Annotated in this window: 175 protein-coding genes, 1 tRNA gene, 1 pseudogene and 3 riboswitches (1 of these 180 running past the window's edge); of the genes and pseudogenes, 86 read left to right on the top strand and 91 right to left on the bottom strand. The window is 66.6% G+C overall.

The window, feature by feature from the left end:
• The first annotated feature begins 271 nt into the window (after window positions 1-271).
• The 4 genes from ACIQCM_RS08075 to ACIQCM_RS08060 all read left to right on the top strand — a co-directional run bounded on the left by ACIQCM_RS08075 (window position 272) and on the right by ACIQCM_RS08060 (window position 5,896).
• Entirely contained in the window at window positions 272-559 is a 288-nt protein-coding gene (locus ACIQCM_RS08075; RefSeq protein WP_009358243.1) for an HU family DNA-binding protein, read from the top strand.
• 111 nt (window positions 560-670) lie between these two features.
• Entirely contained in the window at window positions 671-2,842 is a 2,172-nt protein-coding gene (locus tag ACIQCM_RS08070) for a cytochrome c oxidase assembly protein (RefSeq protein WP_400605426.1), read from the top strand.
• The gene (locus tag ACIQCM_RS08065; RefSeq protein WP_400605424.1) at window positions 2,842-4,863 is read left to right on the top strand and encodes an NHL domain-containing thioredoxin family protein; all 2,022 of its coding nucleotides are present in this window, start codon (window positions 2,842-2,844) and stop codon (window positions 4,861-4,863) included. Before ACIQCM_RS08070 ends, ACIQCM_RS08065 begins: the two co-directional genes overlap by 1 nt.
• Before the next feature lie 277 nt (window positions 4,864-5,140).
• Window positions 5,141-5,896: an endonuclease domain-containing protein gene (locus tag ACIQCM_RS08060; protein ID WP_400605422.1), complete on the top strand. Its 756-nt coding sequence runs from the start codon at window positions 5,141-5,143 to the stop codon at window positions 5,894-5,896.
• Window positions 5,897-6,022: 126 nt separating this feature from the next.
• Here the strand turns inward: ACIQCM_RS08060 and ACIQCM_RS08055 are convergent, their stop codons facing one another.
• Window positions 6,023-7,015, bottom strand: a complete 993-nt coding sequence (locus tag ACIQCM_RS08055; RefSeq protein WP_400605420.1) for a hypothetical protein — start codon at window positions 7,013-7,015, stop codon at window positions 6,023-6,025.
• A gap of 144 nt (window positions 7,016-7,159) precedes the next feature.
• Window positions 7,160-8,836: a helicase HerA-like domain-containing protein gene (locus ACIQCM_RS08050; RefSeq protein ID WP_400605418.1), complete on the bottom strand. Its 1,677-nt coding sequence runs from the start codon at window positions 8,834-8,836 to the stop codon at window positions 7,160-7,162.
• A 285-nt stretch (window positions 8,837-9,121) separates the two neighbouring features.
• Between ACIQCM_RS08050 and ACIQCM_RS08045 the strand changes: the two genes are divergently transcribed.
• Window positions 9,122-10,672 (top strand): PxKF domain-containing protein, encoded by a 1,551-nt coding sequence (locus ACIQCM_RS08045; RefSeq protein WP_400605416.1) that lies wholly within the window; start codon window positions 9,122-9,124, stop codon window positions 10,670-10,672.
• Between the two features lie 106 nt (window positions 10,673-10,778).
• Here the strand turns inward: ACIQCM_RS08045 and ACIQCM_RS08040 are convergent, their stop codons facing one another.
• Window positions 10,779-11,651 carry an aldo/keto reductase gene (locus ACIQCM_RS08040; protein WP_400605415.1) on the bottom strand — a complete coding sequence of 291 codons (873 nt, stop codon included), beginning with the start codon at window positions 11,649-11,651 and terminating at the stop codon, window positions 10,779-10,781.
• A gap of 168 nt (window positions 11,652-11,819) precedes the next feature.
• Here ACIQCM_RS08040 and ACIQCM_RS08035 point away from each other — a divergent pair, with 168 nt between their 5' ends.
• Window positions 11,820-12,809, top strand: a complete 990-nt coding sequence (locus ACIQCM_RS08035; protein ID WP_400605413.1) for an LLM class flavin-dependent oxidoreductase — start codon at window positions 11,820-11,822, stop codon at window positions 12,807-12,809.
• Between the two features lie 18 nt (window positions 12,810-12,827).
• Here the strand turns inward: ACIQCM_RS08035 and ACIQCM_RS08030 are convergent, their stop codons facing one another.
• The 3 genes from ACIQCM_RS08030 to ACIQCM_RS08020 form a co-directional block, all read right to left on the bottom strand.
• Window positions 12,828-13,754, bottom strand: a complete 927-nt coding sequence (locus ACIQCM_RS08030) for an AEC family transporter (RefSeq protein WP_400605411.1) — start codon at window positions 13,752-13,754, stop codon at window positions 12,828-12,830.
• A gap of 51 nt (window positions 13,755-13,805) precedes the next feature.
• Window positions 13,806-14,231 (bottom strand): aspartate 1-decarboxylase, encoded by a 426-nt coding sequence (gene panD / locus ACIQCM_RS08025; protein ID WP_400605409.1) that lies wholly within the window; start codon window positions 14,229-14,231, stop codon window positions 13,806-13,808.
• A gap of 124 nt (window positions 14,232-14,355) precedes the next feature.
• A complete protein-coding gene (locus ACIQCM_RS08020) occupies window positions 14,356-15,267 on the bottom strand; it encodes a LysR substrate-binding domain-containing protein (protein WP_400605407.1) in 912 nt (303 codons plus the stop codon).
• 145 nt (window positions 15,268-15,412) lie between these two features.
• Here ACIQCM_RS08020 and ACIQCM_RS08015 point away from each other — a divergent pair, with 145 nt between their 5' ends.
• Together ACIQCM_RS08015 and ACIQCM_RS08010 are read left to right on the top strand one after the other, a co-directional pair.
• Window positions 15,413-16,876 carry an amino acid permease gene (locus tag ACIQCM_RS08015; RefSeq protein ID WP_400605405.1) on the top strand — a complete coding sequence of 488 codons (1,464 nt, stop codon included), beginning with the start codon at window positions 15,413-15,415 and terminating at the stop codon, window positions 16,874-16,876.
• A gap of 330 nt (window positions 16,877-17,206) precedes the next feature.
• On the top strand, window positions 17,207-20,737 hold the full coding sequence (locus ACIQCM_RS08010) for a bifunctional proline dehydrogenase/L-glutamate gamma-semialdehyde dehydrogenase (RefSeq protein ID WP_400605403.1): 3,531 nt from the start codon (window positions 17,207-17,209) through the stop codon (window positions 20,735-20,737).
• A 79-nt stretch (window positions 20,738-20,816) separates the two neighbouring features.
• On the opposite strand, the gene ACIQCM_RS08005 is transcribed toward ACIQCM_RS08010, so the two are convergent.
• From ACIQCM_RS08005 to ACIQCM_RS07990, 4 genes are all read right to left on the bottom strand, one after another.
• Window positions 20,817-21,131, bottom strand: coding sequence for a hypothetical protein (locus tag ACIQCM_RS08005; protein WP_400605401.1), 315 nt, complete (start codon window positions 21,129-21,131; stop codon window positions 20,817-20,819).
• A gap of 201 nt (window positions 21,132-21,332) precedes the next feature.
• The gene (locus ACIQCM_RS08000; RefSeq protein WP_400605399.1) at window positions 21,333-22,862 is read right to left on the bottom strand and encodes a tripartite tricarboxylate transporter permease; all 1,530 of its coding nucleotides are present in this window, start codon (window positions 22,860-22,862) and stop codon (window positions 21,333-21,335) included.
• A complete protein-coding gene (locus ACIQCM_RS07995) occupies window positions 22,859-23,410 on the bottom strand; it encodes a tripartite tricarboxylate transporter TctB family protein (RefSeq protein ID WP_400605397.1) in 552 nt (183 codons plus the stop codon). Before ACIQCM_RS07995 ends, ACIQCM_RS08000 begins: the two co-directional genes overlap by 4 nt.
• Before the next feature lie 61 nt (window positions 23,411-23,471).
• Window positions 23,472-24,443 (bottom strand): Bug family tripartite tricarboxylate transporter substrate binding protein, encoded by a 972-nt coding sequence (locus ACIQCM_RS07990; protein WP_400605395.1) that lies wholly within the window; start codon window positions 24,441-24,443, stop codon window positions 23,472-23,474.
• A 218-nt stretch (window positions 24,444-24,661) separates the two neighbouring features.
• Here ACIQCM_RS07990 and ACIQCM_RS07985 point away from each other — a divergent pair, with 218 nt between their 5' ends.
• Window positions 24,662-25,534 (top strand): shikimate dehydrogenase, encoded by an 873-nt coding sequence (locus ACIQCM_RS07985; protein WP_400605393.1) that lies wholly within the window; start codon window positions 24,662-24,664, stop codon window positions 25,532-25,534.
• Window positions 25,535-25,544: 10 nt separating this feature from the next.
• Window positions 25,545-26,339 carry an IclR family transcriptional regulator C-terminal domain-containing protein gene (locus tag ACIQCM_RS07980; protein ID WP_400605391.1) on the top strand — a complete coding sequence of 265 codons (795 nt, stop codon included), beginning with the start codon at window positions 25,545-25,547 and terminating at the stop codon, window positions 26,337-26,339.
• Here ACIQCM_RS07980 and ACIQCM_RS07975 read toward each other — a convergent pair.
• Entirely contained in the window at window positions 26,336-27,187 is an 852-nt protein-coding gene (locus ACIQCM_RS07975) for a LysR substrate-binding domain-containing protein (RefSeq protein WP_400605389.1), read from the bottom strand. The two genes, ACIQCM_RS07980 and ACIQCM_RS07975, sit on opposite strands and share 4 nt — an antisense overlap.
• 135 nt (window positions 27,188-27,322) lie before the next feature.
• Here ACIQCM_RS07975 and ACIQCM_RS07970 point away from each other — a divergent pair, with 135 nt between their 5' ends.
• Window positions 27,323-28,690: an MFS transporter gene (locus ACIQCM_RS07970; protein ID WP_400605387.1), complete on the top strand. Its 1,368-nt coding sequence runs from the start codon at window positions 27,323-27,325 to the stop codon at window positions 28,688-28,690.
• 8 nt (window positions 28,691-28,698) lie between these two features.
• Here ACIQCM_RS07970 and ACIQCM_RS07965 read toward each other — a convergent pair whose 3' ends face one another.
• From ACIQCM_RS07965 to ACIQCM_RS07955, 3 genes are all read right to left on the bottom strand, one after another.
• Window positions 28,699-29,853 carry a N(5)-(carboxyethyl)ornithine synthase gene (locus ACIQCM_RS07965; RefSeq protein WP_400605385.1) on the bottom strand — a complete coding sequence of 385 codons (1,155 nt, stop codon included), beginning with the start codon at window positions 29,851-29,853 and terminating at the stop codon, window positions 28,699-28,701.
• Window positions 29,850-29,990, bottom strand: a complete 141-nt coding sequence (locus ACIQCM_RS07960; RefSeq protein ID WP_400605384.1) for a hypothetical protein — start codon at window positions 29,988-29,990, stop codon at window positions 29,850-29,852. The genes ACIQCM_RS07965 and ACIQCM_RS07960 overlap by 4 nt, the downstream gene beginning before the upstream one ends.
• Before the next feature lie 108 nt (window positions 29,991-30,098).
• A tRNA-Gly gene (locus ACIQCM_RS07955) sits at window positions 30,099-30,172 on the bottom strand.
• 227 nt (window positions 30,173-30,399) lie between these two features.
• Between ACIQCM_RS07955 and ACIQCM_RS07950 the strand changes: the two genes are divergently transcribed.
• A complete protein-coding gene (locus ACIQCM_RS07950) occupies window positions 30,400-30,843 on the top strand; it encodes an SRPBCC family protein (protein WP_400605382.1) in 444 nt (147 codons plus the stop codon).
• 14 nt (window positions 30,844-30,857) lie between these two features.
• Here ACIQCM_RS07950 and ACIQCM_RS07945 read toward each other — a convergent pair whose 3' ends face one another.
• Window positions 30,858-32,213: a CAP domain-containing protein gene (locus tag ACIQCM_RS07945; protein WP_400605380.1), complete on the bottom strand. Its 1,356-nt coding sequence runs from the start codon at window positions 32,211-32,213 to the stop codon at window positions 30,858-30,860.
• Between the two features lie 631 nt (window positions 32,214-32,844).
• Here ACIQCM_RS07945 and dcd point away from each other — a divergent pair.
• Window positions 32,845-33,420: a dCTP deaminase gene (gene dcd, locus ACIQCM_RS07940; RefSeq protein WP_400605378.1), complete on the top strand. Its 576-nt coding sequence runs from the start codon at window positions 32,845-32,847 to the stop codon at window positions 33,418-33,420.
• Window positions 33,421-33,462: 42 nt separating this feature from the next.
• Here dcd and ACIQCM_RS07935 read toward each other — a convergent pair whose 3' ends face one another.
• Genes ACIQCM_RS07935 through ACIQCM_RS07925 form a run of 3 tightly spaced genes read right to left on the bottom strand, consistent with a single transcriptional unit; the run spans window position 33,463 to window position 36,564 of the window.
• Window positions 33,463-34,644 carry a cation:proton antiporter gene (locus ACIQCM_RS07935; protein ID WP_400605376.1) on the bottom strand — a complete coding sequence of 394 codons (1,182 nt, stop codon included), beginning with the start codon at window positions 34,642-34,644 and terminating at the stop codon, window positions 33,463-33,465.
• A gap of 5 nt (window positions 34,645-34,649) precedes the next feature.
• Window positions 34,650-35,132: a cation:proton antiporter regulatory subunit gene (locus ACIQCM_RS07930; protein ID WP_400605374.1), complete on the bottom strand. Its 483-nt coding sequence runs from the start codon at window positions 35,130-35,132 to the stop codon at window positions 34,650-34,652.
• A 28-nt stretch (window positions 35,133-35,160) separates the two neighbouring features.
• On the bottom strand, window positions 35,161-36,564 hold the full coding sequence (locus ACIQCM_RS07925) for an MFS transporter (protein ID WP_400605473.1): 1,404 nt from the start codon (window positions 36,562-36,564) through the stop codon (window positions 35,161-35,163).
• A gap of 139 nt (window positions 36,565-36,703) precedes the next feature.
• Between ACIQCM_RS07925 and ACIQCM_RS07920 the strand changes: the two genes are divergently transcribed.
• The 6 genes from ACIQCM_RS07920 to mnhG are packed head-to-tail and all read left to right on the top strand — an operon-like array spanning window position 36,704 to window position 43,108.
• Entirely contained in the window at window positions 36,704-39,718 is a 3,015-nt protein-coding gene (locus ACIQCM_RS07920) for a Na+/H+ antiporter subunit A (RefSeq protein ID WP_400605372.1), read from the top strand.
• Window positions 39,715-40,263 carry a Na(+)/H(+) antiporter subunit C gene (locus ACIQCM_RS07915; protein WP_400605371.1) on the top strand — a complete coding sequence of 183 codons (549 nt, stop codon included), beginning with the start codon at window positions 39,715-39,717 and terminating at the stop codon, window positions 40,261-40,263. Before ACIQCM_RS07920 ends, ACIQCM_RS07915 begins: the two co-directional genes overlap by 4 nt.
• Complete coding sequence (locus tag ACIQCM_RS07910) at window positions 40,260-41,882, top strand: Na+/H+ antiporter subunit D (RefSeq protein ID WP_400605370.1); 1,623 nt, start codon at window positions 40,260-40,262, stop codon at window positions 41,880-41,882. Before ACIQCM_RS07915 ends, ACIQCM_RS07910 begins: the two co-directional genes overlap by 4 nt.
• On the top strand, window positions 41,879-42,424 hold the full coding sequence (locus ACIQCM_RS07905; RefSeq protein ID WP_400605368.1) for a Na+/H+ antiporter subunit E: 546 nt from the start codon (window positions 41,879-41,881) through the stop codon (window positions 42,422-42,424). Before ACIQCM_RS07910 ends, ACIQCM_RS07905 begins: the two co-directional genes overlap by 4 nt.
• Window positions 42,421-42,699, top strand: coding sequence for a monovalent cation/H+ antiporter complex subunit F (locus tag ACIQCM_RS07900; RefSeq protein WP_400605366.1), 279 nt, complete (start codon window positions 42,421-42,423; stop codon window positions 42,697-42,699). Before ACIQCM_RS07905 ends, ACIQCM_RS07900 begins: the two co-directional genes overlap by 4 nt.
• The gene (gene mnhG, locus ACIQCM_RS07895; protein ID WP_400605365.1) at window positions 42,689-43,108 is read left to right on the top strand and encodes a monovalent cation/H(+) antiporter subunit G; all 420 of its coding nucleotides are present in this window, start codon (window positions 42,689-42,691) and stop codon (window positions 43,106-43,108) included. Before ACIQCM_RS07900 ends, mnhG begins: the two co-directional genes overlap by 11 nt.
• 35 nt (window positions 43,109-43,143) lie before the next feature.
• Here the strand turns inward: mnhG and ACIQCM_RS07890 are convergent, their stop codons facing one another.
• Window positions 43,144-43,407: a DUF4235 domain-containing protein gene (locus ACIQCM_RS07890; protein WP_400605363.1), complete on the bottom strand. Its 264-nt coding sequence runs from the start codon at window positions 43,405-43,407 to the stop codon at window positions 43,144-43,146.
• A 134-nt stretch (window positions 43,408-43,541) separates the two neighbouring features.
• Window positions 43,542-43,681: riboswitch (TPP riboswitch) on the top strand.
• A gap of 67 nt (window positions 43,682-43,748) precedes the next feature.
• Here ACIQCM_RS07890 and ACIQCM_RS07885 point away from each other — a divergent pair.
• From ACIQCM_RS07885 to ACIQCM_RS07860, 6 genes are all read left to right on the top strand, one after another.
• Window positions 43,749-44,372: an ECF transporter S component gene (locus ACIQCM_RS07885; RefSeq protein ID WP_400605362.1), complete on the top strand. Its 624-nt coding sequence runs from the start codon at window positions 43,749-43,751 to the stop codon at window positions 44,370-44,372.
• Window positions 44,372-45,919 carry an ABC transporter ATP-binding protein gene (locus tag ACIQCM_RS07880; protein WP_400605360.1) on the top strand — a complete coding sequence of 516 codons (1,548 nt, stop codon included), beginning with the start codon at window positions 44,372-44,374 and terminating at the stop codon, window positions 45,917-45,919. Before ACIQCM_RS07885 ends, ACIQCM_RS07880 begins: the two co-directional genes overlap by 1 nt.
• Window positions 45,916-46,728, top strand: a complete 813-nt coding sequence (locus ACIQCM_RS07875; protein WP_400605358.1) for an energy-coupling factor transporter transmembrane component T family protein — start codon at window positions 45,916-45,918, stop codon at window positions 46,726-46,728. Before ACIQCM_RS07880 ends, ACIQCM_RS07875 begins: the two co-directional genes overlap by 4 nt.
• 114 nt (window positions 46,729-46,842) lie before the next feature.
• Window positions 46,843-48,366 carry a UDP-N-acetylglucosamine 1-carboxyvinyltransferase gene (locus ACIQCM_RS07870; protein WP_400605356.1) on the top strand — a complete coding sequence of 508 codons (1,524 nt, stop codon included), beginning with the start codon at window positions 46,843-46,845 and terminating at the stop codon, window positions 48,364-48,366.
• 69 nt (window positions 48,367-48,435) lie between these two features.
• The gene (locus tag ACIQCM_RS07865) at window positions 48,436-49,710 is read left to right on the top strand and encodes a glutamate--cysteine ligase (RefSeq protein WP_400605354.1); all 1,275 of its coding nucleotides are present in this window, start codon (window positions 48,436-48,438) and stop codon (window positions 49,708-49,710) included.
• Between the two features lie 65 nt (window positions 49,711-49,775).
• On the top strand, window positions 49,776-52,361 hold the full coding sequence (locus ACIQCM_RS07860) for an EAL domain-containing protein (RefSeq protein WP_400605352.1): 2,586 nt from the start codon (window positions 49,776-49,778) through the stop codon (window positions 52,359-52,361).
• Here ACIQCM_RS07860 and ACIQCM_RS07855 read toward each other — a convergent pair.
• The 3 genes from ACIQCM_RS07855 to ACIQCM_RS07845 are packed head-to-tail and all read right to left on the bottom strand — an operon-like array spanning window position 52,327 to window position 54,214.
• Window positions 52,327-53,535 (bottom strand): O-succinylhomoserine sulfhydrylase, encoded by a 1,209-nt coding sequence (locus tag ACIQCM_RS07855; protein WP_400605350.1) that lies wholly within the window; start codon window positions 53,533-53,535, stop codon window positions 52,327-52,329. The genes ACIQCM_RS07860 and ACIQCM_RS07855 overlap by 35 nt on opposite strands.
• Window positions 53,532-53,945: a rhodanese-like domain-containing protein gene (locus ACIQCM_RS07850; protein WP_400605348.1), complete on the bottom strand. Its 414-nt coding sequence runs from the start codon at window positions 53,943-53,945 to the stop codon at window positions 53,532-53,534. The genes ACIQCM_RS07855 and ACIQCM_RS07850 overlap by 4 nt, the downstream gene beginning before the upstream one ends.
• Window positions 53,942-54,214 carry a DUF1737 domain-containing protein gene (locus tag ACIQCM_RS07845; RefSeq protein ID WP_400605346.1) on the bottom strand — a complete coding sequence of 91 codons (273 nt, stop codon included), beginning with the start codon at window positions 54,212-54,214 and terminating at the stop codon, window positions 53,942-53,944. Before ACIQCM_RS07845 ends, ACIQCM_RS07850 begins: the two co-directional genes overlap by 4 nt.
• A 13-nt stretch (window positions 54,215-54,227) precedes the next feature.
• Window positions 54,228-54,343: riboswitch (SAM riboswitch) on the bottom strand.
• 238 nt (window positions 54,344-54,581) lie between these two features.
• On the opposite strand from ACIQCM_RS07845, the gene ACIQCM_RS07840 reads away from it, so the two are divergent.
• The 4 genes from ACIQCM_RS07840 to ACIQCM_RS07825 are packed head-to-tail and all read left to right on the top strand — an operon-like array spanning window position 54,582 to window position 61,025.
• Window positions 54,582-55,610: an extracellular solute-binding protein gene (locus ACIQCM_RS07840; protein ID WP_400605344.1), complete on the top strand. Its 1,029-nt coding sequence runs from the start codon at window positions 54,582-54,584 to the stop codon at window positions 55,608-55,610.
• Window positions 55,607-57,292, top strand: a complete 1,686-nt coding sequence (locus ACIQCM_RS07835; protein WP_400605342.1) for an ABC transporter permease — start codon at window positions 55,607-55,609, stop codon at window positions 57,290-57,292. The genes ACIQCM_RS07840 and ACIQCM_RS07835 overlap by 4 nt, the downstream gene beginning before the upstream one ends.
• Complete coding sequence (locus tag ACIQCM_RS07830; protein ID WP_400605340.1) at window positions 57,289-58,434, top strand: ABC transporter ATP-binding protein; 1,146 nt, start codon at window positions 57,289-57,291, stop codon at window positions 58,432-58,434. The genes ACIQCM_RS07835 and ACIQCM_RS07830 overlap by 4 nt, the downstream gene beginning before the upstream one ends.
• 5 nt (window positions 58,435-58,439) lie before the next feature.
• Window positions 58,440-61,025, top strand: a complete 2,586-nt coding sequence (locus ACIQCM_RS07825; RefSeq protein WP_400605338.1) for an AMP-binding protein — start codon at window positions 58,440-58,442, stop codon at window positions 61,023-61,025.
• Window positions 61,026-61,051: 26 nt separating this feature from the next.
• On the opposite strand, the gene ACIQCM_RS07820 is transcribed toward ACIQCM_RS07825, so the two are convergent.
• Window positions 61,052-61,306, bottom strand: a complete 255-nt coding sequence (locus ACIQCM_RS07820; RefSeq protein WP_400605336.1) for a hypothetical protein — start codon at window positions 61,304-61,306, stop codon at window positions 61,052-61,054.
• 233 nt (window positions 61,307-61,539) lie between these two features.
• On the opposite strand from ACIQCM_RS07820, the gene ACIQCM_RS07815 reads away from it, so the two are divergent.
• Window positions 61,540-62,256, top strand: a complete 717-nt coding sequence (locus tag ACIQCM_RS07815) for a TetR/AcrR family transcriptional regulator C-terminal domain-containing protein (RefSeq protein WP_400605334.1) — start codon at window positions 61,540-61,542, stop codon at window positions 62,254-62,256.
• A gap of 15 nt (window positions 62,257-62,271) precedes the next feature.
• Here the strand turns inward: ACIQCM_RS07815 and ACIQCM_RS07810 are convergent, their stop codons facing one another.
• A complete protein-coding gene (locus ACIQCM_RS07810) occupies window positions 62,272-62,736 on the bottom strand; it encodes a pyridoxamine 5'-phosphate oxidase family protein (protein WP_400605332.1) in 465 nt (154 codons plus the stop codon).
• A 42-nt stretch (window positions 62,737-62,778) separates the two neighbouring features.
• Window positions 62,779-63,708 carry an aminodeoxychorismate lyase gene (locus ACIQCM_RS07805; RefSeq protein WP_400605331.1) on the bottom strand — a complete coding sequence of 310 codons (930 nt, stop codon included), beginning with the start codon at window positions 63,706-63,708 and terminating at the stop codon, window positions 62,779-62,781.
• Between the two features lie 132 nt (window positions 63,709-63,840).
• Here ACIQCM_RS07805 and cls point away from each other — a divergent pair, with 132 nt between their 5' ends.
• Window positions 63,841-65,280: a cardiolipin synthase gene (gene cls / locus ACIQCM_RS07800; RefSeq protein ID WP_400605471.1), complete on the top strand. Its 1,440-nt coding sequence runs from the start codon at window positions 63,841-63,843 to the stop codon at window positions 65,278-65,280.
• A gap of 14 nt (window positions 65,281-65,294) precedes the next feature.
• On the opposite strand, the gene ACIQCM_RS07795 is transcribed toward cls, so the two are convergent.
• The 7 genes from ACIQCM_RS07795 to ACIQCM_RS07765 all read right to left on the bottom strand — a co-directional run bounded on the left by ACIQCM_RS07795 (window position 65,295) and on the right by ACIQCM_RS07765 (window position 71,395).
• A complete protein-coding gene (locus ACIQCM_RS07795; protein WP_400605330.1) occupies window positions 65,295-67,400 on the bottom strand; it encodes a chorismate-binding protein in 2,106 nt (701 codons plus the stop codon).
• A 16-nt stretch (window positions 67,401-67,416) separates the two neighbouring features.
• The gene (gene ykgO / locus ACIQCM_RS07790; RefSeq protein ID WP_011693081.1) at window positions 67,417-67,539 is read right to left on the bottom strand and encodes a type B 50S ribosomal protein L36; all 123 of its coding nucleotides are present in this window, start codon (window positions 67,537-67,539) and stop codon (window positions 67,417-67,419) included.
• Window positions 67,540-67,586: 47 nt separating this feature from the next.
• Window positions 67,587-68,582: a GTP-binding protein gene (locus ACIQCM_RS07785; RefSeq protein ID WP_400605328.1), complete on the bottom strand. Its 996-nt coding sequence runs from the start codon at window positions 68,580-68,582 to the stop codon at window positions 67,587-67,589.
• A gap of 48 nt (window positions 68,583-68,630) precedes the next feature.
• On the bottom strand, window positions 68,631-69,206 hold the full coding sequence (locus tag ACIQCM_RS07780) for a low molecular weight protein-tyrosine-phosphatase (protein ID WP_400605326.1): 576 nt from the start codon (window positions 69,204-69,206) through the stop codon (window positions 68,631-68,633).
• Between the two features lie 148 nt (window positions 69,207-69,354).
• Window positions 69,355-69,978, bottom strand: a complete 624-nt coding sequence (locus ACIQCM_RS07775; protein ID WP_400605325.1) for a LysE family transporter — start codon at window positions 69,976-69,978, stop codon at window positions 69,355-69,357.
• A gap of 124 nt (window positions 69,979-70,102) precedes the next feature.
• Complete coding sequence (locus ACIQCM_RS07770; protein ID WP_400605323.1) at window positions 70,103-70,921, bottom strand: methyltransferase domain-containing protein; 819 nt, start codon at window positions 70,919-70,921, stop codon at window positions 70,103-70,105.
• Window positions 70,922-70,930: 9 nt separating this feature from the next.
• A complete protein-coding gene (locus ACIQCM_RS07765; protein ID WP_400605321.1) occupies window positions 70,931-71,395 on the bottom strand; it encodes a MarR family winged helix-turn-helix transcriptional regulator in 465 nt (154 codons plus the stop codon).
• A 160-nt stretch (window positions 71,396-71,555) separates the two neighbouring features.
• Between ACIQCM_RS07765 and ACIQCM_RS07760 the strand changes: the two genes are divergently transcribed.
• The 8 genes from ACIQCM_RS07760 (at window position 71,556) to ACIQCM_RS07725 (ending at window position 79,946) form a co-directional block, all read left to right on the top strand.
• Window positions 71,556-73,778 carry an MMPL family transporter gene (locus ACIQCM_RS07760; RefSeq protein WP_400605319.1) on the top strand — a complete coding sequence of 741 codons (2,223 nt, stop codon included), beginning with the start codon at window positions 71,556-71,558 and terminating at the stop codon, window positions 73,776-73,778.
• A gap of 158 nt (window positions 73,779-73,936) precedes the next feature.
• Entirely contained in the window at window positions 73,937-75,802 is a 1,866-nt protein-coding gene (gene dnaK / locus ACIQCM_RS07755; protein ID WP_400605318.1) for a molecular chaperone DnaK, read from the top strand.
• Between the two features lie 2 nt (window positions 75,803-75,804).
• Window positions 75,805-76,491 carry a nucleotide exchange factor GrpE gene (locus tag ACIQCM_RS07750; RefSeq protein ID WP_400605316.1) on the top strand — a complete coding sequence of 229 codons (687 nt, stop codon included), beginning with the start codon at window positions 75,805-75,807 and terminating at the stop codon, window positions 76,489-76,491.
• A 95-nt stretch (window positions 76,492-76,586) separates the two neighbouring features.
• Window positions 76,587-77,558, top strand: coding sequence for a DnaJ C-terminal domain-containing protein (locus ACIQCM_RS07745; protein ID WP_400605315.1), 972 nt, complete (start codon window positions 76,587-76,589; stop codon window positions 77,556-77,558).
• 15 nt (window positions 77,559-77,573) lie between these two features.
• Window positions 77,574-77,999, top strand: coding sequence for a heat shock protein transcriptional repressor HspR (locus ACIQCM_RS07740; RefSeq protein ID WP_400605313.1), 426 nt, complete (start codon window positions 77,574-77,576; stop codon window positions 77,997-77,999).
• Between the two features lie 179 nt (window positions 78,000-78,178).
• Window positions 78,179-78,577 carry a hypothetical protein gene (locus tag ACIQCM_RS07735; protein ID WP_400605469.1) on the top strand — a complete coding sequence of 133 codons (399 nt, stop codon included), beginning with the start codon at window positions 78,179-78,181 and terminating at the stop codon, window positions 78,575-78,577.
• 8 nt (window positions 78,578-78,585) lie between these two features.
• Window positions 78,586-79,149 (top strand): hypothetical protein, encoded by a 564-nt coding sequence (locus ACIQCM_RS07730; protein ID WP_400605311.1) that lies wholly within the window; start codon window positions 78,586-78,588, stop codon window positions 79,147-79,149.
• A gap of 8 nt (window positions 79,150-79,157) precedes the next feature.
• Window positions 79,158-79,946: a hypothetical protein gene (locus tag ACIQCM_RS07725; protein ID WP_400605309.1), complete on the top strand. Its 789-nt coding sequence runs from the start codon at window positions 79,158-79,160 to the stop codon at window positions 79,944-79,946.
• 21 nt (window positions 79,947-79,967) lie between these two features.
• On the opposite strand, the gene ACIQCM_RS07720 is transcribed toward ACIQCM_RS07725, so the two are convergent.
• The 6 genes from ACIQCM_RS07720 to ACIQCM_RS07695 are packed head-to-tail and all read right to left on the bottom strand — an operon-like array spanning window position 79,968 to window position 86,396.
• The gene (locus ACIQCM_RS07720; RefSeq protein WP_400605307.1) at window positions 79,968-80,771 is read right to left on the bottom strand and encodes an HpcH/HpaI aldolase/citrate lyase family protein; all 804 of its coding nucleotides are present in this window, start codon (window positions 80,769-80,771) and stop codon (window positions 79,968-79,970) included.
• Window positions 80,756-81,541, bottom strand: coding sequence for a 2-oxo-hept-4-ene-1,7-dioate hydratase (gene hpaH / locus ACIQCM_RS07715; RefSeq protein ID WP_400605305.1), 786 nt, complete (start codon window positions 81,539-81,541; stop codon window positions 80,756-80,758). The genes ACIQCM_RS07720 and hpaH overlap by 16 nt, the downstream gene beginning before the upstream one ends.
• Window positions 81,542-81,543: 2 nt before the next feature.
• The gene (gene hpaD, locus ACIQCM_RS07710; RefSeq protein WP_400605303.1) at window positions 81,544-82,626 is read right to left on the bottom strand and encodes a 3,4-dihydroxyphenylacetate 2,3-dioxygenase; all 1,083 of its coding nucleotides are present in this window, start codon (window positions 82,624-82,626) and stop codon (window positions 81,544-81,546) included.
• A gap of 54 nt (window positions 82,627-82,680) precedes the next feature.
• Complete coding sequence (gene hpaE, locus ACIQCM_RS07705; RefSeq protein WP_400605301.1) at window positions 82,681-84,210, bottom strand: 5-carboxymethyl-2-hydroxymuconate semialdehyde dehydrogenase; 1,530 nt, start codon at window positions 84,208-84,210, stop codon at window positions 82,681-82,683.
• A gap of 12 nt (window positions 84,211-84,222) precedes the next feature.
• Window positions 84,223-84,906 carry a GntR family transcriptional regulator gene (locus ACIQCM_RS07700; RefSeq protein WP_400605299.1) on the bottom strand — a complete coding sequence of 228 codons (684 nt, stop codon included), beginning with the start codon at window positions 84,904-84,906 and terminating at the stop codon, window positions 84,223-84,225.
• Window positions 84,906-86,396 (bottom strand): fumarylacetoacetate hydrolase family protein, encoded by a 1,491-nt coding sequence (locus ACIQCM_RS07695; protein WP_400605297.1) that lies wholly within the window; start codon window positions 86,394-86,396, stop codon window positions 84,906-84,908. The genes ACIQCM_RS07700 and ACIQCM_RS07695 overlap by 1 nt, the downstream gene beginning before the upstream one ends.
• Before the next feature lie 205 nt (window positions 86,397-86,601).
• Between ACIQCM_RS07695 and ACIQCM_RS07690 the strand changes: the two genes are divergently transcribed.
• The gene (locus tag ACIQCM_RS07690) at window positions 86,602-88,518 is read left to right on the top strand and encodes an FAD-binding monooxygenase (protein ID WP_400605295.1); all 1,917 of its coding nucleotides are present in this window, start codon (window positions 86,602-86,604) and stop codon (window positions 88,516-88,518) included.
• Here the strand turns inward: ACIQCM_RS07690 and ACIQCM_RS07685 are convergent.
• The 3 genes from ACIQCM_RS07685 to ACIQCM_RS07675 form a co-directional block, all read right to left on the bottom strand.
• Complete coding sequence (locus ACIQCM_RS07685; RefSeq protein ID WP_400605294.1) at window positions 88,494-89,345, bottom strand: prephenate dehydratase; 852 nt, start codon at window positions 89,343-89,345, stop codon at window positions 88,494-88,496. The genes ACIQCM_RS07690 and ACIQCM_RS07685 overlap by 25 nt on opposite strands.
• 41 nt (window positions 89,346-89,386) lie before the next feature.
• Complete coding sequence (locus ACIQCM_RS07680; RefSeq protein WP_400605467.1) at window positions 89,387-91,285, bottom strand: amylosucrase; 1,899 nt, start codon at window positions 91,283-91,285, stop codon at window positions 89,387-89,389.
• A 231-nt stretch (window positions 91,286-91,516) separates the two neighbouring features.
• Window positions 91,517-92,185, bottom strand: coding sequence for a GntR family transcriptional regulator (locus ACIQCM_RS07675; protein ID WP_400605292.1), 669 nt, complete (start codon window positions 92,183-92,185; stop codon window positions 91,517-91,519).
• Window positions 92,186-92,309: 124 nt separating this feature from the next.
• On the opposite strand from ACIQCM_RS07675, the gene glyA reads away from it, so the two are divergent.
• The 7 genes from glyA to purU (ACIQCM_RS07640) are packed head-to-tail and all read left to right on the top strand — an operon-like array spanning window position 92,310 to window position 101,149.
• Window positions 92,310-93,665, top strand: a complete 1,356-nt coding sequence (gene glyA, locus ACIQCM_RS07670) for a serine hydroxymethyltransferase (protein ID WP_400605290.1) — start codon at window positions 92,310-92,312, stop codon at window positions 93,663-93,665.
• Window positions 93,662-94,882 (top strand): sarcosine oxidase subunit beta family protein, encoded by a 1,221-nt coding sequence (locus ACIQCM_RS07665; protein WP_400605288.1) that lies wholly within the window; start codon window positions 93,662-93,664, stop codon window positions 94,880-94,882. The genes glyA and ACIQCM_RS07665 overlap by 4 nt, the downstream gene beginning before the upstream one ends.
• 25 nt (window positions 94,883-94,907) lie before the next feature.
• A complete protein-coding gene (locus tag ACIQCM_RS07660) occupies window positions 94,908-95,234 on the top strand; it encodes a sarcosine oxidase subunit delta (protein ID WP_400605286.1) in 327 nt (108 codons plus the stop codon).
• Complete coding sequence (locus ACIQCM_RS07655) at window positions 95,231-98,191, top strand: sarcosine oxidase subunit alpha family protein (protein WP_400605284.1); 2,961 nt, start codon at window positions 95,231-95,233, stop codon at window positions 98,189-98,191. The genes ACIQCM_RS07660 and ACIQCM_RS07655 overlap by 4 nt, the downstream gene beginning before the upstream one ends.
• The gene (locus tag ACIQCM_RS07650; RefSeq protein ID WP_400605282.1) at window positions 98,184-98,834 is read left to right on the top strand and encodes a sarcosine oxidase subunit gamma; all 651 of its coding nucleotides are present in this window, start codon (window positions 98,184-98,186) and stop codon (window positions 98,832-98,834) included. Before ACIQCM_RS07655 ends, ACIQCM_RS07650 begins: the two co-directional genes overlap by 8 nt.
• Complete coding sequence (locus tag ACIQCM_RS07645; RefSeq protein WP_400605280.1) at window positions 98,834-100,249, top strand: L-serine ammonia-lyase; 1,416 nt, start codon at window positions 98,834-98,836, stop codon at window positions 100,247-100,249. Before ACIQCM_RS07650 ends, ACIQCM_RS07645 begins: the two co-directional genes overlap by 1 nt.
• A 3-nt stretch (window positions 100,250-100,252) precedes the next feature.
• The gene (gene purU, locus ACIQCM_RS07640; protein ID WP_400605278.1) at window positions 100,253-101,149 is read left to right on the top strand and encodes a formyltetrahydrofolate deformylase; all 897 of its coding nucleotides are present in this window, start codon (window positions 100,253-100,255) and stop codon (window positions 101,147-101,149) included.
• Window positions 101,150-101,290: 141 nt separating this feature from the next.
• Here purU (ACIQCM_RS07640) and ACIQCM_RS07635 read toward each other — a convergent pair whose 3' ends face one another.
• The 3 genes from ACIQCM_RS07635 to ACIQCM_RS07625 form a co-directional block, all read right to left on the bottom strand.
• A complete protein-coding gene (locus tag ACIQCM_RS07635) occupies window positions 101,291-104,938 on the bottom strand; it encodes a PQQ-binding-like beta-propeller repeat protein (protein ID WP_400605276.1) in 3,648 nt (1,215 codons plus the stop codon).
• A complete protein-coding gene (locus ACIQCM_RS07630) occupies window positions 104,935-106,053 on the bottom strand; it encodes a HupE/UreJ family protein (RefSeq protein ID WP_400605274.1) in 1,119 nt (372 codons plus the stop codon). The genes ACIQCM_RS07635 and ACIQCM_RS07630 overlap by 4 nt, the downstream gene beginning before the upstream one ends.
• 369 nt (window positions 106,054-106,422) lie before the next feature.
• The gene (locus ACIQCM_RS07625) at window positions 106,423-109,887 is read right to left on the bottom strand and encodes an SNF2-related protein (protein ID WP_400605272.1); all 3,465 of its coding nucleotides are present in this window, start codon (window positions 109,885-109,887) and stop codon (window positions 106,423-106,425) included.
• A gap of 262 nt (window positions 109,888-110,149) precedes the next feature.
• On the opposite strand from ACIQCM_RS07625, the gene ACIQCM_RS07620 reads away from it, so the two are divergent.
• Window positions 110,150-111,013 (top strand): hypothetical protein, encoded by an 864-nt coding sequence (locus ACIQCM_RS07620; RefSeq protein WP_400605465.1) that lies wholly within the window; start codon window positions 110,150-110,152, stop codon window positions 111,011-111,013.
• A gap of 30 nt (window positions 111,014-111,043) precedes the next feature.
• Here ACIQCM_RS07620 and ACIQCM_RS07615 read toward each other — a convergent pair whose 3' ends face one another.
• Window positions 111,044-111,664 (bottom strand): DUF5655 domain-containing protein, encoded by a 621-nt coding sequence (locus ACIQCM_RS07615; RefSeq protein WP_400605270.1) that lies wholly within the window; start codon window positions 111,662-111,664, stop codon window positions 111,044-111,046.
• Window positions 111,665-111,870: 206 nt separating this feature from the next.
• Between ACIQCM_RS07615 and ACIQCM_RS07610 the strand changes: the two genes are divergently transcribed.
• The 3 genes from ACIQCM_RS07610 (at window position 111,871) to ACIQCM_RS07600 (ending at window position 113,956) form a co-directional block, all read left to right on the top strand.
• A complete protein-coding gene (locus ACIQCM_RS07610; protein ID WP_400605268.1) occupies window positions 111,871-112,512 on the top strand; it encodes a protein tyrosine phosphatase in 642 nt (213 codons plus the stop codon).
• Between the two features lie 93 nt (window positions 112,513-112,605).
• Window positions 112,606-113,184, top strand: coding sequence for an RNA polymerase sigma factor (locus tag ACIQCM_RS07605; RefSeq protein ID WP_400605266.1), 579 nt, complete (start codon window positions 112,606-112,608; stop codon window positions 113,182-113,184).
• Complete coding sequence (locus tag ACIQCM_RS07600; protein WP_400605264.1) at window positions 113,177-113,956, top strand: hypothetical protein; 780 nt, start codon at window positions 113,177-113,179, stop codon at window positions 113,954-113,956. Before ACIQCM_RS07605 ends, ACIQCM_RS07600 begins: the two co-directional genes overlap by 8 nt.
• A 22-nt stretch (window positions 113,957-113,978) precedes the next feature.
• Here ACIQCM_RS07600 and ACIQCM_RS07595 read toward each other — a convergent pair whose 3' ends face one another.
• The 3 genes from ACIQCM_RS07595 to ACIQCM_RS07585 all read right to left on the bottom strand — a co-directional run bounded on the left by ACIQCM_RS07595 (window position 113,979) and on the right by ACIQCM_RS07585 (window position 116,329).
• A complete protein-coding gene (locus ACIQCM_RS07595) occupies window positions 113,979-114,824 on the bottom strand; it encodes a DUF1206 domain-containing protein (protein WP_400605262.1) in 846 nt (281 codons plus the stop codon).
• An 85-nt stretch (window positions 114,825-114,909) separates the two neighbouring features.
• On the bottom strand, window positions 114,910-115,833 hold the full coding sequence (trmB, locus tag ACIQCM_RS07590) for a tRNA (guanosine(46)-N7)-methyltransferase TrmB (protein ID WP_400605260.1): 924 nt from the start codon (window positions 115,831-115,833) through the stop codon (window positions 114,910-114,912).
• Between the two features lie 67 nt (window positions 115,834-115,900).
• Complete coding sequence (locus tag ACIQCM_RS07585; protein ID WP_400605258.1) at window positions 115,901-116,329, bottom strand: hypothetical protein; 429 nt, start codon at window positions 116,327-116,329, stop codon at window positions 115,901-115,903.
• Window positions 116,330-116,467: 138 nt separating this feature from the next.
• Here ACIQCM_RS07585 and ACIQCM_RS07580 point away from each other — a divergent pair, with 138 nt between their 5' ends.
• Together ACIQCM_RS07580 and ACIQCM_RS07575 are read left to right on the top strand one after the other, a co-directional pair.
• The gene (locus ACIQCM_RS07580; RefSeq protein WP_400605256.1) at window positions 116,468-117,766 is read left to right on the top strand and encodes an MFS transporter; all 1,299 of its coding nucleotides are present in this window, start codon (window positions 116,468-116,470) and stop codon (window positions 117,764-117,766) included.
• 1 nt (window position 117,767) lies between these two features.
• On the top strand, window positions 117,768-119,165 hold the full coding sequence (locus ACIQCM_RS07575; protein WP_400605463.1) for an MFS transporter: 1,398 nt from the start codon (window positions 117,768-117,770) through the stop codon (window positions 119,163-119,165).
• Here ACIQCM_RS07575 and ACIQCM_RS07570 read toward each other — a convergent pair.
• Entirely contained in the window at window positions 119,162-119,911 is a 750-nt protein-coding gene (locus ACIQCM_RS07570; RefSeq protein WP_400605254.1) for an SAM-dependent methyltransferase, read from the bottom strand. The two genes, ACIQCM_RS07575 and ACIQCM_RS07570, sit on opposite strands and share 4 nt — an antisense overlap.
• Before the next feature lie 318 nt (window positions 119,912-120,229).
• Here ACIQCM_RS07570 and ACIQCM_RS07565 point away from each other — a divergent pair, with 318 nt between their 5' ends.
• Entirely contained in the window at window positions 120,230-122,131 is a 1,902-nt protein-coding gene (locus ACIQCM_RS07565; RefSeq protein ID WP_400605252.1) for a DEAD/DEAH box helicase, read from the top strand.
• Between the two features lie 86 nt (window positions 122,132-122,217).
• Here ACIQCM_RS07565 and ACIQCM_RS07560 read toward each other — a convergent pair whose 3' ends face one another.
• The 7 genes from ACIQCM_RS07560 to ACIQCM_RS07530 form a co-directional block, all read right to left on the bottom strand.
• Window positions 122,218-122,868: an MBL fold metallo-hydrolase gene (locus ACIQCM_RS07560; RefSeq protein WP_400605250.1), complete on the bottom strand. Its 651-nt coding sequence runs from the start codon at window positions 122,866-122,868 to the stop codon at window positions 122,218-122,220.
• 10 nt (window positions 122,869-122,878) lie between these two features.
• The gene (locus ACIQCM_RS07555) at window positions 122,879-123,871 is read right to left on the bottom strand and encodes an aldo/keto reductase (RefSeq protein WP_400605249.1); all 993 of its coding nucleotides are present in this window, start codon (window positions 123,869-123,871) and stop codon (window positions 122,879-122,881) included.
• Window positions 123,872-123,887: 16 nt separating this feature from the next.
• Window positions 123,888-124,511 (bottom strand): nucleoside/nucleotide kinase family protein, encoded by a 624-nt coding sequence (locus ACIQCM_RS07550; RefSeq protein ID WP_400605247.1) that lies wholly within the window; start codon window positions 124,509-124,511, stop codon window positions 123,888-123,890.
• 125 nt (window positions 124,512-124,636) lie between these two features.
• Window positions 124,637-124,978 carry a DMT family transporter gene (locus ACIQCM_RS07545; RefSeq protein WP_400605246.1) on the bottom strand — a complete coding sequence of 114 codons (342 nt, stop codon included), beginning with the start codon at window positions 124,976-124,978 and terminating at the stop codon, window positions 124,637-124,639.
• Window positions 124,978-125,301 (bottom strand): DMT family transporter, encoded by a 324-nt coding sequence (locus tag ACIQCM_RS07540; protein ID WP_400605244.1) that lies wholly within the window; start codon window positions 125,299-125,301, stop codon window positions 124,978-124,980. The genes ACIQCM_RS07545 and ACIQCM_RS07540 overlap by 1 nt, the downstream gene beginning before the upstream one ends.
• Before the next feature lie 9 nt (window positions 125,302-125,310).
• Window positions 125,311-125,375: riboswitch (guanidine-III (ykkC-III) riboswitch) on the bottom strand.
• 70 nt (window positions 125,376-125,445) lie between these two features.
• A complete protein-coding gene (locus ACIQCM_RS07535; protein WP_400605243.1) occupies window positions 125,446-125,976 on the bottom strand; it encodes a ferritin in 531 nt (176 codons plus the stop codon).
• Between the two features lie 86 nt (window positions 125,977-126,062).
• Complete coding sequence (locus ACIQCM_RS07530; RefSeq protein WP_400605241.1) at window positions 126,063-126,638, bottom strand: HutD family protein; 576 nt, start codon at window positions 126,636-126,638, stop codon at window positions 126,063-126,065.
• Window positions 126,639-126,728: 90 nt separating this feature from the next.
• Between ACIQCM_RS07530 and ACIQCM_RS07525 the strand changes: the two genes are divergently transcribed.
• Both ACIQCM_RS07525 and ACIQCM_RS07520 read left to right on the top strand, forming a co-directional pair.
• Window positions 126,729-127,340, top strand: a complete 612-nt coding sequence (locus tag ACIQCM_RS07525; protein ID WP_400605239.1) for a phosphoribosylanthranilate isomerase — start codon at window positions 126,729-126,731, stop codon at window positions 127,338-127,340.
• Window positions 127,341-127,434: 94 nt separating this feature from the next.
• Complete coding sequence (locus tag ACIQCM_RS07520; protein ID WP_400605238.1) at window positions 127,435-127,836, top strand: YccF domain-containing protein; 402 nt, start codon at window positions 127,435-127,437, stop codon at window positions 127,834-127,836.
• Window positions 127,837-127,884: 48 nt separating this feature from the next.
• On the opposite strand, the gene ACIQCM_RS07515 is transcribed toward ACIQCM_RS07520, so the two are convergent.
• Together ACIQCM_RS07515 and ACIQCM_RS07510 are read right to left on the bottom strand one after the other, a co-directional pair.
• Complete coding sequence (locus ACIQCM_RS07515; RefSeq protein ID WP_400605236.1) at window positions 127,885-128,694, bottom strand: 2-phosphosulfolactate phosphatase; 810 nt, start codon at window positions 128,692-128,694, stop codon at window positions 127,885-127,887.
• Entirely contained in the window at window positions 128,691-129,560 is an 870-nt protein-coding gene (locus ACIQCM_RS07510) for a DUF4031 domain-containing protein (RefSeq protein WP_400605234.1), read from the bottom strand. Before ACIQCM_RS07510 ends, ACIQCM_RS07515 begins: the two co-directional genes overlap by 4 nt.
• A gap of 352 nt (window positions 129,561-129,912) precedes the next feature.
• On the opposite strand from ACIQCM_RS07510, the gene ACIQCM_RS07505 reads away from it, so the two are divergent.
• The 7 genes from ACIQCM_RS07505 (at window position 129,913) to clpB (ending at window position 138,002) form a co-directional block, all read left to right on the top strand.
• Window positions 129,913-130,323, top strand: coding sequence for a molybdopterin-binding protein (locus ACIQCM_RS07505; protein WP_400605233.1), 411 nt, complete (start codon window positions 129,913-129,915; stop codon window positions 130,321-130,323).
• Between the two features lie 50 nt (window positions 130,324-130,373).
• The gene (gene modA / locus ACIQCM_RS07500; protein WP_400605461.1) at window positions 130,374-131,123 is read left to right on the top strand and encodes a molybdate ABC transporter substrate-binding protein; all 750 of its coding nucleotides are present in this window, start codon (window positions 130,374-130,376) and stop codon (window positions 131,121-131,123) included.
• Entirely contained in the window at window positions 131,120-131,965 is an 846-nt protein-coding gene (locus ACIQCM_RS07495) for an ABC transporter permease (RefSeq protein WP_400605231.1), read from the top strand. Before modA ends, ACIQCM_RS07495 begins: the two co-directional genes overlap by 4 nt.
• A complete protein-coding gene (locus ACIQCM_RS07490; RefSeq protein WP_400605230.1) occupies window positions 131,962-133,044 on the top strand; it encodes a sulfate/molybdate ABC transporter ATP-binding protein in 1,083 nt (360 codons plus the stop codon). The genes ACIQCM_RS07495 and ACIQCM_RS07490 overlap by 4 nt, the downstream gene beginning before the upstream one ends.
• 192 nt (window positions 133,045-133,236) lie before the next feature.
• Window positions 133,237-134,226, top strand: coding sequence for a hypothetical protein (locus ACIQCM_RS07485; protein ID WP_400605228.1), 990 nt, complete (start codon window positions 133,237-133,239; stop codon window positions 134,224-134,226).
• Between the two features lie 89 nt (window positions 134,227-134,315).
• Window positions 134,316-135,143 carry a hypothetical protein gene (locus tag ACIQCM_RS07480; protein ID WP_400605227.1) on the top strand — a complete coding sequence of 276 codons (828 nt, stop codon included), beginning with the start codon at window positions 134,316-134,318 and terminating at the stop codon, window positions 135,141-135,143.
• 204 nt (window positions 135,144-135,347) lie between these two features.
• Window positions 135,348-138,002, top strand: coding sequence for an ATP-dependent chaperone ClpB (clpB, locus tag ACIQCM_RS07475; protein ID WP_400605226.1), 2,655 nt, complete (start codon window positions 135,348-135,350; stop codon window positions 138,000-138,002).
• A gap of 68 nt (window positions 138,003-138,070) precedes the next feature.
• Here clpB and ACIQCM_RS07470 read toward each other — a convergent pair whose 3' ends face one another.
• Window positions 138,071-138,700 (bottom strand): septum formation family protein, encoded by a 630-nt coding sequence (locus ACIQCM_RS07470; protein WP_400605225.1) that lies wholly within the window; start codon window positions 138,698-138,700, stop codon window positions 138,071-138,073.
• A 231-nt stretch (window positions 138,701-138,931) separates the two neighbouring features.
• Here ACIQCM_RS07470 and ACIQCM_RS07465 point away from each other — a divergent pair, with 231 nt between their 5' ends.
• From ACIQCM_RS07465 to ACIQCM_RS07450, 4 genes are all read left to right on the top strand, one after another.
• Window positions 138,932-139,165, top strand: a complete 234-nt coding sequence (locus ACIQCM_RS07465; protein ID WP_377214178.1) for a DUF3073 domain-containing protein — start codon at window positions 138,932-138,934, stop codon at window positions 139,163-139,165.
• A 210-nt stretch (window positions 139,166-139,375) separates the two neighbouring features.
• The gene (locus ACIQCM_RS07460) at window positions 139,376-139,678 is read left to right on the top strand and encodes an ArsR/SmtB family transcription factor (RefSeq protein ID WP_400605224.1); all 303 of its coding nucleotides are present in this window, start codon (window positions 139,376-139,378) and stop codon (window positions 139,676-139,678) included.
• Between the two features lie 18 nt (window positions 139,679-139,696).
• A complete protein-coding gene (locus ACIQCM_RS07455; RefSeq protein ID WP_400605223.1) occupies window positions 139,697-140,677 on the top strand; it encodes a TIGR03086 family metal-binding protein in 981 nt (326 codons plus the stop codon).
• Between the two features lie 27 nt (window positions 140,678-140,704).
• On the top strand, window positions 140,705-141,475 hold the full coding sequence (locus tag ACIQCM_RS07450) for a VOC family protein (protein ID WP_400605221.1): 771 nt from the start codon (window positions 140,705-140,707) through the stop codon (window positions 141,473-141,475).
• Window positions 141,476-141,546: 71 nt separating this feature from the next.
• Here the strand turns inward: ACIQCM_RS07450 and ACIQCM_RS07445 are convergent, their stop codons facing one another.
• From ACIQCM_RS07445 to ACIQCM_RS07430, 4 genes are all read right to left on the bottom strand, one after another.
• Window positions 141,547-141,852: a hypothetical protein gene (locus tag ACIQCM_RS07445; protein WP_400605219.1), complete on the bottom strand. Its 306-nt coding sequence runs from the start codon at window positions 141,850-141,852 to the stop codon at window positions 141,547-141,549.
• A gap of 457 nt (window positions 141,853-142,309) precedes the next feature.
• Window positions 142,310-143,467 (bottom strand): phosphoribosylformylglycinamidine cyclo-ligase, encoded by a 1,158-nt coding sequence (gene purM, locus ACIQCM_RS07440; protein WP_400605218.1) that lies wholly within the window; start codon window positions 143,465-143,467, stop codon window positions 142,310-142,312.
• Window positions 143,464-145,161, bottom strand: coding sequence for an amidophosphoribosyltransferase (purF, locus tag ACIQCM_RS07435; protein WP_400605216.1), 1,698 nt, complete (start codon window positions 145,159-145,161; stop codon window positions 143,464-143,466). Before purF ends, purM begins: the two co-directional genes overlap by 4 nt.
• A 47-nt stretch (window positions 145,162-145,208) precedes the next feature.
• Complete coding sequence (locus ACIQCM_RS07430) at window positions 145,209-145,547, bottom strand: hypothetical protein (protein WP_400605214.1); 339 nt, start codon at window positions 145,545-145,547, stop codon at window positions 145,209-145,211.
• Between the two features lie 216 nt (window positions 145,548-145,763).
• Between ACIQCM_RS07430 and ACIQCM_RS07425 the strand changes: the two genes are divergently transcribed.
• The 5 genes from ACIQCM_RS07425 (at window position 145,764) to ACIQCM_RS07405 (ending at window position 153,016) form a co-directional block, all read left to right on the top strand.
• Window positions 145,764-146,870 carry an S-(hydroxymethyl)mycothiol dehydrogenase gene (locus ACIQCM_RS07425; protein ID WP_400605212.1) on the top strand — a complete coding sequence of 369 codons (1,107 nt, stop codon included), beginning with the start codon at window positions 145,764-145,766 and terminating at the stop codon, window positions 146,868-146,870.
• Complete coding sequence (locus ACIQCM_RS07420; protein ID WP_400605210.1) at window positions 146,867-147,487, top strand: MBL fold metallo-hydrolase; 621 nt, start codon at window positions 146,867-146,869, stop codon at window positions 147,485-147,487. Before ACIQCM_RS07425 ends, ACIQCM_RS07420 begins: the two co-directional genes overlap by 4 nt.
• Window positions 147,488-147,603: 116 nt before the next feature.
• Entirely contained in the window at window positions 147,604-149,958 is a 2,355-nt protein-coding gene (locus ACIQCM_RS07415) for an FdhF/YdeP family oxidoreductase (protein WP_400605208.1), read from the top strand.
• A gap of 350 nt (window positions 149,959-150,308) precedes the next feature.
• On the top strand, window positions 150,309-151,613 hold the full coding sequence (locus ACIQCM_RS07410) for an SRPBCC family protein (RefSeq protein ID WP_400605206.1): 1,305 nt from the start codon (window positions 150,309-150,311) through the stop codon (window positions 151,611-151,613).
• Window positions 151,610-153,016 (top strand): ferredoxin reductase, encoded by a 1,407-nt coding sequence (locus ACIQCM_RS07405; protein ID WP_400605204.1) that lies wholly within the window; start codon window positions 151,610-151,612, stop codon window positions 153,014-153,016. The genes ACIQCM_RS07410 and ACIQCM_RS07405 overlap by 4 nt, the downstream gene beginning before the upstream one ends.
• Window positions 153,017-153,288: 272 nt before the next feature.
• Here the strand turns inward: ACIQCM_RS07405 and ACIQCM_RS07400 are convergent, their stop codons facing one another.
• The 5 genes from ACIQCM_RS07400 to purU (ACIQCM_RS07380) all read right to left on the bottom strand — a co-directional run bounded on the left by ACIQCM_RS07400 (window position 153,289) and on the right by purU (ACIQCM_RS07380) (window position 161,106).
• On the bottom strand, window positions 153,289-155,796 hold the full coding sequence (locus tag ACIQCM_RS07400; protein WP_400605202.1) for an FAD-dependent oxidoreductase: 2,508 nt from the start codon (window positions 155,794-155,796) through the stop codon (window positions 153,289-153,291).
• Between the two features lie 324 nt (window positions 155,797-156,120).
• Window positions 156,121-157,026 (bottom strand): bifunctional 5,10-methylenetetrahydrofolate dehydrogenase/5,10-methenyltetrahydrofolate cyclohydrolase, encoded by a 906-nt coding sequence (locus ACIQCM_RS07395; protein WP_400605200.1) that lies wholly within the window; start codon window positions 157,024-157,026, stop codon window positions 156,121-156,123.
• Window positions 157,023-157,649 carry a cyclodeaminase/cyclohydrolase family protein gene (locus tag ACIQCM_RS07390; RefSeq protein WP_400605198.1) on the bottom strand — a complete coding sequence of 209 codons (627 nt, stop codon included), beginning with the start codon at window positions 157,647-157,649 and terminating at the stop codon, window positions 157,023-157,025. The genes ACIQCM_RS07395 and ACIQCM_RS07390 overlap by 4 nt, the downstream gene beginning before the upstream one ends.
• A 4-nt stretch (window positions 157,650-157,653) precedes the next feature.
• Window positions 157,654-160,146 carry an FAD-dependent oxidoreductase gene (locus ACIQCM_RS07385; protein WP_400605196.1) on the bottom strand — a complete coding sequence of 831 codons (2,493 nt, stop codon included), beginning with the start codon at window positions 160,144-160,146 and terminating at the stop codon, window positions 157,654-157,656.
• 54 nt (window positions 160,147-160,200) lie between these two features.
• Window positions 160,201-161,106, bottom strand: coding sequence for a formyltetrahydrofolate deformylase (gene purU, locus ACIQCM_RS07380; RefSeq protein WP_400605194.1), 906 nt, complete (start codon window positions 161,104-161,106; stop codon window positions 160,201-160,203).
• A gap of 122 nt (window positions 161,107-161,228) precedes the next feature.
• Here purU (ACIQCM_RS07380) and ACIQCM_RS07375 point away from each other — a divergent pair, with 122 nt between their 5' ends.
• The gene (locus ACIQCM_RS07375) at window positions 161,229-161,909 is read left to right on the top strand and encodes a GntR family transcriptional regulator (RefSeq protein ID WP_400605193.1); all 681 of its coding nucleotides are present in this window, start codon (window positions 161,229-161,231) and stop codon (window positions 161,907-161,909) included.
• A gap of 72 nt (window positions 161,910-161,981) precedes the next feature.
• Here ACIQCM_RS07375 and ACIQCM_RS07370 read toward each other — a convergent pair whose 3' ends face one another.
• Together ACIQCM_RS07370 and ACIQCM_RS07365 are read right to left on the bottom strand one after the other, a co-directional pair.
• Window positions 161,982-163,901 carry a BCCT family transporter gene (locus tag ACIQCM_RS07370; protein WP_400605191.1) on the bottom strand — a complete coding sequence of 640 codons (1,920 nt, stop codon included), beginning with the start codon at window positions 163,899-163,901 and terminating at the stop codon, window positions 161,982-161,984.
• 345 nt (window positions 163,902-164,246) lie between these two features.
• A complete protein-coding gene (locus tag ACIQCM_RS07365; RefSeq protein ID WP_400605189.1) occupies window positions 164,247-165,056 on the bottom strand; it encodes an IclR family transcriptional regulator in 810 nt (269 codons plus the stop codon).
• 213 nt (window positions 165,057-165,269) lie between these two features.
• Here ACIQCM_RS07365 and ACIQCM_RS07360 point away from each other — a divergent pair, with 213 nt between their 5' ends.
• Window positions 165,270-165,518 carry a hypothetical protein gene (locus ACIQCM_RS07360; RefSeq protein WP_400605187.1) on the top strand — a complete coding sequence of 83 codons (249 nt, stop codon included), beginning with the start codon at window positions 165,270-165,272 and terminating at the stop codon, window positions 165,516-165,518.
• 233 nt (window positions 165,519-165,751) lie between these two features.
• Here ACIQCM_RS07360 and bcp read toward each other — a convergent pair whose 3' ends face one another.
• The 5 genes from bcp to ACIQCM_RS07335 all read right to left on the bottom strand — a co-directional run bounded on the left by bcp (window position 165,752) and on the right by ACIQCM_RS07335 (window position 171,630).
• Entirely contained in the window at window positions 165,752-166,231 is a 480-nt protein-coding gene (bcp, locus tag ACIQCM_RS07355; RefSeq protein WP_400605186.1) for a thioredoxin-dependent thiol peroxidase, read from the bottom strand.
• A gap of 114 nt (window positions 166,232-166,345) precedes the next feature.
• Complete coding sequence (locus ACIQCM_RS07350; RefSeq protein WP_400605184.1) at window positions 166,346-167,140, bottom strand: hydroxypyruvate isomerase family protein; 795 nt, start codon at window positions 167,138-167,140, stop codon at window positions 166,346-166,348.
• 69 nt (window positions 167,141-167,209) lie between these two features.
• On the bottom strand, window positions 167,210-168,769 hold the full coding sequence (locus tag ACIQCM_RS07345) for an alanine/glycine:cation symporter family protein (protein WP_400633661.1): 1,560 nt from the start codon (window positions 168,767-168,769) through the stop codon (window positions 167,210-167,212).
• Between the two features lie 251 nt (window positions 168,770-169,020).
• Entirely contained in the window at window positions 169,021-170,310 is a 1,290-nt protein-coding gene (locus ACIQCM_RS07340) for an MFS transporter (protein ID WP_400605180.1), read from the bottom strand.
• 66 nt (window positions 170,311-170,376) lie between these two features.
• Window positions 170,377-171,630: a M20 family metallopeptidase gene (locus ACIQCM_RS07335; protein WP_400605178.1), complete on the bottom strand. Its 1,254-nt coding sequence runs from the start codon at window positions 171,628-171,630 to the stop codon at window positions 170,377-170,379.
• Window positions 171,631-171,767: 137 nt separating this feature from the next.
• On the opposite strand from ACIQCM_RS07335, the gene ACIQCM_RS07330 reads away from it, so the two are divergent.
• Complete coding sequence (locus tag ACIQCM_RS07330) at window positions 171,768-172,775, top strand: Lrp/AsnC family transcriptional regulator (RefSeq protein WP_400605176.1); 1,008 nt, start codon at window positions 171,768-171,770, stop codon at window positions 172,773-172,775.
• 14 nt (window positions 172,776-172,789) lie between these two features.
• Here ACIQCM_RS07330 and ACIQCM_RS07325 read toward each other — a convergent pair whose 3' ends face one another.
• Genes ACIQCM_RS07325 through ACIQCM_RS07310 form a run of 4 tightly spaced genes read right to left on the bottom strand, consistent with a single transcriptional unit; the run spans window position 172,790 to window position 176,890 of the window.
• Window positions 172,790-174,040 carry an N-acetylglucosamine-6-phosphate deacetylase gene (locus ACIQCM_RS07325; protein ID WP_400605174.1) on the bottom strand — a complete coding sequence of 417 codons (1,251 nt, stop codon included), beginning with the start codon at window positions 174,038-174,040 and terminating at the stop codon, window positions 172,790-172,792.
• Window positions 174,037-174,822, bottom strand: coding sequence for a copper homeostasis protein CutC (locus tag ACIQCM_RS07320; protein ID WP_400605172.1), 786 nt, complete (start codon window positions 174,820-174,822; stop codon window positions 174,037-174,039). The genes ACIQCM_RS07325 and ACIQCM_RS07320 overlap by 4 nt, the downstream gene beginning before the upstream one ends.
• Complete coding sequence (nagB, locus tag ACIQCM_RS07315; protein ID WP_400605170.1) at window positions 174,807-175,586, bottom strand: glucosamine-6-phosphate deaminase; 780 nt, start codon at window positions 175,584-175,586, stop codon at window positions 174,807-174,809. Before nagB ends, ACIQCM_RS07320 begins: the two co-directional genes overlap by 16 nt.
• A gap of 53 nt (window positions 175,587-175,639) precedes the next feature.
• Window positions 175,640-176,890, bottom strand: a complete 1,251-nt coding sequence (locus ACIQCM_RS07310; RefSeq protein WP_400605168.1) for a PTS transporter subunit EIIC — start codon at window positions 176,888-176,890, stop codon at window positions 175,640-175,642.
• Between the two features lie 33 nt (window positions 176,891-176,923).
• On the opposite strand from ACIQCM_RS07310, the gene ACIQCM_RS07305 reads away from it, so the two are divergent.
• Together ACIQCM_RS07305 and ACIQCM_RS07300 are read left to right on the top strand one after the other, a co-directional pair.
• Window positions 176,924-177,373, top strand: coding sequence for a glucose PTS transporter subunit EIIB (locus ACIQCM_RS07305; RefSeq protein ID WP_400605166.1), 450 nt, complete (start codon window positions 176,924-176,926; stop codon window positions 177,371-177,373).
• The gene (locus tag ACIQCM_RS07300) at window positions 177,373-177,834 is read left to right on the top strand and encodes a PTS glucose transporter subunit IIA (protein WP_400605164.1); all 462 of its coding nucleotides are present in this window, start codon (window positions 177,373-177,375) and stop codon (window positions 177,832-177,834) included. Before ACIQCM_RS07305 ends, ACIQCM_RS07300 begins: the two co-directional genes overlap by 1 nt.
• Here ACIQCM_RS07300 and ACIQCM_RS07295 read toward each other — a convergent pair.
• On the bottom strand, window positions 177,831-178,550 hold the full coding sequence (locus tag ACIQCM_RS07295; protein ID WP_400605162.1) for a GntR family transcriptional regulator: 720 nt from the start codon (window positions 178,548-178,550) through the stop codon (window positions 177,831-177,833). The genes ACIQCM_RS07300 and ACIQCM_RS07295 overlap by 4 nt on opposite strands.
• A 131-nt stretch (window positions 178,551-178,681) precedes the next feature.
• Here ACIQCM_RS07295 and ACIQCM_RS07290 point away from each other — a divergent pair, with 131 nt between their 5' ends.
• Window positions 178,682-179,527, top strand: a complete 846-nt coding sequence (locus tag ACIQCM_RS07290; RefSeq protein ID WP_400605160.1) for a hypothetical protein — start codon at window positions 178,682-178,684, stop codon at window positions 179,525-179,527.
• Window positions 179,528-179,600: 73 nt separating this feature from the next.
• Entirely contained in the window at window positions 179,601-179,780 is a 180-nt protein-coding gene (locus ACIQCM_RS07285; protein ID WP_400605158.1) for a hypothetical protein, read from the top strand.
• Between the two features lie 28 nt (window positions 179,781-179,808).
• Here ACIQCM_RS07285 and ACIQCM_RS07280 read toward each other — a convergent pair whose 3' ends face one another.
• Together ACIQCM_RS07280 and ACIQCM_RS07275 are read right to left on the bottom strand one after the other, a co-directional pair.
• A complete protein-coding gene (locus tag ACIQCM_RS07280) occupies window positions 179,809-180,147 on the bottom strand; it encodes a hypothetical protein (protein ID WP_400605156.1) in 339 nt (112 codons plus the stop codon).
• A 135-nt stretch (window positions 180,148-180,282) separates the two neighbouring features.
• Window positions 180,283-181,200, bottom strand: coding sequence for an SRPBCC family protein (locus ACIQCM_RS07275; RefSeq protein WP_400605154.1), 918 nt, complete (start codon window positions 181,198-181,200; stop codon window positions 180,283-180,285).
• Between the two features lie 219 nt (window positions 181,201-181,419).
• Here ACIQCM_RS07275 and ACIQCM_RS07270 point away from each other — a divergent pair, with 219 nt between their 5' ends.
• Window positions 181,420-182,031, top strand: coding sequence for an NADPH-dependent FMN reductase (locus tag ACIQCM_RS07270; protein ID WP_400605153.1), 612 nt, complete (start codon window positions 181,420-181,422; stop codon window positions 182,029-182,031).
• A gap of 107 nt (window positions 182,032-182,138) precedes the next feature.
• On the opposite strand, the gene ACIQCM_RS07265 is transcribed toward ACIQCM_RS07270, so the two are convergent.
• Window positions 182,139-182,615, bottom strand: a complete 477-nt coding sequence (locus ACIQCM_RS07265) for a sensor histidine kinase (RefSeq protein WP_400605151.1) — start codon at window positions 182,613-182,615, stop codon at window positions 182,139-182,141.
• Between the two features lie 169 nt (window positions 182,616-182,784).
• Here ACIQCM_RS07265 and ACIQCM_RS07260 point away from each other — a divergent pair, with 169 nt between their 5' ends.
• Window positions 182,785-182,973: a hypothetical protein gene (locus tag ACIQCM_RS07260; protein WP_400605149.1), complete on the top strand. Its 189-nt coding sequence runs from the start codon at window positions 182,785-182,787 to the stop codon at window positions 182,971-182,973.
• 91 nt (window positions 182,974-183,064) lie between these two features.
• On the opposite strand, the gene katG is transcribed toward ACIQCM_RS07260, so the two are convergent.
• The 4 genes from katG to ACIQCM_RS07240 all read right to left on the bottom strand — a co-directional run bounded on the left by katG (window position 183,065) and on the right by ACIQCM_RS07240 (window position 188,186).
• Window positions 183,065-185,335 carry a catalase/peroxidase HPI gene (gene katG, locus ACIQCM_RS07255; protein ID WP_400605147.1) on the bottom strand — a complete coding sequence of 757 codons (2,271 nt, stop codon included), beginning with the start codon at window positions 185,333-185,335 and terminating at the stop codon, window positions 183,065-183,067.
• A gap of 253 nt (window positions 185,336-185,588) precedes the next feature.
• The gene (ctlX, locus tag ACIQCM_RS07250; protein WP_400605145.1) at window positions 185,589-186,563 is read right to left on the bottom strand and encodes a citrulline utilization hydrolase CtlX; all 975 of its coding nucleotides are present in this window, start codon (window positions 186,561-186,563) and stop codon (window positions 185,589-185,591) included.
• A gap of 4 nt (window positions 186,564-186,567) precedes the next feature.
• On the bottom strand, window positions 186,568-187,599 hold the full coding sequence (locus ACIQCM_RS07245) for an ornithine cyclodeaminase (RefSeq protein ID WP_400605143.1): 1,032 nt from the start codon (window positions 187,597-187,599) through the stop codon (window positions 186,568-186,570).
• Between the two features lie 155 nt (window positions 187,600-187,754).
• Window positions 187,755-188,186: an Lrp/AsnC family transcriptional regulator gene (locus tag ACIQCM_RS07240; RefSeq protein WP_400605141.1), complete on the bottom strand. Its 432-nt coding sequence runs from the start codon at window positions 188,184-188,186 to the stop codon at window positions 187,755-187,757.
• 144 nt (window positions 188,187-188,330) lie between these two features.
• Between ACIQCM_RS07240 and ACIQCM_RS07235 the strand changes: the two genes are divergently transcribed.
• The 3 genes from ACIQCM_RS07235 to ACIQCM_RS07225 all read left to right on the top strand — a co-directional run bounded on the left by ACIQCM_RS07235 (window position 188,331) and on the right by ACIQCM_RS07225 (window position 194,007).
• A complete protein-coding gene (locus ACIQCM_RS07235; protein ID WP_400605139.1) occupies window positions 188,331-190,064 on the top strand; it encodes an ABC transporter ATP-binding protein in 1,734 nt (577 codons plus the stop codon).
• Entirely contained in the window at window positions 190,061-192,079 is a 2,019-nt protein-coding gene (locus ACIQCM_RS07230) for an ABC transporter ATP-binding protein (protein WP_400605136.1), read from the top strand. The genes ACIQCM_RS07235 and ACIQCM_RS07230 overlap by 4 nt, the downstream gene beginning before the upstream one ends.
• A 122-nt stretch (window positions 192,080-192,201) precedes the next feature.
• Complete coding sequence (locus ACIQCM_RS07225) at window positions 192,202-194,007, top strand: DUF4209 domain-containing protein (RefSeq protein WP_400605134.1); 1,806 nt, start codon at window positions 192,202-192,204, stop codon at window positions 194,005-194,007.
• A gap of 254 nt (window positions 194,008-194,261) precedes the next feature.
• On the opposite strand, the gene ACIQCM_RS07220 is transcribed toward ACIQCM_RS07225, so the two are convergent.
• The 4 genes from ACIQCM_RS07220 to ACIQCM_RS07205 form a co-directional block, all read right to left on the bottom strand.
• Window positions 194,262-197,363: a type I restriction endonuclease subunit R gene (locus ACIQCM_RS07220; RefSeq protein WP_400605132.1), complete on the bottom strand. Its 3,102-nt coding sequence runs from the start codon at window positions 197,361-197,363 to the stop codon at window positions 194,262-194,264.
• A 378-nt stretch (window positions 197,364-197,741) separates the two neighbouring features.
• Window positions 197,742-199,034 carry a restriction endonuclease subunit S gene (locus ACIQCM_RS07215; protein ID WP_400605130.1) on the bottom strand — a complete coding sequence of 431 codons (1,293 nt, stop codon included), beginning with the start codon at window positions 199,032-199,034 and terminating at the stop codon, window positions 197,742-197,744.
• On the bottom strand, window positions 199,031-201,001 hold the full coding sequence (locus ACIQCM_RS07210; RefSeq protein WP_400605128.1) for an N-6 DNA methylase: 1,971 nt from the start codon (window positions 200,999-201,001) through the stop codon (window positions 199,031-199,033). Before ACIQCM_RS07210 ends, ACIQCM_RS07215 begins: the two co-directional genes overlap by 4 nt.
• Window positions 201,002-201,186: 185 nt before the next feature.
• Window positions 201,187-201,426 (bottom strand): hypothetical protein, encoded by a 240-nt coding sequence (locus ACIQCM_RS07205; protein WP_400605126.1) that lies wholly within the window; start codon window positions 201,424-201,426, stop codon window positions 201,187-201,189.
• 147 nt (window positions 201,427-201,573) lie between these two features.
• Between ACIQCM_RS07205 and ACIQCM_RS07200 the strand changes: the two genes are divergently transcribed.
• Together ACIQCM_RS07200 and ACIQCM_RS07195 are read left to right on the top strand one after the other, a co-directional pair.
• Window positions 201,574-202,893, top strand: coding sequence for a hypothetical protein (locus ACIQCM_RS07200; protein ID WP_400605124.1), 1,320 nt, complete (start codon window positions 201,574-201,576; stop codon window positions 202,891-202,893).
• Between the two features lie 11 nt (window positions 202,894-202,904).
• Window positions 202,905-202,985, top strand: a pseudogene (locus ACIQCM_RS07195) (homocysteine S-methyltransferase family protein) (its annotated part continues 21 nt past the right edge of the window); the annotation flags it as partial.

Here is a 202,985-nt window from a genome sequence, read left to right as displayed (position 1 = left end):
GAGGGTGTGGGAGAGTAGGTCACCGCCGGACACACATTGGTCGAGGCCCCGAACCACCAGGTTCGGGGCCTCCCACATTTAAACACCCACACCCCACAACCCACACCCGGAGCGCTCCGCAACCCCGGAAATCCGGTGATTAACCTCAAAAAGTGCCGGAAACACGCGGAATTTGCGGACCGGGACGGCCCAAGCTGGTAAGTTTTCGAACAGTGGCTTGTACGCATGCCGCGTGCAGGCTCCAGAATCATGACAGTCCAGGAGGACATAAATGGCTAAGAACCGTAGTGAACTTGTTGCAGAGGTAGCAGGCAAGGCCGGCACCAGCCAGGCAGCCGTGAACTCCGTCCTCGACGCACTGTTCGAGGTTTTCGAGACTTCTGTCGCCGCCGGCGAGAAGATCACCATCCCGGGCTGGCTCGCCGTCGAGCGTACCGACCGTGCAGCACGCACCGGCCGCAACCCCCAGACGGGCGAGACCATCCAGATCGCCGCCGGCCACAGCGTCAAGCTGACCGCAGGCTCCAAGCTGAAGGCTGCAGTCTCCAACAAGAAGTAGTCCTTCCGGCCGGCCACGCGCCGGCTTCCGAAAGGAGCGGCAACCACCTGGTTGCCGCTCCTTTCTGCGTTAAGCCGATTCGCGGGCGGCCCCGCAGTAGCGGACAATGGAATGGTGTCTCCTGCCGCCAACCCCCGTTCCAACGCCCCGCAGCCTGCCTCCGCCGGCGCGGAGGGCAGGCCTGCTGCTGGCGGCCGGACCCCGGCGCGCGGCACCGCACTAGGCATCTCCGGCCCGTGGCAGCTGGCCGGGCTGGCTGTACTGTTTCTGGGCCTGGTCGCGGCCCTGTTGTTCTCCGGCGCCGCTGCAGCACCCGACGTGGCCGATCCGGGTGCTTTCGTCCGCTGGGGCCTGCCTGCCAGCAAGGCCATCCACAATGTATCCCTGGCGACCGTCATCGGCGGCCTGATTTTCGCCGTCGGCATCCTGCCGAGGTTCGCGGGTGCCGCTGCCCGGCAGCACGGCCGTGCTGAAGGCGGCCGACCGGAGCATCCGGCCTTCGCCCGCGCCCTGGCAATAGCGGCCGCGGCGGGCGCCGCGTGGACGCTGTCCGCCGTCGCTGTCCTGGTCCTTACGTACGCTGACGTGGCCGGCCAGCCGCTGGCCGCGGATGCCGAGTTCACCACCTCGCTGATTTATTTCATGACTGACATCGACACCGGCCGAGCCTGGCTGGCCGTCACGATCATTGCTGCGGTCACCACCACGGCCCTCTTCGGTGTCAGGTCCCTTGGCGCCTTGGCGTTGACTCTGATCCTGGCACTCTGCGGGCTGATCCCAATGGCCTTGATCGGCCACTCCTCGAGTTCGTCGGACCACGAAGGCGCCATCAACTCCCTTGGCCTGCACCTGGTGGGTGTCAGCGCCTGGGTGGGCGGCATCATCGTGCTCGCGCTGCTGTCCGGCCTCCTCACCGGGAAAAACACGGACATCACCGAGCCCACGCTCAGGAGGTTTTCCACCCTGGCCGGCTTCGCGTTCGTGCTGGTTTTTGCATCCGGCGTGATCAATGCGGCCATCCGGATCACCGCGTGGCAGGACCTCGTTGGCTCACCGTACGGCCAGCTGATTCTTGCCAAGTCCGCAGCCACCCTGGTGCTGGGCGGAATCGGCTTCATGCACCGCCAATGGGTCATCCCGCAGCTGGGCCGGCAGGGATCCGCCATGTCCTCGCGGCGCGTACTGTGGCAGCTGCTGCTGGCTGAGCTGGTCATCATGGGCGCCACCTCCGGCATCGCCGTGGCACTGGGCCGCTCAGCACCGCCGGAGCCCACCGCCTACGCCCCGGATGCGTCCCCGGCGTTCATCCTCACCGGCTATGAGCTTCCCCCGGAGCTCACCCCCGAGCGCTGGCTCACCGAGTGGCGTCCCGACTGGCTTTGGATCACGGCGGCCGTCTTCGGGCTGGTCGCCTACTTCCTGGGCGTCGTCAAGATTCGCCGCCGCGGAGACAAGTGGCCCTGGTTCCGGTCCGTGAACTGGGTGATCGGACTGCTGGTCCTGACGTACATCACGTCCGGTCCGCCGTCGGTCTATGGCCGGGTGCTGTTCTCCGCGCACATGGTGGACCACATGGCGCTCACCATGGTGGCGCCGATCTTCCTGGTCCTGGGTGCCCCCGTCACGCTCGCCCTGCGCGCCCTCCCGGCCCGCGCCGACGGTTCCCGGGGCATGCGGGAGTGGCTGCTGGTGTTCGTCCACTCGAAGTTCTCGCAGCTGGTTACCCACCCGCTGTTCGCCGCGGCCAACTTTGCCGGCTCCATCGTGCTGTTCTACTACTCGGACCTTTTCGGGTTCGCCATGCGGGAGCATGTGGGGCATGAGCTGATGATCCTGCACTTCCTGCTGACGGGCTACATCTTCGTCCTCAGCATGATCGGGACGGACCCCCTGCCGCGGCGCGCGCCCTTCCCGATGCGCCTGCTCCTGCTGCTGGCCACCATGGGCTTCCACGCGTTCTTCGGCGTGGCCATCATGGGCGGCACCAACCTCCTCGCCGCGGACTACTTCGGCAACCTGGGCCGCGAATGGGGTCCGTCGGCGCTGGTGGACCAGCAAATGGGCGGCGCGGTGGCTTGGGGCATCGGCGAGGTACCCACGCTCCTGGTGGCGATCGGCGTCGCGATTATGTGGTCCCGGTCCGACCAGCGCGAAACAAAACGCGTGGACCGGGCGGCGGACAGGAATAACGACGCCGATCTGGCCGCTTACAACGATATGTTTGCCAAATTGGCTGAACGCGACGCCAGGCTGGCTGAACGCAACAAGCTGGAAGGACGCTGATGAGCGAAACCGTACGAACCTCTGCCCGGGTCCGCGCCTCCGAACTGGTGGGCCGTAACTGGCTGAACACCGGCGGCAAGACGCTGGACCTCGAAGCGCTGCGCGGCAAGATCGTGCTCCTCGACTTCTGGACGTTCTGCTGCATCAACTGCCTGCACGTCCTGGACGAGCTGCGTCCGCTGGAGGAGGAGTACTCGGACGTCCTGGTGACCGTCGGCGTCCACTCACCCAAGTTCGAGCACGAGGCCGATCCGGTGGCCCTGGCCGCTGCCGTGGAACGCTACGAGATCCACCACCCGGTCCTCGACGATCCCGAGCTGGACACCTGGAAGGCCTACACCGCCCGCGCCTGGCCCACCTTGGTGGTCATCGACCCCGAGGGCTACATCGTGGCGCACCTGTCGGGCGAGGGCCACGCAGACGGCCTGGCCGTGCTGATCCCCGAGCTCATCGCCGAACACGAGGCCAAGGGCACCCTCCACCGAGGTTCCGGCCCCTATGTGGCGCCCGAACCGACGTCGGGCACCCTCCGCTTCCCCGGCAAGGCGCTGTTCCTGCCGGCGGGCCGCGGTTCCGTCGCCCTGGAGGAAACGTACGACGGCGGCGCCGCGGCGGGTGCCGCAGGCAACAGCGGGGAAAAGGGTTCCTGGCTGGTCACCGACACCGGCCATCACCGGCTGGTGGAGCTGGACACCGACTTTGAGACGGTCCTCGCCACCTATGGTTCGGGCACCAAGGGCTACGCCGACGGCCCCGCCGCCGGCGAGACCGGCACCGCTGAATTCAACGAGCCCCAAGGCCTGGTGCTGCTCCCTGAAGACGTGGCAGCAAAGGCGGGCTACGACGTCGTCATTGCCGACTCCGTGAACCACCGCCTCCGGGGACTGTCGCTGAAAGACGGCAAGGCGTCGACACTGGCCGGTAACGGCGTGCAGCGGCTCCTGGAAACCGGCCCGGCGCGCGTGGACGAGCACGCCGCCGGAGTCACCGGCAAACTGGGCGGGCACCCGCTGGAGGTCGCTCTGAGCTCGCCGTGGGACGTGGTGTGGTCCGGCAAACTCAACGCCGTGGTGGTGGCGATGGCCGGCGTACACCAGATTTTCAGTTTCGACCCCATCAGCGGGGCGGTGGCCATCGTGGCCGGCAACGGCCTGGAAGGCCTGCTGGACGGGCCCGCGGACGAGGCATGGTTCGCGCAGTCCTCCGGCCTGGCCGAGGACGCGGACGGCAACATCTGGGTGGCCGACTCCGAAACCTCCGCGCTGCGCAAGCTCGTCATCGCGGAAGACGGCACCGTGATGGTGGAGTCGGCCGTGGGCAAGGGCCTGTTCGACTTCGGCTTCCGGGACGGTCCTGCGCCGGAGGCCCGGCTGCAGCACCCCCTGGGCGTCACTGTACTGCCCGATGGCTCTGTGGCCATCGCGGACACCTACAACGGAGCTGTCCGCCGCTATGACCCCGCGGCCGGCACCGTGTCCACCCTGGCCCGCGGCCTGTCCGAGCCTTCGGACGTGATTGTGGACCACACCCGGTCCGCCGGTTCCGAGCCGCTCTTGGTGGTGGTGGAAGCAAACAAGCACCAGCTGGTGTACGTGCCCATCCCGAAGGAAGCACAGCAGGTGGATGAGGGCGCGTCACAGACCCAGCGGCCCAAGAGCCCCGTTGCGCCGGGGCCCTTGGAGCTGACCGTCCGCTTCAAGGCTCCCACCGGGCAGAAGCTGGATGACCGCTGGGGCGACCCCACGCAGCTGAAGATCTCCTCCACACCGCCGGAGCTGCTGGTCTCGGGTGGCGGCACCTCTGTGGGGCTGCTCCGCACGCTTGAACTGTCCGCCGACGTACCCGAAGGCGTCCTGCACATTACCGCCCGCGCGGCCGCCTGCGACGGACCAGAGACCGAGGACGGCGAGATCCCGGACCACGCTGCCTGCCACCTGTACCAGCAGGACTGGGGCATCCCGGTGGTCCTGCAGGGTGACGGGGACACGGAACTGGTGCTGGACCTGCGCGGCATGGACTGACCCGGCCTAGCATCCCTGACAGGCTGCCGCCTACGCGTCACGGACAGCAGTCTTTTGGGTACCCGGCCTGGCAATAACCGCGGACTCACGGGACTGCGCCTCGCGGCGGCAGCCAAAAGCATGCCCGGCGTGACGCGACTCCTGTGGGCAGCAGTTTTCCACATAGGCTCTCGTACCTCTGCCATGCGCGGAAGCGCGGAGCCACCATGTCCGCATGGACGCCTTCAAAGCCCTCGCACGATGTGGCGGAGCAGCGCGCCGACCGGTACTCGCCCGAATGGGAGTTGACGATGCCGCGCTGCGACGTGCCGTCCGGGGAGGAGTCCTGCGGCCGGCACGGGGACTGTATGCGCTTCCGTCGGCCTCTCCGGACCTGGTGGCCGCGCTGCGGAACCGTGAGCTGTTGACCTGCTCAAGTGCTGCGCCCATGTACAACCTCTGGTGCCTGCCGCCCAACGGGCTCCGCCACGTCCACCACCGGCGCCGGGAATCCGTCCGGGGCAACGCCGTCTACCACGCCGGACTGCTCCTGCCGCCAGCCTCCCTCCGGCCGGTAGCGGCGCTCGCCGACGTGCTGATCCACGCACTGCGGTGCTTGTCCTTCGCGGAGTCCCTGGTGATGGTCGAGTGCGCCGTGGGGCGAGGCGATATCACCGTCGACTTCCTGCGCCAACACCTGCCCGGGAAGAGGAACGGCAAGGCGAGGGCGGTGCTGGACTGGGTGGACCGGGGCTCGGATTCACTCCTTGAGACGCTGGCGCGGACCTATTTCCGGCAGGCGGGGATTTCAGTCCAGGCGCAGGTCTACCTGGAGCGCGTGGGTCACGTCGATTTGCTGCTGGACGGCTGGCTGGTGGTGGAACTGGATGGCCGGCACCACGCCGAATGGAAGCAGGTGCAGAAGGACCACCGGCGGAACAACGAGTCGGTGGTGCAGGGGTACACAGCCCTGCGGTACTACTATCCGGACGTGGTGCACTATCCCGAAGCCATGGTTGCTCAGGTCCTGCAGGTGCTGGCGCGGCGGCGATGATCGAGCGGACGTCACGCAGAGCATGCTTTTGATACCAGGAGAGGGCTGCAACCCCGGAATCACGGGGACTGGTAGTTGGGAGAGCCCCGAAAGCGTGCTGGGTGTGACGCTCGGGCAGCCCCGGCGCTAGAAGCTCAGCAGCGGGGTGACCTTGATGGTGTCGCCGCCGATGTCCAGCCGCGTGGTGAAGCTGAAGTCCACTTCTTCATCCAGCGGGAACCAGGCGCCGGTGAAGGAATCCTGCTGCTGGGCCTGGACGCGCGCCTTGCCGTCCAGCGGGGCCACCACCCAGCGGCCGTTGAAGGGTTCGATGGACACCCCGGGGTACTTGGTGATGCTCCATTTAATAGTGCCGTCCTGGACCCGGTTGTCGCTCGCGTAGTAGAACGGGCAGTCCGGCTGCAGCTTCTGCACTTTGGAAGCCTCTGCGGCGCAACTGTCCAGGTACTGCTTCACCTTGGCTGCGACCTCATTTTTCAGGCGGTCCGTGGCCTCGGTCAGCAGGTTCAGCGGCGCCACGGGTGCGCCACGGCCCGTGACGGTGGCCCGGGTGGCGGGGGCCGAGAAGTAGCGTCCGTTCAAGGACGCCTCGTACTCGCCCGGGTAGAACACGGCGAAGCTGTTCTGCCCGTCCGGCATATTCACCGGGATGCCGTTGAGCGTGGCTTCGCTGGAGTTAACGACCGTGACGTCCACGGTAGGCAGCCGGGAGGGGACAAACGCCCAGGTGTCGAAGAATATCCATTCGGTGCCGGTGCGCTCCAGGAGGAATTCGGTGCGTAGCCGGCTGCCGTCGATGGTGTAGTCCAGGGGCACCATGACACGGTTTCCGGGACGTGGCTCGGGGTCGCCCACGGTGGTGTTGGACAGCCTCGAGACGGCCGTCTGCAGGGCTGTCCCGTCAAGCATGGCCGCGTTGCCGCCGGGAACGGTGGCGCGGAGGAGGCCCAGGGCCCTGCCGCCGTCGCCGCCTTGGAGGGCTTCCAGGTATTCGCGCACAGGCTGCTGCGGACTGGACACGGTGTTGTTCACGACGTTCACCGCCACCACCCCCGCAGCCACGGCAAGCATGAGGCCAAGCAGCCAACCGGCCGCGATCCTCACCAACGCTTGACTCATCTGCACGCTTCCCACGTTACCGGTAAGCGTGCGCACGGCCTTCCCGGGCGGCGTCACATGTGCCGCGCACCACGGGGACAGGGAGTACGACGGCGGCGCCCGCCGCCGCTGGCCACGGCTACCGGGTGGCTGGAACCGGGAGTCTTAGCGGCGGCGCCGCGGGGAGGTACCGAACACCCCGCGCAGCAGTTCACGGCCGAGTTGGGTTCCGATGGAGCGGGCCATACTCTTCAGGCCGCCGCCCAGGGCGTCACCGAACACACCGCCGAGGCCGTCCGCGGAGCTGCGGTCCGCGCCGGAGGGGGAGCGGGGCGTGGAGTCCCGAGCCGGCACCGTCCGGCCGCCGGGGGCGGGCCGGCTGCTGGGCCGGCCGAGGATGTCCTCCTCGATGCGCCGGGCCTCGGCGTCGACGTCCATGTCTGCAGCGGAGTCCTCGGTCGCCGGATCCTGCGCAGCTCCCGCCCCGGCACCCTGCCCGGACAGCTTTTCATAGGCCGACTGGTTGTCCACCGCCTCGCCGTACCGCGCCAGCAGGGCTGAGCCGTTGACGATTCCCGAGACCACGCCCGCCCCGCTCGGGCCCATGACTGACTCGGGCGCGCGGAGCCGGGTGTGGGCCACCGGGGTGGGTGCCCCGTTTTCGTTCATGACGGTGACCACGGCTTCGCCGATGCCCGCCGATGTCAGGGTCTCTTCGAGGTCGTAGTCGCTCAGGGGAAATGTGGACACCGTTGCCCTGAGGGCCTTGGCGTCTTCGGGGGTGAAGGCACGCAGCGCGTGCTGGACCCGGTTGGCTAGCTGGCCCAGGACTTCAGCGGGGACGTCCTTCGGCGTCTGGGTCACGAAGAAAATGCCCACGCCCTTGGACCGGATCAGCCGGACGGTGGTGGTGATCGCGGCCAGGAAGGCCTTGGAGGCGTCCTTGAAGAGCAAGTGCGCTTCGTCCAGGAAGAAGACGAGCTTGGGCTTGTCCAGGTCACCGGCCTCGGGCAGCTCCTCGAAAAGGTCCGCCAGCAGCCACATCAGGAAGGTGGAGAAGAGCAACGGCTTGGATTGGAGCGTGGGCAGCTCCAGGCAGGTGATGATGCCCCGCCCGTCCGGCGACGTGCGCATCAGGTCCGCGGTGTCGAACTCCGGCTCGCCGAAGAACGTGTCCAGGCCCTGGGCCTCGAGGGTCACGAGCTCGCGGAGGATTACCCCCGCTGTTGCCTTCGACAGACCGCCGAGCTCCTCCAGCTGCTCCTTGCCCTCCGCAGACGTGAGGAACTGGATCACGGCCCGGAGGTCCTTGAGGTCGGTCAGTTCCAGGCCGTTCTTGTCCGCGAAGTGGAAGATCAGCTGCAGGCTGGATTCCTGCGTGTCGTTCAGCTCCATGATCCGGGAGAGGAGGATAGGTCCGAAGGAGGTGACCGTCGCCCGGACCGGGACGCCGGCGCCGTCCCCGCCAAGGGCCAGGAACTCTACCGGAAAGGCCCGTCCTTCCCACTCCTGGCCAATCCCCTCGGTACGTTCCGCAAGCTTGGAATTTCCGACGGCGGCAGTCGCCAGACCGGACAGGTCGCCTTTGATGTCCGCCAGGAACACAGGGACGCCCGCGGCGGAGAGCTGTTCGGACATCATGTGCAGGGTGACCGTCTTGCCCGTTCCGGTGGCTCCGGCCACGAGTCCGTGCCGGTTCATCATGGCCAGCGGCAGGCGGACCGGGGCTTCCTTGTGGACTTCGCCGTCCACCACCGCAGCCCCCAGTTCGATGGTGGCACCCTCCAGGGTGTACCCCTTTTGGAGGGTGGCAAGCTTCTCTGCGGTGGATTTCCCGGCCATGCCCACAGCTTAGCGGCGCCGGCAGCCGGGTCTACCGCACCGCGCGGTCCGCGCGTTCCAGCAGCCGCGAGGCGGCGTCGCCAGGACGACGTCCCCTGCCGGCACTGCCGTCCTGGTGAGCCGAGGCCGCCGGCAAAGCAAGTAGTCCCCTTCCTCCCCGCCGAAAAAACGAGTACTCCCGCCAAAAGACAGGTGGGGCGTTACGCGTGCGCTCCGGCGCACCCCGCACCTAGGGTGAAGCCATTCTGCGGCCAGGGTGGTCCGCAGGCCTTGAGGGAGAGACACATGGACAATTTGCTGGGCATTGGCAGTGGCGCTCGACGGCAGGGCCGTGGCGGCTTCAGGGCCGCGGCGGCGCTCGCCGCAGCCGGGCTGGTACTCGCCGGCAGCGGTATCGCTTTCGCTGACGACATCCACAACACGCTGGACAGTTCGGTTGACACAGACGCCGAAGTCCTTGCACTGAACCTGGGCGGCGCGCAGGGTTTTGCGTCGCTGGCACTGTGGACCACCGACGGCGACGGGAAGAGGGGGTGTAATTTGACCGGTTCTAACACCCTGACGCTGAAAATCGAATCCACCAACACGTCGGTGGCCACGGTATCGCCGGCTACCACCACGTTCACCTCCTGTGGCTTTACGCAGCCGCTGTCCGTAACTGCTGTGGGAGCGGGTTCAGCGAACGTCACTGTGAGCATCATTAGCAACACCACGCCGTATTCCTTCAGCACCGCCCCCGCGGCCTTCCGCGTGGACGTCGTTGCGCCCGCCCCCGCGAATACGGCGCCGGAGCTGTCCATCTCCGGGGTGGCGAACGGGGCATCCTACGCAAAGGGCGCGGTCCCTGCCGCGATGTGCGAGGTAGCCGACACCGAGGACGAATCCAGCTCCTTCCCCGCCACGTTGGGTGCCGTGTCAGGCCCGGACGGTGCGTACGGCGTCGGGACGCAGGAGGCCTCGTGCAGTTATACGGACGGCGGCGGCATCACCGTGGCTAGTTCGGTCACCTACGTCATCACCGACGCCACAGCTCCCGCGGTCAGCTACACCCTTAGCCCTGCGACGCCGGACGGCGCCAACGGTTGGTACAAGAACGCAGTGACGCTGGACTGGACGGTGACCGAAGACGATTCGCCCAGCACCCTTGTCCTCGCAGGCTGTGACGACCGGACGATCTCCGAAGACCAGGTGGCCACGGAATACAGTTGCGCAGCCAGCAGCAGCGCAGGCCCCGCGGACCCGGTGGCGGTGAGCCTTAAGAAGGATGGGGCTGAGCCGGAGCTCGGGTTCACCTCGGACCTGGGCGTGAGCTACTTCGGGTCCACGCCGGCAGAACCGGGGTGCACTGCACGGGACCACCTCTCCGGCCTGGCCGGGCCGTGCACCGTTTCCGGGTACTCCACTTCGACCGGAAAGCACACCCTCACCGCGACCGCCACGGACCTGGCCGGCAACACTGCCACCATCACCCAGGACTACGAGGTCAAGGCATGGACGCTCAAGGGCTTCTACCAGCCCGTGGACATGAGCGGCGTCCTGAATACGGTCAAGGGCGGCAGCACGGTGCCGGCCAAGTTCGAGGTCTTTGCCGGAGATCGGGAGATCACCGATCCTGGTACCCTGGCGTTCTCCGCAGCGAAAATCCAATGTGCCAACGGTGCAGTGGAAGACGCCATCGAGATGGTGGTCGCAGGCAATACCGCGTTGCGCTACGACACCACCGCCGGCCAGTTTGTGTACAACTGGAAGACGCCCACCCTTGCCGGTTCCTGCTACCAGCTCACGATGAAAGCAGCTGACGGCTCCTTGATCAGCGCCAGCTTCAAGCTGAAATAGGCGCCCGAAGCAGGGGAAAGGCAACAGACAGGCGGTCCGGGGATAGACCGGACCGCCTGCCGCATGTTCAGTTAACTGCCGGGTCGCCGCTCCGGCGGTGACCCGCTCAGTGGCCGGCGGCCGAAAGCTCTGCGTAAGTTTCGTCGTCGAGCGTTACACCCGCGGCGCCCATGTTCTCCTCCAGATGCACCATGGAGGCGGTCCCCGGGATCGGCATGATGACGGGCGAGTGCCGCAGCAGCCAGGCCAGGGCCACCTGTGAAGCGGTGGCGCCCAGGCGCGTGGCAGCGGCGTCCAGCAGCCCGCCGGGCTGCGCCAGCTCACCCGCGGAGATGGGCGCCCAGGGGATGAACCCGATGCCGTTGGCCTCCGCGTACTGCAGGACATCCTCGGAGCTGCGGTCCGTCAGGTTATACCGGTTCTGAACCGTGGACACAGTGAAATGCCGGCTGGCTGCCTCGATCTCCGCAACCGTGACCTCCGACAGGCCAAGGGCACGGACCTTGCCTTCGTCCTGCAGTTCGCGGAGGACTGCGAACTGTTCGTCGGCATTGACGGAGGGGTCGATCCGGTGCAACTGCAACAGATCCAGGGTTTCGACCCTGAGCTTGCGCAGGCTCAGTTCCGCCTGCTGGCGCAAATATTCCGGCCGGCCCAGCGGAATCCACTTGCTGGGACCGGTCCGGGTGAAGCCCACCTTCGTGGCGATCTTCAGGCCGTCACGGTACGGGTGCAGGGCCTCTGCGAGAATCTCCTCGCTGACGTTCGGGCCGTAGGAATCGGCGGTGTCGATAAAGTCCACACCAAGTTCGACGGCGCGGCGTACCAGGGCAACGGACGCGCTGCGGTCCGCCGGCTCACCCCAGACGCCGGGGCCGGTGATGCGCATGGCGCCGAAACCGAGCCGGTGGACGGTTCCCAGGTCCTTCAGGTCGATCGTTGCGGACAGTTCGAGTTCCTTGGATGCGTTTAGGCTCATGTGGGCGGCAACACAGTCCGGTCCGGCGATATTCCATGTGCCCCCCTGTGGTTCCGAAAGTCCCGGCGACGGGCAGAAATAAGCCGGGCACCGCCGTCGTTATGCCTTCCGTGCGTGCCGCGACGCGGCAGGCGACCATTGCAGACGCTTGAAAGGCCGGCACCTGACGTGACTCCTCCCCTCTCCATCCTTGACCTGGCGACAATCGGGAAGGGGCAGACGGCGGCGGACAGCCTGGCAGGCAGCGTGTCGATGGCGCAGAGGGCCGAGGAGTTGGGGTACCGGCGGGTCTGGTACGCCGAGCACCACAACATGTCGTCGATCGCTTCGTCGGCTACAAGCGTGTTGATTGCCCACGTGGCTGCCCACACCGAGAGCATCCGGCTGGGCGCCGGCGGCATCATGTTGCCCAACCACTCGCCGCTGACCATTGCCGAGCAGTTCGGCACGCTGGAAACCCTGCATCCGGGCCGGATCGATCTGGGCCTCGGCCGCGCGCCCGGCAGCGACCAGAACACCATGCGTGCACTGAGGCGCGACCCGATGGCAGCCGACAGCTTCCCGCAGGACGTCCTGGAACTGCAGGGCTACCTCACCGGACCCACCCGCATCCAAGGCGTGGAAGCCACCCCCGGCAAGGGAACGAACGTACCGCTGTACATCCTGGGCTCGTCACTCTTCGGCGCACGTCTGGCCGCGCAGTTGGGGCTGCCCTACGCGTTCGCCTCGCACTTTGCCCCCGCAGCACTGCAGGACGCGGTGGCGCTGTACCGGCGCGAGTTCAAGCCGTCTGCCCAGCTGGATGCTCCGCACGTGATCGCCGGCGTCAACGTCATCGCCGCCGACTCGGCGTCCGAAGCGCAGGACATGCTCCGCGCCACCAAGCGCGCCCGGGTTTCCTTGTTCTTTGGCGGCGGGCGCGAGTTCACCGACGACGAAGCCGACATGGTGCTCGATTCGCCGCAGGGCCAGCACGTCTCGCAGATGATGACTTATTCTGCCGTGGGTACCCCGGACGTGGTGCTGGAGTACCTGGACAGCTTCGGCCGGCACGCTGACGCGGACGAACTCATCGTGGCGCACCAAAGCCCCGGTACCGCCGAGCGGCTGCGGTCGGTGGAACTGCTGGCGCAGGTGGCCGGGCTGGTGCGGGCGTAGGCCTCCTGCAACTCCGCCTCACGTCAGCAGCAGCGCCACGCCGATCATCGCCGGGACCGCCACGATGGTGGTGATCAGCACCGTATCCTTTGCCACGGTCAGGCCGGTGTTGTACCGGCTCGCGGCCACGAAGACATTCTGCGCCGTGGGCAGGGCGGACGTGACCACCACGGCGAAGAGCGCATGGCCGTCCATGCCCAGGGCAAAGCGGGCAAACAGGTAGGCCAGCGCCGGCTGGATGCCCAGCTTGAACAGGCTGGCCAGGAGGGTGTCCGTCCGCCGGGCCGCGGAGGCCTGGAGCGGGCGGGTGCCATGCAGGCTCATGCCAAAGGCGATCAGCATGGCAGGAATCGCGGCGCCGCCGATCAGGTGGACCGGCTCCATCACCAGGGCCGGCACCTCCCAGCCGGTCCCCGCCACGATGAGTCCCAGCGCCGAGCCCACGATCATCGGATTGCGCAGGATCATCACCACGAAGCCCAGGGGAGTGGTGCGGTGGCTGCTGGTGCTCGAATCCAGCAGCATCAGGAACAGCGGGGTGAAGAACGCCAACTGGAAGATCAGCAGCGGCACCACGTAGCTCGCGTCCCCAAGGACATATACCGCGATGGGAATGCCAAGGTTGGCGGAGTTGGCCAGGGACGCCGCCATCGAGGACATCAGCGATTCAGGCAGCGTGCGTTTCAGCCAAAACTTCACTGCCCTGAAGTAGATGGCAGCACTGGCGATGGCAGCTACGGCCGTGACCAGCAGGGGTTCGGCGAAAACGTCCTCGAGCCGGGCCTTGCTGAGCGTTTCAAACAGGAGCGCAGGGCTGGCCACGAAGAACGTGAGTGCGCTGAGGACGGGCCGGGCATTCTCGCCCAGGACGCGGTTCCGGCCCACGAACCAGCCCACCAGGATAATGGACCAGACCACGAAGAAGCCGGCCAGCACGCCTAGCAAGGATCACCCCTGAAGGCGCGTCGGAGCGGGTTCCCGGGGCTCACTCTCCGGTCAGAGGGCTGCGTTGTTGAGGGCGAACGGCGGGCGGAGCATGCCGGGCGTCAGGCCCTCGGCGGGGTCGCTGCCCAACTGGACGATCTTGTTGTCCCGGTCCACGTGGACAACCCTGGGCTGGTACGCGTTGGCTTCTTCGGTGGTCATCTGGGCGTAGGTAATCAGGATGACGATGTCGTTCTCGTGCATCAGGTGCGCTGCCGCACCGTTGATGCCGATCACCCCGGAGCCGCGCTCGCCGGCAATCGTGTACGTCTCCAGGCGTGCACCGTTCGTCACGTCGACAATGGATACCAGTTCCCCGGGCAGGATGTCGGCAGCCTCAAGCAGGTCCAGGTCGACGGTGACCGAACCCACGTAGTGGAGGTCGGCGTGCGTGACGGTAGCCCGGTGGATTTTGGACTTGAACATTGTTCGATTCATAACTGCATCAGTTTAGCCCCGGCGGACCGCCCGGCGCAGTGACGCACGGAACAGTGACGCAGTAGCGATCCCGCCGCCGGGGCAGGGCCCGTGTGAACGCAGCGGAAGCGTACGACGGCGGCGCTCACCCGACGTCGTGCGCCGCCACTGCCTCGGCCGCCGCAGCCAGGGTCTCGCGGGCGGCCAGGATTGCCGGGCGCTTGGCGCTGGAGCGGCGCACCGAGGTGAAGATGGTGCGGTGCGGTTTGCCCGGCAGCTCCAGGAGCCGGGCCGTAGTGCCGCGCCCGGTCCAGACCAGGTCCGGCATCAGGGCCACGGCGTTTCCGGACTCGATCAGGCGGATCTGCGCCTGCAGGTCCGCCGTCTCAAACCGCACGTCCGGCTCGAATCCGGCGGTGCGGCACGCCTGTTCCGCCCAGTGGCGGGACGCGGCACCCCGCGGTTCCATGACCCAGGCGAGCTCCGCGGTGTCCTCAATCGTGCGGATGTCTGCGCCGCCGTCGGACGCGGGAACGGCGAGCCGGATGGCGTCCGTCGTGAGCTTGACGCGGTCCAGTTCGGGATAGCGCGGCGCGGCATGGCCGGGGTACTGCTCGGCGATCACCAGGTCGAAGTCGCGCGCCCATGTTTCGTGGAGGGCGGTCTCCGGCTCGCGTTGGATCATCTCGATCCGCACTTCCGGATATTCCCTGGTCATCCGCGTCAGGGTTTCCGGCATCAGCGCCAGCGCGGCAGACTGGAACACCGCGATTTTCACCGTGCCCGTGACCGTGGTGAGTGACGCGGCGAGGTCCGCCTCCGCCTGTTCCATGGTCTGCAGCAGCTGCGCGGTGTGGGCCACCAGCACCTCCGCCTGCGGCGTCAGCTGGACCCGCCGCCCTGTCTTACGGAGCAGTTCAACGCCCACCTCCTTCTCCAGGAGGGTGAGCTGCTGCGATACCGACGACGGGCTGTACTGGAGTGCCTCGGCCACCTCGGCTAGCGTTCCCCGGATGCTCAGTTCGCGGAGCAGCCGGAGCCGGCGGACGTCAAGCATCTGGAAATCCTTATCGAAGCTAACGAATATAGGTTAGGAGGAGTCACTTTATCTAATGCAATGACGCTTGCATACTGTTGGAACCGAGTTACCCCTGCCACAGCGATTCCGCGCCGCGGCAGGTACGCACGAGCAGGAGTTCCTGATGAGCAGCAGAGACATGTCCCAATCAGTCATGCGGCGCAAGCCGATCGACGACATCGAGGAAGAGAACAAACACAGCGGCCTCTTCAAATCCCTGGGGCTCTGGCAGCTGACGGCGATCGGCGTTGGCGGCATTATCGGCGTTGGAATCTTTTCGCTGGCGGGCCTGGTGGCGGCGGGCAGCGAGAGCAACCCAGGCGTAGGGCCGGCCGTGCTGTTCTCCTTCCTGATTGCAGGCCTCGCCTCCGCAGCCGCCGCGCTGTCCTACGCCGAGTTCGCGGGCATGATTCCGCGTGCCGGCTCGGCCTACACCTACGGGTACGTGGCGCTCGGCGAGATCATCGGCTGGTTCATCGGCTGGGACCTGCTGCTGGAGTACATCGCCATCGTGGCCGTGGTGGCCATCGGCATTTCGGGTTACTTCGACGCCTTCCTCTCGGGCATCGGCATCCATATGCCTGTCTGGATGACCTCGACGGCGGATGAGGGCAAGGGCGGCATCGTCAACATCCCCGCCATCCTCGTCTGCCTCCTGGTCACCTGGATCCTTTCCCGCGGCACCAAGGCCTTTGGCCGGTTTGAGTTGGTGGCTGTTGCCGTCAAGGTCCTGCTGATCCTTTTCATCATCGGGCTCGGCGTCTTCTACATCGACACCAACAACTACAACCCGTTCATGCCCAGCGGGTTCGGCCCGGTCCTGGCCGGCGCCGCGACCGTCTTCTTCGCCGTGTTCGGTTACGACGCCATGAGCACCGCGGCAGAAGAGGCCACCGACGGCAAGAAGCACATGCCCAAGGCAATCATCCTGTCCCTGATCGTGGCCATGCTGCTGTATGTCGCCGCGACTCTGGTGCTGACCGGAATGCAGAACTACAGCGAGATCGACCCCAAGGCGGGCTTCGCATCCGCGTTCACTTCCGTGGGACTCCCCGTCATTGCCACGATCATCTCCGTGTTCGCGGTGCTGTCCATCCTCACCGTAATGCTCACCTTCCTCCTGGGCGTCACCCGCGTCTGGTTCGCCATGAGCCGGGACGGCCTGCTGCCGGGCTGGTTCGCAAAAACCGACCACCACGGCACGCCCCAGCGCGTCACCTGGATCGCAGGCGTCGCCTCAGCCTTCCTGGCCGGTGTTTTCCCCATCAAGGAAGTGGCGGACCTGACGAACATCGGCATCCTGGCGGCGTTCGTCGTCGTCTGCCTCTCGGTGATCATCTTCCGCTACAAGCGCCCCGACGCCCCGCGCACCTTCCGCCTGCCGCTGATGCCGCTGGTTCCCGCCTTCGGCGTTCTGGCCTCCGCTTTCCTGATGTTCCAGCTGCACTGGGAGACCTGGGTGCGGTTCGGCGTCTGGCTGGTCATCGGCCTGGCCATTTACTTCTTCTACGGCCGCCGCAACTCGCTGATGAACCCCAACAGCCCGCGGCACGAGGAGATCGTGGAGATGCACCGCCCCCTCCCGTAAACCCGCCCCGGACGCTCTCTCACCTAACGTCGGTTACACCCGGACGCTCTCTCACCAAACGTCGGTTACACCCGGACGCTCTCTCACTTAACGTCAGTTAGACCCGGACGCTCTCTCACCCCAGACAGGCGGTGAGAGAGCGTTTCCGGTTTTTCGGCTTCAGGTGGGAGAGCGTCCCTGCTTTTGTTGCATTAGGTGAGAGAGGGTCGCCGCGGAAGCGTTGGTTTTTCTAATCAGTATTGCTTAGAAAAGATCGCTTTATCTTATGTGAATCCCGGCCCATACTGATGGAAAGACCTCCTAGAACCACAGGAAAGAACGGGAAGAACCATGACCCACGTTGCAATCGAACCTGCAGTCGCCGGCGGCACCGCGCCGCGGACTGTCGACGTCGATGTGCCCCAGGCCAAAGCCCTGGCCGCTGACGCTGTCGCCCTGGTCCGCCACTGGCTGACCGAGGCATCCAAAGTGCCCGTGGACGCCTCGGCGCAGCAGCTCGCCGGCGTCCTCAAGGACCCGAACGGCCTGGAATTCACCGTCGGCTTCGTCGACGGCGTCGTTCGTCCGGAAGACCTGAACGTCGCCGCCAGGAACCTCGCGAAGCTTGCGCCCAAGGTTCCGGCGTTCCTGCCCTGGTACATGCGCAGCGCCGTCGCGCTCGGCGGCACCATGGCCCCGGTGATGCCGCAGGTTGTCATCCCCATCGCCCGCAAGGTCCTCCGCGAGATGGTGGGCCACCTGATCGTCGATGCCACCGACGCAAAGCTAGGCCCGGCCATCGCCAAGATCAGGAAGGACGGCATCAAGCTCAACGTCAACCTCCTTGGCGAGGCGGTCCTCGGCGAACACGAGGCATCCCGCCGGCTCGAAGGCACGCACACGCTGCTGGCCCGTCCGGACGTGGACTACGTGTCCATCAAGGTCTCCTCCACTGTGGCCCCGCACTCCGCCTGGGCCTTCGACGAGGCCGTGGAGCACGTCGTCGAAAAGCTCACCCCGCTGTTCCAGCGCGCCAACGCCTTTGCGCGCGCCGGGAGCAGCACCGGCGGAACGGCCAAGTTCATCAACCTGGACATGGAGGAGTACAAGGACCTGGACATGACCATCGCGGTCTTCACCCGGATCCTGGACAAGCCCGAGTTCAAGAATCTCGAAGCCGGGATCGTGCTCCAGGCCTACCTTCCCGACGCCCTGTCCGCCATGATCCGGCTGCAGGACTGGGCAGCCGAACGCCGCGCCAACGGCGGGGCCGCCATCAAGGTCCGCGTGGTCAAGGGCGCCAACCTGCCCATGGAGCAGGTGGAAGCCTCCCTGCATGACTGGCCCCTGGCAACCTGGGGCACCAAGCAGGACTCCGACACCAGCTACAAGAGCGTCATCAACTACGCCCTCCACCCGGAACGGATCAAGAACATCCGGATCGGCGTGGCCGGCCACAACCTGTTCGACATTGCCTTCGCCTGGCTCCTGGCCAAGCAGCGCGGCATCGCGGATACCGCACAGCAGAGTATCGAATTCGAGATGCTGCTGGGCATGGCGCAGGGCCAGGCCGAAGCCGTCAAGAAGGACGTCGGCTCGCTGCTGCTCTACACCCCCGTGGTGCACCCGTCCGAGTTCGACGTGGCCATCGCCTACCTGATCCGCCGTCTGGAAGAGGGCGCGAGCCAGGAAAACTTCATGTCAGCGGTCTTCGAGCTCAGTGAAAACGAAGCCCTGTTCGAGCGCGAGAAACAGCGTTTCCTCTCCTCCCTGGAAGCACTGGATAACAGTGTCCCGCCGGCCAACCGCCGGCAGGACCGGAACCTCCCGCCGGTTCCGATGCCGCACACCGGCTTCCGGAACACCCCGGATACCGACCCCGCGCTCCCGGCCAACCGCGACTGGGGCCGGGCCATCCTGGAGCGCGTTCCCTCTTCCACGCTGGGCAACGCTTCAGTGCAGGCCGCCGTAATCAATGACGAGGCCACGCTCAACACGGCCATCAAGACCGCCGTCGAAAAGGGCAAGGCCTGGGGCGAACTCTCCGGCAACGAACGGGCAGAGATCCTGCACCGTGCCGGCGACATCCTGGAGGCCCGCCGCGCCGACCTCCTCGAAGTCATGGCCAGCGAAACCGGCAAGACCATCGACCAGGGCGATCCCGAGGTCAGCGAGGCCGTGGACTTCGCGCACTACTACGCCGAGTCCGCGCGGAAGCTGGACGAGGTCGACGGCGCCACGTTCGTCCCTGCCAAGCTCACCGTTGTCACTCCGCCATGGAATTTCCCGGTGGCCATCCCGGCAGGGTCCACCCTCGCGGCACTCGCCGCCGGCTCCGCCGTCGTCATCAAGCCGGCAAAGCAGGCCGCGCGAAGCGGAGCCGTGATGGTCGAAGCCCTCTGGGAAGCGGGCGTCCCGAAGGACGTGCTGACCATGGTTCAACTGGGGGAACGCGAGCTCGGCAAGCAGCTCATCTCCCACCCGGCCGTAGACCGAGTCATCCTCACCGGCGGCTACGAGACCGCAGAGCTGTTCCGCTCCTTCCGCAAGGACCTGCCGCTGCTGGCCGAAACCAGCGGCAAGAACGCCATCATCGTCACCCCCAGCGCAGACCTGGACCTGGCAGCCAAGGACGTGGCCTACTCCGCGTTCGGCCACGCCGGCCAGAAGTGCTCCGCCGCCTCGCTGGTGATCCTGGTGGGCTCCGTGGCCAAGTCCAACCGGTTCCACAACCAGCTCATCGACGCCGTCACTTCGCTCAAAGTGGGCTACCCGCAGGACCCCACCAGCCAGATGGGCCCCATCATCGAGCCGGCGAGCGGCAAGCTCCTGAACGCGCTCACCACCCTGGGCGAGGGCGAAACCTGGGCGGTTGAACCCAAGCAGCTGGACAGCACCGGAAAGCTGTGGAGCCCCGGGGTGCGCTACGGCGTCAAGCGCGGTTCCTACTTCCACCTGACCGAGTTCTTTGGGCCGGTCCTGGGCGTGATGACCGCAGAGACCCTGGAAGAGGCAATCGCCATCCAGAACCAGATCGAGTACGGCCTCACCGCCGGCCTGCACTCCCTGAACTCGGAGGAGCTGGGTATCTGGCTGGACTCCATCCAGGCCGGCAACCTCTATGCGAACCGCGGCATCACCGGTGCCATTGTGCAGCGCCAGCCGTTCGGCGGCTGGAAGAAGTCCGCTGTCGGTGCGGGCACCAAGGCCGGCGGTCCCAACTACCTGGCCGGCCTGGGCGACTGGGTTTCGGCGGAGAGCACAGCCACGGCCGCGGTAACCCACGCCGGCGTCAGGCGCCTTCTCAACGCCGCCGGTGCCGCACTGCAGCCGGCCGAACTTGACTCCGTGAACCGTGCGCTGGCGTCCGACGCCGCCGCCTGGGCAGACGAGTTCGGCACGGCCAAGGACGTGTCCGGCCTGAGCGCGGAACGCAACATCTTCCGCTACCGCAGCCTGCCGGTCACCATCCGCCTCTCCGAGGGTGAGCCGCTGGCGCACCTGGTCCGGACTGCAGCAGCCGGCGTCCTGGCGGGCTCCGCGCTGACGGTGTCCGCCGCCGTCGAACTTCCCGCCCAGGTCCACGCCGTACTCACTGGCCTGGACGTCAGCGTCACCGTGGAGTCCGACGCCGAATGGCTGGCATCCGCGGGCCGGCTCGCCCAGGCGGGCAAGCTCTCAGGAGCGCGCATCCGCCTCATTGGCGGCGACGCGGCGGCGCTCGCGGAGGCCACGGGCGGACGTCCCGACCTGGCCGTTTACACGCACCCGGTCACCGAGGCCGGGCGCGTGGAGCTGCTGCCGTTCCTGCACGAACAGGCCGTCAGCATCACCGCCCACCGGTTCGGCACCCCGAACCACCTGTCGGACGCGCTGATCTAGGTTCTTCGGCAATGGGCTGAACAAGCAGCAGGCCGGGCACCCACGGAATGTGGGTGCCCGGCCTGCTGTGCCAATGCGGTCAGCCCAGATACCAGCCGGGCGGCGTCCAGGTGAGCGGCACGCTGTGGGCCGAGAAATCCTCGCAGCCGGTGCACGTGTAGGCCACTTCGCCGAGTGCGGCAACGGCGCCGTCGCGGCGGTAAGTGGGCGGGATGTAGGACTCGAGGTAGATGAACTCGTCCGTTCGGCATTTGTCGCAGGTGGGCCGGCCGATGTATCCGGAGTCCACGGTTGCTCTGCCGGTGCCGAGCATGGACTGGCGTGTGGCTGGCCGTGCGGTGCGGTGCGGACGTGCGTGGGGCGTCGTCGAATGAATGTTGCTGGCTGTCGTCATTGGCTGCCTGTCCCGGGCGTCGAAACCTGGCCTGCTGGGCGCGCCCGTGTTGTTGTGCCGGCCGTTGCTTGACCTTGGGAAAATCAGCATAGATGACGCAAGCTTCCTGCATCAATGGAAATTTTGCAGCGCGGGGCCATATTCGGCCCAATCCCAGGGGTACTGGGCCGGATATGACCCCGCGCTGCGAGGGGTGTCAGGTCAGTGCGCCGTAAGCTGGCCGGCTCCCGCGGAGGCTGCCTTGCGGCGCTTGGCCTGGACACGCAGCGGCGGGACCACCAGGGCCGCCACGGAAATGGCCAGGAGCACCAGGGCGATTGGGCTGGTGAACACCGAGGCCCAGCCGTCCGTGATCAGTGCCCGGCGGAGGTTGGCCTCGGCCAGGGGGCCCAGGATCAGGCCCAATACTGCCGGTCCCGGCGGGAAGCCGAAGCGCAGCATGAACAGGCCCACGGCGGCGAAGATCATCATCATGAAGACGTCGAAGACGCTGTTGTTGATGGAGTAGGTACCCACCATGCAGAAAATCAGGATGATCACCCAGAGGTAGTGGCTGGGAAGTTCCAGCAGCTTGACCATGCCCCTCATCCGCAGCAGGCTCAGTCCCAGCGTCAGGATGGTGGCGATCAGCATGATGGCCACCAGCGAGGACACCAGGTCCGGCCTGCTGCTGAACAGGGTGGGGCCGGGCTGGATGCCCCAGATCATCATGGAACCGATCATCACGGCCATGACGGAATCGCCAGGCACGCCCAGTGCCATGGTGGTGGTGACGCTTCCACCAAGGGTGGCGGTGCTGGAGGTGTCACCGGCCGTCAGGCCTTCGAGCGAGCCCTTGCCGAATTCCTCGGGGTGCTTGGAGACCTTGCGGGCGTTGTCCCAGGCGATGATGCCGGCGATGTCGCCGCCCACGGCCGGTACCAGCCCGACTATGGAGCCGGTGACTGCGCCAATTCCCATGGGCTTGAACAGCCGCTGCATGAGTTTTCGCCCTGGCATCCACTGCCCCAGCTGGGAGATGGGCTTGACGTGGTGTTCGTGCCGCCGCCGGGTGAGGATCTGGTTGAGGACCTCCGCCACGCCAAAGAATCCGATGATCACGGGAATGAACGGAATGCCGCCGTTCAGTTCCAGGACGTTCAGGGTGAAGCGGGCGTCGCCTGTGATGGGGTCGCGGCCAACCGTGGCCAGCAGCAGTCCGAAGGCTCCTGCGGCCAGTCCCTTGAGGATACGTCCGGAGGACACGCCCACCATCATGGTCAGGCCGAACACCACCAGGGCAAACATCTCCGGCGGGCCGAACTGGCGGGCGAACTCGGAGAGCGGGACGGCGGCGACGGCGAGGATCAGGATGCCAAAAAGCATGCCGAATGCGGAGCCGAATGCCGATGTTGTCAGCGCGAGGCCGGCCTTGCCCTTGAGCGCCAACGGATAGCCGTCGAACGTGGTGGAGATGGACGCCGGTGTGCCTGGGGTATTGATCAGGATGGCCGGAACCCGGTCCCCGAACTGCGCGGCCACATAGATGGTCAGGAGGACGGCCAGGCCCTGGATGGGTTCAAGCGTCAGCGTGAATCCGCTGGCGAGGGCCACGGCCATCGTGGCGGTGACGCCGGGGAAGGCACCCACAAGCATGCCCACGAGGATGCCCAGGCCGATGTACAGGAGGGTGTCCACCTGGAGGACGGCAAGAATGCCGTCTGTGACTGGAGAAGCGGCAATCTGGATCATAGGTTCACCCGCAATGCGACAACGAAGAGGAAATGGAGAAGCGCGGCCACGATGGCGGGAAACACGATCAGCGGTTTCCAGCCGCGTCCGCCGTACAGGAACGTGAGTCCGGCTGTGGCTGCCAGGGTGATGAGCCAGAACTGGAGGACATTCCAGAGCAGCAGGTAGCCCACCAGGATGGCGGCCGTGGCCAGCATGCGCCCTACGCCCCAGCCAGTAAGAGGCTCGGGAAGGTTGGCCCGGCTTACGCCGCGCAATACGTTGACAACCACCTGCAGGAGCCCGACGGCGACCAGCGCCCAGGCGAGCATGGTGGGCCAAAACGGGGGGCCCAGTTCCACGCGGACACCTGAGCGGATGGCCTGCGCAAGGACCAGGATGAGCACGCCGAAACCAATGGTGACGGCGGCCGGAACCAGTTCGCGGATGCGGTGCGCCCGGTCCGTGACCAGCGACTCGGGGGCTGGATGGATGTGCGCTTCGGCGTGGTCCTGCTCAGGATTTGACGGATCCATCGCCGCCGGGGGGAGCGCTGCGGAATCGTTCATGGGAGTTTCCTAACTGGTACCGGGGCCGGCCGCCGGAGGGCGGCCGGCCCCGATTCAGGAGCTATTTTCCTTGCGCCAACTTGATCCACGGGCCGTAGCGGTCGGCCTCTTCGTCAAGGAATGCCTTCATTTCTTCGGAGTCCTTGAAGGTGGGGACCAGGTTGGAGCTTTCGATGACCTTCCGGTACTCCGGGTCCTCGACGGCCTTGCCCATGGCCTCGGACAGCTTCTTCACCACGTCCTCCGGCGTTCCGGCCGGGGCCATGATGCCTACCCAGGAGGCGTTCTGGAGGTCGATGCCCTCCTCCTTGGCGGTGGGGACATCCGGGTTCTTGGGATCCCGTTCATCCGTGAGCATGGCCAGGTAGCGCAGCTTGCCGGCGTCCACCTGGTTCTTCTGGGTGCCGATGGCGTCGATGGAGAAGTCGACGTCACCTGCGGCCGCGGCCGCGACTGCCGGTGCGGAGCCGTCGAACGGGACGGAGGTCAGTTCGATGCCGGCCAGTTCCTGGAGGCCCTGCGCCGGCGAGTCCCAGACCGAGCCGACGCCGGGGCTGGAGTAGGTCACCTTTCCGGGGTTGGCCTTGGCGTCCGCCACCAGGTCCTTGAGCGACTTGTAGGGGCTGTCCACCGGAACCGCGATGGCGCCGGGACCGGCCAGGCCCTGGCCGATGGGCTCGTAGTTGGACGGGTCGATGTCGTAGTCCTGGAACTGGAGCGTGGCCACTTCCACACCCATCATCGACAGGTTGTAGCCGTCCGGCTTCTGGTCCTTGAGCCAGTTGTAGGCCACGGAGCCGTTGGCGCCGGGCTTGTTCTCGACGATGACCTCAACGCCAAGCTCCTTTTCCAGGATCGGCGCGATGGTGCGGGCGGTGAGGTCGCCCGAACCGCCCGCGGCCCAGGGAACGGTCAGCCTGATGTCCTGGCTCGGAAATTCAGCGTCAGCATTGCTGTTGTTGCCGGATGCACAGCCGCTGAGGACCATGAGGCCCATGGTCCCCACGGCCAGTGATTTGATGAAGGCTTTCATTTACGGTGGCTCCTTTGATTTCCGTAACGGGGTGCAACGCGGCCCTTCTTTGGGCGGCGTACTGGCTTTAGTTGTCGATCTTGTGCGCTAGGCGAACATATGTGCATAAATCGAACACTACCTGTAATGTAGTTCACACCGGGGGCCCCGGGCAATGCCTGCGCCCCAATCGTGACCAACGGGCCGTTTATTGCGGTGGTTTACAGGAGGGCGTGCGCATGAGTGCAGTCTCGGAATCGTATTTGGTTGGGCTGATCGGGGAGGGGACATCCCACTCCCTGACCCCCGCCCTGCACGAGCGGGAAGCCGATTGCTTTGGCCTCAGGTACCTATATCGCCCCGTAGACCTGACGGTCCTGAACCGCCCGGCCGCCGATGTGGGGAAGCTGCTGCAGGCTGGCCGGGACCTTGGATTCAACGCGTTCAACATCACGGTGCCGGCCAAGCAGGTGGTGCTTCAGTACCTGGATGAATTATCGGACGACGCCGCGCGGCTGGGTGCCGTCAACACCGTCCTGATCAGGGGCGGCCGGTTTATCGGCCACAACACCGACTATTCAGGCTTCGGCACGGCCCTTCAGGAAGGTCTTCCAGACGCGGAATTGGACCAAGTGGTGCAGTTGGGTGCCGGGGGCGCCGGTGCTGCCGTCGCCTACGCGCTGCTTGCGGCAGGCGCCAAGTCCCTGATCCTGGCGGACATTGACCCGGTGCGGGCCGCGGAGCGGGCCGCCGCGATGTCCAGGCTCTTTCCGGGCCGCGACATCCGCCAGGTACCGCTCGACAACGCCGCGGAGGCGCTGGCGGATGCGGACGGACTGGTCAACGCCAGTCCCGTCGGGATGCAGGGCCACGCCGGCATGCCGCTGGATCCGTCCGTCATCAAGCCGCGCCAATGGGTGGCGGACATCATCTACCGTCCTATCCAGACCGAATTGCTCAAGGCCGCCGCAGACAAAGGCTGCCGGGTGCTGGACGGCGGGCACATGGCGGTAGGCCAGGCCGTTGACGCCTTCCGCCTCATCACAGGCCTTGAACCACAGGCCCCCCGCATGCGGGAGCACTTCCTCAGCCTGCTCCGGCAGGGCAGGTAATGTAGCAGCCGTGAGCGCCGTCGAGGAAGAGCCCGCGCCTCCCCACTTTGTGAAGTCCGTGGAGAAGACGTTCGCGGTGCTGCTCGCCTTCACCTCCAAGGAACCACGGCTGACGGTTACCCAAGTGGCCGGACGGGCAGACCTCAGCCGCGCCGCCGCCCGGCGCTTCCTGCTCACCCTCACCGACCTTGGCTACCTGCGTGCTGAGGGAAATTTCTTTGAACTGACGCCCCGCACCCTCGACATCGGTGCTTCCTTCATGGCCAACCTGACACTGCCGCGGATCGCCGAACCGCATCTGAAGACGCTGGCGGCGGAGCTTGACGAGACCACGTCGCTGTGCATCCTGGACCGGGATGACGTCGTCTACGTTGCGCGGGTGGCGGCGCCCCGGCTCCTGAGTGTTTCCATCAATGTCGGAACGCGCTTCCCGGCGTGGGCCACCTCAATGGGCCGGGTCCTGCTGGCGGGGCTCGCCGGCCATGAGCTGGACGCCTATCTGGAGACCGTCCAGCTGCGGCCCTTCACGGACCACACTGTGAGCACTATCGACGAGCTCCGGACGGCGGTGGATGCCGCCCGCCAGGCCGGGTGGGCCATTGTTTCGGGTGAGCTTGAGGAGGGCCTTCGCGGAGTTGCCGTGCCGGTGTGGCGGGGGAGCCAGGTGGTGGCAGCCCTGAATGTGTCGCTGCAACGACACCGGATCGGGCCGGGGGAGATCGAAAAGAGCATCGTGCCGCTGCTGCTGGACGCGGCCCGCCATATTGGCGACGACTATGGCGGACGCAGCCCGCACAGGAGTTAAGGCTGCTTCAGGGCGCGGCCCAGGATGGCCTGGGTCAGCGCATCCACCACCTCCGTGTTGGCCAGCGGGTTGCGGAGCAGGGTGAAATCGACGTCGCCTACCGGGGGCAGGTCAAAGCGTCGGGTGATGATCTTCAGGTCCTCCGGAACCAGCGACGATGGCATCACCGCCACCCCGATGCCGGCCCGGACCGCGGCCAGGACGCCGCTGATCTGCCGGGTGGTGCAAGTGATGCGCCACGTCCGGCCATGGGCCTCCAGCGCGTCGATAGCCAGCTTCCGGCTCAGGCTCGGCGCCGGGTAGGAGATCAGCGGCACCGGATGCCCCGGTTCAAGGTTGGTCTGTTCCAGCCCCACCCACGCGAACGAGTCGTGCTGTACCGGCGTGCCCTCCTTGGCGCCCGCGACCCACTTGACGAAGACCAGATCGAGCTGGCCTGCGTTGAGCCGGCGGTATAGCTGGTCGCTTTGGCCCACCGTGAGCTCCAGGTTGATCTGCGGATAGACCTGGCGGAACTCGCGCAGGATGCGCGGGAGGCCGGTGATGGCAAGGTCGTCGGCCGTCCCAAAGCGCAGCCGGCCACGCATGGCAGAGCCGGAGAAGTAGCGCGCTGCAGCATCGTGCGCCGAGAGGATGGTGCGCGCGAATCCTGCCATCGCGTCTCCGTTGTCCGTCAGCCTAACTTCACGCGTGTCCCTGGCGATCAGCCCGCGCCTGGCGGCGGCTTCGAGCTTGCGGACGTGCTGGCTGATGGTGGGCTGGGCAAGTCCCAGGCGTTCGGCCGCCTTGGTGAAGCTTTGGGTTTCCGCCACGGCCAGGAACGAACGGAGCTGGGCTGGGTCGAACACTGCGGGACCTCCGGTGCGGGAAACTTACTCATTACGTTCTGCAATGGGAGTTATAGGGGCGATGCCCCTCCATAATCGCGTGCACCCACCCTAGCGTTAAGCACATCCCGACCGCCCGTTTGTGAGGACCTTCCTGTGGCATCCCCTGCGCCATCACCGGCCACCGTCAGCCAGCCCGTCACCGACCCCGCGCTCCACCAAACCCAGCCCGTCGCCGTCGTACCCCAGCACCTTCCCTGGCGCCATACCTTCATCTCGCTGAAGGTCCCCAACTTCCGCATCTTTGCCATCGGCCATTTCGTGGCCGTCATTGCCCTGTGGATGCAGCGCATTGCACAGGACTGGCTGGTGCTGCAGCTGTCCGGTTCCGTGACCGCGGTGGGCATCACTGTTGCACTGCAGTTCCTGCCGTCCCTGCTGCTGGGGCCGTGGGGCGGGATGGTGGCTGACCGGTTCGCGAAGCTGAAGGTGCTGATTCTTTGCCAAGGGATGGCTGCCGTCCTGGCAGCGGCCCTCGCGGTGCTGGCCCTCAGCGGTGCCATCGAGGTGTGGCACGTCTACGGGATAGCTCTGGTTCTTGGCCTGGTCACGGTGCTGGACCAGCCTGCCCGCCAGGTGTTCGTCCATGAACTGGTGGGGCCGGCGTATCTGCGCAACGCCATCAGCGTCAACTCGACCACCTTCCAGCTGGGCGGGCTCATCGGCCCGGCCCTGGCCGGGCTGCTCCTGACTGCCGTAGGGGCCGGCTGGGCCTTCGTGGCCAACGCCGCGGCCTGCTGTTCCACGGTGGTGGCGCTGCTGGTCCTGCGCCGCGACCAGTTGTTCGTCAGTCCACCCGTGCCCGGAAGCAAGGGCATGCTCCGTGCCGGACTGCGCTATGCGCTGGGCAAGCCGACCATCTTCTGGCCCTGGCTGATGGCAGGTTTCGTCGCCGTCTTCGCATTGGGCCTGCCGGTGCTGCTTGCCGCCTTCGCGGACCATGTTTTCAACATCGGAGCCGGCGGATACGGCCTCCTCAACGCGCTGGTGGCCCTTGGTGCGCTGACCGGCGCCGTCGCGTCGACCCGGCGCCGCCAGCTGCGGCTGCGGTCGGTTGTGTTCTGCGCCGGAATGTACGGCACCATGCTGTGCCTGGCTGCGCTTGCACCGTCCCTGGCTTGGTTCGGTGCAGCGATGGTCCTCTCCGGGTTCTGGTGCCTCTTGTTCCTGACAGCAGCCAACCAGCTGGTCCAGGTCAGCTCGAACATGGGAATCCGCGGCCGCGTCATGAGCCTATACATCATGGTGCTGATGGGCGGACAGGCTATCGGCGGGCCCATGATCGGCTGGATCGCTGAACATGCAGGCCCGCAGCTTGCCCTGACCGTCTCCGGCGGTGTACCCGCGCTCGCGGCGGTGACAGTCGCCGCCGTGCTTGCGAGGAAGGGTTCGCTGCGCCTGAAGGTGGACGTGAAGGACCGCCGCCACCCGGTGCGGATCATCAGCCGCGCGATGCCCGCCTGACGCTGCCTTTAGGCTGGAAGGTGCGGGTACTCCGCGGCGCGCCCCTGGAACTCGAGCACGTCCTTGTTGCGGATGACGCCGTCGTGGATTTCGATGGCCCGGGAGATGGTGTCGTTGCCTTCCCAGGCCGCAGGGCCGCCGATGACCGTCTCCAGGAACGGCAGCAGCGCCAGGCTGATCTCCCACGTGGACGAATTCCAGAGGTAGGACGGGCTGTGGTCCACGGCGTAGTAGCCAATGTGGTTCCCCACCGTGAACATGGGCTCGGCGAAGGTGGTGCAGCGGGCCCAGCTAAAGCCCATGCCCTCCTCGCAGGAAACATCAACGATCAGGCTGCCCGGGCTGAAAGCGTCCAGGTCAGCTGTCCGAAGGTACGTCAGCGGATTGTTCGGGTCCTGCAGCGTGCAGTTGACCACAATGTCGCTCTCAGCCAGGAACGGTGCCAGGGGAACCCTGCCACGCTCGGTGATGACCTGGCTCAGGAAGGGGGCTTCGGCGTCGTGGTCAAACTGGACGATGTTGACCGAGTGGATCGGGGCGCCCACAGCGGCCACTTCCCGGTTGGTCAGCACCTGTACGTCGTGAATGCCGTGGGCGTTCAGCGCTGTCACGGCACCGCGGGCGGTGGCACCAAAACCGATGACGACGGCGCTTAGCCGCCGCCCGTAATCGCCCGTCGATCCGGCCAGGGCAAGGGCATGCAGTACCGAGCAATAGCCGGCCAGTTCGTTGTTCTTGTGGAACACGTGCAGCCCGAAGCCGCCGTCGCTGGCCCAGTGGTTCATGGCCTCAAAGGCGATCAGGGTCAGCTTCTTGTCTACCGCAAGCTGGGTGATGGCACGGTCCTGGACGCAATGCGGCCAGCCCCACAGGACCTGGCCGTCCCGCAGGTCAGCCAGGTCCTCAGGCTGGGGTTTTGGCAGAAGCACGACGTCGGCCTCCGCCAGCAGCGCTTCCCGGCCCGCCATCCTGCCCACAAGGGTGGAGAGGTGGGCATCGGAGACGCCGAAACGCTCGCCGTAGCCCTGCTCGAGGATGATACGGCGCCGGACTTCGGGGGAGACGCGCTCAAAATGCAGCGGATGGATGGGAAGGCGGCGTTCGTCCGGTTTACGTGTGGACGCCAGGACGCCGAGGGTTAGTTGGCTCTGTAGGCCGGTCACTTCTTTTTGGCGGCCTTGCCGGAGGTGATGTCCAGGGAACTCGCCGGTGCTGCGGCTGCGCGCTTATCTGCGCGCTTTTCCTTGATGGACTTGCCGGATTTTTTGGATGCTGCTTGACGGGGGGACTTGTCAGCCATGGTTGCTCCTGTAGTGGAACCGAATAGGTTCCTGACTACTGACGATACATGGCCGTACCTAATGGGAGGCGGCCGGCAACCGGGGAATTGTGGCAACCGGGGGAAGTGTGGAGCGGCTGACGGGAATCGAACCCGCGTATCAAGCTTGGGAAGCTAGCGCTCTACCATTGAGCTACAGCCGCGACGCCCCGCGTGCGGGGCAGGACTTAGCTTAGCGCAGATCAGCGCAGCACCCGCCAACCGCTGCCTCCGGAGGCCGTGTCCTGTTGCTTCCTGCGTCATCCAGTAACTCTTCAATAACGTCCGCCGCCCTGGTTAGGACCCGCCGCGCGGCGCTGGCTAACCTGATCCGGGCGGCCGCTGCGAATGTGGCCGCACGGCAAACGGACGGCGACACGGGAAGAATCTGATGGCATTCGCGGAGCACGAGGTCCTTATCAGGCGCGACGCGCTGTCTGTCTACCTCTACCTCGTTGACGCCACCAACCTGCCCTCATGGCGTGACGGCGTGCGGAGCGTCAAGCTGCTGCACGGGTCCGCCGGGACCAAGGGTGCCGTCTACCGGCAGATGGTGGCCGGCCGGTCCGGCCTCAGCATTCCGGCTGACCTGGAACTCGTTGAAGCCCGCCCCGGCGCCGAGGTCCAGTTCCGCGTGGTTTCCGGACCTGGCCGCAGGTCCGGCGGTTACTATCTGAGCACGGAGCCGGCCGGCACGCGCGTTCGGTTCGCGCTCGAAGCCAGGCCCGAGGGGCCCTTCGGGTTCCTCAACCGGATGGTGCAGCGCAGCCTTGAAGCGGACGTCGCCCAGCTTGAGCGGCTCAAGGGTGTCATGGAGCTCCAGCTCGCCAGCTGACCGGCGCGGCAGCCCTACTGCGCGAGCCTCTGGCCTGACCAGGACCCGGCAATGGACGACGGCGACGCGAGCTTGCCGCTGGTAAGGTCCCAGTACTGCAGGACATCAGTTCCCCGTCGCAGCGCCAGCCCCGTTGAGTTCAGGGCGGTCACATCCCGGAGCGGCCGCACGCTGGTAACGTCCTGCCAGCCGGTGGCCACGGTGGCGCGGACTTCCGCGGGCAGGACGGTGGTGCCGATGCCGCGGTACAGGACCACCGCGCCGTCAGTCCGCAGGGCCAGGACATCTTGGAAGCCGTCGGCGTTGTAGTCGACCATCGTGATGCGGGCCGCGGTCACGCCGGACGTCACCAGAACCCGGGTTGCCAGGTCCGCAACGCCCCGGTTGGGATAGAGGTAGAGGTTCCCTGCGGTATCCAGGGCCAGGATCTGGGGCATCCGATTGTTGGCACACCAACCGCCGACTGTCAGCTTGAGGCTGTCCCATCCGCCGTTGCCCAGGGTGAGCGGAGACTGGAACCCGCCGCCGGCAAGTCCGCGGTGCAGGGTCAGGTTGCCGGTGCTGTTCCACTGGGTCAGGAGGTCGTAGGCGCCGTCGCGGTCCCAGTCAGTAGTGAAGACTTCCTTGGCACCGCCGAACCCTGATCCGATGGCCTTGGCCGCGCCGTACGTCCCTGCGCCCGTGGAAGGACGGTTCAGCAGTTGCCCGGAAGCATTTACGGTGACGATGTCCGCTGCGCTGTTGATCGAGGCGGCGGAAAGGTCCAGCGTGGGCGGCATGTGCTTGGCAGTGGGGTCGCACAGGCTGGGCGGGGGAGCGGGGAAGGCGCCGCCGGGGTCTGTGGTGGAGCCGCCGGGAGCCGTGGTGGTTCCGGCCGGGAGGGTGCTGTAGCCGAAGAAGTTGACCACACCCCAGATCTTGTAGGTGCTGTCCGTGTACGTGATGCCCGCGCCCATAACGTTAAACCGCGGGTCCAGCAGCAGGGCGTTGTGGCCCGGGGAGCCCTTCCACCAGTTCACCAGGAGGGCGGGGTCACGGATCGTGTTGATGGAGATGACTTCCCCGGCGCCCTTGTCCGGGCTTAGCGCGCGCGGGTCGAGCCAGAAATTTGCCCGGTGTTCGATGACTTCGCGGCTGGCGATACTGTCTGACCACTCCTGCGCCATGCCGGCCACGGTGGCGTGGTACTTCAGCGGCGCCAGGCTCTTGGACACGCGGTACTCATTGATGAGGTTGAAGAGTTTGAGGATGTCGGCCGCGTTGCTGTCCTTGACCAGCGCCTGGGTGGACGGCAGTGGTTCTTCCGGTTCGGGCGGCGCCGCTGCCGCTCCGACCATCGAGTCGGCCAGTTGACGGTCGGTGGCCGACATCGCCGGGATCCAGTTTGGGGAGGGCTTTGTTTCCGCAGGCGGTGTTCCGGTTGCGGGTGGGTCCGCAGGGGCGGACGGTGAAGGCGCAGGGGCGGCCGGCGGCACGGGGCTGGCAGGTGCCGGATCCGGACCATGGGTGGTGCCCGCGGCAGGTGCCTCTTCCTTTCCGGCGGCGGGTGCCTCGGCAAACCCGTCCGAAGATCCGGTGGACGGAGGCGTGGAAGCCGCGCTGCCGGCGTCGTCCGCTCCATGGGAGCCGGCAAGCCGCGGCCGTTCCCGGAGAGAATCCCTGGCCTGCTGGGGCTCCGCGTCCTTCTCCGCCGGTACGGGAGGACTATCGTCCGGCAGGGCACTCTCCGGCTGCGCGGCGGCCGACAGTGCTGACCCCGCCGATGGTCCGGGCTGGGGGGATCCGGGCGGCGTGCCCGCAGGGGACGAAACCAGCGCGACGGTACATAAGGTACCGATCACGGCGTTTGCCAGCCATTTTTTCACAAGATCCCCAGCTCAGTCGGGCCATCCGGGAGACCATCCGGCGCCTGAATGTTCACACGCAACATTAGCCCCACCTGTTGACTGCAACAACGGGTGCGCGATGCGGTGTGGATAACCCATACGGTAATTTGGGACAGTGCTGATCTCTGACCGCGACATTCGTGCCGAAATTGACTCCCGCCGGATTGTGCTTGAACCGTACGATGCCGCGATGGTGCAGCCGTCCTCCGTGGACGTGCGGATCGACAAGTTCTTCCGCCTTTTCGATAACCACAAGTACGCGCACATCGACCCCGCGCAGGAGCAGCCCGAGCTGACCCGCCTGGTGGAGGTGGAGGAGGACGAAGCGTTCATCCTGCACCCGGGCGAGTTCGTCCTGGGCTCCACCTATGAGACCGTGACGCTCCCGGACGACATCGCCGCCCGCCTGGAGGGCAAGTCGTCGCTGGGCCGCCTCGGCCTGCTGACGCACTCCACCGCCGGGTTCATCGACCCCGGGTTCTCCGGCCACGTAACCCTGGAACTGTCCAACATGGCTACCTTGCCCATCAAGCTGTGGCCCGGTATGAAGATCGGCCAGCTCTGCTTCTTCCGGCTGACCTCAGCCGCCGAATTCCCCTACGGCCAGGGCGAGTACGGGAACCGGTACCAGGGCCAGCGCGGCCCCACCGCGAGCCGCAGCCACCTGAACTTCCACCGCACGGGCATCTGAGCGGGCACTTCGGCAACCGGCCTGCGCAGCCGGGGCTAACCCCTAGGCCGGCGCTGCTGCCGCCCGCCGCCGGGTAGCGGCTTTGAGCAGCGGCTCAACGTAGCGCGCTGCGAGTGGTCCCAGAACCGCCATCAGCAATACATAGGCTGTCGCAAGGGCCGCAAGTTCGCCGGATATCGCGCCGGAGGCCACCGCGAGGCCCGCGATGACGATGGAGAATTCACCGCGGGCAATGAGCGTGGCGCCCGCACGGAAACGGCCGGGCCGGGCGATCCCCGCGCGCTTGGCGGCCCAGACGCCGGTCAGCATCTTGGTGGCGGCCGTGGTGACGGCCAGTACCAGCGCCCAGCCCAGCACCGGCGGAATGGTGGCAGGGTCGGTGTTAAGGCCGAACGCCACGAAGAAGATTGCGGCGAAGAGGTCGCGGAGCGGTTCGAGGATGCGGGTGGCGTTGTGCGCCGTGGCGCCGGAAATGGCGATACCGAGCATGAATGCGCCCACCGCGGCAGAGACCTGCATGGCGGACGCCAGCCCGGCCACCAGCAGCGCCGCACCCAGGACGTTCAGCAGGAACACTTCCGAGTTTTCGCTGTGCACCGCCTTGGACACGTGGTGCCCGTGCCGCAGCGCCACCATCAGCACCACGCTGACCACCGCCAGGGCGATGCCCACGCTGGTCAGTCCGCCCAGGAAGCTGACCCCGGCCAGCACGGTGGTGAGCAACGGCAGGTACACGGCCATGGCAAGATCCTCGAACACCAGGATGGAGAGCACCACCGGGGTTTCGCGGTTACCGATCCGCCCCAGGTCTGTGATCACCTTGGCCGCGATGCCGGAGGAGGAGATGTACGTGACGCCGCCCAGCACCATCGCCCCTACCCCGCCCCAGCCCAGGAAGTAGGCCAGGGCGGCGCCAGGAAGGAAATTCAGGACAAGGTCCAGGACACCTGCATGCCAGGAGCGCCGCAGGCCGGTGAACAGTTCAGCAGCCGTATATTCCAGCCCGAGCATGAGCAGCAGCAGGATGACGCCGATCTCGCCGGAGAGATGTGCGAACTCGTGCATGCCCTCGAGCTTCACGATTCCGCCGGCCCCGAACGCCAGTCCGCCCAGAAGGTAGAGCGGGATGGGTGACATTCCGATCCGCCCGGCCAGCCTGGCCAACAGGCCAAGGCAGAACACAACGGCCCCCAGTTCGATGAGGGCCAGGGCGAGCGGATCCATGACAGTCAGCCGTGGCGGAGGATAGTTGCCGCCTCGTCCAGGCCTTCCTGGGTTCCAACGGCTACCAGGAGGTCGCCCGCGCGGAGGACGACGTCGGGTCCCGGCGAGGGGAGCACCTCGCCTTCGCGCATGATCGCAACGATGGACACGCCGCAGCGGGTCCGGATCGCCGCATTGCCCATGGGCTGGTCATGGAAGGGGGAATCGGGGGCGATGGAAAACTGCCGGGTGACGATGCCGGGCACATCCTTGTGTTCCTCGGTCAGCTTCATGGTCAGGTGCCGGCCGCCCAGCAGGTTGCCCAGGGTGGCGGCTTCGTCTCCGGTGAGCGGAATCGAGGCCAGGCAGGTGTCGGGGTCGTCCCAGGCGGAAACGATGAGTTCAGTCTGGCCTTCCCGCAGCTCCACCACGCCGATCCGGCGCCCGGACGCTGTCATGAAATCCTTCCGGCGCCCCAGGCCGGGAAGGTCAGTCTCATCCACGTTCATGGTTCCAGCCTAGTCTTCCCTGCGCGTTTCACGCGGCCGGAACCACCGCGATGGGTGCCTTGTCGGGGGACTTCACCGGGAGCAGGACCAGCAGACCGGCCAGGAGGACCAGCATGATCCCCAGGATCCCCCAGCGCTGTGCTTCCCCGGGAGCCACCAGCGGGGTGGCCACGGTGATGCTGAGCGTAAAGAGCGCCGGGGCAAGGAAGCTGACAGCGCGGCCGGTGGTGGCGTAGAGGCCGAACAGTTCGCCGGACTCGCCGTGCGGGGCGAGCCGGGCCAGGTAGGCGCGGGAGGATGACTGCGCCGGGCCCACGAAGAGGCACAGGAACAGCCCGAACACCCAGAAGGTGGTGCTGCCGGCCCACTCCTGCCCGAAGAACACGTAATCGCCATTGCCCAGGATGAGGATTACGGTCCCGGCAAGCAGCAGACCCACCAATGAACCGGTAATGACGGCTTTGGGCCCCGCCCTGTCATCAAGGAAGCCGCCGATGAACGCCCCCACCGCGGCCACCACGTTACCGAAGATGGCGAAGAAGATGACCTGGGACAGCTCGAACCCGAATGTGCCGGCCGCAATCACCCCGCCGAAGGTGAAGACGGCGGCCAGGCCGTCCCGGAATACGGCGCTGGCGAGGAGGAAGTAGATGGTGTGCGGGCTGGTGGCGTAGATGGCCTTGATCCGCCGGACCAGCAGCGCGTAACTGGCCATGATCCCCAGCCGTTTGGCCTGTACCGCACGGGGCAGTTCCGGCACGGCGAACAGGACCGGCAGGGCGAAGATGAAGAACCAGAGCGCCGAGAAAACGGCCACCAGGCGAATGTTCAGGCTGTCCGCCGTGGAGGCGCCGAACCACTCGAACCTGGGTTGGACGAAGAGCTGCAGCACCACCAGCAGCGCCACGATCCCGCCCAGGTATCCCGCGCCCCAGCCCAGGCCGCTGACTTTTCCGATATTCCGCGGCGTGGAAATCTGCGTGAGCATGGCGTTGTAGTTGACGCCGGCGAATTCGAAGAAGACATTTCCCAGGGCTATGAGGGTGACGCCCAGGAGCAGGAATTCGGGGCGGGGGAACACGAAGAAGCACAGCGCCGTCAGGATGGCGACGGCGGCTGTATTGACTCCCAGCCACAGCTTCCGGCGGCCGCCGGCATCCGAACGCTGCCCCGTGACAGGTGCCAGGAGGGCGATCGCCAGGCCGGCCAGTGCCAAGGCCGCACCCAGGACGGCGGACGCCTGGTCTTCACCGCCGAACGGCTCGGAAGTGAGGTAAACGGTGAACACGAAAGTGGTCATCACGGCGTTGAAGGCGGCCGAGCCCCAGTCCCAGGCGGCCCAGGCGAGGACCTGCCCCTTTCCGGGGGCCTGGGTCCCTGGCGCGGGTTCCGACGCTGGCCGGGCGGGGCCGGGAGCGCCTGCGCTGTCCATGGGTGTGGCGCTGTTCATAGGTGCATCGTATCCGTCGCGCCGTGTCCGGCTTGATAAACTGGCCGCTCTTTTGAACCTTACTTTTGGCCCGCCTGCTCCAACTTTTGATAATCGAATTCCTGACGTTGCGGAGATTCCAGTGATCACAGTCCTTGCCGTGCACTTTTCGGTGGCTGTGCTGGCTCCGTTCCTGTTCAGGAAGTGGGGCCGGAATGCGTTCTACGCGCTTGCCGCGGTGCCTGCCGGGTCCTTCGGCTGGCTCATCCTGCAGCACGCCCCGGTCTACTCCGGCGCCGGCGCGGTGGCCGAGGTGCATCCCTGGATTCCCGGACTCAGCGTGGATCTGGCGTTCCGGATGGACGCGCTGGCCTGGGTGATGTCGCTCCTGGTGCTGGGCGTGGGTGCGCTGGTGCTGGTGTACTGCGCCCGCTACTTCAAGCGGAAGGACCAGGATCTGGGCGCGTTCGGCGCGCAGCTGCTGGCGTTTGCCGGCGCCATGTTCGGCCTGGTGGTGGCAGACGACCTCCTGCTGCTGTTCGTCTTCTGGGAACTGACCACCATCCTGTCCTACCTGCTCATCGGGTTCGCCCGCACCCGGCTGGCCGCGCGCCGGTCGGCGCTGCAGGCACTCATGGTCACCACCGCCGGCGGCCTGGCGATGCTCGTGGGACTGGTCATGCTGGGCCATGCGGCGGGGACCTACCGGCTCTCGGCGATTGTGGCGCAGGCGCCCCCGCTGCTGGGTGGGCCGTCGGGCGCGATGGCGGGCGCCGCCGTCGTACTCATCCTGGTCGGCGCCATCACCAAGTCCGCGCTGGTCCCCTTCCATTTCTGGCTGCCCGGCGCCATGGCGGCCCCCACCCCGGTGAGCGCGTACCTGCACGCGGCCGCGATGGTGAAGGCCGGGATCTACCTGGTGGCGCGGCTGGCGCCCGGATTCGCGGAGGTGCCGTACTGGCAGCCGGTGGTGCTGGGCCTGGGCCTGGCCACCATGCTGGTGGGCGGCTACCGGGCGCTGCGGCAGACGGACATCAAGCTCATCCTGGCCCACGGCACGGTCAGCCAGCTCGGCTTCCTCACCGTGGCGGTCGGGCTGGGCACCCCTGATGCGGCCCTGGCCGGCCTGGCGATGCTGCTGGCGCACGGCCTGTTCAAGGCGGCGCTGTTCCTGGTGGTGGGGATCATCGACCACCAGTCGGGCACCCGCGACGTCCGCAAGCTGTCCGGCGTGTTCAGCTCGTCCCGGGCGCTCGGGATCGTGGCGGGGATCAGCGCCGCCTCCATGGCCGGGGTGCCGCTGCTGGCGGGCTTCGTGGCCAAGGAGTCAGTCCTGGAAGCCTTCGTGCACCACGCCGAGGACCCGGCCACGGGTCCGTGGGGGTTGGTGATGCTGGCCGGGATGGTCCTGGGCTCCGTGCTCACCTTCGCATACAGCGCGCGGTTCATGTGGGGCGCGTTCGGCACCAAACCGGGCGTGGCGCGCACCCCGTTCAAGTCCATCAAGCCGTCGTTCCTTGCCGCGCCCGGCCTGCTCAGCCTCCTGACCATCGCCTACGGCATGTGGCCGGCCCCCGTGGACGGGTGGATCCAGCCCTACGCAGCCCAACTCGCCTCAGCAGCGCCCGACGCCGGAAGTCCCGCCGAGCAGGCAGGCCACCTTGCGCTGTGGCACGGTTTGTCCCCCGCCCTGGGACTGACGGCGCTCGCTTTCTCGCTGGGCCTGGCCCTCTATGCTGCCCGGGCGGCGGTGGAGCGGCTGCAGGCGCGGGTGCCGGCCTGGGTTGACTCGGACCGCGCCTACCAGCTGACTATCGGTGCCCTGGATGACGTGGCGGTGTGGGTGACCGGCCGGACGCAGCGGGGTTCGCTGTACTACTACCTGGCCGTCATTCTCACCGCGGCGTTCGCCCTCCCGCTGGCTGCGCTGCTGTTGGCCCGCAGGCCGCTGCCGGAAGGGATCTACCTGGTGGATCCGCATTCACCGCTGCAGCTGGTGGCGGGCGCCGGAATCGTGGCGGCGGCGCTCGCCGCGGTCCGGGCCAACAAGCGGTTCCTAGCGGTGCTCATGGTGTCCGTGGCCGGATACGGGATTGCACTGATGTTCGCGCTGCAAGGCGCCCCGGACCTTGCCCTCACGCAGATGCTGGTGGAAACCATCGTCCTGGTCGCGTTCGTTCTGGCCATGCGCAGCCTGCCGGCCGAGCTGCGGGACCGCACGGGCGGCAAATACCGGGTGGTGCGCGTGATCATCGGTCTGGCGTTCGGTGCCACCATGGTGTTTGCGGCCATCCAGGCCATGGGCGCCCGGATCGCAGTGCCTGTCTCCCTTGAGTTTCCGCGGCTGGCTTACGAAGGCGGCGGCGGAAAGAACATCGTCAACGTAACCCTGGTGGACATCCGGGCGTGGGACACCTTCGGCGAACTCACGGTCCTTGCGCTCGCCGCGACGGGCGTGGCCAGCCTGATTTTCATCCGCGGGCGCGGCGACAGCCTCAAGTCCTCCAGCACCGTGGCCGAAGGCACCGTGGGCCGGCACACCGTCGTGGATCCGGGCTCCCGGGACGGGGCCGCACTGGCGCTCAGCCGCAAGTTCGCAGCCGCCACGCGCGACCCCTGGATCGTGGCCGGCCGGACGCTGGCCCCGGAACGGCGTTCCATCATCTTCGAGGTGGTGACGCGGCTGATCTTCCACTCGCTCATTATCTTCTCGCTGTACCTGCTCCTGGCCGGCCACAACCTTCCGGGCGGCGGCTTCGCAGGCGGCCTCACTGCCGGACTGGCCCTGGCGATCCGCTACCTGGCCGGCGGCAGGTTCGAACTGCGTGAGGCCACGCCCGTAAGTGCCGGCGCGCTGCTGGGCATCGGCCTGGCCGTAGCGGCCGCCTCCGGCGCTGTGCCGCTGCTCCTGGGCGGGCAGGTGTTCCAGACGGCCATCATCGAGCTCTGGCTGCCCGTGTTCGGGGACATCAAGTTCGTCACCTCCACCATCTTCGACACCGGCGTGTACATCGTGGTGGTGGGGCTGGCCCTGGACGTGCTGCGCAGCCTGGGCGCCGAAATTGACGAGCACTTCGAGGAACGGTCCGCGGAACCTGCCAGCGGCCAGGAACCGGACGGGGTTCCGGCCGAAACCACTGTGAAGGGCAAAGCATGAGCGTCAACCTGACCCTGCTGCTGGTCATGGGCGCCCTGTTCGCCTGCGGCATCTACCTGATCCTGGAGCGCAGCCTCACGCGGGTGCTCCTGGGCCTGATGCTGCTGGCCAACGCCACCAACCTGCTGATCCTTGCCACCGGCGGTTATGCCGGGCTGGCGCCGCTGTACTCCGGGGACACAGCCCCCGGGGACTACAGCGACCCCCTCCCGCAGGCCCTGATCCTCACCTCGATCGTCATCTCGTTCGCCGTGACCGCGTTCATGCTGGGCATCATCTACCGCACCTGGGTCCTGGCGCGGCAGGACGAGATCCAGGACGACGTGGAAGACCTCCGCGTGGCGGAGACCCCGAGTTTCGATGCGGAGGACGACGCCGAGATTCCGGCCGAGACATCCGAGTTCCCTGTGCTGGTGACGGGCGGACGGGAAATGCCGGTGGACGGTGCGGTATCGGAGGAGACCCCAGGGTCACTGAACGTGGCGCCGGCCGAGGGATCCCGCGCGCCCAAAGCGGCCCGGCCCACTGAAGGGACCGAACAGTGAACGTCGCTTCCCTGGCCCCGCTCGCCGTCGTCCTTCCCGTCCTGGGAGCGGCCCTCACGTTCCTGCTGATCCGGCACACGCGCGCGCAGCGGAGCGTGAGCATTGTGCTGTTGTCCCTGACGCTGCTGCTCGAATGCCTCCTGCTGGCCTCGGTGTGGAACGGCGGGACGGCAGCGGTGACCATCGGAGGGTGGCTGCCGCCGTGGGGGATTGTGCTGGTGGTGGACCAGTTCTCCTCTCTGATGCTGGTGGTGTCCTCCGCGGTGAGCCTCGCGGTGCTGGTCTACGCCACCGGGCAGGGCATGGCCGACGGCGACCGCGACGCGCCCGTATCGATCTTCCACCCCACTTACCTGATCCTGGTCGCGGGCGTCTCCAACGCGTTCCTCTCCGGCGACCTGTTCAACCTCTACGTCGGGTTCGAAATCCTGCTGACCGCGAGCTACGTGCTCATGACGCTTGGCGGGACCGGACCGAGGATCCGCGCCGGGGTCACGTATGTGGTGGTATCGGTGGTGTCCTCGATACTGTTCCTGATCGCGATCGCCATGGTCTACGGCGCCACGGGTACGGTGAACATGGCGGACCTGGCCCTGAAGCTGGGGGAACTGGACCAGGGCACCAGGACGCTGCTGCACGTGATGCTGCTGGTGGCGTTCGGGATCAAGGCGGCCGTCTTCCCGCTCTCGTTCTGGCTGCCCGACTCCTACCCCACCGCGCCGGCGCCGGTCACCGCGGTGTTCGCAGGGCTCTTGACCAAAGTTGGCGTCTACGCGATGGTCCGGACCGAAACGCTGCTGTTTCCCGGCGACTCGCTGAACACCCCCCTTATGGTGGCAGCGCTGCTGACCATGCTGGTGGGCATCCTGGGCGCCCTGGCGCAGAGCGACATCAAGCGTCTGCTGTCCTTCACGCTGGTCAGCCACATCGGCTACACGGTGTTCGGGCTGGCGATGTCCTCCGCTGCCGGGCTCGGTGCGGCCGTCTTCTACGTGGCCCACCACATCACCATCCAGACCAGCCTCTTCCTGGTGACCGGACTGATCGAACGCCGCGGCGGCAGTTCGTCCGTGGACCGGCTGGGCGGACTGGCCAAGCTCTCGCCGCTGCTGGCGGTGCTGTTCTTCATCCCCGCAATGAACCTGGCCGGCATTCCGCCATTCTCCGGATTCCTGGGCAAGGCCGGGCTGATCCAGGCAGGGGTCGCCCTGGGCACGCCACTTGCTTACGTGCTGGTGGCGGGCGGCGTGCTGACCAGCCTGCTCACCCTCCTGGCGGTGGCGCGGGTGTGGAACAGGGCCTTCTGGCGCAAGCCGTCCGATGCCGAACATCCGGATCCCGTGTTGCTGTCGGTTTCCGGGGCAGGGGGAACGGCATCCGGTGCCGGCCGCACGAACACCACCGGCCAGCCGCACACCACGGTGCTTCCGCGGACCATGGTGGGGTCCACCTTGGGCCTGGTGGCGCTCGGGGTTGCCCTGACCGTGTTTGCGGGTCCGCTGTTCACGCTGTCCGGGCAGGCGGCCCAGGACATGCTGGACAGGACGGACTATGTTCAGGCCGTGCTGGGCGCGGACACCTCCGTCCCGCAGATCACCACCGCTGGAGGAGGACAATGAGCCGCCGCCGGATTTCGCTGCGCCAGGAACTGCCGCTGCTGGTATGGCTGGTGATCGTCTGGGGTGCCCTGTGGCAGGACTTCAGTCCGGGAAACGTACTGTTCGGCGCGCTGCTTGCCGTGGCGGTGGCCCGGCTGTTCTATCTGCCGCCTGTGGAACTGAGCGGCCGCTTCAACATCCTGTACGCAATACCGTTCGCTTTTGCGTTCCTCGGAAAGGTGGCCGGCGCAAGCGCCCAGGTGCTCTTCCTGGCGGTGGCCCGGGGCCGCAAGGTGAGGAACGCCGTCGTCGCTGTCACTTTGCGAAGCCATCAGGACCTCATGGTGACGGCCACCGGACACGTGATTTCGCTGATCCCGGGCTCACTGGTGGTGGAGGTGGACCGCTCCACGTCCACTCTTTACCTGCACGGGCTGAACATCAGCACTGAGCAGGACGTGGCCCGGCTGCGGAACGAGGTCCTTTCCATCGAGGCGGGGCTGATCAGGATTATGGGAACACCGGCCGAGCTTGAGGCTGTCCGCAGGGAGGCCGCGGCATGATGCAGTCCGTGCTGGCCGTGACGGCCGTGATCCTGGCGCTCGCCGCCGGCGGCGCCATTCTCCGGATCGCCCGGGGACCGTCGCTCCTGGACAGGGTGCTGGCCACCGACGTGCTGCTGGCCATCCTGGGGGCGGCGCTGTGCATCGACATGGCCGTAAACCGCCACCTGAACAACCTGATGCTGGTGGTAGCCATCTCGATCATCGGCTTCGTCGGTTCAGTGACGGTGGCCCGGTTCGTTGCGGACAGAAGGGAACAGCCGCATGAATCCTGAACTGCTCACGGGCTACCGGGCGGTGGGCGAGACTGTCCCCGGCGTTGATGCCTGGGTGGACACCGTGTCTGCGGTGTTCATGGTGGTCGGCGCTGCCCTGTCGCTGGGCGCCGCCATAGGCCTGCTGCGCTTTCCGGACCTGCTGAGCCGGATGCACGCCGCCACGAAGCCGCAGGTGCTGGGACTGTTCCTGCTGCTGGCGGCGATCGGACTGCAGCTGCGCACCTGGTGGGTGTGGCCCGTGCTGCTGGTGGCTTGGATCTTCCAGTTACTGACGGTGCCGGTCTCCGCGCACATGGTGGGCCGGGCCGGCTATCGCACCAAGCACCTGCACCGGGAGCTGCTGACCTCGGACGAGCTCGAAGCCGTGGTCCAAAAAGCCGCCGGCAACCCGCCTCCCGAGGAATGAGTGAGGCGGGTTGCCGGCGGCAGATTGAAGCGGGGCTAAACGATGTCCTGGCTCTTGGCGAAGCGGGTGATGGCGCGCTGGGTGCCGCGGTTCGCCAGGACCTGGATGACGGTGCTCACCGATGCTGAGATCAGGGCAAACGTCAGGGCCGAGTGCAGGCTGGTGGGCACATCCTCGTCCTTGCCGGTGGGAGGCTTCCGGCCTGTGGTCTTCTCCCAGACGGTGTTGACCATCTTGGTGCCGACGAAGCCTGCCACCAGCGAGATGCCGGTGCCGAGCAGCTTAATGAAAAGGTTCATTCCTTGTACTCCTTGCGGGCAGAAAACGGACTGACCCCAGCCTAACGGCCCGGCGCCGTAATTTTCCCCGCCGCCATTGGCCGCTGCGGTGTAAACTGGACCACGCCCTCAGGGGCATACCACTCAACGCAACATTCAAACGACAGGGGAGCGCCGCCGTCGGGCATTGCCGGCTCAGCCGGGAACCCGTGTGGGCGCTGAGAGTGCGGAGATCCGCAGACCCTCGAACCTGATCCGGTTAGTACCGGCGCAAGGGAGTCGAGTTCTCGAAGTGGCCGGCAACACCGTTCAACGCGGTTGCCGTGACCACTTTCCCCTCCTGCTACCCAGGAGGATTCACCATGGCAACTGAAGCAATCAAGAAGACCCCCGGCAAGTCCTGGCGCGTCGTGGACATCGTGGTGGCGGCGCTGATCGCCATCGCCGGCGGGGTGATTTTCTGGGCGTGGTCCCAGGGCGCCCTGGCGGTGTCCGGTCCGATGAACGCCGTCTACCCGCCCCTGACCGGCCTGATCGCCGGCGGCTGGATGATTCCGGCTGTCCTGGGGATGCTCATCATCCGCAAGCCCGGCGCGGCACTCTTCTGCGAGACGGTTGCAGCCACCGGCGAACTGCTGATGGGTTCGCAGTACGGCACGTCGGTGCTGTTCTCCGGATTCGTCCAGGGCCTCGGCGCGGAGATCATCTTCGCGGTTTTCGTCTACAGGAAGTTCAACCTGCCCGTGGCCCTGCTCGCGGGCGCCGCGGCAGGCCTGTTCTGCGGCCTGAACGACTCGTTCTCCCCGTGGGGCTGGAACATCGCCTACTCCGCCGGTGACAAGTTCGCCTACATCCTGTTCACCAGCATCTCCGGTGCGATCATCGCCGGCGCCCTGTCCTGGATCGCCACCCGCGGCCTCGCCCGGACCGGCGTGCTGAGCCCGTTCGCCTCCCGCAAGGCGGCCACGGAGCCCGTCTTCTCCTGATGCCAAGACCTTCCGGCAGCGCATCCGCCGTCCGCCCCGCCGCGGTTGCCGCCCGCGGCTGGGGCTGGCGGCACCCCGGACGCGCCAAGCCAGCCGTCCGGGGCCTTGACCTGGACATCGCGCCGGGGGAGCGGGTGCTCCTGCTGGGCCCGTCGGGTGCCGGCAAGTCGACGCTGCTCCACGCCCTCGCCGGGGTGCTGGGGGACGCGGACGACGACGGCGAGGCAGGCGACGCTGACGAGTCCGGTTCGCTTCTGGTTGACGGGGCTTCCCCCCGGGGCCGGCCCGGCCGCGCGGGGCTGATGCAGCAGGACCCCGAAACGCAGGTGGTTCTGTCACGGCTGGGTGACGACGCCGCCTTCGGTGCCGAGAACCTCGCGGTTCCCCGCGACGCAATTTGGGCGCGCGTGCATGAGGCGCTTGCCGACGTCGGACTTTCCCACCTGCCGCTGCACCACCCCACGTCCGCGCTGTCCGGTGGGCAAAAACAGCGGCTGGCGCTGGCGGGCATCCTGGCGATGCGCCCGGGGCTGATCCTGCTGGACGAACCAACCGCCAACCTGGACCCGGCCGGCGTGCTGGAAGTCCGGGACGCCGTGGGCCGCTGCATGGACAAGACCGGCGCCACGCTGGTGGTGGTGGAACACCGCGTGTCCGTGTGGAAGGACCTGGTGGACCGGATCGTGGTCCTGCAGCCGGGATCCGGCGCCGGGCCCGCCGTATTGCTGGACGGACCTCCGGACCGGGTGCTGCGCGAGGCCAGGACCATGCTCATGGCGGCCGGTGTGTGGGTGCCGGGATACGTTCCGGAGACGCGCCAACGGGCGGCCATGCCTCCTCCGGGTTCCGGCGGGCTCCTGCTCGCCGCCGAGGGGCTGGGAGTTTCGCGGGAACGGACGGGCCGGAAGGGTCTCAGGAAGATCCCGCCGGTACCGGTGCAGCGTGACATCTCGGCGCAGGTGCGCGCTGGCCAGGCGCTGGCCGTCACGGGGCCCAACGGGGCGGGCAAATCCACCTTTGCGCTGACCCTCGCCGGGCTCCTGGCGCCGGTGCAAGGGAAGGTTTCGGCCACCGTAGACCTGAGCCGCGGGGCGGGAATCGATCCGTACCAATGGAAGGCGGAGCAGCTGATCGAGCGGATCGGCACCGTCTTCCAGGAGCCCGAGCACCAGTTCGTCACCGGGAATGTCCGGGACGAGCTGCTCTTCGGTCCCCGGCACCTGGGCCACGGCGGGGAACGCGTTGACGAGCTGCTTGAGCGGCTGCGGCTCACCGGCCTGGTGGACGCAAACCCGTACACGCTGTCCGGCGGGGAGAAACGGCGGCTCTCCGTGGCCACCGTGCTGGCCGCCAGCCCGCAGGTGCTGGTCCTGGATGAACCCACCTTCGGGCAGGACGCCAACACCTGGGCCGAGTTGGCGTCCTTCCTGTCCGAGCTTCTGGACCAGGGTGCCGCCGTGGTTGCAGTAACGCACGACGCCGAATTCACCGCCGCGCTTGGCGGTGCGGAACTGCGCATGGCAGCGCCGGACCGGGTGGCACCATGACCGGGGCAGGGCGGCAGGAACTGAACCTGCGCGGAAACCAGGCGCTTCTCACCCACGCCAACCCACTGAGCAAGTTCGCGTCCGTCTTCCTCATCACCCTGGTGCTGGCGCTGTCCATCGACTGGGTCTCGGCCACCGTGGCGCTGGTCTTCGAACTTCTCCTGTTTCCGCTGGCCGGGCTGACGTTTGTGCTGCTGTGGCAGCGCGGCTGGCCGTTGATCCTCGCGGCCGCGGCAGGGGGCTGGAGCACCTCCATCCTGGCTCCTGACAGTGGAAGGACGCTGATCGACGTCGGACTCTGGACCATGAGCGAAGGCTCCCTAGAGCTCGGTGCCGGATTCATGCTGCGCGGGTTGGCCATCGCGCTGCCGGCCGTGCTGCTGATGAGCTGCACCGACCCCACCGACCTTGCGGACGCCTTGGCGCAGAAGGCCCGGTTGCCGCACCGGTTCGTGCTGGGCACGCTCGCCGCGATGCGCCTCGTGGGGCTGATGGCGGAGGAATGGCAGACCATTGGAATGGCACGACGGGCGCGCGGCGTGGGTTCGCGCGGGAACGTGCTGCAGCGGGCGAAGGCCACGCTGGGGCAGAGCTTCGGGCTGCTGATCCAGGCGATCCGGCGTGCGTCGCGGCTGGCCGTGACCATGGAGGCACGCGGGTTCGGCGGCGGGCCGCGGACCTGGGCCCGCGAATCCACGTACAGCAGGCTGGATGTCTGGGTTTTAGCCGGCGGGGCACTGGTTGCGGGACTGTCGGCGGCTGCGGCCATCTCGGCCGGCACCTGGAATATGGTCTGGCTGGAGAACTGAGACCCGGGTCTTGCTGTTGCGCGGGTATCGCACGCGGCGGGTACTGAATCCCTATCCGGGCCTCTGTCCGCCCCTTCTGGCGCCCTCGTAACTCATGAATGATATATTTGAGGTATGACGCAGGAAACCACAGAACACGTTGCCGCCATGCTCCGGGACGCCCGCGGAGAAAAAGGCTGGACGCAGGGGCAACTTGCGGCCGAACTTGGAACCAGCCAAAGCGCCGTGGCCCGGATGGAGCAGGGCAAGCAGAACCTGAGCCTGAAGATGATCCAGCGGCTCGAGGCCATCTTTGACCGCAGCATCGTGAACGTGGGCAAGCCCCGGATGACCCACCTCCGCGTGGAGGGCGGGCGCACGCTCTCCGGCGCAGTGGACGTCAACAGCAGCAAGAACGCAGGCGTCGCGCTGCTGTGTGCCAGCCTCATGAATCGCGGAACCACCGTCCTCCGCCGACTGGCGCGCATCGAGGAAGTCAACCGGATCGTCGAAGTGCTCGCGAGCATCGGCGTCGAATGCACCTGGCTCAACGACACCGACCTCCGCCTGCGCCGACCGGCCGTCCTGGACCTGGCCGGCATGGATATCGACGCCGCCCGCCGCACGCGCAGCGTCATCATGCTGCTGGGGCCGCTGCTGGACGAGACTGCCGAATACCGGCTGCCGTACGCGGGCGGCTGCGACCTGGGCACCCGCACCGTGGAACCCCACATGCAGGCGCTGCGCCAATTCGGCCTGTCCGTGGAAGCGGGCGGCGGTTTTTACACTGTCCAGGCCCCGCCCGCCGACACCCGCGAACGGTCCTTCGTGCTGACCGAGCGCGGCGACACCGTCACCGAAAATGCCATCATGGCTGCGGCGCACCGCGAGGGCACCACCGTGATCCGCAACGCGAGCCCCAACTACATGGTTCAGGACCTGTGCTTCTACCTGCAGATGCTGGGCGTGGACATCGAGGGTATCGGCACCACCACGCTCCGGATCACCGGCCGCCCGCGGATTGAGGCCGACGTCGAATACTTCCCCTCCGAGGACCCGATCGAGGCGATGAGCCTGATCACCGCCGGCATCGTCACCAACTCCGAGGTGACCGTGCGGCGCGTGCCGATTGAGTTCATGGAGATTGAACTGGCCACGCTGGAGCAGATGGGCCAGCAGCTGGAAGTCTCGGGTGAGTACATGGCCCGGAACGGCCGCACCCGCCTGGTGGACGTCACCACGAAGCCGTCGGAGCTGCGGGCGCCCGAGGACAAGATCCATCCCATGCCGTTCCCCGGGCTCAATATCGACAACCTGCCGTTCTTCGCAGTCATCGCGGCCAACGCGCACGGCCAGACCATGATCCACGACTGGGTCTACGAAAACCGCGCCATCTACCTCACGGAACTTAACCGGCTGGGTGCGCAGGTGCAGCTGCTGGATCCGCACCGTATCTACGTCAACGGTCCCACCAAGTGGCGTGCCGCCGAGGTGGGCTGCCCGCCGGCACTGCGTCCCGCGGCGTGCCTGCTCCTGGCCATGCTCGCGGCCCGCGGCGTATCGGAGCTGCGGAACATCTACGTGATTGAGCGCGGCTACGAGGACCTGGCCGAGCGGCTGAACACCATCGGCGCCAAGGTGGAGTATTTCCAGGACTAGGCATTCACGCTTCGTCATGAATTGCACGTTTGGCCGTGCAAATGCCCCGGGCTGCAGCAGAATGTGAATATGCGTACATTCGGCGTTGAGGAAGAGCTTCTGATCGTCTCCCCCGAAACGGGGGAGCCGCTTGCCCTGGCCGACGCCATGCTGTCCGGCCGGCGCATGGCCGCCGACGACGCCCCGCAGGTTTCCCATGCTCCGGGGCCGCAGGTGCTCGAGACGCGGGATGTCGACCCGCACTCGCTGGAGAAGCGGGACGAGACGGTCTACGACGACGAAGAGATGGGCTTGAGCGCCGAGCTGAAGCTTGAGCAGATCGAGACGCAGACGCGGCCATGCCGGGAGTACGGGGTACTTCTTGAGCAGATCAGGGCCGGCCGTACCCTGGCGGATCTCGCAGCCCGAAAGAGCAACGCCCGCGTGGCGGCCCTGGCCACCTCACCGCTGGCCTCGGCAACGCACACCACTCCGGACCCGCGTTATGCGCTGATGCTGGAACGCTTCGGCCTTACGGCGCAGGAACAGCTGACCTGCGGGTTCCACGTCCACACATATGTTGAAACGCCGGACGAAGGCGTTGCCGTTCTTGACCGGATCCGCGACAAGCTCGCAGTCCTCACCGCGCTCAGCGCGAACTCGCCATTCTGGAACGGGCAGCAGACAGGCTTCGAAAGTTACCGGACCCAGGCCTGGAACCGCTGGCCGACAGCAGGGCCGACGGGAATCTACGGGACGTACCCGGCGTACCGGCGCGTGGTCACCCGACTGTTGGACAGCGGGGTCATGCTGGACGAGGGCATGCTCTATTTCGACGCAAGGCTCTCCCGGAACCACCCCACGGTGGAAGTCCGGGTGGCGGACGTTTGCCTCCGGGCCGAAGATGCGGCCCTGATCGCCCTGCTGGTCCGGGCGCTGGTGGAGTCGGCCAGCCGGGAGTGGCGGGCGGGAGTGGATCCCGCACCGGTGCCGACCGTGTTGCTGAGAATGGCGTCCTGGCAGGCCAGCAGCAGCGGACTCAGCGGGGAACTGCTCGACTTCGGTACATTCAGGCCGGCGCGCGCCGCGGACGTAGTCCGGTCCCTGGTCGACTACCTCGCGCCGGTCCTGGACGAGCAGGGTGAACTGGCGGTTGCACGGCAGGGCGTAGAGGACATCATTGCGCGCGGTACCGGCGCGGCAGAGCAGCGCCGCATCCGGGACAGGATGCTTGCACAGTCGCAGCCGGAGGACTTCGGCTTCGGTGCCGTGGTGCAGCATGCTGTGAACGTGACCATGCGCGGCGCGCCCGACCCCTCCGATCTGGACGCCGTCCCGGACCTCCTTAGGGTCCGCCAGTCCTAGGGTGTCGGGGAGTTGCCGCTCGGGCCCCCTGTCGTGCCGTAGGCTGGGGTTCAAATGCTTGGGGGGTGCTCGCGGTTCGCAGGATCAGCAGGTGGCGGTTCAGGGGGAAAGTTGGCCGGAGGGCTTCAGTCGAGCGTGCCCTGGATGAGGCCCGGGAACGCTATAAATCCCTCTTCCAACACAATCCCCACGCCGTCTACTCATTCGACCTGTCAGGCAGGTTCCTCTCGGCCAACCCTGCGTGCGAACAACTGACGGGTTACACCGAGGCGGAGCTGCTGAAGTTGCAGTTCCACCAGCTTGTTGTCCCGGAGAAGATCGCCCGGACTGCCGCCGCGTTCAAGCGGGCAGCCGCCGGGGAACCCCAGCACTACGAGTCCACCCACCTGCACAGGGACGGCCACCGCGTTGATATCGCAGTGACGAACATGCCGATCATCATTGCCGGGGCCGTGGTGGGCGTGTACGGGGTTGCAGAGAACATCGGAGAGCGCCGCCAGGCGGAAGTAGCCCTGAGGGAAAGTGAACGATACTACCGCAAGATCCTGGAAGAGATCGCCGAAGGGTATTTCGAGACCGACCTGGCCGGCAACCTGACCTTTGCCAACAACGCACTCTGCGTACTCTTCGGCTGCTCCCGCGAGGAGGCCCTGACGCTGACCAACAAGGACTTTTCCGGGCCTGCCGAAGCCGCCAGGATAGCCCGGTATTTCAGGATGATACGTGCCGGCGAAACTCCGGATCCGGGCTTCGAGTGGACGTTGACCCGGAAAGACGGTGAACAGCGTGTTGTCTCCACCTCGGCCTCATTGATCCAGGACAGGAACGGAGAACCGGTCGGCTTTCGCGGCATCACCCGCGACGTCACCGAGCGCAGCAGGGCCCAGGAGGCGCTAAGGAGGAGCGAAGAGCGGTACCGCCTGGCCATGCGCGCCACCCAGGAGGTCCTCTGGGACACTGACCTGCAGACCGGGAGGACCGTGTGGCACGGCGCGGTCCGGTCCATGTTCGGGATCGTCGGCCAGACATTCGTTCACGCCGGGGAATGGTGGGAATCCAGGCTTCATCCGGAGGACAAGGAGCCCCTCCTGGATTCCCTGGCCAGCCTCTTTGGCTCTGACGGGGAAATGTGGAGCAGGGAGTACCGCTTCCGCCGGCAGGACGGCAGCTACATGGACGTCTTCGCCAGGGGCCATGTGGTCCGGAGCCAGCCCGGGCAGGCCATCCGCTTCGTGGGGTCGATGATGGATGTCAGTGCACAGAAACGCAGCGAGGCGGAGCTCGAACGGCTGGCCTTCATCGATCCGTTGACCGGCCTGGCCAACCGAAGCAGGCTGCTTGCGCACCTTGATCAGGTCCTTGCCGACGCGGACAGGACCGGAAGCGCCGTGGCGGTCTTTTTCCTGGACCTGGACCGGTTCAAGCTCATCAACGATGGAATGGGCCATGCTGCAGGTGACAGCCTGCTCGCCCAGTTCGGCGCACGGCTTTCGGGAGTCATCCGCGCCCAGGACGCCGCCTCGCGGTTCGCCGGGGACGAATTTGTGGTCGTCTGCAGCGATACGGATGAGGAAAATGCCAGGAAGATAGCGGACCGGATAGCGACAGCTGTCCAGGACCCCTTCAATATCCAGGGAAATGAGCTGTTTGTCTCCGTGAGCATCGGCGTCGTCCTCTCGGAGCCGGGGGATACGGCGGCCTCCCTCCTGCACCGCTCCGACGCTGCCATGTACCACTCGAAAGCCGACGGGAAAGGGGCCGCGTTCCTTTTTGACGAGAAGATGCAGCACAGGGCCCTTGAGGTCATCAACATCGAGTCGCAGCTTTCCCGGGCAATAGAACGGGACGAACTGGAACTGCACTACCAGCCGATCCTTGACCTGGAGGACTGCAGGCCGATCGGCCTTGAAGCCGTGGTGCGCTGGAACCGGCCCGGCGTGGGGATGGTGACCGCCGGGGAATTCATCCCCATCGCGGAAAAATCGGGGCTGATTCTTCGAATCGGCGCCTGGGTGCTGCGGGAGGCCCTGCAGCAGGCCCAAGTCTGGCGGCAGCGGCTCCTTGGGGCCGGCGACCTCGCCATAGGGGTGAATATCTCCGCCAGGCAGCTGCAGGACCCCTCAATCTTCGATGAGGTCCAGGACGCAATAGCCCGGGCCGGGATCCAGCCGGACGCCGTGGTGCTTGAAATCACCGAATCCGGACTGGTGGGTGACCTCGACGGCTCCATCCAGGTCCTGGAACGGCTCCGGAAACTGGGTGTGGGCATCGCCGTGGACGATTTCGGAACCGGATATTCCGCACTCAGCTACCTCAGCCGGATACCGGCCAACGTCATAAAAATCGACCGGTCTTTCATCAGCCCGCTGGGGCGGGAGGGCTCCGCGCGGGAACGCGGCCTGGTGGCCGCCATCATTTCCATGGCAGCGGCGCTCGACCTGGTGGTCGTGGCCGAAGGCGTGGAAACGGATAGGCAGGCGAGCGAGGTGGCAGGACTTAACGCGGGGCTCGGCCAGGGCTACCACTGGTGCCGGCCCCTTCCCGGCGCCGCGGTCGAGGACTGGCTGCGTGCCCAGTACGCCCGGGCGGCGGAGCCTTCCCAGGGCCGGGACTGCCTCAGATTTGCTTCAGGGCCTGTTCAAGGTCGCTGACGAGATCGTCCGGATCCTCGAGGCCAACTGACAGCCGGACAACGCCGTCGCTCAGCCCGATCGCCGCCCGCCCTTCCGGCCCCATCGCCCGGTGCGTGGTGGTGGCAGGATGCGTGATGAGCGACTTCGCATCGCCCAGGTTGTTGGAAATGTCGATGATGCGCAGCCCGTCCAGCAGGGCGAAAGCCGCGTCCTTGCCGGTCCGGCCGTCGGCCGCCGCCAGCTCAAACGTCAGCACCGTTCCCCCGGCACGCATCTGCCTGGCTGCCAGGTCGTACTGCGGATGGGACGCCAGCAGCGGATACTTCACCCACCGGACAGCAGGCTGTTCCTCCAGCCATTCGGCCAGGCGCAGGGCTGTGGAGGAAGAGTGGTTGACACGGAGCGCCATGGTTTCCAGGCCTTTGGTCAGCACCCAGGCGTTGAACGCGGACAGCGCCGGACCGGTGTGCCGCATCAGCTGCTTCACCGGGCCGTCGATGAACTCCCGGGTTCCCAGGATCGCTCCGCCCAGCACCCGGCCCTGCCCGTCGATGTGCTTGGTACCCGAGTAGACAATGACGTCGGCGCCCAGGTCGCCGCACCGCTGCAGCAGGGGAGTGGCAAAGACATTGTCGACGACGACGGCCGCCCCCGCAGCATGCGCCAGTTCACTGACCGCCGCGATGTCCACTATTTCCTGCATCGGATTGGAGGGGGATTCGAAGAAGACGGCGGTGGTGGGCCGGGACAGGGCGTCGCGCCACTGGTCCAGGTCCGGGCCGTCCACGAACACGGTCTCCACACCCCAGCGCGGCAGGATTTCGTTGAGGATGACGAAGCAGGACCCGAACAGCGAGCGGGCAGCCACCACGCGGTCCCCGGCCGCCAGTAGGGCGCCGAGGGCTGTGAACACCGCGGACATGCCGGACGCCGTCGCAAAGCACGCCTCGGTGCCTTCCAGTAGGCGCAGCCGTTCCTGGAAGGTGGCCACGGACGGGTTGCCGTAGCGGGAATACACGAACCGCTCGTCTTCGCCTGTGAACGCCCGCTCCGCGGCGGCAGCCGACTCGTAGACAAAGCCGGAGTTCAGGAAGACAGCTTCGGACGTTTCCTGGAAGTTGGTGCGGTCAAGGCCGCCGCGGACCGCCTGGGTATCTGGATTCCAGGCGGCGGCATCGGGGTTGAACGTCACTCGGCGATCCCCAGGTTGGTGGGCAGTCCGCTGTTCTTCCAGCCATTAACCGTCCGCTCACCGTGCCGGTCCGGGACGCCCTCGAAGCCCTCAAGGATGTTGTACGACGTGAAGCCGGCCTGCGTGGCAGCGATGGCGGCGGAGATTGAGCGCTGGCCGGAGCGGCACAGGAACAGCAGTTCCGCGTTGGAATCCTCTGGTGCCTGGCTCCGGAGGTCCTTGATGAAGTCAGGGTTGGGGATTCCGCCGGGAAAAGTCCACTGGATAAAGAGCGGGTCGTTGTCCGTGGCGTTGGTGTCAGGGATGCCGATATGCGCCCATTCGCCCTCCGTGCGCACATCCACCAGGATGGCGCCCTGCTCCAGCTTGGCCCAGGCCTCCTGCGGGGTGAGGTCGCCCGCGTAGCTCACGCGTGGCCCTCGCCGTCGAACTCGAGGTCCGGCGATTCCAGGTCCTCGACTGCGGTGGCAACGGCCGCATCGGCAGATGCGATGGCGGCCGGCAGGATAAGGGCCTGCGCCACGATGACTCCGGTGCCGTTGAACGTGGCCGCGGGGCTGCCGTGCAGGACGTAGCCCTCGGCCAGGGCGGCGGAAATGCGCTCACAGAAGGCGCGGTCATCAGGGCCCGTGATCAGGCGGTAAGACAACTTTTCTTCAGGGGCGGATGCGTCAGACACGACAGAACTCCTTCTCTCACGCTTGCAGCTCGAATGGGTCGATATGCCGAGTATTCACCTGAGGCACCCCGCCGCGAAAGGGAGGGTTGCCGACCGGCCAGTCAGGGCTTGGCGCCGATTCTCATTACTCTCCCAAAACGTAACATCCGGCGCCCATGCCCGCACCGCCGTCGTCGTCATGTTCCGTAATCGAACTGAGCGCGTTCAGGGGCGCCCACCGGCGATGGCGTGCGTACGGCGTGGCGGCGGCGCTGGCGTGACGTATCCCATATACTTCTGCCGCCGCGGCCTCTGGTAAGGTAACGCTAACCTTCCTTTTGTGTCAGTTTCGCGCGGCCCCGGCCGTTTCTTCCAGGAGTGCCTCCTCATGCATCGACCCAAGCTTCTCGCTGCCTGCGCCGCCTTCGCGGTGTCCGCCCTCGCCTTGAGCGGCTGCGGCGTGCTGGGGATCGGCAAGGCGCCGGCGGACCTGCAGATCTATTCGGCCCGGCACTACGACCTTGAAGGTGCCTTCGGCGAGTTCACCAAGGAAACCGGCATCTCCGTCGAATTCATCACCGGCGATGACGCGGAGCTCCTGGAGCGGCTCAAGGCAGAAGGAAAAGACACCCCCGCCGACATCTTCATGACGGTCGACGCGGGCAACCTCTGGAACGCTGGGCGGCAGGATGTGCTGGCAAGCGTTAATTCCGCTGCCCTCGAACAGGCGGTCCCGTCGGACCTGCGTGACCCCGACGGGAAGTGGTTCGGGCTGGCGATGCGTGCCCGCACCATTACCTATAACCCGGACAAGGTGGATCCAGCTGAATTTGACGCCAAGGACACGTACGCGGGCCTTGCGGACCCCAAGTGGAAGGGCCGCCTCTGCATGCGCGACGCGACCTCTTCCTACACCCAGTCATTGGTGGCCGGTCTGATCGGCCTCCACGGTAAGGAGAAGGCCCTTGGGATCGTCAAGGGCTGGGTTGCAAACGACGTGGACATCATGAGCAATGACGTCCTGCTGCTCGAGGCGATTGACGCCGGCGCCTGCGACGTGGGCATCAACAACCACTACTACCTGGCGCGCAAGCTGGAGTCGGACCCGGATTTCGGCGTTGACCTGTTCTGGGCCAGCCAGGGCGGTGCCGGTACGCACGTGAACATCTCAGGCGCGGGCGTGGCCGCAAACTCCGACAACGCGGCCGAGGCCCAGCAGCTCATCGAATGGCTGGCCACAAAGGGACAGAACGCCTTCGTGGACGCAAACCACGAGTTCCCGGTCAATCCGTCTGCCAAGCCCGAGCCGCTGATCGCCGGCTTCGGAGACTTCAAGCGCATGCCGCTGAACGCCGAAGCCTACGGCGACCTGAACGCGGAGGCTACCGAGCTGCTTGCCGAGGCAGGATATAAGTGAGTGGACCGGCTGTCCTGACCGCATCCGCAGCGCCGGCCCGGCGGCGGATGCTGGCAGGAAACGGGCGGCCGCTCTGGTCTGCGCTGGTCCTGCTTGTGGCCGTCCTGGTGGCTACGCCTGTTGTTGCCGTCCTGGTGGACGGACTGGGTACGCTGGGCAGCGGCACCGTGCCCCGCGACCTCGGTGCAATGGTGCTCACCACCGTGCTGCTGATGGCCGGCGTCGGTGCCGGAACGCTGCTGGTGGGCGGCGGACTCGCCTGGCTGGTCACCGCCTACACCTTTCCGCTCCGCAACGTCCTTTCGTGGGCGCTGGTGCTGCCCCTTGCCATGCCCGCCTACATACTGGGCTTCGTCTTCCTGTCCACCTTCGACGTCGGCGGCCCGGTACAGGCCATGCTGCGCTCCATCTTCGGGCCGGGGGCCTGGCTCCCTGAGGTGCGCTCCCTGCCCGGAGCGGTCCTGGTCATGTCGCTGACCCTGTACCCGTACGTCTACCTCCTGGCCAGGACGGCGTTCAGCGAGCAGGGCGCTGCGACGTATGACGCCGCCCGCACCCTGGGCGCCAGTCGTGGCCGGACGCTGTGGCGCGTCCTGGCGCCTCTCGCCCGGCCGTCCCTGGCCGCGGCCCTGGCCCTGGTGATGATGGAGACCCTCACGGACTTTGCCACCGTCCAGTACTTCAACGTCCAAACGGTGTCCGTCGGGGTGTACCTCGTGTGGAAGGGGAGCTTCGATTTCCACGCGGCCACGCAGCTCTCCGTCCTGGTCCTCCTCTTTGCGGTTGCCGTGCTCGCCGCAGAGCGCCTGTTCCGCGGGCGGTCCCGGTTCCATCAGAAAGCCGGCCGGGGAGAAGGGCTGCAGCCGCAGAAACTGTCCGGCTGGGCCGGCTGGGCCGCGATGTTCGCCGGCCTGGCTGTGCTCTCCGCAGGTTTCCTTCTCCCGCTTGCCAGGCTGGCCGCCTGGGCTGTTGGCGAGGCCGTGCCCGCCACGGGACCGGTGCTTGACCCCCGCTTCCCGGGCTACCTGCTGAACAGCGTGGTGGTCGCGGGGATCGCCGCCCTGACATGCGCTGCACTTGCCCTCGCGATCGGCCACAGCGTGCGCCTGGGCGGCGGGCCGGTGGTGGTCTCTGCCGCGCAGGCCACCACATTCGGCTACGCCGTTCCTGGCGCCGTGATCGGCATCGGCGTGCTCATTGCCTTCGCCAACCTCGACGGGTTCCTGGAAGGTGCCGGTGTGCCGGGCGGTACCGGACTCCTGGTGACCGGCTCGGTGGCCGGCATCCTCGCCGCCTACGTGGTGCGCTTCCTGGGACCCGCCTACCAGGCCGTGGACGCAAGCTTTGCCAAGATCTCACCCGCGCTGACGGCGTCCGCATTGAGCCTCGGCGCCTCGCCGGGGCGGCTCCTGGCGCGGGTGCACCTGCCGCTGGCCCGACGCGGAGCGGCCGTGGCCGCAGCTCTCGTAGCCATCGATGCGGTCAAGGAGCTGCCAATAGTCCTGCTCCTGCGTCCATTCGGATTCACCACCGTTTCGGTCTGGGTATATGAGCTTGCCCGCGAGAACTTTTGGGAAAAGGCGGCGCTGCCTGCGCTGGGGATCGTCGCAGTCGCCATTATTCCGGTGTACTTCCTTTTCCGGCGCACAGCCGGCCTCCGCGACCGGACGGTGGCACCATGAGCAGTTCCCCGACCCACGGAACGCCCTCCCTGGAGCTTGCGGGCGTCAGCATGAGCTACGGCAAGGTCGCAGCGGCGGCATCCATCGACCTCACGGTGGCGCCCGGCGAACTGGTCACCGTCATCGGACCTTCAGGGTGCGGCAAATCGACGATGCTTCGCCTTATCGCCGGGCTGGAGCGGCCCGACGCAGGAACCATCACCATTGCCGGCGAGACGGTCGCTGACCGGCGCCGGTTCCTGGAGCCGGAGCGCCGCCGCGTAGGCCTTGTGTTCCAGGAACACGCGCTCTTCCCCAACATGACCGTGGCCAGGAACGTCGCCTTCGGGCTGAACCGGCTGCCGGCCACGGAGCGCCGGAAAAGGGTTGCCGAGGTCCTGGAAATCGTCCGGCTCGGGCACCTGGCCAGCCGCTACCCCCACGAGCTCTCCGGCGGAGAGCAACAGCGTGTGGCGCTGGCGCGTGCACTGGCGCCCCGCCCCGCCGTCGTCCTTTTGGATGAACCGTTCTCCAGCCTGGACGAAACCCTCCGCGGCCGGGTGCGTGCGGACATCGTTGCCGCGCTGCAGGAAAGCGGAACCACGGGCCTGTTCGTCACGCACGACCAGACCGAGGCGCTCTCCGTGGGGCAGCGCGTGGTGGTGATGCGCGCGGGTGCCATCGAACAAAGCGACATCCCGGAGAAGGTCTTTGAACAGCCGGCGACGCGCTTCGTGGCCTCGTTCATGGGCGACGCCGACTTCCTTCCCGCGCATGTCCACAATGCGCTGCTGACATGCGAGATCGGGGTCGTGTCGACGGTTCCCGGCTGGGGCGGGTGCGATGTGGACGTCGACGTGGTGCTCCGTCCCCACGAGGTGGCGCTGGGCCTGGATCCGGCCGGTACCGCCGAGGTGGTATCGCTGGAGTACCGGGGGGCGTTTGTCCTCCACCACGTCCGCCTGGCCTCCGGCCGCACCCTCCGCTCCTGGCAGCCGCACCAGGTGCGCCACGCCCCGGGCACCCGGGTCCACGTTTCCGTCACTGCGGGAACGACGCCGACCCTTCTGGTTGGCGACCACGCGGTCACCGGCCCGCCGGCCGGCTCAGCGCGCTCCACGCAACGCCTGGCGGCGCCTTCCCCCGCCACAACCTTGAGGTAATTTCCGTGACCATCGCACCACCCAGCAGGCTCCTTGAGACGGCGGCGCCCGCCGTGCCATTTGCGGCGCAACTTGCCCGGTTCGGGGACCGCCCCGCGGTGGTCGCCGGGCCGGACACGCTCAGCTACACGCAGCTGGCGGTGCGGGTGCACGAGGCGGCGGAACGGCTTGGATCGGCACGGCGGCTGGTGCTGCTGGCGGCAACCAACGGCATCGATTCCCTGGTGGCGTACCTGGCCGCGCTGTCCGCCGGGCACCCCTTGGTGCTGGTGCCCGGCGACAATCCGGCAGCCGTGGAATCCATCAGGACAGCATTCGACCCGGACGTGATCATGGTCGACGGCGCCGGCGACGGGGCGCCGCGCATCGCGGAGGTCCGTCCGGAGACCCGGCACGTGCTCCACCCGGACCTTGCCCTGATGCTGAGCACTTCCGGGTCCACCGGCTCTCCCAAGCTGGTCCGGCTCTCGCACCGCAACGTCCAGGCAAATGCCGAGGCCATCAGCGAATACCTCCGGCTCAGCTCCGACGACCGTGCCGCGACCACGCTGCCCATGTCCTACTGCTATGGCCTCTCGGTGATCAACAGCCACCTGGCGGTTGGTGCTTCCCTGGCGCTGACCGATCTTTCCGTGGTGGATCCGTGCTTCTGGGAACTTTTCCGCCGTGCCGAAGCCACGGCGTTCGCTGCCGTACCGTACACGTTCGAGCTCCTGGAGCGGATCGGGTTCCAGGACCTGGACCTTCCGCATCTCCGCTACGTCACCCAGGCCGGCGGAAGGCTTTCCCCTGAGCTGGTGCAGCGCTACGCCGGGCTCGGCCAGGAACGGGGCTGGGAGCTTTTCGTCATGTACGGCCAGACAGAAGCAACCGCACGGATGGCCTATCTGCCCCCGGAGCTCGCGGCGAAAAGCCCGGCGCGCATCGGAGTGCCGATTCCCGGCGGAAGCTTCCGCATCGATCCCGTGGACGGGCTCGAGGACGGGGAACTCGTCTACACCGGCCCCAACGTGATGCTGGGATATGCCGAGTCGTCCGCGGACCTGGCCGAAGGGCGGACGATCACCGAACTGCGCACCGGCGACCTGGGCCGACGGCACCCGGATGGACTTTACGAAGTAACGGGGCGGCGCAGCCGGTTCCTCAAGATCGCCGGCCTGCGGATCGACCTCGGCCGGGTGGAACAGATCCTGGCGGAGCTGGGCGTGCAGGCCACGAGCGCCGGCACCGACGGACACCTGGTGGTGGCACTGCAAGGCAGCCACGACCCGGATCTGCTGCGGAAACTGCTCGCCGGAAGCCTGGGCATTCCGCGCGTGGCCATACAGATGTTCTCCGTCGAGGAACTGCCGCGGCTGGCAAGCGGCAAGCCGGACTACCAGGCTGTGCTTGCCCTTGCCGCCCCGATCCCGGCAAAGGAGGAGCGTCCCGCCAAAGCGGAGGGTCCGCAGGATGTGCGCAGGATCATGGCCGAGCAGCTGGAACTCGACACTGTGGACGGGGACAGCACTTTTGTCTCCCTGGGCGGTGATTCCCTGTCCTACGTGGCAACCTCTGTGCGGCTGGAAAAGGCGCTGGGCATCCTTCCGTCAGACTGGCACCTCAGGACTGTCGCCGAGCTGGAACAAGTGTCAGCGCCTGCCAGAAGGCGCAGGAAGCTGACCGCACGCATCGAGTCCAGCATCGTGCTGCGCGCGGTGGCCATCATCCTCATCATCAGCACCCACATCGGACTGTTCCACTGGGAGGGCACGGCCCATGTGCTTCTGGCCGTGGCGGGCTACAACTTTGCACGTTTCCAGCTCGGGGGCGAGCGGGCCCGGCGGCTCCGCCGGCAGACCGCGAGCCTGGCCCGGATCGTGGTACCCAGCATGGCGTTCATCGCCTTCGCCTATGTGGTCACCGACCACTACAGCGTGGCGAATATCCTCCTGCTCAACGCACTGATCGGGCCGCAGGAGGTGACCACCGAGTGGCACTTCTGGTTTGTGGAGGTGCTGACGTACCTGCTTGTCTGCATGACTGCGCTGCTGGCCGTCCCCGCTGTGAGCCGCCTGGAACGGCGGTTCCCGCTGGCATTCCCGCTTGGCCTGACAGCAGTGGGGCTGCTGGGCAGGTTTGAAATCGTTGACCTGGGCGTGCCGAACACCGGACCGGCGCTGTGGCTGTTTGCACTGGGGTGGACCGTCGCCCGGGCGCGGACGGCCCGGCACTGCCTGCTGGCCTCAGCCATTGCGCTGCTGTGCGTTCCGGGATTTTTCTTCAACGACCTGCTGCGTGAGGGCACGCTCCTTGCCGGAATCCTGGTGCTCATCTGGGTGCGGACACTGCCGGTCCCGAAGGGCCTGCAGAAGGTGACAGTACTCTTGGCCAGCGCCTCACTGTACATCTACCTCACCCATTGGCTGGTCTTTCCCCACTTCGTTGCCCTGCACCCGGGCATTGCCGTTGTGGCGTCCCTGGCTGCCGGCGTCGGATATTGGGCGCTGGTCAACGGAGCGCTGGTACTGAAGCGGCGCCGCACGCCGGCACGCCGCGGAAGCCTGGCCGGCGGTGCAGGGGCCCGGCAGGAAGGGCCGGGCCACTCCTAGACCAGGTCCTGCCGGGCCGGCCTCCCTTAGACCAGGCCCGGGGAGCTCGCCAGGATGTAATCCGCTGCGGCGGGACCCTTCATGCTCAGGCCAGGCTGGTCTGGATTAATGCGCTGCTTCATGGCGGCCCAAAAGGTGGCCTCCGGCCGGGGCGCCTTCTGGTTGATAAAGCACCAGCTGGTGTACAGCCCGTAGAGACGGTCACAGTCCAGGGCGGACTCTGATGCGGGGTCAAGGTGGGTGGCTTCCCGGAGGAAGAGGTCGAACTGCGAATGTGCCATGACGGCTTCCCATCGCTAAGTGCTCGGCGCCGCCGTTCGGCTACAGCGGCGAACTCCCATGCCATGCACAAGTGCGTGGGAGTGTTGGGCGGCGCCACCGCGAAAAAGATGGACCGCTAAGCGATAGTTCGCTTGTCTACGATGTAGACTTTACCTGTAGACCAACTAAATAGGCAAGCGTCTGGACTATTAACCCAGCGGCGCCCAGCCGAACCAATTGGACGGAACAGCCGATGGCATCCCCCAAAAGCCCGGTCGCGCGGACGCGCACCGGCAAAGCACCACTGACAAGAGAACTGGTCCTCAGCAGGGCGCTGGAAATTGTAGATTCGGAAGGCCTCGAGGCCCTCACCATGCGGCGCCTGGGCCAGGCCCTGGACCGTGACCCCATGAGCCTGTACCGCCACGCTGAAAATCGGGCGGCCCTGCTTGACGGTGTCTCGGAGCTTGTATTGAACGAGCTCTCGATCCATCCCGAGGATCCGGACTGGAAGGCTCAACTGCGGCATATCGCGCATGGTTTGCGGGCCTTGGCGCTGCAGCATCCCAACGTGGTCCCGCTCCTGGTGACCAGGCCGCTGTCCACACCGCTGGGCCTGCGGCCGCTGGGAACCCTGCGCCCGCTTGAGCAGATCCTCTCCCTGCTGGTGGGAGCCGGGTTCGCGCCGGACGACGCCCTCCACGTCTACCGCGCCTACTACGGCTTCCTGTACGGCCACATCCTGAACGAACTGCAGGAGTTCGTGGTGGACCCGGAGGAGAATGAAGTCCTACTGAGGCTGGGGCTGCACCGGCTGCCGGCCAAGGAGTTTCCCCGTCTGCGCGCACTGGCGCCGGCACTGGCGGACTACGACGGCGCCGCGGAGCTTGACCAGGGCCTGACCATCCTGCTGTCGGGGCTTGAAGCACACCTGTCCCGGCAGGAGGAGGGCGCGGTTCCCGCTTCCTGAGTTTGTGGACGCCGGTTATTCGAACGAGGCCCTGCGGGGGTCCGACGCCCGGGTGTTCCAGACGTCCGGACGGGTGACTTTGAAGCGCCGGCCCGTAAGGGCGCGGGCGGTGAGCTGGACGTAGTGGTCCTTCTCGCCCGGCTGCCACGGCTCCAGCCGTTCGGCGTCCACCGCGTCCTTTTCCACCTGATCCTGCATCAGCGCAGTCTCACCCCGGGCCACCACGCTCCACGCCGTCTCTGACTGCGGGTCGTAGCCGTCGATCTCCAGGGCGGCGGGACGCTCCGTCATGGCGCTCCAGAGCTTAGTGCCGCCGGCGGTCCGGAACACGATGGTCCGGCGGTGGAGCACGTAGTTCACGGGAAAGATCTCCGGATGGCCGTCCACCACAATGGCGATCCGGCCCACGGTGTCATTGGCCAGGAGGTCCCAGCACTCGTCGAACGTCAGCTGGTCGGTCCGGGGCGCGTCAGCGTTCATGGTCCCACCATACGGGCACCTGGCCCTGCCCGGAACGGGTTTCTAATCAATCCCCGCAAACAGGGTGCTCAGCTCCGCCGTCAGTTCTTTCTGGAGGGCGGGGGTACCGATTTCCTTTCCGTCGATCCTGTTGACCGGCGCCAGGAGCCGCACGCTGGAGATCAGCCATACCGCGTCCGCATCCAAGAGGTCCCGGGGCTCCAGCGGGCCATAGCCCAGCTCCCAGCCCGCAGCCCTGGCGGCGCCGAAGAGGGCGCCCTGTGAGGTGCCGGCGAGAATGCCGCTGTCCAGCTGCGGGGTCACCAGCCGCTTGACCTGCGTGCCGTCGTCGGACTTTTCCACATGCGCCAAAAGCACCGTGGACGTCGGGCCCTCCAGCACGCGACCATCGGAGGAGACGAAGATGACATCGTCCGCGCCCTGCGTGCGTGCATACCGGAGGGCGGCCATATTGACTGCATAGGAGAGGGTTTTGGCACCAAGGAGCAGCCACGGGGCACGCTCGCCCACCTCGCTGTCGTAGCCCCGGTCCAGGAGGATCACGTCAAGGCCGGTCTCGCGCTGGCGGCGGCCCACGCTGCCGGCGGCGGAGACCTGGACCCAGGCCGTGGGGGTGTCGCTGCCTTCCACGCCGCGGGTGACCACCAGCTTCACCACCCGTTCGTCCCCCGCTGCGTCTGTGGCGGGGTACTGCCCCAGGTGCTCCGAAAGGGCCGTGTCGATTGCTCTCCGCCACGCAGCCTGGTCCGGGATGACAAGGTCCAGGGCGGCCGCGGAGCCGCCCAGCCGGTTCAGGTGCGCCTGCATTTTCCGGACTGAACCGTCCACAGCCAGCATGGTCTCGAAGATGCCGTCGCCGCGGGTGGCACCTTGGTCGGTGACCATCAGTTGCGGCTTCGCAGCGTCGGCCAGCCGGCCGTTCGGGAAGGAAGGGTCAAGGAAGACGAGAACCACGGGAACTGGAGAGGTCATGGCTCCAGCTTAGTGCGGCGCCGCCCGGATAAGCTGGGCGCAGCGCCCCGGCAGGAAGCAGTCCGCCGGGAGCTCGTGTCCCCGGGGGTTGTTCGCTTGTTGTGGCCGTTTTCGCTTTCCGGCACCGCGCCGATGTGGGTTGTGGTGATCCTTGCCGCCGCCGACCTGCTGATCAGGGTACTCGCCGTGGGAATCATCCCCGGCAACCGGCGTCCCACCACGGCCATGGCCTGGCTGCTGGGCATCTTCTTCGTGCCGTTCGTGGGCCTCGTCCTGTTCCTGCTGTTCGGCAATTTCCGGCTCTCAAGCCGCCGCCGGCAGCAGCAACAGCAGGTCAATGACAGGGTCCGGGCGGGAATTTCCGCGCTCGCAGACGCGGAGAGCGATTACCCGGGCCCCGAATGGGTGAAATCAGCCGCCGAGCTCAACCGCCGGCTGGGCTCGCTTCCCATGGTGGACGGGAACTCCGTGGACCTGATCCCGGGCTACCCGGACTCAATCCTGGCCATGACCGAGGCCGTGCGCAAGGCGAAGACATTCGTCAACGCGGAGTTCTACATCATGAGCACGGACCACGTGACCAACGAGCTCCTCACGGCACTGGAGGAAGCTGCCGAGCGCGGCGTGGAAGTCCGGGTGCTGTTTGACCACATCGGCACCCTGCGCGTGAAGGGCTACCGCAAACTCCTCAAGAGGCTGCGGGCCGGCAAGATCCAGTGGAAACGGATGCTTCCCCTGCTGCCGATCCATGGCCAGTGGCGCCGGCCGGACCTAAGGAACCACCGCAAGATCATGGTGGTGGACGGAGAGATAGCCTTCACGGGGTCCCAGAACCTGATCGAGCCCTCGTACAACAACCCGCGGCACCGGAAGGCCGGGCGCGAATGGGTTGAGCTGATGGCGTGCCTGCGCGGACCCATCGTCACCACCCTCAACGTCGTGTTCGCAACGGACTGGCTGAGCGAGACAGACGAGTCCCTCGAGCATCAGCTGCAGCTTCCTGCGAATCCCGAGCCCGGTCACGTCACAGCCCAGGTGGTTCCCAGCGGTCCCGGATTCATCACGGAAAACAACCTGCGCCTCTTCAACACCTTGATTTATTCCGCCCAGCACAGGATTTCCATCTGCAGCCCGTACTTCGTGCCGGACGACTCCCTGCTTTACGCCATTACCACCGCTGCCCAGCGGGGTGTGGACGTTGAGCTGTTCGTCTCCGAAAAGGGCGACCAGTTCCTGGTGCACCACGCCCAGCGCTCATACTACGAAGCGCTGCTGGAGGCGGGCGTCCGGATTTACCTCTACAAGGCGCCGTTCGTGCTGCACGCCAAGCATTTCACCATCGACGACGAGGTGGCAGTTCTCGGATCCAGCAACATGGACATGCGTTCCTTCTCGCTGAACCTTGAGGTCTCGGTGATGCTGCTGGGGGAGAAGATCGTCAATGAAATGCGGGCCGTGGAGGATACGTACCGGGACATCTCGCACGAACTCAAGCTGGCCGACTGGCTCAACCGGCCCCTGGCGGCACGGTACGTAGACAACGTGGCCCGCCTCACCGCAACGGTCCAGTAGGCGGCGGGCCCGCGTCAGGCTCCCGGGAAGACCGAGCCCAGGGTGGAGAGGACCCCGTAGGCCTTGGTGCGGATTTCGTCGTATTCCTCGTCGGGAATGGAATCGGCCGTGATGGCGCCGCCGACGCCGAGGGACAGTTCGGCAGCCCGGCCCTCATCCCGGTGGGTGACCACCAGGGTGCGAATGGCGACGGCGAGGTCCGTGGCGCCGTTCAACGAAAAGTAGCCGATCGCGCCTGAATATATTCCGCGCGGGCCATCCTCCAGGCCGTCCAGGATCGCCATGGTGCTGATCTTGGGCGCCCCGGTCATGGAACCGGCAGGGAAGCAGGCGGCCACGGCCTCGGCCCGCGACGCCCCGGGCATCAGCCGGGCGTCGATGGTGCTGACCATTTGGTGCACGGTGGCGTAGCTTTCGATCGCGCACAGCCGGCTCACCGTCACGGTCCCCGGCACTGCAAAGTGGCTAAGGTCGTTGCGCAGCAGGTCAACGATCATGATGTTCTCCGCCCGGTCCTTCAACGACGACGCCAGATCGTTGCGCAGCAGGGCGTCCTCGGCCGGGGCGGCGGCCCGGCGGCGGGTGCCCTTGATCGGCTCGGCCCGCATCCCGCCGTTGGCCGCGATCTTCAGGAACCGCTCGGGTGATGTGCTGGCAACGGTCACGCTTCCCAGCCGCAGGTAACTGGCGAAGGGGGCCGGATTCCGCCGGCGGAGGGCCAGGTAGGTTGCCCAGGCGTCGAATTCGTCCGCCGCTACCGTGGCGGCCAGCGTGGTGGTCAGGCAAACCTCGTAGGAGTTGCCCTCCGCGATCTGCTCCTGCGCCGCCGCGATCTTCCGCCGGTATTCAGCGCCGCTGTCACGGCTGTGGAATACGGGGGCAGGACGGACGACGGCGGTGCCGGCGCCGGCTTCCGGAGGCCGGCCGCCGTGTGCTGCGGCAGCTTCCACGGCAGCCCTGGCCTCGGCGAACCAGGCGTCAGCCCCAGGCTCGTCCAGCGCGAGCAGCCAGACAGTGCCCTCTTCATGGTCCAGGACCACTGCCCGTCCGGCGAAGATCAGGGCCGCGTCCGGGGTGGGCGAGTCCACGTCAGCGCCGCCGGTTTCCCGTTTCAGCTCATATCCCAGATAGCCTAGCCAGCCCAGAGTGAACCCGCACGGATATTCCCGGGGAACCGTCACCGGGCCGGCGCCCCAGACCGTGTGGAGCCAGCGGAAGAACGGGCCGGCCACGCGGGCTGTGACGGAACCGGCACTTAGCCGGGCGACCCCGGAACTGTGGGTGACCGACTGGCCGGACGCACCGCCGTCGTCCGCCATGATGCTGAAGCGGCTGCGCCCGTTGGAGTGCTCTTCTCCCCCTCTGGCAGCGGACTCCCCCTTGCCTTCGGCGGGGACTTGTCCGTGCCGGGGGGAGTTCTGCGAGCTGTCCAGCCATACGGCCCTTGGCGAGCCGCCATACAGGGCGTGGAACAGGGCGGGCGCGTCCGGCCGGAACTCGAGCCGTTCAGTCCGGAGGGTGTAGGCCTGGCGGGCCGCCACTTCGGGTGCGAGCACGGCGGACAGCGCCGGAAGGTGCGGGAGGAGGTGCAGTACGTCGGCGGGAGCCTTGCCGTCCGCCAGGTTCCGGACCTGTAGGTCGGCATGGTCCGGAACGGGGTCGGCGGCCAGCCACGCAGACTCCTGGGCCGCCCACTGGTCCCAGAAGGGTTCATACGTGCTGCCGTCGCGGTCCAGGGCGCGGGTGCGGCGGACGTCCGCCGGTGAATCGGCCCAGATGACCGCGCCCAGGAAGGGGCGGGCTGCGGCGGACGCGGCCCCCACCCCCTCCACGATGACGATCTCGGCGGGAAGCGTGACCCGGGCGGCGCCGTCGTAATGGTTCTCCCAGTCCCAGCTGGTCCAGGTAGCGGCCTCGCCCCTGCTCAACGGCGCGAGCACGGTGGCCACGTACCGCTCGATGCCGGCGGCCAGGCCGTTCCAGCCGGGATAGATGTCCTCCAGGTGGAACAGCGAGACCTTGTGATGGGCGCGCAGCCGGGCCGCAAGCTCGACGGCGAGGGTGGTCTTCCCTGCGCCCGAACGCCCGTCGATGGCAATGATGACGGGGGCTGGGCTCATGGATTAGAGCGTACCGCTATCCTTGGCGGGCTTTCATCCGGGGGTTCTTCTTGTTGATGACGAACGTGCGCCCGCGCCGGCGGACGATCTGGGCACCTGGGATCTTCTTCAGCGCCCGCAGTGAATTCCTGACCTTCATGATTTCTCCTCGTGTTGGGTGTTGTTGCGTTATGTTCCTTGTGGCGTTCAGCCGGCAGCAGCCAGGCCGAACGGGTCCTGCAGCTCCAGTCCTGCGGCCAGTTCCTCGTCCGTCAGCTGGCAGTGCAGCAGGAGTTCCGCGAGCTCCGCCGGATCAAGGTCCTCACCCGTTGCTTCGATGACGGTGCCGGCGTCGAGCCTGCCCTTGTCGGGGACGACGGTTCCAACGTTTTCCAGCCACACGCGCGGGCCAATGCCCTGGATGGCAATCCGGCACTCCGGCGCCGATGCCACCCACAGATGCCCGCGAAGCACGCAACAGCCCTCGGCCAGCGTGCCCAGGGCGAGGCGGAACCGGCCCGGATGGAGCGGCCGCTCCAGTGACTGCCGGATTGTGGTGAACGGCGATGGCATGGCGGGGGGCTTGTCCGGATCCGGGGCTATGCGGGTGTGCGGCGCGAGCTCGCGGATCAGGTGCAGGCCCCGGTCGCGGCCCGCTGGATGCGCCGGCACGATATCCGGTTCGGCCAGCAGGACGGTGTCGGCGGACTCGAGTTCACCGACGAGGAATTCGCCGGGCGTGCGTTCGTCGTCCGCCACCGGCGTGAACCCGGATTCGTAGAGGGTGTGCGAATCCCAGATGTGGTCCTCCAGGGCGTCGGGCGCGCAGGCGAGCATTCTCTCGTGGCTGTGGACCTGCCCCGGCCCCGGAGGCCGGTCGAGGCCACGCTTCAGGGCGGTGACGGCCACCGTTGCCGGAACAGCGGGGGGCAGGCCGATGATGATGGGGCCGGCGGTCCCGGCAGACAGGCGTTCGACGGCGGGTACCAGGTCCAGGCGGACAGCGCAGCTAAGGCAGCCGTGCTCGAGCAGGGTCTCTTCCCGCTCAACGAGTCCCTCACCGCCGAAGACGCGGCGGATGACAACCCCGTTTTCAAGGAGATCGTGCAGCACCACCAAGGATTCGGGGTGCGTTGCGGCCAGGTCTTCACAGGCCTGCTGGCGGCAAAGGGCGTCCAGGGAACTGACGACGATGAGGTGCATGCACCACAGAGTAGTTGAGAATGATTCTCAACTACAAATCGTCGGGCGTTACCTCGCCTGCCGTTGGAGTTCGGACCCCGATAGGATGCCGGCTCCGGAAAGGGCTGCTGTTTCCCGGAGGGCGGCGCTCCGGATATGGTCGACGAGGCCCGGAACTGCGGCATGGATCTGGTGCCAGACGGCGTCGAAGTCGGCATGGCCCCCATACCAAGGGTCCTCGATGCCCTGGTCCAACAGGTCGAGGCCTTCCATGGCGGGGTCGAAGCTCCGCAGCATGCGGATCTTGTCCAGCGACTCCTGGTCGGGGGCCGCTTCGCTGAGCCACGCATAGTGGTCGATGTCCAGGGCGAGGATGAGGTCCCGGTCCTTGAACCATCGCGGTTCCCACTCCCTGGCTACGTGCTCGGCCGAGGCGATCTGGGTTGCCGCGAGGCGCCGCGCTGCCCGCGGGTCAATGGGTCGTCCGGACTCGTAGCCGGTGGTGCCGGCGGAGTCGACAATTACAGTTCCGTCCAGCCCTTCGCGATTCAATGCCTCCCTGAGCATGAGCTCAACCATGGGGGACCGGCAGATATTTCCGGTACAGACGGCGATGACGCGGTATGGGCTCGACGCTGAGTTCATGAGACTAAGCATGCGCGCATATCGGGCCCTTGGCTAGCGCGGGATTCATGTGGGTTGACGATTTTGTAAAGATGAGTGACTTTAGGTCAAACGGGGTAGGGCCCATGGTTGGGCTGCGTCCGGACGCCCGCCTTACCGTTCCCCATGCTCAATGCATGAAGGCGAGCAGGATCCCCACTGCGATGAAGAGGACGCCGAACACGCGGTTGAGCACCAGCTGCCCCCGCTCATTTTGCGTGAACCGCTGGAAAGACCGCGCCGCCGCGGCGAAGAAGAACCACATGACCAGGATGTCGATGGCGACCACCGTGGCCGTGAGGACCGCATACTGCGGCAGCAGCGGCTGCTCAGCCCGGATGAACTGAGGCATGAACGCCAGGAAGAAGACAATCGCCTTGGGGTTCAGCAGGTTCACCCAGAGTCCCCGCCGGAAAATGGACCAGGCGGGTTCATTGCGCCGTGCGGCGGTCTGTTCCCGGGCGACGGTGGGTTTCGCCAGGAATTGCCGGACGCCCAGGTAGACCAGGTAGGCTGCGCCGGCGTACCGGATTACGTTGAAGGCCACGGGAGAGCTGGCCACCAGGACCCCCAGGCCCAGGGCAACGATCACCACGTGGATGACCAGCGCCGCCTGCTGGCCGAGGATGCCCCAAATGGAACGGCGGAAGCCGGCATTTAGCGAGTTGCTCATGGTGTTGATAGCCCCTGCTCCGGGCGTGAAGCTGATCAGGGCGCCGGCGCCCGCAAGGGTGAGCCACAAGGAGAATTGCACTTGATAATCGTACGCGTGGCGGGGCGGTATTCCCTGGCAGCCGCGGTATCCGGTGCCTGCCGGGGGCCTCCATCAGGGGGAAGTCCGGGAGCCGCCCCAACTTGTGCGTGGGTGTCGAGGACCCTCACGCCCGGGCAATGACCTCGCCGTTGGGAATGAGGAACCAGCCGTCGTCCGTGGAGCCCCAACGGTGCCAGCCGGCCGAAATCCTGGCCAGGTCCGCGGGGTTGGCGAAGCCGTACTCCAGGGCCTGCTCCGCGAAGGCCGAGTGCAGGATCCTCTCGCCCCACACGCGCGCCTGCCAGCGGCGCTGCTGCCCGGTGGCGTAAAGCCAGTTGCTGCTGGTGGGCGCAACGTCGCTGAATCCCGCGGCCTGGGCCCAGCTGACCAGCCGCCGTCCGGCGTCGGGCTCTGCTCCGTTCCTCCGTGCGATCCGCTGGTAAAGCTCCATCCACTCGTCGAGTTCAGGAATCGCCGGGTACCAGCTCATGCCGTGGAAGTCGGCGTCCCGCACGGCGACGATGCCGCCAGGCTTGGCGACCCGGCGCATTTCACGCAGGGCTTCCACCGGGTCCGTAAGATGCTGCAGGACCTGGTGGGCGTGCACGACGTCGAACGTGTCGTCGTTGAACTCCAGATCGTAGATGTTGCCCGTGACGAACTCGACGTTGGAGATCCCGCGCTCACCGGCAAGTGCCTTGGCCTGCGCGATGATGTCCGGCGACCGGTCCAGCCCGGTGACCGTTCCCGGGGCCACCAGCCCGGCGAAGTCGCAGGTGATGCTCCCTGGTCCGCAGCCGACGTCGAGCATGTCCGTCCCCGGCTGCAGGTGGGGGAGCACGAAGGCGGCGGAGTTCTCGGCCGTCCGGGCCGCGTGGGCGCGGACCACGGATTCGTGGTGGCCGTGCGTGTAGACATCATCTTCGGGCTGCTGCGCACTCATAACCAAACGCTACTCCTCCCGCGCGGCCACCGTCGCTTCCACCATGGCGGTCATGAAGCGCGTCGCCACCTCGAGTTCCTCCGGCGTGAAAGCAGCCAGCGCTTCCCCCATGTGGCGCGAGAGCGGGGCGAAGATGACGCTGCCGTCCTGGTACGCCTTGGGGGTCATCTTCAGTTCAACCTGGCGGCGGTCGGTGCTGGCGCGCTCGCGGACTACGTGCCCGGACTGGTCCAGCCGGTCGATCAGTGCAGTGGTTGCGGGGGAGCTGAGATTCAGTTCCTTCCGCAGCACGCCGGGCGTGACTACGGCACCCCTGGCGGTGTGGCGCATGATCACGGCCAGGGCATTAAGGTCCGTCCGGTGCATGTCCTTCCGCGCGCCGGCGGTGTCCACGTACCGGTTGGCCTCCAATGTGAACTCCTGGAGGAGGCGCACCAGCGGGTGCGGCCCCGCGGCTGGTCCGGTGCCGGCCATTGCCCGCCTCCTCTTGCAGTCGTAGTGAAATCTTCCGGGCGGTCCAACAGCCCGAACGGATCCTACCCCTTAGCCGGTGCGGCCAAAGAAATCTAGACTGTCACTTATCTCTATAGTAGAGATAATCTGTTGATGAAACGCCGACGCCGGGGAAGGCATTATGAGAGCAAAGCACGCGGGCCAAGTAACCACTAAGGCACCCTTCTGGCTGCGGTGGCTGGTTCCCACAGTCCTGGTCCTTACGTGGCTGGCGCTTGCCGGGATCGGCGGCCCCACCTTCGGCAGGCTGGAGGAGGTCTCCTCCAATGACCAGGCCTCCTTCCTGCCGGCCAGTGCCGAAGCAACCGCGGCCCAGGACTGGCAGGCCAGGTTCCGGGACGCGGATGAGGTTCCGGGCGTCATCGTGATTGAAAATTCGAAACCCTTTACCCCGGCCGAGCTGCGTGAGGCTGCCGGCCTGAAGGCGGAGTTGGAAGGCCTGGAGCTGGGCAGCTCCGTCATCGGACCCATCCCTTCCGAAGACGGCGAAGCGGTGCAGTTCATCGTGCCCGTCAGCGAATCCCTGGAACTCGAGGGGGCCGTGCAGGAACTGCGGGAAACCGCCTCCGCCGGGACGCCGGAGGGCATGCAGTCCTACGTGACCGGCCCCGCAGGCCTCGCGGCGGACCTCACCGGCGCCTTCGCCGGCATCGACGGACTCCTGCTGCTGGTGGCACTGGCGGCGGTGCTGGTCATCCTCCTGGTCGTCTACCGCTCCATCCTGCTGCCGGTCATGGTCCTGTTGACCTCCGTGTTTGCCCTTTGCGCGGCCATCCTCCTGGTGTTCGCCATGGCCAAGGCGGGCTGGATCCAGCTCAACGGGCAAAGCCAGGGCATCCTCTCCATCCTGGTGATCGGCGCGGCTACCGACTACGCACTCCTCTACGTGGCGCGGTTCCGCGAAGCGCTCACGCACACCACCAGCAGGACGGCTGCCGCGCTCACCGCCTGGAAGGCTTCCTTCGAGCCGATCCTGGCCTCCGGTGCCACGGTGATCATCGCCCTTTTGTGCCTGCTGTTCTCCGACCTGAACTCCAACAAAGGGCTGGGTCCGGTGGCCGCGGCCGGCATCCTCTGTGCGCTGTTCGCCGCGCTGACCCTGCTTCCCGCCCTGATGGCACTGTCCGGCCGGGCGGCCTTCTGGCCCTTCCGTCCCAAGCTATTGCCCGACGACGAACGCGAACCCGAGCTGGTCACCGGACTTGAAGGGCAAAAGGGTTTGTGGCGGGCCACCGGTTCCCTGGTCCGGCGCCGGCCGCGCACCGTGTGGGTCGCCTCGGTCCTGCTGCTGCTCGTGGCGTCCGCCGGGGTGCTCCAGCTCAAGGCCAACGGCGTTCCGCAGACGGAGGTCATCCTGTCGGCCTCCAGTGCTGTGGACGGCCAGGAAGCACTGGCCCGCCACTTCGATGCCGGCAGCGGCAGCCCCGCCGTCGTGGTTGCGGAGCAGGGCAAGGCGCCGGAGGTGCTGGAAACGGTGAAAGCGGCCGACGGCGTGGGCGAGGCATATCTGTTGGCTGAGGGTGGTGTTCCCATCACCGGAGCTCCCGGAACCCCCAGCGCCCCGGCGGCCAGGGACGGAAAGGTGCTGATCAACGCGACTCTGGACGCCGCCGCCGATTCGCTCGAGGCCGAGGAGTCCGTGAAGGCCCTGCGCGCCGACGTGAAAGCGGTGGACTCCGGCGCCCTGGTGGGCGGCGTGACGGCGATCGCCCTGGACACCAACACCACGGCGCAGCGGGACCTGCTGATCATCATCCCGATCGTCCTGCTGGTCATTCTGTTCATCCTCATGCTGCTGCTCCGGTCGATTATCGCGCCGGTCCTCCTGGTGCTCTCAGTCGTGCTCTCCTACGCGGCGGCCATGGGGGTGGCAGCGTTCGTGTTCAACAACATCCTGGGCTTCCCCGGTGCCGATGCCACCGTGCCGCTGTTCGGCTTCGTGTTCCTGGTGGCCCTGGGCGTGGACTACAACATCTTCCTGATGAGCCGGGTCCGGGAGGAGTCCCTGAAGCACGGCACCCGCCCCGGAATCCTGCGCGGCCTTGGCGTTACCGGCGGCGTGATTACCTCCGCCGGGGTGGTCCTCGCGGCAACGTTCGCCGCGCTGGGCGTCATCCCCATCATGTTCATGGTGCAGCTGGCGTTCATCGTGGCGTTCGGCGTGCTCCTGGACACCGTCCTGGTGCGCTCCCTGCTGGTCCCCGCGCTGGCCTACGACATCGGCCCGAAGATCTGGTGGCCGGGAAAGCTGGCCCGGGAGGAGCTCCAGAACCCCCGCCCATCGTTCTCCAACGGCGAAACCGTGGTGCCGGCGTCGTACGCGGACGCCCGGGAAACCCGCTGAACGGTGCGGAATTGCCGGCAAGCATGCGGCGCAAAATGCAAAGTTGAGTCAGCTTCGCTCAACTTCGTATTGACATCGCATGCGCCCTGAGTAAAGTTGAGTGCAGAACGCTCAATAGCGGGCGCCAGCAAGTTTCCAAGGAAAGAAGGAAGCAACACATGTCACGTGCAGTAGGTATCGACCTCGGAACCACCAACTCCGTCGTCTCCGTTCTCGAAGGTGGCGAGCCCACCGTTATTGCCAACGCCGAGGGTGGCCGCACCACGCCGTCCGTCGTTGCGTTCTCCAAGTCCGGCGAAGTCCTGGTGGGCGAGATCGCCAAGCGCCAGGCCGTCAACAACATCGACCGCACCATCGCCTCGGTCAAGCGCCACATGGGCACCGACTGGACCAAGGCCATCGATGACAAGAAGTACACCCCGCAGGAAATCTCAGCGCGCATCCTCATGAAGCTGAAGAACGACGCCGAGTCCTACCTGGGTGAAAAGGTCACCGACGCCGTGATCACCGTCCCCGCGTACTTCAACGACGCCGAGCGCCAGGCCACCAAGGAGGCCGGCGAAATCGCGGGCCTGAACGTCCTGCGCATCGTCAACGAGCCCACGGCAGCAGCTCTCGCCTACGGCCTGGACAAGGGCAAGGAAGATGAGCTCATCCTGGTCTTCGACCTCGGTGGCGGTACCTTCGACGTCTCCCTGCTGGAAGTCGGCAAGGACGAAGACAACTTCTCCACCATCCAGGTCCGCGCCACGGCCGGTGACAACCGCCTCGGCGGCGACGACTGGGACCAGCGCGTCGTTGACTACCTGCTGAACCAGCTGAAGGTCAAGGGCATCGACCTGTCCAAGGACAAGATCGCCCTGCAGCGCCTGCGCGAAGCTGCCGAGCAGGCCAAGAAGGAACTGTCCTCCTCCACCAGCACCAACGTCTCGCTTCAGTACCTCTCCGTCACCCCCGACGGCCCGGTCCACCTGGACGAGCAGCTGACCCGCGCCAAGTTCCAGGACCTCACGAAGGACCTGCTGGAGCGCACCAAGAAGCCGTTCCACGACGTCATCAAGGAAGCCGGCATCAAGCTCTCCGACATCAACCACATCGTGCTGGTGGGTGGCTCAACCCGTATGCCCGCCGTGTACGACCTGGTCAAGGAACTGGCCGGCGGCAAGGAGCCGAACAAGGGCGTGAACCCGGACGAGGTTGTCGCCGTTGGTGCAGCCCTGCAGGCCGGTGTTCTGAAGGGTGAGCGCAAGGACGTCCTGCTGATCGACGTCACCCCGCTGTCCCTCGGCATCGAAACCAAGGGCGGAGTGATGACGCACCTGATCGAGCGCAACACCGCCATCCCCACCAAGCGGTCCGAGACCTTCACCACGGCGGACGACAACCAGCCGTCCGTGGCCATCCAGGTCTTCCAGGGCGAGCGCGAGTTCACCCGCGACAACAAGCCGCTGGGCACGTTCGAGCTGACCGGCATCGCGCCGGCACCGCGCGGCGTCCCGCAGGTCGAGGTCACCTTCGACATCGACGCCAACGGCATCGTCCACGTTTCCGCGAAGGACAAGGGCACCGGCAAGGAACAGTCCATGACCATCACCGGCGGCACCGCGCTCTCCAAGGAAGACATCGACCGCATGGTCCGTGACGCCGAGGAGCACGCAGCCGAGGACAAGGCCCGCCGCGAGGCAACCGACACCCGCAACTCCGCCGAGCAGCTGGCCTACTCCGTGGACAAGCTGATCGCGGACAACGCCGACAAGCTGCCTGAAGAGGTCAAGACCGAGGTCCAGTCCGACGTCGACGAGCTCAAGAAGGCACTCGAAGGCACCGACGATGCCGCCGTGAAGACTGCGTTCGAGAAGCTGCAGGCTTCCCAGACCAAGCTCGGCGAGGCCATCTACGCCCAGGCCGGTTCCCCTGACGGCGCCACCGGCGCTGCGGGCGCCGACGGTGCCCCCGCCGGTGACAAGGCTGACGAAGACATCGTTGACGCCGAGATCATCGACGAAGACGAAGCGAAGAAGTAGCCATGCCCCATCACGGTAACGAGGAAGAGCACAACGCTTCCCGCGATCAGGAACGCCGTGACGGCGGCTCGGGCCACCAGGAGCCGGTGATCCGGGACAACCGCAAGGTTGACCCGGTCACCGGGCAGGCCCGGCACCCGGACGCGCAGGCTTCGGGCCGGGAGGGCCAGGATTCCGACGGCGATGCGCTCGCCCAGGCGGAGGAGATCCTTAACGGCGTGGACGTGCCGGCCGAGGAATCCGTAGCCCGGGGCGTGGCGGCGGAAGCGGGAAGCGCGGAGGCAGCCGAACTCCGCAACGACCTGCTCCGCCTGCAGGCGGAGTACGTCAACTACCGCAAGCGCGTTGAACGCGACCGCGCCGTGGCAGGGGAGATGGCCGTCATCGGCGTCCTGAACTCCCTGCTTCCGGTCCTGGATGACGTGGATGCCGCCCGGCAGCACGGCGACCTTGCCGACGGCCCCTTCGCCGCGATCGCAGCCAAGCTGGAGAACGCACTGAAGACCTACGGCCTGGTCCGCATCGACCAGACCGGCGTGGAGTTCGATCCCACGATCCACGAGGCCCTGATCCAGCAGCCCGGCGAGGACATCGAGGTTGACACCGTCAGCCAGGTGCTCCGCTCCGGCTACAAGTCAGGCGAACGCGTCCTCCGCGCGGCCCAGGTCATCGTCGCGGTACCTGCGTAGCATTACCCCACGCGAGATGGCAGTTCGCGGCAGTGTTGGGCAACCACATTGCTGTGAACTGCCATCTCGGCAAAGATTTTTGAAAGGAAACGCCATTGGCTAGCCAGGATTGGGTGGACAAGGACTTTTACAAGATCCTCGGTGTCGCCAAGGACGCTTCCGACGCCGACATCAAGAAGGCCTACCGGAAGCTGGCCCGCGAGCACCACCCTGACACCAACTCGGGCAACTCGGCGTCCGAGAAGAAGTTCAAGGACATCTCCGAGGCCTATTCCGTGCTGTCCGATCCCGAGGAGCGCCAGCAGTACGACGCCATCCGGGCCATGGGCAGCGGTGCCCGGTTCGCGCCGGGCGGCGCCGGTGCGGCAAACGGCGGGTTTGAGGACATGTTCGGCGGCCTCTTCACGGGCAACACCGGACGCCACGCCGGGGGGTTCAACCCGGCCGGCGGGGGCATTCCGCCGGAATTCGCGGACCTCTTCGGCGGCTTCGGCGGCGCCGGCGGCTACCAGCGCGCTCCGCAACGGGGCGCGGACCGCACGGCTTCCACCACCATCTCGTTCGCAGGGTCCATCCGCGGCACCACCATCGGCCTGCGCGAACCGAACGGCGAGGTCATCGACGTCCGCGTGCCCGCCGGCATCAAGGACGGCCAGAAGATCCGCGTCCGCGGCAAGGGCCAGCCCAGCCCCGCGGGCAACGGAGACCTGATGGTTGCTGTTTCGGTCAAGCCGCACCCGTTCTACACGCGCGACGGCGACAACCTCCGCATCCATGTCCCGGTCAGCTTCCCGGAGGCTGCCTTGGGCGCCGACATCGAGGTCCCGACGATCGACGGCGACAAGGTGCGGGTCCGCGTTCCGGCGGGAACGCCGTCGGGCCGTACGCTGCGGGTGAAGGGCAAAGGCGTGAAGACCTCCAAGGGGACGGGCGACCTGCTGGTGACCATCGACGTCGCGGTTCCCAAGAACCTGAACAAAGAAGCCGAAGCTGCCGTCAAGGCGTTTGCCGAAGCCACCGCGGACGCTGACGTCCGGGAAGGCCTGGCCGCCAAGGCCCGGCTGTAACCGGCGGTCATTGCCATGGACATCAGCGCTGATCAGCCAATCTTCGTGATTTCGGTGGCGGCCGAACTGGCGGACATGCATCCCCAGACGCTCCGGCAGTACGACCGGCTGGGGATCGTTTCGCCGCGCCGGGCGCCCGGTAAATCGCGGCGCTACTCGCAGCGGGACGTCAACATGCTCCGCGAGGTGCAGCGGCTGTCCCAGGAAGGCGTATCGCTCGAGGGGATCAAGCGCATCCTGGAACTTGAGAACCAGGTGGCCGCCCTCCGGAACCGCGTGTCCGAGCTGACCGAAGAGCTGGCCCGGCGCCCGCAGCCGTTCGATTCGCGCATCTTCGCTGCGGGTGCGGCCGGCGATGTGGTGAGCCTGGCCCGCGGCCAGCGTCCCCGGCCGCGTTCGCAGGCCGTAGTGGTCTGGCGGCCGCGCGCCCTGGGGCAGTAAGCGGCATCCAAGTACCCGGCCCGGTGCCCTGCGGGAAAGTAGAGTACCCGCTACTGGTGACCCGCCAACCCCTGGAACCTTGAATTGAATCACCTGCTGGATCAGCAGCAGGCGGTTTCAATGTTCTGGGGGTTTTCCATGTTTGGTTCTCACTGCAAGGCCCGGCGATGAGCCCGGGAATGGAATCGGTGGCGGCGATCAGCGCGTCCCTTCCGGGTCTGGTCATCCTGTCCCTGGGGCAGGCCATGGTGGTGGTGTGCGTCTGCTTCGACATGGTGCGAGCACTGTCCGTGCCAGGGTCCCAGAGCCGTTACGTGGCCAGCACCGTTTTCCGCACCCTGGCGGTGCCGTCCGTCATCTCGCTGGCTGTCAGCGTGCTGGTGGATCTGGTGATGGCCTCCATGTCGGGAGTGGGGATGGCCATGTTCGTCCTGGTGGCCATCATTTTCCGCCTGCACCACGACAAGGACGAAGACAACTGGTGGAAGGGCAAGGGCAAGAAACTCGCCCGCTGGGCCCGCCGCCGGTTCGCAGGACGTGTGTCCGGCAGGGCCGTCACCGCCCCGGCCCTGGGATAGGCCCGAGCGTGGCGGACCTTCGGCTCATCGCGCGTGTGCTGTTCCTGCGTGCGGCATGGCGTCCCCGAGACCACTGGGATGCGGCCAGGATCTCCCGCCACCAGGAGGAGTCCCTGCGGAGGCTGCGCGGGGCAGCCTATACGGGCTCGGAGTTCTACCGCCGGCATCACGCGGGACTGCAAAACGCCCCCTTGGACCAGCTGCCGCCGGTCACCAAGGCCGACCTCATGGAGAACTTCGACCAGGCGGTCACCGCGCCGGGACTGAAGCTGGCCGACGTCGAAGATCAACTGCGCATCTTGACCGACGGCGGGGGTAACCCGGGGAAGCCGTGGCGGGGGAGGTGGTGGGCGGCTGCAACCGCCGGGACCACCGGCCGGCGGGGTACGTTCGTCTGGAACCGGTCCGAATGGTCGACGGTCCTGGCTTCGTACGCGAGGGCGAACGACTGGGCCGGTATCGCTGCGGGCCCTTGGCGGCCGCTCAAGATGGCACTGGTCAGCTCCCGCGTGCCCACCCACCAGTCCGCCGTGGTGGGGCATCGTTCAGCTCCCGCCTGGTTCCCACCCTGAGGCTGGATGTGACCGCACCCATGGCGGAGTCCGTTGCGGCGCTCAACCGCTTCCAGCCGAGGGTGCTGGTTGGTTACGCCTCGGCCCTCCAGCCACTGGCGGCTGAGCAGCGTTCAGGACGCCTCCGCATTGCACCTGAAGGCGTCATGTCCGCCTCCGAAGTCCTCACCGGGCAGGCGGCGTCGGAGATGCGGGAGGCCTGGGGCAGGACGCCGTTCGACGTGTATGCCGCCACCGAAACGGCGGGGATCGCCTCCCCCTGCGCCCACCGCAACCGCCACGTCTACGAGGACCTTGTCATCGTAGAACCCGTGGATGGAGACGGTAATGGGGTTGAGCCGGGGACCACCGGCGCGAAGCTGCTGGTCACGGTGCTTTTCTCCCGGACCCTGCCGCTCATCCGCTACGAACTGTCCGACACCGTAAGGCTCGGCGGCCGAGGCTGCCCGTGCGGGCGTTCCTTCAGGCTGCTCCAGGACGTCGAGGGCCGCCTCGAAGACGTCCTCCAGCTGCCAGGCAGGACCGGCGCCGTCAGGGTCCACCCCATCCTCTTCCACCACGCGCTGGACTCCGCAGCGGTCTCGGGGTGGCAGGTCATCCAGGAGCCGTCCCGCCTGCGGATCCTGGTCGCGGGCATCAGGCCTGGCTTGTCCGCCGACGGGATCCGCGCTGCCGTGTCGGCCGAACTGACAAAGGCAGGCGTCGCCGGGATCCCCCTGGACGTCCAGGTGGTGGAACGGCTGGAACGGACGCCGCTGGGCAAAGCTCCCTATGTGCGGAGGCTGCCCGGCGGCTGATCCCGGCTTCCGCCATGGCGCTCAGTAGCTGGCGTGCGGGTCGCCGTCGGCCGGCTCGATGTACTGCGCGGCGAGGGCTTCGGAGCCTCGGGCCAAGAGGGCGACGTCGGCTCCGACCAGGATGAAGTCCGCGCCGTTGGCGAGGTAGTGCCGGGCGGTGTCCAGGTTGAAGGCGTTGACGCCCACCGGCTTCCCGGCCGCCTTCGCAGCGGCTAGGCAGCGTTCGACGGCGGCGCGCACCTCGGGGTGTTCCTGCTGGCCCAGCAGGCCCATTGATGCCGCGAGGTCGGAGGGGCCGAGGAAGATGGCGTCCACGCCGTCGACCTTCAGGATGTCCCCGACCGCGTCCACGGCGGCGGTGGATTCGATCTGGACGGTGACGCTGATGGTCTCGTTCGCCCGGGCAAGGTAGTCCGGGATCCGGTTCCAGCGTGCGGCACGGGCCAGGGCCGAGCCAACACCGCGGACGCCGTGGGGCGGGTAGCGGGTGGCCGCCACGGCGGCCTCGGCTTCAGCCACGGAGTTGACCATGGGGATAAGCAGGTTCTGCACGCCCAGGTCCAGGTACTGCTTGATCACCACGGTGTCGTTGACCGGCGGCCGGACCACGGTGTGGACCGGGTAACCGTGGATCGCCTGGAGCTGGGCGAGGACGGACTCGAGCCCGTTGGGGCTGTGCTCCGCATCCACCAGCAGCCAGTCCAGTCCCGACCCCGCGCAGAGCTCGGCAATCAACGGGCTCCCGGAGCACACCCACATCCCGGCCAGCGGCCGCTTGGCCGAAGCCAGCGCGGACCGGAAGGTGTCCTCTATTCGAAGCGGCATGTCACAACTCCCAGGGGTCCGTAGTCAGCGTGGACGGTATCGCCCTTGTACACCCACATCGGGCGGGTGAAGGACCCGGCGAGGATGATGTCGCCGGCCTTCAGCGAATCCCCGTGGGCTGCGATCTTGTTGGCCAGCCAGTGGACGCCGTTGGCCGGGTGGTCCAGGACGCCGGCGGCCACGCCGGTTTCCTCCACGGTCTGGTTCTTATAGAGAATGGCCGGGACCCAGCGCAGGTCCACCGCGTCCGGCTTTACCGGGTTCCCGCCGATCACCATGGCGCCCATCGCGGCGTTGTCCGAGATGGTGTCCACGATGGTCCGGCCCTCCATCTCAATCCTGGAATCCAGGATCTCCAGGGCGGGAACAACATAGTCAGTGGCCTTCAGGACGTCGAAGATGCTGGCGCCGGGGCCCTCGAGCCCGTCCTTGAGAACGAATGCCAGCTCCACCTCCACCCGCGGATGGGTGTACCGATCCCATTCCACCGAGCAGCCGGTTTCCAGCACCATGTCATCGAAGATGGCGCCGTAGTCCGGCTCGGTGATGCCAGTGGCGGCCTGCATTGTCTTGGATGTGAGGCCGATCTTGCGCCCCACCAGGGTCCTGCCGGCTTCCTCGTTACGGCGGCGCCACAGCTGCTGGACCGCGTAGGAATCCTCCACCGTCATGCCCGGGTAGCGGGTTGTCAGGAGGGGAACAGGGGTGCGGGTTCGGCCGGCTTCCAGCAGCTCGTCCGCGATGGCCTTAATCGTCTCGGCGTCCAGCATGACTAGAGCTGCGCCCCCAGCTTGAAGCCTTCAGCCTGCGCGCCCTCGTCCGGTTTGCGGGTGTAGGAGAATCCGTCGGCCCCCACGGTCACCGCCATTTCGCTCTTTTCCTCGCGGATGATCACGGGCTGCGGGTTGCCGTCCAGGTCCAGGACCAGGGAGGCCTCGGTGTACCAGGACGGGACCACCGGGTTGCCCCACCAGTCGCGGCGCTGGTTGTCATGGACGTCCCAGGTGATGGTGGGGTTGTCCGGGTCGCCCGTGTAGTAGTCCTGGGTGTAGATCTCCACGCGGTGGCCGTCCGGATCCAGGATGTAGAGGTAGAACGCGTTGGAGACGCCGTGCCGTCCGGGGCCGCGTTCGATCCGGTCGCTGATGCGCAGGGCGCCCATCTTGTCGCAGATCTGGATGATGTTGTGCTTCTCGTGCGTGGCGAACGCGACGTGGTGCATGCGCGGGCCGTTGCCGCCCGTGAGGGCGGTGTCGTGGACTGTCTGCTTGCGGTGCATCCACGCAGCGTACGTGACGCCGTCGGAATCCTTGATGTCCTCGGAGACGCGGAAGCCGAGGTCCTCCAGGTAGGCCCGGCCGCGCGGGACGTCCGGGGTGACCTGGTTGAAGTGGTCCAGGCGGACCAGCTCGCCTGCGGAGTAGAGGTCGTAGCGCTGGGTGAGGCGCTCCACGTGCTCCACTTCGTAGAAGAACTCGTAGGGGAAGCCCAGCGGGTCCTCTACCCTGACCGAATCGCCGATGCCCTTGGTGAAGCCTTCCCTGCGGCGCTCCACCCGGCAGCCGAGTTCGCGGTAGTAGGCCTCGGCGGCGTCCACTTCGGCGGGCGACTTCACCCGGTAGGCGAAGGCGGCGACGGCGGCGATGGGTCCCTTGCGCAGCACCAGGTTGTGGTGGATGAATTCCTCCAGGGAGCGCAGGTAGATCGCGTTTTCGTCTTCCTCGGTGACGTGCAGGCCCAGGACGTCAACGTAGAACTCGCGGGACTTCGCGAGGTCCGTGACCACGATTTCCATGTAGGCGCAGCGGACGATGTCCGGTGCCGGGACCGTGGGGGTGGGGACGAAATTGGTCATGATGGTCTCTCTTCTTTGAAAGGGGTTGTGAAAGTCCGACGGCGGCCGGCCGGCTTACGCGCCGAACTCGGGGGTGTGGCCAAATTTAGGAGTATGCACAGGGCCGAGGGTGATGTGCACGGCCTGCTGGTCGGTGTAGAAGTCGATGGAGCGGTAGCCGCCCTCGTGGCCCAGGCCCGAGGCCTTGACGCCGCCAAACGGGGTGCGCAGGTCGCGGACGTTATGGCTGTTCAGCCACACCATCCCGGCCTCGACGTTCTGCGAGAAGTTGTGGGCCCGGGTGAGGTTCTGGGTCCAGATGTAGGCGGCGAGGCCGTACTTCGTGTTGTTGGCCAGGGCGAGGGCCTCGTCGTCGTTCTCGAACGGGGTGATGGCCACGACGGGTCCGAAGATTTCCTCCTGGAAGATCCGGGCGTCGGGGGCGACGTCGGCGAACACGGTGGGTGCGATGTAGTTGCCTTCGGGCAGGTGGTCGGGGCGGCCGCCGCCGGCCAGGAGCCGTCCCTCGGACTTGCCGATCTCCACGTAGGATGCGACCTTCTCGTAGTGCTCCGGGTGGACCAGGGCGCCCACCTGGGTCTTGGGGTCGTGCGGATCTCCCACCACGATGTTCCTGGCCCGGGCAGCGTACTTTTCGCAGAATTCGTCATAGATGGCGCGTTCCACCAGGATGCGGGACCCGGCGGTGCAGCGCTCGCCGTTCAGGGAGAAGACCCCGAAGAGGGCGGAATCTATCGCGGCGTCCAGGTCGGCGTCGGCGAAAACGACGCACGGGGACTTGCCGCCGAGCTCCATGGAGAGGCCCTTGAGGTTCGCTGCCGCGTTCCGGAAAATCGTCTGGCCGGTGGTGGTCTCGCCGGTGAAGGAGATCAGCGGGACGTCCGGGTGCTTGACCAGGGCGTCGCCGGCTTCCTCGCCGAGGCCGTTGACCAGGTTGAAGACGCCGTCGGGCAGGCCCGCTTCCTTGAAGATGGTGGCCCACAGCGAGGCGGACAGCGGCGTGAACTCGGCCGGCTTCAGGACCACGGTGTTCCCGGTGGCCAGCGCCGGGGCGAGCTTCCAGGACTCCAGCATGAACGGGGTGTTCCACGGCGTGATCAGGCCGGCGACGCCTATCGGCTTGCGGTTCACGTAGTTGATCTGCGAGCCGGGGACCTTCATGGCGTCGTCGAACTGGGCCACGATCAGGTCCGCGAAGAAGCGGAAGTTCTCGGCCGCGCGCAGGGCCTGGCCCTTGGCCTGGGTGATCGGCAGGCCGGTGTCGAAGGTTTCGAGCTCGGCCAGGCGTGCTTCCTGCGCTTCGACGGCGTCCGCAATTTTGTTCAGGACGCGGGCCCGCTCACGGGGCTTCATCTTCGGCCACGGGCCGTTCACGAAAGCTTCGCGGGCGGCGGCGACGGCCAGGTCGATGTCCTCTTTCTGGCCGGCCGCGGCGGTGGCGTAGTTGCGGTTGGACACCGGGTCCAGGACGTCGAAGGTCTTCCCGCCCACGGAGTCAACGAACTCGCCGTTGATGTAGTGCTGGATATGTGCGGGCAGGTCCTTCGGGACGTAGTGCCGGGAGGTTTCTACGGAGGTCGTCATCGTTGATGTCCTTTACTGGTGCTTTGCTTGGGCGAGGTATGCGTCCAGGGTGGCCGCCCGGTGCTGGCGGGCGGCTTTTTCGATGGTGTCCGGATCGGCGCCGGATTCGATGAGCTGCAGCAGCCCTTCGTGCTCCGCCACGGATTCGCGGGCCCGGCCGGGGACGAAGCGGAACGTGGAGGACCGCAGTGCGGCCAGCCGGTTCCAGCCGCGGTGGACCAGGTCCAGGATGTGCGGGTTGGGGCAGTGCTCAAAGAGGACGCTGTGGAAGTCCTGGTTCAGCTGGGTGAACCGGACGGGGTTGAAGTGTTCAAGGCATTCGCGCATTTCCTCGTTCACGGCGCGGGCGCGTGCGATGGCCGCCGCATCGATCAGCGGGGCCGACAGCGCCGTGGCGGCACCCTCCACGATGCTGAGCGTCTGCATGGTGTACAGGTATTCGGTGGGGTCGATGCCGGCTACGGTAGCGCCCACGTTGCGTTCGAACTTCACCAGGCCCTCGGCCTCCAGCCGGCGGATGGCTTCGCGGACCGGGACCACGCTGAAACCGAGGTCCTTGGCGATGGTGCCCAGCACCAGCCGGTACCCGGGGGTGTAGGTGCCCTCGACGATCCGCGCCTTGACGGCCCGGTACGCCTGTTCGGACTTGCTGCCGGGAGCGGCAGCGGGGAGGTCGGTGACGGCTGTTTCAGTCATCAGCTTTTCCTGCTTCCCATTCGTTCCCACTCCGCGTACTTGTTCTGCCATTCGGCGTTCATCGGGTAGAGGCCGTCAACGCTGTTGCCCTGTTTGACCATTTCGAAGATGAAAGCTTCTTCCTTCTCCTGCTGGATGCAGTCGTCCACCAGTTCTTCGGCGATGGCCGGCGGTATGACTAGGATGCCGTCGGCGTCGGCCACGATGATGTCGCCGGGCTGGACCGTGGCACCGCCGCAGGCGATGGTGATGTCCGTGTCCCAGGGGATATGGCGGCGGCCGAGGACCGCGGGGTGCGGGTTGGCGAAGTACGTGGGCATGTCCAACCCCGCCACGGCGGTGAAGTCGCGGACACCGCCGTCGGTGATGATGGCTGCGGCGCCGCGGACCTGGGCGCGAAGGGCCAGGATGTCACCAACAGTGCCCGTGCCCTTCTCGCCGCGGGCCTCCATCACCAGGATTTCGCCCTCGTTGACCGAGTCGATGGCCTTCTTCTGCGCATTGAAACCGCCGCCGTGGGTCTTGAAGAGGTCCTCGCGGTTGGGCACGTAGCGCAGGGTCCTGGCCAGTCCCACCACGCGGCGGTCCGGGCGAGTGCCCTGCAGGCCATCGATGCTGACATTGTTCAGGCCGCGCTTGCGCATCTGCGAGGAGAGGGTGGCGGTGGCCACGGATTCCAGCTTGGCCTTCAGCTCCGGGGACAATGCAGGTCCGACAGCGGCTTCCGCAGCAGGTGCCAGCCCCGCCGCTTCGCGCGAGCCGTACGCCTCCTCCCGCTGCAGGTCATCAACCCTGGGCCGGGCACCAAAGTCCGCGAACGGCGTCGTGCCTTCCACAACGGTGGTGGCCAGCCGGCCGGTGGTAAGGCCACCGGCGGAAACTTCAACTTCGAGGACGTCTCCGGGCCTGGCCACGGAGGCGCCGGCGGGGGTGCCGGTGAGGATGATGTCACCCTCCTCCAGGGTGAGCAGCTGGGACAGGTCCGCCACCAGCCGGGAGAACGGGAAGAGCAGGTCTTCCGTGGTGTCGTCCTGAACCAGGTCGCCGTTGTGCCAGGTCCGGACCCGCAGCTGCGCGGGGTCGACGGCGTCGGCCGGGATGAGTGCCGGGCCCACCGGGGTGAAGCCGTCCCCGCCCTTGGACCGGAGGTTGGACCCCTTGTCCGCCCAGCGCAGGTCGTACACCCCCAGGTCGTTGCTGGCAGTGACGGCGGCAACGTGGCTCCACGCGTCCTCGATGCTGACGCGGCGGGCCGCCTTGCCGATGACCAGGGCGATCTCGCCCTCGTAGCCGAGCAGTTCACAGCCCGCGGGCCGCTCCACGGTGCCCCCGGTCAGTGCCAGGGAGCTGGAGGGCTTGAGGAAGTAGGAGGGCTGGGCGGGGGTGCGGCCGCGCTGGGCAGCACGGCTGGGGTAGTTGATGTGCACCGCAATCACCTTGCGGACTGACGCCAGCGTGTCCTCGTTGACCAGCTCCACGTTTCTCCTCATCAGGTACGAAATCGTATACGATCACTATGGCGCGTTGCGTCGGGTCCGTCAACCCCTCCCTTCGACGGCGTGCCGGGGCGGCTAGGGGCCCCTTGTCGCCCGCGTCACATCCGGCGTAAAGTTGGAAACCAGCCCAGCTATTTCTAATATCGAACCTGATGTTCTGATATCGAACAGAATCCGCCACAACGAAGTGAGGAAGCCCGTGCAGTTCCACCACCACGGCTACGTATCCGGTGACCCGCGGGTCCAGCCGGCCGCCGGCGTCGGCATCAACCGCCCTGAAGAACTTCCGGACGAAGTGGATGTGCTGATCGTTGGCACGGGCCCTGCCGGCATGCTTGCAGCCGCACAGCTCTCGATGTTCCCGGACGTCACCACGCGCATCGTTGAGCGGCGCCCGGGACGACTGGCCATCGGCCAGGCGGACGGCATCCAGGCGCGCAGCGTGGAGACGTTCCAGGCCTTCGGGTTCGCTGAGCGGATCACCGCCGAGGCCTACCGGATCACCGAGATGGCGTTCTGGAAGCCGGACCCCGCCAACCGCGCCAACATCGTCCGTGCCGCGCGCGCCGTGGATGACGAAATGGGCATCAGCGAGTTCCCGCACCTGATCGTCAACCAGGCCCGCGTGCTGGACTACTTCGCGGAATTTGCGGCCAACTCGCCGTCGCGCCTGAAGCCGGACTACGGCTACGAGTTCCAGGGCCTGGAGGTCGCTTCCCACGGGGAGTACCCGGTCACCGTCAGACTGCTCCGCACCGCCGGGCCGGACGAGGGCCAGGAGCGCGTTGTCCGCGCCAAGTACGTGGTGGGGGCCGACGGCGCACGCAGCAAGGTGCGCCAGGCCATCGGCTGCACCCTCGCCGGCGACCAGGCCAACCACGCCTGGGGTGTCATGGACACGCTCGCGGTGACCGATTTTCCGGACATCCGCACCAAGTGCGCCATCCAGGGTGAAAAAGGCAGCATCCTGCTTATTCCGCGCGAAGGCGGACACCTGTTCCGGATGTACGTGGATTTGGGGGAGGTGGACCCCGCGACCCACCATGCGGTGCGGAACACCGGCATCGACCAAATCATCCACAAGGCGAACGAGATTCTCCACCCCTACACCCTGGACGTCCGCAACGTCGCATGGCACAGCGTCTACGAGGTGGGCCACCGCCTCACTGACCGGTTCGACGACGTCCTGCCGGAGGACCGCGGCACCCGCACGCCGCGCGTCTTCATCACCGGCGATGCCTGCCACACGCACAGCGCCAAGGCCGGCCAGGGAATGAACGTGTCCATGCAGGACGGCTTCAACATCGCCTGGAAGCTCGGCCATGTCCTGGAGGGCCGCAGCCCGGAGAGCCTGCTGGCCACCTACTCCGCCGAACGCCAGGTGGTGGCGAAGAACCTCATCGACTTCGACAAGGAATGGTCATCCATGATGGCCAAGAAGCCCGAAGAGTTCGAACACCCCTCGGACCTGGAAGATTTCTACGTCCGCACCGCCGAATTCCCGGCCGGGTTCATGACCCAGTACGCCCCGTCCCTGATCGTCGGGACCGACGACCACCAGGGCCTGGCAACCGGCTTCCCCGTGGGCAAACGCTTCAAGTCCGCCCCCGTGGTCCGGGTGGCGGACACCAACCCGATCCACCTGGGCCACCACGCCACCGCGGACGGCCGCTGGCGGATCTACGTGTTTGCCGACCCGGCCCAGCCGGGAACCGGTTCGGCCACCGACATGCTGGCCGAATGGTTCGCCGGCTCGCCGGAATCACCGCTGGCCGCCACCCCGGCCGGGGCCGACCCGGATGCCTGGTTCGACCTGAAGGTCATCTACCAGCAGGGGCACACCGCCGTCGACATCAGCAAGGTTCCCGCGGTGTTCAAGCCGCAGGTGGGCCCGTTCAAGCTGACTGACTACGAGAAGGTCTACGGCACCGACCCCAACGCGGACATCTTCGACGAACGCGGCCTGGACCGGGCCGGCGTGGTGGTTGTTGTCCGTCCTGACCAGTACGTGGCGAATGTCCTGCCGCTGACCGCCACCGCGGAACTCGGGGCGTTTTTCGCCCAATTCCTGAAGCCCGGGCAGCAGCCGCGTCAGGCCGTGGCCGCCGCCCGATAGCCCGCCGCGGGGTACACGCCGAGGATCCGTACCTCGGTGGTGAAGAAGTCCAGCTCCTCGAGGGCCAGCTTCAGCGGCTGGTCCTCGGGGTGGCCTTCGACGTCGGCCATGAACATGGTGGCGGCGAACTCGTTACCCACCATGTAGCTCTCAAGGCGGGTCATGTTGACGCCGTTGGTGGCGAAACCGCCCAGCGCCTTGTACAGCGCGGACGGGACGTTGCGCACGCGGAACACAAAACTGGTGACTGCCGGTCCGGGAAGTTGAACCCTCGCCGGGAGTTCCTTTTCCCGGGCCAGGACCACGAAGCGGGTGGTGTTGGAGGGATCGTCCTCCACCCGGGACGCGAGGACTTCGAGGCCGTAGATCTGCGCGGCCAGTGGAGGAGCGAGGGAGAGCTTTCGGGGATCGTTCCACTCTGCGACTTCCCGCGCGGAACCTGCGGTGTCTCCGGCAATGACGGGTTTGAGGCCATGGTCCCGGATCAGCTTCCGGCATTGGCCCAGGGCGTGGATGTGGCTGTGCACCTCGGTGGCACCCTCGATGGTGCTGCCCGGAATCCCCAGCAGGTCAAAGTGGATGGGCAGGAAGTATTCGCCCACGATCTGCAGCTTGGACTGTGGCAGCAGGATATGGATGTCCGCCACCCGGCCGGCGATGGAGTTCTCGATCGGGATCATGGCCAGCTGGGCCTCGCCGCTGGACACGAGCTCAAACGCGTCCTCAAAGCTCGCGCAGGGGACGCTTTCCATGTCGGGGAACATCTGCTTGCACGCGATATTGGAGTTGGCGCCGGGCTCACCCTGGTACGCAATCTTGGAGGCCATGATCCGTATGGTTTCACGGGCCGACGCCCATTGGGAAAACGCTACAGCGGCGTGACACGCAGCCAGACGTACTGACGGGGCAGCAGGGTGATGCCCTCGTCCAGGTGCAGTGCGGCTTCGGAGAGGAGGTCGACGGCGGCGGGCGCGAACCCTGCGAAGGTCTCGGCGGGCAGGGCCTCGGGGGAGTCGCTGAAGTTGGCGAGGGCCAGCACCGTGCTGCTTTCTCCGGGCCGCTGGTAGCCGAGGACCGCACGGTCGCCGGTGTGGAAGTCCACCAGCCGGGTTCCGGCCAACTCCGGGGTGGCCGCGCGCACCGCAATCATCCGCTTCAGCCCGGCGAAGACTGCGCCCTCGGGAGTGGCCGGATCACTGCGGCGGGCGTAGTGGCGCGCCGGATAGTGGGGCCGGTGCACCCAGCGGCTGTCGGCGTCGTGCCCTTCCTCCAGGGCGTAGTTGTAGTCGTTAAGCTGCGCCACCTCGTCGCCCAGGTACAGCAGGGGGATGCCGCCGGTGCTGAAAGGCACCGAGTGGGCCAGGAGGATCCGCTCCACAGCCTCAGCAGGGTTGACCTCCATGCCGCAGAGGGACGCCGTCGTGCCTGAAATGCGGCAGTCCCCGGTCTTGGGATTGTCCTGGAAGGGGACGCCGCGGGCGAAACTGCCCGGGAAGCGGTTGACGTAGAAGGAGTTCAGGAAGCGGCGGTGGTCGAAGCCGTTGATGCCGAGCTCTGCGGCGTCCTCGTCGGCGAAGGTCCAGCCGATGTCGTCGTGGCTGCGGACGTAGTTCACCCAGGCGGTGCCGTCCGGGATGTTGTGCCGCCGCTCCAGCGCCTGGGCAAGAAGGGAGACGTCGCGGGTGGCCAGGGACTCCCAGATCAGCGCCATCTGGAGGGGGTTGTAGGAGAGCTGGCATTCGGCGGGATCGATGTAGCGGGCTACCTCGTCCGGGTGCACGATGGCCTCGGACTTGAACAGCAGCGACGGTGCGGCCAGCCGACAGACGGAATTGAAGGCTTGCAGCAGCGAGTGCGCCTCCGGCAGGTTCTCGCAGGTGGTGCCCAGCTGCTTCCAGATGAAGGCCACAGCGTCCATGCGCAGGATGTCCACGCCCTGGTTGGCCAGGAACAGCATCTCGCCCGCCATCGCGCGGAAGACGTCAGGGTTCGAGTAGTTCAGGTCCCACTGGTACGTGTGGAAGGTGGCCCAGACCCAGCGCCCGTCGGGCATCTGGATGAAGGAGCCGGGGTGGTTCTCCGGGAAGATCTCCCGGACGTTCTGCTCGAAGGCATCCGGCATGGTGCGGTCCGGGAAGATCCAGTAATAGTCGCTGTATTCGGGGTCGCCGGCTGCGGCCTTCCGCGCCCATTCGTGCTCATCCGAGGTGTGGTTGAAGATGAAGTCCACCACCAGGCTGATGCCGTTGCGCCGGAGTTCGGCGGCCAGCGACTTGAGCTGCTCCATGGTGCCCAGCCTCGGGTCAACCTGGCGGTAGCTGGAGACCGCATAACCGCCGTCCGAGTGCGGTTCGGGAGCCAGGAACAGCGGCATGAGGTGCAGGTAGGTCAGCCCCAGCTCCTTGAAGTAAGGAATGCGGGCGCGGACCCCCTCCAGGCTTTCGGCGTAGCGGTCCACGTAGCAGACGCCGCCAAGCATGGCGTTGGACTGGAACCAGCCGGTGTTGGTTTCCCTTTCGGCGTCCAGGGCTTTGAGGTCCTCGGGCCGCTCCTGCCAGGACCGGGCGCTCTGGACCACCAGCGCCGCGAGCTGGTCCAGCCAGTCCGGCCGGGATCCGTAAAGGGATTGGAATAGCCCGCGCAGTGTGGGGAAATGTTGGTCCAGGCGGCGGCGGAACGCCGGGTCCGGGGCCAGGCCATCCGCACCGTCCAGGGCGGCCAGGACGTGCTGCCGCGTCTTTTCATCCAGGCTGACGGATTCCTGCATGGCCATGGTCCCTTCCGGCGCGCCGGCGGATCCGGCGGAAACCTGTACCGGCAGTATTTCACGTCACACCGGGGCCGGGCGGGAGCCGTTTTCGACGCGCATATTTGTCGTCGACCCGGACTTGCACCGGCGCACCCCGTATACGGGGCGCGCCAGCGCACACGCGCGTCGGGAATGAGCCTGCGCGTCGGGAATGAGCCTGCGCGTCGAAATGAGGTTGGTCGTCGCGGCTCAGAGCACGCTGCGGATGGCCTCTTCGAAGCTGGTGACATGCTCCAGGGCCAGCGTGGCAGCCCGGTCCGCTTCGCCGTCGGCAATCGCCTCCAGCAGGGCCACATGCTCGGCCACGTGCTCAGCGACGGACGGGACCTTTTCCAGCACCATGCACCAGATGCGGGTGGCCAGGTTGTCGTAGCGGATTAGGACGTCCTCGAGGTGCGCGTTGGCGGCGGCCCGGTAGATCAGGCGGTGGACCTGGATGTCGTACCGCATGAGTTCGTACGGGTCGTCGCCATCCTGCATGCGGGCGATTGCCGCGGCGGTGTCGCGCAGTTCCGCGCGGAGGGCGGGGGTGGCCAGTTTCGCGGCGCGCCGGGCGGCCAGGGGTTCCAGCGCCTCCCGGAGTTCGGAGACGTCCGCGAGTTCGGTGATGTCGACGACGGTGGCGAACGTTCCGCGGCGCGGGTACGAGATCACCAGGTGGTCGGTTTCCAGGCGCTTGAGTGCCTCGCGCAGCGGCGTGCGCCCGATGCCCAGCTCGGCGGCCAGCCTGCCGTCGTTGATCGCTTCGCCGGGGCGGATTTCCAGCATGATGAGCCGGTCGCGCAAAGTGCGGTAGGCCTGCTCGGACAGGGAGGGTTCCGCGATTTCCGTCAGCTGGTTCCCTGGCGCCAGGCTCATGTGCGACTCCCAAAACTTTCTGTTGACTGCTGCGTGATCTACAACATACTATTGCGTCAGTTCTAATATATCAGTCGCGGATCAGTTGTTGATCAGCTCCCGGAAAGCTTCTGTAAGGAGAAACATGCAGAACGTACTCACTGCCCCCCTCGCCACGGTGGACGCAGATGTAGCTGCTGCCGTCGCGCAGGAACTGCACCGGCAGCAGGCCACGCTGGAAATGATCGCCTCGGAGAACTTCGCTCCCTCCGCCGTGATGGAAGCCCAGGGCTCGGTGCTGACCAACAAGTACGCCGAGGGCTACCCGGGCAAGCGCTACTACGGTGGCTGCGAGCACGTCGACGTCATCGAGCAGCTGGCCATCGACCGCGTGAAGACCCTGTTCGGTGCCGAATACGCCAACGTCCAGCCGCACTCCGGCGCCCAGGCCAACGCCGCCGCCATGTTCGCCCTGCTGAACCCGGGCGACACCATCCTGGGACTCTCCCTGGCCCACGGCGGCCACCTGACCCACGGCATGAAGATCAACTTCTCCGGCAAGCTCTACAACGTGGTTCCGTACCACGTCCGCGAAGAAGACCTCCGCGTCGATATGGCGGAAGTGGAAGCCCTGGCCCTGGAGCACAGGCCCAGGCTCATCGTGGCCGGTTGGTCCGCCTACTCCCGCCAGTTGGACTTCGCCGAGTTCCGACGCATCGCCGACCTGGTGGGCGCCTACCTCATGGTGGACATGGCCCACTTCGCCGGCCTGGTGGCCGCAGGGCTGCACCCCAACCCCGTCCCATTCGCGGACGTGGTGACCACCACCACCCACAAGACCCTGGGCGGCCCCCGCGGCGGGGTCATCCTGGCGAAGGAGGAGTACGCCAAGAAGATCAACAGTGCCGTCTTCCCCGGCCAGCAGGGCGGCCCGCTGGAACACGTCATTGCCGCCAAGGCCGTGGCCTTCAAGCTCGCCGGCACTCCCGAATTCGCGGAACGCCAGGCGCGCGTCCTGCAGGGTGCGCAGCTTCTGGCCGAGCGCCTGCTGCAGCCAGACGTCCAGGGTGCCGGGATCTCCGTGGTCAACGGCGGCACCGACGTGCACCTTGTCCTGGTGGACCTGCGCCACTCCGAACTGGACGGCCAGCAGGCCGAGGACGTCCTGCACCGCATCGGCATCACCGTCAACCGCAATGCCGTCCCCTTCGATCCCCGGCCGCCAATGGTCTCCTCCGGACTCCGGATCGGGACCCCGGCACTCGCCACCCGCGGCTTCGGTCCCGCCGAGTTCGCCGAAGTGGCGGACATCATCGCGACGGCGCTGGTCGCCGCAGCGGGCACCGGAACCAACGCGGCGGGCTCCCTTCCCGGGGACACCGCCGTCGGACTCCGCGCCCGCGTGACGGCCCTGGCCGGCCGCTTCCCGCTGTACCCGCACCTCAGCGACGACGCCGCCCTCGCCGCCGCAGAGGCAGACCTGATTGGAGCCGCCCAGTGAGCACCCAGCACCTTCCGGAACACCCGGAATTCCTCTGGCGGAACCCCGAACCCAAGTCCTCGTACGACGCCGTGATCGTCGGGGGCGGCGGGCACGGCCTGGCGACCGCCTACTTCCTGGCCAAGAACCACGGCATGACCAACATCGCCGTCCTGGAAAAAGGCTGGCTGGCCGGCGGCAACATGGCCCGGAACACCACCATCATCCGCTCCAACTACCTCTGGGACGAGAGCGCCGCCATCTATGAGCACGCCCTCAAGCTCTGGGAAATCCTGCCCGAGGAGCTCGAGTACGACTTCCTCTTCAGCCAGCGCGGCGTGATGAACCTGGCCCACACGCTGGGCGACGTCCGTGAAAGCATCCGGCGGGTGGGGGCCAACAAACTCAACGGCGTGGACGCGGAATGGCTGGACCCGCAGCAGGTCAAGGAACTCTGCCCCATCCTGAACATCAGCGACAACATCCGCTACCCCGTCATGGGCGCCACCTACCAGCCCCGCGCGGGCATCGCCAAGCACGACCACGTGGCCTGGGCCTTCGCCCGCAAGTGCGACGAATTGGGCGTGGACATCATCCAGAACTGCGAAGTCACCGGCTTCATCAAGGACGGCAACCGCGTCACTGGAGTCAAGACCAGCCGCGGCACCATCAACACCGAAAAGGTGGGGCTCTGCGCGGCCGGACACAGTTCGGTCCTGGCCGAGATGGCCGGATTCGAACTGCCCATCCAGTCCCACCCGCTGCAGGCCCTGGTCTCCGAACTGCACGAGCCGGTCCACCCCACGGTGGTCATGTCCAACCACGTGCACGTCTACGTTTCCCAGGCACATAAGGGCGAACTGGTCATGGGTGCCGGCGTCGATTCCTACAACGGCTACGGCCAGCGCGGCTCCTTCCACGTGATCGAGCAGCAGATGGCCGCCGCCGTCGAACTCTTCCCCATCTTCGCCCGTGCGCACGTGCTCCGGACCTGGGGCGGCATCGTGGACACCACCCTGGACGCGTCCCCGATCGTGGGTACCACTCCGGTGGAGAACATGTTCGTGAACTGCGGCTGGGGTACCGGCGGATTCAAGGGCACGCCCGCCGCCGGTGTCACCTTCGCCCACACCATCGCCACCGGGGCCCCGCACAAGCTGAACCAGCCGTTCTCGCTGGAGCGCTTCGAAACCGGCGCCCTCATCGACGAACACGGCGCCGCCGCCGTGGCCCACTAGCCGGCACCAGAAAAGGACTACGCACATGCTGCTGATCTCATGCCCCAACTGCGGCCCCCGGGATGAAACCGAATTCCACTATGGCGGCCAGGCCCACGTTGCCTACCCGGAAAACCCGGACGAACTGAACGACACGGAGTGGTCCCGCTACCTCTTCTACCGTGCGAACCCGAAGGGCACTTTCGCTGAGCGCTGGGTCCACAGCACCGGCTGCCGCCAGTGGTTCAACATGCTGCGCGACACCGCCAGCTATGACATCAAGGCCGTGTACCGCATGGGCACGCCCCGCCCCGACGCCGGCGGTTCCCGCACGGACACCACCCCCGCAGCCCCGGAAGGAGCAACCCGATGACTTCCCACAACCCCGCGACTTCCCAGAACGCCCGCCTGTCCACCGGCGGCCGCATCGACCGCACCATTTCCTGGCGTTTCACCGTTGACGGCGAGGAATTCACCGGCCACCCCGGTGACACGCTGGCCTCCGCACTGATCGCCAGCGGCCGCGTCGCCGTCGGCAGCTCCCTCTACGAGGACCGCCCCCGCGGCATCCTGGCCGCCGGCGTGGAGGAACCCAACGCCCTGGTCAAGATCGCTCCCCGCTTCCCGGGCCACGTGGCCGAGTCCATGCTCCCCGCCACCACCGTGTCCCTGGTGGACGGCCTGAAGGCTGAACTGCTGAACGGACTCGGCCGGCTGGACCCCGACGAGGACCGCGCCGAGTACGACAAGAAGTACGTCCACACCGACGTCCTGGTTGTCGGCGGCGGCCCCGCCGGCCTGGCCGCTGCCCGCGAAGCCGTCCGCACCGGCGCCCGCGTCATGCTGCTGGACGACCAGCCCGAGCTGGGCGGCTCGCTGCTCTCCGGCTCCACGTCGCCGGAGCTGGCCGAGACCATCGAGGGCAAGCCCGCCCTGGAATGGGTCGCTGACGTGGAGGCCGAGCTGGTCTCCACCGAGGACTGCACGGTCCTGAACCGCACCACGGCGTTCGGCGCGTACGATGCCAACTACGTCATTGCCGTGCAGAACCGCACCGACCACCTCCCCAGCCCCGCCGCCCCCGGCGTGTCCCGCCAGCGGATTTGGCACATCCGTGCCAAGCAGGTGGTGGTGGCCCCCGGCGCCCACGAGCGTCCGCTGGTGTTCGAGAACAACGACCGCCCGGGCATCATGCTCGCCTCGGCAGTGCGCAGCTACCTGAACCGGTACGCAGTGGCCGCCGGCCAGCGCGTGGTCATCAGCACCACCAATGACAGCGCCTACGCCCTGGCCGCGGACCTCCAGGCTGCCGGTGTCAAGGTGGCCGCCGTCGTGGACGCCCGGCCGCAGATCTCCCCGGCGGCAGCCGCCGCCGTCGAGGCAGGCACCCGGGTGCTGATCGGCAGCGCCGTTGCCAACACCTCGGCAGATGCGGACGGCCGCCTCAACGGCGTCACCATCCGCAGCATCAACGACGACGGCGAGCTCACCTCGGGCGTCGAGCAGATGGCCTGCGACCTGCTGGCCGTGTCCGGCGGCTGGAGCCCGCTGGTGCACCTGCACTCCCAGCGCCAGGGCAAGCTGCGCTGGGACGAGGACCTGGCCGCGTTCGTGCCGGGCACAGTGGTCCCCAACCAGCAGACCATTGGCTCCGGCCGCGGCTCCTTCGCCACCCAGGACTGCCTCGCCGAAGGGATTTCCGCGGGCGCGTCCGCAGCCATCGCCGCCGGCTTCAGCTCAGCGGTCGAGCCGTCCCCGCTGGGCGAACCGAAGGCCGCCGCACCCACCCGCCAGCTGTGGCTGGTCCCGGGCGAGAACGGCACCCCGGATGACTGGCACCACCACTTCGTGGACTTCCAGCGCGACCAGTCCGTGGCGGACGTCCTGCGCTCCACCGGAGCCGGCATGCGCTCGGTGGAGCACATCAAGCGATACACCTCCATCAGCACCGCCAACGACCAGGGCAAGACCTCCGGCGTCAACGCGATCGGCGTGATCGCCGCGGCGCTTCGCACGGCCGGCGAAGCCTCCCGGGGCATCGGTGAGATCGGCACCACCACCTACCGCGCCCCGTTCACGCCCGTGGCCTTCGCCGCGCTGGCAGGGCGCCAGCGCGGCGAGCTCTTCGACCCCGCCCGCATCACCTCCATCCACCCGTGGCACGTAGCCAAAGGCGCGCTGTTCGAGGATGTGGGGCAGTGGAAGCGGCCCTGGTACTACCCGCAGGCCGGGGAAGACATGGACGCAGCCGTCCTGCGCGAGTGCGCCGCCGTCCGCGAGTCCGTGGGCTTCATGGACGCCACCACGCTGGGCAAGATCGAGATCCGCGGCAAGGATGCGGGGGAGTTCCTGAACCGGGTCTACACCAACGCGTTCAAGAAGCTCGCCCCCGGCTCCGCCCGTTACGGTGTCATGTGCCTGGCTGACGGCATGATTTTCGACGACGGCGTGACCCTCCGCCTGGACGAGGACACCTACTTCATGACCACCACCACCGGCGGCGCCGCCAAGGTGCTGGACCACCTGGAGGAGTGGCTGCAGACCGAGTGGCCGGAACTCGACGTGCACTGCACCTCGGTGACGGAACAGTGGAACACCATTGCCGTCGTCGGGCCCAAATCCCGTGAGGTACTCGCCAAGGTGGCACCGGAACTGGCGGCCAACGGCGGACTGGAGGCTGAGGCGTTCCCGTTCATGACGTTCCGGGAAACCACGCTGGCCTCCGGGGTCCGTGCCCGGGTCTGCCGGATTTCGTTCTCCGGTGAGCTGGCGTACGAAATCAACGTCCCGGCCTGGTACGGGCTCAACACCTGGGAGGCGGTTGCGGCCGCGGGTGCCGAATTCAACATCACCCCTTACGGCACCGAAACCATGCACGTGCTGCGTGCCGAAAAGGGCTACCCGATCGTGGGGCAGGACACTGACGGCACCATAACCCCGCAGGATGCAGGCATGGAATGGATCATCTCCAAGGCCAAGGATTTCATCGGCAAGCGCTCCTACTCCCGGTTGGACACCCGGCGCGCAGACCGCAAACACCTGGTCAGCGTCCTTCCCGTGGACGGCGCGCTCCGCCTCCCGGAAGGCACCCAGCTCGTGGAAAAGGGGCGCTCCACCAACCCGGCCTACGGGCCGGTACCCATGGAGGGCTTCGTCACCTCCAGCTACCACAGTGCAGCGCTGGGCCGGTCGTTCGGCCTGGCCCTGATCAAGAACGGCCGCAACCGCATCGGCGAGACCCTGGTGGCCGCCGCGGGTGACCAGCTGGTTGACGTTGTCGTGGCAGAAACCGTGCTTTTTGACCCTGAAGGGACCCGCAAAGATGGCTGAGACAGCAGCATCCCCCACTGCCCCGCAGAACTCGGCAGACAAGAACCTGGCCGCCCGCGTAAGCCCGGCTGGCAGCCTGAAGGACGCCTTCACGGCAGGCTCCCTGGCGGGAACCGTGGAAATTAGGGAACTGCCCTACCTGACCATGGCGGGCCTCCGGGCCGACGTCCGCAGCGACACCGCGCAGCGGCTGGCGGCTGTCACGGGAGGACTGCCGGCCGGCTCCGGTTCCGTGGTGGTTCACGGTGACACCGCGGTGTTATGGCTGGGACCGGCCGAATTCCTGGTGGTGGCTCCCACCGAGGCGCACGAGTCCCTGGGCGGGGACCTCCTTCCCGCCCTGCGGGAAGCGCTGGGCGGGGACGCGGGCCAGGTGGTGGACCTCTCCGCCAACCGCACCACATTCGAACTGACCGGCCCCCGGGCCCGGGCAGTGCTGGAAAAGGGATGCTCGCTGGATCTGCACCCGCGGGTGTTCAAGGCCGGGACCGCCTTCTCCACGGAAATCGCGAACATCCCCGCGATCCTGTGGAAGGCCGGCGAGGAAACGTTCCGGATCTTCCCGCGGGCTTCGTTCGCCGAGTTCCTGGGCCGCTGGCTCCTGGACGCCATGCGGGAGTATGCCTCACCAGAGGTTCCCTGATGGCCCTTAGCGTCCTGGACCTGTTTTCCGTCGGCATCGGGCCCTCGTCCTCGCACACGGTGGGCCCGATGCGGGCGGCGAAGCTTTTCGCCGACGGCCTCAAGGCGGACGGACTGCTGGCCGCCACGGCCAGGGTGCAGTCGGAGCTCTTCGGGTCCCTGGGCGCCACCGGCCGCGGGCACGGTTCCGACAAGGCCGTGGTCCTGGGGCTGCAGGGCCTGGAGCCGGAGACCGTGAACACCTTTACGGCCGATGACCAGGTGGCGGCCGCAGCTTTGGACGCCGAACTCCACATCGCCGGCACGCACCGGGTGGACTTCAACTGGGAAGAGGACGTGGTGCTGCATCGGCGCAAGTCCCTCCCGGCCCACCCGAACGGCATGACCTTCCGGGCGCTGGACCACGCCGGCGCCGTGCTGGCCGAGCGGAGCTTCTACTCCATCGGCGGCGGTTTCGTGGTGGACGGCGACGCCGAAGGGGCGGACAAGGTGGTGGCCGATGACACCGTGCTGCCCTATCCCTTCTCCACGGCGGACGAACTGCTGGAGGTGTGCCGCCGCGAGGGCATGTCCATTTCCGACGTCATGCTGGCCAACGAACTCACCTGGCGCAGTGAAGCGGAACTCCGGAAGGAGCTGCTGGGGCTCTGGGCCGTGATGCGCCAATGCGTGGAGAACGGCTGCAACGCGGAGGGCATCCTGCCCGGTGGCTTGAAAGTGACCAGGCGCGCACCCGCGCTGTTCCGCACCCTGGCGGCCTCGGCCGCCACCGCGGAAGCCGCGGCAGCATCGCCGTCGCCCGTTAGAGCGCCGGCCGATCCGCTGCTGGCGATGGAATGGGTGAACCTGTTCGCGCTCGCCGTCAACGAGGAAAATGCGGCCGGCGGGCGGATCGTCACCGCCCCCACCAACGGTGCGGCAGGGATCGTTCCTGCCGTCCTGCACTACTACGTGAAGTTTGTTCCCGGAGCGGACGACGACGGCGTGGTCCGCTTCCTCCTGGCGGCGGCCGCCGTCGGGATTCTTTTCAAGACGAATGCCTCCATCTCGGGCGCCGAGGTGGGGTGCCAGGGCGAAGTGGGGTCCGCCTGCTCGATGGCTGCGGCCGGGCTCTGCGAAGTGCTCGGCGGGACGCCAGCGCAGGTGGAGAACGCCGCCGAGGTGGGGATTGAGCACAACCTGGGCCTCACCTGCGATCCCGTGGGCGGGCTGGTACAGATTCCCTGCATCGAGCGGAACGCCATCGCCAGCGTCAAGGCGATCAACGCGGCCCGGCTGGCCCTGCACGGGGACGGCAGCCACAAGGTATCCCTGGATAAAGCCATCAAGACCATGCGCGACACAGGAGCTGACATGAAAACCAAGTACAAGGAAACCTCCCGGGGCGGCCTGGCCGTGAATGTGATCGAGTGCTGAGCCATGACTGTTACTGAAACCTCCATCCCCGCACCCAAGGCCCCTACCACCGTGGAGCACGTCCTGACCCTGGACTGCCCGGAAGGGCCGGGCATCGTGCACGCGGTCTCCGGCTTCCTGCTGGAACACGGCTGCGACATCATCGACAACAAACAGTTCGGGGAACGCTCCGAAGGGCACTTTTTCATGCGCGTGCATTTCGCGTCCGAAGGAGACGAATCCACCCTGGACGTCCTCCGTGACTCCTTTGCCCCGGTGGCGGAGCGCTTCGGCATGCGTTGGCAGCTGGAACGGCAAGGGTCCAAGCGCCGCGTGCTGATCATGGTCTCCAAGTTCGGGCACTGCCTGAACGACCTGCTGTTTCGGGCCCGGAGCGGCGAGCTGCCCGTGGACGTGGTGGCCGTGGTTTCCAACCACCGGGACCACCAGGCCCTGGTGGAATGGCACGGCATCCCGTTCCACCACGTCCCGGTCACGGCGGAGACCAAGCCGGCGGCGGAAGCTGCGCTGATGGCCCTGGTGGACGGGCTGGACGTTGAGCTGGTGGTGTTGGCGCGCTACATGCAGGTGCTCAGCGACAACCTGACCCGGAAGCTGGATGGCCGGGCCATCAACATCCACCACTCGTTCCTGCCGAGCTTCAAGGGCGCCAAGCCGTACCACCAGGCCTACGCGCGCGGGGTCAAGACCGTCGGCGCCACCGCCCACTACGTCAATGCGGAACTCGATGAGGGGCCAATCATTTCCCAGCAGGTGGTGGACGTGGACCACACGTACGGGCCTGAGGACCTGGTGGCCGCCGGCCGCGACACCGAGTGCAAGGCCCTCTCCAACGCCGTCCGATGGCACTGCGAGGGCCGGGTCATCCTGCAGGGCAACAGGACGGTGGTGCTGCGGTAGGTTGGCGGACTCGCAAAGGGACTGCGGCTACGGAAACGGGGACTGCGGCTACGGAAACGGTCCGGGGACACGTGGATCCACGCGTCCCCGGACCGTTTGCGCGTCCGGTTACGAAAGCTGACGCTGGGAGCGTCGGACTGGCTACTGCCCGGCGAGCTGATCCAGGACGGCGAACGGGTTCTGGGTCCCGCTGTTCGCTGCCACCACGATCCTGCGTTCCAGGACATGGCTGCCGCCGGCCGGGATCTCCACCTGGAACTTGCTCATGATCCAGTTACGGAAGCCGTACCCGGTGAAGGATCCGCTTTCAGCCGTGTAGACGAGGCCGTAAGTTTGCTGGTCCGCGCCTGTGCCGGTTTGGCCGATCCACCGGCCGTTGGGCTCGTAGGCCGCGGCGGTGCCCGTGTCGATGACCGGGTGGCCCGCCACTCCGCTGCGCTGTCCGGTGCCGTCATGGTCCATGGCGTCACCAACCCAGAGCGGGAGCGCAGCCCCGGATGTGTTTCGGAATTCCGATTTCGCGGTGATCCACTGGTCGTCTGCATTGGCCGAGTAGGTGGTGGTCACTACGAGTCCCGGGTACTCGGCGGACGTGCCCGAGGCCCGTACAACGGCCCGTTCGCCGGTGTTCTCGACGATCTCCACGGACTCTGTCCGGACCTGGGTCTGTGCCCACGCGTTCCCGCCGGTTGGCTCCGACGATGTCACGTAGGGCAGGTTGATCCAGTCCAGTTGGTCGGGCTGCCCGGTGAGGGCCATGTCCAGCGGCTTGCCCGTGGTGGACTGGTCCAGCTGGGGGTCGTTGAAGACCTTGGAGATGGCGAGGGCCAACTTCCTGTTCTCGATCACGATGTCCTGGACGCCGCCTTCAACGAGGCCGCCGGCCAGTCGTTTCCCTGTGCCGGCGTCCACGCTGACCGGCCGCATTTCGAGGTCGACGGTGGGGGATTGCCCCGCCGCGACATCGATCTGCTTGGCGGCCGTGGCTGAACCGAGCCTGGCTGCCTGCACAGTGTATGTTCCGGCGCCCTTTTCAAGGCCCAGCCGGTACGTTCCGTCAGTTGCCGTGGTGGTGGTGCCGGCAAGGGCGCCGTCGCGGAGTACTTGCACTCCCACCCCGGCCGCCGGCTGCCCGGTGGCAGCGTCGGTTACGGTTCCGGCAACGGTGGACCAGCGCGTTGAGGCCGTCCCGCCGGGGGTGAAGGCGTAGAGGTTACCGTCCAGGGCGCCTGCCACCACCGTGTTCCCGCTGACTGCGGGGCCTGCGGCGACCCAGGTGCCGACGTTGTGCTGCCAGAGCGGCTGTCCCGTCCGGGAGTCCAGTGCGTAGAAGTTGCCGTTGTTGGCTCCGACGAAGAGGGTATCGCCGCTCAGTACGGGAGAGGTGTGCACGCCGCCGCGGTACTTTTCCCCTGGCAGCAACCGGTCCCAGAGCACAGCGCCGGTGGTGGCGTCCAGTGCGGTCACGGCACCGGAGGGGAAACCCATGTAGACAGTGTTTCCGGCAATGGTCGGCGCCGCCGGGGTGGCGTTGCCGTTGACCAGCGAGGGGTGCTGGCTCCGATAGGTCCAAAGGGTCTGGCCCGTAGCGCCGTCCCGGGCAATGATCCCGTTGCCGGAGCCAATGTAGACGCGGCCGCCGGCCGCTGAAGGGATGCCGTCCTGCCAGCCGCCGAGGGTCGCGGCGCCGGTCCACAGTGCCTTGCCTGTGGCGAGGTCGTAGGCCATGACGCGGTCAGCGGTCTGGTTGCCCACATACACGCGGCCGTCAGCCACTGCGGGCGTCCCGTCACTCATGGTGCTGCCACTCATCGGTGAAGCCCATACGCGGTTGCCGGTCTTCACGTCCAGCGCGATCAGCAGCCCCTGCTTCGCCTCGCCGTGGCGGGTCTGGTAGGGGTAGAGGACCTTGCCGTCGGCCACGGTGACGCCGTAGTAGCCGTACGTGCGCTGGTTGTAGTTTTCGGGTGCAGGCTCGGGATCGTGCTGCCACATCAGCTGCCCGGACGCAGCGTCGACGGCGAAGAGGCTGCCGCGGAGAGTGGGAACGAAAACCAGGCCCTCGGACACGGCGATGCTTCCGTGCACCGATGACGGCACCTTATAGGTCCAAAGCTGCTTGCCCGTGGCCTGGTCCACCGCGTGGACGGCGCTGTTGCCGTCCCCGTTTTCGTCGCGGGTACCGGCGTAGACCACGCCGTTGACGATGGCGGGTGAACCTGTCAGGAAGGTCCCTTCCGTCCGGTAGGACCACGCGAGCCGCTGCCCGGCAGCGATGCGGTCTGCCGCCACGCCCGTGTGCCCCTGGTCGCCGTGGTGCTGCGACCAGTCGGCGCCCTTCAGGGGGATGATCGCCTTGTCGGCCGTGAAGGTGAAGGTTGAGGTCTTGGTCCAGGACGCGCCGGTGGCGTCTGTGGCCCGTACCTCGACCGTGTGTTTGCCGGCGTTCCTCAGGTCGCCCTGCAGGTCGGAGTGCCAGGTGAATTGGCCCGTTGCTGCCAGCGGGCGCCAGTTGCCGCCGTCGAGCCTGAACTCGGCTTTCACCGGGGCATCCGTCGTGTCATAGGCGTTGGCCTGGATTCCCGGGAACCTGTCCAGCGGGATGCTGCTGCCGTCCGCCGGGCTGGTGATGGTGAGGTCCTTTTCCGCACCATACATGCGGAAGGGATTCTCGAAGGACTCGTCCGTCATGGAAATGTAGCGGAAACCGCGGGGCGAGTTATCGATGGAGTACGAGCTCGACGTCGTCTGGATGTGCTTCGCCGTGCCTGCGAAGGCACTGTCCGGCTCGACGTCGTTGGAGTGTTCGTGGCCCACGAGGATGAGCTGCGCCTTGTACTGCTCCAGCAGGGCGCCGTACTGGTCGTAGATGTTCTGCGAGCCGAGGGGAACGTTCATCGGCTGGTGGGTCAGGACCACCAGCTCCTTGTCCCCGACGTTCTTCGCCAGGTCTTCCTTTGCCCACGCGAGCTGCTCGTCGAAAGGTGCGCTGCCGTTGTTTTCCAGCACGATGAAGTGGCGGTTCCCGTAGTCGAAGGAGTACCACTCCGGGCCCACATGGTTCCGGTAGTTGTTGATGCGGTTGGCGTACCCCGTTCCGGCGGAGTATTCATGGTTGCCGACGGCGGGCCATACCGGAACCTTGGACAGGGATGTTGCCGCCTTGAACGCTTTGAATTCCGCGTCCGTTGCGTTATTCGTGAGGTCACCGCTGACCTGGATAAAACCAACGTCCTGACCGGTGGCGTTGATTTCCTGGATCTGCTCCGGCAGATCGGCATTGACGTGGGGATCGGCGATGTTGCCGAAAGTGAAGTTGCTGCGCGCCGCGTCCGCGTCCTTCGTCAGGGCGAAGTCTGCAGTTTTCTGCTCATCGGCGGCAAGCGTGCCGAGGTTGCGGTAGAAGCGGGGCGCCATGAATTCGTCGGTACCCACGGAGTATCCGGCGGGCTGGCTGACGAACACCAGGTCCGTGTTCCGGCGCTCGGTACGGGTTTCCAGGCGATACCGGCCATATGCGTCCGTCACCACGATGGTGGCACCGTCCGAAACCGAGACCCCCGGGAGAACAGGCTCGCCCGGGTCGAAGGCGTCGTTTCCGTTGCGGTCCTCGAAGACCGTACCGGAAACTATGGCGGCGGCAGGATTAAGAGCTTCGTCGACGGCGGAGCTCACCGGGGCGGCGACGACCAGGCCGCCAAGGGCGGCTGTGCCGGCGTACAGGGCCAGCCGCAGGCGGCGCGTGCCGGAACCCGTGCGGGGACAGGGTACCGGGGGTGTGGGTTTCATGCGAGTAAGAACCTTTCAATGAACCAGAAGAGGCCAACAGCTGCGACCGTGGCGGTCGCCCCACGCAACACCGGGACCGACCAGCGGAGTCGGCGTGCGAGCAGGATCAGGGGAAAAGCGGCGAGGAGCAGGAAGGCCTGGCCTGCCTCGATGCCGATATTGAAGCTGAGCAGGGACGTGACCAGGCTCCAGCTGAACTCATCGGTGACACGGAGGGAGCCGGCGAACCCCAGCCCGTGCAGCAGGCCGAAGACAAACACCGCCGGCAGCCTTCGGCGTGTGGCACCCAGCAGGTTTTCGGCGGCGACGAACGCGATGGATAACGCAATCAACGGCTCTACGACTTCGGCCGGGAGGCGGATCCAACCGAGGAGGGCGCTGATCAGGGTGATGCTGTGCGCCAGGGTGAACATGGAGACCACTCCGAGCAGGCTCCGCACGTTGGCGGCGCCCAGGGCCAGGGCGACAACGAACAGCACGTGGTCCAGGCCGGACAGGATATGTTCCACGCCCATGGCGGCGAACCGCGCAGCTGCCCTTGCCGCTGACCCCTCGCCGACAGCGAGTTCAGCGTTGCTGCCATCCAGGACCGCCTGGCCTTCGACGCCGCCCAGGCGGTAGTTCACGATGTTTGAATGGTCGTCCGCCACCGCATCCGTTTCCCGGAAGACGCCGTACTTAATCAGGTAGGAACCAGCGGAGGCCCCGCAGCTGTACTCCAGCTTCAGTTCGGCGTAGGGAACGCCGTCCCGGTTTTTGATGTCGGTGCCGGCCAGGTCCGGCTGGCACGCCGCCCCGTCGAGGAAGAGGGTTATTCGGTCGGCCAGGTAGGCCTCGAGATTGCCTCGGCCTGCTGTCAGGGCAGCCTTTTGCCGGGTCTCATCGCTGGCGGAGACCGCATCCGGGCCGAGGTCGACTGCGCGCGCCAGCATCGCGTATTCGAGGCTGAGGTCGTAGGAAACCGAGGGCCCGTCGGCGGTGACGCGTGAATACCCCGTTGAGTCCCGGACGTGGGCTGACGCGGGTAGGATCCCGGTTCCCAGGAAAGCAATGATCAACAAAAGGAGTCCGGCGCTTCGGCGCAGCAGCGGCAGGGGTGACACGGGGGTGCTCAATTCGCGGGGCAGGGTGATGGGTATGCCCAGTCCATACCTGTTGGTTAACCGGCCTCCGAATACGGGGTGAACTCCAGGGAACCGGCCACGAAAGCATGGCCGCGTTTAGTCCCCGAGCGGGCGCGCAGGCTGACGGGGCCACCACGCTGACCAACGTCTACCCGGGCGAAGTGCTGCCAACGGAGATCCGGGGCATCGGAACCGGCTCCGCTGTAGCGTCAGCCGCGTGGGGGCGCGCACTGACCCGCGTCCGCTGCGTTTTCGACTCGCATATCCATTCCGGACCGGGAACGGCACTGGCGCACCTCATATACGGGGTGCGCCGGCGCATGTACGCGTCGAAATCAAATGTGCGCGTCGAAAGCCGCGCTACTCCTTGAACAGCCCCGCCAGGTCCTCGGCCGTGATGGCACCGCCGGTCAGGGCATCGCCCTCCATCACGTCCGCGAACAGCTGCGACTTGCGGGCTTTGAGTGCCATGACTTTCTCTTCGATGGTGTCTTTGGCAACCAGCCGGTACACCATCACGTTCCGGGCCTGCCCGATCCGGTGCGTCCGGTCCACGGCCTGCGCCTCGGATGCCGGGTTCCACCAAGGGTCCAGCAGGAACACATAGTCCGCTTCAGTGAGGTTGAGCCCGAACCCGCCGGCCTTCAGCGAGATCAGGAACACCGGGGCGGAACCATTCTTAAACTCGCTCACCACGTCAGCGCGGTTGCGGGTGCTGCCATCCAGGTAGCAGTACTCCACGTTCTCGGCGTCCAGCCGCTCGCGGACCTTGCCCAGGAACCCGGTGAACTGGCTGAAAATCAAGGCGCGGTGCCCCTCGGCCACCAGATCCTCGAGCTGCTCGAACAGCACGTCCAGTTTCGACGACCGCACCGCGGACAGCGCAGGATCCACCAGCGAAACGTCCAGGCTGAGCTGCCGCAGCAGGGTCAGCGACTGGAAGATGGTGAACCGGTTCTTGTTCACATCCTCGATCAGCCCCAGGATCTTCTGCCGTTCCCGCTGCAGGTGCGTCTGGTAGACCTTCTGGTGCCGAGGGTTCAGCACTACCTCCAGGATCTGCTCCTGCTTGGGCGGCAGGTCCTTGATCACCTGGTCCTTGGTGCGGCGCATCATCAGCGGGCGGACCCTACGGCGAAGCTTCTCCAGCTGCCCCTTGTCGCCGTTCTTTTCCACCGGCTTCTGGTAGTACTCGGCGAACCGTTTGGGGCTGGCGAACAGGCCCGGCGCCACGATGGACGTCAGCGCCCAGAACTCCATCAGGTTGTTCTCCAGGGGGGTGCCGGTGATGGCCAGTTTGAAGGCGGCCGGCAGTTTCCGGGCGCACTGGTAGGCCTTGGACTGGTGGTTCTTCACGAACTGGGCCTCGTCCAGCACCAGCCCGGACCAGGCGTGGGTGGCGTACGAGTCGTAGTCGATCCGGAACAGCGCGTAGGACGTGATCACCACATCCACACCGGCCAGCACCTCCGCCGGGTCCTGCCGGCTCTTGGCGAACGTCTCGCCCACCGCACGCACCGTCAGGCCCGGCGCAAAGCGTGCAGCCTCCGCGGCCCAGTTCCCCACCACGCTGGTGGGTGCAACCACCAGGAAAGGCGCGACGGCGGCCGGCCGGGAGGCGGGTGAAGGCACCGTGGCGGCGGCAGCAGCGCCGTCGGCCGCGGCGCTGCTGGCCGCTTCAGCGAGCTCCTTTGCCGCGCACATCAGGGCGAGCGCCTGCACGGTCTTGCCCAGGCCCATGTCGTCGGCCAGGACGCCGCCCAGGCTGTGCCGGTAGAGGAACGTGAGCCAGTTGAAGCCCTCCAGCTGGTACGGGCGCAGCTCGGCGTTGAGGGAAGCCGGCAGGGGCAGCCCGTCCACGCCGCCCTCCAGCAGCCCGCCCACGGCGGACCGCCACGCCGCAGCCTGCTCGTCCACGATCCCCAGCTGCGCCAGCTCGTCCCACAGCCCGGCCTGGAAGCGGCTGATCTGCAGCGGCGCGTCCTTGTTGTCCTGCAGGGACCGGGCTTCCTCGATCAGCGCCCGCAGCTGGTGCAGCTCCGGCAGGTCCAGGGAGAAGTAGGCTCCGCTGGGCAGCAGCATCTTGGTCTGGCCAGCCGCGAGCGCGGAGAAGACGGCGGCGAAAGAGACCGGCTGGCCCTCGAGGGAAATCTGGATACCCAGGTCGAACCAGTCCCGCTGCTCGGTGGCCTTGGTGGAGATCGAGACGACGGGCGCTTCCTCCGCCTCGCGGTAGTCCGCGATCTCGCCGGTGGTGTCCACGTCCACGTCCGGCGTCCGGCGCAGCCGCGGCAGCACCTCTTCGGTGAACGCGAGGGTGTCCAGGCCGGTGAGCTCGGCGGTGGCCGCCAGCCGCGGGGTGCCCCACCCGTCCGTGGCCGATTCGGCCAGTGCCGGCACCGTTTCCCACGGCCGTCCGACGCCCTCCAGGATGCGGGCCTCGGCGGCGTCGTCCCGGTAGCCGGGATCGCCCGGGTGGCGCCACAGCGGCTGGGCGGTCACCAGGCTGCCCGACTTGTAATGCCATTCCCAGTGCAGCCGGACGCGGTGGTCCGCGCCGTAGTTGGCCAGCAGGGACAGCGTGGGGACGGCCAACGAGGGCAGCTCCACGGACTCGTCCCGCGCGGTGACCCGGGCCGTCTGCTTGAGCTTGGGGTAGAAGCCGGTGAGGAAGCGGGATTCGTCCCTGGCCGGGATGTGCAGCGTGCTGCCCGCGGTCACGAACGCCAGCAGCTCCTCGCTCAGGCCCTCTTCCAGCGGCGCCAGGGTGATGACGTCCGGGTCGCCGGCACCCGCGAGTGTGTCGCCGGTGCCGGTGAAGAAGATGCCGTGCGCGGGGCGGCCGATCGTCCCCACCGTACCCGGGCTGACCTCAGTACCCTGCACGGTGATGGTGGGCGCGAGCTCCAGCCCGCCGTCGTCGGCCGCCTGCCCGGTGCTTTCTGCAGCAGGCGCTCCGTAGCGCCCCAGGTTAAGCCCGACGGCGGCGGGAGACTCCGCGAGCCGCACCGGTTCGCTGCCACGCGTGTGGACCAGGGCGAGCCCGATCTTCTTCGCCTCCGCCAGCAGCCGCCACAGGTCCTTGCCGGCATAGGAATTGAGGCCCAGCCACATGAGGCCCGAGGGGTTGTAGGTCCGGCTGCCGGACGCTGAGAACCCCGACAGGAAGTCCTGGAGCCAGCGGACATGCTCCTCGTTGCAGTCACGCCGGAAGCCCATGTAGCTGAGAGTGTTCCAGGTGACGTCGCCGCGGATCCACTTGCCCCGGGCGCCCATTATCACCGGCCGGGCCTTGAGCTGCCGGACGCCGCGGACAGGGTCGCGCCGGCCTGTGTACGAAAAGTGCGGCGCCGGTTCCTCCACCTCGAACTGGAGCGCCAGGGGAGTGCCGCCGGATTTCTGCGCCGGGTCCGGGCGTGAGATCAGCGGGCTGAGGGCCTGCTCCCAGTCGGCGAGGGCGGCCGCAGGTTCGCGGGAGAGCTGCGGCGCCATGCCGGGGGAGAGAAGCTGGACGCGGATGGCCGGGTTGTCCTCGGCCGCGAACAGGAGGGCGGCGACGTGCTTGCAGTCCTTCCGGACCGGGCAGCTGCAAACGCCCACCGTGCAGCTCCAGCCTCCGCCGCGGCGCACCAGCTTCGCCGTGGTGGAGTAGGGCACTTCCGCGCCGCCCCGGACCTTGCCGAGCATGAGCCCGGTGCCGGCGTCGAACGATATCCCGGACACGCGGCTTCCCATGGCATACGCCAGTCCGGCCGCCAGGGAGCGGTCGTTGATGGCTGGGGTCTGGATCGCCAGGTCCGCACTCTCGTCCGGTTGGGATGGCATGGGGGCGCTACTTTCAGCAGGCCGCGGCGGGGCCGGGTCCGGTGGGTGGTTATCTAATCCATCTTAGTTCCGGCATGGGACCGGTCCGAACCGGCAGGACCGTGCAGAACCCGGGGCGGCAGGCCGCCGTCGGCCGTTCCCCGAACTTCGCGGCCCTGAAAACTTCGCTTGACGTTCACTTCCTCCTCGGCGGACCCGATGCCTGCCCCACGTAGCGTGAAAAGTGTTCCCCACCCTCCACTACAAGAACAGCGAGGATCCCATGATCACCACCCCGCAGCCTGTCGTCCTGACCAGCACCGGCATTGATGGCACCGATGAGGAGGTGGTGGAGTCGAACATCAGCATTGTCGATGCCATGCACACAGCCCTGCTCCGGGCCGAGGAGATGTCGCCCGTTGCCATCCGCAGCTACTACGTGGACTTCTACCTCACGCAGGCGCTGGAAGGCGGCTTCGCGCAGTACGTCTTCATGACCCTGGACCGCGGACAGACCGACGCCCTGATCCGTGAGGGCATGACCGGTATGGGTGCCACGGCGCACCTGGACCTGTTCAACCGTGCCGCCGCCGCGTTCGACGCCCTCTCCGGGGAGGACAGCGGGCACTACCTGGACGGCGCCCTGGACGACACGGAGGAAACTCCCGAAGCCGTCCTGCACATGGAAGAGCTCGACGGTGAATTCGAGGAACTGCTGGAGCGCGAAAACATCACTGCCCTCAACGCTGCCTGGCTTCGCGGCCAGGACGACCTGCTGGTACTCAACGACGAGGACGTCGCCGGCCACATTAAGGAGCTCGTGGCCCGGATTCCGGACCTGCCCGAGCGCCAGGCACAGGCCGACGCCGAGGCGCTCGCCGACGCCCCCGACTTCGAGGTCATCATCCGCGAACTCTGCGACATCGCCGGCTACAGCCTCGAAAAGATCACCATGGGCGACCCCAACTACATGCACGACGGCGAAAAGACCCTCGCCTGGCACTTCAGCACCGACCACGGCGATTTCCTCATGGTCGAGGAAGAGGACGAGGCGTTCATGATCAATCCGGAAACCCTGGAGATCGTGGCGGCAGTGGAGTTCGAGGAAGAGGACGAGTTCGAGGAAGCCCAGCTGGCGCGCCGGTAGCGGATATGCCCGGCCGGCCGAAGCGCCGGCTCAGCTGTTCCGGGCCAACGCGTCCGCCAGGATGGCCAGGAGTTCGTCGTCCACCTGGTCGGGGGAAGTCAGCCGGACCCGCAGCGTGAACGGATCGTCCGGCCGGGTCCGCACCTGTTCCAGCCTTCCGCCGGCGGGGGCGTCCAGGCGCAGGATCACATCCACGGCACTGTTGGTGGTGCGGGTGACCTGCGCGAACTTGCGGCGTGGGCCCTGGAGTGAAACGAAGCCCTTGCGCAGCTGGACGGACACGCCGTCGGTGGCTGCGGCCCAGGCAAGGAGGGCGTCGGCGATGGGCCGGAGGTGCGGATGGGATGCGTACTGCCCGTCCAGCAGTTCGTCGGCGTCGCGCAGCATGAAGTCCGGGTAGCCGAACATCTCCCAGGACACCGCATACTGTGCGTAGCCCGTCACGCCGAAACCGTCGCGCATCCAGTCGCGGAGCCCGGCGTCGCTTTCCACTCCGGCCGCGCGTGCCTGCTCCACCCAGTGGTGCACGTCCTGACCGGTCTTCCGCAGCAGGAGCGCCTGGTTGCCGGCCACCATGGACTGCCACGTGCCGGCCCCCTGCGGCGCGCCGGAATGTGGGCGGGAGGCGGGAGCCGTGTCTGATGTGGGCATGCACCGATCGTAGCGGCAGCCGTCACGACGGCGGCAACCACCCCGTCAGCGCGGGGCCCGGGCGCACGGCGGGCCCCGTGGAACGCCCCATGAAAAGAATTTTGGCGCCAGCGTAACTTTCCCGGCGGCCCGGGCGATGTAGGAGGTGATGGGCCCGCCCGGCGGGCCTGATCGGACCAGTCTTCTACGCAATCTGGAGTTCCTTTATGTCTTTCTTCACTGTCCTCGCCACCAGCAAAGTCGCCGCCGGAGTCCTGGCCGCAGGTACCCTCGCCGCCGGCGGAACCGGTGTTGCTGCCGCTTCCGGCGTCCTCCCCGGCCAGGCCCAGCAGACCGCCCACGAGGTCTTCGGCGCACCGGCTCCGAAGCCGGCCGAGGTTTCTGACGTGCAGTCCGCCGTGGCCGCTGACGCTTCCGCGGACGCCGAGGCTGCCGGGACCGCTGAAGTTTCCGACAGCAAGGTTGCAGCCCAGGCTTCCGCTTCCGGCGAGGCCGCGGGCGCTGTCGACGCTGCCGGCGCTGCGGCCCTGGGCCTCTGCACCGCCTACACCAGCGGTGGCCTGAACGCCTCCTCCGAGGGCTTCTCCTCGCTGGTCATCGCCGCCGAAGGCGAAGCCAACATCGAGAGCTTCTGCACCGACGTTGCCGCCCAGGCGGACGCAGCTGCCGAGGCCCGCGGCGAAGCCGCAGGCTCGGGAGCCATCGAGGTTGAGCTGCCGGAGGCCCCCGAAGCGCCGGCCGCCCCCGCTGTTCCTGAGGTCGACGGCGAATCCGCCGTTCCGGCTGTTCCCGCAGTTCCCGCCGCAGGCGCCGACGCCGTGGAGTCTGCCGCGGTTTCCGTTCGCTAAGCGGACTTAGCTAGTCTGGACGACTGGCTTACCTGCGGGGCCGGCCCGGGCCGGCCCCGCAGGCAACCTGCCGCCTTCCGGAAGGAACCGCTGGTGCTGGACACTTTGGCCCAGGAAGAGACCGACATATTCGACGACGCAGCCGGGACGGATCCGGCCGCGCTCTTCGCTGTTGCCTACCGGTCCTTCGCCGGCCCGGTGCTCGGCTACCTTAGAGCCCGCGGCGTGGACGACCCCGAAGCGGTCACCCAGGACGTCTTCATGGCGTTCTACCCGATGGTGGAGGAACTCACCGGCGGGCTGCAGGGCGCCAAATCGCTCATTTTCTCGATCGCGCACGCGCGGCTGGTGGACCATTACCGGCGCGTGGACCGGCGGCCACGGCTCAGTCCGTACGATCCTCAGGACGACCACCGCACCTCGCCCTCGGCCGAAGAGCAGGCGGTGGACCCGGGCGGCGGCGCATCGGCACTGCTGGAAGGGCTCAGCCGGGAACACCAGGAAGTGCTGGCCCTGCGCGTAGTGGCGGACCTGTCCATCGAGCAGGTCGCCGGCATCATGGGCAAGAGCACCGGAGCCATCAAACAGCTCCAGCGGAGGGCCCTCCAGAACCTCAAAGAACAAACACTGACTGATCAAACGCTGACAAGAAACCGGGCGAACCATGAGTGACACCGCAGGAAACCACCACGACCGCGTGGTGGACCAGCTGCTGCTGGAAGCAGGGCTGGACGACGACGGCCAGCTCCGCCCCGCGCTGCTGGAGCTCCACGCCCTCGCCGGTGCCGCACCTGAACCGTCCGCGGCGATCGCCGCGCTGATGGCCGGGCATGCGCCCCAGGCGCGCACCGCCACTGCCGTACCTGCGCACCAAAGCCGGCATGCCGGCGTCGTCCCTTCCGCAGCGGCCGGGGACGATTTCCCCGTCCGTGAACCGGCGGTGGAGGAACCGCCGGTGGACGAACTGGCCGCCCGCCGCCGGTTCAAGCGCCGCGCCACCCTCACCGCGCTGTCCGTCGCCGTTTCGCTGACCGCCGGGGGAGCAGTGGCCGCCGCATCGGACCAGGGAATCCGCCAGTCCATCAGCGACCTGAACGTCGCGGTCACGGCCTTTGTGACCGGCGGCAAGCCGGCCGGGGACGCGCCGGAGGTCCCCGGCGGCCAGGATGTGCCGCTTCCCGCAGGGCCCGCGCCGACGCCGGCAGCTCCGTCCCCCGCGCCCGACGGCGGCACCCCCTCAGCGCCGGCCGTCCCGGGAGCCGGCACTACAGCACCCGGGAAGGACCCCGGCATCGGGACTGGCGGGGGCCCGCCGGAGCGGATCCTGCCGTCCGAACTCCCCGGCGGGCTTACCGGCGGAGTGGAGCAGCCGCCGAAGGTTCCCGTCGATGGATACCCGGACGTTCCGCTGCCCGACGCGCTTCCGGAGCCCCCGCTGCCTTAAGCGCAGGTTACCTGCGGCCCGCCTAGTCCATCCGGGCGAGGCGTGCCCGGACCATCATGTACACCCCGTAGCAGACCAGGCCTGCGCCCACGGCTGCCAGCAGGTAGACGCCGAACGGCTGGTCGCGGAGGGCGCGGAGCCCGCCGTCCAGGCCGGTGGAATCTTCCGGATGGGCCTGCAGGGTGGCCACCACGATCAACAGCCCGGCGAGCAGCAGGACGGTTCCCTTGGCCACATAGCCGGCGATCCCGAGGGCCCGGACGGCCTTGCGCATGCGGTCGTTGGAGGGCATCACCAGGTGTTTCTCGAAGGACTTCCGCAGGCCGCGGATGCCGTAGGCCACGCCAGTGACGGCGATGCCGGCTCCGAGCAGGACCAGCAGGGCAATGCCTCCGGGGGCCTGCATCATCTTGATGGTGAAATCAGAGGCGCTGCGCTGGTTGTCCGCGCCGGAGCCGGTTCCCATGGCGAAGGAGAAGAGGGTCAGGGCAAGTCCTGCATACACGATGGCCTGCGCGGCGGCTTTGCCTTTCCTTGCGGCTTTCTTCCTGGTCGGTAGCCGGTTGTAGTCAAAGATTGCGTCGCTTGCCTGCCACAGCGCCAGCGCGGCACAGGCAACGAAGCTGGCCCAGAGCAGGAACGGCCCGGCCGGTTGGGTGGACAACTCCGCCACCGCGCCGCTGAAATCCGCGTTGCCGGTGCCGCCCATCGCGAGCCGGACAGCGATCGCCCCGACCAGCAGGTGCAGGATCCCGCTCGCAGCGAAGCCCGCCCTGGCCAGCACTTCCATGGTCCGTGAGTTCGTCACGTTCTCCGCCGCGGCGGCGGCCTGCTTCAGTTCTCTTTTGATGACTCGTCCTTTACGCAAAGCGCACACTGCGCGCGGGTGCCGGTTTCCCCCCACCCAAGCCCATCGTGCCACTACTGCCCTGCGAAGGACAGCAGGGCAGCGGTCAGCGCCTGCGGTAGCAGAGATCGAAGATCAGCCGGCCGGCCTCATGCGCCTTCGCTTCGAAACTGGTGCGGATCCGCCCCTCGAAGCGGGGTGCCCAGCCGCCGGTCTCGTCCACACCCTCGTTGGGGCCCGTGTGTTCGGTGCTGACCGGGGCGCGGCCCTCGCGCACCGGGGCGCCGCCCACCACGGTTTCGACGCCGGTCTGCCACACCTGGGTCAGGGGGCTTTCCGGGCCGCGGCGTTCGCCGGTGTGCAGGTTCTCGAAGTCGGGAGAGCCGGCCAGGACATCGCGGACGTGGACGGCGTAGTTGGACCAGTCCGTGGCGATCCGCCAGAGCCCGCCCGGCTTCAGCGCGCGGGCTGCGAGGGCGGCGAATGCGGGCTGGATGAGGCGCCGCTTGTGATGGCGGGACTTGTGCCACGGGTCCGGGAAGAACACCCAGAGCTCGCTGACTGATCCCTCGGGGAGCATTGTGGCCAGGACCTCGGGGGCGTTGGCTTCCACCACCCGCACGTTCTTCAGGCCGCGGCTGTTGATCTTGATGATGGTGTTCGCCAGGCCCGGGGTATAGACCTCCACGGCCAGGAAGTCGGTATCCGGGTTCTGCTCAGCGGCGTGGCAGATGGCGTCCCCAAGCCCTGAGCCGATTTCCACCACGAGGGGAGCCTTGCGCCCAAACTCCGCTTCGGCGTCGAACGTGTATTCCGGATGAACGGAGGTGTTGGCGACGTGCCGCGGGACGTCAACCGCCCACCGTTCGGCGTGCTCCTCCCAGGCAGCCTGCCGGCGGCCCTGCAGGCGCGTGCCGCGGCGGACGAAACTGACCGGACGGCCGCCGTACGTGCCGAACGATGCCTGGGTCCCGGGCGTGACGGGCCTCGGGACATGCGGCTGCTGGGGGTCTTCTGGGGATTCGCTCATCCCTCCAAGGATAACGGGGCCCAACCGGCGGACAATCAGGGTTTCCACCAGCCCAACGCGCACGCGGTCAGTGCAGCCCCAGGAGGCGCAGGCCCGTGACCAGCGCGAGGACCACCACGAGGCCGCAAATACACATGGCCGCGACTGCCGCTTTCCAGTCCCCGGACCTTCGCGGGGAACCCCTTACCGCGCGTATGGCAAGCACAACCGATATCACGGCAAAAAGTACGGGAGCGCTGTAAAACAGCAGCGCAACCAGCCATGGAAAAGCAGGCGGGCCGTTGTGGGGAGTGGTCATGAACATCAGGATCATTGCGCCCGGTGCAGTGAAGTTCATGCTGGCCACGCACAGGCACGCCACAATCAGGCTGGACAGGCCATTTGCACCCAGTGGACCTCCGGAATGCTTCTTTTTGCCGCCGGCAGCTTCACCGTCGGACGAGCTTCCCCGGGTGGCGTCAGGATGTTGGCGTTCCGGAAGCGGTGTCGGTCCCATTTTTCTCCTGGACGTGTTGAAGGCGTGCAGTACGGCTGGTCGGGTCTCCACCTTATGAAGGCCCCGGCGGGACGGTCGAGGGCATTCCCGCCCTTTGTGGATAACCCTGCAGCTGTCCCTGCCTGACAGAATGGCCGGATGAGGGAAACGACAAGGGCACGGGCAGGGAGGCGCCGAAACGCAGGAACGGAAGTCCGGCAATCCCTGCCCGGCACCCTGGTGGACGCGGAAGTCGATGAGGTGCCGGCGCCGGCACCCACGCAGGTGGGAAGCCGGCGGCAGCTCGCTTTCCTGGGCGTCTGCCTGGTGCTCATCGGGCTCAACCTCCGGAACGTCTTCTCCAGCTTCTCCGCGGTACTGCCCGAAATCCGGGCAGAGGCTGCCCTGCCCGGCTGGGCTGTGGTGGTACTGACCACTGTGCCCGTGACACTGCTCGGCGTGTTCGCGCCGCTGGCGCCCGCCCTGGCCCGCAGGTTCGGTGCGGAACGGGTCCTGCTCGGCGCCATGGCTGTCCTGACGGCAGGGCTCCTGCTGCGCCCCGCGGACCTGGGCGGACACCTTCCCGCGCTCCTGGCCGGGACGGCCGCCTGCGGCGCTGCCATCGCGCTCTGCAACGTCCTGCTTCCCGGCCTGGTGAAGCGTGACTTCCCCCATCGGCTGGGCCTGATGGGAGGGCTGTACACCACGGCCATCTGCGCGTCCGCGGCCCTCGGGGCGGGCTTTACCTACCCCGTCTACGCGGCCACGGGAGAGTGGACCCTGGCCCTGTGGCTCTGGGCGGCGCCTGCCGCCGTCGTACTTTTCCTGTTCCTGCCCGTCGCGGTCCGGCAGCGCTCTGTACGGCACCGCGCCATCCACGAAGGCGTGAATGTCTGGCGCTCCGCGGTGGCGTGGCAGGTGACCCTGTTCATGGTGCTGCAGGCCATGATGTCCTTCAGCGTGTTCGCCTGGCTGGCGCCGATCCTGCGCGAACGCGGCGTGGACGGCGCGACTGCGGGCCTGATCGTGTCAGCCAGCATCGTGCTGCAGATGCTCGGTTCCCTGTTTGCACCGGCCCTCGCGGCCCGGTTCCGCGACCAGCGCGCCATCAATACGGTGGTGGCGCTGATGACCGGTGCGGGTTTTGCGCTCAGCATCTTCGGTCCGCTGGAGCTGGTGTGGGTGTGGGCCGGGCTGCTGGGACTTGGCCAGGGCAGCCTCACCGCAGTGGCGCTGACCATGATCATGCTGCGCACCCGGGACGGGCATACTGCCGCGCACCTGTCCGGCATGATGCAGGGCGTGGGCTATGGGCTCGGCTCCACGGGGACGCTCCTGGTCGGGCAGCTGCATCAGGGAACGGGTTCCTTCGCTGCCGCCGGAATCCTGTTCCTGGTGGTCGGGGCCCTGGCGGCAGTGTTCGGCTACCGTGCAGGGCGGGACCGCTTCGTTGGCTGAGGTGCGGGCGGACCCCGCCACCCGGCCCGGCGGCAGCGTCCTCCGGCGTCCCTTCCTCTGGGTGACCATCGGGACGTGCGCGCTGGTGTTCCTCGCAGCATTCGAATCCCTCGCGGTGACCACCATCATGCCCCTGGTCAGCCGCGAACTCGACGGCGCCGGTCTGTATGCCCTCGCGTTCGCCGGGCCCATGGCCACTGGTGTGATCGGCATGGTGGGCGCGGGCAACTGGTCCGACCGTCGCGGCCCCGCCGCCCCGCTCTACGCTTCGGTGGCACTCTTCGCGCTGGGCCTGCTGATCGCGGGCACCGCCGCCAGCATGCCGCTGCTGGTGGCCGGCCGGCTGGTGCAGGGCCTCGGCGGCGGAGCGCTGACCGTTGCCCTGTACGTGCTGGTGGCCCGGATCTACCCGCCCCAGCTGCACCCGAAGATCTTCGCTGCGTTCTCGGCCGCCTGGGTCATCCCGTCCCTGGTGGGACCCTTCGCCGCGGGCATCGTGGCGCAGGTGTTCAGCTGGCACTGGGTGTTCCTCGGCGTGGTGGGGCTCATCGTCCCGGCGCTGGCCATGGTGGCGCCGGTGCTGCGCGGCCATGGCCCGGCCTCGGCGGAGGGCCCGGGGGAATCCCCGCGCACCTCGTGGGCTCCGGACAGGCTCGCCTGGGCTGCGCTGGCCGCAGTCGCGGTCCTCGGGCTGAACCTCTCCGCAGAAGTCCGCATCCCGGGATTCCCGCCCGCCACCGTGCTCCTGGCCGTTGCCGCCGTCGTCCTTGCCCTCGCGGCAGTCCGCCCGCTTGTCCCCCGGGGCACCCTCACGGCCCGCCGCGGCCTGCCCAGCGTGATCCTGTCGCGCGGCATGGTTTCGGCGGCGTTCTTCGGCGCGGAGGTGTATCTGCCGTACCTGCTGATCGAGGAGTACGCTTTTTCACCCACCTTCGCGGGGCTGACGCTGACCCTGGGAGCGCTGGCGTGGGCTGCTGCAGCCGCTCTGCAGGGGCGGCTGGGCGACCGGCTTTCCCATCGCACCGCCGTGCGCGCCGGGTCGCTCATGGTCCTGGGCGCAGTGATCCTGGCCCTGGCGACGGCCGCGCTGTACTTGCCCGCCGCCGTCGTGATTTCCGGCTGGGTGTTCGCCGGCGGCGGCATGGGGATGCTCTACCCGCGCCTGAGCGTCATGACGCTGGCGCTCTCCAGCAAGGACGACGAAGGGTTCAACAGCTCCGCCATGTCCATCGCTGATTCCCTCGGCGGGGCGCTGGCGCTCGCCGCCACGGGCACCGTCTTCGCGGCGTTTACGACGACGGCGGCATCCTTCGCCGGGGTCTTCGCGCTGACCGCCCTGGTTGCCTTCGCCGCCGCCTTCGTCACGCCGCGGGTCGCGTCCCCGCTTGACGGGGCTTAGGGCAGCCTGGTGGCGCGGACCACGACGTCGGCGATGACCGCCTCCTGGCCGTCCGGTCCGGTAACGGGACGCTCGCGGCTCGTCTCCACCTCGAGCTGCCACCCCCGGCCGTCCAGTTCCAGCCCGCGGACCAGTTCGTCGCCCGTGTAGAACATCTCGCGGTGGTTGTGATGGCCGGCGCCCCACGGCGGAAGCCGGTCCGGATGATGCCCCACCACCAGCAGGGTTCCACCGGGCTTGACCGCCGCAGCAGCGGCCCGCAGCGGCCCTTGCCAGCCCAGTTCCTTCGAGTGCAGGAACTGGGAGGTCACCAGGTCGAAATGCCCTTCGGGCCGCCAATGCTCCAGGTCGGCCTGCTGCCAGGTGATCCGGCTGGCAATGGCGCCATCGGCCGCGTGCACGCTTTCCCTCGCCAGGACAGCCTTCTCATGCGACTGCGCGCGTTCCAGCGCGACGGCAGAAACGTCCACGGCCGTCACCGTCCAGCCCTGCTGCGCCAGCCAGATGGCGTCGGCGCCCTCGCCGCAGCCAAGGTCCAGCGCCTTGCCCGGCCGCAGTCCGCCCGCCTCCCGTACCAGCTGCGGGTTGGGCCTGCCGCTCCATATCTGTGGCTTGGTCCGGTATCTTTCGTCCCAGATCGACGCGGCATCGTCACCGCGGATCCCGCTGCCGATGCCGCCGTCGCCCCCGTCCGGGGAGGCACCGCCGTCGTGCGTGCCATGGTGGTGTGCCGACTGTTCGCTCATGCCTCAACACTGCCCCGCCGTGGCGCCTGAGGCAACGCCTCAGGCCTGCCGCGGCGGGGGAAGCTGCGAAGGATGCTAGACTGGTGGAACTTGATGTGCAGTGATGCCCGGGTTTCCCTTCATAAAAGGGTCTGGGCTTTTTTCATGTGAGAGGCACATCCTGCGTCGATGAACGCGTTCCATTTGGTCCCGGCCGCCGCTTTGCATAAGCGGCAGCAGGCTGGCGTGACCACCTGACTTTTCTTCGGCGAACCCTTGAGCCAACCGGCATCGGGGGCCGATGTCCGCACGGACACCGCCAGAAAGACCTTTGACTTAATGACTACTTTTGCTGCCCTCGGCACGCCCAAGGCCCTTGCCGACACCCTCACCGCCCAGGGAATCGAAACCCCGTTCCCCATCCAGGTGAAGACCCTCCCGGACACCCTCGCAGGACGCGACGTCCTGGGCCGCGGCCGCACCGGCTCCGGCAAGACCATCGCGTTCGCCATCCCGCTGGTGGCACGCCTCGCCGAGCGCGAAGCACCATACTTCCGCAAGCCCGGCCGCCCCATGGGCCTGGTCCTGGCACCCACCCGCGAACTGGCCACCCAGATCAACGCCACCATCGAGCCGCTGGCCAAGGCCGCCGGCCTGAACACCACGGTGATCTACGGCGGCATCTCCCAGGCGCGGCAGGAAAAGGCCCTGCGCGCCGGCGTCGACATTGTCATCGCCTGCCCGGGCCGCCTTGAGGACCTGATCCGCCAGCGCATCCTCACCCTGGAAGCCGTGGAAATCACGGTCCTGGACGAGGCCGACCACATGGCTGACCTCGGCTTCCTGCCCGTGGTGAAGAAGCTCATGGACATGACCCCCAGCCAGGGCCAGCGCCTGCTGTTCTCCGCCACGCTCGACAACGGCGTGGACAAGATCGTCCAGCGCTACCTGTCCAACCCGCTGACCCACTCCGTGGACGATCCGCAGGCCGCGGTGACCACCATGGAGCACCACGTGCTGGTGGTCAACGACCAGACCGTCAAGAAGCAGCTGATCGTTGAGCTCGCCTCCGGTGCCGGCCGCCGCGTCCTCTTCATGCGGACCAAGCACCACGCCCGCAAGCTGGCCAAGACCCTGACCGACGCCGGGATCCCCGCCGTGGACCTGCACGGCAACCTGTCGCAGAACGCCCGCGACCGCAACCTCGCCGAGTTCTCCAACGGTGACGTCCGCGTCCTGGTGGCCACCGACGTCGCTGCCCGCGGCGTGCACGTGGACGACGTCGAACTGGTAATCCACGTTGATCCGCCCACCGAGCACAAGGCGTACCTGCACCGCTCGGGCCGTACCGCCCGCGCCGGTTCCGACGGCACCGTGGTCACCCTGACGCTCCCCGAGCAGCAGACCGACGTCAAGAAGCTCATGAAGGCCGCCGGCGTGGACGTCAGCTTTGAGCGCGTCACCGCCAACTCGCCGATCGTGGCCGAACTGGTGGGCGAGATCGCAGACAAGGTTGACCCCCGCACCCGCGCTGCGCTGCTGGCCGCCAAGGCTGCCAAGCAGGGCGGCGGCACCTCCACGGGCGCCAACGCCGAGCGCAAGCGGGCCCGCCGCCAGGCTGCACCGACCACCGGTGGACGCGGTGGCCGTGGCGGCCGCGGCAAGGTCTCGGCTGAGCCGGTCCGCACCGACGTCCCCCGCGCCGAGCGCCGGGCGGCAGCCTTCGAAGGCCGCACCGAAGCCCGCGCAGCCTTCGACCGTGTGGCTGAGCAGAATGAGGACCGTGCCATTGCGGCAGCTGCGGCCCGCCGCAATGGCCGTGGCCGCGGCATCGCCGGCACCCACCGCAACGACGTCCCCGCAGCAGGTGGCCGCTCATCGGCCGGCCGCGGTTCGGACGGGCGCGCCGCTGAAGGCCGCACGGATTCACGCATCACCCGCAGCGACGCCCCCCGCGGCGGAACCGGACGTCCGGCTTCCTCCGGCGGACAGCGCAGCGGACGCCCGGCAACCGGCCAGCGCGCCGCGGCAGGCGCAGGCGCCCGCACCGGCGGCCAGCGTTCCGGCGAGCAGCGCTCGGGTGGGCAGCGGACCGGCAACGGCGGCAGCAAAGCTGTCTGGTCCTCCACCACCGGCGGAACCTCGGGCGGCTCGTTCGCAGGCGGCGGCTCCGGCCGTCCGGCCCGCAGCGGCCCGCGCCGTGCATCAGCTCCGGCGTCGAACGAACGCCGCAGCCGCTAACGTTACGGATTTCCGCTACTGAAACGGACAGCCGCTACCCGGATCACGGGCGCGGCTGTCCGAATCTGTAGCGGAAACCCAGGGCTTCACCAGCCCCGGGCGCGCCACTCATCCAGGTGCGGGCGTTCGGCACCGAGCGTCGTCGGCTTTCCATGGCCGGGATGTACGACGGCGGCATCCGGGTACGTGCCGAACAGCCGGTCAGTGACGTCGGCCAGCAGTGAGTTGAACCGTTCCGGGTCCTTTTGCGTGTTGCCCACACCGCCGGGGAACAGCGAATCACCGGAGAAGATGTGCGGCGGCCCGTCCGGGTCGCGGTACACGAAGGCGATGGAACCTGGGGTGTGCCCGCGTAGGTGGACAGCCTCGAGCTGGAACCCGTCCACGGCTACCGTGTCCCCGTGCGCCAGGCGGCGGTCCACCGGAACGGGCAGCGCATCGGCGTCGTCCGCTCCCGCAGCGGTGGGCGCACCGGTCGCGGCAACCAGCTCCGGGAGCGCACGGACGTGGTCCCAGTGCCGGTGGGTGGTGGCGATCAGTGCGAGCCGGGGCGCGGCGGACGTGTCCGCGGCGGCGCCTGCGAGCAGCTGCCGGATGGCCGGAAGGTCATCCGCGGCATCGATCAACACCTGTTCCCCGCTGGCTTTGGCCGTCAGCAGGTATACGTTGTTGTCCATCTCGCTGACCGAAATCCGGCGGATGGTCAGGGCAGGCAGGTCGTAGACCAGCGAATCCATGGTCCCCGCCCTATTCCCGCCCCTGCGACACCCAGTTGGGATCGGCGGACCGGGAGCCGACGACGGCGGCCGAGGCTGAGTCCAAGGCGTCCAGTTGCGCGGGGGTCAGCTCCAGGGCAAGCGCGCCAAGGTTTTCGTCGATCCGGGCCGCCTTGCGGGTGCCGGGGATGGGGACCACCGGAAGATCCAGCCGCTTGCCCTGCGCCAGCAGCCAGGCCAGGGCGACCTGCGCCGGGGTGGCGCCCAGCTGCTCCGCAACGGCCTGCACGGCATCCACCACGGCCTGGTTGGCGCTGGCGGCCTCCGGCGCGAACCGCGGAATCTTGCGGCGGAAGTCGTCGGAACCCAGTGCAGAGGCGTCAACGGTGCCGGTAAGGAATCCCCGGCCCAGGGGCGAGTAGGGCACGAAGCCCACACCCAGGGCGGCTGCGGCAGGAACAACGTTGCGTTCCACGTCGCGGCTCCAGATGGACCACTCGCTCTGGACGGCCGCAATGGGATGGACGGCACAGGCTTCTTCGAGTTCCTGCGCCGTCACCTCGGACAGGCCAAGGTGCCGGACCTTCCCCTGCTGCACCAGCTCTGCCATGGCCTCCACGGTTTCCACAATCGGAACGCGGAGGTCACGGCGGTGCATGTAGTAGAGGTCGATCACGTCCGTGCCCAGCCGCTGGAGGCTGCGGTCCACTGCCTGCCGGACGTAGGCGGCGTCGCCCCGGATGTCCGTGTACCCGTCCGTGGGCGTGCCCACCAGCGCGAACTTTGTGGCCAGCTGGACCTCGTCCCGCCGCTCCTTCAGCAGCCGGGAAATGAGTTCCTCGTTGCTGCCCCCGCCGTAGATATCCGCGGTGTCGATGAAGCTGACACCGGAATCCACCGCGTGGTGCAGCGTCTCCAGGGCCTCTGCCGGATCCACCTCGCCGTAGACGGGGGTCAGGGCCATGCCGCCGAAGCCGAGCGGGCTGACGTTGAATCCGTCTCCCAGGGGGACTGAAGGGGTCATCAGGGTTCTCCTCGTTTTACCAGTTGATGATGCGGTCTGCGCCGGCCTTGGTGGCCATAATGATGCGGGCGTTGGCTTCGTCGGGTCCGGCGGCCCATGCCTGCGCCGCCCGGGGCTCCATACCGAACCCGATGTGCCGGGCCACCAGCCGGCTCATCCGGAGATCCTGCGGTGTGTCCACGAACCAGGCCTCGTCCAGCTGGGCCCGGATGTCCTTCCACGGTCCCTGCTCCACCAGCAGGTAGTTGCCTTCCGTGATGACCAGCGGCACCGCGGCAGGCACGGCGATCGACGCGGCCACGGGTTCGTCGATGGTGCGCCGGAACTCCGGTGCGTACACCACTTCCTCGTCCCGGCTCACCAGGCGCCGGAGCAGTGCCAGGTACCCGCCGGCGTCGAAGGTGTCCATGGCTCCTTTGCGCTGCCGCAGCGGCGTGCCGTCAATGATGGCGTTGGCCAGGTGGAAGCCGTCCATGGGCACCACCACGGCGGAACCGGGCCCGAACTGCTGCTGCAGCCATGCCGCGAACGTCGATTTCCCCGAGCCCGGTGCGCCGGCGATGCCCAGGATGATGCGGCGGCCGTCCGCGAACCGCCCGCGCAGGGCGTCGACGGCCTCGGTGATCTCGGGGGAGTCCATGGCAAAAGCCTAAACCGGACGGGGAAGCTCCGACGCCGGGTTCCCCCGCCTTTGGTAGCCGGAAGGCCGCGTACGACGGCGTTTCGCCGGGACGCGCCGTCAGGTGGCGGCAAAGGTGGGGAGAGTCAGCGGGGGCCGGCCGGGAGCCTCTTCAAACCGGCGGCGCAACCCACAATCCCGGCGATAAACAGCAGTTTGAGGACGCTGAACGGCTCCGCGCCGGTGGCCATCGCCCAGCCCACCGTGAGTGCCGCGCCGATGCCCACCCACACGGCGTAGGCAGTGCCCAACGGGATGTGGCGGGTGGCGTAGCCGAGGCCCCAGAGGCTCAGGCCAGCGGCGACAAGAAAGACCTGGGTGGGAAGCGGCTCGGTGAAGCCGTTGGACAGGCCCAGGGCTGTTGCCCAGACGGCTTCGAGGACCGCGGAAGCCAGCAGCACCGGCCAGGCGAGGCGACCCGCACGCATCACGCCACCACCTTCAGCCCGGCCACGCACGCCGCTATTCCCGCGAGCAGGAGGAAGCGGGCCGCCGTCGGGCGCTCCACCTTGGTGGCGATCGCGTACGCGGACGTCAGCACCACGCCGACGCCCACCCACACGGCGTACGCCGTGCCGGTGGGGATGGATTGCATCGCGAAGGCCAGGCCGCCCGTGCTCGCTGCCGCTGCCGCCAGGAAGAGCGCCGCCGGCGCGATGCGGCGCCGGCCCGGCAGTGTGGAGGCGCGGTGCAGGGCGGCGGCCCAGACGGCTTCCAGCGCGCCGGAAAGAATCAGGACTAACCACGACATAGGAGCTCCTGTGGCCAGTCTTGTCGCGTGCCGGGTACTGAACCGTCGTCCGGAGGCCTGGGAGAGGCCTTGGTCCCAGCGTAGCAACGCCCGACGGCGGGTGGCCGGGTTGGTGGCGAACCTCACCGGTCCGCCCTGCCAGGGTTAGAGCGTGCCGCCGGCCGCTTCGGGTGCCGCGGCATCCCGGCCGCCATCACCGATGGTTTCGCGGGCGATGAAGTTCTCGATATCGAACAGGTTGTCAGCGCGCTCGGCGATGTTCACCAGCGTGGTCATGGACGCCACCTCCTCCACCTGCTCCTTGAGGAACCAGAGCATGAACTGCTCGCCCAGGGCATCGTTTTCGCCGCGGGCCGCACGGAAGAGGTCCTCGATGTTGCGCGTGACTTCCTTTTCCTGTTCGAGCGCAAGGGCCAGCGGTTCCGTCACGGAGCCGAAGTCGTTCCGGACGGCGGGAACGCCCGGAATGGTGAAGGGGATGTCCCGGTCCAGCATGTACTGGACCATCATCATGGCGTGGTTCCGTTCCTCCACGGATTGCCGGTAGAAGTACCGGGCCAGCTGCGGGAGGTCCTGGTTGGCGAACCACGTGGCCACCGCGATGTACTGCTGCGAGGCCGTGAATTCGTTACCGATCTGGGTGGACAGAAGCGAGTTGAACGATGAAGTGGTCATAGCCTGAGTCTAGGAGCGCCCACCGGCAACAGCCAGTGTGGAAAGGCTCCGCTTGGCGAGGGAAGGCTGGCCTGACCCGGCTGTCGCTAGCCGGCTACTGCGTCGATGGAGACCACGGCCAGGAAGCCCCGGCCCAGGATCTCGGGGGTTTCGGCGTCAGAACCTGTGACGGCGTCATACCGGTCCAGTGCCTCGGCGCCCGGAGAAACTGCCGCCTGCCCCTGCAGCAGGATCCCGAACTGCCCCGCAAACAGCGGGTGGGCGCGCTTCTTGGACAGTTCGATGATGGACGTGTAGCCCTTGAAAGCACCGGTGCGGGTGATGACGTTCAGGTCACGGACGTCCCCCGTCGGCAGGGCGCCGGCCGTGGCCGCGCCGCCGGAAAAGCGGAACGGCCGGAACTTCTCCAAGGGATGTTCCACCCCGTCCACGGTGAGGAGGAACAGCTCTCCGTCGATCACCGTGAGGACCCGCTCCATGCCGGGGAAGGCCGAGAATTCGCCTGCTTTGCCCACCTCCGCAATGCTGACCCGCCAGTCCCAAGCGGCTGAACTCCCGACAGCACCGCCGTCATCCGCAACGCCGCGGGCGATTTCCCGCGTAACGCCGCCGCCGTTGCGCCACGGTTCGGCCTTCAGGTCTGCATACCGGATGATCTCCATCTGCCCAGCCTAGTGTTCCGGCAATGCCACCGGCCCCCGGACCCTGCTACTGTCCTGCGGGGGACACCTACAAACCTGAAGGAGCCGGGAATGTTCATCAAAGTGTGCGGTCTCAGCACGCCCGAATCGGTACGCGAGGCTGTGGACGCCGGAGCGGACGCCGTGGGGTTCGTCCTGACCGCCAGCCCACGGGTCGTCTCGCCCGGCCAAGCGCGCGCCCTGTTGGCGGACGTCCCCGAAGGAGTGGTGGCGATCGGCGTCTTCCGCGACGAGCCCGTGGCCGACGCCGTGGCCATCGCCCGCGCGGCAGGCCTCGAATGGATCCAGCTGCACGGCCAGCGCTCCCGGGAGGACGTCGCGACCGCGCACGACGCCGGCATGAAGCTGGTCAGGGCCGTCACCATGGGTGCCGCGCCGGCTGAGTTCGAGGACTGGGGCGAGGACCTCCTCCTCATCGACGCCGCCGTGCCCGGATCGGGTGAGGAGTGGGACTACGCCTCCATGGCCGGGATCCCCGGGCTGCAGGGCCGCAACTGGCTGCTTGCCGGCGGCCTTCATCCGGAGAACGTCGGTCCGGCAGCGGCGGCGGCCCAGGCCTGGGGTGTGGACGTATCATCCGGCGTTGAGTCCTCCCGCGGGGTCAAGGACCTGGCCAAAATCCGGGCCTTCGTGCACGCGGCGAGGTTTGCCGCCACGGTCTGATTTCCCCTGTAAACGGTTTAGGCCGGCCTGGGTAGGGGTCGGTTCACGGGATTCCCCGAGCCTTTTTGGCGGACATCCGCTGCACAATGGATGGATGAAGACTCTCCTCAACATCATCTGGCTGGTTTTCGGCGGCTTCTGGCTTGCGCTGGGATACTTCGCCGCCGGCGTCATCTGCTGCCTGCTGATCGTCACCATTCCCTGGGGCATCGCGTCCTTCCGGATCGCGGCCTACACGCTGTGGCCGTTTGGCCGGATGGTGGTGGATAAACCGGGCGGCACCGGAGTCTTTCCCATGTTGGGCAATGTCATCTGGCTGGTGGTGGCCGGTATCTGGATCGCCATCGGCCATGTCATGACCGCGGTGGCCATGGCCATGACCATCATCGGGATCCCGCTGGCCATCGCCAACCTGAAGCTCATTCCGGTGTCCCTGATGCCGCTGGGCAAGCAGATCGTGCCCACGGACACGCCCTTCGTCAGCACCTACCGCTGATAACACCGCCGGCCGCTGGTCTAAGGCGGACGGATCAGAGCGGCCCGCTCAGAGCGGCCGGAAGCTGCCGTTTCGAAGGAGTGCCACGGAATCGCTGTCATCGAGCTCGGCGGCGATGTCGACATCTCCGGCGTACCCCGCGCCGGCCAGTTCGCGGCCGCTGGAGCAGCCGTGCAGCATCTCGCGCAGGCGCGGTTCCGCCGCCTCGAACACCGCGGCGGCCGCCAGCGCTTCGGGGGAGTAGGCGGGCTTGCCGTCCTCGGCCTCATACCCGCCCCGGCCCGCGGCCAGCAGTCCGGCGATGAAGGCGCCGGCGCCGATCTGGTCTTCGACAGCCGGGCGCAGCGTCCCGTCCGGCCAGCGCTCTCCGGCGGCAACTGCTGCGATCACGGCGTCCTCCGGCAGGTTGGCGGCCACCCAGTCCGCCGTCGCTGCGGCGTTGCGGAGAGACACCGCGGCCACCAGGGGCGCCTCTCCGGCCAGCAGGTGGCACAGCGCCGAACCGTTCGGCGAGGGCAGCACCACCCGTTCCAGCGCTGGCGCGCTCCGGAATGACATCGGGGACAGGCTCAGCCCGCCGCCGCCCCGGGGACCCGCGAGCTCGGCCCGCCGGCTGGCAGCGAACGACTCCGCGCGCGTGTCCTTCCAGGGAAACGGGAACACCTCTGCGCCGCGGTCCAGGGCGACGCTGACGCAGGTGCCGAACGAGAAGACGTCGACCACCACCACGAGGTCCGCACCCGGCGCTACCGTCCTGCCGCCGTCGGCCCCCCATTCGAACCGGACCGCGTAAGGAACCTGCCGGTGCGCGGCGCCGGCGGTGCGCAGGTGCGTCACCTTCGGATCGGGGGCGTTCATGCCAGCTCACCCTGCAGGTTCCGCCGCGCCGCGGAAAGCCACAGGTCGCGGGCCCTCGCGGTGTGGAAGAGGGGGTCGAGTTCCAGTAGGCGGCGGACGACGGCGGCACGTCCGGCCGCGAAATCAGCGTCGCCGATGTGCGCGTAGTCTTTGCGGACGGCGCCGACGTAACGGGCGTATTCGTCCGGCTCGCCGCCGAGGACGGAGAGGTCCGCGTCGCAGAGGAGGGCGCCGTCGTCGTCCCCTGGCTCCGGGCGGTGGTCTGAGGTGAGCCGCACCAGCCGCGCCACTTCCGCCACCTCACCCTCCGGAAGGCCCGCAGCGGTGAGCCGTTCCTCGGCCAGTCGCGCCGACTCCTCCTCATCCTGGCCCGCGATGCCGCGGTAGACGGCGTCGTGGAACCAGGCGGACAGGAGCACGGTCCGCGGCGGCTCGGCCGGATCGGTGAGCAGGTCCAGGGATTCCAGTACCGAGAGCAGGTGGGTGCAGCCGTGGTAGTGGCGGTGGTCCTCGCTCCAGCGGTCCAGGAGGTCAAGGAACAGGGCATCGTGGCCCGGCAGGATGGTGTTCCAGCGGTTCAGCAGCGGAACTTTGAGCGACTTGTTCCGCTGCCGGGCGGGGATACGCAGGCCGCTGGCGATCAGCTTCCGGACCAGTACCCGGCCCTCCACCTGGATTGCGCCGGCGGCCACCAGGTCCGGGATGCGGCGCTCGGGGACGTCGTAGTGGTCGCCGTCGAACGCACGGTCCGGGATGCCGGCGGCCGCGGCAAACGCATGGAGCTCCTCGAGGGACGTGTCCGAGACCATGTGCGAGAAGTGCGTTCCGTGCGCAGGCCAGAGCGGCGGGTCTAGGTAGATGGCCATGGGGGAAGTCTAGTGCCGGAGGTACGCCGCCCCACTTGTGACGCTCTCTCACCTAATGCCGCCCAAACCCGGACGCTCTCGCAATGCGCTTTAAACGTCAACCCTCTCTCACCTTGCCGCAGAACGGTGGTGGGAAGTGAGAGAGCGTCGGCCGGGGACTGGCGTTAAGTGAGAGAGCGTCGGCCGGGGACTGGCGTTAAGTGAGAGAGCGTCGGCCGGGGACTGGCGTTAAGTGAGAGAGCGTCGCGTGGGGGAAATGCGTGGAGGGCCGGTTTGGACTCCGCACGGCTAGCCGTGCGGAGGGGATAGGTTATCTGGCGCGGGAACCGCATTTGCGGATTAGAATGGCTAAATGGCACTCATCCGCGTCTCTGAAGCTGCCCGTTTTCTGGGCGTTAGTGACGATACCGTCCGCCGCTGGACGGAGAACGGGTCCCTCACGCCGAAGAAGGACGATTCGGGGCGGCTCGCCGTGGACGGCCTGGAACTGGCGCAGCACGCCCAGCGCCTGGCGCAGCTGCCGGATGATCCGCACCGCACCGGGAGTTCCGCGCGGAACAGGTTCGTGGGCCTGGTCACCGCCATTACCGCGGACAAGGTCATGGCCCAGGTGGAGCTCCAGTGCGGGCCGTTCCGGGTGGTGTCCCTGATGAGCAGCGAGGCCGTCCGCGAGTTGGGCCTGGAGCCGGGGTCGGTCGCCACTGCCGTGGTCAAGGCGACCACCGTGATCATCGAAACGCCGCAGGGCAAGGGAGCGGCGTGAGGCGGGGGAGCGGCCGGCCCGCATCGCGGCGCTCGCGCGCTATCCAGGCGATGGCCGCCGTCGTGCTCCTGCTGGGGCTTGCGGCGTGTGCGCCTGCCGCCGGCTCCGGCGGAACCCTGACCGTGTTCGCGGCCGCCTCCCTGAAAGCCAGCTTCACCGAGCTCGCGGCAAGTTTCGAGGAACAGCACCCCGGAATGCATGTACAGCTGAGCTTCGCCGGCTCGTCGGACCTCGCCACCCAGATCAGCCAGGGCGCACCCGCGGACGTGTTCGCCTCCGCGGATACGGCCACAATGGAGCGGGTCACTCAGGCAGGAATGGCCGACGGCGGCACCCGGGTTTTCGCGGCGAACACCCTGGCGCTCGCGGTTCCGCCGGGAAACCCGGCCGGCATCCGCACTTACGCGGACCTGGCCCGGCCCGGGACGCGGCTCGTTGCCTGTGCACCGCAGGTGCCGTGCGGGGCGGCGGCCGCCGCGGTGGCCCGGCGGACCGGCACGGACCTGAAGCCCGTCAGCGAGGAAAACTCCGTCACGGACGTCCTGGGCAAGGTGATCTCCGGGGAGGCTGACGCCGGGCTGGTGTACCGGACAGACGTCCGCGCCGCCGTCGGGAAAGTGGACAGCGTGCCGTTCCCGGAGGCTGCGGACGCACCCGCCGCCTATCCCATCGCGACGCTGGCCGGAGCAGGGGACAAGGCCGCGGCCGATGCGTTCATTCAGCTCGTCACCGGCCCGGAAGGCCAGCGTGTCCTGGAGGAGGCGGGTTTCCGGACCGGCGGGGAAGCGGGCGGCTCATGACCCGCCAGGCCTACACCGGCATGCCGCGCTGGATTCCCGGCGTGGCGGTCCTCGCTGCCCTGGTAGTGGTCCTGCCGCTGGCCGCGATGGTGGCCCGGGTGGACTGGGCCAACTTCGTTCCGCTGGTCACGTCGCCGTCCGCGCTGGACGCCCTGGGCCTGAGCTTGCGGACGTCCGCGGCGAGCACCGTGCTCTGCGTCCTGCTGGGCGTGCCGCTGGCGCTGGTCCTGGCCCGGGGAAGGTTCCCCTTGCAGGGGCTGCTGCGGTCGCTGGTGCTGTTGCCGCTGGTGCTGCCGCCGGTGGTGGGTGGCATCGCGCTGCTGTATACGTTCGGCCGCCAGGGGTTGCTGGGCGGTGCCCTGGAGGTTCTGGGCCTTCAGGTGGCGTTTTCCACGGCCGCGGTGGTTCTGGCCCAGACCTTCGTGGCGCTGCCGTTCCTGGTGGTGAGCCTCGAGGGGGCGCTGCGCACCGGCGGCCAGCGGTACGAGGCCGTGGCCGCGACCCTCGGCGCCGCCCCCGGCGTCGTCTTCCGGCGGGTCACGCTTCCGCTGGTCCTGCCGGGGCTCGCGTCGGGCGCGGTACTCGCCTTTGCGCGCAGCCTCGGCGAGTTTGGCGCCACCCTCACGTTCGCCGGCAGCCTGCAGGGGGTAACCCGGACCTTGCCGCTGGAAATCTACCTGCAGCGGGAGACCGACCCGGACGCCGCCGTCGCGCTTTCCCTGGTGCTGGTTGCCGTGGCGGTCGCCGTGGTGGCGCTCGCGGATCGGCGCCCGGGTGCCGGTACGCGCATCTCTCTGGGACGTACGACGCCGGAACCCGCCACGCGCGGGAGCGTCCAGTGACGTTCCGGGTCGAGGCGGCAGTGGCGGGGCGCGGGCTGGACGTGGCCCTTCGCGTGGGGGCCGCGGAAACTGTGGCGGTGATGGGGCCGAACGGGGCGGGGAAGTCAACGCTGCTGGATGTCATCGCCGGGCTGCTGCGCCCGGACCGCGGCGGGGCCGAGCTCAACGGCCGGACGCTGTTCCGCACGGCTGACGGAACCTGGCTGCCGCCGCACCAGCGGGGGACGGCACTGCTGGCGCAGGAGCCGCTGCTTTTCCCGCACCTCAGCGCGGTGGACAATGTGGCGTTCGGGCCCCGGAGTGCCGGTTCGGGGCGTCAGGCAGCCCGGGAGCAGGCGCTGCGGTGGCTCGGCGAGGTGGAGGCGGCGGACCTTGCGGAGCGCCGGCCAGCCGAATTGTCCGGCGGCCAGGCGCAGCGCGTGGCGGTGGCCCGGGCGCTCGCGGCCGACCCCGCCCTGCTCCTTCTCGACGAGCCGATGGCGGCGCTGGATGTCCGGTCGGCACCGCTGCTGCGCCGCCTGCTCAAGCGCGTCCTGGCAGACCGGCCGGCCATCATCATTACGCACGACGCCCTCGACGCGCTGATGCTCGCGGACCGGGTGGTATTCCTGGACAACGGCCGCATTGTCGAGGAAGGGCCGACCCGCGAGGTGCTGGAACGGCCGCGCAGCGCGTTTGCCGCCGGGCTCGCCGGGCTGAACTTCGTGCCCGGAACCCTGCGGGGGGACGGGGTCCTCGCGGGTGAACTGATCATCCACGGGCCGGGGGACGGACTGGCGCACCCGGAGCTGAAGGATGCCGAGCTGAAGCACCCCGAGCTGAAGCCGGACCGGCCCGGCGTGGCCGTGTTCCCGCCGTCGGCCGTTTCCGTGTATCTGACGGACGCGCACGGCAGCCCGCGCAATTCCTTCCCGGTGACCATCACGGACCTGGAGCCGCACGGCGACGGCATCCGGGTGCGCGGCGGGGGCCTGGCGGCGGATATTACGACGGCGGCGTCCGCGGACCTGGGCCTGGCGCCGGGAGTGCGGGTGTACTTCGTGGTCAAGGCTTCTGCAGTGGCGATCTACCCCGCGTGACTCTTTCGAAGGCACCGCGATTGGACTCTCGTGACTGGCCCGACCGGCCAGCTCCGACCGTGAGGCAGCGGTGGTGATGTTCAGATTCTTTTTGATTCGGTACCCATCCGCGCCCCGGGACAGAACGAACAGCTGTTGAGTTCTCTTTCGAGCACACCGTGACTGCAGAATGTCAGATCTGGAGGTGAGGCAATGGGCGTCAGTCTGCCATGGCTTCGCTCCGGCCTGCGTACTCTTGTTCTCGGAACACTCCTAGCCGCTGGCTGGATCATTTTCGGCGCGGCATCAGCGCACGCCTTCGAACCGCTTCCCCCGGTCACGGACGCCGTTCACAAAATCACCGGCAATGAGACTGCGTCCGGTTCGATAGCCGAAGCCCCTGTGATCACCGAGGAAGAACCCAGACGGGCTGAGGCTCCTGTAGCGGCACTCCTTGAACCGGCCATCGTTGGTGCCGAGCCCCTGATTCCAGCAGCGCGCCAGATCGTTGACCCGGTACTGGCTCCCGTGGAGGCGGCCGTGGCCCCCGTGGCAGCACCGGTAACCTCCGTGGTTGGTCAAGTCACGGAGGTTGCCGGACCGATGACCGGGCTTGCCACTGATGTGTTTACACCGGTCACATCGACGGTCGCTGATCTCACAGCACCTGTTACCGGCACCCTCGCCCACATGGTGGCACCTGTTACAGCATCCGTCGCATCAACCATCAGTCCGGTCGCCGTAGTCGTGGGCGAAGATCCCACCGCAGCGGCAGTTTCTCCCTCCGCGGCATCTGAGGCGATAAATGGGTCCTCGAACGATGCGCCGGGCGGGGACGCTGCAAGCGGGGCCCCTGATCTGTCCGGGGGCCCGTCAGTTCGCTTCGACGCCGGCAATGTGCCCCCGCTTCGCCAAGACCAGTCAGCCTTCCCGGTATCCACAGCTGGTGGTGAGACGTCGGAGATCCAGACGCAGAACCCGGGTCCTGACCTTCCCAATAGGCCAGGGCCCGGTTCGCCGGCCACGGCCCCGACAGGTTCAGGGTCAACCTTCCGCTCAGCCAGCGAAGCCGGCTCCGCTTTCGCGGATGGGCTGGCAGTCTTCCAGCTTTCCTTGACGCGCACCTTACTCACCGATGTCTTCCGCCGCTCTGACGAGCTCCCGGGTTCCATCAGCCTCGAGCACGGCTTCTCCCCCGACTAGTGATGCCGCTCCGCGCCACGATGCGCGGACGACGATCCAGCCAGCATCAACTGGTGCATGGCCCCCATCACTAAGAAGGAATATCAACCATGAAATCTTTCATACGTACAACTTTGTGCAGCGCCGTCTTCGCCGGCGGAATACTCATCCTCGGCGCAGGTGCAGCCTCCGCTTCCGACACCACTACCAGCTCCGGTTTGGGCCTCGGCTCGGGAACCCACATTGGCCTGAACCTGAACCTGGACGCTGAAACCCGGGCAGCCACGGAATCCTCCACCAGCTCCGGTGGGGACAGCATTCTGGGCGAGGGCGGCACCAACGGTGAGCTTGTTTCGGATCTGAACGCCGGTCTCGGTGTGAACCTGGACGCTGAAACGAACCTGGATGCAGCAACCCGGACAGCAACCGAATCCTCCACCAGCACCGGTGGGGACAGCATTCTGGGTGAGGGCAACACCAACGGCGAGCTTGTTTCGGATCTGAACGCCGGTCTCGGTGTGAACCTGGACGCTGAAACGAACCTGGACGCTGCGACGAACCTGAACCTGGACGCTGAAACCCGGGCAGCCACGGAATCCTCCACCAGCACCGGTGGGGACAGCATTCTGGGCGAGGGCGGCACCAACGGTGAGCTTGTTTCGGATCTGAACGCCGGCCTCGGTGTGAACCTGAACGCCGGCCTCGGTGCGAACCTGGACGCTGAAACGAACCTGGATGCAGCAACCCGGACAGCAACCGAATCCTCCACCACCACCGGTGGGGACAGCATTCTGGGCGAGGGCAACACCAACGGTGAGCTTGTTTCGGACCTGAACGCCGGTCTCGGTGTGAACCTGGACGCTGAAACGAACCTGGATGCAGCAACCCGGACAGCAACCGAATCCTCCACCAGCACCGGTGGGGACAGCATTCTGTAGCCGTACCAGTTTTCAATGATTAGTCGGGCCGGTGCGCTGCTCTACAGAGCAGCGTCCCGGCCCGAACCTGCCGCGTGACCCCCGCAGGACCTAAGGCTCTGGACAGCAGTTTCGCCGTCGGCAAACATGGCAACAGGACCATGCTTCACAAAGTTGAGCGTAGTACACTCAACTTAGGAAAACTGCCCCCGAAAGGAGCTCTCTTTGGACGTCAAATTCACTACCAAGAGCCAGGAGGCTCTTTCGGCCGCGGCCATGAACGCCTCCACCGCCGGAAACCCCCAGGTTGAACCGGCCCACCTGCTCAAGGCGCTGATGGACCAGCGCGAAGGCGTCGCCGTCGCGCTTCTCCGCGCGACGGGAGCGGACCCGGATGCCGTCAGCGTCCAGGCCAGCAGCGCCATCAAGGCCCTGCCCGCAACTTCCGGCGGATCCACCCAACAGGCTCAGCTCTCGCGGCCCGCCCTGCAGGCCATCCAAAACGCCAAGGAGGAGGCCGACCGCCTGGGCGACACCTTCGTCTCCACCGAAGTGCTGCTGCTCGGCCTCTCCTCCGGAAGCGACGCCGTCGGGCGTTTAATGCGCGACGCCGGCGCCTCCCACGAAGCGCTGCTCGCCGCCCTGCCGGGTGTCCGCGGCGACCGGAAGGTCACCAGCCCGGACCCGGAGAACACCTTCCAGGCACTGGAAAAGTTCGGCACGGACCTCACAGCAATGGCCCGGGCGGGCAAGCTTGACCCCGTGATCGGCCGCGACTCCGAGATCCGGCGCGTCGTCCAGGTGCTGAGCCGCCGCACCAAGAACAACCCGGTGCTGATCGGCGAACCGGGCGTTGGCAAAACGGCCGTCGTCGAAGGGCTGGCGCAGCGGATGGTGGCCGGCGACGTCCCCGAAAGCCTGCGCGGCAAGACCCTGGTCTCACTGGACCTTGGCTCGATGGTCGCCGGGGCCAAATACCGCGGCGAATTCGAGGAGCGGCTGAAGGCTGTCCTCGAGGAAATCAAGGGTTCCGAGGGCCAGATCGTCACGTTCATCGATGAAATCCACACCGTGGTGGGGGCAGGTGCCACCGGTGATTCGTCCATGGATGCGGGCAACATGCTCAAGCCCATGCTGGCCCGCGGCGAGCTGCGGCTGATCGGCGCCACCACGCTGGATGAGTACCGCGAAAACATCGAGAAGGACGCGGCTCTGGAACGCCGCTTCCAGCAGGTCTATGTTGGCGAGCCCAGCGTGGAGGACACCATCGGCATCCTCCGCGGCTTGAAGGAACGCTACGAGGCGCACCATAAGGTGTCGATCGCGGATTCCGCCCTGGTGGCGGCCGCCACGCTGTCCAACCGCTACATCTCGGGCCGGCAGCTGCCGGACAAGGCCATCGACCTGGTGGATGAAGCCGCGTCCCGGCTGCGCATGGAGATCGACTCCGCCCCGGAGGAGATCGACCAGCTCCAGCGGATGGTGGACCGGCTCACCATGGAGGAGCTGGCCCTGCAGGACGAGAAGGATGAAGCGTCCGTAGAGCGGCTGGCCGCCCTCCGTGCTGACAAGGCCGACAAGGAGGAAGAACTCAACGGGTTGAAGGCCCGCTGGGAGGCAGAGAAAGCCGGGCTCAACCGGGTAGGCGACCTGAAGGCGAAGCTGGATGAGCTGCGGTCCGCCGCGGACAGGGCCCAGCGCGAAGGCGACCTGGAAACGGCATCGCGGGTCCTCTACGGCGAAATTCCCGCCCTTGAACGTGAGCTCAACGCGGCCGCCGAAGCCGAGGCCGCCGTCTCGGACAAGTCCGGGCAAATGGTGGCCGAGGAAGTCACGGCCGACGACATCGCCGAGGTCATCTCCGCCTGGACCGGGATTCCGGCCGGCCGCATGCTGCAGGGCGAGAGCCAGAAGCTGCTCCACATGGAGGAGGAGCTGGGCAAGCGGCTCATCGGCCAGGCCAAGGCGGTCGCCGCGGTCTCGGATGCGGTCCGGCGCGCCCGTGCCGGGATCAGCGACCCCAACCGGCCCACCGGTTCGTTCCTGTTCCTGGGCCCCACGGGCGTGGGCAAGACCGAGCTGGCCAAGGCGCTGGCGGACTTCCTGTTCGACGACGAACGCGCCATGGTGCGCATCGACATGTCCGAGTACGGCGAGAAGCACTCCGTGGCCCGGCTGGTCGGAGCGCCTCCCGGGTACGTCGGGTACGAGGAGGGCGGCCAGCTGACCGAAGCCGTCCGCCGTCGTCCGTACTCCGTGGTGCTGCTCGACGAAGTGGAGAAGGCCCACCCGGAGGTCTTCGACATCCTCCTGCAGGTGCTCGACGACGGCCGGCTCACCGACGGCCAGGGCCGCACCGTCGATTTCCGCAACGTGATCCTGGTGCTCACGTCCAACCTGGGCAGCCAGTTCCTGGTGGATCAGTCGCTGGATCCGGAGGCCAAGCGGAACGCCGTCATGGCCACCGTGAACGCGTCCTTCAAGCCGGAGTTCCTGAACCGGCTGGATGAAGTGGTGCTGTTCGACGCGCTCACCGTCGAAGAGCTGGCGCACATCGTGGAGCTGCACGTGGCCGAGCTGGGCCGCCGCCTCCACGAACGCCGCCTGACGCTGGAGGTCACGGACGGCGCCCGGGCCTGGCTGGCGCTCACCGGCTTCGACCCCGCCTACGGTGCCCGGCCGCTGCGCCGCCTGGTGCAGCGCGAAATCGGCGACCGGCTGGCCAAGGCCCTCCTGGCCGGCGAGATCGCGGACGGTGACACGGTGCTGGTGGATACAGCGCCCGACGTCGGCGAGCTCACCACGGGTGCAGACGCTGCGGCTGGCGCCCGGGCGGGGGAGTCGACGGCGCGCGGCCTGTCGGTGCGGCGCAAGGGCTAACGCGCCGAGATGGCAGATCACGGCAGTCCGGCGCACCGGAACTGCTGTGATCTGCCATCTCGCGGAAATTAGGGGAGCACGCTCGCTTTGATGACGTTGCCGCCGGGTGCTGTGACATAGCAGTCCACCCGGCGGTCCCCGGACTCCCAACTGGTGCTGCTGGGATAGCTGCGCTCGTAATTCAGGGTGTACTGGTCCGCTGCCGGGCCGAGCTTCGTGGCCTGGCAGGCTTCGAGCGCCTTGGCCCTAAGCGCCTCCGAGCCCGGGTAGGACTCCTTCTCCGGATAGCGGAACACGGCCACCAACTGGGCGGAGTGGCTGGTGCTGCAGGCCACCACCGTGGACTTCAGAGCCTCGGGATCGAAGTCCTTGAAGCAGTCGCCCAGGGTGTAGTCGCCGGGGTTCACCCCCGTCCGGGGGAGGGGCATCTGAGTGGCCGGCGGCGTGGCAACCGTCTCGAGAACGCCGGGGATGTCCTTGGCGGAAGTGCCGTCCGCGTTGGAGTTCAGCCATACGGCCAGCCACACCAGCGAACCGATGACGGCTACCAGGATGACCACGAAGAAAACCTTCCAGAACGTCTGCTGGCCGCTGCCCGGCGCGTGGGGCACTGGCTCCCGGACTGCAGGATCAGGCGTATCGGTTTCCTGGCCCTGCGGCGGCGTCTCGGGCCTGGGCGGGACGTCCTGGTGGTCCACGGGTGCATCCTCCTTCGGCAGATGTTAAGCGACTCTACCGAAGAAAAATCCGCGAATCCTGCCTGCGCGCCCGGAATGGTAACGCAGACCACCGCCGGAGGGCCGTTACCGGCAAGCAGTGCCCGGCGAAAGCATGTAATCTAGGTGTACGACAAATTGACCAAACATTCCGGGGCCTCACCTATCGCCTAGGTGACCACCTCCGGTCCAAGTACAAAAGGGGGTCACGCCATGGGGCGCGGCCGTCAAAAGGCAAAAGCTACCAAGCAGGCTCGGGACATTAAGTACTACTCCCCGAACACTGACTATTCGGCACTTCAGCGTGAGCTGACGGGCCCGGGAAGTCGTGCCACGAGCCGTTTCGCCAATGATCCGGTTGAACCGGACTATTCGGCTTATGTGGACAAGTACGCGGATGATTTGGAAGAAGACGACGACGAGGTAGACACCCGTCGCATCGGCTAGCCGCAGCGGAGTGCCCTGCCAGGGAGCACCGCGGCGCCGCTTCGCCAGCACATAGAACTGCACGAACGGATACAGCATGCTGTATCCGTTCGTTGTGCTGTCCCCGGAAAGTGCCGGGACGCAGCGAGAAAACATACCTGCATCTACCCCCAGTCCCTGCCATGCGCCCAGCCTTGACTTAATGCGTTAGCCGTCACTAACGTATTAAGCATGCTCGACCCCCTGGAAGTTGCCGCTGAGCCCAACCGGAGGCGACTGCTCCAGCTGCTGGCGGGCGGGGAGCGGACGGTGACGGACCTTGCGGGTTCGTTTACCGTCAGCCGTTCCGCCATCTCCCAGCACCTGCTCCTGCTGGAACAGGCCGGCCTGGTCACTGCCCGCAAGGAGGGCCGAAACAGGTTCTACGCCGTCAATCCGGACGGCATGGCCAGGCTCCGTCAGCTTTTCGAACAGTTCTGGACCAACGAACTGGACCAGCTCGCCGCCGACGCCACCACTTACCGCCGCACCTGACCTCACAAAGGATCCATCATGATTCTCGACAAGACAGTCCTCCTGCCCCTCGGCCTCGACGATGCGTTCGCCCTGGTGACCGAGCCCGCGCGCCTGCGCCGCTGGCAGACCGTTGCCGCCCGCGTTGACCTGAAGGTCGGCGGCGAATACCGCTGGACAATAACACCCGGGCACCACGCGTCGGGCACCTTTACCGAGGTCGAGCCAGGGAAGCGCGTGGTCTTCACCTGGGGCTGGGAGCAGCCCGGCGCGCCGGCGGACAACGTCTCCACCGTCTCCGTTACCTTCGAACCGGCCGAGGGCGGCACGAATGTCCGCCTGGTCCACGAAGGTCTGCCCACACCGGAGGCAGCCGCGGCCCACGCCGAGGGCTGGAACCACTATCTCGACAGGTTGCTGGCAGAAGCGTCCACCGGTGACGCGGGAGCTGACGAATGGGCTGCGGCCCCGCAGGACATCAATCAGCTGACCGCCGCGGACGCCACCCTGGCCATCCTGCAGCGGGTCCTCCGCGGCATCACGCCCGCAGACCTGGACCAGGCCACGCCCTGCAGCGACTTCAACGTGGCCCAGCTGCTCGACCACCTGGCCGCCTCGGTGGGCAATATCGGCAAGGCCCTCGGCGCCACGGTTAAGGACGACGCCGGGAAGTCGCCTGAGGAGCGTATCGCGGACCTCGCGCAGCCCACCCTGGAGGCCTTTGCCCGCCGCGGCCTCGAAGGCACCGTGGACATGGGCTTCGCCGAGCTGCCCGCCACGATGGTGGCATCCATCCTGAACCTCGAGTTCCTGGTCCACGCCTGGGACTTCTCCAGGGCCCTCGGCCGCGACCTCGCCGTGGCCGACGAACTGACCGACTACGTCGAGGTGCTGGCGCAGCAGACCATCAGCGACCAGGTCCGCGCCGGCGGAAGCTTCGCTGCACCGGCTCCGGTGGGTGAATCGGCGTCGAGCCTTGACCGGCTGGTGGCGTTCACGGGACGCGCCGTCTCCGCCTGACCTTGGGGAACCCTGTAGCCTGACCGCATGACTCTCCCGAAGATCTATGCGCACGGCGAGCCGTGCTGGGCGGACCTGCAGACCCGTGACGTCACCTCAGCCAAGGAGTTCTACGCCGCCGTGTTCGGCTGGACCTACGAGGACCTGCCCACGCCGGACGGCCGCAGCTATGCACAGGCCTTCGCGGGCAGCAGCCTCGTCGCCGTGATCGCGCCGCAAAACACCGTGCAGGAGGCTGCGGGGACCCGCGCACAGTGGAACATCTATTTTGCTGCGACGGACGCGGCGGCGCTGGTGCGCGATGCGGAGTTCGCCGGAGGAAAGGCGGAATTCGGTCCGGAGGCCGTTGCCGAAACCGGGGTTCTCGCCTTCGTGGCACCTCCCGGCGGCGGCACCACGGGCGTCTGGCAGCCCGGAACCCACACGGGAAGCCAGCTGTTCAACGTCCCCGGCGCGCTGGCATGGGCGGAGCTGTCCACGCCCGAGCCGGCTGCCGCCGTCGGCTTTTTCCAGGAGCTCTTTGGCCATGAGGTCACCGAATATCCGCAGGACGACGGCGGCACTTACAGCACGCTGATGGTCAACGGTGCCGAGGTGGCCGGCGTCGTTCCTGCCGACGAGGGCGCGCAGGCGGGCTGGGACGTGTACTTCGGCGTCGCCAGCCTGGCGGATGCTGTCCGGGCCGCGGTGGCGGCCGGCGGCGAGGTCCTGGTGGAGCCTGAGGGCGGCGCCGGTCACGGCGCGCTGGCAACCGTCCGTGATCCGCAGGGCGGAGTCCTCAGCCTCCTGGAGGTCTAAGCCCGCCGCGTCCACACTCTGCTGGACACAGAGAAAGGCTCCCGCCAATGCGGGAGCCTTTCTGTGACGTGCTAGTTGTTGACGATCTTCACAGGCCCGGTTTCCGTCTCGCAGACCGTTACCTCGTTGCCGGACGCGTCCACGGCCTCGCCAAGGACGGCTATCGATCCGATATCTGCCACGTCGCACAGTGAGGCGGCGACTGATGCCGCGACGTTGACGTCAACGGCATCCTTCACCGTCACGTCACCGACAGTGACATTGACGAGTCCGTCGTTGAGGGTGGTGTTGTCTGCGGCGTGTGAGGGCCCGGCGGCAGCGCCCACCAGGAAGAGGGTTCCGGCTGCTGCAGCGGTGGCTTTCTTCAAAACTGACATTATTTCGCTCCCTTGAGTCCGGCCCGATGCGCCACACATCCGGCCGCCGTGGCGTACCTCGATGGTGGGTGAGCCGCGCAAATACTGCGCGACGCGAATTTCCGGGCGTCTTGTGGATGCTTCTTGTCCCATCCGCGGACCGATATCGAAACGGTCAGCGGGGAAGGCGGTCCGGCTGGGCCAGCGACCTAGCGCTGTATTGGCGCGGGCTTTGAACTTCAAGCTCCGTATGAAACCTCAGTCGGACATCTGTGGTGCACTTCCACGTACAAGCCTAAAGGTAAGCATACTTAGCAGTCAAGGACGGGGTCGAGAATGGCGGTCACCCCTTAACCATCGAGTGCGCCCCACCGGCCCCCTCGCCTCGCAAGCTCGGCCCGGGAACCCTGCCGGCATGGGCCCACGTACTGGTCGTTATGGACCCCCAAAACGACCAGTACGGAGCACTCGATGACTCTTAGGCGTACGCGTTGACCATTCGCACCGCGCCGCCGTCCACGCCCTTGGCGCCCTGGACGTAGTCCGGGCCGGTCTTGATGATCGCGTCCGAATCCGCGGTGACGGTGCCCATGATCCAGGACGGCAGTCCGCGGTCATTAAGGCGGGCCACTGCTGCATCCGCGGCCTCGGGCGACACGATGGCCACCATTCCCACGCCCAGGTTGAGCGTGCGTTCGAGGTCCGCCAGCGGGACGTTGCCCAGCTCGGACACCAGCTTGAAGATGGCGGGCAGTTCCCAGGTGGCGCGGTCCACCGTGGCAACCAGGCCCTGGGGGAGGACGCGCGCCAGGTTGGCTGCGAGTCCGCCGCCGGTGACGTGGCTGAAGCCGTGCACGGCAGCGGGGCCGCTGAGCGGGAAGGTCCGGGCCAGGTCCAGGCAGTCGGCGGCGTAGACGCGGGTGGGCTCGAGCAGTTCCTCGCCCAGGGTGCGGCCCAGCTCGGATACCTGGCGGTCCAGCGCCCAGCCGGCGTGGTTGATGACGCGGCGGACCAGGGAATAGCCATTGGAGTGAAGGCCGGAGGAGGCCATGCCGATGACCACGTCACCGGCGCGGACACGCTCGGGGCCCAGCAGGTTGTCGGCCTCGATGACGCCGGTGGCGGCACCGGCGACGTCGTACTCGTGCTCACCCAGCAGGCCGGGGTGCTCGGCGGTTTCGCCGCCCACCAGTGCGGTTCCAGCGACGGAGCAGGCGGCCGCGATGCCACGGACGATGTCCGCAATGCGCTCGGGAACCACCTTGCCGCAGGCGATGTAGTCGGTCATGAACAGCGGCTCGGCGCCCACCACCACGATGTCGTCCACCACCATGCCCACCAGGTCGAAGCCGATGGTGTCATGGATGTCCATGGCCTGAGCGATGGCAACCTTGGTGCCCACTCCGTCCGTGGATGTGGCCAGCAGGGGTTTCTTGTAGGTCAGCAGCTTCGACACGTCGTACAGGCCGGCGAATCCGCCCACCCCGCCCAGCACCGACGCATTGTGGGTCGCCTTGATGGCGTCCTTCATGAGCTCAACGGCGCGGTCACCGGCTTCAACGTCCACACCCGCGGAGGCGTAGGTAATGCCGGGGGTGTCGGGGGTAATGCCAGGGACGGGGGCAGCGGAGGTCATACGGACTCTTTCTTGTCAGCGCCGGTGGCGGCGTGCAGGTCTGGCACGAGGTCTTCGTCGGTCAGCAGGTTTTCGAGCTCGGAGTCCGGTCCCGGGTCGCAGCCGGTGGCGCCGGACTTTTCCGCCGGGTCAACGGCGGGGTCGACGTCGGCGGCCGCACCTGCCGTGTTGTCCACCGCCAGGGCGGCGGTTTCACCGGGGAGCGCGGACGGCGACTTCAGGCCGCCCAGATCCGTGCGCTCCAGCAGGTTCTTCCCCAGCTTGTCCGAGCCGGGCAGTTCGATGGGGTACTTGCCGGTGAAGCAAGCGGTGCAGAGGCGTTCGCGGGGCTGCTGGGTGGCACCGATCATGCCGTCTTCGGAGATGTACGCCAGGGAATCGGCGCCGATGGCCTGGGAGATTTCCTCGATGGTGGCACCGTTGGCGATCAGTTCGGCGCGGGAGGCGAAGTCGATCCCGTAGAAGCAGGGCCACTGCACCGGCGGGGAGGAGATCTTCACGTGGACGGCAGCTGCGCCGGCCTCGCGGAGCATCCGGACGATGGCGCGCTGCGTGTTGCCGCGGACGATCGAGTCATCCACCACCACCACTCGCTTGCCCCGAATGACCGACTCAAGGGCGTTGAGCTTCAGCCGGATGCCCAGCTGCCGCAGTGTCTGGGACGGCTGGATGAACGTACGCCCAACGTAGGAGTTCTTGACGAAACCGTGGGCGAAGGGGATGCCGGATTCCTCGGCGTAGCCGACGGCCGCCGGGGTGCCCGACTCCGGGACGGGGATGACGATATCCGCTTCCTGGGTGTTTTCGCGGGCCAGCTGGCGGCCCATCTCCACCCGGGACTCGTACACGGAGCGGCCGGCGATCGCGGCGTCCGGACGCGCAAGGTAAACGTATTCGAATACGCAGCCTGCCGGCGTCGGCTCCGCAAAGCGCTGGGAGCGGACGCCCTGCTCGTCGATGGCGATGAACTCGCCGGGTTCGATCTCGCGGATGAAGCTCGCACCCACGGTGGCCAGTGCCGACTGTTCGGAGGCGACCACCCAGCCGCGCTCCAGCCGGCCGAGGACCAGCGGGCGGATGCCGAAGGTGTCGCGGGCCGCGTAGAGGGTGCCCTCGTCCATGAAGACGAAGCAGAAGCCGCCCCGGATCTTGGGCAGGAGCTCGATGGCGGTCTGTTCGAGGGTCTTGCCCTCCTCGCCCTCCAGCAACGCCGTGACCAGGGCGGTGTCCGAGGTGTTGCCCTGTTTCATCTCGCCGGTGAGGTTGCCGCCGTTGCGCTCCAGGATCATGGCGTTCAGCTCGGCGGTGTTGGTCAGGTTGCCGTTGTGCGCCAGCGCGACCGTTCCGGTGCTGGTGGCACCGAGCGTGGGTTGGGCGTTGGCCCAGTGGCTGGCGCCGGTGGTCGAGTAACGGCAGTGGCCGACAGCGAGGTGCCCGGTCAGTGTGTTCAGCGTGGTTTCGTCGAAGACCTGGGACACGAGGCCCATGTCTTTGTAGACATTGATCCGCTTGCCGTCGCTGGTGGCTATGCCAGCCGACTCCTGGCCACGGTGCTGCAGCGCATACAGCCCGTAGTAGGTGAGTTTTGCTACTTCTTCACCGGGTGCCCAAACACCGAAGACGCCGCAAGCGTCCTGCGGGCCTTTTTCGCCAGGGAGAAGATCATGGGAAAGTTTTCCATCGCCGCGTGCCACTGGTCGATTATCTCACGACATGGGGTAGGACTTTTCCGGGGCTCCGATTATGACCGCGGGCCGGTTTCCGGTTCATCGCCGAGGGTGTTTTCCTGCTCTTCCTCTGGCACGGACTCGACTATTGCGCGTTGCTGTCTCCGGAGGCTGCGACGGTCCAGGATTAGGGCAAGGACAGCGCCGAGGATGGCGCCGCCGCCGGCGAACATGACCAGAAAGAAGCCGAACACGGCGCCGGGATCAAAGCTGTCGCTGCCGGGAAGAGCGTAGGCCACCACTGCTGCGGCCGCGATGCCCACCACTGCGCCGAGCACAAGGAAGGGAACATACTTAGGGGCGCGCCGGACCGTGACTTCGCGGCGCTCGGCAGGGGAGTGTTCGGGAGACATGCCATCCAGCCTACATTTTCGTGGCGCTGGGTTGCCCGCCGCCGACGTTCGGCGGCGGCCCTAAACTGATATATCTCTTGACAGGGAATGTGGCCGCTGACATATGCTCGCGTAGGCACCATGCGCGCATCGTTGTGTATTACGCAACAAAGGCGTCACGTCCCAGGCGCGGCTATGCGGTCCGGATCCGCGCGGATCCACGAAAGGAACGAAGATATGGTTCACAAAGTTCAAGCTGTCATTGCCAGGGAGAAGGACGCCCCGGTCACGCTGGAGACCATCCTGGTACCGGACCCGGGACCGGGGGAGGCGCTGGTGGATATCCTCACCTGCGGCGTTTGCCACACCGACCTGCATTACAAGCAGGGCGGCATCGGCAACGACTTTCCCTACCTGCTGGGGCATGAGGCCACGGGTGTCGTCAGCGCTGTGGGGCCGGACGTGACGTCGGTTGCCCCCGGGGACCGGGTGATCCTTAACTGGCGCGCCGTCTGCGGCCAGTGCCGGGCGTGTGCCAAGGGCCAGCCGCAGTACTGCTTCAATACGCACAACGCCACCCAGAAGATGACCCTCGAGGATGGCACCGAGCTTTCCCCCGCGCTGGGTATTGGCGCGTTCGCGGAGAAGACGCTGGTGGCGGCCGGGCAGTGCACGAAGGTGGATCCGGAGGCTGATGCTGCGGCCGTCGGCCTGCTGGGCTGCGGCGTGATGGCGGGCATCGGCGCCGCCATCAACACCGGCGAGGTCAAGCGCGGCGAGTCCGTGGCTGTCATCGGCTGCGGCGGTGTGGGCATCGCCGCGATCGCCGGTGCGAAGCTGGCGGGCGCGACGACGATCATCGCCGTGGACATTGACGACAACAAGATTGATATGGCGAAGTCCCTCGGCGCCACCCACGGCGTGAACTCCACGAAGGAGGACGCCGTGGAGGCCATCCGCGCCCTCACCGGCGGGAACGGAGCGGACGTGGTGATTGACGCCGTCGGACGCCCTGAGACCTACAAGCAGGCGTTCTACGCCCGGGACCTTGCCGGCCGCGTGGTGCTGGTGGGCGTCCCGACGCCGGAGATGCAGCTGGAACTGCCGCTGCTGGACGTGTTCGGCCGCGGCGGGTCGCTGAAGTCCTCCTGGTACGGCGACTGCCTGCCGTCCCGCGACTTCCCCATGCTCGTCTCCCACTACAAGCAGGGCAACCTGGACCTGGACGCGTTCGTGTCGGAGCGCATCACCATCGACCAGGTGGAGGAGGCCTTCCACAAGATGCACGAGGGCAAGGTGCTGCGCTCGGTAGTGGAGATCCAGCCGGAAGGAGTGTCCGCATGAGTGTCCGGATCGAGAACCTGGTCACTTCGGGCACGTTTTCGCTCGACGGCGGCACCTGGGACGTGGACAACAACGTCTGGATTGTGGGCAACGACGAGGAGTGCGTGATCATCGACTCCCCGCACGACGCCGCCGCGATCATCAACCAGGTCAAGGGCCGCAAGGTCCTGGCCATCCTGCAGACCCACGCGCACAACGACCACATCGGCGCCGCCCGTGAAGTGGCCGACGCCGTGGGCGCACCGATCTACCTGAACCCCGAGGACCTGGTGCTCTGGGAACAGGTGTACCCGGACGCCAGGCCGGACCGGGAACTGGCCGACGGCGACGTGTTCGAAGTGGCCGGGGTGACGCTGCGGGCCATCCACACCCCCGGCCACTCGCCGGGGTCCACCTGCTTCTACCTGGAAAGCGAGGGAACGGTCTTCACCGGGGACACGCTGTTCAACGGCGGCCCGGGTGCCACCGGCCGGTCCTACAGCGACTATCCCACCATCGTTGCCTCGATCCGGGAGAAGCTGCTGACGCTCCCGGCCGGCACCGTGGTCCGCACCGGACACGGGGACAACACCACCATCGGTGCCGAGCGGGAAGCGCTGGCCAGGCCGGCGCACTAGGCTGGAGCCACCAAGAACGCGCCGGCCAGGCGCGCCAGGGCTTTCCTGGCGCGCCTGGCCATGCCGCACGCCGGGCAGTGACGAAGCAGGACCATGCAAGTAAGGACGTTGGAACAATGAAGTTCGGGAAACAGCCCGCTCCCGTAGCGGACATCAACGAGGACGAACTGTCCGTCCACAAGCCCAAGACCGAGGCTGCGGGCGTCAAGGCCGTCATGGTTGCGCTGGAGCGCGCCGTTGCCCAGGCGGGCGTGACCCGTACAGCGCACTCCCTGCTGCGGCTGAACCAGCGCGGCGGTTTCGACTGCCCGGGCTGCGCCTGGCCGGAGTCGGACAAGAAGCGCAAGACCGCCGAGTTCTGCGAAAACGGTGCCAAGGCCGTGGCCGAGGAGAACACCCTCCGGACCGTCGGCGCGGAGTTCTGGGCCAAGCACTCGATCGCTGAGTTGTCGACCAAGACGGAGTACTGGCTGGGCAACCAGGGCCGGCTCAGCGAACCGGTGGTGATCCGCGAAGGCGAGACCCACTACTCACCGATCTCCTGGGCGGACGCGTTCGAACTCATCGGCGAACACATCCGGGCGTCCACCCCGGACCGGTGCGTCTTTTACACCTCCGGCCGCACGGCGAACGAGACAGCTTTCATGTACCAGCTGTTCGCGCGGTCCCTGGGCACCAACAACCTGCCGGACTGCTCCAACATGTGCCACGAGTCCTCCGGCTCGGCACTGAACCCGACCATCGGCATCGGCAAGGGCACCGTGTCCCTGGACGACATCCACGACGCCGAGCTGATCTTCGTGGTCGGCCAGAACCCGGGCACCAACCATCCCCGCATGCTCTCCGCGCTGAAGGAATGCAAGGACAAGGGCGGCAAGGTGGTGGCCGTGAACCCGCTGCCCGAAGCCGGCCTGTTCAACTTCCGGGACCCGCAGACCGTCTCCGGAGTGGTGGGCGGGGGCACCCCGCTGGCCGACGAATACCTGCAGATCAAGGTGGGCGGCGACCTGGCCCTGTTCCAGGCACTCGGCCACCTGCTGCTGGAAGCCGAAGAGAAAAACCCGGGAACCGTCGTCGACCATTCCTTCATCGCCGCACAGACAGATGGGTTCGACGCCTACCGCGAAGCCCGCCGCAGCCTTGACTGGGACGAGACCGAAAAGGCCACCGGCCTGTCCCGGGAACAGATTGAAACCGTGGCCGGGATGCTCATCGCGTCCAAGGCGTCCATTTTCTGCTGGGCCCTGGGCGTTACCCAGCAGCCGCACTCGGTGGACACGATCAAGGAGATGGTGAATGTCCTGCTGCTGCAGGGCAACTTCGGCAAGCCCGGCGCCGGGGCCTGCCCCGTCCGCGGGCATTCCAACGTCCAAGGCGACCGGACCATGGGCATCTGGGAAAAACCCAAGGAATGGCTCCTCACTGCGCTGGACAACGAGTTCGGCATCACCTCCCCGCGGCACCACGGCTACGACGCCGTGGAGTCCATGGAAGCCTTCGAACGTGAGGAGGTGGACGTGTTCGTGTCCATGGGCGGGAACTTTTCGCTGGCCTGCTCCGACACGGAGGCCCTCGAGGCGGGCATGCAGCGGATCGGGCTGACCGTGCACATCTCCACCAAGCCCAACCGCTCGCACATCGTGCACGGGCGCACCTCGCTGATCCTGCCCACCCTGGGCCGTACGGACAAGGACGACAAGCACCCCAAGGGCGCCCAGTTCCTGTCCGTGGAGGACTCCATGTCCGTGGTCCACTCCACCCAGGGCCGACTGACCCCGGTCTCCGATCACCTGCTCGCTGAGCCCGTGATCGTGGCCCGGATGGCGGAGGCGACGTTCGGCCCGGAACACTCCGTGGACTGGCGCGGCATGGCCGAGGACTATGACGTGATCCGGGACCACATAGCCCGCGTCCTGCCCGGTTTCGAGGACTTCAACGCACGCATCCGGACCAAGAACGGGTTCGTGCTGCCCAACCCGCCGCGGGACACCCGTTCCTTCGCCACGGACATCGGCCGCGGCCGGTTCACCGTCAGCCCGCTGGAATACCTCACCCCGCCCAAGGGGCACCTGGTGTTGCAGACCATCCGCAGCCACGACCAGTACAACACCACGTTCTATGGCCTGGACGACCGTTACCGCGGTATCTCCGGTGGCCGGCGAGTGATCCTGATCCACCCGGAAGACCTGGCGGAGCAGGGCTTCAAGGACCGGGACTTGGTGGACGTGGTCAGCACCTTCCAGGGGGTGGACCGCCGCGCGGACAAGTTCCGCCTGGTGGCCTATCCCACCGCCAAGGGCTGCGCTGCGGCGTATTTCCCCGAGGCGAACGCCCTGGTGCACAAGGAGAACGTAGCCCGCGTCTCGAACACCCCCGGTTTCAAGGCAATGTTCGTCCGCTTCGAGCCGCACCAGCCAGTGGTGGCGGCGGCCCAGGCGTCTGCAGGGGAGCTGGCAGGCACGCCGGCTTAGCCGCGCGGCAACATCGACGACAAAAGGCCCCCGACGGCGGCACACCGGTAGTCCGGTGTGCCGCCGTTCTGGTCTCGGCGCGAGGCCTGGGCGCATCTCCGCACGGCACGGGCCGTGCTTTTTCGTCATATCCGAAATTGATTGACAGTGGGCGTGGCAAGAGTCACACTGTTGCATATGGTGATCGCTGTTGCGTTGGATGCTTCCAGATCTCCTTTGGAGTCACTGTTGCTGTTGCTGATGGACCTCCCCACATTCAGGAACAGAACGTCCCGGGCATCCTTTGGTTGCCCGCCGGCTCCGTAATCACTTCATTTCGCTCAATATCCAGCCCGATCGGGAGGAACCACATGACTATCTCAGTGAACGTGCCCCTCAGCGCACGCGGAAAGCTCGCGTCAACATTGCCTGCCGGGCAGCTGGCTGAAATTTCGGAGTTGTTCGCTCTGCGGCGCACCGGCTACTCCCTCGATGCCCCCTTCTACACCGACCCGACGATCTTCAAGCTCGACATGGAGGCAATCTTCGGCCAGCACTGGATCTTTGCCGGCAGCGTTGCCGAGCTGCCGGAGCCGGGCGACTACATCACGGTGGACTACGGACCCTACTCCCTGATCGTGCTGCGTACCGACGAGGGCAGCGTCAACGTCCTGCACAACGTATGCCGCCACCGGGGTGCGCGTGTCCTGACGGAGGCTGCCGGTTCCACCGGAAACCTGGTCTGCGGCTACCACTCCTGGACCTACTCGCCCGAGGGCAACCTGATCCACGCCTCCGCCCCCGGCGAAGCCAAGTTCGACAAGAACTGCTTTGCCCTCAAGCGCGCCCATAGCCGCGAGGTTGCCGGGCTCATCTTCGTCTGCATCGCTGACGAACCGCCCGCAGATTTCGACGAGACCTCCAAGATCTTTGAGCCCTACCTCGCACCCCACGACCTGTCCAAGACGAAGATTGCCTACCAGCAGAACATCATCGAAGAGGGCAACTGGAAGCTCGTCATGGAGAACAACCGTGAGTGCTACCACTGCGACGGGCACCCGGAACTCGCCTGCTCGCTCTTCCCCACGTGGGGCCTGACCGAGGGACTGATCCCGGCCCACCTCGAAGAGGTCTGGGACCGCAACAAGGAAGCCCAGTCCACCCTCGAGGAGCGGTGCCGCCGCTACGGCCTGCCCTACGAGGTGGTCGAGGAACTCGATACCCGCATTGCCGGCATCCGTATTTCACGCGAATCACTGGACGGCGAAGGCGAGTCCTTCTCCGCCGACGGGCGCCGGCTCTCCAAGAAGCTGCTCGGCGACCTGCCGGACTTCCGCCTGGGCCGCTGCTCCATGCACCTGCAGCCCAACAGCTGGTTCCACTTCCTCGGGGACCACGTCATCACGTTTGGCGTCTTTCCCATCAACGAACACCAGTCGTTGGTCCGCACCACCTGGCTGGTGGCCGATGACGCCGAAGAAGGCGTCGATTACGACCTGGAGAAGCTCACCTACACCTGGAAGCAGACCAACCTGCAGGACAAGGCGTTCGTGGAGCTGTGCCAGCAGGGCGCTGCCAGCCCCGCCTACGAGCCCGGCCCGTACATGAAGAGCGAATACCAGGTCGAAGCATTCATCAACTGGTACGTGCAGCGCGTTCAGGAGCACTTGGCATGACAGAACTCCTCACTGAAACGGTGATCCAGGAACCACAGCGCATTCGCGGTCTTGAGATGCCGTGGAACAGGGTCATGGGCAGCACCGAAGGGCCGGGCAGCGCAGCCAGGGCCCTGGGCCCGTGGCATCCGCAGGAGTTCATGGCCGAATGCGTCGAGACCGTTCCCGAAGCGGGCGGCATGATGACGTTCGTGTTCCGCCGCTGCGACGGCGCGCCCCTGGCGTTCCGCCCGGGCCAGTACGTGAACATCGCCTTCCCCGTGAACGGCGACGACCAGGAACCGGTGGACCGCAGCTACTCGCTGTCCAGTTCGCCCACGGAACCGTGGACCTTCAGCGTCACCGTCAAGCGGGACCCGGGCGGACTGGTTTCCCCGTGGGTGCACCAGAACATCAGGCCCGGCACGGTCCTGGACATGTTGGGTCCCGTGGGGGCATTCCACCTGCCTGACGCCGACCGGCGCGCAAGGTATCTCTTCCTGGCCGCCGGGGCCGGTATCACCCCCATCATGTCGATGCTGCGGACTATCCACTCCCTGCCGGGAACCGCCGACGTGGTTGTGCTTTACCACGGCGCGGAAGCCGGCGGCTTTGCCTTCCACCGGGAGCTGGCCTACATCGCTTCCGTGGACTCGCGCATCAAGGTCTTCTACGCCCTGGGCGACCGCGGCAGGCCCGGGGACTGGGAAGGCTTCAGCGGACGCCTGAGCTCATCCATGATCGATGAGGTGGCACCCGACGCCAACGGCCGGCAGGTCTACGCCTGTGGCCCTGAGGGTTACCTGGACACCGCTACTGAGCTGCTCAGGAAAGTGGGCGTCGACGACACTTCCATCTACATGGAGTTCTTCTCCGGCGACCGGCAGACCCTCCTTGAATACCAGGCCGAACTCGCCCTGGCAGCGGACATCGCCGAGGAGATCGCTGAGGAAATCGCGGAGTCGGCCGAGGACTACTTCGAAGGCCAGCCTGCAGCGTTCGGAATCTACGAGCCCGGCTACGACGAGGACGGAACACTTCAGGCCTCGGGACTGGCTCTGGAAGCAGCCAACCCGGAAGCCCCCACCACCGCCGGAAGCCCGGCTGAGGCTCCGGAGGCCCAGGCCCCCGATGCCTCAAGCTTCGACACCGTCGGAACCGGCAGCCTCACGCTGTCCTTCATGCGCACCGGGATCAATGTGCGGATCGACCCGGAGGAGCCCATCCTTGGGGTGGCGCAGCGTGCGGGTGTCCGGATCGGCGCCAACTGCAAGGAAGGCATGTGCGGCTCCTGCAAGGTGGTCAAGCTGTCCGGGGAGATCGACATGAACCACCAGGGCGGAATCCGCAAACGGGAAATTGATGCGGGCAAGTTTCTTCCCTGCTGTTCCACTGCGCGCACCGACATGGTGATCGACGCCTAACCACCGCTCAAGCGGCCCGCACCCCCATGATTGACCGCGACTGAAAAGTAAGACCACACGGAAGGCCTGAGGCACCCAGCGTCAGGCCTTCCGTAGCAGCCAAACGCCGACCACAGGAGCCACGCACCTGGTCCGCGGCCGGACGCCCGCCGCCGGGCTCGTCCCGGGGCACGAGATCACGGGCGCTGCCGGAACTTCAAAGAGCTCCGGATGCCAATGGCGGCACCCCGTTCAGTCCGGGGTGCCGCCATTGTCATGCCGGGGGCAGTGGATCAGCCGCGGAGCCGCTCCATGCCGGGGTCCACCAGCGGCTCAGCGGAAACGGTGGCCGCCACACGCCGCCCGAAGTACTCGATCTCCACGGCGTCCCCTTCGGACACCGACGACGGCAGCCAGGCGTAGGCGATGGGCTTGCGGACGGTGTAGCCGTAGGCCGCGCTGGTGACGTATCCGACGGCTTCCCCGGCCACGAACACCGGTTCCTTGCCCAGCACCACCGACGTGCCGTCGTCGACCGTCAGGCAGCGCAGCGTTTTAGCGGCCGGTTGATCCCTGAGTCCGGCGAGTGCCTCTGCGCCTACGAACCCGGTCTTGTCCTTGGCCACGGAGAAGCCCAGGCCGGCCTGGTACGGGTGGTGTTCGGACGTCATGTCCGTGCCCCACAGCCGGTAGCCCTTCTCCAGGCGCATGCTGTTGAAGGCGCCGCGTCCGGCAGCGATGATGCCGTACTCCTTGCCTGCCTCGTACAGCAGGTCCCACAGCTTCAGCCCGTATTCGGCGGTGGTATAGAGCTCCCAGCCGAGTTCGCCCACGTAGGAGAGCCGCATGGCCGTGACCGGGATGCCCCCAACGGAGATTTCCTTGGTTCGGAAGTACTTCAGGCCCTCGTTGGTCAGGTCATCCGGGCAGACTTTGCCGATGACCTCGCGGGCCAGGGGGCCCCACAGGCCAATGCAGCACGTGCTGCCCGTAATGTCGGTGACGTGCACCCACCGGGCAGGATCAGCGGCGGACTGCCGCCGGGCCTCGACGCGAAGGTAGTCGAAGTCCACGTTGCTGTTCACACCAAGCTGGAACTCTTCCTCCGCCAGCCGTGCGACGGTCACGTCACTGCGGATGCCGCCGTCGTGCTCCAGCAGCAGGCAATACGTTACGGCACCCGGCTTCTTGGCGATGTTGCCCGTGCTGAGGCGGTGCAGCAGCGCCTGGGCGCCGGGTCCGGTGACGGAGAGCCGCTTCAGCGGCGTCATGTCGTAAAGCGCGACGGCGGTGCGCGTCTTCCACGCTTCGGCGGCGGAAACGGGGGAGTGGAACATGGCGGACCACTCGTCGCGTTCCGGGGCCTGCCACTCCGCCGGCAGCTCCTCCAGCAGCCCGCGGTTGGCCTCGAACCAGTGCGGCCGCTCCCATCCGGCGGACTCCAGGAAGAACGCCCCCAGTTCCTTCTGCCGGACATTGAACGGGCTGACGCGCAGATCCCGCGGGGATTTCCTGGGCTGCAGCGGGTGCATGACGTCGTAGATCTCCACGAAGTTCTGCTGCGAGGTCTCGCTGACATACGCGTCGGAGGTCTGCACCTTCTCGAAACGGGTCAGTTCGCAGCCGTGCAGGTCGGTCTGTGGATGGCCGTCGACGATCAGCTCTGCCATGGCCTTGGCAACGCCGGCCGAGTGCGTGACCCAGACGGCTTCGGCCACGAAGAAGCCCTTGAGGTCCGGCGCCTCGCCCATGAGCGGGCCGCCGTCCGGGGTGAAGGAGAAGATGCCGTTGAAACCGTCCTGGATTTCGGTGCTGCGCAGCGCCGGGAGCAGGTCCTGGCTGTCCTCCCATGCGGGCAGGAAGTCTTCCAGGGTGAAGTCCAGGCGGGAGGGCATGCGGTGGTCCGACATTTCCTCTGCGGAGACCTTCGGCAGGGCGGACATGTCCACCGGCATGGGGCGGTGCGCGTAGCTGCCGATGCCGATGCGGTCGCCCCATTCGCGGTAGTACAGGTCGTTGTCCTGGTAGCGCAGGATGGGCTTGCTGGCGCCCTTGGGAAGCTCGTTGACGCCGTCAAGTTCAGCCGGGGGCGTTGTTACGGCGTACTGGTGGGCCAGCGGCAGGAGAGGCACCTCCAGGCCCACCATCTTTCCGAGTTCACGGCCCCAGAAGCCGGCACATGAGACCACGATGTCCGCCGGGATCAGTCCGTTGTCGGTTTCGACGCCGGTGACTTTGCCGCCCTCCTGGGCGATGCCGGTGACGGTAGTGGAGCCGCAGTAGGTGACGCCGCGTTCGCGCGTGCGCTCGATCAGCAGCTGCACGGCCCGCGCCGCCAGGGCGAGTCCGTCCGTGGGGATGAGCAGGCCGCCCAGGACCTGGCGGCCGCCGGAAAGCTTGCCGGTGTTCAACAGGGGGTAGATCTTTTCGCATTCGTCGGCGTCGATGACGCGGCTTTCGACACCCCAGGAGGTCATTACGCCCATCTTGCGCTTGAGGTCGGCCAGCCGCTCTGGCGTGGTGGCCAGCTCCAGGCCGCCCACTTGGTTGAAGCAGGACTCGCCGTCCTTGCTCAGGGCGAGGAGCTTGTTCACGGTGTACGTGGCGAACTCCGTCATGGTCCTGGACGGATTGTTTTGGAACACGAGGCCCGGGGCGTGCGAAGTGGAGCCGCCTGCGAGCTCCAGCGGGCCCTGCTCGACGACGGTGATGCCGTTCCAGCCGCGGTTTGCCAGCTCGTCGGCGAGGTTGGTGCCGACGATGCCGGCTCCGATGATGACGACGCGGGGTGATGCGCTCATAATGTTGGGTTCTCCTGGTTGGTGCTGGAATCCGCCGGACCGGGTGATGGAATTTGCTTCGCTATGAGCAACGCACATCACTATATGCAACAGGGTGTCGCGGCTCACACCTGCTGTCAAGGGTTTCCTGCTTTGTTTCGAGTGTCGGCAGCACTGTGTCGCACGGCAGCAAGGAGGCCTTCGCCGCTGTTGCAGCGAAGGCCTCCTGTAGGTCGCCCCGTTTTCCGAAAACGGTGCTTCGATGAGGAATACCTCCCCAGGTCTTAGGCCCATCGAAGCACCTTCTACGGAAAACGGGGCACCGTTGCTGACGCTGCTCCTTTCCTAGCCCGCGGCTTCCAGGACCTGGGCCTCCACTGCCGTGCCCGGCAGCGGCCGGGAGGACGATTGCCGGCGTGCGGCCTCCACGGTGTGCAGGAGCAGCAGCGCGGTGGTCACGGAGCCGACGCCGCCGGGAACAGGGGTCAACGCGGCGGCGGTCCCGGTGACGCTGGCTTCGTCCACATCGCCCGCCAGCGAGCCGTCGGGAAGGACGTTCGTGCCGACGTCGACCACCACCGTCCGGGAGGAGACATGCCTGCCGGTCAGCAGCCCGGCGCGGCCGGCGGCGACCACCACGACATCGGCATCCGTCGTGTAGCGTTCCAGCGGGCCCGACCTGGAATGGCAGACCGTCACCGCGGCATCGCGTGCCAGCAGCAGGAGGGACAGCGGCTTGCCCACCACGGCGGAACGGCCCACGACCACCACGGCCTTGCCGGCCACGGGAACCTGGTAATGGTCCAGGATTTCGACGACGGAGCGGGCGGTAGCGGGAGCAAAGGCCTGCTGCCCCACGGCCAGGCGTCCCAGGCTCAGTGGATTGGCGCCGTCAATGTCCTTTTCCGGGGTGATGAGCCCCACCAGGTTGTCGGTCCGGACCCCGGGCGGCAGCGGGGTTTGCAGGATGATGCCGTTCACGGACGGTTCGGCGCTCAGCTCCCGCAGGACGCCGGCCAGCATAGGTTCCGTCGCATCATGGCCCAGGTTGATGATCCGGCAGCCGACTCCGGCGCGCCCCGCTGCCCGCTCGATGGAACGGACGTACCAGTGCGTCGACTCGTCGCTGGTCGCCACGACGACGGCCAGGACCGGGTGCAGGCCGTCAAGTTCAAGCGAATGGACCTGTTCCTGCACTTCCTGCTGGAACAAAGCCGCCAACGGCTTTCCGGAAAGTATTGAGGCACTCAACCAAGGATCCTTTCCCGAACGCGGGCCGAGAGGGCATCTGCCGCCAGGACCACCTTCTCTTCAATGCCGTCCGTCTGCTGGGCCAGGAGCGCGCGAGCCTCCGGGTCCTTGACCGCAACGACATTGATATCGATATTGACGCGCGCTGTTGTGGCGGCTGCACGGGCGGCATCGGCGGCCGCTGCCACGTCGCTGATGACGTTGGCGTTGGCGACGTCGAACAGCTCGGTGGCGAGGTCCACGATGCCGCCTGACAGCTTGACGAGCTGGGCGGGCGTTTGTGCCGCCTGGATCAGTGCGGCCTGGATCCCGGCAGTGCGGGCGGCCTTGAGTTCAGCGGTATCGGACGGGAGCTTGTAGGAGTCGATGACTGCCTGGAAGGCATGTTCATCCGCGTCAGCCAGGCGCAGTGCCTCGGCGGCAAGGTCGTCGGCTGCCTGGGTGATGCGCTGCACCAGCGGTGCGTGCTGCTCAAATTTGGCGCCGGTGGTGTAACGCGCCACCATGGCCACCAGGGCGGCGCCCTGGGCCGCGTGCAGGGCCGCGGCAGCGCCGCCGCCGGGCGTCGGCTCCCTTGCGGCCAGCCGGGTGAGGTAGCTGCTGACTGTCTCTGAACTGATCATGGTGCTAACCGCGGAGCCGGGTCATGGTGGGGTCGTACAGCGGGTCCTGGGTGACCGTGGCGACGATCCGGCGCCCGAAGTACTCGATCTCCACGGAGTCGCCGATGGAGACCTCGGCGGGCAGGTAGGAATAGGCGATCGGTTTCCTGACCGTGTAGCCGTAGGCGGCGCTGGTGACATAGCCGACTGCCTGGCCCTTGTAGAACACCGGTTCCTTGCCCAGCACCAGGCTGCGGCCGTCGTCGACCGTGAGGCACCGCAGGCGGCGCGCGGAGTTCTCCTCGGTGCGGCCCTCCAGGGCCGCCTTGCCGACGAAGTTGTCCTTGGCCATCTTCACGGCGAAGCCCAGGCCGGCCTCGAAGGGATCGTGCTCAGTGGTCATGTCCGTACCCCAGGAGCGGTAGCCCTTTTCCAGGCGGAGGGAGCTGAACGCGGCCCGGCCGGCGGCGATGACGCCGAACGGCCGGCCGGCCTTCCAGAGCGCATCCCAGAGTCGCTGGCCGTTGTCAGCGCTGGTGTACAGTTCCCAGCCCAGCTCACCGACGTAGGACAGGCGCATGGCCGTCACGGGGACGCCGCCGATGACCACGTTCTTGGACCGGAAGTATTTCAGGCCGTCGTTGGAGAAGTCATCGCTGCTGACCGTGCTGACCAGGTCGCGGGCGAGCGGGCCCCACAGGCCGATGCAGCAGGTGCCGCCGGTGGTGTCGCGGACCTGGACCCAGTCGTTGGCCGTTCCTCTTTCGGTCTGGTGGCGGGCGGCGCGTTCGAAGTAGGCGGTGTCGATGTTGCCGTTGGCGCCGAGCTGGAAGGTGTCCTCGGTGAGGCGGGCAACGGTGATGTCGCTGCGGATCCCGCCGGCGTGGTCCAGCAGCAGCGTGTAGGTAACGGCTCCCGGCTTCTTGTTCAGGTCCGCGGTGGTGAGTTCCTGCAGCAGCTTCAGGGCGCCGGGGCCGGAGACTTCGAGGCGCTTCAGGGGCGTCATGTCGTACATGGCGACGGCAGTACGGGTCTTCCATGCCTCGGCCGCGGCGATCGGGGAGCTGAACATGCCCGACCAGGCATCCCGGGCCGGCGGCTGCCATTCGGCAGGCATCTCCTTGAGCAGTTCGGCGTTGGCCTCGAACCAGTAGGGCCGTTCCCAGCCGGCGCCTTCGAGGAAGTAGCCGCCGAGCTCCCTGTGGCGGGCGTGGAAGGGGGACACGCGCAGGTTGCGCGGTGAGAGCTTGGGTTGGAGCGGGTGCAGCACGTCGTAGATCTCGACGAAGTTCTGTTGGGAGGTCTCGCTGACGTATTCGGGAGTCAGCTGGACGTCCTCGAAGCGGTGGATGTCGCAGTCGCCCAGGTCGATGCTGGACTTGCCGTCCACGAGGAGTTCGGCGACGGCACGGGCGATGCCTGCCGAGTGGGTGACCCAGACGGCTTCGGCGACGAAGAAGCCATCAAGTTCCTTGGACTCGCCAACGAGGGAGCCGCCGTCGGGGGTGAAGGAGAAGATGCCGTTGAAGCCGTCCTCGATCTCGCTTTCGCGCAGGGCGGGGAGCAGCCGCTTGGTGGCTTCCCAGGCCGGAAGGAAGTCCTCCACGGTGAAGTCCAGCCGGGACGGCATGTTGTGCTCGCTGATCTCGTTCGGCTTGAAGCTGCCGAGTTCGTCCAGGTTAACGGGCATGGGCTTGTGGGCGTAGGAGCCAATGCCGTACCGGTCGCCGTGCTCGCGGTAGTAGAGGTCCTGGTCCTGGTGCCGGAGGATGGGCAGCTGCGCGCCGTTCGGCAGTTCGTTCCTGCCCTGCTGTGCGGGAACCGGAGTGGTTTTGACGTACTGGTGCGCCAGTGGGAGCAACGGCACAGACATGCCGATCATTTCGCCGATCTTCGCGCCCCAGAACCCGGCGCAGGAGACCACGATGTCTGCCGGGATCACGCCGTCGGGCGTCTGGACGCCGGTGACCTGCCGGCCGGACTGTTCGATGCCGGTGACCGTGGTGTTGCCCAGGTACTTTACGCCCGCGGCCTCGGTGCGCTTGATCAGCAGCTGCACCGCTCGTGCGGCGCTGGCGAGGCCGTCGCTGGGGACGTGGAGGCCGCCCAGGATGTCCTCTTCGTTAATGAGGGGGTACAGTTCCTTGCACTCGGCGGGGGAGAGGATGGAGCCTTCGATGCCCCAGGCGGCGGCGTAGCCGAGCTTGCGCTTCAGGTCGGCGAGGCGGGTTTCGGTGGTGGCAACTTCCAGGCCGCCGACCTGGTTGAAGCAGCTAGTGCCGCCTTCGGTCAGCGACAGCAGCTTTTCCACGGTGTACTTGGCGAACAGGGCCATGGACTTCGAGGGGTTGGTCTGGAAGACCAGTCCCGGAGCGTGCGAGGTGGAGCCTCCGGGCATGTTGAGGGGGCCCTGGTCCAGGACGGTGATGTTGTTCCAGCCCCGGGCAACGAGCTCATCCGCGAGGTTCGTTCCGACGATGCCGGCGCCGATAATCACAATGCGTGGCGACGATTCCATAAAGTCTCTCCTGCTGCGTTTAGGTGTGGGTGGCTGCGGGTGGCGCGGTGCGGGTTACCGGAACACCACGGTGCTGGTCTGGTCCAGCAGCACGCGGTGCTGGCAGTGCCAGCGGACGGCGCGGGAGAGGGCCAGTGCCTCGGCGTCCTGGCCCACGGTGGACAGCTGCGCAGGGCCATAGGTGTGGTCCACCCGGATGACTTCCTGCTCGATGATCGGTCCCTCGTCCAGGTCGGCGGTGACGTAGTGGGCGGTGGCGCCCACCAGCTTGACTCCGCGGTCGTAGGCCTGGTGGTAGGGGCGTGCCCCCTTGAACCCGGGGAGGAAGGAGTGGTGGATGTTAATGGCCCGGCCCTCCAGCGCCCGGCAGAGGTCGTCGGAGAGCACCTGCATGTAACGGGCCAGGACCACGAGGTCGGCCTCGTACTCATCCACCAGTTCCAGGAGCCGGCGCTCCGCTTCGGCCTTGGTGTCCGGGGTGACGGGGACGTAGATGAAAGGGAGTCCGGCGGCTTCCGCCATTGCACGATGGGTCTCGTGGTTGGAAACGACTGCCACCAGGTCGCCGCCAAGGCTGCCGCCCCGCCAGCGGAAGATGAGGTCGTTGAGGCAGTGGCCGAACTTGGACACCATGACCAGGACGCGCTTGGGGGTCTGGTCGTGGAAGCTGAACTTCATGTCGAACCGGTTGGCGATGCCCGCGAACTCTTCCTCGAGCATGGCAGGGGTGTAGTTGGAGGAGCCGGAGAACGCGGTGCGCAGGTGGAGTGTCTCACGCAGGCTGTCGTCGAACTGCTGGTGCTCGTCGATATTGAAGCCACGCTCGAACAGGAACGTGGTGACGGCTTGCACAATTCCTGCCTGCTCCTTGCAGGACAGGGTCAGTACGAACTTCTGGGCCTGCTCTTCCTTGAGCGCCGGCAGGGCGACGGTTGCTGATGCTGCTTCCATGAGGGTCATACCCTCCTCCTTCTAGATATATTCCAAAGCGACGAACTGATATATTAGATTGGAAGTCAGCGTATACTGGGTTGCAGGCGCGGTCAATAGTTTTTTCCGGTTCGTTGGATGAGGGGGTCACTATGGCGTTCGAAGCTTTGGCGGTGGCGGAGGATGCCGGCCGGAAGTCTCTCGCTGACGTGGCTTACGAAAGCATCCGGGACCAGCTCCTGACGCTGGAGATCAAGCCGGGTGACCTGCTCAACGATGACCTTCTCGCCAGGAAGCTGGGCGTCGGCCGGACGCCGGTGCGTGAAGCCCTGAAGCGCCTTGAGCTGGACCGGCTGGTCAAGACCTACCCGCGGCGCGGTACGTTCGCGACGCGGGTCGATGTCACCGATCTTTCCTTCATCTCGGAAATCAGGGCACAGCTTGAACCCCTGGCCGCGGAACGCGCCGCGCGCGTTGCCACCCCCGCGGTGCGCGCGGACCTGCGCGCGATTCTCGAGAGGGTCGAATCCTTTGACGTGGCCGCGGCAAGCGTAACGGAAACGCTGCAGCTGGATGCCCAGGTGCACCGCGGCATATATGCCGCTGCCGGGAATCCGCACCTTGAGGACATCCTGATCCGCTACGACAATCTGGCGACGAGGATATGGTGCATCGTTATCGACAGGCTGCCGGACCTGTCCCGCCACGTCCACGAACATCTCAATCTGCTTCGGGCCGTCATCGAGGGGGACGAGGCCCGGGCCGCAGAGCTTGCCCGGGTCCATGTAAGCGGCTTCGAGCATGCCGTGCGCGAGGCACTGTTCAAGGCATAGCTCTCACCGTTGGGCCCTTAAAAGGGCGGCCCCCGGCGCAGGAGACGCCGGGGGCCGCAGGCGGGTGTGTTCTTACTCTTGGGTGGTCGCCTTCCCCGGTCCGGCTCCGGGGCAGGGTGTGCCGTCGGCGCACCCTTCTGCGCATTCGTGCTTTGTCACCAGCTCGAACTGGACGCCCCGGTGCTGCTCGACTCCGCTGCGGATGGCGCGCTCCACCACGGAATCAGCCAGTCTCCGCCGAAGTGAGAGGGGGTCCCGCCGGAGGTCTTTGGTGAGGGCGAAACAGAGCAGGAGCATGACGATCACGAAGGGCAGGGCAGCCACGATGGTGATCCGCTGGAGTCCGGACAGGGCCTCGGAAGGCTCGTCGCCCCCGGCGAGGAGCATGACGGCCGCCACCGCGCCGGTCAGCCCTCCCCAGAAAATCACGAGGGCCCGTTTTGGCTCGGAGGTCCCGTTCGAACTGAGCGATGCCATCACGAGGGACGCGGAATCGGCGCCTGTGATGAAGAAGATTCCAACCAGGACCATGGCCAGGACGATGACGGCCGCCATGAGCCATGGGGGAATGGGCAGGTTGCGGACCAGGTTGAAGAGTGCGCCGTCGAAGTCGATGCTGGCTGTCCCGTCGGTCATGGTCATCAGCCCGGCCGTGCCGGCCTTGTCCGCCTCCTGCTGGATGTGGAAGGCAGTGCCGCCGAAAATGCCGAACCAGATTACGCTGACCATGCTGGGTACCAGCAGGACGCCGGTCACAAACTGCCGGATGGTCCGGCCCCGACTGATCCGGGCAATGAACATGCCGACGAAGGGCGTCCAGGAGATCCACCAGGCCCAGTAGAAGATGGTCCAGCCGGACATCCAGGTGCGCAGGGTTTCATCGCCTACGGCTTCGGTGCGGGACGACATTTCGGCGAGGTCCCTGATGTAGTCGCCGACGGCGGACGGGATCAGGTTGAGGATGAAGAGCGTCGGTCCGGCTACGAAGACGATGAGGGCCAGGACGACGGCCAGGACCATGTTGATGTTGGACAGCCACTGGATGCCCTTGCTGATGCCGGAAACCGCCGACGCGATAAAGCATGCCGTCAGGATGGCGACGATGGCCACCAGCACGGGGGTGCCGATTTCGCCTGCCCAGCCGTTGGACGTGAAGCCGCTGCCGATCTGCAGGGCGCCCAGGCCCAGGGAAGCGGCGGTGCCGAAGAGCGTGGCGAAGATGGCAAGGATGTTGATGACCTTACCGACCGGGCCTTCAACTGTCCTGATCCCGAACAGTGACGTAAAGGCTGTGGAGATCAGCTGCTTGCGGCCAAGCCGGTAGGTGCCGTACGCCATGGCAATTCCCACCACCGCATACATGGCCCAGGGGTGCAGCGTCCAGTGGAAAATCGAGGTGGCCATGGCCGTTTGAATGGCCGCCGGGGTCCGGCCGTCGACGGTTCCGGGAGGCGGCGAGATGAAGTGGTAGAGCGGCTCCGCCACGCCGTAGAACATCAGGCCGATGCCCATGCCGGCGGCGAACATCATGGCAATCCAGGAAACCGTGCGGAATTCGGGCTTTTCGCCGTCCTTGCCCAGCGGGATGTTGCCGAACTTGCCCAGGGCCAGCCACAGCACGAAGACGACGAAGAGTGACGCCAGGACCATGAACAGCCAGCCCGTGTACTCCATCACCCAGTCGAGCGCGTTCGTGGAGGTTGCGGCGAGGCTGTCCTTGCCGAGGAACCCCCAGGCGACGAAAGCCAGCGCGATGACGCCCGTGATGCCGAACGTTGCCTTGTCCAGCGTCAGTTTGCCGTTTCGGCGCCGGGAGATGGCCTGCTCCGTCTGGCTTAGCCGCAACTCCTCCAGGATCTGTTCGTGGTCGGTGGCGGGGGGAGGCGCGGCTGGTTTCTCTCCCATGCCGGCATCAAGCGGGGTGCCGGGGGTTTCGCCGTCGGAGGGCGGCACGTTGGCCTTGCGGGAAGTCAGTTCACTATTAATGGCCATGAAAGCGGATCCTTTGGCTAGTCCATGGGCTTGCGTTGAATGCGCGTCCTGCAGGCTTCCGGATCCGGGACGGACCGGTGTTCGCCGCAGACGAGCAGGCAGGGCCTAAAGCCCCTCGGGGAGGTGTTCCGCAAAGATCAACAGAGTTCGCGCTAAGCAACAAGAGTGCTGTAAGTCACTTTCAAAAGTCAAGAATGCGTCGACGCATGAACCTCTTGATGACGTGTACCTTGACGGCCTGCAGTCCGATGGATCCTGGGGCTCTCCGCAGCAGGAAAGGACGCCGCCACCAAAGCAATCCGGCTCTCCGACGGCCGGTGATGTGCCTTTGTCCGGCGATTCCGCCTAACGGACGGTGTAGCCCATGTTGGCGCTGACTTTGAGTCCAGCTTCCTTAAGGGAATCGATCAGTCCCGGAATCGTTTCGGGCTCAAAGCGGAACGCCGGGCCCGAGATGCTGAGCGCACCAACCACGGTGCCCTGGTGGTTGTAGACGGGGACGGCTACGGCGTTCAGGCCGATCTCGAACTCCTCGCGCACCACTGCATAGCCCTTGTTGCCTACCTCCAGCAGCTGTGCGTCCAGCTCCTTGCGGCTGGTGACGGTGCGCGCGGTGCGGGCGGCCAGTCCCGTCTCTTTCAGGATCCGGTCGCGCTCGTCAGCCTCCAGCGCGGCCAGGAGGACCTTCCCGCTGGACGTGGCGTGCAGCGGGGTCAGGCTCCCCACCCAGTCATAAGTGGCCAGGGTGGAGGGTCCCATCGCCTGGTCCACGTTGACCGCGTAGTTGGAGCGCAGCACGGCGAGGTTGACGGTCTCCTTAAATTCCTCCGCCAGGCTTTCCAGCACGGGCCTTGCCTCGCGCACCAGGCTCAGCCGGCCGGGGATGGAGCTGGCCAGCCGCAGGATCCCAAACCCGAGCTGGTACTTGCCTCGCTCGCTGTTTTGATGGACCATTTCGCGGGTCACCAGGGAGCCCATCAGCCGGGAGACAGTGGACTTGTGGATGCCCATTTCTTCGGCTATCTCGCTGACGCCCGCATGACCGTCCCTGGCCAGGATCTCCAGGACTGTCAGGGCGCGCTCCACGGACTGGACTCCGCCGGACTGGCCGCCCTCGGCGTCGGTATCGGATTCCGGTTCGTGTTTAGAAGCCATACTTCCTGATCCTATGCGACCCGGGCCCCGGGTCCGTGCCGCCGGGGCGGAGAACGCCGCGGTGCGCCCGGCGGAATCTTGTGGAAATCTTTGCGCCTGCTTGCGAGGAGGTTGAGGTCCGCCGGGGAGACTCGAAGCAGCGGTCTCCAGGCGGCAAGGCCCCGACGGCGGGTGGACCGGAGGCTGGGCAGCTCGCGGAAGGCGGGGAAGCCAATGGAACAGATGAAAACAAGGGGTGCGGCGAAGGCCAAGGCACTGCTTCGCCTCTACGTGCACTCGCGGAAAGTGCGGGCGGCAGCCCGGGAACTGGCCGAAGCCCTGGCCGAATCCCGGGAGGTGTCGAGCTGGCCCGGGGACCGGCTGCAGGTGGGAGCTGCGGTGTCCGAGCATGTCGAGAAGCTCACCCGGAGGCTCCTTATCGAGACCGAGGCCCACGGCCGGTTCGCAGCCTTGGCCAGGTAACCCCGGCCGCGTCACCCGGCCTTGAATTATCCGTTCCGCCCGGGCCCATTAAGTGCCAGACTGGAAAGCAATCGAGTGGCTGGGGGTAACCAAGTCAGGAGATTGCAATGGGATCTGTATCCGGTTGGGCGTACCTGATCGCGGGACTTATGACCATGGACGCGCTGCTCATGGCGCTCTGGGCCATCGAGAACGACTGGCCCGGCAAGTGGTGGAAAAAGCTCTGAATAGCCTTACAGGCCCAGTTCCGCCTTGAGGGCGGCAACGTGGCCCTCGGCCTTGACCTGGTACTGGGCCAGAGCGACGTTGCCCGCAGGATCCACTACCACCGTCGAACGCACGATGCCTTCCACGATCTCGCCCTTGACCAGCTTCTCGCCCCAGGCCCCATAGGCCAGCGCCACGGCGTGGTCCGGGTCCGAGAGCAGCGGGAATGTGAGGCCGAAGTCCCCCGTGAAGCCATCAAGGGCTTCGGAGGCGTCGGGGGAGACGCCCACCACTTCGTAACCCTTGCCCTGCAGCGATGCAAGGCTGTCGCGGAAGTCGCAGGCTTCGGTGGTGCAGCCCGGCGTCGCGGCCTTGGGGTAGAAGTACACGATGACGTTCCTGCCGCGGTAGTCGGCCAATGAAACGGTCCGGCCCTGGGCGTCCTGGAGCGTGAACTCAGGAGCCGGGGTTCCGGGCTGAAGCTTGGTGGTCAGGGTGTGGCTCATGGCGTTTCCTTTGGCAGGCAATGTCATTTACGGGCAAAGCATCTAGTGAAGCGTTTTCCCCCAACAGTCCTCAACTCGGCCGTCACAAACGGTATTCCCGCGGACCCCAAGGATCTAGGGGAGGGGTTGGGTGAGCCAGGTGAAGGCCGTCTCCCGCGGCTCCTTGTACTCGAGGCTCACGTAGCCGCCGTACCCGAGCTCGCGGCTGCGCGCCACCCACTCGCGCAGCGGCAGTGTTCCCGTGCCTGGAGCGCCGCGGCCCGGTGCGTCGGCGATCTGGATGTGCCCGAAGTCCCCGGCGTGGCTTTCGATCACGGCCGGGACGTCGTCGCCGTTGACCGAGAGGTGGTAGAAATCGGCCAGCAGTTTGACGTTCACGACGCCGGCCTCCGCCTCCACCCGCCGGATCACCTTCAGCGCGTCCGCGGCCAGGAGGAGGGGATAGGCGGGGGCGCCGCTCACCGGTTCCAGGAGCACGGTGCCCCCGATGCCGGCGACGCCCTCCGCCGCAGCGGCAAGGTTTTCGGCGGCCAGTTCATCCTGTTTGGCCGCGTCTTCGCCCTGGATCCGGTTGCCGTACAACGCGTTGAACGCTTTGCAGCCCAGCCGTCCGCCGATGCCGGCCACCACATCGACGTTGTCCCGAAACTCGCTGGACCGTGCCGGCCACGACACCAGGCCGCGGTCGCCGCCGGGCAGGTCACCGGCGCTGAAGTTCAGCCCGGTCAGCTGGACGCCGGCGTCGGTGATGGCCTTTTCGAAGGCCGTGACCTCCGCGTCGGCCGGGACGGAGGAGGCAAACGGCCACCAGAACTCCACCGCATCGAACCCGGCGGCTTTCGCGGCGGCCGGGCGCTCCAGCAGGGGCAGCTCGGTGAGCAGGATGGAGCAGTTCACGGTGTACGTCATCGAAGGTCCTTCCGGGCGGTACGACGGCGGGGCCGGCCTCGGGAGGCCGACCCCGCCAAAGGATGATTCCTAGCGGACGTCCTCGTTCACGAGTTCGTCCTCTTCCTCACCGAGCTCCAGCAGCTTGCCGCTCTTGCGGTCGGCCAGGTACTTCTTCATTTCGCGCTTGATGACCGGCAGGAGCATGTACACGCCGAGCAGGTTCACGAACGCGCAGATGAACAGGGCGGCATCGGCGAAGTTCAGCACCTGGGTGAAGGTCAGGACCGTACCCACCACGGTGAAGAACAGGAAGACAGCCTTGTAGGTGACCTCCGAAGCCTTGCTGCGGCCGAACAGGTACTCCCAGGCCTTCAGGCCGTAGTAGGACCAGGTGATCAGCGTGGAGAACGCGAACAGGGCAACAGCCACGGCCAGGACCACCGGGAACCAGGGGAGGACGGTGGCGAAGGCGTCGGAGGTGAGGATGACGCCGTCGGGCGCACCTTCGCCTGCCTGGACCTGGTCGATGCCGGCCTGCAGGCTGGGGGCACCGGCGATGATGATGGCCAGTGCGGTCATGGTGCAGATGATGACCGTGTCCACCAGGGGTTCGAAGAGCGCCACGAAGCCTTCGCTGACAGGGCGGCGGGTCTTCACAGTGGAGTGCGCGATGGCTGCGGAGCCCAGGCCGGCTTCGTTGGAGAACGCTGCGCGCTGGAAGCCAACGATCATCACGCCGACCAGGCCGCCGGCCATGCCGGACGGGTTGAAGGCCCCTCCGATGATGGCGGCAAACGCGGCCGGAACGCTGTCGATGTTGACGATGATGACGAACAGGCAGGACACCACGTAGATCAGCGCCATGGCGGGGACCAGCTTGCCGGTGGTGGCGCCGATGGACTTCATGCCGCCCAGGATCACTGCGGCGACGAGTCCGGCCAGCACCAGGCCGAAGACCAGTGCCGCGCCGGAACTGCCCAGGAAGCCGTCCTCGCCGCCGGTGACGTTCTGGATCTGGGCAAAGGTCTGGTTGGCCTGGAACATGTTGCCGCCGGCGATGCCGAAGATCAGGATGGAGACGGCGAAGATGCCGGTAAGGATCTTGGCCGGCACGGTGCCGAGCTTCTTGAAGGCGATGGGCAGGTACTTGAACGGGCCGCCGGTGACGGTGCCGTCGGCGTGGACCTCGCGGTACTTCACGCCCAGGGTGCATTCGGCGAACTTGGTGGCCATGCCCAGCAGGCCGGCCAGGATCATCCAGAAGGTGGCGCCGGGGCCGCCCAGCGCCATCGCGGCACCTACGCCGGCGATGTTGCCCAGGCCCACGGTGCCTGAAAGCGCGGAAGTCAGGGCCTGGAAGTGGGGGACCTCGCCCGGGTCGGACTTGCGGGAGTAAAGGCCGCGTACCACTTCGTACGAAACCTTCAGCCCGCGGAACTGGACGAAGCCGAAGTAGGCGGTGATGATGACGCCGGCGGCAATCAGCCAGGCTACGACGGCGGGAAAGCTCACGTCCCCGATGGTGATGGGGAAAAAGACGATCTTGGAGAAAATGTCTGCAATCGGGAGGAACACCGCATCGATGGCCTCCTCGACTTGCGCCAGCCAGCTGAGGTCTTCAGACACGGCCATAGGCATCGCTTCCATGGGTACCACTTTCTTGTTGCGAACTGGGCAAGGCTCTGGCCCTGGTTGGGGTGGGCCGGGGGTTTTGCCGCTTAAGGCGCTCCAAGTTTACCCGACTTTGAGTGCTGCAGGTCACACTGCCGTTGGCGGGCCGAAGGGCCGGCGGCGCCAGGGCCGTCGTCGTGCGCCTTAAACCGCGGAATTCCGCGGGTTGAGCAGCAGTCCCCCGGCGCGGCCGGACGCGCCGGGGGATGAGCCGCAACAGTCGGGAACTAGCGGGTCAGGTCCTTGCCCCTTGTCTCAGGAATGGTAAATACGGCGGCCGCGCTGATGGCCAGGAGCACCACCGCGTAGACGTTGAACACCTGCGGCGCGCCCAACGTGGTGCCCAGCCACTGCTGCAGGTACGGCGCGGTGCCGCCGAAAACGGCCACGCAGATGGAGTAGGGCACGCCCACGCCCACGGTGCGGATGGAGGTGGGGAACAGCTCGGCGTACACGGCCGGCACGATGGCGGCGCTCGCGGCGATGAAGACCAGCATCACGGACATGCCCACCGCCAGCTGCCACGCGGAATCCTTCAGCAGCCAGGTCATGGGGAAGTGCATGACGGCAGAACCAATGGCACCGGACCAGAGCACCTTCTTGCGCCCGATCCCGTCGGACAGCTTGCCCCAGAACGGCAGGGCGGCGATAAAAACGATGTTGGCGACCACGCCGGCCCAGAGGGCTTCGCCGCGGTCGATCTTCAGTGCGGTGGTGGCGTAGCTCGGTGCCACGACGCCCCAGATGTAGTAGATGACGGTCAGTCCGACGGTCAGGCCGATCACCTGCAGTGCCTGGCGGCGGTGGCGCACAATCTGCGGCCAGATCGGGGCGCGCTTCTCGGCGGTGGATTCGCCCTCGAACGCTTCCGTTTCGTGCAGGCGGGCGCGCATGATCAGCGCGTACAGGCCCATCGCCGCGCCCAGCAGGAACGGGATCCGCCAGCCCCACGCGTTCATCGCCTCAGTGGTCATGGACATGTTCAGGATGGCGCCCAGCAGCGTGCCGAACAGGATGCCCACGGTGCCGGAGGTGTAGATCAGGGTTGCCCAGAAACCGCGGTGCTCCTTGGGTGCCATCTCGGACAGGTACGTTTGCGACGACGGCAGTTCACCGCCGTGCGCCAGGCCCTGGATGAGGCGGGCCACCAGCAGCATGAGGGACGCCCAGGCACCCACCGCGGCGAACGTGGGGGCGACTCCGATCATCAGGCTGCCCAGGGAGGCGAGGCCGACGGCGAGGGTCATCGATGTCTTCCGGCCCACCCGGTCGCCGATCCAGCCAAAGACGAAGCCGCCGAAGGGGCGGGCGACGAACCCGACGGCGAAGATCGCCAGGGTGGACAGCACGGCCGAGGCCGGGTCCGCCTTACTGAACAGCTGGCTGGCGATGAACGGCGTGAACGTGGCGTAGATGGCCCAGTCGTACCATTCGACGGCGTTTCCGATGCCGGTTCCGACGATGGTCTTGGCGGTGGACATCCGTCCAGTCTGCTGCTTGGTTACTGTCATGGTCATGATGACTTCCTGGAGGTCGATAAAAAAGCTGGAATAGCGGTGCTGGTGCCGGCCGCTGGCGCGCTGCTAGGACGCTGCCGAAAGGGCGGCCAGCCGCGAGATGGCCAGTTCGGCGTAGAGCGCGGCCCCGTCAGCCAGCACGCCGTCGTCGAACGTTGCATAAGGTGAGTGGTTGAACGGTGACCGGGCGGGATCTCCGCCGGGTGCCATGGCGCTCAGCCCAACAAACGTCCCCGGCACCTCGGCCAGGACGCGGGAGAAGTCCTCTGAACCGCCCAGGGGAGTGGCCCAGCGGGAGAGGCGGCGCTCGCCGAAGAGGCCGGTGATGACCTTTTCCGCGGTGGTTGTCTCGTCTTCGTTGGTGATGGTGAGGGGGTATTCCTGTTGGTAGTCCACGTGGACCTCCACCCCGTGCCCGGCGGCGATCCCTTTGAGCAAGCGCGGGACGGCTTCCATCATGCGGAGGCGGGATTCCTCGGAGAATGTCCGGATGGTGGCCTCGATGCGGGCTGACTCCGGGATGATGTTGCGCTTGGTTCCGGCGTGCAGGACGCCGACGGAGAGCACCACGGGGTCGAACATGTTGAACTGGCGGGTGACCATGACCTGCAGGGCGGTGACCATTTCCGCGGCCACTGTCACCGGGTCCTTCGCCGCGTGCGGGGCCGAGCCGTGGCCGCCGGCGCCGAGTACCGTAACCTCAAGGCCGTCCGAGGCGCTGAGCATGACGCCGGACTTGGTGCAGAATGTGCCGTGCGGCTCCAGGGACGAGAAGACGTGCATGCCGTAGGCGGCCTGGACCCGGGGGCCGGCGGCATCGAGGACGCCTTCCTTGATCATGTAGCTGGCGCCGTCGCAGCCTTCCTCGCCGGGCTGGAACATGAGGACCACGTCGCCTTGGAGCCGGTGCTGCTTCTCGGCGAGGAGGGTGGCGGCGCCGGTAAGCATGGAGGTGTGCAGGTCGTGGCCGCAGGCGTGCATTGCGCCGTCCGTCCGCGAGGTGTAGTCCACGCCGGTCTTTTCCTGGACCGGGAGGCCGTCCATGTCGGCGCGGAGGAGGACTGCCGGGCGGACTTCGGCGGCTGCGGCGGTGCCGGCGGCCTTGCCTGCCCCCGCGCCGGTACCGGTCCCGCGGAGGACCGCGGTGACGGACGTCGTGTCCTTGCCGAGCGTGATTTCGTACGGCAGGCCGGACAGGGCCTCAAGGACCTTCTCCTGGGTGCGGGGAAGGTGGAGCCCAATTTCCGGCCGGCGATGCAGGTCGTGGCGCAGGCGGACCAGGTCGTCCTGAAGTTCCTTGGCATCTTCGGTAATGGGCACTTTGTTACTCCTTGAAAAGTGGCTTTCCGTTCTGGGGACTATTCTGAAGTGGCATGACTCACATGCTGGGAAACCGCAGGAATTATCATTTGCATCCGGCCTTTTAGCAGGATTCATGCACTGTGACGGGAGGCGTAATGGAGCTGAGCGAAGAGGACCTGGCGCTCATCCAGGTCCTGCAGGCCTCGCCGCGGCTGGGCTGGGCGGACGCCGCCAAGGTGCTGGGAGTCCACGCCACCACGCTCGCGGCGCGATGGGACCGCCTCAAGTCGAGTGGAGCTGCCTGGGTCACGGCGCACCTCGCCGGTGACCCCCGCCAGATGCTCCTAGCCTTCGTGGCCGTGGACTGCGAGATGAACCGCCGCGAAAGCGTCACAGCCCAACTTGCGCAGGTTCCGGACATCATCACGGTGGAGGAAGCGGCAAGCAACCGGGACCTGATGCTGACTGTGGTCACGAAGTCCCTGGACGACTTCAGCACGCAGGTGGTGTCCCGCCTGAAAACCATCGACGGCCTGACCAAGTACCAGACCTCCCTGTGCACCCGGCTCCATACGAGTGCGGACGAGTGGCGGCTCAACATCCTGGACCGGACGCAGCTGGCAGCCCTTCGCTCCCTGGGGGTCCACGCAACTCCGGCAATCCGGCGGCCGGGCCCGGCGGGCGACCTTCCCGCCAGCCACCTTGACCTGCTGCCGTTCCTGGCCCGGGACGGCAGAGCGACAGCGGCCGAGATCGCCCGGGAACTGGGCCGGCATCCGGCTACCGTGCAGCGCCAGCTCAACCGGGTGCTTGCCAGCGGCATCCTGTCATTCCGGTGCGAGATCGCCCAGCGCTACTCTGCTTTCCCGGTGACCTGCCAGTGGTTCGTGAACGTTCCCGCCGGGCGCCATGAAACGGCGTCGGCGGACATCAGGACCATCAGTAACGTCCGCCTGAGCGCCTCCACCACCGGGCCCACCAACTTCACGATCATCATGTGGCTTCAGTCGTTGGCCGACGTCATGGATGCCGAGCTTGCCCTGCAGCAAAAGGTGCCGGGGATCGAGCTGGTGGAAAGCGTGGTCATGCTGCGGACGGTAAAAAGGGTGGGCTGGATGCTCAACGAGGACACCACTTCCAGCGGCGCCGTGGTGGGCAATTAAGGTGGTGGCGCGGGTTACGCGGCTTCCGGGCGGGGGAGTATTTCCCCGCGGCGCAGCACAGCCTCCAGGTCCAGTTCCCGGCTAAGGACGACGACGTCGGCCGGCATCCCTGCACGGAGGTCCCCTGCCAGCGCCGAAAGTCCCAGGACGGACGCCGGGACAGCCGTCGCCGACGCGACCGCATCCTGCAGGTCCACCCCCGCGGCCACGGCGCACCGGACCACGTCGAGCAGCGTCGCGGTCCCGCCGGCGATGGAGCCGCTGCTGTCCACGCGCGCCACGCCCCGGTCCACCGTCACCGCGAGGGAACCCAGCCGGTAGTGCCCGTCCTGCAGCCCCGTGGCCGCCATGGAGTCCGTCACCAGGGCGATGTTGCCGGCGCCAACGAGGTCGAATACCAGCTTGACCGTCTGCGGGGCCAGGTGAACACCGTCGGCGATCAGCTCCACCACAGCCTCGCCCGCGCGGGCTGCTGCCAGGCTGGCCGAGACCGGTCCCGGCGCGCGGTGATGCAGGGACGGCATGGCGTTGAACAGGTGGGTGACCGTTGGCCGCCGTCGTCCGTTCCCCTGGCCGGCGGACTCATGGCCGGCGGATGCAAGTCCTGCCGCCGCCTTGGCCAGGAAGTCCGCGGCGGTGGGGCTGTCCGCGGCGGTATGTCCCAGGGACGGGATGACGCCGTGGGCGGTGAGGAGCTCCACCAGTGCCGACGCGCCGGGCAGTTCGGCCGCCAGCGTCACCGAAGCCAGGGAAGGTCCGGCGGCGTCGAGGAGACCGGCCATCAGTCCGGCGTCCGGCGCGAGCAGCAGTGCGGGATCGTGCGCGCCGCACTGGGCCTCCGAAAGGAACGGACCTTCCAGGTGCGAGCCGGCGATCAGCCCCTCGTCGGTGAGCGTGCGCAGGTTTTTGACGTTGCGGACCAGGTCCTCCGGCGTGCCCGTCACCAGGCTCGCGACCAGGGTGGTGGCACCGCGGCTGTGCAGGTAGCGGGAGGCGGAGCGGGCGCCCTCGGGCGAGCCTTCGGAAAAGTCGGTGCCCAGTGCGCCGTGGCAGTGCAGGTCCACCAGTCCGGGAATGATGATCCGGCCGGCACCCCCGGCAGTCACGCCTTCCGAGGGTTCAAGCAGCCCGGGTTCAAGCAGCCCGGGGAATTCCGACGCCGGCCCCACGTAGGTGAGCACGCCGCCGTCGTACGCCACAACGCCGTCCGTGATGTCCGCGGTGGCGGTGACGACCCGGCCGCGAAGGGTGGATTCGGTGCTCATGCGCTCCAGGCTTCCTGGTTGAGTGCGGCGGCGAAGGCCGCGGCAAGGGTGGGGTCGGACGGGAGGGGACGGGCGGCGGGGGAGCCGTGCCCCGCCGGCGCGCCGCCGGCCCGCGGCCGTGCCGAGGTGTGGATGGCATGCACGCCGGCTTCCACCAGCGCAGGGACCAGCTCCACCGTTGCCCCGCCGCCGGCCATGATCTGGACGGACGGGGCGGACTGCCGGCCCAGCTGGACCAGCCGCCGCAGCATCGGCAGCCCGGCCCCGCAGTCGGTGGCTCCGCCGCTGGTCAGGACGCGGTTGACGCCGGCCTGTTCCAGCCGGGACAACGCCTCGGCCGGATCGGTTCCGGCGGCAAGGGCAGCGTCGAATGCCCGGTGGAACGTCACCTCGGCAGCCGGGTTGGACTGCCGCGCCGCGTGGACGATCCGCCGCGCTGCCGCTTGGTCCGGGGCGCCGGCGGCGGTCAAAAACCCCACCACCACCCCGGCCGCCCCGGCACGCAGGCTCGCGGAAACGTCCCGTTCAATCACGGCAAGCTCATCCGCGGTGTACGCAAAACCGCCCGGCCGCGGCCGTACCAGCACATGGACGGGAAACCCTTGCGCGCAGGCGTGCTCCACCGCGCCAATGCCCGGAGTGACGCCGTCCGTCTCCGCCAGTGCGGTGCAGAGTTCAACCCGCGCCGCGCCCACCGCTTCGGCCAGCCGGACGCCCTCGGCGTTTTCCACGGCGAGTTCCAGTTGCGGCAGGCGGACGGCGGGGCTCAGAGTCCCTGCCACGCCGGCTTCCGCCCGAACGTGTCGGTGTAGTAGTCCCGGTGCGCCAGCCTTGACGCCGCCGCCTCGTCCACCAGCACCGACACATGCGGGTGCAGCTGCAGCGCCGACGCGGGGCACAGTGCGGCAACGGGACCCTCGACGGCGGCCGCAATGGCTTCCGCTTTCGCGTCGCCCATGGCAAGCAGCAGCAGGTGACGTGCCCGCCGGATGGTGCCCAGCCCCTGGGTCAGGACGTGTTCGGGAACGTCGGCGGCGGACTCGAAAAACCGCGCGTTGTCCTGCCGGGTCTGCCGCGTGAGGGTCTTGATCCGGGTCCGTGACGCCAGCGAGGACATGGGTTCGTTGAACCCCACGTGCCCGTCGGTCCCGATGCCCAGGATCTGGATGTCCACCCCGCCCGAGGCGGAAATGCGTTCCTCGTACTGCGCCGCCTCGGCCTCCAGGTCCTCCGCCATGCCGTTCAGACCATGCACGGCATCAGGGGCGAAGTCCACGCTGCCGGTGAATTCCTCGCGGATCACCGAGTGGTAGGACTGGGGGTGCCCGGCCGGCAGCCCCACGTACTCGTCCAGCAGGAAGGCCTGCGCGTTGGCGAAGCTGAGCCCTCCTGCGCGGTGCCGCCTGATGAGTTCCGCGTAGGTGCCAAGCGGCGTGGAACCGGTGGCCAGGCCAAGGACGGACGGGCCGCGGCGGACCTGCTGCTCGATGGCGTCGGCGGCCGTGCGGGCCACGTCGGCCGGGGTGGGAAGGATAACGATTTCCATGCTCTCCAGGCTGCTTTCGGTTTTGGGCGGGCGGGGGAGTACGACGGCGGCGCCTACTTGGCGGGTTCGGTCTCCACCGTGATTTCGTCGTCTTCACGGCCGGGGGTGCGCAGGTTCCAGCGCTTGATGACGAAGGAGAAAAGGAAGTAGTAAACCACCGCGTAGCCAATCCCGATGGGAATGAGCAGCCAGCCGTTCTCGGACTTGCCGAAGTTGAGCACGAAGTCGATCAGGCCTGCGGAGAACGTGAAGCCGTGGTGGATGTCCAGCGCGTTCACCAGTGCCATCGAGGTTCCGGTCAGGACCGCGTGGACGATGTACAGCGGGAAGGCCACGAACATGAAGGAGTACTCCAGCGGTTCGGTGATGCCGGTGAAGAACGCGGTCAGGGCGCTGGAGAGCATGATGCCGCCCACTACCTTCTTCTGCGTGGGCTTGGCGTGGCGCCAAATGGCCAGCGCGGCCGCCGGCAGGCCGAACATCATGATGGGGAAGAACCCGGTCATGAAGATTCCCGCGGAGGGATCGCCGGCGAAGAACCGGTTGAGGTCGCCGCGGACCAGTTGGCCGGAGGCATCGGTGTAGTCGCCGATGAGGAACCATACGCCCGAGTTCAGGATGTGGTGCAGGCCTGCCGGGATCAGCATGCGGTTGGCGAAGCCGTAGAGGCCGCCGCCCGCCACCGCGTTGCTTGACACTGCCTCGCCCACAGCGGAAAGGCCCGCGTTGAAGAGGGGGTAGAGCAGTGCCATGGCGACGCCCACCACCAGGCTGGTCACGGAGGTCAGGATGGGCACCAGCCGGCGGCCGCTGAAGAACCCGAGGAAGTCAGGCAGCTTGGTGCGGTAGAAGCGCTGCCAGAGCATCGCGGACAGCAGGCCCACCACGATGCCTGCGAGGACGCCGTAATTGATGACGGCAGGCTTCCCGGCGGGGTCCACCTGGCCGGCGAGGACCAGCGGGGACATCGCCTTGAACACGCCGTCGATCACCATGTAGCCAACCACGGCAGCCAGGGCGGTGGAACCGTCGGCCTTCTTGGCCCAGCCGATGGCGATGCCCACCGCGAAGATCAGGGGCAGCCAGGTGAAAACAGCGTTGCCGGCGGCGGAAATGACTGCTGCGCCGCCCTCAAACCCGGGGATGGCGCCAAGCAGGTCCGCCTGGCCGATGCGCAGCAGGATGCCCGCCGCAGGAAGGACCGCAATGGGGAGCATGAGGCAGCGGCCAAGGCGCTGCAGCGTGGCAAAGGCCCGGTTCGGCTTCTTTTCAGGAGCCAGGGCTTGGGTGTCGGACGTTGACATGGATAGCACCTCTGCTGGGTCGGGTGGGGGCTTGTGAAGAGACCATTCAAGCCGGTACTGTCTGGTTATGACCAGTTCAGTGTGATTCACCCCACCAGTGCCTGTCAAGAAGGCATTTTGGGAAGGCCCCGGGGCGGAGACGCTCCCGGAGGTGGACCCGCCGGCGGGGGAGCGCCATCATTGGTCGCACCGGGTCCACCGGATTCGGATCGTCAAGGAGTGCCTGACCAGGCACCGGCAGAAAGGGCAGTCATGTCCAAAGCAGAAAAGATCATCGAAGGCCTTGGTGGCGCCGGCAACATCGTCGAGGTGGAGGCCTGCATCACCCGGCTCCGGACTGAGGTGAAGGACGGCTCGCTGGTGAACGAGGCGACCCTCAAGGCGGCGGGCGCCCACGGTGTCCTGGCGGCGGGAACCGCAGTCCAGGTTATCGTCGGTCCCGAGGCCGACACGCTCGCCGAAGACATCGAGGACCTCCTCTAGTGGCGGATTCCCTGGTGGTTAATTCCCCGATCAGCGGCACCGTTATCCCCCTGGCGGAGGTCCCGGATCCGGTATTCGCCGGCCAGATGGTCGGCTCCGGCGCTGCCGTGGAGCCGCCCGCCGGTGAAACCTTCGACGTCGTATCCCCGGTTTCCGGGAAGGTGATCAAGCTGCTGCCGCACGCCTTCGTGGTGGTTGAGAAGTCGGGACGCGGCATCCTGACTCACGTTGGCATCGACACGGTCAAGCTCAAGGGGGACGGCTTCACCCTGCTTATTGCGCAGGGCGACACCGTGGACGCCGGGGCCCCGGTAATGCGCGTTGATCCGGCCGCCGCGCTGGCGGCGGGGTACTCGATGGTGAGTCCCGTCGTCGTACTCGATTCCAAGCCGGACACGGCAACGCTCGCCGCCAGCGGCACTGTGGCTGCCGGCGCAGGACTGTTCACGCTGGACTCCTAGAGCCGCACTTCCATGGTGAGTGAATACCGGTCCGAGCGGTACCACGAGCGGGAGTGCTCGATCGCCAGCGGGCCGGAGTAGGAAACCCGGTCAAACGCCAGGACCGGCGCTCCGGTCCCGGTGCCGAGGAGTGCCCCGACGTCCGCCGGGGCACCCTCGGACCGGACCGTCTGGCGCGCCCGGTCGATCTGGTGGCCGAACTGCGCGGCCAGCGCCTTGTATACGGAGCCGGTGAGGTCGATGTCCAGGAGGCCCGGGGCGTGTGCGGGGTTGTACCAGGCGTCGTCCACGCTGACGGGACGGCCGTCCGCCAGGCGGAGCCGCTTGAGGTGGATGGCATCCGCGCCCGGGGCCAGGCCAAGGGCCTCTGCGGTGTCCTCGGGGGCCGGCGTGGTCTCGGCCGCCAGGACCACCGTGCTGGGAACGTGGCCCATCGCTTCCATTTCCTGCGTGAAAGAGGCGAGGTGCAGCGTCGACTGGACCGCGGAATCGGCCACGAATGTTCCCTTGGCCGGAACGCGCACCAGGTGCCCTTCGTTCACCAGGCGCCCCAGTGCGGCGCGTACCGTGATCCTGCTGACGCCGTAGGCGTCCATGAGGGCGCGCTCGCTGGGCAGGCGGGCGCCCGGCTCCAGCTCCTCCTTGGCCAGCTTGAGGATGATCAGGCGCAGCTGCTCGTGCTTGGGGACCTGCGAGTTGTTGATTGATGCCGCCAATTCGGTCCCTCGTTTTCGTGGAGCGGTCCGGAGAGGACCAGTACAACGGATTATTACACATTGCCATCGTGGGGACCGGTGCTAATCTATAGACACTAAGCATGCTTCCTATTTCGAAGGGGTGTTACCTGATGCGAAAAGTACCAGCGCTTGGATTGACTACTGCGGCACTGTTGGCACTGGCGGCCTGCACCGGCGGTGGCGGCGGTTCGGCCAGCCCGTCGGCGCCGGCAGAGACGGAAGGCGCAGACGCCAAGGTCTACTCGGAGGACGAACTCCGTGAGCTGATCTCAGGAATGCAGGACGCGGACGGCAACGAGCTGAAGCTCTACTCCAAGGAACAGGTGGACCAGGGCGGCAACATGGCCAAGCTCCTCCTCGGCACGGCGAAGGTGGATCCGGCCGATTGCAAGGACATCGCCACTGCCGGCCTGCTGGAGAGTGTGGAAAGCGGCTCGGTGGCCGTTGCGCTGTCCGAAGGGGACGAGCCCCGCAGCCTCTCCGCGCAGTCCGGCAGTGACGGCCCGGATGCCGTGGAGGCCCTGCGCGAGGTCAGCGGCAAGATGGGCCAGTGTGCCAAGTTCACCGTGGAAGCGGTGGGCCAGAAGTATGAGGTCACCAGCGAGGAGCTCGACGCCGAGACGGACGCTGAGGAAACCTTCGCTACCACCAGCACCAGGACCGGTGCCGAGCAGGAGCAGCTGATGCAGGTCTCCGCCGCGGAAGGCCGGCTGCTGGTGGTGGCCACCAAGAGCGGCTCGAACCTGGATGACGAGGACAAGAAGGAACTTGAGGACCTGGTCAACGAGGTCCTCGCGAAGGCCGACGGCGGCGGCGCCACTTCCAGCCCCGAAGCCACCGGGACGTCGGGGTCCACTGAGTCACCCTCGCCTGACGTCACCGTCTCGCCTGCCCCGACAGGGGATGAAACTGAAGGCGCAATGACGGTTTCGCCGTCACCCACAATGTCCAACTGATAGGCAGCAGGAAGGGCGGGCGGGGCCTTTTCGGCTCCGCCCGCCCTGTGCTTTTTCCATGAAAGGCAGGACCATGAGTACTCCCGACAAGCAGCACCCTGAACGTTCCCAAGCGGCCAATATCCGCGAGGAACAGCAGGCCCACGCCCCGGGGACGGTACCGCCGTCGTATGTGGGGAGCGGGGAGCCCGGGCAGGAGCCCAAGCCCGAAGAAGCCCTTGATGACTCCGGCACTTGGGACGGCGACGCCTAAAGTCCGGATTTCAACCCGGCCGGCAGGGCTACCGGCAGACGCTGCTGAAGGTGTTGCTGGCTTCCTGGTAGCCGGGGGTGAGCTCGGCGAGCTTGTCCTCGTCGGGCGTTTCCTTGGCCTGTTCGTCCGTGTATTCCAGGATCGAGCCGAGCGGCTCCTTGAGGTCGTCCGAGGCGACCGCGTGGATGGGGCGGATCTGGTTGGCCAGCATGTTCATGCCCGTCTTGCCGGCTGCGTTGGCCGGGCTGGAGAGGACCACCTGGACCCGCTCGCAGGTTTCAGCGTTGGAGAGCTGGTTGGACGGGGAACAGGCGGTGGCGGAGGCCACGAGGCCGGCAGCGATCAGGGTGGTGGCGAATTTCTTCATGGTTCCCTCAGTAGTCGTTTGAGGTTTCGATTGTAAGCAGAACCCTCCGCACACAAGGCAACGCGGGGTCGCCTCCGGCCCACTAATGGGGGTTCATGCGGCCGGAGATGACCCCGCGTTGCAGGGGGATGGGGGTTAGTGCTGACCGAGGTTGCCGCCGACGGGCGGGACGCCGCCGTCGTCCCGGGCCCCGCGCTCGCGGCGCTCGCCGGCGCTCAGGTTTTCGCCTTCCAGGGTCTCGTCAGACTCGCCTTCCACGTCCACCAGGCCGTTGGTCTGGTCGAACGCGTGGCCGATCCGGTCGTTGCCCAGGTCGGCGACCGAACCGGACGGGCCGGCTGCCGCCGTCGTGCGTTCCGGCGCTGCTGTGGTGTCCGTCGTCAGGGGGGTGACCGTGGCCGGTTCGCCGACGGCGACTGGCGTCACCGTTTCATCGGCGGCTGCGGAGGCGTCCTTGTTGCTGGCTGCGCTCATTGCAGCGGCTGCGCCGGCTGCAGCTGCCACGCCCGCCGCGGCCACCTTGCCGGAAACACCGGCCTTGCCCGAGTCGCCGAGGGATCCGGCGGCGTGTTCGACGCCGGGTGTGCCCACGGTGGCGCCCGGGTTCACCGTGCCGCGCCAGGCGCCGGAGGCGTAGCCTTCGTCCTCGATGAATTCCTTGAACCGGTTGAGGTCCGCTTCGGCCTGCCGGTCCACCACGTTGAGCTTGTCGCCTACCTTCTCCACGACGCCCTCGGGCTCGTACTCAAGGGTCAGCCGGATGGAGGTTTGGCCGCCGCCGACGTCTTCGAATTCCACGGCACCGGCGTTGGTGGCACCCTCGGTGGCTGCCCAGGCCACCTTGCGGTCCGGGACCTGTTCCAGGATGCGGGCCTGCCACTGCCTGCGGACACCGCCGATTTCCGCGACCCACTCCAGCCGGTCGTCGCTCAGCTGCTGGACGCTTTTTACGCCGCCCATGAAGTGGGGGAACTCCTCGAACTGGGTCCACTGGTTATAGGCCGTGCTCACCGGTACGTTCACCAGAATGCGTTTTTCCACCTTCGTGCTCATAACGTCTCCTTCGCTTGTTACCGGGGGTCTGACGAACACTCAACAATTCATCAGTATGCTTACCATACCTTCCGCGCGCGATGGATTCCAGAGGCTCTCTGGCCGGGCTTGAGGTTCTGTGCTGGACTGGGGGTGCAGTGCATCAACCGCCGTCCACGGGCGGCACCTTTTCCAGTCATCATGCTCAGCCGGCATGCCGGCGCAGTGGAAGGAAACCAAATGGCACCGTACAAGATCGGCTATTTTGTGGGCAGCCTGGCCAGCAACTCCATCAACAGGGTCCTCTCCAAGGCACTCATTAAGCTCGCCCCGGAGAACCTGGAATTCACCGAAATCCCCATCAGGGACCTCCCGCTCTACAGCCCCGACTACGACGCGGACTTCCCCGCGGAAGGCCGCGAACTGAAGAAAGCCATCGAGGCCTCCGACGGGATCCTGTTCATATCGCCGGAGTACAACCGCTCCGTCCCCGGCGCACTGAAGAACGCCATCGACTGGGGATCCCGCCCGTGGGGCACCAACTCCTTCGCCCGCAAGCCCACGGGCATCATCGGCGCTTCGCCCGGCAGCATCGGCACCGCGGTGATGCAGTCCTCGATGCGCAGCGTCCTGAGCTTCCTGGATGCGCCGCAGCTGAATGCCCCGGAAGCCTACGTCCACTTCGACGCCGCAGTGTTCGCGGACGACGGCGACATCAAGAACGAGGGGACGGCGAGCTTCCTGCGCCACTACATGGAGGAGTACGAGGCTTTCGTTGCCCGCGTCCTCGCCGCCAACGCACCGGGCCACATTGGCGACCGGCAGACGGATTCCGCCAAGCTCACCCGCTAGCAGCCGTTAGCCGTCGGGGCGGGCCGGTCGCAACCGGCCCGCCCCGCACAACCTCCGGATGCCCGCCACGCCATTGAGGCGGGCACCCGAGCCTCTGCTCCAGCCGGCTAGTCCAGCGGAAGCGTCACGCTTACCTGTGCACCGTGTCCCGGGCTGGTGGAGATGTCGACGGTGCCGCCGACGGATCGGACGGCCACCGACATCAGCCGCAGCCCGTACCCGTGGTGCCGCCCGCTGACGGCAACCTGGGAGTCAAAGCCCGTGCCGTCGTCGGATACCACCAGGCGGATGCCGTGGTCCACGGCGGCAAGCCGCACCGTCACGTGCTCCGCGTGCGCGTACTTGTAGGTGTTGCTGAGGGCCTCGCGCGCCGACTGGTAAAGGAGGAACGCGCAGTCCGCCGGTATCTCAATGCCCCAGTGCGGAGTGTCCCAGCGGACTGCGGTTCCTTGCTCCCGGAGGGGCCTTGCGAGCCTGTTAATGCAGCCGGCCAGCCCCAGGGTGCGGAAATCGGGCGGGTACGGGTCGGTGAGGACGCCACCTACCGTGCTCACCTCTGCCTCAAAACCTGCCGCGATCCCCATGACTTCCTGCTCCCCATTGCTGGTTTGTCTGATGGCACCAGCGTGGACCCGGAAGTGCAAAGGGAGGCAAGGAATCCCTCAAGATCCGATCAAATTTTTGCGGGCCGGAGCTGGCGCTTTTCCGGCGGCGGGCTGTTAGCGTGGAGGCCCATCCACTGTAGGAGGAACCATGACCATCGAATCCCCGGACTCATTGCCCGAAGGCGAGTCGCAGGACATCACGGCCACCACCGATGCGGAGAACGACGGCGGGATCCCCGCCGGTGCGGGCGGCGTGGGCCTCGGCGCCGATGACACGAAGAACACCTTCGAACCGGAGGAAGTCCCGCACGGGTTGGAAAAGCCCGAGACGGACTGACGCTCTGACCACAGCAACGCGGGGTCACTTCCGGTCCAATAACGGGTGGTTATCGGCCCCGAAGTGACCCCGCGTTGGGGCGTGCCAGGGTTTACTTCAGGTCGAAGCGGTCCAGCTCCATGACCTTCGTCCAGGCGGCCACGAAGTCGTTGACGAACTTCTCCTTGGCGTCATCGCTCGCGTAGACCTCGGCCAGTGCACGGAGCTGCGAGTTGGAGCCGAACACCAGGTCCACCGGGGTTGCGGTCCACTTCAGCTCGCCGGTGGAAACGTCCGTGATCTCGTAGACGTTTTCCTCCGACTCCGACGCCTTCCACTTGGTGCCGGGGGAGAGCAGGTTGACGAAGAAGTCGTTCGTCAGGACCTGCGGCTTGTCCGTCAGCACGCCGTGGCCGGACCCGCCGATGTTGGTGCCAAGCGCCCGCATGCCGCCGATAAGCGCCGTCATTTCCGGCGCGGAAAGGTCCAGCATGTAGGCCTTGTCCAGCAGGAGGGTTTCCGGCTGGAGCTTCTCGCCGGGGCGCACGTAGTTGCGGAATCCGTCTGCCCGCGGCTTCAGGTACTGGAACTGCTCGACGTCGGTCTGGTCCTGGGCGGCGTCCGTGCGTCCCGGGCGGAACGGCACGGTGACCGGGAACCCGGCATCTGCCGCTGCCTTTTCGACGGCGGCGCAGCCGCCGAGGACGACCACGTCAGCCAGCGAGACCTTCTTGCCCCCGGGCTGGGCGGAGTTGAACTCCTGCTGCACGCGCTCCAGGGCTGCCAGCGCCGTCGTAAGCTGCTCGGGTTCGTTGACCTCCCAGCTGCGCTGCGGCTCCAGCCGGATACGGGCGCCGTTGGCGCCGCCGCGGCGGTCCGTCTTCCGGAAGGTGGATGCGGCAGCCCAGGCGGTGGTTGCCAGCTGCGAGACGGAAAGGCCCGAGTCCAGGAGCTTTGCCTTCAGTGACGCGATGTCCTCGTCGCTGACCAGTTCGTGGTCCACGGCGGGAACGGGGTCCTGCCAGAGCTGCGCTTCGGGGACCCAGGGCCCCAGCATGTGCGGGCCGACGGGACCCATGTCGCGGTGCAGCAGTTTGTACCAGGCCTTGGCGAAGGCCAGCTGGAACTCGTCCGGGTTTGCCCGGAAGCGGCGTCCGATGGCTTCGTAGGCCGGGTCGAAGCGCAGGGACAGGTCCGTGGTGAGCATGGTGGGCCGGTGCTTCTTGTTGGGGTCGTGGGCGTCCGGGATGATCTCCGGGGCGTCCTTGGCAACCCACTGGTGGGCGCCGGCGGGGCTCTTGACCAGCTCCCATTCGTACTCGAACAGGATCTCCAGGAAGCGGTTGCTCCACTGGGTCGGTTTGTCTGTCCAGGTGACTTCGAGGCCGGAGGTGATGGTGTCCCCGCCCTTGCCGCTGCCGTAGGTGCTGAGCCAGCCGAGGCCCTGCGCCTCGAGGTTGGCGCCCTCAGGCTCGGGGCCGACGTGCGCGTCGGCGTCACCGGCACCGTGGGTCTTGCCGAACGTGTGGCCACCGGCGATCAGCGCGAAGGTCTCTTCGTCGTTCATGGCCATCCGCTTGAAGGTCTCCCGGATGAACGCTGCCGCGAGCTTGGGGTCCGGGTTGCCGGCCGGGCCCTCGGGGTTGACGTAGATCAGGCCCATCTCGGTGGCTCCGACGTCCTCGGCCATCTGGCCTTCGGCGACGTAGCGTTCGTCGCCGAGCCAGGTGTCCTCCGGGCCCCAGAAGATCTCTTCTGGCTCCCAGACGTCCTCGCGGCCGAAGGCGAAGCCAAAGGTCTTGAAACCCATCGACTCGAGCGCTACGTTCCCGGCGAGGACCAGCAGGTCCGCCCACGAGAGCTTCTGGCCGTACTTCTGCTTGACGGGCCACAGCAGGCGCCGGGCCTTGTCCAGGTTGGCGTTGTCCGGCCAGCTGTTCAGCGGCGCGAACCGCTGGCTGCCGTCCCCGGCGCCGCCGCGGCCGTCATGGACGCGGTAGGTGCCGGCAGCGTGCCAGCTGAGGCGGATCATCAGGCCGCCGTAGTGGCCGAAGTCCGCCGGCCACCAGTCCTGGGACGTGGTGAGGACATCGGTGATGTCCCGCTTCAGGGCCTCGAGGTCCAGCTTCTGGAATTCCTCCCGGTAGCTGTATCCCGCGCCCAGGGGGTTGCCCTTTGGGCTGTGGGCGTGGAGTACGGAAAGGTCCAGCTGGTTGGGCCACCAGTCCGCGATGGTCCGGGGGCGGTGTGCCTTGGGCTGCGGCGAATCAATGGCCGGGTTTTCGCTCTCGCTGCCGTGCGAGGTCACGCTGTCAGGGGCCGCGTTGTAAGGGGCCCCGCTGTGCGCTACAGGGCAGCCGCCCTCGGATTGGCGGTCGGTCATGGTGCTTCCTTCCAGGTGGCCGAGGCCGTGGTCGGACTCGGGGCAGCGGGTTCAACCTTCCTATTGGAACATAGGCGCGCGCCGGCCACTGCCCGGGGTGTTCACAAACAGCCAAAGCCCGGCGACGACGTCACGCTGAGCACGCTTTTGATCCCGCACTGGCCCGGGTTTAAGGGCAAAACCCCGGAAACCCGCGGAAGTCTTTCCTGAGCGTGAACCAAAAGCGTGCCCGGCGTGACGCGAAGACCCCGGCCTACACCAGCTGCGCGATCCGGCCGGCGACGGACTCTGCGGGCGGGTGGTCCAACACTTCCCTCCGGCTCAGGTGGATACCGGCGATCATGCACCGTACCGACCCGCCGGCCAGTTCGATCGTGGGAACGTCGACGGGGAGCATCGTGCAGCTCCGCTGGATCACGTCCTTCTGGTCCCCGGTCAGGCTCCTGTAGGCCCTGCCTGACAGGACCAGAACCAGTCCGTCCCTGCCCTGCAGCTCTATGGCATTCCCGGCGAATTCCTTGATCTGGTGTGGCGTCAGGTCGACGACGGCACGCCCCGATGACGCCAGGCGTTCCACCACCTGCTGACGGCGGACCTCGGAGCGGATCAGGTCCAGGCCCACCATCGCGAAGTCCGTGGCCACGCACATCATGACGTTCGTGTGGTAAATGGCGGTGCCGTCCGGATCGGTGGCATCGAACAGCATGGGTTCATAACCGAAGTTCGTGCAGAACCGCTCCAGGGCCACCGGATCTGCCCGGTGGGACCTGGCGACGTAGGCTACCCGGTCCTGGTGGTCCAGAACCATGGCCCCGGTGCCCTCCAGGAACACGCCGTCCGGCTCCAAACCCGAATAATCGATGACATCCTGCACCCGGTACCGGCTCTTCAGGAATTCAACGATGTCCGACCGGCGCTCGCGCCGCCGGTTCGGGACATACATTGGGAAGACCGCCACGTGCCCGCCCGAATGGGTGGACAGCCAGTTGTTGGGAAACACGCTGTCCGGGCGGGTATGGTCCTGGTCTTCGAACAGGTGCACCACGACGCCTGCGGCCTCCAGAGCCTGGGCCAGCCTGGTTACCTCCTCATACGCCGCAGCGGCAAGCATGTCCGTGTGCAGATGCTCCCCGGTGGCCTGGAAGGCATTGTCCGCCGCGGTTTCCGGGTTGGGGATGAACCGGTGCGGCCTGATGAGGATGACCGAGGAAGGGGCTTGGACTGACACGGCGCTAGGAACCGACCGGAGAAAGGGCGCCCACCAGGCCGAAGAGGTCCTTGGGGTCCTCCGGGTTGGCCACGAGGTCAATCTCTTCAAAGAAATCGGACTCCTTCACCGCATCCCGGACATAGCGGAGGGCGGAGAAGTCCTCGATGGCGAAGCCCACAGAGTCGAAGACCGTGACCTGGTCAGATGCTGTGCGCCCGGCGGCTTCCCCGGTCAGGACCTGCCAGAACTCAGTCACGGCAAAGTCCGCCGGCATCTGCTGGATCTCCCCTTCGATCCGGGTCTGCGGGGTGAATTCAACGAACACCTTGCCCAGTTCCAGGATGGCGGCGTCCAGTTCGGTCTTTCCAGGGCAGTCTCCGCCGATGGCGTTGATGTGGACGCCCGGACGGATCATGTCTGCGCTGAGGACAGTGGCGTTGGCCTTGTCCGCGGTGCACGTGGTGATGACGTCGGCGCCCTGGACAGCATCTGCCGCCGAAGACGCGATGTAGACGTCAAAACCCAGCGGCGATGCATTGCGGACCAGCTTCTCCATGGCGGCGTGGTCGGTGTCCCAGACCCGGAGGGTGGTGATTCCGAGGGCAGCCTTGAACGCCAGTGCCTGGAACTCCGACTGGCTGCCCGTGCCGATCATTGCCATCACAGTGGAGTCTGGCCGGGCAAGCCTTCTGCCGACCATGCCGGAGGTGGCTGCCGTCCGCAGGGCTGTCAGCAGTGTCATTTCGGTGAGGAACGTGGGGTATCCGTTATGGACGTCCGCCAGGACTCCGAAGGCGGTGACCGTCTGGAACCCCCGGGCCGGGTTGGAGGGATGGCCGTTGACGTATTTGAAGCCGTAGGTCTCGTGGTCGCTCGTGGGCATGAGTTCGATGACGCCGAACGGGGTGTGGCTGGCTACCCGGGGAGTTTTATCGAAGGATTCCCAGCGGCGGAAGTCGTCCTCCAGGTAGTCCATCATTTCGGAGATGATGGTTTCGGTTCCGGTGCGGGCGGCCCACCGCACCATGTTGTGAACATCGACAAAACGCGTCATTGCGCTCCTTTTTCAGTGTGAACAGATTGCCGTCCTCACGGTATTGGCCGCCGATATGCAACCACAATGAGCGATGAGCCTATCTTTTGCTGAAACTTTGGACAGTTAGCTGCGGTAGTTTTGGCATTCTGCAAGATTTCGCCGCGGGCGTGCTGTTACCTCAGGACCGAGCTGAGCAGCAGGCTCGTTTCGCTGTTCATGATTCCGTCTACGTTGCGGATCCTGCCCAAGACGTTGTCGAAGGCGCCGAGGTTTTCGGTGGCCAGTTCGGCCACGAGGTCCCAGCCTCCGTTGGTGGTGTGAAGTGACGTGATTTCGGGGAATCCCCGAAGTTCCCGTATGACGTTGTTTGCCGACCGGCCCTCCACCTCGATGAGGGTGACGGCGCGGATGGCGAGCGGATCGGCTTCATCCCGGACCCTGGCGGTGAATCCCACGATGGTTCCGGAGGCCAGCAGCCGTTCCAGGCGGCTGTTCACGGTCGCCCTGGCAACGCCGAGTTTGCGGGCGAGGCTGGCAACCGGGGCGCGCCCGTCCTCGCGGAGGGCGGACAGCAGCCTGCGGTCAAGATCCGTGAGGGCAGTCATCTACAGAACGTATAACGACGGCTGGCAATTTGCGCAGTCCGACGGTCACCTGGCCACCTTGTCCTCCCCTGCACGGCCCGTTCCCAGCGGCCAGACGTAAACTGGTCTTCGCGCCACCCCCGTGGCCTTGGACCGGGAGCCGCCTTGCTCTGGAAACTGCTTGTTGAATACCTCCGCCCGCACCGCAGGCTGCTGGCCGCCGTCGTGGTCTTCCAGCTGGCGCAGTCCATCGCGTCGCTTTATCTGCCCACCCTGAACGCGGACATCATCGACGACGGCGTGGCCACCGGGGACACCGGCGTCATCCTGAGGCTCGGCGCGGTGATGCTGGGGATCACGCTGCTGCAGATCGCCTGCGCCATCATCGCCGTGTACTTCGCGGCGAAGGCCGCCATGGGCGTGGGCCGGGACCTGCGCGGCGCCATCTTCAAACGGGTGGGGGAGTTCTCCGAGCAGGAGGTCACCAAGTTCGGCGCGCCCAGCCTCATTACGCGGTCCACCAACGACGTCCAGCAGGTCCAGCAGCTGGTCCTGATGTCCGCCACCATGCTGGTCACTGCGCCCATGCTCAGCATCGGCGGCGTGATCATGGCCATCCGGCAGGATGTGCAGCTGTCCTGGCTGATCGCCGTCGCCGTCCCGGTGCTGCTTCTGGCCGTCGGCCTGCTCACCGCCCGGATGGTGCCGCTGTTCCGCAAGATGCAGAAGCGGATCGACACCGTGAACCGCGTCCTCCGCGAGCAGCTCACCGGCATCCGCGTGGTCCGTGCGTTCGTCCGCGAGGACATCGAGACCGCGCGCTTTGCCTCCGCCAACGAGGACGTCACGGACACCGCCCTCCGCGCCGGCCGGCTGATGGCGCTCGCGTTCCCGGTGGTGATGCTGGTGCTGAACGTCTCCAGCGTGGCCGTGATCTGGTTCGGCGCGTTCCGCATCCAGGACGGCTCCATGCAGGTCGGCACCCTCATCGCGTTCCTCAGCTACCTGATCCAGATCCTCATGTCCGTCATGATGGCCACGTTCATGGCCGTGATGATCCCGCGCGCGGCCGTCTCTGGCGACCGGATCGGGGAGGTGCTGCGCACGGAGTCCAGCGTCCGCCCGCCGGCCCGGCCCGTCACCACCAGGGTGCGGAACGGCGGGCTGGAAATGCGCGACGTCGGATTCGCCTACCCGGGTGCCGACCTGCCGGTCCTCGCCGGGATCAGCTTCACCGCCAAGGCAGGGCGGACGACGGCGATCATCGGCAGCACCGGCTCGGGCAAGACCACCCTGGTGAACCTCATGCCGCGGCTGTTCGACGCCACCACCGGCTCGGTGCGGATCGACGGCGTGGACGTGCGCGAGCTGCACCCGGACCTGCTCTGGGGGCACATCGGCCTGGTCCCGCAGCGGCCCTACCTGTTCAGCGGCACCGTCCGCAGCAACCTGCTCTACGGCAAGCCGGACGCCACCGAGGACGAGCTCTGGACCGCGCTGGAAATTGCCCAGGCCAGGGACTTCGTGGAGCGGATGGACGGGGGCCTGGACGCGCCCATCAGCCAGGGCGGCACCAACCTCTCCGGCGGGCAGCGGCAGCGGCTGGCCATCGCCCGGGCCCTGGTGAAACGGCCCGAGCTGTACATCTTCGACGACTCGTTCTCCTCCCTGGACACCGGCACCGACGCCCGCCTCCGCCAGGCCCTGAAGCGCAGCACCTCCGGCGCCACGCTGGTGATCATCGCCCAGCGCGTGTCCAGCATCGTGGACGCGGACCAGATCCTGGTGCTCGACGGCGGCAGGATCGTCGGGCGCGGAACGCACCGCGAGCTGCTGGAGACGTCCGAAACGTACCGCGAGATCGTCTCCTCCCAGCTGGCGGCGGAGGAGACGGTATGAGCCCGGAACCCACTCAGGCACCCGGCACCAAGGCCGCACCCGCCTCCGCACCCGGAGGCGCCGACGTCGTACGCATTCCCCGTCCGGCAGGCGGACCGGGGCGTGGCGGTCCGTTCGCGGGGATGAACGTCCCGGCGGAGAAGGCGATGAACTTCTGGCCGTCCGCCAAGCGGCTGCTGGGGACGCTGCGGCCGGAGCGGGCGTGGCTGCTGCTGGTGTTCGTGACGGCGGTGGCCGGCGTGGCGCTGTCCGTGATCGGGCCGCGACTGCTGGGGGAGGGCACCAACCTGATCTTCGCCGGCGTCGTCTCCCGCGAACTGCCGCCTGGCACCACCAAGGAGCAGGTGGTCGCGCAGCTGCGGGCGTCCGGGGAGGGGCAGCGCGCGGACATGCTCACCGCGATGGACCTGATGCCGGGGCAGGGGATCGACTTTGCCGCGCTGGGCAGCGTGCTGACGTGGGCGCTGGTGCTGTATGTGCTGTCGTCGGCGTTTATGTGGGTGCAGGCGTACGTGCTGAACGGTGTGGTGCAGCGGACGGTCTTCGGGCTGCGCGCGGAGATCGAGGCGAAGATCCACCGGCTGCCGCTGCGGTATTTCGACTCGATCCAGCGCGGCGAGCTGCTGAGCCGGGTCACGAACGACGTGGACAACATTTCGCAGAGCCTGCAGCAGACCATCAGCCAGGCGGTCACGTCCGTGCTGACGGTGCTGGGCGTGCTGGTGATGATGGTGATCCTCTCGCCCACACTGGCGCTGATCGCGCTGGTGACCATTCCGCTGACGCTGGGTATCACGGCGCTGATCGCCAAGCGTTCGCAGAAGCTGTTCGTGGCGCAGTGGAAGCACACGGGGGAGCTGAACGGGCAGATCGAGGAGACGTACACCGGGCATGCGCTGGTGAAGGTGTTCGGCCGGCAGCAGGAGGTGGGCGAGCGGTTCCGGCAGAAGAACGCGGAGCTGTATGACGCGAGCTTCGGGGCGCAGTTTATTTCCGGGCTGATCATGCCGGCCATGACGTTCATCGGGAACCTGGTGTATGTGGGGATCGCGGTGGTGGGCGGCCTGCAGGTGGCGTCCGGGGCCATGCAGCTGGGCGACGTGCAGGCGTTCATCCAGTACTCCCGGCAGTTCACCATGCCGCTGGCGCAGCTGGGGTCCATGGCCAACGTCCTGCAGTCCGGGGTGGCCTCAGCCGAGCGGGTATTCGAGCTGCTTGATGAGGAGGAGGAATCGGTTGAGCCTCCCGCTTCTTCCGGGCCGGTGTTCGGGCGTGGCCGGCTGGTGTTCGAGGATGTGTCCTTCTCGTATTCGCCGGACAAGCCGTTGATCTCTGGGTTGTCCCTGGTGGCGGAGCCGGGGCAGACGGTGGCGATCGTGGGGCCCACCGGGGCTGGCAAGACCACGCTGGTGAACCTGATGATGCGCTTCTACGAGCTGGACGCGGGGCGGATAACGCTCGACGGCGTGGACGTCACCTTGGTGCCGCGGCGGGAGCTGCGCTCGCGGATGGGAATGGTGCTGCAGGATACGTGGCTGTTCGGCGGGACCGTCCGGGACAACATCGCGTACGGCCGGCCTTCTGCTACTGAGGCCGAGATTCTGGAGGCGGCACGGGCGACGTACGTGGACCGGTTCGTGCGGTCACTGCCGAACGGGTACGACACGGTGCTGGAGGACGAGGGCGGCAACGTATCCGCGGGGGAGAAGCAGCTGTTGACGATTGCGCGGGCGTTCCTGGCGCGGCCATCGGTGCTGATCCTGGACGAGGCGACCTCTTCGGTGGACACCAGGACCGAGGTGCTGGTGCAGAAGGCGATGAGTGCACTCCGGTCCGACCGTACTTCTTTTGTGATCGCCCACCGCCTGTCTACGATCCGCGATGCCGACCTCATCCTGGTGATGGAGGCCGGCCAGATCGTGGAGCAGGGCACGCACGCGTCACTGCTGGCTGCGGGTGGGGCTTACGCGCGGCTGTACGAGGCACAGTTCGCGGCGCCCGTGGCGGAGGTTTGAATCGCCCCTTCGTTCTTGCTGAGATTATTGAATCTATCCGGGCTTTCTGGAGTGTCGTCGGGCACAGGTCATGGTTAGTGAACGATAAAATCCAACTCTGGGTGTGACCGTTGGAGGAACAATTGACAAATCGTGCTGAAAACACTCCTTCCGAAGATTCCGATAGGTCCGAATTGAGGTTCGAGTGGCCGCAAGAAGTCATCGGACTGATTGAGAAGGCAATCCAAGAAACAAGCGAGATCTACGAAATGTCAGCCCGCGTTCGAGGAGCGTTGCCGGATGAGCTCGAGGATCACGTCAGAGCCTTTGTTCAGGCGCTTGACTACCATCGAATACGTACTGACACTGTCCGTGAAACTGCGGACGACCACTACGGACCGATGGTCACGACCAAGGAGGGGTACGCCTATCCACAACCATTGTCCGCGGTGCCGGCTCAGAGCGTCGCGGCATGGCAAGATTCTGCGCAATTGTTCGGCTCGAATGATGTGATCACGGCCCGTTTGAACGACTTGTTGTGGGTCGTAAAAGCAAAGCCGAGGCCTGACCGGCACGCTCGATCAGCCCAGGCAGCCTACCGACGTATGTGGGGACACAACTCTCTCAGCCCAGTACACCGTTCCGATGGGCTGACCCGTGCGCTTGAGTTAGCTGTAGAACTAGGCGACTCGAATTTGGTCGAGGAAACAGTCCCAGAATTAGTTTCTGCCGTTAGGGAGACGTTGGGAGGCGAGGAATGGGCGCCAGGGGTTGCCCTTCCAATGATCGAAGCCCTCGCAGCCCTCCGGCCTCCGGCTCGGCCAGCTGAACTGGACCAACTCATAGCAGAAGCGCTTGATCGCTACCGTGAGGATCCCTTCATCGTCGAGGCCGTCCAACTGCTTCGCATGCAAAGGGCGCCACATGCAGCAGAAAGAAAACGCATCGCGCTTGAGACAGTGCACATGTGGCGACAGCAAGCAGAGGTGCGAGGTGGTCTCGTTGGAATTGCTCATATCGAACGCGCCCTCGAACTAGCCCGCAACGAGGGGCTGAGTGAAATTGCGAATGAATTGCGAGTTCAGCTCCAGCAGCCGAAGACGACCGAGGAACTCGGCATGGAATTGGTCTCCAGCGATATCTCGCTGCCGAAAGAGGTAATTGAGGGCTTCATAAACGAATTCACTGTGACCTCAGGTTCCGAAGAATCATACGCCAAGCTTGCAGCATACATTCCTATCCGGGATCTTGAAGCGGACGCTGAACACGTAAGAGTGCAAATGCGAGAATTTCCCGTCCAACACCTTTTCTCCACCGTGGTCACCAATAGTGAGGGCTTGCCGCTTGCTCATATAAGCACTGAGGAACAGAAGTTTGCGCATGCGCTTGTTCAACACCACAGCTTTGCGATTACCTTCTGGGGTGGTTTCATGGGAGAGATTTTGGAAAGACTTGGAAGCCAAGGTCGCCTTGCAGAGGCGGACGTGCGTACGCTTTCCACCGGCGAATTTGTGGACACGGAAACCTCTGATGGAATTGCGCAGGCCTACCGGCACTTCCTGGTGGGTGACTTCGAAGCCGCGCTACATTACCTACTTGTGCGCATCGAGCGGGTGCTTCGGAATATGGCTCAAGCTTTAGGGCTTCCCACCTATCGCGAACCATCTTTGGACGGGAAATCGTTGGGCGGGTACAAGGGTCTGGGCGAGCTCCTCGCTCTGCTGGAGGGCAGGGTTCCCGAAAACGCCCGTCGGTATCTGTCCGTACTTCTGTCGGAACGAACGGGCCTTAACCTGCGCAATAGATCAGCCCACGGACTAATGCAGGTAGTTTCCAGAGATGAGGCTGCACTCGCTTTCCACGTTATGACTGTACTTTCTCGCTGGTCCACCGTCGATGACGATAGAACCGAAGATTCGTCTGGTGCGAGCGCGGCGCAGGGCGCGTGATCGCGCCCGCAACGGTTCGACGCCAAGACTGTCATTTCTATCTGGTCCGACGTGGCCGACTTCGGCGTCGACGGCCGGATCGGTCCATCGTCCGCGAGCGCCCAGAAGCGTCACAACACAGAAGGGACGGATGGGTTGGTTCCTCGGTGCCATGGGGCCGAGCATCGAGCAGCCCGCCCGTTCATCGGAACCAGCCAAACCTCCTAGACCGCTTTCCCGCTAGAAGGACCCAGTCGCCTTGGCTGCCTGGGCCTTTAATGTGCCTCGGACCCCTGCAGTTCCTCGTAGACCAATTCGCTCAGCATCTTTAGGAGCGCGTGCATCTTCGTCTTGTCGCCGAGCGCCTGAAGGCTCAAGTTGTAGTGGCTGTCCATGGAGTTGGAAACGGCTTCAGTCACCGCTGACTCCAAGTGCGGGCTGCTGCCGAAATGGCTGCGGGAGTTGTTCCGGGCCTGCTTCTGCAGAGTCTCGTTCTTCACGAGCTCGCGCCTTACGCCTTCGACGAAGTGTGCCACTGCGTCCAGTTCCTCGCCCTCGAACGGCAGGTTGGCCTGCTGGATAACTTCCTCCCATGTCACCAGGACGGGATCCTTGGTCTGCCCGGTGCCGGGATCCGTCAACGGCTTAAGGAGTTCGCCCTCGCCCGAGAGCTTCAGCTGTGCCTCGCCCTTGTCCTTGAGCGCATACTTGGCCAGGACGATGCCAGACAGGTCCAGCGCCACCTTGGCGTCGTTCACGCGAAGGGTGGGCAGGAGATGCTTGTAGTAGATGGAGCGCTTCTCCAGATCCGTGTCGGCATAGTCGTAGATCTGGGACAGGAAGTCGTAAGCGCGGATGAAAGACCCGAGGTCCTTGCGGAACAGGTCAAGCTCGTCCTGGACAGCCTTGTCCCCGTCCGCAACGGCTTCGTTGTAGCGGGTGTTGAACCGGGATTTCGCCGGCGTCGTCCAGCTGGAGAGAGCGTTGTTTCCGGCTTCCAAGACATAGGCCTTCACCAGGCCGTCCACTTCTGATTCAAGGTAGATCTGCGCCGCGTCGAGCTTGGCCTGAAGGTCATGCACCACATTGGGGTTGGAGACGTCTTCCAGGGCGGCCTCGCGGTAATACGGCTGGAAGGAAGCCAAGATTTCAGCGGGATCGTTCACGAAGTCCAGCACGAAGGTCTGGTCCTTGCCGACGGCGGTCCGGTTCAGCCGGGACAGCGTCTGCACGGCTGAGACCCCGGACAGTTTCTTGTCCACATACATGGCGACCAGCAGCGGCTGGTCAAAGCCGGTCTGGAATTTGTTGGCCACCAGCATGATTTTGTATTCATCGGTGGCGAAAGCCTCGGGGAGCGTACGGCCCTTCAACCACGGGTTCATGCTCAGCTCGGTGAACGCATCAGGGCCTGACTCGTCGTCTGCTACTTCGCCGGAGAAGGCGACCATCGTCCCCAAACCGGTGTAGCCGGCGTCGTGAATGTATTTGTCGATGGCGAGCTTGTACCGGACAGCTTCCTTTCGGGAACCGGTGACCACCATGGCCTTGGCCTTGCCGCCGAGCCGCCAGGCGACGTTCTCGCGGAAGTGCTCCACGATCACCTGGACCTTCTGGCTGATGTTGTAGGGGTGCAGTTTGACCCACTTCATCAGGGACTTCAGAGCTTCCGACTTTTCGACGGTGTCAGATGAACCCGGGTCGTCGGAGTCGTAGTCGCGGCCGTCGTGCGTCAGCCGGTACGCCACCTTGTAACTGGTGTAGTTCTGCAGCACATCCAGGATGAAGCGTTCTTCGATGGCCTGCTGCATGGAGTACACGTGGAACGGCTGCGGAAGGCCGTCCGGGCCTTTACTCCCGAACAGTTCCAGGGTCTTGGCCTTGGGCGTGGCAGTGAACGCGAAATAGCTGATGTTTTTCGCGTCCGCCCGCTCCGCCATTTCGGCGGCCAGATAGGATTCGACGTCGAACTCGCCGCCGTCGTTGACGTCCGCCAGTTCCTCCGCGGAGAGGACCTTCTTCAGCTTGTTGGCGGTGGAACCGGTCTGCGACGAGTGTGCCTCGTCCGCGATGATCGCGAAGTTCCGGCCCTTCAGCGCCTGGGATTCGGCGATGGCCTTCAGCGCGAACGGGAAGGTCTGGATGGTGACGATGATGATCGGCGTCCGGGCAGTAAGCGCCTCAGTGAGTTCCACAGATTTGGAGCCGGCGTTGCCGCGGATGGGAATGACGACGCCGGACTTGTGTTCGATCTGGTAGATCGCGTCCTGCAGTTGGGCATCGAGGACGGTGCGGTCGGTCACGACGATCACCGAGTCGAAGATCTTCTTGTCCTGGTCGTCGTGTAGGGCGCTGAGCTGGTGCGCGGTCCATGCGATCGAGTTGGTCTTGCCAGAGCCTGCCGAGTGCTGCACCAGGTAGCGGTGGCCTGGGCCTTCCGCACGCGCAGTTTGGACCAGCTCGTTGACCACGTCCCATTGGTGGTAGCGCGGAAAGAGCAGTGACTTGCGGATTTCCCGCTGGCCGGTGACCGGGTTGGTTTTGTCGCTGATTTGCAGGTGCAGGAACTTACCGATGATGTTCAGCCACGAGTCACGCTGCAGCACCTGTTCCCAGAGGTAGCTGGTGGCGGACCCCTTGGGGTTGGGCGGGTTGCCGGCGCGGCCGTTGTCGCCGAGGTTGAAGGGCAGGAAGTAGGTGTCCTTGCCCTTGAGGTCCGTGGTCATCTGGATTTCGTCATTGCTGACGGCGAAGTGCACCAGGGCGCGCCGGCCAAAGGAGAGCAGCGGCTCGTCTTTGTTCTTGCCGTTCCGCGGCAGCCGGTCCGTCCGGTACTGCTGGACGGCGTCGTTGACATTTTGGGTGAAATCGGTCTTGAGCTCGATGGTCGCCGCCGGAAGGCCGTTGACGAACAGGACCAGGTCGATGCTCTTCAGGGTGTCTACGGTGGAATAGTGGACTTGGCGCAGGACGCGGAGGCGCACCTTGTTATACCGCTCCAGCGTTTCCGGGTTCAGTCCCATGGCCGGCCGGAACTGGCACATCTCGAACTTCGCGGCGACGTCCTTAAAACCTGAACGCAGCACCGAGAGCATGCCGGCTTCCTTGGTGGCAGGTTTGTCCAGTACCGCGCATAGCCGGTCAAGGAGGAGCCGCGTGGCCACCTCGTGCTCGGCGGGGGAGTCCCCGGGCTTGAGGACTTTAGCCAACTGGTCTGGCTGGGTGTCTTCCAGCCAGGCGAAGACGTCCTCCGGTATCAAGGCCCTGGCGGGGTCGTAGAAGTCGCCCGCTTTTCGGCCCGGTTCGTAGATCCATCCCCTGGCCGCCAGAGCCTGGCAGATCTCCTCCTCAAGGACTATTTCATTGTGCTGCGCCATCGGTGTTTCCCCCAATTGTCGATGTGTTGCCCGCCGGTGCGTATAAGAAGCCGGCACCGTTACGGTTTGGCCCTGCCAGGAATGAGTCCGCCGTCGGTTTCCAACACAAAGTTTTTTCTGCTGATCCTCAACCACCTGCCGGGCACCGTTGGATTGACGAATCCTCGGCCGCGCCTCTGATGCAGGTGGGGCGCGGCGAAGCCCGCGCAACGCTGGAACAATTCAGCTCAGTGACTCTTAAGGGGTCTCCGGTCATCAGCAGGGTCCAAGGAATTTCATCGGACGACGACGGCCCGTGGGCTTTGAGCGGCGATGCCCAAAACCAATCATTCGTAGTCTCCCGGAAGGATGGGTGATAGATTCGCTGCCAAAAACCTATCACCTATGCGTGGATTGGCGAGCGGTGATTGGGTTTGCCTCTCTGGCGTCGCCTTCTTGCCAGGTGCCAGACCCCTTCTCGACGTAGATCTTGCCTGTCACGGCGGCGGAGATGAGGGCGGCGCGGCGCTCGCGGAGGAGCGATATGGCGGATGCTGCGTTCCTTGTTAGTAGATCCAGCCTGAAGATCGCGTCGTGGCTTTCTCGCAGGAAGGCGCGCTGGGCGGAGAATTCTGGCTTTCGTATTCGGATCTCTCCGAGGTCCGAGGCGTTAATTCGCGGTGTCCGGATAATCCCTTGATCAATGGAACCAATGCCTCGTAAGCGTGACCGCATCTGTCCAATCGCCCAGTGAGATCGAAGCATGGCTGACAACCAGCTGGCCTCGACATCCGCGTGCGGTCGAAGTACCAAGTAATCCGGACTGATTAAGCCGTACTGAGAAGAGTGTCCGAGAGCCCCTTGAAACGCTCGCATGCGATTGATGACCACATCGCCAGGTCTGCAAATTTTGTAATTGCTCAGGTCGTCTGCTCGCGGCTCATCGTCTGTGGTTTCATCGCGTCGCTGCAGGCCGCGATGGATAGAAACTGACATGAGGGGAAGACTGGCGCCATTCGCCCTTTCGTCTACCACGTCGTACAGATGTTTCAGTCGAACACCCGGCTCGTCCACAGTTGGCTCGACTGATTTAGCTACGTAATTCGACGTGATGGCCTGGCGCTTCTCGGCAAGCAGCTCAATCAGCCGCTCCTGTTTGCCGATCAGATCGTCGATTTGGGCGGTCTCGCGGTCGAGAAAGTCGCAAGCGCCGCTCTGATAAGTCCGGTTCGCAGATGGAATTGGGAGGTTCGCGAGCTTGTCGGCCGTGAAATGCCGGATGGTTGCTTTGTTGCAGAGGACGTCCAGGTATCCGCTGCTACGTAGAGCGTCAAGAACGTACTTGGCAAAGCGGATGTCATTCCCCTGTCGCGGCCTGACACGATGGACACTGTTTTGGAAGATCACTGGAGTGTCCGCTTTGATCAGCGCGCAGCGTCCAACATCACCGCCCTCACATACAACGAGGTCATTTGCCTTGAGGCTGAGTTGCACGCGGTCACGGTAGGAAGTCCACATCAGCTTCAGGTTTGAGTCGTCAACATAGCCGTCTCGGACGGCCGCGGAGTTGAGATAGGGACTCATTTCGTCAGTGGCGTTCACGGCTTCGGGTTGCAACATCTTGCCCAAGGTAACCTCGAACATCTGCTTGAAGGTCGTAACCGGGAGTTCCGTGCTCCCGAACCAGGTCACTTCTCAACCTCGGCCAGCAGCGCCGTGATTTCACCAATGAGCTTGTTCAGGTCGGCGTCGATCTCGTCCAGTGAGCGCGGCGCGACGTACTTATAGAAGTGTCGCGTGAATGGGATTTCGTAGCCGACCTTCGTCTTGGACTCGTCGATCCAGGCGTCGGGGAGTTGGGGGAGGATTTCGCGTTCGAAGTAGGCCTGGATGTCCTCGCCCAGCGGGACGTTCTCGGTGTCGCGGAGATCCGAATCCGGTTCGGGCGTTCCCTTGGGCCCTTTGCAGACGTCGGCGGACTCGTCACGTTCGGACAGCCCGGCGAGGGTCGCCTTCAGGACCGGCGCGCCCAACTTGAGGCCGGCACCGGAGAGGGCGGGCTTGAGAACCTTGAGGAACGCCTCGCGGCTCTTCCACAGTTTCACTTCGCCTTCGCCCACCCGGGTGAGCGCTTTTTCGAGAAGCTGCCGGTCGTCGTCGGACAGCTTCTCCATTGGCTTCTGCGCCAGGACAGTCTCAATGCGCTCCGGGGTGCAGGCGAAGTTGAGCTTCAGCGGGCGTTCCACAGTTATGGTGGAGTAGCCGAAATCCTGGTTGTTGAAAACTTTGGATGTATCGCCGTCGTCCTCGAAAGCCCCGTAAAGCCGGACGATCCGCTCGATGTCCTTGGCGCCGAGTTCCTTGCGCTTGGAGCCGAGGCTCTTGCGCATCTTCTGGAAGAAATCCACGCCGTTGATGAGCTGGATCTTGCTGACGCGCTCCGGGTGCTTTTGCTTCTTGCTGTTGGAAAGAATCCAGACGTAGGTGGCGATACCGGTGTTGTAGAACATGTCGGTGGGCAGCGCGATGATGGCTTCGACGAGGTCGTTCTCGATGATGTACCTGCGGATCTCCGACTCGCCGGAGCCGGCGCCGCCGGTGAACAGCGGGGACCCGTTGAGGACGATGCCGATGCGGGAGCCGCCCTCGTGCGCCGGGCGCATCTTCCGGATCAGGTGCAGCAGGAACAGCAGGGAGCCGTCGCTGACCCTCGGAAGGCCCGGCCCGAAGCGGCCCTCGAACCCGTACTGCTCGTGCTCCTTCTGGATCTGTGGCTGGATCTTCTTCCACTCGACCCCGAACGGCGGGTTGGACAGCATGAAGTCGAACTGCTGGCCGATGTTCTGGTCGTTGGCGAGCGTGTCGCCGACCGAGATCTTGGAGATGTCCTGCCCCTTGATCAGCAGGTCGGACTTGCAGATGGCGTAGGACTCGTCGTTGATCTCCTGGCCGTAGGCCACGAGGGAGGCGCTCGCGTTCATCCCGTGCAGGTGCTCCTGCGCGACGGTGAGCATACCGCCCGTCCCTGCTGTGGGGTCGTATATGGACCGGACGATGCCCTCTTTGTTGAGGACGTCGTCGTCGTAATTCAGCAAAAGCTGCACCATGAGCTGGATGACTTCGCGCGGGGTGAAGTGCTCGCCGGCGGTCTCGTTCGAGGCTTCGGCGAAACGGCGGATGAGCTCCTCGAACAGAAGGCCCATCTCAATGTTGCTGATGGCCTCCGGGTGAAGATCGATCGCGGCGAAATCCTTAGTCACGTGGTAGAGCAGGTCGGCGCTGTCCAGCTTCTCGAGGGTCTTGTGGAACTCGAAGCGTTCAAAGATGTCCCGGGTGTTCTCCGAGAAGCCCTGGACGTAGTTGAGGATGTTCGCCTTGATGTTGGTGGGGTCATCCAGCAGCTTCGCGAAGTTGAACTTCGAGGTGTTGAAGAAGCTGTGGCCCGAGGCCTTCTGCAGGAACGTGTCGAGCGGGATGTTGAGGTTCTTCTTCGCTTCCTGCTCAGCGAGAACGGCGTCCTTCGTCTTCTCGAGGACACAGTCCAGACGGCGGAGGATGGTGAATGGCAGGATCACCGACCCGTACTGTGCCGGCTTGTAGGTGCCCCGCAGGATGTTCGCGATGCTCCACACCAGGTTGGCGTTGTTGTTGCCGGCCACTGTTACCACTTTCCTTGCTGCGGACAGTGGGGTGCGCTGACTTTGGCCGCTCACGTCATAGGCGCCCCCATTGCCGTGCAGCGTTTAATCGATCACGCACGTACTTGCCCTTGCATTGTATGGGGGAGGGGCGACGTCGGTGGGCATGCAGAGGCTGCTGGCTCCGAAGCGTTGGCTGAATAGCCTTACTTCTTGCGTGTCTTCTTCAAGAAGGCTGCGACCTGACGGTACGCCCTCCTCGCCTCTGGGCTGTTGGCTATGCGGTAGGCTTCGGCGCCCTTTTCAGCGAGCTTCCGCGCCCTCGCTTGCACTGCGGGGTCGGTGGCGAAGTCCTGCACTTTGGCAGCAGCCTGCTTCACCTTCGCGCCGCCGGTCTTGATCGCATCTGCCACTTTGTCCGTTGCTCCTGCCACAGTCTTCTCCACATGTCGATTGGTTGCTCCGCCGAGATTAGCACCGTGCGAGATGGCGCTCGAGGAACGTGCGGCGGGATGACACAGTTCGGCAGCCGATCCTGGAAACCCGGAAGTGGCGCTGGCCCTGCCATGGCTGGCGTGTGTGAAGATGTTGGCATGACCGACAATGACCGTGGCATTTCGCTGTACGTCGATGGCAGAAATGCCTTGGTGGCAGGCGACCCGACAGCAATTGCGGAGCTCTTCCGCAAGTTGGACGTTAAAGAAGAGCGCCGCTCAAATTTGGGCTCAGGGGTGGCGGATCTGCTGGCGGCCATATCTGGGGTGGCTGCCACGGCTTTGTCGGCAAATATCGAGGGCAACTCGTTCCACATGACTCCCGAGTCCTACGCCCGGTACCTGGAACTGCTCGGGTCCACCAAGGAAAAAGTGGACACTGTCAGCGGTGTGCTGCGCCAATCCGATGGCAGAATTGACACCATTATCGAACTGGTGGCCGGCTCACCAGTCAACCCGGCTGCTGCCGCGAACGTGCAGATACTGGCCGCAACTTTGGCGATTCGCGTGGCCCTTAAAGAACTCGACGAACTTGTTCAGGCCGTGGACGCGAAATTAGACACGATTATCCGGGACAGCCGTGATGAAGCACTTGGAAACGTGCAGGGCACGACCCACGTCCTAGACAAGGCCTTTGGATACTTCGAGGAGACTGGCCGGCTCAACGACGCCCTCTGGGATCAAGTGTCGGGGCAGGCGGCGGCTCTTGCCCAGGCTCACGCCGTCGCCTTGAACCACCTGCACACCATTGCCGACAGTCTTACCGTCAAGAACTTCGGCAAGCGGGTCAACAATGCTGAGATCGGAGCAAGGGGCGAACTAAAGCACTGGCTGGTCATTGCAGCAGTGGCTCTGACAAACATGGTTCGCATGGACGCCCTCGAGGCTGTCCGAAGTGCGCAGGATGGGTCGGACTCCCCGGCTCACGAGCGGCATATCGCCAAGGCGCGCGAGCAGCGAATGACCACCACCAGCACGGCAATCCAAAACTTGTCAGACGCTATTTCAAAAGCGGTGGATGTGGATAGCTTTACCCGCATTACGAACCCCTTGGAAATGCCAAAGCTTTACACTGCCGCTGAGGAAATGCAGCGACTATTGCGTGTCTTTAGCTCGTCCTTCGGTATGCCGGAACCGGCGTCGATCGAGCGTACGCAGTGGCATGAATCCGTGATCCGCCTTGGTCAAAAAGCTGGGGATGTCGTGGTGAACTCCGCCGCTGCTGTGGCCGAAGGGGTAGCTTCAGTTCCCAAAGCCATCGGGGAAACTGTCGAAGATACGATCCTGCACGTAGCCCAGGGAATTGAGGCGCGACGACAGAGCCCCGGGGAAATTGAGAAAGCGGAACCTCAACCCGAGGCTTCTGAGGATTTGACCATCACGCGGCAGCAGGACGGCCCCGCCAACTTACGGTTGTAACCGCCTCAAACCAAACCTTCGCCCTGCAGCTCGAGGGCCTCATCGACGGGTGAGCGGACGCCTTCCTCATCGAAACCAGCCAGGACCTCCTG

The sequence above is a fragment of the Pseudarthrobacter sp. NPDC092439 genome (assembly GCF_044754945.1).
Classification (GTDB): domain Bacteria; phylum Actinomycetota; class Actinomycetes; order Actinomycetales; family Micrococcaceae; genus Arthrobacter.
This window is presented reverse-complemented; position numbering and strand designations above follow the sequence as displayed.

Coding starts and splice junctions, on each gene's coding strand:
- ACIQCM_RS08000 (WP_400605399.1), bottom strand. CDS start 22,862: ATGATCCAGATTGCCGCTTCTCCAGTCACAGACGGCATTCTTGCCGTC.
- ACIQCM_RS07675 (WP_400605292.1), bottom strand. CDS start 92,185: ATGAGCCTGGCGCCAGGGAACCAGCTGACGGAAATCGCGGAACCCTCC.
- dnaK (WP_400605318.1), top strand. CDS start 73,937: ATGTCACGTGCAGTAGGTATCGACCTCGGAACCACCAACTCCGTCGTC.
- ACIQCM_RS07420 (WP_400605210.1), top strand. CDS start 146,867: ATGAGTGTCCGGATCGAGAACCTGGTCACTTCGGGCACGTTTTCGCTC.
- ACIQCM_RS07700 (WP_400605299.1), bottom strand. CDS start 84,906: ATGACTGAAACAGCCGTCACCGACCTCCCCGCTGCCGCTCCCGGCAGC.
- ACIQCM_RS07275 (WP_400605154.1), bottom strand. CDS start 181,200: ATGAGCACGAAGGTGGAAAAACGCATTCTGGTGAACGTACCGGTGAGC.
- ACIQCM_RS07795 (WP_400605330.1), bottom strand. CDS start 67,400: ATGAGCCCAGCCCCCGTCATCATTGCCATCGACGGGCGTTCGGGCGCA.
- panD (WP_400605409.1), bottom strand. CDS start 14,231: ATGAATCGAACAATGTTCAAGTCCAAAATCCACCGGGCTACCGTCACG.
- ACIQCM_RS07780 (WP_400605326.1), bottom strand. CDS start 69,206: ATGAACTCAGCGTCGAGCCCATACCGCGTCATCGCCGTCTGTACCGGA.
- ACIQCM_RS07930 (WP_400605374.1), bottom strand. CDS start 35,132: ATGAACGTGGATGAGACTGACCTTCCCGGCCTGGGGCGCCGGAAGGAT.
- ACIQCM_RS07900 (WP_400605366.1), top strand. CDS start 42,421: ATGATGCAGTCCGTGCTGGCCGTGACGGCCGTGATCCTGGCGCTCGCC.
- ACIQCM_RS07610 (WP_400605268.1), top strand. CDS start 111,871: ATGTCTTTCTTCACTGTCCTCGCCACCAGCAAAGTCGCCGCCGGAGTC.
- ACIQCM_RS07285 (WP_400605158.1), top strand. CDS start 179,601: ATGAGTACTCCCGACAAGCAGCACCCTGAACGTTCCCAAGCGGCCAAT.
- nagB (WP_400605170.1), bottom strand. CDS start 175,586: ATGGAAATCGTTATCCTTCCCACCCCGGCCGACGTGGCCCGCACGGCC.
- ACIQCM_RS08050 (WP_400605418.1), bottom strand. CDS start 8,836: ATGGCCGGGAAATCCACCGCAGAGAAGCTTGCCACCCTCCAAAAGGGG.
- ACIQCM_RS07290 (WP_400605160.1), top strand. CDS start 178,682: ATGCGAAAAGTACCAGCGCTTGGATTGACTACTGCGGCACTGTTGGCA.
- bcp (WP_400605186.1), bottom strand. CDS start 166,231: ATGAGCCACACCCTGACCACCAAGCTTCAGCCCGGAACCCCGGCTCCT.
- ACIQCM_RS07545 (WP_400605246.1), bottom strand. CDS start 124,978: ATGCGTGCGGGTCGCCTCGCCTGGCCGGTGCTGCTGGCTTCCGCGGTC.
- ACIQCM_RS07480 (WP_400605227.1), top strand. CDS start 134,316: ATGAAATCTTTCATACGTACAACTTTGTGCAGCGCCGTCTTCGCCGGC.
- ACIQCM_RS07540 (WP_400605244.1), bottom strand. CDS start 125,301: ATGTCGTGGTTAGTCCTGATTCTTTCCGGCGCGCTGGAAGCCGTCTGG.
- ACIQCM_RS07600 (WP_400605264.1), top strand. CDS start 113,177: ATGAGTGACACCGCAGGAAACCACCACGACCGCGTGGTGGACCAGCTG.
- ACIQCM_RS07385 (WP_400605196.1), bottom strand. CDS start 160,146: ATGGAATCGTCGCCACGCATTGTGATTATCGGCGCCGGCATCGTCGGA.
- ACIQCM_RS07415 (WP_400605208.1), top strand. CDS start 147,604: ATGAAGTTCGGGAAACAGCCCGCTCCCGTAGCGGACATCAACGAGGAC.
- ACIQCM_RS07995 (WP_400605397.1), bottom strand. CDS start 23,410: ATGAACGATTCCGCAGCGCTCCCCCCGGCGGCGATGGATCCGTCAAAT.
- ACIQCM_RS07410 (WP_400605206.1), top strand. CDS start 150,309: ATGACTATCTCAGTGAACGTGCCCCTCAGCGCACGCGGAAAGCTCGCG.
- ACIQCM_RS07495 (WP_400605231.1), top strand. CDS start 131,120: ATGACCCGCCAGGCCTACACCGGCATGCCGCGCTGGATTCCCGGCGTG.
- ACIQCM_RS07265 (WP_400605151.1), bottom strand. CDS start 182,615: ATGGGGATCGCGGCAGGTTTTGAGGCAGAGGTGAGCACGGTAGGTGGC.
- ACIQCM_RS07450 (WP_400605221.1), top strand. CDS start 140,705: ATGACTCTCCCGAAGATCTATGCGCACGGCGAGCCGTGCTGGGCGGAC.
- ACIQCM_RS07400 (WP_400605202.1), bottom strand. CDS start 155,796: ATGAGCGCATCACCCCGCGTCGTCATCATCGGAGCCGGCATCGTCGGC.
- ACIQCM_RS07280 (WP_400605156.1), bottom strand. CDS start 180,147: ATGAAGAAATTCGCCACCACCCTGATCGCTGCCGGCCTCGTGGCCTCC.
- ACIQCM_RS07460 (WP_400605224.1), top strand. CDS start 139,376: ATGCTCGACCCCCTGGAAGTTGCCGCTGAGCCCAACCGGAGGCGACTG.
- ACIQCM_RS07515 (WP_400605236.1), bottom strand. CDS start 128,694: ATGAACGCCCCCGATCCGAAGGTGACGCACCTGCGCACCGCCGGCGCC.
- ACIQCM_RS07935 (WP_400605376.1), bottom strand. CDS start 34,644: ATGGATCCGCTCGCCCTGGCCCTCATCGAACTGGGGGCCGTTGTGTTC.
- ACIQCM_RS07260 (WP_400605149.1), top strand. CDS start 182,785: ATGACCATCGAATCCCCGGACTCATTGCCCGAAGGCGAGTCGCAGGAC.
- ACIQCM_RS07805 (WP_400605331.1), bottom strand. CDS start 63,708: ATGACCTCTCCAGTTCCCGTGGTTCTCGTCTTCCTTGACCCTTCCTTC.
- ACIQCM_RS08005 (WP_400605401.1), bottom strand. CDS start 21,131: ATGACGACAGCCAGCAACATTCATTCGACGACGCCCCACGCACGTCCG.
- hpaE (WP_400605301.1), bottom strand. CDS start 84,210: ATGACGACCTCCGTAGAAACCTCCCGGCACTACGTCCCGAAGGACCTG.
- purU (WP_400605278.1), top strand. CDS start 100,253: ATGACTGTTACTGAAACCTCCATCCCCGCACCCAAGGCCCCTACCACC.
- ACIQCM_RS07520 (WP_400605238.1), top strand. CDS start 127,435: ATGAAGACTCTCCTCAACATCATCTGGCTGGTTTTCGGCGGCTTCTGG.
- ACIQCM_RS07345 (WP_400633661.1), bottom strand. CDS start 168,769: ATGGAAGCGATGCCTATGGCCGTGTCTGAAGACCTCAGCTGGCTGGCG.
- ACIQCM_RS07330 (WP_400605176.1), top strand. CDS start 171,768: ATGGAGCTGAGCGAAGAGGACCTGGCGCTCATCCAGGTCCTGCAGGCC.
- purU (WP_400605194.1), bottom strand. CDS start 161,106: ATGACCCTCATGGAAGCAGCATCAGCAACCGTCGCCCTGCCGGCGCTC.
- ACIQCM_RS07430 (WP_400605214.1), bottom strand. CDS start 145,547: ATGTCTCCCGAACACTCCCCTGCCGAGCGCCGCGAAGTCACGGTCCGG.
- ACIQCM_RS07350 (WP_400605184.1), bottom strand. CDS start 167,140: ATGACGTACACCGTGAACTGCTCCATCCTGCTCACCGAGCTGCCCCTG.
- ACIQCM_RS07765 (WP_400605321.1), bottom strand. CDS start 71,395: ATGGCCGGCACCGGACCAGCCGCGGGGCCGCACCCGCTGGTGCGCCTC.
- ACIQCM_RS07230 (WP_400605136.1), top strand. CDS start 190,061: ATGAGCCCGGAACCCACTCAGGCACCCGGCACCAAGGCCGCACCCGCC.
- ACIQCM_RS08060 (WP_400605422.1), top strand. CDS start 5,141: ATGGGAGTTGACGATGCCGCGCTGCGACGTGCCGTCCGGGGAGGAGTC.
- ACIQCM_RS07485 (WP_400605228.1), top strand. CDS start 133,237: ATGGGCGTCAGTCTGCCATGGCTTCGCTCCGGCCTGCGTACTCTTGTT.
- cls (WP_400605471.1), top strand. CDS start 63,841: ATGTGGGTTGTGGTGATCCTTGCCGCCGCCGACCTGCTGATCAGGGTA.
- ACIQCM_RS08045 (WP_400605416.1), top strand. CDS start 9,122: ATGGACAATTTGCTGGGCATTGGCAGTGGCGCTCGACGGCAGGGCCGT.
- hpaH (WP_400605305.1), bottom strand. CDS start 81,541: ATGCTGGACGCCGAGACGATTAAGGCCATCGCGGACGAGCTGCTGGAA.
- ACIQCM_RS07830 (WP_400605340.1), top strand. CDS start 57,289: ATGAGCAGTTCCCCGACCCACGGAACGCCCTCCCTGGAGCTTGCGGGC.
- ACIQCM_RS07915 (WP_400605371.1), top strand. CDS start 39,715: ATGAGCGTCAACCTGACCCTGCTGCTGGTCATGGGCGCCCTGTTCGCC.
- ACIQCM_RS07365 (WP_400605189.1), bottom strand. CDS start 165,056: ATGGCTTCTAAACACGAACCGGAATCCGATACCGACGCCGAGGGCGGC.
- ACIQCM_RS07325 (WP_400605174.1), bottom strand. CDS start 174,040: ATGAGCACCGAATCCACCCTTCGCGGCCGGGTCGTCACCGCCACCGCG.
- ACIQCM_RS07720 (WP_400605307.1), bottom strand. CDS start 80,771: ATGCCGCTTCGAATAGAGGACACCTTCCGGTCCGCGCTGGCTTCGGCC.
- ACIQCM_RS08065 (WP_400605424.1), top strand. CDS start 2,842: ATGAGCGAAACCGTACGAACCTCTGCCCGGGTCCGCGCCTCCGAACTG.
- ACIQCM_RS07740 (WP_400605313.1), top strand. CDS start 77,574: ATGGACATCAGCGCTGATCAGCCAATCTTCGTGATTTCGGTGGCGGCC.
- ACIQCM_RS07990 (WP_400605395.1), bottom strand. CDS start 24,443: ATGAAAGCCTTCATCAAATCACTGGCCGTGGGGACCATGGGCCTCATG.
- glyA (WP_400605290.1), top strand. CDS start 92,310: ATGCAGAACGTACTCACTGCCCCCCTCGCCACGGTGGACGCAGATGTA.
- ACIQCM_RS07340 (WP_400605180.1), bottom strand. CDS start 170,310: ATGACCATGACAGTAACCAAGCAGCAGACTGGACGGATGTCCACCGCC.
- ACIQCM_RS07660 (WP_400605286.1), top strand. CDS start 94,908: ATGCTGCTGATCTCATGCCCCAACTGCGGCCCCCGGGATGAAACCGAA.
- ACIQCM_RS08020 (WP_400605407.1), bottom strand. CDS start 15,267: ATGCTTGACGTCCGCCGGCTCCGGCTGCTCCGCGAACTGAGCATCCGG.
- ACIQCM_RS07465 (WP_377214178.1), top strand. CDS start 138,932: ATGGGGCGCGGCCGTCAAAAGGCAAAAGCTACCAAGCAGGCTCGGGAC.
- ACIQCM_RS07650 (WP_400605282.1), top strand. CDS start 98,184: ATGGCTGAGACAGCAGCATCCCCCACTGCCCCGCAGAACTCGGCAGAC.
- ACIQCM_RS08015 (WP_400605405.1), top strand. CDS start 15,413: ATGAGCAGCAGAGACATGTCCCAATCAGTCATGCGGCGCAAGCCGATC.
- ACIQCM_RS07695 (WP_400605297.1), bottom strand. CDS start 86,396: ATGAGGAGAAACGTGGAGCTGGTCAACGAGGACACGCTGGCGTCAGTC.
- ACIQCM_RS07985 (WP_400605393.1), top strand. CDS start 24,662: ATGAGTGCAGTCTCGGAATCGTATTTGGTTGGGCTGATCGGGGAGGGG.
- ACIQCM_RS07820 (WP_400605336.1), bottom strand. CDS start 61,306: ATGGCACATTCGCAGTTCGACCTCTTCCTCCGGGAAGCCACCCACCTT.
- ACIQCM_RS07760 (WP_400605319.1), top strand. CDS start 71,556: ATGAGAGCAAAGCACGCGGGCCAAGTAACCACTAAGGCACCCTTCTGG.
- ACIQCM_RS08070 (WP_400605426.1), top strand. CDS start 671: ATGGTGTCTCCTGCCGCCAACCCCCGTTCCAACGCCCCGCAGCCTGCC.
- ACIQCM_RS07810 (WP_400605332.1), bottom strand. CDS start 62,736: ATGAACGCTGACGCGCCCCGGACCGACCAGCTGACGTTCGACGAGTGC.
- ACIQCM_RS07570 (WP_400605254.1), bottom strand. CDS start 119,911: ATGAGCGAACAGTCGGCACACCACCATGGCACGCACGACGGCGGTGCC.
- ACIQCM_RS07525 (WP_400605239.1), top strand. CDS start 126,729: ATGTTCATCAAAGTGTGCGGTCTCAGCACGCCCGAATCGGTACGCGAG.
- ACIQCM_RS07455 (WP_400605223.1), top strand. CDS start 139,697: ATGATTCTCGACAAGACAGTCCTCCTGCCCCTCGGCCTCGACGATGCG.
- ACIQCM_RS07240 (WP_400605141.1), bottom strand. CDS start 188,186: ATGACTGCCCTCACGGATCTTGACCGCAGGCTGCTGTCCGCCCTCCGC.
- ACIQCM_RS08055 (WP_400605420.1), bottom strand. CDS start 7,015: ATGAGTCAAGCGTTGGTGAGGATCGCGGCCGGTTGGCTGCTTGGCCTC.
- ACIQCM_RS07535 (WP_400605243.1), bottom strand. CDS start 125,976: ATGACCACTTCATCGTTCAACTCGCTTCTGTCCACCCAGATCGGTAAC.
- ACIQCM_RS07950 (WP_400605382.1), top strand. CDS start 30,400: ATGGCATTCGCGGAGCACGAGGTCCTTATCAGGCGCGACGCGCTGTCT.
- ACIQCM_RS07840 (WP_400605344.1), top strand. CDS start 54,582: ATGCATCGACCCAAGCTTCTCGCTGCCTGCGCCGCCTTCGCGGTGTCC.
- ACIQCM_RS07635 (WP_400605276.1), bottom strand. CDS start 104,938: ATGAAACCCACACCCCCGGTACCCTGTCCCCGCACGGGTTCCGGCACG.
- modA (WP_400605461.1), top strand. CDS start 130,374: ATGGCCGCCGTCGTGCTCCTGCTGGGGCTTGCGGCGTGTGCGCCTGCC.
- ACIQCM_RS07220 (WP_400605132.1), bottom strand. CDS start 197,363: ATGGCGCAGCACAATGAAATAGTCCTTGAGGAGGAGATCTGCCAGGCT.
- ACIQCM_RS07890 (WP_400605363.1), bottom strand. CDS start 43,407: ATGAACCTTTTCATTAAGCTGCTCGGCACCGGCATCTCGCTGGTGGCA.
- ACIQCM_RS07865 (WP_400605354.1), top strand. CDS start 48,436: ATGCGTACATTCGGCGTTGAGGAAGAGCTTCTGATCGTCTCCCCCGAA.
- ACIQCM_RS07550 (WP_400605247.1), bottom strand. CDS start 124,511: ATGGACTCCCCCGAGATCACCGAGGCCGTCGACGCCCTGCGCGGGCGG.
- mnhG (WP_400605365.1), top strand. CDS start 42,689: ATGAATCCTGAACTGCTCACGGGCTACCGGGCGGTGGGCGAGACTGTC.
- ACIQCM_RS07960 (WP_400605384.1), bottom strand. CDS start 29,990: ATGGCTGACAAGTCCCCCCGTCAAGCAGCATCCAAAAAATCCGGCAAG.
- ACIQCM_RS07585 (WP_400605258.1), bottom strand. CDS start 116,329: ATGGGACCGACACCGCTTCCGGAACGCCAACATCCTGACGCCACCCGG.
- ACIQCM_RS07735 (WP_400605469.1), top strand. CDS start 78,179: ATGGAATCGGTGGCGGCGATCAGCGCGTCCCTTCCGGGTCTGGTCATC.
- ACIQCM_RS07750 (WP_400605316.1), top strand. CDS start 75,805: ATGCCCCATCACGGTAACGAGGAAGAGCACAACGCTTCCCGCGATCAG.
- ACIQCM_RS07880 (WP_400605360.1), top strand. CDS start 44,372: ATGCCAAGACCTTCCGGCAGCGCATCCGCCGTCCGCCCCGCCGCGGTT.
- ACIQCM_RS07510 (WP_400605234.1), bottom strand. CDS start 129,560: ATGGCCATCTACCTAGACCCGCCGCTCTGGCCTGCGCACGGAACGCAC.
- ACIQCM_RS07655 (WP_400605284.1), top strand. CDS start 95,231: ATGACTTCCCACAACCCCGCGACTTCCCAGAACGCCCGCCTGTCCACC.
- ACIQCM_RS07815 (WP_400605334.1), top strand. CDS start 61,540: ATGGCATCCCCCAAAAGCCCGGTCGCGCGGACGCGCACCGGCAAAGCA.
- ACIQCM_RS07360 (WP_400605187.1), top strand. CDS start 165,270: ATGGAACAGATGAAAACAAGGGGTGCGGCGAAGGCCAAGGCACTGCTT.
- ACIQCM_RS07445 (WP_400605219.1), bottom strand. CDS start 141,852: ATGTCAGTTTTGAAGAAAGCCACCGCTGCAGCAGCCGGAACCCTCTTC.
- ACIQCM_RS07905 (WP_400605368.1), top strand. CDS start 41,879: ATGAGCCGCCGCCGGATTTCGCTGCGCCAGGAACTGCCGCTGCTGGTA.
- ACIQCM_RS07310 (WP_400605168.1), bottom strand. CDS start 176,890: ATGTCAACGTCCGACACCCAAGCCCTGGCTCCTGAAAAGAAGCCGAAC.
- ACIQCM_RS07645 (WP_400605280.1), top strand. CDS start 98,834: ATGGCCCTTAGCGTCCTGGACCTGTTTTCCGTCGGCATCGGGCCCTCG.
- trmB (WP_400605260.1), bottom strand. CDS start 115,833: ATGAGCGAATCCCCAGAAGACCCCCAGCAGCCGCATGTCCCGAGGCCC.
- ACIQCM_RS07875 (WP_400605358.1), top strand. CDS start 45,916: ATGACCGGGGCAGGGCGGCAGGAACTGAACCTGCGCGGAAACCAGGCG.
- ACIQCM_RS07270 (WP_400605153.1), top strand. CDS start 181,420: ATGGCACCGTACAAGATCGGCTATTTTGTGGGCAGCCTGGCCAGCAAC.
- ACIQCM_RS07390 (WP_400605198.1), bottom strand. CDS start 157,649: ATGATCAGTTCAGAGACAGTCAGCAGCTACCTCACCCGGCTGGCCGCA.
- ACIQCM_RS07770 (WP_400605323.1), bottom strand. CDS start 70,921: ATGAGTGCGCAGCAGCCCGAAGATGATGTCTACACGCACGGCCACCAC.
- ACIQCM_RS07945 (WP_400605380.1), bottom strand. CDS start 32,213: ATGTCGGCCACCGACCGTCAACTGGCCGACTCGATGGTCGGAGCGGCA.
- ACIQCM_RS07560 (WP_400605250.1), bottom strand. CDS start 122,868: ATGGATTCGCTGGTCTACGACCTGCCTGCCCTGACCATCCGCCGGATT.
- katG (WP_400605147.1), bottom strand. CDS start 185,335: ATGACCGACCGCCAATCCGAGGGCGGCTGCCCTGTAGCGCACAGCGGG.
- ACIQCM_RS07685 (WP_400605294.1), bottom strand. CDS start 89,345: ATGGCCTCCAAGATTGCGTACCAGGGTGAGCCCGGCGCCAACTCCAAT.
- ACIQCM_RS07370 (WP_400605191.1), bottom strand. CDS start 163,901: ATGGCCATTAATAGTGAACTGACTTCCCGCAAGGCCAACGTGCCGCCC.
- ACIQCM_RS07615 (WP_400605270.1), bottom strand. CDS start 111,664: ATGCCCACATCAGACACGGCTCCCGCCTCCCGCCCACATTCCGGCGCG.
- ykgO (WP_011693081.1), bottom strand. CDS start 67,539: ATGAAGGTCAGGAATTCACTGCGGGCGCTGAAGAAGATCCCAGGTGCC.
- ACIQCM_RS07885 (WP_400605362.1), top strand. CDS start 43,749: ATGGCAACTGAAGCAATCAAGAAGACCCCCGGCAAGTCCTGGCGCGTC.
- ACIQCM_RS07375 (WP_400605193.1), top strand. CDS start 161,229: ATGGCGTTCGAAGCTTTGGCGGTGGCGGAGGATGCCGGCCGGAAGTCT.
- ACIQCM_RS07555 (WP_400605249.1), bottom strand. CDS start 123,871: ATGACCCCTTCAGTCCCCCTGGGAGACGGATTCAACGTCAGCCCGCTC.
- ACIQCM_RS07785 (WP_400605328.1), bottom strand. CDS start 68,582: ATGCACCTCATCGTCGTCAGTTCCCTGGACGCCCTTTGCCGCCAGCAG.
- ACIQCM_RS07625 (WP_400605272.1), bottom strand. CDS start 109,887: ATGCCATCCCAACCGGACGAGAGTGCGGACCTGGCGATCCAGACCCCA.
- ACIQCM_RS07425 (WP_400605212.1), top strand. CDS start 145,764: ATGGTTCACAAAGTTCAAGCTGTCATTGCCAGGGAGAAGGACGCCCCG.
- ACIQCM_RS07245 (WP_400605143.1), bottom strand. CDS start 187,599: ATGACGCGTTTTGTCGATGTTCACAACATGGTGCGGTGGGCCGCCCGC.
- ACIQCM_RS08040 (WP_400605415.1), bottom strand. CDS start 11,651: ATGAGCCTAAACGCATCCAAGGAACTCGAACTGTCCGCAACGATCGAC.
- ACIQCM_RS07505 (WP_400605233.1), top strand. CDS start 129,913: ATGGCACTCATCCGCGTCTCTGAAGCTGCCCGTTTTCTGGGCGTTAGT.
- hpaD (WP_400605303.1), bottom strand. CDS start 82,626: ATGACCAATTTCGTCCCCACCCCCACGGTCCCGGCACCGGACATCGTC.
- ACIQCM_RS08075 (WP_009358243.1), top strand. CDS start 272: ATGGCTAAGAACCGTAGTGAACTTGTTGCAGAGGTAGCAGGCAAGGCC.
- ACIQCM_RS07530 (WP_400605241.1), bottom strand. CDS start 126,638: ATGGAGATCATCCGGTATGCAGACCTGAAGGCCGAACCGTGGCGCAAC.
- purM (WP_400605218.1), bottom strand. CDS start 143,467: ATGACCTCCGCTGCCCCCGTCCCTGGCATTACCCCCGACACCCCCGGC.
- ACIQCM_RS07580 (WP_400605256.1), top strand. CDS start 116,468: ATGAGGGAAACGACAAGGGCACGGGCAGGGAGGCGCCGAAACGCAGGA.
- ACIQCM_RS07680 (WP_400605467.1), bottom strand. CDS start 91,285: ATGCAGGAATCCGTCAGCCTGGATGAAAAGACGCGGCAGCACGTCCTG.
- ACIQCM_RS07925 (WP_400605473.1), bottom strand. CDS start 36,564: ATGGACAGCGCAGGCGCTCCCGGCCCCGCCCGGCCAGCGTCGGAACCC.
- ACIQCM_RS07870 (WP_400605356.1), top strand. CDS start 46,843: ATGACGCAGGAAACCACAGAACACGTTGCCGCCATGCTCCGGGACGCC.
- ACIQCM_RS08010 (WP_400605403.1), top strand. CDS start 17,207: ATGACCCACGTTGCAATCGAACCTGCAGTCGCCGGCGGCACCGCGCCG.
- ACIQCM_RS07405 (WP_400605204.1), top strand. CDS start 151,610: ATGACAGAACTCCTCACTGAAACGGTGATCCAGGAACCACAGCGCATT.
- ACIQCM_RS07565 (WP_400605252.1), top strand. CDS start 120,230: ATGACTACTTTTGCTGCCCTCGGCACGCCCAAGGCCCTTGCCGACACC.
- ACIQCM_RS07620 (WP_400605465.1), top strand. CDS start 110,150: ATGATCACCACCCCGCAGCCTGTCGTCCTGACCAGCACCGGCATTGAT.
- ACIQCM_RS07200 (WP_400605124.1), top strand. CDS start 201,574: ATGACCGACAATGACCGTGGCATTTCGCTGTACGTCGATGGCAGAAAT.